General features: G+C 52.1%; 200 protein-coding genes, 2 tRNA genes, 1 other RNA gene, 2 pseudogenes and 1 riboswitch (2 of these 206 running past the window's edge). Of the genes and pseudogenes, 92 read left to right on the top strand and 113 right to left on the bottom strand.

All coding sequences use genetic code 11. The features are described from left to right. From G8S19_RS14420 to G8S19_RS14445, 6 genes are all read right to left on the bottom strand, one after another. Positions 1-1,270: the 5' portion of an FTR1 family protein gene (locus G8S19_RS14420; protein ID WP_253685430.1), read on the bottom strand. 680 nt of this gene lie to the left of the window's left edge; the window shows 1,270 of its 1,950 coding nt (coding positions 1-1,270); its start codon is at positions 1,268-1,270; its stop codon lies off the left edge, out of view. Positions 1,271-1,542: 272 nt separating this feature from the next. After that, positions 1,543-2,295, bottom strand: coding sequence for an NADH:ubiquinone reductase (Na(+)-transporting) subunit C (gene nqrC / locus G8S19_RS14425; protein ID WP_124021563.1), 753 nt, complete (start codon positions 2,293-2,295; stop codon positions 1,543-1,545). A gap of 195 nt (positions 2,296-2,490) precedes the next feature. After that, a complete protein-coding gene (locus tag G8S19_RS14430) occupies positions 2,491-2,997 on the bottom strand; it encodes a protein disulfide oxidoreductase (protein ID WP_101741511.1) in 507 nt (168 codons plus the stop codon). Further along, the gene (locus G8S19_RS14435) at positions 2,987-3,610 is read right to left on the bottom strand and encodes a DsbA family protein (RefSeq protein ID WP_253685432.1); all 624 of its coding nucleotides are present in this window, start codon (positions 3,608-3,610) and stop codon (positions 2,987-2,989) included. The genes G8S19_RS14430 and G8S19_RS14435 overlap by 11 nt, the downstream gene beginning before the upstream one ends. Continuing rightward, complete coding sequence (locus G8S19_RS14440) at positions 3,607-5,487, bottom strand: protein-disulfide reductase DsbD (protein ID WP_124021562.1); 1,881 nt, start codon at positions 5,485-5,487, stop codon at positions 3,607-3,609. The genes G8S19_RS14435 and G8S19_RS14440 overlap by 4 nt, the downstream gene beginning before the upstream one ends. 48 nt (positions 5,488-5,535) lie before the next feature. Beyond that, on the bottom strand, positions 5,536-5,898 hold the full coding sequence (locus G8S19_RS14445) for a hypothetical protein (protein WP_048212096.1): 363 nt from the start codon (positions 5,896-5,898) through the stop codon (positions 5,536-5,538). Positions 5,899-6,311: 413 nt separating this feature from the next. On the opposite strand from G8S19_RS14445, the gene dsbA reads away from it, so the two are divergent. After that, on the top strand, positions 6,312-6,935 hold the full coding sequence (gene dsbA, locus G8S19_RS14450) for a thiol:disulfide interchange protein DsbA (RefSeq protein ID WP_048212097.1): 624 nt from the start codon (positions 6,312-6,314) through the stop codon (positions 6,933-6,935). A gap of 112 nt (positions 6,936-7,047) precedes the next feature. Here the strand turns inward: dsbA and G8S19_RS14455 are convergent, their stop codons facing one another. Beyond that, positions 7,048-7,350 carry an antibiotic biosynthesis monooxygenase gene (locus G8S19_RS14455; protein WP_124021561.1) on the bottom strand — a complete coding sequence of 101 codons (303 nt, stop codon included), beginning with the start codon at positions 7,348-7,350 and terminating at the stop codon, positions 7,048-7,050. Between the two features lie 274 nt (positions 7,351-7,624). Here G8S19_RS14455 and cbpA point away from each other — a divergent pair, with 274 nt between their 5' ends. Together cbpA and cbpM are read left to right on the top strand one after the other, a co-directional pair. Continuing rightward, on the top strand, positions 7,625-8,545 hold the full coding sequence (cbpA, locus tag G8S19_RS14460; protein WP_048212099.1) for a curved DNA-binding protein: 921 nt from the start codon (positions 7,625-7,627) through the stop codon (positions 8,543-8,545). Next, a complete protein-coding gene (gene cbpM, locus G8S19_RS14465; RefSeq protein WP_048212100.1) occupies positions 8,545-8,838 on the top strand; it encodes a chaperone modulator CbpM in 294 nt (97 codons plus the stop codon). Before cbpA ends, cbpM begins: the two co-directional genes overlap by 1 nt. Before the next feature lie 532 nt (positions 8,839-9,370). Here cbpM and G8S19_RS14470 read toward each other — a convergent pair. Then, positions 9,371-9,458 (bottom strand) — tRNA-Ser (locus G8S19_RS14470). A 143-nt stretch (positions 9,459-9,601) separates the two neighbouring features. Then, entirely contained in the window at positions 9,602-11,230 is a 1,629-nt protein-coding gene (locus G8S19_RS14475; RefSeq protein ID WP_124021544.1) for an ABC transporter substrate-binding protein, read from the bottom strand. Between the two features lie 270 nt (positions 11,231-11,500). On the opposite strand from G8S19_RS14475, the gene yccA reads away from it, so the two are divergent. Next, positions 11,501-12,160, top strand: a complete 660-nt coding sequence (gene yccA, locus G8S19_RS14480; protein ID WP_003035917.1) for an FtsH protease modulator YccA — start codon at positions 11,501-11,503, stop codon at positions 12,158-12,160. A gap of 88 nt (positions 12,161-12,248) precedes the next feature. Then, positions 12,249-12,578 (top strand): sulfurtransferase TusE, encoded by a 330-nt coding sequence (tusE, locus tag G8S19_RS14485; RefSeq protein ID WP_048212102.1) that lies wholly within the window; start codon positions 12,249-12,251, stop codon positions 12,576-12,578. Here the strand turns inward: tusE and yccX are convergent. After that, positions 12,575-12,856 (bottom strand): acylphosphatase, encoded by a 282-nt coding sequence (gene yccX / locus G8S19_RS14490; protein ID WP_101742817.1) that lies wholly within the window; start codon positions 12,854-12,856, stop codon positions 12,575-12,577. The genes tusE and yccX overlap by 4 nt on opposite strands. Before the next feature lie 94 nt (positions 12,857-12,950). Between yccX and rlmI the strand changes: the two genes are divergently transcribed. Continuing rightward, on the top strand, positions 12,951-14,141 hold the full coding sequence (gene rlmI / locus G8S19_RS14495) for a 23S rRNA (cytosine(1962)-C(5))-methyltransferase RlmI (protein ID WP_115602288.1): 1,191 nt from the start codon (positions 12,951-12,953) through the stop codon (positions 14,139-14,141). A gap of 57 nt (positions 14,142-14,198) precedes the next feature. After that, on the top strand, positions 14,199-14,516 hold the full coding sequence (hspQ, locus tag G8S19_RS14500; protein ID WP_005123508.1) for a heat shock protein HspQ: 318 nt from the start codon (positions 14,199-14,201) through the stop codon (positions 14,514-14,516). A gap of 75 nt (positions 14,517-14,591) precedes the next feature. Here the strand turns inward: hspQ and G8S19_RS14505 are convergent, their stop codons facing one another. Further along, positions 14,592-15,005 carry a CoA-binding protein gene (locus G8S19_RS14505; protein ID WP_006685217.1) on the bottom strand — a complete coding sequence of 138 codons (414 nt, stop codon included), beginning with the start codon at positions 15,003-15,005 and terminating at the stop codon, positions 14,592-14,594. Positions 15,006-15,177: 172 nt separating this feature from the next. On the opposite strand from G8S19_RS14505, the gene G8S19_RS14510 reads away from it, so the two are divergent. Next, the gene (locus G8S19_RS14510) at positions 15,178-15,840 is read left to right on the top strand and encodes a DUF2057 family protein (RefSeq protein WP_048212105.1); all 663 of its coding nucleotides are present in this window, start codon (positions 15,178-15,180) and stop codon (positions 15,838-15,840) included. Positions 15,841-15,933: 93 nt separating this feature from the next. Beyond that, positions 15,934-16,392, top strand: coding sequence for a methylglyoxal synthase (mgsA, locus tag G8S19_RS14515; RefSeq protein ID WP_048212106.1), 459 nt, complete (start codon positions 15,934-15,936; stop codon positions 16,390-16,392). Between the two features lie 35 nt (positions 16,393-16,427). Here mgsA and helD read toward each other — a convergent pair whose 3' ends face one another. Further along, a complete protein-coding gene (helD, locus tag G8S19_RS14520; RefSeq protein WP_253685434.1) occupies positions 16,428-18,482 on the bottom strand; it encodes a DNA helicase IV in 2,055 nt (684 codons plus the stop codon). Between the two features lie 125 nt (positions 18,483-18,607). Between helD and G8S19_RS14525 the strand changes: the two genes are divergently transcribed. Beyond that, entirely contained in the window at positions 18,608-19,054 is a 447-nt protein-coding gene (locus G8S19_RS14525; protein WP_005123514.1) for a YccF domain-containing protein, read from the top strand. A gap of 18 nt (positions 19,055-19,072) precedes the next feature. Then, entirely contained in the window at positions 19,073-21,226 is a 2,154-nt protein-coding gene (yccS, locus tag G8S19_RS14530) for a YccS family putative transporter (protein WP_253685436.1), read from the top strand. Here the strand turns inward: yccS and G8S19_RS14535 are convergent. Continuing rightward, positions 21,204-21,818, bottom strand: coding sequence for a TfoX/Sxy family DNA transformation protein (locus G8S19_RS14535; protein WP_048212109.1), 615 nt, complete (start codon positions 21,816-21,818; stop codon positions 21,204-21,206). The two genes, yccS and G8S19_RS14535, sit on opposite strands and share 23 nt — an antisense overlap. Before the next feature lie 216 nt (positions 21,819-22,034). Here G8S19_RS14535 and sulA point away from each other — a divergent pair, with 216 nt between their 5' ends. Together sulA and ompA are read left to right on the top strand one after the other, a co-directional pair. After that, a complete protein-coding gene (gene sulA / locus G8S19_RS14540; RefSeq protein ID WP_040231828.1) occupies positions 22,035-22,544 on the top strand; it encodes an SOS-induced cell division inhibitor SulA in 510 nt (169 codons plus the stop codon). A 355-nt stretch (positions 22,545-22,899) separates the two neighbouring features. Then, positions 22,900-23,949 carry a porin OmpA gene (gene ompA, locus G8S19_RS14545; RefSeq protein ID WP_048212110.1) on the top strand — a complete coding sequence of 350 codons (1,050 nt, stop codon included), beginning with the start codon at positions 22,900-22,902 and terminating at the stop codon, positions 23,947-23,949. A gap of 98 nt (positions 23,950-24,047) precedes the next feature. Here the strand turns inward: ompA and matP are convergent, their stop codons facing one another. Next, complete coding sequence (matP, locus tag G8S19_RS14550; RefSeq protein WP_005123520.1) at positions 24,048-24,500, bottom strand: macrodomain Ter protein MatP; 453 nt, start codon at positions 24,498-24,500, stop codon at positions 24,048-24,050. A 185-nt stretch (positions 24,501-24,685) separates the two neighbouring features. On the opposite strand from matP, the gene G8S19_RS14555 reads away from it, so the two are divergent. Both G8S19_RS14555 and fabA read left to right on the top strand, forming a co-directional pair. Next, positions 24,686-26,446 (top strand): Lon protease family protein, encoded by a 1,761-nt coding sequence (locus G8S19_RS14555; protein WP_048212112.1) that lies wholly within the window; start codon positions 24,686-24,688, stop codon positions 26,444-26,446. 68 nt (positions 26,447-26,514) lie between these two features. Further along, the gene (gene fabA, locus G8S19_RS14560) at positions 26,515-27,033 is read left to right on the top strand and encodes a bifunctional 3-hydroxydecanoyl-ACP dehydratase/trans-2-decenoyl-ACP isomerase (RefSeq protein WP_101742843.1); all 519 of its coding nucleotides are present in this window, start codon (positions 26,515-26,517) and stop codon (positions 27,031-27,033) included. 121 nt (positions 27,034-27,154) lie between these two features. On the opposite strand, the gene rmf is transcribed toward fabA, so the two are convergent. The 6 genes from rmf to rlmKL form a co-directional block, all read right to left on the bottom strand. Beyond that, complete coding sequence (rmf, locus tag G8S19_RS14565; protein ID WP_003035871.1) at positions 27,155-27,322, bottom strand: ribosome modulation factor; 168 nt, start codon at positions 27,320-27,322, stop codon at positions 27,155-27,157. Between the two features lie 256 nt (positions 27,323-27,578). Continuing rightward, entirely contained in the window at positions 27,579-28,142 is a 564-nt protein-coding gene (gene pqiC, locus G8S19_RS14570; protein ID WP_253685438.1) for a membrane integrity-associated transporter subunit PqiC, read from the bottom strand. Further along, positions 28,139-29,779 carry an intermembrane transport protein PqiB gene (gene pqiB, locus G8S19_RS14575; RefSeq protein ID WP_124021541.1) on the bottom strand — a complete coding sequence of 547 codons (1,641 nt, stop codon included), beginning with the start codon at positions 29,777-29,779 and terminating at the stop codon, positions 28,139-28,141. The genes pqiC and pqiB overlap by 4 nt, the downstream gene beginning before the upstream one ends. Before the next feature lie 4 nt (positions 29,780-29,783). Further along, positions 29,784-31,037, bottom strand: a complete 1,254-nt coding sequence (gene pqiA, locus G8S19_RS14580) for a membrane integrity-associated transporter subunit PqiA (RefSeq protein ID WP_101742825.1) — start codon at positions 31,035-31,037, stop codon at positions 29,784-29,786. Positions 31,038-31,051: 14 nt separating this feature from the next. After that, positions 31,052-32,959 (bottom strand): ABC transporter ATP-binding protein, encoded by a 1,908-nt coding sequence (locus G8S19_RS14585; protein ID WP_101742826.1) that lies wholly within the window; start codon positions 32,957-32,959, stop codon positions 31,052-31,054. 12 nt (positions 32,960-32,971) lie between these two features. Beyond that, a complete protein-coding gene (gene rlmKL, locus G8S19_RS14590; protein WP_253685440.1) occupies positions 32,972-35,080 on the bottom strand; it encodes a bifunctional 23S rRNA (guanine(2069)-N(7))-methyltransferase RlmK/23S rRNA (guanine(2445)-N(2))-methyltransferase RlmL in 2,109 nt (702 codons plus the stop codon). Positions 35,081-35,178: 98 nt separating this feature from the next. Here rlmKL and G8S19_RS14595 point away from each other — a divergent pair, with 98 nt between their 5' ends. After that, positions 35,179-36,285 carry a YcbX family protein gene (locus tag G8S19_RS14595; RefSeq protein WP_253685442.1) on the top strand — a complete coding sequence of 369 codons (1,107 nt, stop codon included), beginning with the start codon at positions 35,179-35,181 and terminating at the stop codon, positions 36,283-36,285. Here the strand turns inward: G8S19_RS14595 and zapC are convergent. After that, on the bottom strand, positions 36,282-36,824 hold the full coding sequence (zapC, locus tag G8S19_RS14600; protein ID WP_061067635.1) for a cell division protein ZapC: 543 nt from the start codon (positions 36,822-36,824) through the stop codon (positions 36,282-36,284). The two genes, G8S19_RS14595 and zapC, sit on opposite strands and share 4 nt — an antisense overlap. Before the next feature lie 166 nt (positions 36,825-36,990). Next, on the bottom strand, positions 36,991-38,001 hold the full coding sequence (gene pyrD, locus G8S19_RS14605) for a quinone-dependent dihydroorotate dehydrogenase (RefSeq protein WP_061067634.1): 1,011 nt from the start codon (positions 37,999-38,001) through the stop codon (positions 36,991-36,993). Positions 38,002-38,244: 243 nt separating this feature from the next. Between pyrD and ssuE the strand changes: the two genes are divergently transcribed. The 5 genes from ssuE to ssuB are packed head-to-tail and all read left to right on the top strand — an operon-like array spanning position 38,245 to position 42,495. Further along, on the top strand, positions 38,245-38,820 hold the full coding sequence (gene ssuE / locus G8S19_RS14610) for an NADPH-dependent FMN reductase (protein ID WP_253685444.1): 576 nt from the start codon (positions 38,245-38,247) through the stop codon (positions 38,818-38,820). Next, positions 38,813-39,787 (top strand): sulfonate ABC transporter substrate-binding protein, encoded by a 975-nt coding sequence (locus G8S19_RS14615; RefSeq protein ID WP_253686642.1) that lies wholly within the window; start codon positions 38,813-38,815, stop codon positions 39,785-39,787. The genes ssuE and G8S19_RS14615 overlap by 8 nt, the downstream gene beginning before the upstream one ends. Further along, positions 39,784-40,929 carry an FMNH2-dependent alkanesulfonate monooxygenase gene (gene ssuD, locus G8S19_RS14620; protein WP_253685446.1) on the top strand — a complete coding sequence of 382 codons (1,146 nt, stop codon included), beginning with the start codon at positions 39,784-39,786 and terminating at the stop codon, positions 40,927-40,929. The genes G8S19_RS14615 and ssuD overlap by 4 nt, the downstream gene beginning before the upstream one ends. Positions 40,930-40,939: 10 nt before the next feature. After that, complete coding sequence (gene ssuC, locus G8S19_RS14625) at positions 40,940-41,731, top strand: aliphatic sulfonate ABC transporter permease SsuC (protein ID WP_137346276.1); 792 nt, start codon at positions 40,940-40,942, stop codon at positions 41,729-41,731. After that, positions 41,728-42,495: an aliphatic sulfonates ABC transporter ATP-binding protein gene (ssuB, locus tag G8S19_RS14630; protein ID WP_253685448.1), complete on the top strand. Its 768-nt coding sequence runs from the start codon at positions 41,728-41,730 to the stop codon at positions 42,493-42,495. Before ssuC ends, ssuB begins: the two co-directional genes overlap by 4 nt. 71 nt (positions 42,496-42,566) lie before the next feature. On the opposite strand, the gene pepN is transcribed toward ssuB, so the two are convergent. Then, the gene (pepN, locus tag G8S19_RS14635; protein ID WP_253685450.1) at positions 42,567-45,179 is read right to left on the bottom strand and encodes an aminopeptidase N; all 2,613 of its coding nucleotides are present in this window, start codon (positions 45,177-45,179) and stop codon (positions 42,567-42,569) included. Positions 45,180-45,445: 266 nt separating this feature from the next. Here pepN and pncB point away from each other — a divergent pair, with 266 nt between their 5' ends. The 4 genes from pncB (at position 45,446) to aspC (ending at position 51,280) form a co-directional block, all read left to right on the top strand. After that, complete coding sequence (pncB, locus tag G8S19_RS14640; protein WP_003836860.1) at positions 45,446-46,648, top strand: nicotinate phosphoribosyltransferase; 1,203 nt, start codon at positions 45,446-45,448, stop codon at positions 46,646-46,648. Between the two features lie 167 nt (positions 46,649-46,815). Continuing rightward, positions 46,816-48,216 carry an asparagine--tRNA ligase gene (gene asnS, locus G8S19_RS14645; protein WP_048212128.1) on the top strand — a complete coding sequence of 467 codons (1,401 nt, stop codon included), beginning with the start codon at positions 46,816-46,818 and terminating at the stop codon, positions 48,214-48,216. Between the two features lie 613 nt (positions 48,217-48,829). Next, entirely contained in the window at positions 48,830-49,906 is a 1,077-nt protein-coding gene (ompF, locus tag G8S19_RS14650; protein ID WP_048212129.1) for a porin OmpF, read from the top strand. 183 nt (positions 49,907-50,089) lie between these two features. Continuing rightward, complete coding sequence (aspC, locus tag G8S19_RS14655) at positions 50,090-51,280, top strand: aspartate transaminase (protein ID WP_061067624.1); 1,191 nt, start codon at positions 50,090-50,092, stop codon at positions 51,278-51,280. 53 nt (positions 51,281-51,333) lie between these two features. Here aspC and G8S19_RS14660 read toward each other — a convergent pair whose 3' ends face one another. The 7 genes from G8S19_RS14660 to cmoM form a co-directional block, all read right to left on the bottom strand. After that, positions 51,334-51,981 (bottom strand): MBL fold metallo-hydrolase, encoded by a 648-nt coding sequence (locus tag G8S19_RS14660; protein WP_253685452.1) that lies wholly within the window; start codon positions 51,979-51,981, stop codon positions 51,334-51,336. Between the two features lie 28 nt (positions 51,982-52,009). After that, positions 52,010-52,558 (bottom strand): YcbK family protein, encoded by a 549-nt coding sequence (locus G8S19_RS14665; RefSeq protein WP_003831948.1) that lies wholly within the window; start codon positions 52,556-52,558, stop codon positions 52,010-52,012. A gap of 176 nt (positions 52,559-52,734) precedes the next feature. After that, a complete protein-coding gene (gene ldtD, locus G8S19_RS14670) occupies positions 52,735-54,486 on the bottom strand; it encodes a L,D-transpeptidase (RefSeq protein ID WP_101742839.1) in 1,752 nt (583 codons plus the stop codon). 261 nt (positions 54,487-54,747) lie between these two features. Continuing rightward, complete coding sequence (mukB, locus tag G8S19_RS14675) at positions 54,748-59,208, bottom strand: chromosome partition protein MukB (RefSeq protein ID WP_124021533.1); 4,461 nt, start codon at positions 59,206-59,208, stop codon at positions 54,748-54,750. After that, positions 59,208-59,912 (bottom strand): chromosome partition protein MukE, encoded by a 705-nt coding sequence (gene mukE, locus G8S19_RS14680; RefSeq protein WP_016152457.1) that lies wholly within the window; start codon positions 59,910-59,912, stop codon positions 59,208-59,210. Before mukE ends, mukB begins: the two co-directional genes overlap by 1 nt. Further along, the gene (mukF, locus tag G8S19_RS14685) at positions 59,893-61,215 is read right to left on the bottom strand and encodes a chromosome partition protein MukF (protein ID WP_048212134.1); all 1,323 of its coding nucleotides are present in this window, start codon (positions 61,213-61,215) and stop codon (positions 59,893-59,895) included. Before mukF ends, mukE begins: the two co-directional genes overlap by 20 nt. A gap of 3 nt (positions 61,216-61,218) precedes the next feature. After that, a complete protein-coding gene (cmoM, locus tag G8S19_RS14690) occupies positions 61,219-61,998 on the bottom strand; it encodes a tRNA uridine 5-oxyacetic acid(34) methyltransferase CmoM (protein ID WP_040231810.1) in 780 nt (259 codons plus the stop codon). 135 nt (positions 61,999-62,133) lie between these two features. Between cmoM and elyC the strand changes: the two genes are divergently transcribed. Next, on the top strand, positions 62,134-62,910 hold the full coding sequence (gene elyC / locus G8S19_RS14695) for an envelope biogenesis factor ElyC (RefSeq protein ID WP_124021532.1): 777 nt from the start codon (positions 62,134-62,136) through the stop codon (positions 62,908-62,910). Here the strand turns inward: elyC and G8S19_RS14700 are convergent. From G8S19_RS14700 to serC, 13 genes are all read right to left on the bottom strand, one after another. Continuing rightward, positions 62,887-63,780: a YcbJ family phosphotransferase gene (locus G8S19_RS14700; protein ID WP_005123553.1), complete on the bottom strand. Its 894-nt coding sequence runs from the start codon at positions 63,778-63,780 to the stop codon at positions 62,887-62,889. The two genes, elyC and G8S19_RS14700, sit on opposite strands and share 24 nt — an antisense overlap. A gap of 163 nt (positions 63,781-63,943) precedes the next feature. After that, positions 63,944-64,690: a 3-deoxy-manno-octulosonate cytidylyltransferase gene (gene kdsB, locus G8S19_RS14705; RefSeq protein WP_048212136.1), complete on the bottom strand. Its 747-nt coding sequence runs from the start codon at positions 64,688-64,690 to the stop codon at positions 63,944-63,946. Continuing rightward, on the bottom strand, positions 64,687-64,869 hold the full coding sequence (gene ycaR / locus G8S19_RS14710) for a protein YcaR (protein WP_003035793.1): 183 nt from the start codon (positions 64,867-64,869) through the stop codon (positions 64,687-64,689). The genes kdsB and ycaR overlap by 4 nt, the downstream gene beginning before the upstream one ends. Positions 64,870-64,920: 51 nt before the next feature. Next, positions 64,921-66,153 (bottom strand): winged helix-turn-helix domain-containing protein, encoded by a 1,233-nt coding sequence (locus G8S19_RS14715; protein WP_137378646.1) that lies wholly within the window; start codon positions 66,151-66,153, stop codon positions 64,921-64,923. Positions 66,154-66,194: 41 nt separating this feature from the next. Continuing rightward, the gene (gene lpxK / locus G8S19_RS14720; RefSeq protein WP_199969285.1) at positions 66,195-67,172 is read right to left on the bottom strand and encodes a tetraacyldisaccharide 4'-kinase; all 978 of its coding nucleotides are present in this window, start codon (positions 67,170-67,172) and stop codon (positions 66,195-66,197) included. Continuing rightward, the gene (gene msbA, locus G8S19_RS14725; protein ID WP_124021528.1) at positions 67,169-68,917 is read right to left on the bottom strand and encodes a lipid A ABC transporter ATP-binding protein/permease MsbA; all 1,749 of its coding nucleotides are present in this window, start codon (positions 68,915-68,917) and stop codon (positions 67,169-67,171) included. Before msbA ends, lpxK begins: the two co-directional genes overlap by 4 nt. Positions 68,918-68,953: 36 nt before the next feature. Continuing rightward, positions 68,954-71,218, bottom strand: a complete 2,265-nt coding sequence (locus G8S19_RS14730) for a ComEC family protein (protein WP_115602305.1) — start codon at positions 71,216-71,218, stop codon at positions 68,954-68,956. A 206-nt stretch (positions 71,219-71,424) separates the two neighbouring features. Beyond that, the gene (ihfB, locus tag G8S19_RS14735; RefSeq protein WP_003035780.1) at positions 71,425-71,709 is read right to left on the bottom strand and encodes an integration host factor subunit beta; all 285 of its coding nucleotides are present in this window, start codon (positions 71,707-71,709) and stop codon (positions 71,425-71,427) included. A 194-nt stretch (positions 71,710-71,903) separates the two neighbouring features. Then, positions 71,904-73,577 carry a 30S ribosomal protein S1 gene (rpsA, locus tag G8S19_RS14740; RefSeq protein ID WP_003035776.1) on the bottom strand — a complete coding sequence of 558 codons (1,674 nt, stop codon included), beginning with the start codon at positions 73,575-73,577 and terminating at the stop codon, positions 71,904-71,906. Between the two features lie 113 nt (positions 73,578-73,690). After that, complete coding sequence (gene cmk / locus G8S19_RS14745) at positions 73,691-74,374, bottom strand: (d)CMP kinase (protein WP_005123561.1); 684 nt, start codon at positions 74,372-74,374, stop codon at positions 73,691-73,693. A gap of 171 nt (positions 74,375-74,545) precedes the next feature. Then, positions 74,546-75,307 carry a M48 family metallopeptidase gene (locus G8S19_RS14750; RefSeq protein ID WP_048212141.1) on the bottom strand — a complete coding sequence of 254 codons (762 nt, stop codon included), beginning with the start codon at positions 75,305-75,307 and terminating at the stop codon, positions 74,546-74,548. Positions 75,308-75,445: 138 nt separating this feature from the next. Beyond that, positions 75,446-76,729: a 3-phosphoshikimate 1-carboxyvinyltransferase gene (gene aroA, locus G8S19_RS14755; protein WP_124021527.1), complete on the bottom strand. Its 1,284-nt coding sequence runs from the start codon at positions 76,727-76,729 to the stop codon at positions 75,446-75,448. Positions 76,730-76,798: 69 nt separating this feature from the next. Continuing rightward, positions 76,799-77,887 carry a 3-phosphoserine/phosphohydroxythreonine transaminase gene (gene serC, locus G8S19_RS14760; protein ID WP_115602308.1) on the bottom strand — a complete coding sequence of 363 codons (1,089 nt, stop codon included), beginning with the start codon at positions 77,885-77,887 and terminating at the stop codon, positions 76,799-76,801. Between the two features lie 445 nt (positions 77,888-78,332). Between serC and ycaO the strand changes: the two genes are divergently transcribed. The 4 genes from ycaO (at position 78,333) to pflA (ending at position 84,623) form a co-directional block, all read left to right on the top strand. Then, positions 78,333-80,093: a 30S ribosomal protein S12 methylthiotransferase accessory factor YcaO gene (gene ycaO, locus G8S19_RS14765; RefSeq protein WP_124021525.1), complete on the top strand. Its 1,761-nt coding sequence runs from the start codon at positions 78,333-78,335 to the stop codon at positions 80,091-80,093. 404 nt (positions 80,094-80,497) lie between these two features. Then, the gene (gene focA, locus G8S19_RS14770; RefSeq protein WP_003831909.1) at positions 80,498-81,355 is read left to right on the top strand and encodes a formate transporter FocA; all 858 of its coding nucleotides are present in this window, start codon (positions 80,498-80,500) and stop codon (positions 81,353-81,355) included. Between the two features lie 59 nt (positions 81,356-81,414). Continuing rightward, positions 81,415-83,697 carry a formate C-acetyltransferase gene (pflB, locus tag G8S19_RS14775; RefSeq protein ID WP_048212143.1) on the top strand — a complete coding sequence of 761 codons (2,283 nt, stop codon included), beginning with the start codon at positions 81,415-81,417 and terminating at the stop codon, positions 83,695-83,697. 185 nt (positions 83,698-83,882) lie between these two features. Then, on the top strand, positions 83,883-84,623 hold the full coding sequence (gene pflA / locus G8S19_RS14780; RefSeq protein WP_003035751.1) for a pyruvate formate lyase 1-activating protein: 741 nt from the start codon (positions 83,883-83,885) through the stop codon (positions 84,621-84,623). A 43-nt stretch (positions 84,624-84,666) separates the two neighbouring features. Here the strand turns inward: pflA and G8S19_RS14785 are convergent, their stop codons facing one another. The 10 genes from G8S19_RS14785 to lrp form a co-directional block, all read right to left on the bottom strand. After that, positions 84,667-86,088, bottom strand: a complete 1,422-nt coding sequence (locus G8S19_RS14785; protein ID WP_124021524.1) for an amino acid permease — start codon at positions 86,086-86,088, stop codon at positions 84,667-84,669. Positions 86,089-86,304: 216 nt separating this feature from the next. Beyond that, entirely contained in the window at positions 86,305-87,453 is a 1,149-nt protein-coding gene (locus G8S19_RS14790; RefSeq protein ID WP_005123568.1) for an MFS transporter, read from the bottom strand. Positions 87,454-87,784: 331 nt separating this feature from the next. After that, positions 87,785-88,648 (bottom strand): dimethyl sulfoxide reductase anchor subunit family protein, encoded by an 864-nt coding sequence (locus tag G8S19_RS14795; RefSeq protein ID WP_048212144.1) that lies wholly within the window; start codon positions 88,646-88,648, stop codon positions 87,785-87,787. A gap of 1 nt (position 88,649) precedes the next feature. After that, positions 88,650-89,267, bottom strand: a complete 618-nt coding sequence (locus G8S19_RS14800) for a DMSO/selenate family reductase complex B subunit (RefSeq protein ID WP_005123570.1) — start codon at positions 89,265-89,267, stop codon at positions 88,650-88,652. A 10-nt stretch (positions 89,268-89,277) separates the two neighbouring features. Continuing rightward, positions 89,278-91,722: a dimethylsulfoxide reductase subunit A gene (gene dmsA / locus G8S19_RS14805; RefSeq protein ID WP_121584417.1), complete on the bottom strand. Its 2,445-nt coding sequence runs from the start codon at positions 91,720-91,722 to the stop codon at positions 89,278-89,280. 236 nt (positions 91,723-91,958) lie between these two features. After that, complete coding sequence (gene serS, locus G8S19_RS14810; protein WP_003836908.1) at positions 91,959-93,251, bottom strand: serine--tRNA ligase; 1,293 nt, start codon at positions 93,249-93,251, stop codon at positions 91,959-91,961. Positions 93,252-93,343: 92 nt separating this feature from the next. Continuing rightward, positions 93,344-94,687, bottom strand: a complete 1,344-nt coding sequence (rarA, locus tag G8S19_RS14815) for a replication-associated recombination protein RarA (RefSeq protein WP_048212145.1) — start codon at positions 94,685-94,687, stop codon at positions 93,344-93,346. Between the two features lie 10 nt (positions 94,688-94,697). Further along, positions 94,698-95,309, bottom strand: a complete 612-nt coding sequence (gene lolA / locus G8S19_RS14820; RefSeq protein WP_003831898.1) for an outer membrane lipoprotein chaperone LolA — start codon at positions 95,307-95,309, stop codon at positions 94,698-94,700. A 111-nt stretch (positions 95,310-95,420) separates the two neighbouring features. Further along, positions 95,421-99,461 carry a DNA translocase FtsK gene (ftsK, locus tag G8S19_RS14825; RefSeq protein ID WP_253685454.1) on the bottom strand — a complete coding sequence of 1,347 codons (4,041 nt, stop codon included), beginning with the start codon at positions 99,459-99,461 and terminating at the stop codon, positions 95,421-95,423. A 134-nt stretch (positions 99,462-99,595) separates the two neighbouring features. Beyond that, positions 99,596-100,090, bottom strand: coding sequence for a leucine-responsive transcriptional regulator Lrp (gene lrp / locus G8S19_RS14830; protein WP_002439523.1), 495 nt, complete (start codon positions 100,088-100,090; stop codon positions 99,596-99,598). Between the two features lie 618 nt (positions 100,091-100,708). Between lrp and trxB the strand changes: the two genes are divergently transcribed. The 7 genes and pseudogenes from trxB to infA all read left to right on the top strand — a co-directional run bounded on the left by trxB (position 100,709) and on the right by infA (position 106,534). Continuing rightward, complete coding sequence (gene trxB / locus G8S19_RS14835; RefSeq protein ID WP_005123580.1) at positions 100,709-101,677, top strand: thioredoxin-disulfide reductase; 969 nt, start codon at positions 100,709-100,711, stop codon at positions 101,675-101,677. A gap of 114 nt (positions 101,678-101,791) precedes the next feature. Next, positions 101,792-103,558: a cysteine/glutathione ABC transporter permease/ATP-binding protein CydD gene (cydD, locus tag G8S19_RS14840; RefSeq protein ID WP_101741828.1), complete on the top strand. Its 1,767-nt coding sequence runs from the start codon at positions 101,792-101,794 to the stop codon at positions 103,556-103,558. Then, entirely contained in the window at positions 103,559-105,280 is a 1,722-nt protein-coding gene (gene cydC, locus G8S19_RS14845; RefSeq protein ID WP_061067610.1) for a cysteine/glutathione ABC transporter ATP-binding protein/permease CydC, read from the top strand. Between the two features lie 44 nt (positions 105,281-105,324). Next, positions 105,325-106,029, top strand: coding sequence for a leucyl/phenylalanyl-tRNA--protein transferase (aat, locus tag G8S19_RS14850; RefSeq protein ID WP_048212150.1), 705 nt, complete (start codon positions 105,325-105,327; stop codon positions 106,027-106,029). Beyond that, positions 106,030-106,171 (top strand): annotated as a pseudogene (locus tag G8S19_RS22515) (hypothetical protein); the annotation flags it as partial. A gap of 40 nt (positions 106,172-106,211) precedes the next feature. Next, positions 106,212-106,388: pseudogene (locus tag G8S19_RS14860) on the top strand (hypothetical protein); the annotation flags it as partial. Beyond that, entirely contained in the window at positions 106,316-106,534 is a 219-nt protein-coding gene (gene infA / locus G8S19_RS14865; protein ID WP_002211347.1) for a translation initiation factor IF-1, read from the top strand. The pseudogene G8S19_RS14860 and the gene infA, both read left to right, overlap by 73 nt. Positions 106,535-106,612: 78 nt before the next feature. On the opposite strand, the gene G8S19_RS14870 is transcribed toward infA, so the two are convergent. Further along, on the bottom strand, positions 106,613-107,524 hold the full coding sequence (locus tag G8S19_RS14870; RefSeq protein ID WP_048212151.1) for a LysR family transcriptional regulator: 912 nt from the start codon (positions 107,522-107,524) through the stop codon (positions 106,613-106,615). Between the two features lie 108 nt (positions 107,525-107,632). Between G8S19_RS14870 and G8S19_RS14875 the strand changes: the two genes are divergently transcribed. The 4 genes from G8S19_RS14875 (at position 107,633) to G8S19_RS14890 (ending at position 109,604) form a co-directional block, all read left to right on the top strand. Further along, on the top strand, positions 107,633-108,493 hold the full coding sequence (locus G8S19_RS14875) for a pirin family protein (RefSeq protein ID WP_061067609.1): 861 nt from the start codon (positions 107,633-107,635) through the stop codon (positions 108,491-108,493). 16 nt (positions 108,494-108,509) lie between these two features. Continuing rightward, the gene (locus tag G8S19_RS14880) at positions 108,510-109,187 is read left to right on the top strand and encodes an isochorismatase family protein (protein ID WP_061067608.1); all 678 of its coding nucleotides are present in this window, start codon (positions 108,510-108,512) and stop codon (positions 109,185-109,187) included. Positions 109,188-109,335: 148 nt separating this feature from the next. Beyond that, positions 109,336-109,423 (top strand) — tRNA-Ser (locus tag G8S19_RS14885). 44 nt (positions 109,424-109,467) lie between these two features. Beyond that, a non-coding RNA gene (locus G8S19_RS14890) (RtT sRNA) lies at positions 109,468-109,604 on the top strand. A 142-nt stretch (positions 109,605-109,746) separates the two neighbouring features. Here G8S19_RS14890 and rlmC read toward each other — a convergent pair. The 10 genes from rlmC to G8S19_RS14940 all read right to left on the bottom strand — a co-directional run bounded on the left by rlmC (position 109,747) and on the right by G8S19_RS14940 (position 118,609). Continuing rightward, on the bottom strand, positions 109,747-110,874 hold the full coding sequence (rlmC, locus tag G8S19_RS14895; RefSeq protein WP_061067607.1) for a 23S rRNA (uracil(747)-C(5))-methyltransferase RlmC: 1,128 nt from the start codon (positions 110,872-110,874) through the stop codon (positions 109,747-109,749). A 41-nt stretch (positions 110,875-110,915) separates the two neighbouring features. After that, positions 110,916-111,404: a YbjO family protein gene (locus G8S19_RS14900; protein ID WP_048212154.1), complete on the bottom strand. Its 489-nt coding sequence runs from the start codon at positions 111,402-111,404 to the stop codon at positions 110,916-110,918. A 59-nt stretch (positions 111,405-111,463) separates the two neighbouring features. Beyond that, a complete protein-coding gene (gene potI / locus G8S19_RS14905) occupies positions 111,464-112,309 on the bottom strand; it encodes a putrescine ABC transporter permease PotI (protein WP_048212155.1) in 846 nt (281 codons plus the stop codon). Beyond that, complete coding sequence (gene potH / locus G8S19_RS14910) at positions 112,306-113,259, bottom strand: putrescine ABC transporter permease PotH (RefSeq protein WP_124022174.1); 954 nt, start codon at positions 113,257-113,259, stop codon at positions 112,306-112,308. Before potH ends, potI begins: the two co-directional genes overlap by 4 nt. Positions 113,260-113,268: 9 nt before the next feature. Next, a complete protein-coding gene (potG, locus tag G8S19_RS14915) occupies positions 113,269-114,402 on the bottom strand; it encodes a putrescine ABC transporter ATP-binding subunit PotG (RefSeq protein WP_061067606.1) in 1,134 nt (377 codons plus the stop codon). Positions 114,403-114,540: 138 nt separating this feature from the next. Next, complete coding sequence (gene potF, locus G8S19_RS14920; protein ID WP_048212156.1) at positions 114,541-115,653, bottom strand: spermidine/putrescine ABC transporter substrate-binding protein PotF; 1,113 nt, start codon at positions 115,651-115,653, stop codon at positions 114,541-114,543. A gap of 430 nt (positions 115,654-116,083) precedes the next feature. Then, complete coding sequence (locus tag G8S19_RS14925) at positions 116,084-116,560, bottom strand: YbjN domain-containing protein (protein ID WP_005123602.1); 477 nt, start codon at positions 116,558-116,560, stop codon at positions 116,084-116,086. A 90-nt stretch (positions 116,561-116,650) separates the two neighbouring features. Further along, complete coding sequence (gene rimK, locus G8S19_RS14930; RefSeq protein ID WP_048212157.1) at positions 116,651-117,553, bottom strand: 30S ribosomal protein S6--L-glutamate ligase; 903 nt, start codon at positions 117,551-117,553, stop codon at positions 116,651-116,653. Positions 117,554-117,612: 59 nt separating this feature from the next. Next, positions 117,613-118,335 (bottom strand): nitroreductase NfsA, encoded by a 723-nt coding sequence (nfsA, locus tag G8S19_RS14935; protein ID WP_124022172.1) that lies wholly within the window; start codon positions 118,333-118,335, stop codon positions 117,613-117,615. After that, on the bottom strand, positions 118,319-118,609 hold the full coding sequence (locus tag G8S19_RS14940; RefSeq protein WP_253685456.1) for a YbjC family protein: 291 nt from the start codon (positions 118,607-118,609) through the stop codon (positions 118,319-118,321). Before G8S19_RS14940 ends, nfsA begins: the two co-directional genes overlap by 17 nt. Before the next feature lie 192 nt (positions 118,610-118,801). Here G8S19_RS14940 and G8S19_RS14945 point away from each other — a divergent pair, with 192 nt between their 5' ends. Continuing rightward, entirely contained in the window at positions 118,802-119,065 is a 264-nt protein-coding gene (locus G8S19_RS14945; RefSeq protein WP_005123606.1) for a GrxA family glutaredoxin, read from the top strand. 34 nt (positions 119,066-119,099) lie between these two features. On the opposite strand, the gene G8S19_RS14950 is transcribed toward G8S19_RS14945, so the two are convergent. Further along, positions 119,100-119,480 (bottom strand): inner membrane protein YbjM, encoded by a 381-nt coding sequence (locus G8S19_RS14950; RefSeq protein WP_040233923.1) that lies wholly within the window; start codon positions 119,478-119,480, stop codon positions 119,100-119,102. Positions 119,481-119,749: 269 nt separating this feature from the next. On the opposite strand from G8S19_RS14950, the gene G8S19_RS14955 reads away from it, so the two are divergent. Continuing rightward, positions 119,750-121,435, top strand: coding sequence for an aspartate:alanine antiporter (locus G8S19_RS14955; RefSeq protein ID WP_040233921.1), 1,686 nt, complete (start codon positions 119,750-119,752; stop codon positions 121,433-121,435). A gap of 266 nt (positions 121,436-121,701) precedes the next feature. Next, positions 121,702-122,499: an SDR family NAD(P)-dependent oxidoreductase gene (locus G8S19_RS14960; protein WP_116361027.1), complete on the top strand. Its 798-nt coding sequence runs from the start codon at positions 121,702-121,704 to the stop codon at positions 122,497-122,499. 13 nt (positions 122,500-122,512) lie between these two features. Here G8S19_RS14960 and G8S19_RS14965 read toward each other — a convergent pair whose 3' ends face one another. Next, entirely contained in the window at positions 122,513-123,427 is a 915-nt protein-coding gene (locus G8S19_RS14965; protein WP_061067602.1) for a DMT family transporter, read from the bottom strand. Between the two features lie 102 nt (positions 123,428-123,529). Here G8S19_RS14965 and G8S19_RS14970 point away from each other — a divergent pair, with 102 nt between their 5' ends. Beyond that, entirely contained in the window at positions 123,530-124,444 is a 915-nt protein-coding gene (locus tag G8S19_RS14970) for a LysR family transcriptional regulator (RefSeq protein ID WP_061067601.1), read from the top strand. Between the two features lie 5 nt (positions 124,445-124,449). Here G8S19_RS14970 and G8S19_RS14975 read toward each other — a convergent pair whose 3' ends face one another. Continuing rightward, entirely contained in the window at positions 124,450-124,998 is a 549-nt protein-coding gene (locus G8S19_RS14975) for a TetR/AcrR family transcriptional regulator (protein ID WP_061067600.1), read from the bottom strand. Between the two features lie 85 nt (positions 124,999-125,083). On the opposite strand from G8S19_RS14975, the gene G8S19_RS14980 reads away from it, so the two are divergent. From G8S19_RS14980 to G8S19_RS14990, 3 genes are all read left to right on the top strand, one after another. Beyond that, positions 125,084-126,292, top strand: coding sequence for an MFS transporter (locus tag G8S19_RS14980; protein WP_048212164.1), 1,209 nt, complete (start codon positions 125,084-125,086; stop codon positions 126,290-126,292). Continuing rightward, positions 126,292-127,107: a Cof-type HAD-IIB family hydrolase gene (locus tag G8S19_RS14985; protein ID WP_253685458.1), complete on the top strand. Its 816-nt coding sequence runs from the start codon at positions 126,292-126,294 to the stop codon at positions 127,105-127,107. Before G8S19_RS14980 ends, G8S19_RS14985 begins: the two co-directional genes overlap by 1 nt. 107 nt (positions 127,108-127,214) lie before the next feature. After that, positions 127,215-127,496: a hypothetical protein gene (locus G8S19_RS14990; protein WP_048212166.1), complete on the top strand. Its 282-nt coding sequence runs from the start codon at positions 127,215-127,217 to the stop codon at positions 127,494-127,496. Between the two features lie 26 nt (positions 127,497-127,522). Here the strand turns inward: G8S19_RS14990 and G8S19_RS14995 are convergent, their stop codons facing one another. Continuing rightward, positions 127,523-128,755: an MFS transporter gene (locus G8S19_RS14995; protein WP_121584408.1), complete on the bottom strand. Its 1,233-nt coding sequence runs from the start codon at positions 128,753-128,755 to the stop codon at positions 127,523-127,525. A 296-nt stretch (positions 128,756-129,051) separates the two neighbouring features. Here G8S19_RS14995 and ybjG point away from each other — a divergent pair, with 296 nt between their 5' ends. Continuing rightward, positions 129,052-129,660, top strand: a complete 609-nt coding sequence (gene ybjG / locus G8S19_RS15000) for an undecaprenyl-diphosphate phosphatase (protein ID WP_048212168.1) — start codon at positions 129,052-129,054, stop codon at positions 129,658-129,660. A 64-nt stretch (positions 129,661-129,724) separates the two neighbouring features. Further along, positions 129,725-130,483, top strand: a complete 759-nt coding sequence (deoR, locus tag G8S19_RS15005) for a DNA-binding transcriptional repressor DeoR (RefSeq protein WP_048212169.1) — start codon at positions 129,725-129,727, stop codon at positions 130,481-130,483. A 48-nt stretch (positions 130,484-130,531) separates the two neighbouring features. On the opposite strand, the gene dacC is transcribed toward deoR, so the two are convergent. Then, the gene (dacC, locus tag G8S19_RS15010) at positions 130,532-131,734 is read right to left on the bottom strand and encodes a serine-type D-Ala-D-Ala carboxypeptidase (protein ID WP_048212608.1); all 1,203 of its coding nucleotides are present in this window, start codon (positions 131,732-131,734) and stop codon (positions 130,532-130,534) included. Between the two features lie 327 nt (positions 131,735-132,061). Between dacC and G8S19_RS15015 the strand changes: the two genes are divergently transcribed. After that, entirely contained in the window at positions 132,062-132,688 is a 627-nt protein-coding gene (locus G8S19_RS15015; RefSeq protein ID WP_048212170.1) for a glutathione S-transferase family protein, read from the top strand. A gap of 5 nt (positions 132,689-132,693) precedes the next feature. Here G8S19_RS15015 and G8S19_RS15020 read toward each other — a convergent pair whose 3' ends face one another. Next, positions 132,694-133,791 carry a PQQ-dependent sugar dehydrogenase gene (locus G8S19_RS15020; RefSeq protein ID WP_253685460.1) on the bottom strand — a complete coding sequence of 366 codons (1,098 nt, stop codon included), beginning with the start codon at positions 133,789-133,791 and terminating at the stop codon, positions 132,694-132,696. A gap of 102 nt (positions 133,792-133,893) precedes the next feature. Beyond that, a complete protein-coding gene (bssR, locus tag G8S19_RS15025; protein WP_048212172.1) occupies positions 133,894-134,277 on the bottom strand; it encodes a biofilm formation regulator BssR in 384 nt (127 codons plus the stop codon). Between the two features lie 229 nt (positions 134,278-134,506). On the opposite strand from bssR, the gene rimO reads away from it, so the two are divergent. After that, the gene (gene rimO, locus G8S19_RS15030; RefSeq protein WP_253685462.1) at positions 134,507-135,832 is read left to right on the top strand and encodes a 30S ribosomal protein S12 methylthiotransferase RimO; all 1,326 of its coding nucleotides are present in this window, start codon (positions 134,507-134,509) and stop codon (positions 135,830-135,832) included. A 91-nt stretch (positions 135,833-135,923) separates the two neighbouring features. Here rimO and gsiD read toward each other — a convergent pair whose 3' ends face one another. The 6 genes from gsiD to G8S19_RS15060 form a co-directional block, all read right to left on the bottom strand. After that, a complete protein-coding gene (gene gsiD / locus G8S19_RS15035; RefSeq protein ID WP_253685464.1) occupies positions 135,924-136,835 on the bottom strand; it encodes a glutathione ABC transporter permease GsiD in 912 nt (303 codons plus the stop codon). A gap of 2 nt (positions 136,836-136,837) precedes the next feature. After that, positions 136,838-137,758: a glutathione ABC transporter permease GsiC gene (gsiC, locus tag G8S19_RS15040; RefSeq protein WP_048212175.1), complete on the bottom strand. Its 921-nt coding sequence runs from the start codon at positions 137,756-137,758 to the stop codon at positions 136,838-136,840. A gap of 46 nt (positions 137,759-137,804) precedes the next feature. Continuing rightward, a complete protein-coding gene (gsiB, locus tag G8S19_RS15045) occupies positions 137,805-139,343 on the bottom strand; it encodes a glutathione ABC transporter substrate-binding protein GsiB (protein ID WP_115643659.1) in 1,539 nt (512 codons plus the stop codon). 28 nt (positions 139,344-139,371) lie between these two features. Further along, positions 139,372-141,243 (bottom strand): glutathione ABC transporter ATP-binding protein GsiA, encoded by a 1,872-nt coding sequence (gene gsiA / locus G8S19_RS15050; protein WP_199969296.1) that lies wholly within the window; start codon positions 141,241-141,243, stop codon positions 139,372-139,374. Further along, entirely contained in the window at positions 141,230-142,195 is a 966-nt protein-coding gene (iaaA, locus tag G8S19_RS15055) for a beta-aspartyl-peptidase (protein WP_061067598.1), read from the bottom strand. The genes gsiA and iaaA overlap by 14 nt, the downstream gene beginning before the upstream one ends. Before the next feature lie 192 nt (positions 142,196-142,387). Beyond that, positions 142,388-143,176: an aminoglycoside adenylyltransferase family protein gene (locus G8S19_RS15060; RefSeq protein ID WP_253685466.1), complete on the bottom strand. Its 789-nt coding sequence runs from the start codon at positions 143,174-143,176 to the stop codon at positions 142,388-142,390. A 175-nt stretch (positions 143,177-143,351) separates the two neighbouring features. Between G8S19_RS15060 and moeA the strand changes: the two genes are divergently transcribed. Then, positions 143,352-144,587, top strand: a complete 1,236-nt coding sequence (moeA, locus tag G8S19_RS15065; RefSeq protein WP_253685468.1) for a molybdopterin molybdotransferase MoeA — start codon at positions 143,352-143,354, stop codon at positions 144,585-144,587. Beyond that, entirely contained in the window at positions 144,587-145,336 is a 750-nt protein-coding gene (gene moeB, locus G8S19_RS15070) for a molybdopterin-synthase adenylyltransferase MoeB (RefSeq protein ID WP_061067595.1), read from the top strand. The genes moeA and moeB overlap by 1 nt, the downstream gene beginning before the upstream one ends. 86 nt (positions 145,337-145,422) lie before the next feature. Here moeB and fsa read toward each other — a convergent pair whose 3' ends face one another. Continuing rightward, positions 145,423-146,085, bottom strand: a complete 663-nt coding sequence (fsa, locus tag G8S19_RS15075; RefSeq protein WP_199969300.1) for a fructose-6-phosphate aldolase — start codon at positions 146,083-146,085, stop codon at positions 145,423-145,425. 132 nt (positions 146,086-146,217) lie between these two features. On the opposite strand from fsa, the gene G8S19_RS15080 reads away from it, so the two are divergent. From G8S19_RS15080 to G8S19_RS15095, 4 genes are all read left to right on the top strand, one after another. After that, complete coding sequence (locus G8S19_RS15080; RefSeq protein ID WP_253685470.1) at positions 146,218-147,117, top strand: glycyl-radical enzyme activating protein; 900 nt, start codon at positions 146,218-146,220, stop codon at positions 147,115-147,117. 5 nt (positions 147,118-147,122) lie between these two features. Beyond that, positions 147,123-149,555 (top strand): glycyl radical protein, encoded by a 2,433-nt coding sequence (locus G8S19_RS15085; RefSeq protein WP_115602329.1) that lies wholly within the window; start codon positions 147,123-147,125, stop codon positions 149,553-149,555. Between the two features lie 169 nt (positions 149,556-149,724). Continuing rightward, positions 149,725-150,540, top strand: a complete 816-nt coding sequence (locus G8S19_RS15090; RefSeq protein WP_253685472.1) for a Cof-type HAD-IIB family hydrolase — start codon at positions 149,725-149,727, stop codon at positions 150,538-150,540. Positions 150,541-150,688: 148 nt separating this feature from the next. Beyond that, the gene (locus G8S19_RS15095) at positions 150,689-151,951 is read left to right on the top strand and encodes a DUF1479 domain-containing protein (RefSeq protein ID WP_121584402.1); all 1,263 of its coding nucleotides are present in this window, start codon (positions 150,689-150,691) and stop codon (positions 151,949-151,951) included. A gap of 68 nt (positions 151,952-152,019) precedes the next feature. Here the strand turns inward: G8S19_RS15095 and G8S19_RS15100 are convergent, their stop codons facing one another. Beyond that, entirely contained in the window at positions 152,020-152,874 is an 855-nt protein-coding gene (locus G8S19_RS15100; protein WP_061067591.1) for a hypothetical protein, read from the bottom strand. Between the two features lie 101 nt (positions 152,875-152,975). Further along, positions 152,976-154,568 (bottom strand): ABC-F family ATPase, encoded by a 1,593-nt coding sequence (locus tag G8S19_RS15105; protein WP_253685474.1) that lies wholly within the window; start codon positions 154,566-154,568, stop codon positions 152,976-152,978. Between the two features lie 233 nt (positions 154,569-154,801). Here G8S19_RS15105 and ldtB point away from each other — a divergent pair, with 233 nt between their 5' ends. Continuing rightward, positions 154,802-155,722 (top strand): L,D-transpeptidase, encoded by a 921-nt coding sequence (ldtB, locus tag G8S19_RS15110; RefSeq protein ID WP_003035268.1) that lies wholly within the window; start codon positions 154,802-154,804, stop codon positions 155,720-155,722. 94 nt (positions 155,723-155,816) lie between these two features. On the opposite strand, the gene G8S19_RS15115 is transcribed toward ldtB, so the two are convergent. Both G8S19_RS15115 and mntR read right to left on the bottom strand, forming a co-directional pair. Next, the gene (locus G8S19_RS15115; RefSeq protein ID WP_253685476.1) at positions 155,817-156,926 is read right to left on the bottom strand and encodes an anion transporter; all 1,110 of its coding nucleotides are present in this window, start codon (positions 156,924-156,926) and stop codon (positions 155,817-155,819) included. Then, positions 156,923-157,396, bottom strand: a complete 474-nt coding sequence (gene mntR / locus G8S19_RS15120) for a manganese-binding transcriptional regulator MntR (protein WP_003831586.1) — start codon at positions 157,394-157,396, stop codon at positions 156,923-156,925. The genes G8S19_RS15115 and mntR overlap by 4 nt, the downstream gene beginning before the upstream one ends. A gap of 186 nt (positions 157,397-157,582) precedes the next feature. On the opposite strand from mntR, the gene mntS reads away from it, so the two are divergent. Further along, positions 157,583-157,711: a manganase accumulation protein MntS gene (mntS, locus tag G8S19_RS15125; protein WP_061067589.1), complete on the top strand. Its 129-nt coding sequence runs from the start codon at positions 157,583-157,585 to the stop codon at positions 157,709-157,711. A gap of 275 nt (positions 157,712-157,986) precedes the next feature. After that, on the top strand, positions 157,987-159,573 hold the full coding sequence (locus G8S19_RS15130) for a phosphoethanolamine transferase (RefSeq protein WP_061067588.1): 1,587 nt from the start codon (positions 157,987-157,989) through the stop codon (positions 159,571-159,573). 65 nt (positions 159,574-159,638) lie between these two features. Here G8S19_RS15130 and ompX read toward each other — a convergent pair whose 3' ends face one another. Further along, positions 159,639-160,154, bottom strand: coding sequence for an outer membrane protein OmpX (gene ompX, locus G8S19_RS15135; protein WP_048212190.1), 516 nt, complete (start codon positions 160,152-160,154; stop codon positions 159,639-159,641). 411 nt (positions 160,155-160,565) lie between these two features. Between ompX and rhtA the strand changes: the two genes are divergently transcribed. The 6 genes from rhtA to ybiO all read left to right on the top strand — a co-directional run bounded on the left by rhtA (position 160,566) and on the right by ybiO (position 167,239). Beyond that, a complete protein-coding gene (rhtA, locus tag G8S19_RS15140) occupies positions 160,566-161,453 on the top strand; it encodes a threonine/homoserine exporter RhtA (protein ID WP_048212191.1) in 888 nt (295 codons plus the stop codon). A 303-nt stretch (positions 161,454-161,756) separates the two neighbouring features. Beyond that, positions 161,757-162,260: a DNA starvation/stationary phase protection protein Dps gene (dps, locus tag G8S19_RS15145; protein WP_005123679.1), complete on the top strand. Its 504-nt coding sequence runs from the start codon at positions 161,757-161,759 to the stop codon at positions 162,258-162,260. A gap of 364 nt (positions 162,261-162,624) precedes the next feature. Beyond that, the gene (gene glnH / locus G8S19_RS15150; RefSeq protein ID WP_048212192.1) at positions 162,625-163,371 is read left to right on the top strand and encodes a glutamine ABC transporter substrate-binding protein GlnH; all 747 of its coding nucleotides are present in this window, start codon (positions 162,625-162,627) and stop codon (positions 163,369-163,371) included. Between the two features lie 133 nt (positions 163,372-163,504). Then, positions 163,505-164,164, top strand: coding sequence for a glutamine ABC transporter permease GlnP (gene glnP, locus G8S19_RS15155; protein ID WP_005123684.1), 660 nt, complete (start codon positions 163,505-163,507; stop codon positions 164,162-164,164). After that, positions 164,161-164,883, top strand: a complete 723-nt coding sequence (gene glnQ / locus G8S19_RS15160) for a glutamine ABC transporter ATP-binding protein GlnQ (protein ID WP_042309588.1) — start codon at positions 164,161-164,163, stop codon at positions 164,881-164,883. The genes glnP and glnQ overlap by 4 nt, the downstream gene beginning before the upstream one ends. A gap of 118 nt (positions 164,884-165,001) precedes the next feature. Then, positions 165,002-167,239: a mechanosensitive channel protein gene (gene ybiO / locus G8S19_RS15165; RefSeq protein WP_121584401.1), complete on the top strand. Its 2,238-nt coding sequence runs from the start codon at positions 165,002-165,004 to the stop codon at positions 167,237-167,239. Here ybiO and rlmF read toward each other — a convergent pair. Then, positions 167,236-168,162, bottom strand: coding sequence for a 23S rRNA (adenine(1618)-N(6))-methyltransferase RlmF (rlmF, locus tag G8S19_RS15170; RefSeq protein ID WP_253685478.1), 927 nt, complete (start codon positions 168,160-168,162; stop codon positions 167,236-167,238). The genes ybiO and rlmF overlap by 4 nt on opposite strands. Before the next feature lie 200 nt (positions 168,163-168,362). Here rlmF and mcbA point away from each other — a divergent pair, with 200 nt between their 5' ends. The 5 genes from mcbA (at position 168,363) to ybiJ (ending at position 172,825) form a co-directional block, all read left to right on the top strand. After that, positions 168,363-168,623: a DUF1471 family periplasmic protein McbA gene (gene mcbA / locus G8S19_RS15175; protein ID WP_048212195.1), complete on the top strand. Its 261-nt coding sequence runs from the start codon at positions 168,363-168,365 to the stop codon at positions 168,621-168,623. 291 nt (positions 168,624-168,914) lie between these two features. Next, complete coding sequence (locus G8S19_RS15180; protein WP_040230432.1) at positions 168,915-171,200, top strand: catecholate siderophore receptor Fiu; 2,286 nt, start codon at positions 168,915-168,917, stop codon at positions 171,198-171,200. 43 nt (positions 171,201-171,243) lie between these two features. Further along, positions 171,244-171,921 (top strand): PKHD-type hydroxylase YbiX, encoded by a 678-nt coding sequence (gene ybiX, locus G8S19_RS15185; protein WP_253685480.1) that lies wholly within the window; start codon positions 171,244-171,246, stop codon positions 171,919-171,921. 75 nt (positions 171,922-171,996) lie between these two features. After that, entirely contained in the window at positions 171,997-172,263 is a 267-nt protein-coding gene (locus G8S19_RS15190; protein ID WP_253685482.1) for a DksA/TraR family C4-type zinc finger protein, read from the top strand. 301 nt (positions 172,264-172,564) lie between these two features. After that, positions 172,565-172,825, top strand: coding sequence for a DUF1471 family protein YbiJ (gene ybiJ / locus G8S19_RS15195; RefSeq protein ID WP_048212199.1), 261 nt, complete (start codon positions 172,565-172,567; stop codon positions 172,823-172,825). A gap of 97 nt (positions 172,826-172,922) precedes the next feature. Here ybiJ and G8S19_RS15200 read toward each other — a convergent pair whose 3' ends face one another. From G8S19_RS15200 to rhlE, 4 genes are all read right to left on the bottom strand, one after another. After that, positions 172,923-174,008: a malate/lactate/ureidoglycolate dehydrogenase gene (locus tag G8S19_RS15200; protein ID WP_101741854.1), complete on the bottom strand. Its 1,086-nt coding sequence runs from the start codon at positions 174,006-174,008 to the stop codon at positions 172,923-172,925. 171 nt (positions 174,009-174,179) lie between these two features. Continuing rightward, positions 174,180-175,148, bottom strand: a complete 969-nt coding sequence (ybiB, locus tag G8S19_RS15205; protein WP_199969306.1) for a DNA-binding protein YbiB — start codon at positions 175,146-175,148, stop codon at positions 174,180-174,182. A gap of 29 nt (positions 175,149-175,177) precedes the next feature. Beyond that, positions 175,178-177,328 carry an ATP-dependent DNA helicase DinG gene (gene dinG / locus G8S19_RS15210; protein ID WP_253685484.1) on the bottom strand — a complete coding sequence of 717 codons (2,151 nt, stop codon included), beginning with the start codon at positions 177,326-177,328 and terminating at the stop codon, positions 175,178-175,180. Positions 177,329-177,424: 96 nt separating this feature from the next. Further along, on the bottom strand, positions 177,425-178,771 hold the full coding sequence (gene rhlE / locus G8S19_RS15215) for an ATP-dependent RNA helicase RhlE (RefSeq protein ID WP_061067578.1): 1,347 nt from the start codon (positions 178,769-178,771) through the stop codon (positions 177,425-177,427). A gap of 219 nt (positions 178,772-178,990) precedes the next feature. On the opposite strand from rhlE, the gene cecR reads away from it, so the two are divergent. The 5 genes from cecR to G8S19_RS15240 are packed head-to-tail and all read left to right on the top strand — an operon-like array spanning position 178,991 to position 184,632. Further along, positions 178,991-179,668, top strand: a complete 678-nt coding sequence (gene cecR / locus G8S19_RS15220) for a transcriptional regulator CecR (RefSeq protein ID WP_003035216.1) — start codon at positions 178,991-178,993, stop codon at positions 179,666-179,668. Beyond that, positions 179,665-180,660, top strand: a complete 996-nt coding sequence (gene hlyD / locus G8S19_RS15225; protein ID WP_124021258.1) for a secretion protein HlyD — start codon at positions 179,665-179,667, stop codon at positions 180,658-180,660. Before cecR ends, hlyD begins: the two co-directional genes overlap by 4 nt. Continuing rightward, positions 180,653-182,389, top strand: a complete 1,737-nt coding sequence (locus G8S19_RS15230; protein WP_253685486.1) for an ATP-binding cassette domain-containing protein — start codon at positions 180,653-180,655, stop codon at positions 182,387-182,389. The genes hlyD and G8S19_RS15230 overlap by 8 nt, the downstream gene beginning before the upstream one ends. Next, positions 182,382-183,515 (top strand): ABC transporter permease, encoded by a 1,134-nt coding sequence (locus G8S19_RS15235; protein WP_061067576.1) that lies wholly within the window; start codon positions 182,382-182,384, stop codon positions 183,513-183,515. The genes G8S19_RS15230 and G8S19_RS15235 overlap by 8 nt, the downstream gene beginning before the upstream one ends. A gap of 10 nt (positions 183,516-183,525) precedes the next feature. Beyond that, complete coding sequence (locus tag G8S19_RS15240) at positions 183,526-184,632, top strand: ABC transporter permease (protein WP_061067575.1); 1,107 nt, start codon at positions 183,526-183,528, stop codon at positions 184,630-184,632. Here the strand turns inward: G8S19_RS15240 and G8S19_RS15245 are convergent. Further along, positions 184,594-185,004 carry a YbhQ family protein gene (locus G8S19_RS15245; RefSeq protein ID WP_048212208.1) on the bottom strand — a complete coding sequence of 137 codons (411 nt, stop codon included), beginning with the start codon at positions 185,002-185,004 and terminating at the stop codon, positions 184,594-184,596. The two genes, G8S19_RS15240 and G8S19_RS15245, sit on opposite strands and share 39 nt — an antisense overlap. Positions 185,005-185,193: 189 nt before the next feature. Here G8S19_RS15245 and G8S19_RS15250 point away from each other — a divergent pair, with 189 nt between their 5' ends. Continuing rightward, positions 185,194-185,955, top strand: a complete 762-nt coding sequence (locus tag G8S19_RS15250) for an endonuclease/exonuclease/phosphatase family protein (protein WP_253685488.1) — start codon at positions 185,194-185,196, stop codon at positions 185,953-185,955. After that, the gene (clsB, locus tag G8S19_RS15255; RefSeq protein WP_137363673.1) at positions 185,952-187,193 is read left to right on the top strand and encodes a cardiolipin synthase ClsB; all 1,242 of its coding nucleotides are present in this window, start codon (positions 185,952-185,954) and stop codon (positions 187,191-187,193) included. Before G8S19_RS15250 ends, clsB begins: the two co-directional genes overlap by 4 nt. A gap of 107 nt (positions 187,194-187,300) precedes the next feature. On the opposite strand, the gene G8S19_RS15260 is transcribed toward clsB, so the two are convergent. The 6 genes from G8S19_RS15260 to moaA all read right to left on the bottom strand — a co-directional run bounded on the left by G8S19_RS15260 (position 187,301) and on the right by moaA (position 190,748). After that, the gene (locus tag G8S19_RS15260; RefSeq protein WP_040230421.1) at positions 187,301-188,005 is read right to left on the bottom strand and encodes a Bax inhibitor-1/YccA family protein; all 705 of its coding nucleotides are present in this window, start codon (positions 188,003-188,005) and stop codon (positions 187,301-187,303) included. Between the two features lie 41 nt (positions 188,006-188,046). Further along, positions 188,047-188,499 (bottom strand): molybdopterin synthase catalytic subunit MoaE, encoded by a 453-nt coding sequence (moaE, locus tag G8S19_RS15265; RefSeq protein ID WP_101741863.1) that lies wholly within the window; start codon positions 188,497-188,499, stop codon positions 188,047-188,049. Position 188,500: 1 nt separating this feature from the next. Next, the gene (gene moaD, locus G8S19_RS15270) at positions 188,501-188,746 is read right to left on the bottom strand and encodes a molybdopterin synthase sulfur carrier subunit (RefSeq protein ID WP_101741864.1); all 246 of its coding nucleotides are present in this window, start codon (positions 188,744-188,746) and stop codon (positions 188,501-188,503) included. Continuing rightward, complete coding sequence (moaC, locus tag G8S19_RS15275) at positions 188,739-189,224, bottom strand: cyclic pyranopterin monophosphate synthase MoaC (RefSeq protein ID WP_003035188.1); 486 nt, start codon at positions 189,222-189,224, stop codon at positions 188,739-188,741. Before moaC ends, moaD begins: the two co-directional genes overlap by 8 nt. 2 nt (positions 189,225-189,226) lie before the next feature. After that, positions 189,227-189,739: a molybdenum cofactor biosynthesis protein B gene (moaB, locus tag G8S19_RS15280; RefSeq protein WP_253685490.1), complete on the bottom strand. Its 513-nt coding sequence runs from the start codon at positions 189,737-189,739 to the stop codon at positions 189,227-189,229. Between the two features lie 19 nt (positions 189,740-189,758). Further along, positions 189,759-190,748 carry a GTP 3',8-cyclase MoaA gene (moaA, locus tag G8S19_RS15285; protein ID WP_253685492.1) on the bottom strand — a complete coding sequence of 330 codons (990 nt, stop codon included), beginning with the start codon at positions 190,746-190,748 and terminating at the stop codon, positions 189,759-189,761. Next, a riboswitch (molybdenum cofactor riboswitch) is annotated at positions 190,736-190,881 on the bottom strand. (Overlaps the previous gene by 13 nt.) A 288-nt stretch (positions 190,882-191,169) precedes the next feature. Between moaA and yvcK the strand changes: the two genes are divergently transcribed. Further along, positions 191,170-192,078, top strand: coding sequence for a uridine diphosphate-N-acetylglucosamine-binding protein YvcK (gene yvcK, locus G8S19_RS15290; protein ID WP_005123744.1), 909 nt, complete (start codon positions 191,170-191,172; stop codon positions 192,076-192,078). 88 nt (positions 192,079-192,166) lie between these two features. Here the strand turns inward: yvcK and uvrB are convergent, their stop codons facing one another. Then, a complete protein-coding gene (uvrB, locus tag G8S19_RS15295; protein WP_101741868.1) occupies positions 192,167-194,188 on the bottom strand; it encodes an excinuclease ABC subunit UvrB in 2,022 nt (673 codons plus the stop codon). Positions 194,189-194,956: 768 nt separating this feature from the next. Here uvrB and G8S19_RS15300 point away from each other — a divergent pair. Next, complete coding sequence (locus tag G8S19_RS15300; protein ID WP_101741869.1) at positions 194,957-195,679, top strand: ABC transporter ATP-binding protein; 723 nt, start codon at positions 194,957-194,959, stop codon at positions 195,677-195,679. On the opposite strand, the gene bioD is transcribed toward G8S19_RS15300, so the two are convergent. From bioD to bioB, 4 genes are read right to left on the bottom strand one after another with little or no spacing between them, the layout of a single operon-like run. Further along, a complete protein-coding gene (gene bioD / locus G8S19_RS15305) occupies positions 195,645-196,343 on the bottom strand; it encodes a dethiobiotin synthase (protein ID WP_101741870.1) in 699 nt (232 codons plus the stop codon). The genes G8S19_RS15300 and bioD overlap by 35 nt on opposite strands. Beyond that, positions 196,306-197,091: a malonyl-ACP O-methyltransferase BioC gene (gene bioC / locus G8S19_RS15310; protein WP_116361006.1), complete on the bottom strand. Its 786-nt coding sequence runs from the start codon at positions 197,089-197,091 to the stop codon at positions 196,306-196,308. The genes bioD and bioC overlap by 38 nt, the downstream gene beginning before the upstream one ends. Then, positions 197,075-198,232: an 8-amino-7-oxononanoate synthase gene (bioF, locus tag G8S19_RS15315; RefSeq protein ID WP_061067564.1), complete on the bottom strand. Its 1,158-nt coding sequence runs from the start codon at positions 198,230-198,232 to the stop codon at positions 197,075-197,077. The genes bioC and bioF overlap by 17 nt, the downstream gene beginning before the upstream one ends. Further along, entirely contained in the window at positions 198,229-199,269 is a 1,041-nt protein-coding gene (bioB, locus tag G8S19_RS15320) for a biotin synthase BioB (protein ID WP_061067563.1), read from the bottom strand. The genes bioF and bioB overlap by 4 nt, the downstream gene beginning before the upstream one ends. 76 nt (positions 199,270-199,345) lie before the next feature. Here bioB and bioA point away from each other — a divergent pair, with 76 nt between their 5' ends. Continuing rightward, positions 199,346-200,635 carry an adenosylmethionine--8-amino-7-oxononanoate transaminase gene (gene bioA, locus G8S19_RS15325; RefSeq protein WP_253685494.1) on the top strand — a complete coding sequence of 430 codons (1,290 nt, stop codon included), beginning with the start codon at positions 199,346-199,348 and terminating at the stop codon, positions 200,633-200,635. A 57-nt stretch (positions 200,636-200,692) separates the two neighbouring features. Next, the gene (locus G8S19_RS15330; RefSeq protein ID WP_253685496.1) at positions 200,693-201,169 is read left to right on the top strand and encodes a kinase inhibitor; all 477 of its coding nucleotides are present in this window, start codon (positions 200,693-200,695) and stop codon (positions 201,167-201,169) included. A 95-nt stretch (positions 201,170-201,264) separates the two neighbouring features. On the opposite strand, the gene hutH is transcribed toward G8S19_RS15330, so the two are convergent. The 5 genes from hutH to hutI all read right to left on the bottom strand — a co-directional run bounded on the left by hutH (position 201,265) and on the right by hutI (position 207,577). Next, a complete protein-coding gene (gene hutH / locus G8S19_RS15335) occupies positions 201,265-202,785 on the bottom strand; it encodes a histidine ammonia-lyase (protein ID WP_253685498.1) in 1,521 nt (506 codons plus the stop codon). Between the two features lies 1 nt (position 202,786). Beyond that, positions 202,787-204,472: a urocanate hydratase gene (gene hutU, locus G8S19_RS15340; protein WP_101741874.1), complete on the bottom strand. Its 1,686-nt coding sequence runs from the start codon at positions 204,470-204,472 to the stop codon at positions 202,787-202,789. A 136-nt stretch (positions 204,473-204,608) separates the two neighbouring features. After that, positions 204,609-205,328, bottom strand: coding sequence for a histidine utilization repressor (locus tag G8S19_RS15345; protein ID WP_253685500.1), 720 nt, complete (start codon positions 205,326-205,328; stop codon positions 204,609-204,611). An 87-nt stretch (positions 205,329-205,415) separates the two neighbouring features. After that, a complete protein-coding gene (gene hutG, locus G8S19_RS15350; protein ID WP_253685502.1) occupies positions 205,416-206,357 on the bottom strand; it encodes a formimidoylglutamase in 942 nt (313 codons plus the stop codon). Then, positions 206,354-207,577, bottom strand: coding sequence for an imidazolonepropionase (gene hutI, locus G8S19_RS15355; RefSeq protein WP_253685504.1), 1,224 nt, complete (start codon positions 207,575-207,577; stop codon positions 206,354-206,356). The genes hutG and hutI overlap by 4 nt, the downstream gene beginning before the upstream one ends. A gap of 224 nt (positions 207,578-207,801) precedes the next feature. Here hutI and G8S19_RS15360 point away from each other — a divergent pair, with 224 nt between their 5' ends. Further along, positions 207,802-209,085 carry a putative acyl-CoA thioester hydrolase gene (locus G8S19_RS15360; protein ID WP_124021274.1) on the top strand — a complete coding sequence of 428 codons (1,284 nt, stop codon included), beginning with the start codon at positions 207,802-207,804 and terminating at the stop codon, positions 209,083-209,085. Positions 209,086-209,132: 47 nt separating this feature from the next. Here G8S19_RS15360 and G8S19_RS15365 read toward each other — a convergent pair whose 3' ends face one another. Beyond that, the gene (locus tag G8S19_RS15365; RefSeq protein ID WP_253685506.1) at positions 209,133-214,190 is read right to left on the bottom strand and encodes a cell envelope integrity protein TolA; all 5,058 of its coding nucleotides are present in this window, start codon (positions 214,188-214,190) and stop codon (positions 209,133-209,135) included. A gap of 359 nt (positions 214,191-214,549) precedes the next feature. Further along, on the bottom strand, positions 214,550-215,545 hold the full coding sequence (pgl, locus tag G8S19_RS15370) for a 6-phosphogluconolactonase (RefSeq protein ID WP_253685508.1): 996 nt from the start codon (positions 215,543-215,545) through the stop codon (positions 214,550-214,552). A 164-nt stretch (positions 215,546-215,709) separates the two neighbouring features. Between pgl and G8S19_RS15375 the strand changes: the two genes are divergently transcribed. Beyond that, positions 215,710-216,528, top strand: coding sequence for a pyridoxal phosphatase (locus G8S19_RS15375; protein ID WP_253685510.1), 819 nt, complete (start codon positions 215,710-215,712; stop codon positions 216,526-216,528). Here G8S19_RS15375 and modC read toward each other — a convergent pair whose 3' ends face one another. From modC to G8S19_RS15395, 4 genes are all read right to left on the bottom strand, one after another. Then, the gene (modC, locus tag G8S19_RS15380; protein WP_040232493.1) at positions 216,529-217,587 is read right to left on the bottom strand and encodes a molybdenum ABC transporter ATP-binding protein ModC; all 1,059 of its coding nucleotides are present in this window, start codon (positions 217,585-217,587) and stop codon (positions 216,529-216,531) included. Positions 217,588-217,589: 2 nt separating this feature from the next. Continuing rightward, positions 217,590-218,279, bottom strand: coding sequence for a molybdate ABC transporter permease subunit (gene modB / locus G8S19_RS15385; protein ID WP_253685512.1), 690 nt, complete (start codon positions 218,277-218,279; stop codon positions 217,590-217,592). Continuing rightward, a complete protein-coding gene (gene modA, locus G8S19_RS15390; RefSeq protein ID WP_048212228.1) occupies positions 218,279-219,052 on the bottom strand; it encodes a molybdate ABC transporter substrate-binding protein in 774 nt (257 codons plus the stop codon). The genes modB and modA overlap by 1 nt, the downstream gene beginning before the upstream one ends. 189 nt (positions 219,053-219,241) lie before the next feature. Further along, positions 219,242-219,391 (bottom strand): AcrZ family multidrug efflux pump-associated protein, encoded by a 150-nt coding sequence (locus tag G8S19_RS15395; RefSeq protein WP_003023026.1) that lies wholly within the window; start codon positions 219,389-219,391, stop codon positions 219,242-219,244. Positions 219,392-219,521: 130 nt separating this feature from the next. Here G8S19_RS15395 and modE point away from each other — a divergent pair, with 130 nt between their 5' ends. The 7 genes from modE (at position 219,522) to gpmA (ending at position 227,299) form a co-directional block, all read left to right on the top strand. Continuing rightward, positions 219,522-220,310, top strand: a complete 789-nt coding sequence (gene modE / locus G8S19_RS15400; RefSeq protein ID WP_086523629.1) for a molybdenum-dependent transcriptional regulator — start codon at positions 219,522-219,524, stop codon at positions 220,308-220,310. Positions 220,311-220,376: 66 nt separating this feature from the next. Then, positions 220,377-221,849 (top strand): molybdate ABC transporter ATP-binding protein ModF, encoded by a 1,473-nt coding sequence (gene modF / locus G8S19_RS15405; RefSeq protein WP_142879501.1) that lies wholly within the window; start codon positions 220,377-220,379, stop codon positions 221,847-221,849. Between the two features lie 218 nt (positions 221,850-222,067). Then, positions 222,068-223,084 (top strand): UDP-glucose 4-epimerase GalE, encoded by a 1,017-nt coding sequence (gene galE / locus G8S19_RS15410; RefSeq protein WP_040232497.1) that lies wholly within the window; start codon positions 222,068-222,070, stop codon positions 223,082-223,084. A 9-nt stretch (positions 223,085-223,093) separates the two neighbouring features. After that, complete coding sequence (galT, locus tag G8S19_RS15415) at positions 223,094-224,140, top strand: galactose-1-phosphate uridylyltransferase (RefSeq protein ID WP_253685514.1); 1,047 nt, start codon at positions 223,094-223,096, stop codon at positions 224,138-224,140. A 3-nt stretch (positions 224,141-224,143) separates the two neighbouring features. Continuing rightward, the gene (gene galK, locus G8S19_RS15420) at positions 224,144-225,292 is read left to right on the top strand and encodes a galactokinase (protein WP_199969319.1); all 1,149 of its coding nucleotides are present in this window, start codon (positions 224,144-224,146) and stop codon (positions 225,290-225,292) included. Next, complete coding sequence (gene galM, locus G8S19_RS15425; RefSeq protein ID WP_199969320.1) at positions 225,286-226,326, top strand: galactose-1-epimerase; 1,041 nt, start codon at positions 225,286-225,288, stop codon at positions 226,324-226,326. The genes galK and galM overlap by 7 nt, the downstream gene beginning before the upstream one ends. A gap of 220 nt (positions 226,327-226,546) precedes the next feature. Beyond that, positions 226,547-227,299, top strand: a complete 753-nt coding sequence (gene gpmA, locus G8S19_RS15430) for a 2,3-diphosphoglycerate-dependent phosphoglycerate mutase (protein WP_003022999.1) — start codon at positions 226,547-226,549, stop codon at positions 227,297-227,299. Positions 227,300-227,356: 57 nt separating this feature from the next. Here gpmA and G8S19_RS15435 read toward each other — a convergent pair whose 3' ends face one another. After that, the gene (locus G8S19_RS15435) at positions 227,357-229,786 is read right to left on the bottom strand and encodes an autotransporter outer membrane beta-barrel domain-containing protein (protein ID WP_305883497.1); all 2,430 of its coding nucleotides are present in this window, start codon (positions 229,784-229,786) and stop codon (positions 227,357-227,359) included. 199 nt (positions 229,787-229,985) lie between these two features. Further along, positions 229,986-230,686 carry the 3' portion of a 3-deoxy-7-phosphoheptulonate synthase AroG gene (gene aroG, locus G8S19_RS15440; RefSeq protein WP_003831449.1) on the bottom strand. Its footprint extends 352 nt past the window's final position, so the window shows 701 of its 1,053 coding nt (coding positions 353-1,053); its start codon lies beyond the right edge, outside the window — the gene reads right to left on this strand; the stop codon is at positions 229,986-229,988.

The raw sequence follows: 230,686 nt of genomic DNA on the forward strand, positions 1-230,686 counted from the left end.
CCGACTGGCGAATTAACGGAAGCTTATCCTGGTGATTGTTTTTCACCATATAAGCCACGATGGCCGCCACAATAAGCAGGGCCTCCAGTCCTTCGCGCACGATAATCATCAGGCTGTAGAGCAGCAGGCTCCACTGGGTTTCTTCTCCTTCCCCCAACATCACCACTGCTTTTTGTAAATCCTGCTCCAGTGCGCTGGCTTCAGCGTTGAGTCTTTCCACTGGCTGACCCGCTTTCATCAGACTAACCAGACGCGTGAAGTAAGCCTCCAGCGAGGTTTTAAATGCCGAATCGCGAGAACCGATTTTATTTTCCATACCGCTAGCTTCAAAGCGGTCAAAATAACTGTCTTGCACATCCAGAATGGCATTCTTCGCATCGCCCTCCTGGTAACGGGCAATCGCTTTCTGAATACTTTGATGGATACCCAACGAGACGGCAGCCCAGTCTGCGCGGGCTATATCATCCTGTGCCGTGGGCGTATTCCCCGTGTTTTGCACCGCCGTGACCTGCTGTTCGTCACGGGTAGTAGGCAGACCAGGCAGAAGATCCTCAATATCCTGTAACAACGTCGTGACCTGATAAGAGACATCATTAAGGCGATCCGGCTCTGCGGTGAGCGCAATCAACGCAGAAAATTGCTGGTTAATCGCAGCAGCGTCTTTTGCCGATCGATTCTGTCTGACCGACATTTCCATCTCTGAGTTTTTAAAACCCTGATAGTGCGCTTGTTGAACGTTCTGGCTGGCTACGCTTAAATTCCCGACCTGATAGTTATTTACTGCCTGAGCCAACAAATCGTCGATAACGCGAAAACTTTCTTGCCAGTGTACGGCGATATCTGTCCTGGAAAACGCATTGTGCTGCTCTTCGGCAACCAGGCGATGTCCGCCATCTAACACAGGTTCAACTTCGCGCAGCGAGGCTTTGAGCCAGTCGATTTTAGACTGCACGTCAGAGAGCGATTTTTTTTCGCCAATCATGCGACGAATCTCACCAAAAGCGCTTTCCATCTCATAGCTTTTGCTGGCGGAAATGTTGATTCGAATAGGACCTTCAAGGTTTTCAAATACCTCAAAGTAAGCCATTTGCACCGTTCGCCGCGCTTCATCAGTTTGTTGCTGAGAGTAAAGTTCTGCTGTTTTATCAAGACGTTGTTCAATATCCTCAATTAACGGAGCATAGTTTGTTGCGGCCCATACATGAAGGCTTACAAGCAAGCTACACAAAGTGGTCAGCAGGAAAACACAGAACTTACGCACGGTACGCATCCCGTAAAATACAAATGATAATTATTATCATTATCGATTTTGGCTTGCGTTGTACATGACCTGGATCATAAAAATGTCAATAGGTAACAAGTTATGTAAATTTATCTCATGAAAATGTGATGAATACGAAATTGAGACATTCGGGATTTATTAATGATGCCGTCAATACAGGAGAATTTATCGGTGATATGGAATTGAGTTGCCCCATACTCACTGACGCAAATGAGGCCGGCAATGAGTATGAAGATAAACGTTATTTAAAACAAAAGCGATCAGGGAACTATTATATCAGGACCACGAGTAATCCGTTGTAAAAAACGGCCGTAACCCTGTTCGCCTGTCCAGTAGTTGATGCTTCTCTCAACCCCATTCGATGTCAGGGTCGCACCAGAAATACCATCTACTGTATATTCATCGATATTCTGTGGTTTCTCCTGAGTTATTCTTAGTGCTGGCATCCTGTTATTATCAACTACTTTTTTACCCGGCCATTGCTTGCGCCAACTCTCATCTTCCACTCTGGCTCCCAAAAAAGGAGTTTCCCGCTGCTGATAGTAATACAGGTTTTTAACCGTACGTCCGTCTGGGTCAAGAGCCAGAAAGGCATACATCATTGACTTCGCGCCCTTACCGAAAACAGGGAGTATAATTTGTTGAATTTTATTGCTTTTATCTTTTACCAGATATACATCTGCAATCGTACAGCGCTGATGGATCTTCGCGGGATCATGTTCCGGAGCAAGTTTTTTACATCCCTGCGTCTGGACGTCATCAGCGACCCATTCACCGGAATCCAGATTAACCTTACGCGCTAAAATATAACGTTGATACAAATTGTTAATTGTTTTTTTATCCTGCGCATCTGATTTCAACAGGCCTGAAGCATGCAGAATGGCGGCATGTTTCTCTTCACCGGTAGGTTCAGCGAGTTCCCCCTGATACATCATAAACCAGACAATAGCAGCAATAAAAATAAGGATACAAAAAAACATCATTGATATAACAATAACTTTACCCTTGCGCATTATTCTTTAATCCCTGCGAGAAATAAGATATTTAAAACACCATCAGATATGCCATTACCTTTGTGGATTTGCAACTACAGAAAAAATCAAAAATATATAACTATTAGTATATAATTTCAGGATCCAATATCAGAACAACATGTTTTTCTTACCTTTTTATCGTAAAAAAAATGCCGGGTTTCCCCGGCATCAGAATCAGACGTTTTTTGCCCACCAGAGGCGTAGCTTCATTCCCCAGTAACTGGTCCAGCCGCTGGTTGTCGACACCACGCGACCGTGCGACATCACGACCAGCGTTGGCGTGACGCTGATGTCCCAGCTGCGGGAGATGGTCCCGTCGGCATCGTTGATGACGGGAAAGTCTACGCCTTTACGCGCCAGCCAGCGCGTCACCTCCGCCTCATTACCAGAACGCAGCGCAATGGTTATCACGTTCTCGCCTTCTGAGTACAGTCTGGCGACTTCCGGTGTTGTGAACCGACACACGCCGCACCAGCTCGCCCAGAAATAGATCAGCACTGGCTCCTCTTTGCTGAGCGAGGCCAGCGTAACGTTTTCACCATCCAGCGTCTGCAAAGGCGTACTGTCAAACGCTACGGGAAGCTGGGGCGCTCGCCAGGCATCCATCAACAACATCGCCCCGGCGAATAACACCAGTAAGATCAGTCCTTCGCGCAGCCAGCGGCGCAGTTTACTGACCATTTGCGGCCGCCAGCTTTTCTTTGACCACCTCTTCCAGTGTTTCCCACGGTACTGCACCCGGGATCAGCTCATCGCCAATAATCGTTGCAGGCGTGCCTCGCACACCGACCAGACGTGCCAGTTGCAGGTTGGTGCTCAGCGTCTCCTCACTTTGTGCATCCAGCGTCACAGGGCTGGCAGCGGCTTTCTCCTGTGCCTGTTTAATACTCACTGCCGTGTGGTAGCCCTTCTTCTGCATCAGTTTCTCATGTAACGCCAGAAACTGCTGCGGATGCTCACGCCAGGTCGTCAGCGCAGTTCGCGCCGACAGAACCGAACTTTCCCCTTTAAACGGCAGCGGTTTAATCACCACCGCCACATCAGGATATTTCTGTACAATTTTTTCCAGCATCGGATCCAATTGCTTGCAGTATGGGCAGTTGTAATCGGTGAAGTTTATCAGGGTCAGTTTTGCCTGCTCTGCGCCAATCCGCGGGCTGTTGGGATCGTTAAACAGGGCTTCCTGAATTAATGCTTCAATTTGCTTTTCCTGTTCCGGGGTAAACGGTGCAGGTTCTTTCGCCACGCTGACGGCAGAAAACAGGGTTAGCAGCAGGACAATCATCATTTTCATGGGTTCACTCCTTTGGCATCGGCCAGTGTATTCAGCAGCGCATCGCGGGTTAACAACGTCGGCAATGCCTGACCTTGCGGCAAACCGGGACCATAAATTTGGTTGAACGGCACAGCAACCTGGCCGCGTTTTTTCAGGAATTCGGTGATCGCTTCAGAGGGCAGCGTCCAGTCACCCCGCAGAGCCACCACATCGGGTTGTTGCAGTGCAGTCTGGACATCTTCTTTTTGTAGAACATTGAATTTATTGACTTTACAGGTAATGCACCAGTCAGCCGTCACATCTACAACTACGCGCTTATGCTGAGCCAGTGCATCTTCAATGGCCTGCTCGCTCAGCGGTTGCCAGTTCACACTCTCTTTGGCTGTACTTTGGCTTGCGAACCCTAGGTGCGGGAGCAGCAATGTTGCCAGCCAAATAGCCGAGCCAAGCATCATCACGCCAAGAAGACGCCGCAAGATATTCATCCAACGCCCCGGACGCGGCAGACGCAGCGCCAGACCCGGACGCAGTGCCACCAGCAACCATGGCAAACTCATCCCCAGCCCGAGCGCGAGGAACAGCCCCCATAGCGTCGGCAGCGAGGCGGTCAACGCCACCGCCACTGCCGTCCCCAGGAACGGCGCACTGCACGGCGTGGCAAGCAACGTCGCAAACGCGCCCTGCCAGAAATGCCCTGACAAGCCGTTACCGCCGCGAGTTGCCAGTATGGTGGTCATTGCTGAAGGAAGGCGAAATTCAAACAGCCCAAACAGGCTGGCGCTGAACGTCAGCATCACCAGCATCATAAAGCCGATAAACCACGGACTCTGGAACTGGATCCCCCAACCAAGCGCCTGATTGGTCAGGCGCAGCACCGTCATCAGCAGCGCGAGAGCCATAAAAGAGACCAGGATCCCAGCCACCGATGCCAGAAACTGGCGGCGAACCTGAAGACGGCTTTTCTCCTCAACCAGTAAAATCGAGCCCAGCTTCATGCCCAGAACCGGTAAAACGCAGGGCATCAGGTTGAGAATCAAACCGCCCAATAACGCCATAAGCGTCACTTGCCACAGCGGGAGTGAAGCGTTTTCAATAACCGGGGCTTCGCCAATCGTAAGACGACTTTCCTGTGCAACGCCGTTATCAGCCAGAACCAGTGTAAGTTGTTTACCACGAAGATTCGGCGCCCCTTCCCCCCAGCTGTCATGAACCGGAACCGTTGCCCGTAGTATTTCGCCCTCTACGCGGATTTGCGGCATACCAAAATCCGCATCATCAACGGTGTCCAGGTACAGGCCTGGCGCAGACCAGCCCCCCGCACGACGAGCCTCAACCACCAGCTCTCCGGCTCGCGCCCCGGCACTAAGCGCATCGGTCAGCCCGCTAGCCAGCGGTATCTGCCCCATCGCTTGCGCATAGTCATGAGCAAAAGACGGGTCCTGGACGCTCGGCGTCACGGAAAAGGGAAAATCCGTTAACAGGCAGACATTGCTGCAGGTTGATAGGGTCAATACACCGTTAAGAGCGGCTGGCGTGGTGCCACGTACTACCATCGGGAAGGTGACATTATCGAGATATCCCTGGGTGGTGATATTGGCGACCTCAAAACGCGCGGGAGTCGGCCAGTACCAATCAACAGCAGGCATTTTATCTTTCCAGGCGATAGCAGGCGCAACGCCTCCCTCACCCGGCGATCGCCAGTAGGTTTTCCAGCCATCCTCCAGTTTAACATCGAGCAGCAGACGGGTTTCACCGTCAGCTGCTGTATCGGCACGTAACCGCACACTGGCGTGATTGTTATCGGGTGAACGCAGCCAGCCGGGTTCAGCTGCCCAGGATACGGGCAGCCATAGCAATAACAGACAGAGCAGTGCCTGCCTGAAAACAGTCATCATAGTTTTTCTCCGTGAATAATTATCTAACAGTCAGCAACGGCTGTTCTGTCATTCACGGAAGACGCAAAATCGGAGATGCACCCGGAGAGTGGGCGGCGAGATAGCGCGCGGAGGGAAAAAAGGTAGGCGAAATGCCCGCACGGGTGCCAACAGCGACAGCAGCAAACATAGCACCAGAATCGCGCCTTCAAACAATACTGGCGGTGCAGCCAGCAATGATTTTGCGCTCAGCTCACAAGGCGTAACGGGCGAAGCTTCATCGGTATCGGCCTGGGCGCTCGCGACAACAGCAGTGGTCGTGGTGTTCATCTGCAACGCGTGCAGACCCGCCATGCGCTGCGCGGTGCATACCATCACCACAACACATGCCAGGCAGAGGAACCACCATCCCATCCGTTGACGTTTCGCCATTATACCCTCACTGATTGACGCGAGTTATCTTAGTCACTGGCGAGGTTTTGGCAACCTTTACCCTGTAAAGTTATGTCGGCAGAGGCCGGTCAATTCTCATTCCGCCCCAGCGCGCTGCCCAGAAATGATAATTAATATTGTTAATTAATTTCATTATTGCAAAATAATGGCGCTAATAAAACAAAGCTAAAAATATCACGGGGTTTATTATTTACTATTCACAAAGCGTCCCTACAAGTATTTCACCACTGACCATGAAATTGAATGACAAGTATGCCAGTAGATATGCCTGCGTAAATGAAAGTAAGGGCCAGCACATTTTCGGATAAATATTGTATTATAACTTACCGCCATGAACATTATGTTCATCATCAAAACAATTGTTTGTTAAATGTTATTTAGAGTATATGGAAATGAAAAAAATCTTACTTCCTCTTCTAGGCCTGATTTTTACTGTGAGCGTTCAGGCAGCAACATTTACCGATGGCAAGGAATATATTTCACTTGAAAAGCCAGTTGCGTCAGCGCCCGCTGCGCTTAAGTTCTTTTCATTTTATTGCCCTTCATGCTACCAATACGATGAAGTTCTGGAAGTCACTGATAATGTGAAAAAAGCATTACCTACTGATGTCAAACTTACTGACTATCACGTTGATTTCTTAGGTCCGTTGGGGCCGGAGATGACGCACGCGTGGTCTGTCGCTATGCTGTTAAACGTGGAAGATAAAGTAAAACCTTTACTGTTTGATGCCGTGCAGAAAAAACAAACTGTTAAAACAGCAGATGATATTCGCAATGTATTTATCCGCGCTGGTGTCAGTGCAAATGACTATGATGCTGCATGGAATAGCTTTGCCGTAAAATCATTAACGGCGAAGCAACAGGAGTTGGCTAAAGCGGTAGACCTGAAAGGTGTACCGGCTATCTTTATCAAGGGTAAATATATGATTAACCCGAAAGGATTAAAATCAGATAACGTTAACGCTTTTGTCCAGAACTACGCTGATACCGTTCGTTTTCTTTTTTCCAGACCTTGATAAGCCGTTAATATTACTGACGCACCACCAACAGGAGCCAGAGCCTGTTCTGGCTCCTGTTGCTACAGGCAGACATTGTTGACTGTCAGCTGTCATATACGCTGGCAGAACCTTATTCAGAGGCGTAATCCTTCAAAACAGTGGCAACACGTATTCTGTAGTATGAAAAAATCAACTGTTTACCCTCCTGTTGTGCGGCCTGATGCCTGACGTTGCATTTCCACCTGCGCACTGCATCCTCATTCTCCCACCATGAAAGTGACAGCATTTTCCCGGGCGTATTAATGCTCTGAAATCGTTCGATAGAAATAAACCCAGGGATCTCTGCCAACAACAGCTTCAGCTCTGAGGCCAGTTGAAGATATCGCTCTCCAGCCTGAGGATGCACATCTGCTTCAAAAATAACGGCGATCATTCAGTATCTCTCCCTTGTTAATTTCAGCCACTCTATTACTGGATAAAATGCGATGCTTCGCTCAACAACGAACAGTCTGGTGAAAAGGGAAAATGTGAGTATGACAGGTAAATAAACAAGCAGGCTCACCGCATTAGCCGGTGACCCTTTTATGACCTGCGCCCCCCTTTTTCATGGTTGGCATTCGCGCCTATCGGGATTACCCTAAACTTAACGGTGATACCTTTTGAGAGGGATTGCCTTCTTCATGTGTTGATTTACACGAGAGAACGCTATGGAATTAAAGGATTATTACGCCATTATGGGCGTGAAGCCGACAGACGATCTCAAGACAATCAAGACCGCCTACCGTCGTCTCGCGCGAAAATACCATCCCGATGTCAGCAAAGAACCCGACGCTGAAGCTCGTTTTAAAGAAGTTGCCGAAGCCTGGGAAGTACTGAGCGATGAACAGCGCCGCGCCGAATACGACCAGCTGTGGCAGCATCGCAACGACCCGCAGTTTAATCGTCAGTTCCAGCAAGGAGAAGGTCAAAGCTACAGCGCTGAAGATTTCGACGATATCTTCTCTTCAATTTTTGGCCAGCACGCACATCAGTCACGGCAGCGCCACGCCAGTCGCGGGCATGATATTGAAATCGAGGTCGCCGTTTTCCTCGAAGAAACCCTTGCTGAGCATAGCCGCACCATCAGTTACAACCTGCCGGTATACAATGCGTTTGGCATGATCGAGCGGGAAATCCCCAAAACCCTCAACGTTAAGATCCCGGCCGGTGTCGGCAATGGGCAGCGCATTCGCCTGAAAGGTCAGGGAACCCCTGGTGAAAACGGTGGCCCGAACGGTGATTTGTGGCTGGTGATTCATATCGCGCCGCATCCGCTGTTTGATATTGTTAATCAGGATCTGGAAGTTGTCGTTCCGCTTGCCCCATGGGAAGCCGCATTGGGCGCAAAAGTGACTGTACCAACACTCAAAGAGAGTATTTTGCTGACCATCCCCGCAGGAAGCCAGGCTGGACAGCGATTACGTATCAAAGGCAAAGGTCTGGTCGGAAAAAAACAGACTGGCGACCTGTACGCGGTCATCAAAATCGTGATGCCGCCGAAACCTGACGACAACAGCGCCGCCTTGTGGCAACAGCTGGCGGATGCGCAGAAGTCCTTTGATCCGCGCAAAGAGTGGGGGAAAGCATAATGGCTAACGTGACCGTTACCTTTACCATTACCGAGTTTTGTCTGCATACCGGTGTTTCTGCAGAAGAACTGAATGAAATTGTCGGTTTAGGGGTAATCGAACCCCGTGAAGATGAGACCTTTGATGACCATGCACTGACCGTGGTGCAACGCGCACTGCGTCTGCGCCATGAACTGGCGCTTGACTGGCCAGGAATTGCCGTCGCACTGACGTTGCTCGAGGAGAACGCGCAACTGCGGCAGGAAAACCGCTTTTTGCGCCAACGCCTGTCCCGATTTATTAGCCATCCGTGAATATGTTAAGAGTGCGGCGATGAGCCGCACCTACAGGTAAGCAGGGCGTATTTTTTATAAAGAACCAAACTCATCAGATTCGATTTCTCGGCTACGGATTGTTGAGCTCGGTACCTGCCCGGCAGATATTCAGAAAAACTGTGGATGAATGACTCTATCCGCGTCAGCTTTTTAGCCAGAAATAACGTTTATGGGTAACCGTCTCACTAGTACCGACAATGTCCTTCTGCGCAACGCATCAATTTGCTGATGATCTGAACTTGCCCCCCAGGCAAACACTACTGGACTGGCCTGGGTTCAGTTAAGGCTTTTACAGGTCATGAATACATCATGGCCATGCCTTCAGCCACGCCAATATGGAAAGACTTTCAATGTGCAGTTAAATTGCAGCGTATAGCACTAAAAAGAAAAGCCTGGGATTGGGGTAGGCAAGTGTTTGAATGTTACATAAGGGGATTGGTCAAGATTGCAAGTCTATTCTAATGCTTCAAAAGCAAAAAGGGGTTACCTTTCGGTAACCCCTTTTCATGTTTGGCGGAAGCGTAGAGATTCGAACTCTAGAACCCTTTCGGGTCGCCGGTTTTCAAGACCGGTGCCTTCAACCGCTCGGCCACGCTTCCAATGAGGCGCACTATAAACATCCCGAACGAACCTGTAAAGCACCAATGTGTTCGTTTGCCTGAAAAACAGCCAAAATGTTGTTAATCGACTTAAATAACAACAAATTGACCGTTTATTCAACACAAATCCGGGCTGCTGCTGTTTACTGTTTTTTGATGTACATATCTTTGGTGTAGTAGTTTCCCCGGTTATCCGGTGCAAATCCCCCCACCCATGGCTTCACCAGATGGGTACGAACATAGTGGTAAACCGGAATCGCTGGCACATCTTCCCCTAAAAGGTCTTCAGCCTGCTGGTAATATTTGCCTCGCTCCTGGAGCGAAGTTGCTTTCGCCGCATTGTGCATCGCTTCGTCAAAGGCTGGATTACTGTATCGGGTGGTGTTTTCACTATCACCTGTGCGGAAAATATTGAGGAAACTCGACGCATCGTCGTAATCCGCTATCCATGCATAGCGTACGACGTCAAAATTGCCGGTATGCATGGTATCCAGCATCGTTTTCCATTCCTGGTTCTGCAGTTTTGCCTCAACGCCAAGATTTTTCTTCCACATTGACGAGGCGGCAATCGCGATTCGCTGATGCGTTTCGAAAGTGTTGTAGAGCAGATTTAAGTTAAGCGGATGCTCAGGACCGTAGCCCGCTTCCGCCAGCAGTTTTTTTGCCTCGGCAATGCGTTTGTCGAGTGGCCATGATGCGTAGTCCGGCGCGTGTAATTTTACCCCGCCAATTTCAGGCTGGCTGATAACCCACGCCGCACGCTGTCCCTGTCCCATCACCTTTTGTGCGATGATGTCCTTATCCAGCGCCATATTCAACGCCCGACGCACGCGTGGGTCGTTAAACGGCGCACGCGTGGTATTAAACTGATAATAATAAGTTGAAAGCTGAGGTGAGACATGGAGTTCATCACCCATCGTCTTTTTCAATTGAGCGAACTGATTGACCGGAACACTAAAAACAATATCGATTTCCCCGGCTTTGTAACGGTTAACGTCTGCAGCCTCTGAACTGATGGGCAAATACGTCACTTTATTAATGACCGTGTGCTGATTGTCCCAGTAATGCGGGTTGCGCACGGCAACAATCCGCTCGTTGACGACCCACTGCGACAACTTATACGCACCACTGCTGACAAAGTGCTCCGGACGAGTCCACTTATCGCCAAAGCGGCCAATCAGCACTTTATCCAGCGGCACCAGCGATGGATGCGCCAGCATCGCTAAAAATGCCGCAGTCGGCTGCGTCAGGGTAATTTCCAGCGTGGTGTCATTCAGCGCCTTGACTCCAAGCGTCGCGGGATCTTTTTTCCCCTGAGCAATATCAACCGCATTTGCGACATGCATATTGCCCAGATAAGAGGCATAGGGTGAGGTAGTTTGCGGTGAAACCAGGCGCTGCCAGCTCCAGACGACATCCTGTGCAGTAATAGCCGATCCATCTGACCAGGTTATGCCTGGGCGTAAATGGAAGGTCCAGACAGTGTTATCTTTATTCTCCCAGGAGGCAGCAAGACGGGGCGCAATAGTGCCATCCAGGTTTACGGCCACCAGCCCATCGAACATATCGCTGATTAAATTAAACTCAACGTTGCTTTCGACTTTATGCGGATCCAGTGAGGCTGGCTCACTGCCGTTGTTTCTGACCAGCTCCTGTTTTTCTGCAAGTAGTGTACCTGCAGGCACATTTGCCGCCCTTGCCGCGCCGTTAATAGACATCAAACAGACAGCCAACAGCGTAAACGTCAATATCTTCGATTTATGTTGAGTCATTCCCTTTACCTTATTGCTCTGTTTTATGTAAACACCGCTGTCACTGTCAGAGAGATTCGGGAATAACGCAATATTTTTCAGTTACCTGGGAGAGGTGGATCTGACATTTTTGCACTTATAGTGCTAACATCTGATTCGGGAGCTTTTGTTGAAATAATATGCTTAAGCCTGGCGGGTTAAAATGCGTAAAGATGGGTAAAACCGCTGTGTCATTCCCCTTGATTTCATTATCCTCCATCATTAATTACATCTGTCATAAGAGAGTGACTCATGGATCGTATTATTAGTTCTTCGCGCGATCGTACATCGCTACTCAGCACACATAAGGTGCTGCGTAATACCTATTTCCTGCTCAGCCTGACGCTGGCGTTTTCAGCGATCACCGCAACTGCCAGTACAGTACTGATGCTGCCATCTCCGGGTCTGATTCTGACGCTGGTTGGTATGTATGGTCTGATGTTCCTGACCTACAAAACGGCAGATAAACCAGTAGGTATTCTGTCTGCTTTCGCTTTCACCGGTTTCCTGGGTTACATCCTGGGACCGATTCTGAACACTTACCTGTCGGCAGGTATGGGTGACGTGATCGGTATGGCACTGGGTGGTACGGCGCTGGTCTTCTTCAGCTGCTCTGCGTATGTTCTGACCACGCGTAAAGACATGTCCTTCCTCGGCGGTATGCTGATGGCAGGTATCGTGGTGGTGCTGATTGGTATGGTTGCGAATATCTTCCTGCAACTGCCAGCGCTGCATCTGGCGATTAGCGCGGTGTTTATCCTGATTTCTTCAGGTGCCATCCTGTTTGAAACCAGCAACATCATCCGTGGTGGTGAAACCAACTACATCCGTGCAACCGTCAGCCTATATGTATCGCTGTACAACATCTTCGTCAGCCTGCTTAGCATTCTGGGCTTCGCCAGCCGCGATTAAAATGACCACGTACATTATCCAGCCCCGCTTATGCGGGGCTTTCTTTTTTGGTAAACTGCCGCCAGTTTGACTAACGCAGTGAAGAATTATGTTGATCTTTGAAGGTAAAGAAATCAGTACTGATAGCGAAGGCTATTTAAAAGACACAACCGAATGGAGCGAACCGCTGGCAGTTGCCATTGCTGAAAACGAAGGAATTACGCTGTCAGTTGAACACTGGGAAGTAGTGCGCTTTGTGCGCGAGTTTTATCTGGAGTTTAATACCTCCCCCGCTATTCGTATGCTGGTCAAAGCGATGGCCAATAAGTTTGGCGAAGAGAAAGGCAACAGCCGTTATCTCTACCGCCTGTTCCCGAAAGGTCCGGCCAAGCAGGCAACCAAAATTGCCGGTCTGCCAAAACCGGTCAAATGTATTTAATAGCGGATACTAAATCCCGTTAACTCTTCGCCAGGCCGATGCGGTTCGCTGAGGACTCTGTCTACCCTGGCGCTACGCGGGCCCCCGGCTTTTAACCACTTCATCAGTTGTTCCACCCGGTCGCTTTCACCGCAGGCGACAACCTCTACGCTGCCGTCATCCATATTCTTCGAGTAGCCAGTCAATCCCAGCCGTTGCGCTTCATGCTGAGTGGTATAGCGAAATCCCACCCCCTGTACCCGGCCATAGACCCAGGCAATTATGCAGACTTTCGACATTATGGTTCTCCTTATCATCGCGGTGCGCGTTGCAAATACACGTAAAACTCAGGACAATGGCGCCCATTTCTTTGAATTGACAGAATAGTAAATTATGAGTGTACGTTTAGTGTTAGCCAAAGGGCGCGAAAAATCATTACTTCGTCGCCATCCGTGGGTATTTTCCGGTGCCGTCGCACGTATGGAAGGTAAAGCCAACCTCGGTGAAACCATCGATATTGTTGACCATCAGGGTAAATGGTTAGCACGCGGCGCGTACTCACCCGCGTCGCAGATCCGTGCACGCGTCTGGACATTCGACAAGTCTGAATCCATCGATATTGATTTCTTTACCCGCCGTCTGCAACAGGCACAGAAATGGCGAGACTGGCTGGCGAACAAAGATGGTTTGGATAGCTACCGTCTGATCGCCGGCGAATCCGATGGTCTGCCGGGCGTCACCATTGACCGCTTCGGCAACTTCCTGGTATTGCAGTTGCTCAGCGCCGGTGCTGAATATCAACGCGCCGCATTGATTAGCGCCCTGCAGGTTGTCTTCCCGGAGTGCGCAATTTATGACCGTAGCGATGTTGCCGTGCGTAAAAAAGAAGGCATGGAACTGACTCAGGGCCCCGTCACGGGTGAACTGCCGCCAGCCCTACTGCCGATTGAAGAGCACGGGATGAAACTGCTGGTTGATATTCAGCACGGACATAAAACCGGTTATTACCTCGATCAGCGTGACAGCCGCCTGGCCACGCGTCGTTACGTGGAAAACAAACGTGTCCTGAACTGTTTCTCTTATACCGGCGGCTTTGCGGTTTCAGCATTAATGGGCGGATGCCGTCAGGTGGTCAGCGTCGACACCTCCCAGGAAGCGCTCGATATTGCCCGCCAGAACGTAGAGCTGAACAAGCTGGATCTGAGCAAAGCTGAGTTTGTGCGTGATGACGTGTTCAAGTTGCTGCGCGCATATCGCGATCGTGGTGAGAAATTTGATGTTATCGTGATGGACCCGCCGAAGTTTGTCGAAAACAAGAGCCAGTTGATGGGCGCCTGCCGTGGCTATAAAGACATCAATATGCTGGCAATTCAGTTGCTGAATCCGGGTGGCGTACTGCTGACATTCTCCTGCTCCGGATTGATGACCACCGATTTATTTCAGAAAATCATCGCCGATGCCGCAATAGATGCCGGGCGTGATGTACAATTTATAGAGCAGTTCCGTCAGGCCGCCGATCATCCTGTGATCGCTACCTACCCGGAAGGGCTGTATCTGAAAGGGTTTGCCTGTCGCATCATGTAACTTGAAAAGTGGAATATTACCCTTACATAGAGGGTATCTATTTCCCGGGAGGTGACTATGATTGCCAGCAAATTCGGTATCGGCCAGCAGGTCCGCCATTCCCTGTTAGGTTACCTCGGAGTGGTCGTGGATATCGACCCGGAATATTCGCTTGATGACCCGTCACCTGATGAGTTGGCGGTTAACGACGAACTTCGCGCCGCTCCCTGGTATCACGTGGTGATGGAAGACGATAATGGCCTGCCAGTACATACGTATCTGGCTGAAGCACAGTTGAGTAGCGAGCTACAGGAAGAACATCCAGAGCAACCATCGATGGATGAACTGGCACGGACAATCCGTAAACAGCTCCAGGCTCCACGCCTGCGCAACTGACAACATTTTATCCGGCCTACGACAAACACAGTTGTAGGCCGGATATACAATGCGCCATCCGGCAACAGTACAACCTTACTTCGCCAGTCCCAGTCTGGGGATTTCAATCGCCGGGCAACGATCCATCACTACCGCCAGGCCCGCATCGCGCGCCAGCACGGCAGCCTGCTCATTAATCACGCCAAGCTGCATCCACAAAGTCTTCGCACCAATAGCAATAGCCTCCTGTGCGACTCCCCATGCTGCTTCTGAGTTTCTAAAGACATCCACCATATCCACTTTCTCTGGTACGTCTGCCAGTGTCGCATAGCCCTGCTGCCCCAGCAGCGTTTTCCCGGCAACTTTAGGAGACACGGGGATAACGTGATAACCCTGATCGAGTAAATACTTCATCACCCGATAGCTCGGGCGATCGGGTTTATCGCTTGCTCCTACCAGCGCAATCGTACGGGTAGATGTCAAAATGCCAGCAATATCGGTCTCTTTCATCGTCTTCCTCCAGGCTGTTTTGCAAAGTGTACGACAAAGCTGACGTCGCAACCATTCATCCCATACTGGCGCATGAGAGCTAAACTAGAAAATATGTCTATATGTTAGTAAACATGATTGTCGAAAAATTTAGATACATCTTATACAGAAATCTTCTGGACAGGAGAACCTTATGAAAACCGGCATTGTGACAGCCCTGATTGCTCTGTTTTTGCCGGTAACCGTTTGTGCGACCTCTTTGCGCCTGTCTAATGATATTGACCTGCTGGTGCTGGACGGAAAAAAGGTGTCCAGCTCTTTACTGCGCGGTGCCGACAGTATTGAGCTGGAGAATGGTCGGCATCAGCTTGTCTTTCGCGTTGAGAAAACGATTCGTCTCTCCAGCCATGAAGAACGTCTGTATATTTCTCCTCCGCTGGTCATCAGTTTTGATACTCAGTTGGTTAGTCAGGTCAATTTTCATCTCCCCCGTCTGAACAACGAACGTGACGCAACGCATTTCGATGAAGCTCCCCGAGTGGAACTATTAGATGGCGATTCCATGCCCATTCCAGTCAAGCTGGATATTTTGTCGATTACCTCATCGGCAAAAATCGTGGATTATGAACTCGAGACTGAACGCTATAACAAATCGTCTAAGCATGCTTCACTCCCACAATTTGCCACTATGATGGCAGATGACAGCGCATTGCTCTCAGGGGTCTCTGAACTGGATCGGGTGCCGCCGCAGTCACAAACACTCACCGAACAGCGTTTGAAATATTGGTTTGGCCAGGCCGATGCGCAAACACGAAGTAATTTTCTGCAATGGGCAGAGAAACAGCCACCCTCATGACGTTTATGTTCACCTACGCATTTTTTTTGTCTTTCTCTTGCAGCGTCAAACGCTTCCAGTACTCTGTAATAAGGTTAACTTGGGAGCTGTACTATGGAACTGACGACTCGCACTTTACCGGCGCGTAAGCATATTGCGCTGGTTGCACATGATCACTGTAAACAGATGCTGATGAGCTGGGTGGAACGCCACCAGCCATTGTTAGAAAAGCATGTCCTCTATGCGACAGGCACGACAGGAAATCTCATTCAACGCGCGACCGGCATGGATGTCAACGCCATGCTTAGCGGTCCAATGGGCGGCGATCAGCAGGTCGGCGCACTGATCTCTGAAGGGAAAATTGATGTGCTGATCTTCTTCTGGGATCCACTCAACGCCGTGCCTCATGATCCGGATGTTAAAGCCCTTCTGCGCCTGGCCACAGTTTGGAATATTCCGGTTGCCACCAACGTATCTACCGCCGATTTTATTATCCAGTCGCCAAACTTCAACGATGCAACGGACATCCTGATCCCGGATTACGCCCGTTATCTGGCAGAGCGCCTCAAATAATCGCCAGACAGGCGGCCGCCGTCGCCGCCTGTTCTTCAGGGTTTTCTCGCTACCGGGACATCCAGTTGTTTTAGTTCATCAACAAAACAGGATGGCGCGTCTTTATTAAACAGCAACCACACCCGATGCCGGGCACGGGTAAGTGCCACGTAGAGCAACCTTCTCTCTTCTGCATCCGGAAAATCCTCGACCATTGGCAGTAATGCTTCTTCCATAATCGACTCACGGGCCGGGGCCGGAAAACCATCGTTGCCATCATGAAGCCCAACGACAATGACATAATCCGCCTGCTGTCCTTTACTGGCATGAATAGTCATAAAGTCCAGTTGTAGTTTGGGCCAGCGGGTCGCTGCTTTCTCAAGACTGGCAGGTTTGAGGTGGTGATATCGCGCCAGCACCAGTATGCGTTCTTCTGCTTTCGCAAAGCCGGATAGCTTATCCAACAGCGCATCCAGCTGACTTTCATCGAGCAGAGTGACGGCTTTCCTGTCGCCTGCTGTCAGGCTATTGAGCGGTTTTTTAAGCTGATGCGGGTTTTGCTGGATAAACCGATTGGCTATTTCGCCAATACGACTATTAAAACGGTATGTCGTATCCAGATCGCAGCGATCGCCCTCACCAAAGTGTTGCCGGAAGGCGGTAGTTAACGAAAGTTGTGCACCACTGAAACGGTAAATGGCCTGCCAGTCATCCCCTACGGCAAATAGCATGGTCTGTGAGTTTTGCTTGCGCAATGCGGCTAACAGGGCGGCGCGCTGTGGGGAGATATCCTGAAATTCATCAACCAGGATATGCTTCCAGGGGCTGATAAAGCGTCCCTTCTCCAGAATGACAATCGCCTGATGGATCAATCCAGAAAAATCGACGGCATTCTCTTCTTTCAGAGCACTCTTCCAGGCCTTGAGTAACGGCGCCATCAGCTTTATACGTTTGCTGAACAGGTCGCGGACCGCCTCCGGCGCATTGGCGATCATCTCCGCCTGTGCTCCACCATGCATACGCATCAGGCTAACCCAGCGATCCAGACGTGAGGCCAGACGACGTTGTAATTTTTCATCGTCCCAAAAATTGCCTTCTGGCACGGACCACTGCATCTCTTCTTCCAGCCACTGTCGCCAGCCTTTAGCCTGGGCTTTTTTCTCGCTGCACTGCTGACGCCATGTGGCGATAAACAGCTTATTTCTGGCGGCAGTATCATTTTCGAGTTTGCTGACTGTCGGAACTTTTTTGCTACCCTGTTGAATAATATGCAACGCCAGTGAATGAAACGTCCGCGCGGTGACGTCTTGCGTATTCAGTCGTTCGCGAATGCGCTCATCCATTTCCTGAGCGGCTTTGCGACCAAACGCCAGCAGCAAGATTTGTTCAGCGGCCGCTTCTCCCCGCGCCAGCAACCAGCCCGCACGCGCAACCAGAACCGATGTTTTGCCACTTCCTGCCCCCGCAAGCACCAATAGCGACTGCTCGCCATTCACCACCGCACGAGCCTGGGCTGGATTCAGCGGTGAAGACTCAATCTTCTGGAAAAACTCGGTATGCTCCGCCAGCATCGCATCGGTGTATGCCTGATTGTGCTGTAAGCGACAGGCTTCAATGTCCTTCAACCATGCCTGGCATTGGTGCAACGCCTCACGGCAATTATCAAATTCTTCCAGTCGGTTGATCGGGAGCGGGAGCGCGGCAAAGGCACGGCGGATCTGCTGCTGCAGCCCTGACGTTTGTTCGCGCGTCAGCCATTTGTTATCACTGGTACGCGCCGCAATCGCATCCAGCTGTTGCTGTAAAACTCCCGCAGCGACGTCGCTCATCTCCTGGCTCCACTGCTGCCAGAGGATGTTCAGATGATGGTGGAAACGTTGGGTTTCCGCCCATTCAGTGCCGTGAAGGCGTACAACTTTATCATCAGAAAGCACAAATTCCAGCTCACCCCATACCAGGCCCCTTTTACAATGGATAGCCAGTAACTGATTGAATGGAATAAGATACTCATGACGGTCGCCAGAGACTTTAATGCCGGCATTGAGAATAACGGCCCGATCGTAAGGGTGTTGCGCCAGACGTTTTCCCAGAGAAGTTGCTTTCAGTTCCATAAGACTTACGCGGATCCACACGAAGAGGTTTGCTTATCAGTGTAACCGCCAGAGAAAACGTGCTCCAGCCCAAAAAAACGTTACAATTGCCAAACTCACAGAAAACCAGAGTTAACCGAGGGTTTATGCGTACTGTTCTGAATATTTTAAATTTTGTGCTTGGGGGATTCGCCACCACCTTAGCCTGGTTACTGGCGACGTTAGTCAGTATCGTGCTTATCTTCACACTACCCTTGACCCGCTCCTGCTGGGAAATCACACGCTTGTCGCTGTTCCCCTACGGTAATGAGGCGATTCACGTTGATGAACTCAACCCGGCGGGTAAAAACGTGCTTCTGAATACCGGCGGTACGCTGCTCAACATTTTCTGGCTGATTTTCTTCGGCTGGTGGCTGTGCCTGATGCATATTGTTTCCGGTATTGCCCAGTGCATTACGATTATTGGTATTCCGGTTGGTATTGCGAACTTTAAAATCGCCGCAATTGCACTCTGGCCCGTTGGTCGTCGCGTGGTTTCAGTCGAAGTTGCCCGTGCCGCACGCGAAGCCAACGCGCGTCGTCGCTTTGAATAATCGGAACTGATGGCCTTTATGTTAAGTCCACTGCTTAAACGCTATACCTGGAACAGCACCTGGCTGTACTACGTGCGGATTTTTATCGCGCTCTGCGGCACTACGGCGCTGCCGTGGTGGCTGGGTGACGTCAAACTGACCATCCCGCTCACGCTGGGCATGGTTGCTGCCGCGCTGACCGATCTGGACGATCGGCTCGCGGGTCGTCTGCGTAATTTGATCATTACGCTGATCTGCTTTTTCATTGCCTCGGCTTCCGTCGAATTGCTCTTCCCTTGGCCGTGGCTTTTCGCAATTGGATTAACGCTTTCCACCAGCGGCTTTATTTTGCTGGGGGGCTTAGGTCAGCGTTATGCGACCATCGCCTTTGGTGCATTACTGATCGCCATTTACACCATGCTGGGAACATCACTGTACGACCAGTGGTATCAGCAACCGATCCTGCTGCTTGCAGGCGCCATCTGGTATAACCTTCTGACGCTCATCGGTCACCTTCTGTTCCCGATTCGTCCACTGCAGGACAATCTGGCACGCAGCTACGAACAGTTGGCACACTACCTGGAGCTGAAATCCCGCCTTTTTGATCCCGACATTGAAGATGAAAGTCAGGCCCCCTTGTATGAGTTAGCGCTGGCCAATGGGCAACTGATGGCGACGCTGAACCAAACAAAAGTATCATTACTGACCCGTCTGCGCGGTGACCGCGGACAGCGAGGAACCCGCCGCACACTGCATTACTATTTTGTCGCGCAGGATATTCACGAACGCGCAAGTTCCTCACATATTCAGTACCAGACGCTACGCGACCATTTCCGTCACAGCGATGTGATGTTTCGTTTCCAACGACTAATGTCGATGCAGGGACAAGCCTGTACGCAACTGTCTCGCTGCATTTTGCTACGCACCCCTTACCAGCACGATCCACACTTTGAGCGAGTCTTTACACATATAGATGCTGCCCTTGAGCGCATGCGTGCAAGCGGTGCCCCTGCAGATCTGCTCAATACGCTGGGATTCTTACTATCGAACCTGCGGGCTATTGATGCGCAACTGGCCACCATTGAGTCTGAACAGGCTCAGGTACTCTCGCGCAATGAGTCAGAAAATCAGCTTGCCGATGACAGTCCGCACGGATTCAGTGATATCTGGCTGCGTCTGAGTCGCAATTTTACGCCAGAGTCGGCGCTGTTTCGCCACGCGGTTCGCATGTCTCTGGTGCTCTGCGTCGGGTACGCCATTATCCAGATAACGGGCATGAACCATGGCTACTGGATCCTGCTGACCAGCCTGTTTGTCTGCCAGCCCAACTACAACGCCACACGACATCGTCTGGCGTTAAGGATTATCGGCACATTAGTCGGGATAGCGATTGGACTGCCCATCCTGTGGTTCGTCCCATCGCTGGAAGGGCAATTAATACTGCTGGTGATCACCGGCGTGCTCTTTTTTGCTTTCCGCAATGTTCAGTACGCACATGCCACAATGTTTATCACGCTGCTGGTATTGCTGTGCTTTAACCTGCTTGGTGAAGGGTTTGAAGTCGCACTGCCGCGCGTCATCGATACGGTGATTGGTTGTGCCATCGCATGGGCAGCCGTCAGTTTCATCTGGCCAGACTGGCGCTTTCGCAACCTGCCACGGGTGATTGAACGGGCGACCGATGCAAACTGTCGTTACCTTGATGCCATTCTCGAACAGTATCATCAGGGGCGAGACAATCGTCTGGCATACCGTATTGCGCGCCGCGATGCGCATAATCGTGATGCGGAGCTGGCATCCGTGGTGTCGAATATGTCGAGTGAACCGGATGTCACTGCCCAAACGCGCGAAACGGCATTCCGCTTGCTGTGCCTCAACCATACCTTTACCAGTTATATCTCGGCACTGGGCGCACACCGTGAACAGTTAACCAACCCGGACGTTCTGGCATTACTGGACGATGCCGTTTGCTATGTTGATGATGCACTTCATCATCAACCCGCTGACGAGCAGCGCGTATACCAGGCGCTTGAAGGACTGAAGCAACGGATTCAGCATCTTGAACCACGCCCGGACAGTAAAGAACCACTGGTCGTACAGCAAGTTGGCCTATTGATAGCGCTACTACCAGAAATCAGACGATTACAGCAGCAAATTGCCGCATTGCCGTCTAGTACACCGGTTCAGGCGTAAGAGAACTCACCCACTCCACAAGCTCCTGGCGACGAATCGCCGGGAGCGCCGCCTCATGAATTCCCCCAATTGCGCCTTCAAGGGCATAGAGTATTTTCACCGTCAGGGCGGGATTAACCTGTCGCAGTTTCAACCAGCACATTTTTGCCCCCAACATGCGTAATGTGCTTTCATCTTTTATACCTGCTTCATTCAGCAGGGTTTCCAGATGGAATGTCATGTTCGGCAGTCCACGCAGGCGATGCTGTGCAAAACGACTTTGCTTTTCTTTTAACGCCGCATCCAGTGAATACCGTGATAGCGACACCAGTTGTTGCTGGTTTTGCCACAGCGTATCGTTCACCTGATAATAATTGAGCACCACCGGACGTCCACGTTTTATAAATGTCAGCCAGACAGGGGAATGTTTTACACAGTACTGCGCACTCTGTTCACAGGCCCGAAGATATAACTCGCCACTGGCGACCATGGCGAATACCGTGTCCTCAACCGTCAGGCTATAACCCCCAAACAGCGATCGGTAACGAATAGTCCCCAATGACGCCAGATATTCTTGTGATTTATAGATCCTTGCATAAGAAAGTTTTTTCATAAAAATCCTTTTAAATCATAACGTAATAAAATGATTTGCAGTAGCGGATCCGTTAATGACGAAAATAGGCAACTTATTCGCAAGGGGCAAGATGAATTTTGTTTTTCCCGTAACAACAACCAAAAACTGCGAACCTGTTTCAGAAAATAAGGTTGATCTTTGGTGATAGCAGGGTTACTGTATATCCATACAGTAACTCACAGGGCTGGATTGATTATGTACACTTCAGGCTATGCAAATCGTTCTTCGTCGTTCTCTTCCACAGCAAGCAAAATTGCGCGCGTGTCGTCAGAGCACACTACCGCTGGGCTTATCAGTGAAGTGGTCTATCGCGAGGACCAGCCCATGATGACGCAGCTCCTGCTGCTTCCCCTGCTTCAGCAATTAGGTCAGCAGTCGCGCTGGCAGCTGTGGCTGACGCCTCAGCAAAAATTAAGCCGGGAGTGGGTGCAGTCGGCCGGGCTTCCATTGACGAAAGTCATGCAAATTAGCCAACTCTCTCCCTGTAATACGCTGGAATCTATGGTTCGTGCGCTACGCACGGGTAACTACAGCGTCGTAATTGGCTGGCTGACGGAAGAATTAACCGAAGATGAACATGCCGAGCTGGTAAAAGCAGCAGATGAAGGCAATGCGATGGGATTTATCATGCGTCCTGTACGCGCTCAGACACTTGCGGGGAGACAGCATTCCGGGCTAAAAATTCACTCGAATTTGTATCATTAAGTAAAATTAGGATTTATCCTGGAATTTTTTTTCACCCTCAAATTCGGCTTTGAGCTTTAACACCTTTTTTGTGAGAACGCCTGTGTGAAGCGGTTTCCGCGATAGTAGCTGTACAATTAATCATCTACAAATGTTAAATATTGTGTATACAAGCCTTTTTTTTTCATATGCCTGACGGACTTCACACTTGTAAGTTTTCAACTACGTTGTAGACTTTACATCGCCAGGGGTGCTCGGCGTAAGCCGCAGATATCGGTAGAGTAACTATTGAACTGGTCCCCGGGTGAAGGATTTAACCGTGTTATCTCTCTGGAGATATTCATGGCGAATTTTGGATGATAACGAGGCGCATAAAATGAAAAAGACAGCTATCGCAATTGCAGTGGCACTGGCTGGTTTCGCTACCGTGGCGCAGGCCGCTCCGAAAGATAACACCTGGTATACTGGTGCTAAACTGGGTTGGTCCCAGTTCCATGACATCGGCAACAATCAGATCAACAACAACGGACCGACCCACGAAAGCCAACTGGGTGCTGGTGCGTTCGGTGGTTACCAGGTTAACCCGTACGTTGGTTTTGAAATGGGTTACGACTGGTTAGGTCGTATGCCGTACAAAGGCAACACTGAAAATGGCGCATTCAAAGCTCAGGGCGTTCAGCTGACCGCTAAACTGGGTTACCCAATCACTGACGATCTGGACGTTTATACCCGTCTGGGTGGTATGGTTTGGCGTGCAGATGCTAAAAACAACGACGGCTTCAAAGACCACGACACTGGTGTATCCCCAGTATTCGCTGGCGGCGTAGAGTATGCAATTACTCCTGAAATCGCTACCCGTCTGGAATACCAGTGGACCAACAACATCGGTGACGCGAACACCGTTGGTGGTCGTCCAGACAACGGTCTGTTGAGCGTTGGTGTTTCTTACCGTTTCGGCCAGCAGGAAGAAGCAGCTCCGGTAGTTGCTCCGGCTCCGGCTCCGGCTCCAGAAGTACAGACCAAACACTTCACTCTGAAGTCTGACGTTCTGTTCAACTTCAACAAAGCGACTCTGAAACCAGAAGGCCAGCAGGCTCTGGATCAGATGTACAGCCAGCTGAGCAACCTGGATCCGAAAGACGGTTCCGTCGTTGTTCTGGGCTTCACTGACCGCATCGGTTCTGACGCTTACAACCAGGGTCTGTCTGAGAAACGTGCTCAGTCTGTTGTTGATTACCTGATCTCTAAAGGTATTCCTTCTGACAAAATCTCCGCACGTGGTATGGGCGAATCCAACCCGGTTACCGGCAACACCTGTGACAACGTGAAAGCTCGCGCTGCGCTGATCGACTGCCTGGCTCCGGATCGTCGTGTTGAGATCGAAGTTAAAGGCATCAAAGACGTTGTAACTCAGCCTCAGGCTTAAGTTATCGTCTTATAAAAAAACCCCGCCTGGCGGGGTTTTTTTTCACCTACATATCATGCAAAAGCACAGACACGCTCCATATTGACGTTACCCGTACCCTACTCTTTACCCAGTAACGCCTGTAGATCCTGTTTCAATGTCGACATCTTGTTCGCATACTTTTCTTTATGTTCCGCATCTTCAATCAACTGCACAATCGTTTCTGAGAGAGTTTTACCACGTCGCTGCGCAAGCCCGGCTAAACGCTGCCAGACCATAAACTCCAGATCGATCGATTTCTTACGCGTATGCTGATGTTCTGCATTAAAGTGCCGCTTACGCCTCGCCCGGATCGTTTGCTTCATACGATTGAGCAGTGCTGGGTTCATGTATTCTTCAATCCAGGCGTTGACCCGAACCGGTTCATTTTCGAGGGTTAGCAACAAATCAACGGCTTCTTTGGCAGCGCTGGCTTCCACATAGCGGGTAATCAACTCCCCCTCGCGATGCTTCTTCACCAGGTACTTCCATTTCCATCCGCTTTCAAGATTTTCAAGTTGTTGATATTTCATTGCGATCTCAATGTTACCGTGTAACTCTTATCAGAATATCAGCTTTTTCGGCATCTGAAGAAAAGAATATCCAGCCTGTGAACTGTCGCTCGTCATCACATTCGTTTAGCGGCGCTTTCCACGTGTGCAGTGCTGATGGTTACGGTATAATCTCGTTTTTTACAACAGACTAAAAAACATCAACTTTGACCATTACGAAACTTGCATGGCGTGATCTGGTTCCTGATACCGATAGCTATCAGGAAATATTTGCACAGCCGCACGTCACTGACGACACCGACACCTTACTCAGTGATACTCAGCCACGTTTACAATTCGCGCTAGAGCAACTTCTTCAGCACTGGGCTACGTCCTCGTTTATGCTGGTGAAAGCGCCCGAAGAGCTGGAGTATCTCAATCTTATTGCAACGGCTGCACGTACCTTGCATGCGGATGCCGATAAGTTAACCGGGGGGCATTACGATGTATCCGGCCACACTATTCGTTACCGCGCAGCAGAGAAAGCAGACGACAACTTTGCGACGTTAACTCAGGTGGTTAATGCTGACTGGGTTGAGGCCGAACAACTGTTTGGCTGTCTGCGCCAGTTCAATGGCGAAATTACGCTGCAACCGGGACTGGTCCATCAGGCCAACGGCGGTGTGCTGGTTATCTCATTGCGCACACTTCTGGCTCAGCCGTTGTTGTGGATGCGCCTGAAAGCCATTGTCAGCCACGAACGTTTTGACTGGGTGGCCTTTGATGAGTCTCGCCCCCTGCCAGTCTCCGTCCCTTCTATGCCGCTTAAACTGAAAGTGGTGTTGGTCGGCGAACGTGAATCGCTGGCAGACTTCCAGGAAATGGAACCAGAACTGGCAGAACAGGCTATCTACAGCGAATTTGAAGATAACTTGCAGATAGTGGATGCCGAAACCATGACACAGTGGTGTCAGTGGGTAACGCATACTGCCCGCCGCAACAATCTGCCCTATCCCGCTGCCGATGCCTGGCAGGTTCTCATCCGCGAAGCCGTTCGCTATACCGGCGAACAGGATACGCTGCCGCTTAATCCGCTATGGATCACCCGCCAGCTCAAAGAAGTGGCCCCTCTTTGCGACAGTGATACCTGCACTGCGGAGCAATTGAGCCTGATGCTTGCTCAGCGTGAATGGCGAGAAGGATTCCTCTCTGAACGGATGCAGGATGAGATCCTGCAAGAGCAGATCCTCATTGAAACGGAAGGCGAGCGTATTGGACAAATAAACGCCCTGTCGGTGATCGAATTTCCAGGTCATCCCCGCGCATTTGGTGAACCTTCACGTATCAGTTGCGTCGTGCATATTGGCGATGGCGAATTTACCGATATTGAACGTAAAGCCGAGCTGGGCGGAAATATTCATGCCAAGGGTATGATGATTATGCAGGCGTTCCTGATGTCGGAACTCCAGCTTGAACAGCAAATACCGTTCTCTGCCTCTCTGACATTTGAGCAATCATACAGTGAAGTAGACGGTGACAGCGCCTCTATGGCAGAACTGTGTGCGCTAATAAGCGCCCTCGCTGACGTTCCCGTCAATCAAAGCATCGCGATAACCGGTTCTGTCGATCAGTTTGGTCGTGCTCAACCTGTCGGCGGTCTGAATGAGAAAATTGAAGGCTTCTTTGCCATCTGCCAGCAGCGTGAATTAACGGGGACTCAGGGTGTGATTATCCCCGCAGCCAACGTCAGACATCTGAGCCTGCCACCCGCACTGTTGCAGGCTGTTGAAGAAGAAAAATTCACTATCTGGGCAGTAGACGACGTGACCGATGCGCTGCCACTGCTATTAAATTTGGTGTGGGATGGAGAAGGTCAGACGACGCTGATGCAAACTATCCAGGAGCGTATTGCTGCGGCAACGCAACAGGAAGGCCGTCACCGTTTTCCATGGCCGCTACGTTGGCTGAATTGGATTATTCCGAACTGATCGGACTTGTTCAGCGTACACGTGTTAGCTATTCTGCGTGCTTCAATAAAATAAGGCTTACAGAGAACATGGTAGATAAACGCGAATCCTATACAAAAGAAGACCTTCTTGCCTCTGGTCGCGGTGAGCTGTTTGGTGCTAAAGGCCCACAACTGCCTGCACCAAGCATGCTGATGATGGATCGTGTCATCAAGATGACCGAAACCGGCGGCAACTTTGACAAAGGTTATGTGGAAGCTGAACTGGACATCAGCCCGGACCTGTGGTTCTTCGGATGCCATTTTATCGGCGATCCGGTAATGCCAGGTTGCCTGGGTCTGGATGCCATGTGGCAGTTGGTTGGATTCTATCTCGGCTGGTTGGGCGGCGAAGGTAAAGGCCGTGCACTGGGCGTGGGCGAAGTGAAATTCACAGGTCAGGTTCTGCCGACCGCGAAGAAAGTCACTTACCGCATTCACTTCAAACGCATCGTTAACCGCCGCCTGATCATGGGTCTGGCTGATGGTGAAGTGCTGGTTGATGGTCGCCTGATCTACACCGCAAATGATCTGAAAGTGGGTCTGTTCCAGGACACCTCGGCGTTCTAATCGCAGACATCTGTAGGTCTGGCAGTGCGACATGGCCGAATGGCAGCGCACGTTATTTTGCCGGTCTACAAAAGGCGAAACCTCCGCTTAGCGGAGGTTTCTTTTATCTAAAGAGACAGAATCAGGCCATTAAAACCCTATCCCCCATGGCTTCTCGCCAGCCTCCCAGCCAGTATGACCTCTGATTCAGCGTCTGATAGGGACACATTTCTTTTGAGCGTCCGGCAATGCCGGCCTGATATCCACGTTGATGTGCCCGTTCCAGGCGATCTCGTTTTTGTCTCTTCATGCCTCGTTTCCCTCATTTTTAGGTCTGGTGGAAAAGAAAACAGTGATTACTAAGTGTGCAATCACACTAAACGAATACCCCTAAACATCAGACTCGTCAATGCGCAAAATTCACGCCAGTGTCATATTTGTGAGCTAGCTGGTAAATCATTTGTACAAAAATTCTCTGTCAGAACAGCTACCTCAACTGCTAAAAAAATAAAAAAAACCGCCTCTGGCGATGAGCCTGAGGCGGCATAATTTACAATTATTTAAGCTTATGGAATGCTTTTCAGCTCCTGGGCGATTGCCGTCGCTTCCTGACTCCAGGCGCTGGCCAGAACTTTCACCATTTCATCGTAGCCATCCTGCGTCTGTACAACTTCGATATGGAACGGACGCTTGATTAATTGCCCCTGGTGATTCAGCAACCATTCACCGCTGACAATCACTTTGCCGTCGTAACGTCCGTGAAAGCCTGTCACCGTCACGTTAAGCGTATCCTGAGTGCTTCCCAACGGCTGAGAAGCGACCACCCAACCAGGAAGTTGCATACTGAGATTTGCGACAAGGGTATTACGCAGCTGCTGATCCAGTGGGCTGGCCCAGAGATTGTTATTTGCTATCACATACTTCACGTCGCTGGTCTGGTACACCACACCATTCCCCGCCAGGTAATCAGGTACTGCAACCTGTTCAACCCACAACAGGCGATTGCCCTGATTAGCTGAACTTTGTCCCCCCCCTTGCGCAATGGGGAGCTGATAATAGCTTTTACTCTCTCCGCCGGAGCTACATGACGTCAGCCAGACCGCCATCATCACCACTAGCCACTTTTTCATTGTTTCGCCCTCTTCGGCTCTGGATCTTTTTTGTCCTTCGCTTCAAACACCAGCGCGTTGCTCTTGTCGTTCAGCGTTTTCAGAACCGGCTGCAGTTCACGCAGTACCTGATCAAGACGCTGCATATCTGCCACCATCTTGTTGTAGGCCGCAGAACCCGGCTGGAAGCCCTGCATGCTGCGATTCAGTTCACGCAACGTATTCTGCATATCCGCAGGAAGCTGCTGCATCGACTGGCTGGACGTGATCTTATTCATGTTATCCAGCGTAGTTTGCAGATGCTTCATCGTGCGCTGGCTTTCCGACAGCGTATTGGTTGCCTGCTCAATCATCGGGTTCAGCGGCAGGCCATTAATCTTATCCAACGCTTCCATCAGACGTTGCTGAATCTGCGCCAGACCGCCACTCACTGTTGGGATAATTTGATAACCATTAAACTCGCGTACCCCTGTAATTGGCGGCTCTTTCGGGTAAAAGTCGAGATCGACATACAGCGCGCCGGTCACCAGGTTCCCCGTCTTCAATGAGCCTCTCAGCCCACGTTTGAGCAACTCAGCAAGATGAGCCCCCACATCGGTGTCTTCACCCAACTGCGCTTTCAGCCGTTCAGGTTCAATACGCACCAGAACAGGAATGCGGTAATCATTGTTAAATACCTGGCGCATATTTGGCGCGAAGAAAGGCACTTTACTTACTGTACCCAGGCGTATACCACGGAATTCCAACGGCGCACCCGGCTGCAGACCACGAATTGAATCCTTGAAGAACATCAGGTAATCAATGTGATCGGTATACAAGGAATCCTGAATACTTTTTTGATCGTCATACAGATTAAAAGAGGAATGCTGTTCAACCGGTTGGCCTTGCTCCAGCCCTTCCGGTACGTCAAAGCTTACCCCACCGCCAAACAGCGTCGTGAGCGAGCCCATTTCTACTCGCATACCTGCCGAAGTGAGATCGACGGCAATACCGCTGTCTTTCCAGAAACGGACATTACTGGTTACCAGTCGATCGTTTGGCGCATTGATGAAAAGCTGGTAGCTGATCGTGCGTTTTTGAGCATCAAACGTGCTGGTCTCAACCGAGCCCACGCGATATCCACGGAACAGCACCGGGTCACCCGGACTCAATTGACCGGCTTTTTTACTGTCCAGGATCACGCGGATCCCTTTCGCATCAGGCGGCGCCAGCGGTGGAGAATCGAGCAATTGGTAATTTTCCAGCTTGCTGCCTTTATTACCGGGTTGCAGCTCAATATATGCCCCGGACAACAGCGTTCCCAGGCCACTGATACCTTCACGCCCCACCTGCGGCTTCACAACCCAAAAAACAGAATCTTTATGCAGCAGCTTTTCCATACCGGAATTAAGACGCGTTTTAATCTCCACATGGGTCAGATCATCCGTCAGGGTTGCGCTCTCAACGATGCCGACGTCCACACTGCGGCTCTTAATCGTCGTTTTGCCCCCTTCAATACCTTCGGCATTGGTCGTAATCAACGTGACTTCCGGCCCCTGATGGCTGTAGTGGTAAAACAGAACCCATGCGCCAATGAGTGCAGTGACGATCGGGAATATCCACACGGGCGACCAGTTTTTTACCTTCTGCACTTTGGCTTCCCCACTTTTAGATTCCATGCTGTCAGGACTCCTCATGGCCTGGTTCTGGTTCACGGTCCCACGACAGACGCGGATCAAATGTCATCGCAGAAAACATTGTCATAATGACGACTAAAGCAAACATCAAAGCACCCATTGCAGGATAAATGTTCATTAACCCTCCCATGCGCACCAGCGCAGAGAGTACCGCAATAACAAAAACGTCGATCATTGACCAGCGACCGACAAATTCCACCACCTCATAAATCAGGTGCATACGTTCGCTGTCACGTTTGCCATGCCCTTTGGCATCCCAACATAGCCAGGCAATGGCGATCATTTTTAAGGTCGGCACCATAATACTGGCGATAAAGATAACTGCAGCCACGGGATAAGAACCTTCGCTCCAGATTAAAACCACGCCCTCAAGAATGGTTGATGGCAGTTTTGACCCCAGCAGATCGGTGATCATAATCGGCAGAATATTGGCAGGAAGATAAAGCATGATCGACGTGAACAGTAGTGCCAGTGTCCATTGCAAACTGTTTTTACGCCGCACATAGCCTTTCGTTTGACAACGCGGACACACCAGCTCATCAGCCGGAAGTATTGCAGTGCAGCAAGAGCAGGAACGCAGTCCCTGTCGAATACCAGGCACGCCAGGTTTTAAGGCCTGCTTTATGACAGGCATTGGCGCAATATCATCCCACAGCCAGCGACGATCGACACACTGGAATGCTCGTAACTGGAGAAGACAAAAGAAGCACCACGGGATGAAACTACTGCCCACACCGATATCGCCATAGGCCATTAGTTTAACAAAGCTCACCAGCACGCCCGCGAGGAAGATTTCGGCCATTCCCCAGCTTTTTAGCTGAAACAAGACGCGCGCTAACCGCACTTTGAACCGCCCCGGCATCTCAACCCGATTTACCAGCAGCAAAATAGTCAGCAGGCAAAAAGCTGGAACCAGTTGCACGAAGAGCAAAAAGAAAGTGCCGAGACTGGCATAGTCCTCCGAAAAGAGAACGCTCGGGATCTCCAGCAACGTGACTTCGCTGCTCACCCCTGCGACGTTCATATTCACAAAGGGAAACAGGTTTGATAAAAGCAGCATGAACAATGCTGCTAACACATAGGCGGTAGGACGCTGCCGGGGCGCGTCCCACTCAACCGTTAACGTAGTGCCACATCGTGGACATGCCGCTTTCTGACCATGCTCAAGGCGAGGAAGCGCCACCAGCATGTCACACTGCGAGCACAAAATATGCTTCGCGGCATGGTGATGTTCGCACATATGTGCTCCTTTAATTATGCGCCATTCTTCAAAGACTCAAGATACTCCCAGCGCTCAAAGGCTTGCTCAAGTTCTTGTTCTGCTTCGTTCAGATTAGCTAACACCTGTTGCGTTTGCTCGTGCGGCTGACTAAAAAACGCGGCGTCAGCAACCTGAGTCTGTAAGGCTTCCAGCTTAGCTTCCAGTTCTTCAAGCAGCGCAGGAAGCTGCTCCAGTTCGCGCTGTAGTTTATAGCTTAGTTTGCTGGTGCCGCGTTTTACAATTTCTGCTTTAGGCGCAACAGTTTCCTCCGTTTTTTTCTCAACGGGTTGTTTAAACGCCACATACTGTGTTTGTTGGCCACGCGCGTCATGATAGCCGCCCACATAACGACCAATTTTGCCGCCACCTTCAAAAATCCAGCACTCGGTAACAGTATTGTCAACAAACTGACGGTCGTGGCTTACCAGCAATACGGTCCCCTGATAACCGTCAATCAACTCTTCGAGCAGTTCCAGCGTTTCGACGTCGAGATCGTTGGTGGGTTCATCGAGAATTAACAGATTGCTGGGTTTCAGGAACAAACGCGCCAACAGCAGGCGATTGCGTTCCCCGCCAGAGAGAGCACGTACTGGCGTCATCGCACGTTTCGGATGGAACAGGAAGTCCTGAAGATAGCCCAGCACATGGCGCGGCTTACCGTTCACCATCACCTCTTGCTTACCTTCAGCAAGGTTATCCATCACGGTTTTATCCGGATCCAGTTCAGCACGGTGCTGGTCGAAATAGGCAACTTCCAGTTTCGTCCCGACGTGGATGCGACCACTGTCGGCCTGTAATTGTCCCAGCATCAGCTTCAGCAGCGTTGTTTTGCCGCAGCCGTTAGGCCCAATTAAGGCAATTTTGTCGCTGCGCTGCACCTGCGCGGAGAAATCTTTCACCAGTTGCTTCCCGTCAACCTGGTAATCAACATTCTCCATTTCGAAAACAATCTTGCCTGAGCGGCTCGCTTCTTCGACCTGCATCTTCGCTGTGCCCATCACTTCACGCCGCTCGCCACGCTCGCGACGCATGGCTTTCAGCGCACGCACGCGACCTTCATTGCGGGTTCGACGCGCCTTAATACCTTGACGGATCCAGACTTCTTCCTGCGCCAGTTTGCGGTCAAATTCCGCGTTTTGTAACTCTTCTACGCGCAACGCTTCTTCTTTATCCAGCAGATACTGATCGTAGTTCCCCGGATAGGTCACCAGCTTGCCGCGGTCGAGATCGACAATGCGCGTCGCCATATTGCGAATAAATGAACGGTCGTGGGAGATGAAAATGATTGTCCCATTGAAGGTTTTCAGGAACCCTTCCAGCCAGTCGATGGTTTCAATATCCAGGTGGTTCGTCGGTTCATCCAGCAGCAGCACGCGCGGGTTGCTCACTAACGCGCGGCCCAGCGCCGCCTTACGTAGCCAGCCGCCGGAAAGCGATGCCAGCTCCATGTCTGCTTCCAGGCCAAGCTGTTCCAGTACTTCATTAATACGGTTTTCCAGCTGCCACAGATTATGGTGATCCAGCTGTTCCTGAACCTTCGCCAGTTCCTGGAGGTTTTTATCACTCGGATCGGTGATCACCAGATGCGAGATATCATGATAACGCTTGAGGTAAACCGCCTGTTCTGCAATCCCTTCGGCGACGAAATCGTAGACGCTACCCTGCACGTTGCGCGGCGGATCCTGCTGCAGACGCGCCACAACCAGATCCTGCTCATAAATAATACGCCCATCGTCAAGACCCTGCTCACGGTTCAGGATCTTCATCAGCGTCGATTTGCCCGCGCCGTTACGGCCTACCAGACAGACGCGTTCGTTATCCTCGATATGCAATTCTGCATTATCAAGAAGTGGCGAATCGCTGAACGACAGCCATGCGCCATGCATACTGATCAATGACATTTATTTTTCCTTTCAGGCTGCGGTAATCAGCCAGCAGTTGTGGATCTGGCGGTTACGGGCAAAGTCCTGGGAAAGCGTTTTTTGGGTAATTTCTTGTGCTTTCAATCCCAGTTCAGCCAGACCGTCGAGGTCCATACGGAATCCACGTTTGTTGTTGGAGAACATAATCGTGCCGTCTTTACGCAGCAGGCGTTTCAGATCTTTCATCAGCGCCAGATGATCGCGCTGCACATCGAACGAGTCTTCCATACGCTTAGAGTTAGAGAACGTCGGCGGATCAATGAAGATCAGATCAAACTGTTCATTGGCATCACGCAGCCAGCCCAGGCAGTCGGCCTGAATCAAGCGGTGCGCACGTCCGCTTAACCCGTTCAGTCGCAGGTTACGCTCTGCCCATTCCAGATAGGTACGCGACATATCTACCGTTGTGGTGCTGCGCGCACCGCCCAATCCCGCATGTACGCTGGCGCTGCCGGTATAGGAGAACAGGTTAAGGAAGTCTTTCCCTTTGCTCATCTGCCCCAACATGCGGCGTGCAATTCGGTGATCGAGGAACAGGCCGGTATCCAGATAATCGGTCAGGTTTACCCACAGGCGCGCGTTATACTCGCTCACCTCAATGAACTCGCCCTTCTCGTTCATTTTCTGGTATTGGTTCTTCCCTTTCTGGCGCTCACGGGTTTTCAGCACCAGTTTGTTTGGTGCGATTTCCAGTACCGACAGCGTTGCGGCGATAATGTCGAACAGGCGTTGACGTGCTTTCTGCGCATCAACCGTCTTCGGCGGCGCATATTCCTGAACCACGACCCAGTCACCATAGCGATCCACTGCAACGTTGTATTCCGGCAGGTCAGCGTCATACAGGCGATAGCATTCAATCCCTTCCTGACGTGCCCATTTTTCCAATTTCTTAATATTCTTGCGCAGGCGGTTGGCATAATCTTCCGCCACCGTTGCAGGTTTGCTGTCAGCGGTCGTTTCTGCAACGTGATAGTTCTTCTGTACGCAATCCAGCGGACCATTTTTCGCTTTAAACTGTTTATCCGCACGCAATTGCAGGCTGCTGAGCAGATCCGGCGAGGCGCTGAACAGCGACAAATTCCAGCCGCCAAACTGGTTTTTCATCGTGCGTCCCAGCAGGCTGTGCAGAGCTATCAACGCCGGTTCGCTATCCAGACGTTCGCCGTATGGCGGGTTGCTGATAACCGTACCATACGGTCCTTTCGGCAGCGGGTTGCTCAGTTTAGCGACATCTTTAACTTCAAACGTCATCAGATCGGCAATACCGGCGCGGCGGGCATTACTGCGCGCTTTTTCAATTACCCGCGCATCGCTGTCAGATCCATAGAAGTGCGAGGTATAGTCCGCCAACCCTTTGCGTGCACGAACCTGTGCTTCGGCTTTGACTTCTTGCCAGACGACTTCATCGTGCTGCGCCCAACCGTTGAAGCCCCAGTAGCCACGGTGCAGGCCCGGCGCGCGATCGGTTGCCCACATTGCGGCTTCAATCAGCAACGTACCGGAACCACACATCGGATCGAGCAGCGGCGTACCCGGCTGCCAGCCTGAACGCATCACAATGGCGGCCGCCAGCGTCTCTTTGATCGGCGCCTGACCAGCGCGATCGCGATAACCACGCTGATGCAGGCCGTCACAGCTCAGATCGAGGGCGATGCTGGCGGTATCTTTGTTCAACCAGACGTTAATGCGCAGATCGGGTGATTCACGATCTACGTTCGGACGCGGCAGGTTTTTACGGGTAAAGGCATCGACAATCGCATCCTTTACTTTCAGTGCACCGTACTGACTATTACGAATCGTCTCGTTCAGGCCGCTAAAATGAACGGCAAACGTAGCACCAGGGTTAAATATCTCTGTCCAGTCGATTGCCTGAACGCCGAGGTACAGATCAAGATCGCTGTAGACCTTGCACTCTCCCATCGGCAGGATAATGCGCGAGGCCAGGCGACTCCACATCAGGCTCTGGTAAACAAGCCGCGTGTCGCCCTTAAAATGGACCCCACCCTGAACGACCTGACACTCCAGCGCGCCGAGGTTTTCCAGTTCAGTTTTTAACAGCTCTTCCAGCCCGCGGGCCGTACTGGCAAACAGAGAATTCATAATGTCACTTTTACTCCGAGAAAATTGCTGCGCATTATAGCTAATATGGGCTGTATGTCATAAAGTTGAAGGCTTATTTTCATTCGAGGGGCTGTACAGTGGTCACGTTAACCCGACTTTTTATTCATCCGGTTAAATCAATGCGCGGCATTGGGCTTACGCATGCCCTGGCAGATATTAGCGGTCTCGCCTTTGATCGCATATTTATGATCACTGAACCTGACGGAACGTTCATAACCGCCCGCCAGTTCCCACAAATGGTCCATTTTACGCCTTCCCCATTCCACGATGGGCTGCATCTTACGGCTCCAGACGGCAGCAGTGCGCTCGTACGATTTGCCGACTTCGCCGCCCAGGATGCGCCAACTGAAGTATGGGGAAATCATTTTACCGCGCGAGTAGCACCAGCGGATATCAATCGCTGGATCAGCGGTTTCTTTTCCCGTGATGTGCAGTTGCGTTGGGTTGGCCCGCAACTGACGCGCCGGGTAAAGCGCCACGATGACGTTCCCTTATCCTTCGCCGACGGTTATCCCTATCTGCTGACCAATGAAGCATCGCTACGCGATCTGCAACAGCGCTGTCCGGCAAGCGTCAAAATGGAACAGTTTCGCCCTAATCTGGTGATTTCAGGCGCTGGCGCCTGGGAAGAAGATACCTGGAAAGTGATTCGCATCGGCGACGTCATTTTTGATGTGGCAAAACCCTGTAGCCGCTGTATTTTCACTACCGTCAGCCCAGAAAAAGGCCAGAAACATCCGTCTGGCGAGCCACTAGCAACGCTGCAAACCTTCCGCACGGCGGCGGACAACGGTGATGTCGATTTCGGCCAGAATCTCATCGCCCGTAATAGCGGCGTAATTCGTGTAGGTGATGAAGTCGAAATACTGGCGACCCGACCCGCCCGGCTGTACAGCGCGGCGGAATCTGATGATACGGCTTTGCAACAACAACCCGATGCAACAGTGATGATTGACTGGCAGGGTCAAACGTTTCGCGGAAATAATCAGCAGGTATTGTTGGAACAGCTGGAAAACCAGGGGATCCGTGTTCCCTACTCGTGTCGTGCGGGAATTTGCGGATGCTGCCGGATTCGGCTGGTAGAAGGCGAAGTCAACCCACTGAAAAAATCAGCGATTGGCGATGACGGAACGATTCTTTGCTGCAGTTGTGTACCCAAGACAGCAATCAGGCTGGAAAGTTAGACCGCCTGCTCAAGGTTGAAACTGTCGACAATTGCCTGTGGTTTCAGTCTGTCATTCATGATTTTAATCGCATCGCCAAGTTGCATGGTGCGACCAGCGATGACCACTCCGGGCTGCGCAAGCAAACACAGTGCGGCATTTTCACCCGGCTCTACCACTAACAGATTTACCTGTTCTTCGGTATCGCTTAAATCCACACAGGCGGCGTCACCCACGGTTGGCGACCAGTTAATACCGTGCGCAACAAAGTGCCAGCTTTTTGGCATTTGCGGTTTAAGATACCGAATAGCCACCAGCGCATTTAGCACCAGTTCCGCTTTTTGTTCTTTAGCTAAATCCAGATAACGGCATTTTTCTTCGAAGGAGAAATAAAGCGCGGCGTCATCAACACAAAAACCAGATGGAGAAAAAGCATCAGGCGTGAGCATTTTACGCGCAAAACGCGAGCGGAATAACATGCCATTGGCTAAATCGAGCATCATACGATCGTGCTCTTCATCATAATACCAGCGCCAGTTATCGTCGGGTTTAATTCGCATCAGTTTCTCTCCTTTCCTTAATCATCGCCATTACGACAGTATCCTTTTGCCGCTTCGTTTATTGCCTTAATAATAAAAGCTCAGAATGTTTAAATAAGCAACAGTAAAGGAATATAAAACAACCAGGGCCAGAAATAAAGCCCTGGTTGTCGGATTAAGGCATAGATCAGATATTGCTGACGATTTCTTTAATCAACGGCGGACCTTTAAAAATAAAGCCCGAATAAATCTGTACGAGGCTTGCGCCGGCAGCCATTTTTTCCCGCGCGGCAATCACCGAGTCGATCCCGCCAACACCAATAATTGGCAACTGCCCTTTTAATTCCTGAGACAACTGGCGAATAATTTCTGTACTTTTTAATTGCAATGGTCGCCCGCTCAGACCACCCATTTGATCGCAATTTTTCATTCCCTGAACGAGCGAACGATCGAGCGTGGTGTTAGTCGCAATTACGCCATCAATATTATGCCGAACTAAACTGTCAGCAACCTGGATCAGTTCTTCCACAGAAAGATCCGGCGCGATCTTTACCGCCACCGGCACATATTTATGGTGGATCGCTTGCAGATCGTTTTGCTTATTTTTAATAGCCGTCAGCAGATCGTCCAGAGCCTCGCCGTATTGCAGCGTACGTAATCCCGGCGTATTCGGTGAAGAGATATTAATCGCAATATAACCCGCATAAGCATAGACTTTTTCCATACAAATCAGATAGTCATCTTTGCCATTCTCTACTGGGGTATCTTTATTCTTGCCAATATTAATCCCCAGAATACCGTCAAAATGCGATTTTTTAACGTTCTCAACCAGGTTATCAACTCCGTGGTTATTAAACCCCATACGGTTGATCAAACCTTCTGCATCGACCAGACGGAACAGACGCGGTTTATCGTTACCCGGCTGAGGACGCGGCGTCACGGTACCTATTTCAATTGAGCCGAATCCCATCGCGCCAAGTGCATCAATGCACTCCCCGTCTTTATCCAGTCCGGCAGCAAGACCGAGCGGGTTTTTAAACGTCAGCCCCATACAGGTAACCGGTTTTGCAGGTACCTTCTGGCGGACAAGCGCTTCAAGCGGCGTGCCGGTAATGCGACGTAACTGCTGGAATGTCAATTCATGAGCGCGCTCTGGATCGAGCTGAAAAAGGGCTTTACGAACGAAGGGGTAGTACATGAACTCTCCTGGATTCCCGGTGTGCAAACCGGGGGCGTATTATGTGCGATCGCGAGCAAAAAGGGAATTGACCTGCGGCAATAAATAGCAATCGTTTTCCTGGCCCCTGCCTTTTTATTCAATTTCCAACTTTTCTATCCCGTATAAATCATTTCGATAAACAAAATCTCTCTGCCAGACTGCATAAATTGTTATCAATGTTAACTAAAAGCAAACAATTGGTTATAAGCGGAGAATGAAATTATGCGCGTCATCACTCTGGCGGGGAGCCCTCGCTTTCCTTCTCGCTCCAGTGCGTTACTGGAATATGCCCGAGAAAAACTGCACGGTCAGGATATCGAAATCTTTCACTGGAACCTGCACAATTTTGCCCCGGAAGACCTGATCTATGCTCGTTTCGACAGTCCGGCGCTGAACACATTTATCGAACAATTGCAGGATGCAGACGGGCTGATTGTCGCAACACCAGTCTATAAAGCCGCTTACTCTGGGGCCCTGAAAACCCTGCTCGATCTGCTCCCCGAGCGAGCGCTGGAAGGAAAAGTGGTGTTGCCGCTGGCGACCGGCGGCAGCGTGGCGCATTTACTGGCCGTCGATTACGCGCTGAAACCGGTACTGAGTGCGTTAAAAGCCCAGGAGATCCTGCACGGCGTATTTGCCGATGATTCGCAGGTCATCGATTATCAGCATAAACCGCAGTTTACGCCCAACCTGCAGCAGCGCATGGATAGTGCGCTCGACACCTTCTGGCTGGCATTGCATCGTCGCGATATCCAACTCCCTCAACTGAATGCCCTGCGAGGTGCCGCCCATACTTAATCTGCTCAAACGTCACACGTCGTGGTTCGCACTGGCTGGGCTGCTGTCACTGTCAACGCTGGCGCACGCCGCAGAACCTGCGCCCGATGCTCTACGCATTGGTTATCAGAAAGGGAGCGTCAGCATGGTGTTGGCAAAAAGCCATCAATTGTTGGAGAAACGCTACCCGCAAACCAAAATCTCGTGGGTTGAGTTCCCTGCCGGGCCACAAATGCTGGAAGCGCTCAATATCGGCAGTATCGATCTCGGCAGTACGGGTGACATTCCACCCATTTTCGCCCAGGCCGCGGGGGCAGATCTGGTTTACGTGGGCGTTGAGCCCCCCAAACCGAAAGCTGAAGTGATTCTGGTGCCGAAAAATAGCCCGATCCAGAACGTCGCGCAGCTTAAAGGACATAAAGTCGCTTTCCAGAAAGGTTCCAGCGCCCACAATTTACTGCTCCGTGCACTGCAACAGGCTGGGCTGAAATTTACCGATATTCAACCTACTTATCTGACGCCAGCCGATGCGCGAGCGGCCTTCCAGCAAGGAAACGTTGATGCATGGGCTATCTGGGATCCCTACTATTCCGCCGCGTTATTGCAAGGTGATGTACGCGTGCTGAAAGACGGCTCAGACCTCAAGCAAACCGGTTCGTTTTATCTCGCCGCACGTCCTTATGCCGAAAAAAATGGCGCTTTTATTCTTGGCGTACTGAATACCTTTAGCCAGGCCGATGCGTTAACCCTCAGCCAGCGGCAGCAAAGCATTGCCCTGCTGGCTAAAACCATGAGCCTGCCTGAGCCGGTAATTGCCTCTTATCTGGATCACCGCCCGCCAACCACCATTACGCCCGTCAGCGACTCTGTTGCTGCGCTACAGCAACAAACCGCGGATCTGTTTTATGACAACCGTCTGGTGCCGAAAAAAATCGATATTCGCCAGCGTATCTGGCAACCCACTCAGCAGGCAGGAGAAAAATTATGAGTCTGAACATGTTCTGGTTTTTACCCACCCACGGTGACGGTCATTATCTTGGAACGGAAGAAGGTTCGCGCCCGGTCGATCACGGATATCTGCAACAAATCGCGCAAACGGCCGATCGTCTTGGATTTACCGGCGTCCTGATCCCAACCGGTCGCTCCTGCGAAGATGCCTGGCTGGTCGCCGCCTCGATGATCCCGGTCACCCAGCGATTAAAGTTTCTGGTCGCGCTGCGTCCGAGCGTCACCTCGCCAACGGTTGCCGCACGTCAGGCTGCAACGCTCGACAGACTTTCTAACGGTCGGGCGTTATTTAACCTGGTGACCGGCAGCGATCCACAGGAGCTGGCAGGCGACGGCGTGTTCCTCGATCACACCGGGCGCTATGAAGCCTCTGCTGAATTTACTCAGGTCTGGCGGCGCTTGCTGCAAGGTGAAACGGTGGATTTCAACGGCAAATATATTCATGTTCGCGGGGCAAAACTGTTCTTCCCGCCGATCCAGCAGCCACATCCTCCACTCTATTTCGGCGGCTCATCTGATGTCGCACAAGATCTTGCTGCAGAACAGGTTGATCTCTACCTGACCTGGGGCGAACCGCCCGAACAGGTGAAACAGAAGATTGAACAGGTGCGGGCTAAAGCGGCGGCGCGCGGGCGTAAGATCCGCTTCGGTATTCGTCTGCATGTGATCGTACGGGAGACAACGCGCGAGGCATGGCAGGCAGCGGATCGTCTGATAGCCCATCTGGATGACGACACCATCGCCAAAGCCCAGGCCGCCTTCTCAAAAACGGATTCGGTTGGTCAGCAGCGAATGGCGGCACTGCACAACGGTAAACGCGACAAACTGGAAATTAGCCCGAACCTGTGGGCGGGGGTCGGACTGGTACGCGGTGGCGCAGGGACCGCACTGGTCGGAGATGGTCCTACGGTCGCAGCGCGTATTAACGAGTATGCCGCGCTGGGAATCGACAGCTTTGTGCTGTCCGGGTATCCGCATCTGGAAGAGGCATACAGAGTTGGTGAGCTGCTGTTCCCGCATCTGGATGTCGCGATACCCGAAATTCCGCAACCACAGCGCCTGCAACAGCAAGGCGAAGCGGTGGCGAACGAATTCATCCCGCGTAAAGTCGCACAAAGCTAAGGAGCGGCTAATGGCAACGACGAAAAACAGATGGTTATTGCGCCTCGCGCCCTGGTTTTTACCGGTCGGTCTGGTGGCGTTCTGGCAGCTCGCATCATCAATGGGCTGGCTGTCCAACCGCATACTGCCCTCTCCGGAGGGTGTTATCGAAGCCTTCTGGACGCTTTCCGCCAGCGGCGAACTTTGGCAGCATCTGGCGATCAGCGCCTGGCGCGCGCTGATCGGATTCTCTATCGGTGGATCGATTGGCCTGACACTAGGGCTGATTAGCGGCCTTTCGCGTTGGGGAGAACGCCTGCTGGATACCTCGGTGCAGATGCTGCGTAACGTACCGCATCTGGCGCTGATCCCGCTGGTGATTTTGTGGTTCGGTATTGATGAATCCGCCAGGATCTTTCTCGTCGCCCTGGGCACGCTGTTCCCGATTTACATCAACACCTGGCACGGGATACGCAATATCGACCGCGGGCTGGTTGAAATGGCGCGCAGCTATGGGTTGTCTGGTTTTTCACTGTTTATTCATGTGATCCTCCCCGGCGCCCTGCCCTCAATTATGGTTGGGGTGCGTTTTGCTCTCGGACTGATGTGGCTGACGCTCATTGTGGCGGAAACCATTTCAGCCAATGCCGGTATTGGCTACCTGGCCATGAATGCTCGCGAATTTCTGCAAACCGATGTGGTCGTGGTGGCCATTATTCTCTACGCCCTGCTCGGCAAGCTAGCCGATGTCAGTGCCCAACTGCTGGAGCGAATCTGGCTGCGCTGGAACCCGGCTTACCATGTGAAGGAGGCTACCGTATGAACACCGCTCGCCTGAACCAGGGCACGCCGCTTTTGCTAAGCGCCGTAACGAAACAATACGCCGCCAATACGGTGCTCAATCAGTTAGATTTGCATATTCCGGCCGGACAGTTCGTTGCCGTGGTAGGCCGCAGTGGCGGAGGTAAAAGTACGTTGCTGCGCCTGCTGGCTGGGCTGGAGTCGCCCACCTCTGGCGCATTACTCGCCGGAACCACCCCGCTGGCAGAGATTCAGGATGATACGCGAATGATGTTTCAGGATGCGCGTCTGCTGCCATGGAAGACGGTTATCGATAACGTCGGTCTGGGTCTGAAAGGTCAGTGGCGCAATGCGGCCCGAGATGCGCTGGCCGCCGTTGGACTGGAGAATCGTGCTCAGGAGTGGCCCGCAGCACTTTCTGGCGGACAAAAACAGCGCGTGGCTCTGGCGCGGGCATTAATTCATCGCCCCGGTCTGCTTCTGCTGGATGAACCCCTCGGCGCACTGGATGCCTTAACCCGCCTTGAAATGCAGGAGCTGATCGTCTCTTTATGGCAAGAGCACGGCTTTACCGTGCTGTTGGTCACCCATGACGTCAGTGAAGCGGTGGCAATGGCCGATCGCGTTTTGCTGATTGAGGATGGAAAAATCGGACTGGATTTAACGGTGGATATTGCGCGACCACGCCGGATTGGCTCTCTTCGTCTGGCAGAACTGGAAGCCGAGGTGTTGAATCGGGTGATGAAACGCGGCGAAAATGAAGTTCAGCTACGCAAGCAAGGTTAAAAATGCCGGATGGCGCTACCGCTTATCCGGCCTACGCGTGAATGGTAGGCCGGACCCATCCGGCAATATTATCAGGCCAACGCTTTAGTAATTTTCTCGAACAGATCGCCTGACAGATTCTCCAGTCCTTTCAGCTGTTCCAGCGCCGCACGCATCTTCGCCTGACGTTTTGCATCATAGCGTTTTAAACGAATCAGCGGCTCAATCAATCGAGATGCCACCTGCGGGTTACGGCTGTTGAGCTCAGTCAGCATGTCCACCAGGAACTGATAACCGCTACCATCTTCCGCATGGAATGCCGCCGGGTTGCTGCCCGCGAAGGCACCAATCAGCGAACGGATGCGGTTCGGGTTACTCATACTAAAGGAACGATGCTTCAGCAGGCCGCGTACCGTTTCCAGCACATTTCTCGCCGGGCTGGTGGACTGCAGGATAAACCATTTATCCATCACCAGACCGTCATGGTGCCATTTGTCGTCGTATTCCTGCATCAGCGCGTCACGACACGGCAACTGTGCTGCGACCGCCGCAGACAGCGCCGCCAGCGCATCGGTCATATTGTTCGCTTCACGGTACTGCTTGCTTACCAGCGTGTCAGCCAGATGGGTTTCGCCAAAGGCCAGGAAGCGCAGGCAGGCGTTGCGCAGCGTACGTTTGCCAATATCGCCATGCTCAACGCGGTACTCATCAAGATGATTAGCGTTATAGATGGCGAGGAATTCATCCGCCAGCTCGGCCGCCAGCGTGCGGGTTAACGCTTCGCGTACTTCGGTTATCGCCACCGGATCAATGATGTCGAACAGTTCGGCAATTTCATTTACTGAAGGCAGCGTCAGGATCTCTGCCGCCAGTGCCGGATCGATTTTCTCATCGAGCAGAATCGCGCGGAATGCATCGGCCACGTGGACCGGCAGCGACAGCGGTTGTCCCTGCTGATGACGGGCAACATTGAGCTTAATATAGGTCGCCAGCAGACTTTGCGCCGCATCCCAACGAGAGAAATCGTTACGCGCATGGCGCATCAGGAAGGTCAGTTGCTGATCGCTCCATTTATATTCCAGTTTCACCGGCGCGGAGAATTCGCACAGCAGCGCCGGAACCGGCTGGAAGTAGACGTTATCAAAGACAAACGTCTGCTCTGCCTGGGTCACGTTGAGTACGGAATTCACCGGGTGCCCGCCTTTTTGTAGCGGGATCACTTTCCCTTCGTTGTCATACAACTCAAGGGCAAAAGGAATATGCAAGGGCTGCTTTTCAGCCTGATCCGGCGTGGCTGGCGTACGCTGGCTGATAGTCAGTGTGTACTGTTCCGTTGCTGGATTGTAGTCATCTCGCACGGTCAGAATCGGCGTACCGGACTGGCTGTACCAGCGGCGGAAATGGGAGAGATCGACGTTCGACGCATCTTCCATCGCCTGCACGAAATCATCACAGGTCGCGGCGCTACCATCGTGACGCTCAAAGTACAGCTGCATCCCTTTCTGGAAGTTAGCCTCACCCAGCAGGGTGTGGATCATACGAATCACTTCCGCACCCTTCTCATATACGGTCAGGGTATAGAAGTTGTTCATTTCAATGACCATATCCGGACGGATAGGATGCGCCATCGGGCTGGCGTCCTCAGCAAACTGCAGGCCGCGCATGGTACGCACATTGCTGATACGGTTTACCGCACGTGAGCCAAGATCGGAACTGAATTCCTGATCGCGGAACACGGTTAACCCCTCTTTCAGGCTCAACTGGAACCAGTCGCGACAGGTTACGCGGTTGCCGGTCCAGTTATGGAAATATTCGTGACCGATGACGCGCTCAATATCGAGGTAATCTTTGTCGGTGGCGGTATCGGTACGCGCCAGCACGTATTTGGAGTTAAAGATGTTCAGACCTTTATTCTCCATCGCGCCCATGTTGAAGAAATCCACAGCGACAATCATATAGATGTCGAGGTCATACTCTAGACCAAAGCGCTCTTCATCCCATTTCATGGAGTTTTTCAGCGAGGTCATCGCCCATGGCGCACGGTCAAGGTTACCGCGATCGACGTACAGTTCCAGTGCCACTTCACGCCCGGAGCGGGTGGTAAAGGTGTCGCGCAGCACGTCGAAATCACCCGCTACCAGCGCAAACAAATAGCACGGTTTCGGGAATGGATCCTGCCACTGTACCCAGTGGCGACCGTTTTCCAGTTCGCCCTGCGCCACGCGGTTACCGTTGGAGAGCAGGAACGGATATTGCGCTTTATCGGCGATAATTTTGGTAGTAAAGCGCGCCAGGACATCAGGCCTGTCGAGATACCAGGTAATATGGCGGAAACCTTCCGCTTCGCACTGGGTACACAGCGCTTCGCCAGACTTGTAAAGCCCTTCCAGCGCGGTATTCGCCGCTGGGCTAATTTCATTCACGATACGCAGCGTAAAACGTTCCGGCAGTTGATTGATGACCAGAGCGCCCTCTTCTTCTTTATACTCTGTCCACAGCTCGTCGTTCACGTGGATCGACACCAGGGTCAGATCTTCGCCATTCAGGCGCAGGGGCGCATCGGGCGCGCCATGACGGACAGCCTGGCTCACTGCGGTGACCACGGTTTTTTCAGCATCCAGGTCAAAGGTCAAGTCAATATCAGTAATCTGGTAATCCGGCGCACGATAGTCGTGACGGTATTTGGCTTGTGGCTGTTGTGTCATAAAAAAACCTTTAGCATCTTTAATAGAGTCTCGGCTTCAGTCTATTCCTGTTGCGTAAATCGCGCTACGCAGAATGTTCATCTTTTCAGGCACAAACACCCTTTTTGCTACATTTTTATAACACGTGGCACGAATTGCCCTCGACCAGAAAGAGAGCTTATGGTGTGATCGGGGTTCAATAAATCGCTAAACAGGGTATACTCCAGCGGTTTTCTTAGTTGTTTATTGTACTAAACGCTCCCGTGAGAGGATGCTACTGCGCACCTATGACACAATTCGCTTCTCCTGTTCTGCACTCGCTGCTGGATACAGACGCTTATAAGTTGCATATGCAGCAAGCCGTTTTTCACCACTACTATGATGTACAAGTAGCGGCTGAATTTCGTTGCCGTGGCGATGACCTGCTCGGTATTTATGCCGATTCTATTCGTGAGCAGGTGAATGCTATGCAGCACCTGCGACTGCAGGAGGATGAGTACCAGTGGCTCTCCGGTCTGCCTTTCTTTAAAGCTGATTACCTCACCTGGTTACGTGATTTCCGCTATAACCCGGAACAGGTTTGCGTCACCAATGATAACGGTAAGCTAAACATCCGCTTAACCGGTCCGTGGCGTGAAGTGATCATGTGGGAAGTCCCGCTGTTAGCGGTGATTAGCGAACTGGTACACCGTTACCGCTCACCTGAATCAGGCGTCCCGCAGGCACTCGATGAGCTGGAAAGCAAACTAGTCGAATTCTCTGCTTTAACGAAAGATGTCGATATGTCTCGCTTCCATTTGATGGATTTCGGTACGCGTCGTCGTTTTTCGCGCGAAGTACAGCAGGCTATCGTTAAACGCCTGCAGCAAGAGCCCTGGTTTGTCGGTACCAGTAACTACGATCTGGCCCGCCGCCTGTCATTAACCCCAATGGGTACGCAGGCGCATGAGTGGTTCCAGGCTCATCAGCAAATCAGTCCTGAACTTGCCACCAGCCAACGTGTAGCCCTGGCCGCCTGGTTAAATGAGTATCCTGATCAACTCGGCATTGCATTGACCGATTGCATCACCATGGACGCATTTTTACGCGACTTTGGCGTTGAGTTTGCGACCCGCTACCAGGGATTACGCCATGACTCAGGCGATCCGGTGGAATGGGGTGAAAAAGCCATCGCCCATTATGAAAAACTGGGTATTGATCCGCTGAGCAAAACGCTGGTCTTTTCAGATAACCTCGATCTGAAAAAAGCGATTGAGCTCTACCGCCACTTCTCTTCCCGCGTACAGTTGAGTTTTGGTATTGGGACACGGCTAACATGCGACATTCCACAGGTTAAGCCGCTCAATATCGTAATTAAGCTGGTGGAATGTAACGGCAAACCGGTGGCGAAGTTATCTGACAGCCCGGGTAAAACCATCTGCCACGATAAAGCATTTGTTCGTGCACTGCGCAAAGCCTTCGATCTCCCGCATATTAAAAAAGCCAGTTAATCCTTCAAGGGAGCCATTTTGGCTCCCTTATTCACGTTTATTTCCGAAATCTTTCACTCCAGCTACGAATTCTGCTTGTCTGATTGCAGATGCCAGGTAACATAGGTATCCCCCCCATTATGGGTGGACATGTGTTTATATATCCGACTATTAACAGAGAGAATATTATGAGCGTTGTGCCTGTAGCCGACGTACTCCAGGGCCGCGTAGCCGTTGACAGCGAAGTCACCGTGCGCGGATGGGTGCGTACCCGCCGAGATTCAAAAGCTGGCATCTCCTTCCTCGCCGTTTATGACGGTTCCTGCTTTGATCCTGTACAGGCCGTCATCAATAATTCTCTGCCCAATTACAATCAGGACGTACTGCGCCTGACGACGGGTTGTTCAGTTATCGTAACGGGTAAAGTCGTTGCATCACCAGGACAAGGACAGAGCTTTGAAATTCAGGCCACTGAAGTTGAAGTCGCGGGCTGGGTTGAAGATCCTGATACCTACCCAATGGCGGCTAAGCGTCACAGCATTGAGTATCTGCGTGAAGTGGCGCATATGCGTCCGCGCACCAATATGATTGGTGCGGTAGCGCGCGTACGTCATACGCTGGCGCAAGCGCTGCATCGCTTCTTCCACGAGCAGGGTTTCTTTTGGGTATCTACTCCGCTGATCACCGCTTCCGATACGGAAGGTGCGGGTGAAATGTTCCGTGTTTCTACGCTGGATCTGGAAAACCTGCCGCGTAACGATCAGGGTAAAGTCGATTTCGATAAAGACTTCTTTGGTAAGGAAGCGTTCCTGACCGTTTCCGGTCAGTTGAACGGTGAAACTTACGCCTGCGCCCTGTCCAAAATTTATACCTTTGGACCGACTTTCCGTGCGGAAAACTCCAACACCAGCCGTCACCTCGCAGAGTTTTGGATGCTTGAGCCGGAAGTCGCTTTTGCCGATCTGAACGATGTTGCAGGTCTGGCTGAAGCAATGCTGAAATACGCGTTCAAAGCCGTACTGGAAGAACGTGCGGATGATATGAAGTTCTTCGCCGAACGTGTCGACAAAGACGCGGTATCACGCTTGGAACGTTTTATTGATGCTGACTTCGCGCAGGTGGATTACACCGATGCGGTAAGCATCCTGGAAAAATGCGGCAAACAGTTCGAAAACCCGGTTTACTGGGGTGTTGATCTGTCTTCTGAGCATGAACGCTATCTTGCCGAAGAACACTTTAAAGCGCCGGTGGTTGTTAAAAACTATCCGAAAGATATTAAGGCGTTTTATATGCGCCTTAACGACGACGGTAAAACCGTGGCGGCAATGGACGTGCTGGCACCGGGAATCGGTGAAATCATCGGTGGTTCTCAGCGTGAAGAGCGTCTGGACGTGCTGGATGCCCGTATGCTGGAGATGGGTCTGAACAAAGAAGATTACTGGTGGTATCGCGATCTGCGTCGCTACGGTACCGTTCCGCATTCCGGTTTTGGTTTGGGCTTTGAGCGTCTGATCGCTTATGTCACCGGCGTACAGAACGTCCGCGATGTTATTCCGTTCCCGCGTACACCGCGTAACGCCAGCTTCTAACGTTGTCGCTTTAATCATAAAGGCCAGCATTGCTGGCCTTTTTTCGCTCAGCGCATTGCTGTATTTGTCGCCTTAGATGGACTCTCATCCCGCACTAAACTCAACCCGTAAATTCCCCCTTCCTGTTACGCAATGTTTCACTGCAACATTTGAGAACAAAAAATAATCACTATTTTTATTGTGGATTAGCACTTCATGATCAAATAGAGCATTTATTACCCATTCGCACGGCATTCTGGACGGCCAAAATATGCATTTGTAAAAATGGTTCTTTTTTGCGGGGCTAGATAAAAATGTCGTTAGCAAAATTAAGTATAAGAAAATCATATAAATAGATAAAACTGAGCAAAATTCAATCGCAGGGACACCTGAAATTTGAAGTCGTTCACAAAGTTGCATAAAAATAACATTTTGTTACACATTTTTTCTTTTTGAAACCAAATCTTTATATTTGTAGCACTTTGAGAGTAGCGAAACGGTAGTTTGAATGGAAAGATGCCTGCAGACACATAAAGACACCAAACTCTCATCAATAGTTCCGTAAATTTTTATTGACGGAATTTATTGGCGGCAGTGGCAGGTGTCATATAAAAACCGATGAGGGTAATAAATAATGATGAAGCGCAATATTCTTGCAGTGGTTATCCCTGCTCTGCTGGTAGCCGGGGCAGCTAACGCTGCAGAAGTTTATAACAAAGATGGCAATAAAGTAGACATCTACGGTAAAGCGGTAGGTCTGCACTATTTTTCCAAGCACAACGGTGACAACGCCTACGCACCTAATGGCGATCAAACTTACGCCCGTCTTGGTTTCAAAGGGGAAACTCAGATTAACGACCAACTGACCGGTTACGGCCAGTGGGAATACCAGTTCAGCGGCAATAACTCCGAAGGCGGTGACGACTCTCAGAATGGGAACAAAACCCGTCTGGCGTTTGCTGGTCTGAAATTCGGTGACGCAGGTTCCTTCGATTACGGTCGTAACTACGGCGTCGTATACGATGCACTGGGTTACACCGATATGCTGCCAGAATTCGGTGGCGATACTGCGGCTTCCGACCAGTTCTTCTCTCAGCGTAACGGTGGCCTCGCGACTTACCGTAACTCCAACTTCTTCGGTCTGGTTGAAGGCCTGAACTTCGCTGTTCAGTACCTGGGTAAAAACGAGCGTGATGACGTTCGTCGCTCTAATGGTGACGGCGTTGGCGGTTCTGTAAGCTACGAATTTGAAGGCTTCGGTATCGTCGGTGCATACGGCGCGGCTGACCGTACCGATGCCCAGCAAAACCCGCTTCTGCGCGGCCATGGCGACAAAGCTGAGCAGTGGGCTACCGGCGTGAAATACGATGCTAACAACATCTACCTGGCAGCGAACTACAGCGAAACCCGCAACGCAACCCGCATTTCTAACGGTTATGCGAACAAAACTGAAGACGTACTGTTAGTTGCTCAGTACCAGTTCGACTTCGGCCTGCGTCCGTCCCTCGCCTATACCAAATCTAAAGGTAAGGATATCGAAGGTATCGGTGACGTAGATCTGGTGAACTACTTCGAAGTGGGCGCGACTTACTACTTCAACAAAAACATGTCCACCTATGTTGATTACATCATCAACCAGATCGATTCTGACAACAAACTGGGCGTAGGCTCTGACGACACCGTTGCAGTGGGTATCGTTTACCAGTTCTAATAGCAGACCTCTTTGCTAAATGCCTAAAAAACAGGACTTCGGTCCTGTTTTTTTATATCCGCCAGCGGATTCTTGCGTCTTCAAAAAACACCCCTGCTTTTCGTCACTAACGGTTGGCATTTTGTAAATCTACCGTTAACCTGATAGCGGACTTCCCTTCTGTAACCACAATGGAACCTCGTCATGTTTGAGAACATTACCGCCGCTCCTGCCGACCCCATTTTGGGCCTGGCTGATTTGTTTCGTGCCGATGACCGCCCGGGGAAAATCAACCTCGGAATCGGTGTATATAAAGATGAGACAGGCAAAACGCCGGTACTGACCAGCGTTAAAAAAGCCGAGCAATATATCCTGGAAAATGAAACCACCAAAAACTATCTTGGCATTGACGGTATTCCAGAGTTTGGTCGCTGCACTCAGGAATTACTGTTTGGTAAAGAAAGTGCTCTGATTAATGAAAAACGCGCGCGTACCGCACAGACCCCTGGTGGTACGGGTGCCCTGCGTGTGGCCGCTGATTTCCTGGCAAAAAACACCAGCGCAAAACGCGTGTGGGTCAGCAACCCAAGCTGGCCGAACCATAAGAGCGTATTTAATTCTGCTGGTCTGGAAGTGCGTGAATATAACTATTACGATGCTGCAAACCATTCACTGGACTTTGATGCATTGCTGGCAAGCCTGGCTGAAGCACAAGCTGGCGACGTCGTATTATTCCACGGATGCTGCCACAATCCGACCGGTATCGATCCGACGCTGGAGCAGTGGCAAACGCTGGCTCAGCTGTCAGTCGAAAAAGGTTGGTTACCACTGTTCGACTTCGCCTACCAGGGCTTCGCGCGTGGTCTGGAAGAAGATGCAGAGGGTCTGCGTGCATTCGCCGCGCTGCATAAAGAGCTGATTGTCGCCAGCTCCTATTCCAAAAACTTTGGTCTGTACAATGAGCGCGTAGGTGCCTGTACACTGGTTGCAGCTGATGCTGAAACCGTTGACCGTGCCTTTAGCCAGATGAAATCGGTAATTCGTGCGAACTACTCCAACCCGCCAGCCCACGGTGCATCCGTAGTCGCCACAATTCTGAGCAACGATGCGCTGCGTGCCATCTGGGAACAGGAACTGACTGACATGCGCCAACGCATTCAGCGCATGCGTTTACTGTTCGTCAATACGCTGCAGGAGAAAGGTGCGAACCGCGACTTCAGCTTTATCATCAAACAGAACGGCATGTTCTCTTTCAGCGGCCTGACAAAAGAGCAGGTTCTGCGTCTGCGTGAAGAGTTTGGTGTCTATGCCGTCGCTTCCGGACGTGTAAACGTCGCAGGAATGACGCCAGATAACATGGCACCGCTGTGCGAAGCGATTGTTGCAGTGCTGTAATCTATCGCGTACAAAAAAGGCCGCAATAGCGGCCTTTTTATTTATCTGAGCTATTACCAGACAGGCATTTCATCCTGCAGGAACGGGTTATGTAGCCGTTCGTTACCCAGCGTAGAAAGTGGGCCGTGACCCGGAATAAACGTCACGTCATCACCCAATGGCAAGAGTTTACGTTTGATCGAATCAATCAATTGGTTATGATCTCCCCGAGGGAAATCACTGCGCCCTACGCCACCTTTGAAAATCACGTCGCCTGAAATCAGTAACTTTGATTGTTCATCAAAGAAGACAACATGCCCTGGCGTGTGACCCGGGCAATGCAGCACCTGTAAGGTTACGTTGCCGACGCTAATCCGATCGCCTTCGTTTAGCCAGCGATCGGGCGTCAGCGGCTCACAATCGCCCAGGCCAAACATGCGGCTCTGAGCAGGGAGCCCCTGTAACCAGAACTCATCTTCTTTTTCCGGACCAATAACCGGAACACTATAATGCTGTGCCAGTTCAGCCGCTGCCCCTACATGGTCAAGATGACCGTGGGTAAGCAGGATCTGCATGAGCGTCAGACCGCTGGCATCGACTTCCTGTTTGATTTTCTCGGCATCACCGCCGGGATCGACCAGTGCGGCCAGACGCGTCTGCTCACACCAGATTAGCGAGCAGTTCTGGGCGAATGCAGTGACCGGAATAATACGATAGTTCATACAGCTCCTGTTTCATTAAGCTTACGGATCACCAGTGCCGTGCAGGCCCGGTGTCGATATGCACAAAGTTACTGCTGGGGTAGTATCCTACACCACCTGCGCGCATAGATAACGCAGCTTTGCGAATATTGCTTAATGCGATACCTTCAATGTGGAAATCCATGGCCTGGCCTTTCGTGTGGTAGCTTTTCTTTGCCACACCACGACTACGTGCACGGAGTTCGTTATTGGTATCGATGGAACGATAGCCGGAGATCAGTTGTACGGGTTTACGCGTACCCAGCAATCCCTGCAGACGGAAGAGTTGATCAAACAATCCCGGGTCGATGGATTTCACTTTATTCGCCCGAAAGTCACGGAAAAAGTGATTAAGTTTTGCTAATTCGTCCTGAATATAGCCCCTGCCATCAAAAAACTCTGCTTTTATTGACTCACCGGTATGCAGGTTATTCAGAGTCAATATACGCGGACGTGGGGTGGAGAGTGTAGCAAACGCAGGCGTAGGCAGGATGGCAGCGCCGAGGGCAATGCCACCAAGCGCCAGCAGTTTGCGGCGATTAGCGTCAAATTTGTCCATGGTATTAAGGTCTACAGGTCAATGTTATCGTATGTATGCTCTAGCGCACGCGGGAAACCTTATCTGGCTAAGTAGTCCACGTCAAGGCTCCCAAACCCAGGAAATACGGGGCTTGCAGCCATCCTGCCCCGTTTTCGTCATAACTTACGACAATCATTTTCCTCGAACTGCTTCATTTATCTGATTAATTGCTCAGCTTTCGACATGATTTGTGCGCTGGATCGCGCTGTCTGATCGTAATTGTAAATATCTGTTCGATACTGCGTACGTCCATCGCTTCCCACAAAGGCAGTCAGATAGTACAGGTTGACCGGAATATTCTGGCGGATATTTACATACCGCGTATCCCCTTGCTTCAGGGCATCCGAGATGCGCGTATCATTCCAGCCAGCATCCTGCAGCAGCATATTCGCCAGTTCCGAGGCCTTATTCACGCGCACACAGCCAGAACTTAGCGCCCGAGTATCCTTCTGGAACAAATTATGGTTTGGCGTATCGTGCAGATAAATGGCGTCCGAACTCGGCATATTGAATTTATAGCGACCCAGCGAATTACGCGCGCCCGGTGCCTGCTGGAAGCGGAACGGCAGATTTGAGGCGGTGATTGTAGCCCAGTCAACCTGCCACGGATCTATCGTCTCTTTGCTGTTCCAGCCGCGCATTACAGTATACCCGTGACGCTCAAGGTACCCCGGATCGTTCCACAATTTAGGCAGAATATCTTTTCGGGCCAGCGTCGGCGGCACGTTCCACGGTGGATTTACAACCACATTATTCAACGCGCTGCTCATCATCGGCGTTTTACGATCGGGACGTCCGACAATAACACGGGAAGCCAGCACCTGATTTCCGTTCTGATAATAAACCAGCGAGTAGGCTGGGATGTTTACCATGATGCCGGTAGACAGATCGCTCGGCAGCAGGCGCAAACGCTGAATATTTAACGCCAGTACGCCCGCGCGTTGAGCAGGCGTCACGTTCAGCCAGTCACGCGTCGCAGGGCCAATCGTGCCATCGGCCCCCAGCCCCTGCCATGTCTGAAAACGTTTCACCGCGTCAACAAGTTCGCGATCGTAGGCGCTACGCCCTTCTTTGGCAGAAGTGCTGACACCGGCGTTCAGCATTCCGGTACGACGCAGAATTTCGCGCAGCGCCGGGATATCATTACTCCATTCACCGGGACGCAACGTCGTGGTGCTGGTTAACCGTGGCCAGGGTCGCGAATCCCCCACCAGCTTCAGCAACGACTCATGCATCGCAGCATACTGTGGATGCTGAGGTGTAAGGCTGGTGATAAATGAAGTTAGCTGACCGTTGTCCAGCGCTACCTGCCATTGGTTAATAACGGAGAGCGGTGGCGTTGCCAGTGCATAAGGCTTATCGCTGTAGAGCCAGCGGCTACCTTTGACGGGGATATTGGCAATAAAGTGCAGATAGCCCATCATCGCATCAGAAAGCACAGTATCACGTGCCAGGCCTGTGACTGCCGGGTCAGTCAGTAACGCAACCCAGGCGTTAAACTGCGGCTGAAACCCGGCAATCGCCACCTCGGCTAACTGTTGTTGAAAGGCTTTTACCGCATCACGATTTTCCCACATCGGTTTCATTTCGCGTGCGGCATACAGTAATTCCAGCTGGCTCATATAAACCGGCGTATAGCCTGCTGGTAGCTGAGATTGCAATTCAGCGCGGGCTTTGTCCACAGATGTGCCATTGGGCAGAGACTGAATTCCCGCCATCACACCTGTCGCGTAAGATTGTACCTGCGGTTGCGATAACGCTGTAGGCTGTTCGCTGACGGCCGCAGAGCTGTCGCCAGGAATCATTTCAGGCTCATCAGCCTGCGCGTTGAACAGTGGAGCGAATGTTACGGCCAGGCACAAACTGATTGCCGACAGCCGACGACCACACATTTTATTAAGCAACATCCCTTGCCCCCTGTTTTCTTTATCATACTTTGAGTAGCCAGACCGCCTGTATTCCCCATTACTCTCAAGGGAGCGGGCCTGTAAAACGCCAATACATTCTGAAGTATGACGAGCAAGCCCGGTGACGCGTTAGGCTTACCTTCAGTATATAAACATCAAATCATTTTTGCCTAACCTAATGTAAAGAAGTCTAAAGAAATTACACCAGGTATCATGTGCATATCGGAAAAGAAAAAGGCGGCTTTAGCGCCGCCTTTTTACTTAGCTTGCCTGCGAAGAGGCATCTTCTATCCCAGGTAAGGGTTCAGGTAACTGAGGGGCAAAACCACGCAGACCCACCACATGAACGTGTTCGGTGTTCTGGAAGACTTTACGCACCAGTTTGTAGGTTGTGCCTTTCTCCGGGCTGATATTTTCCGGCGCAGCAATAATCAGCTGCATCTGCAAACGCTCGCACAGTTCAAACAGGGTTGCGATGGAGCGGGCATCAAGTCGTGCGGCTTCATCAAGGAACAACAGGCGGCATGGCGAGATATCTTTCCCACGCAGTCTACGCCCTTCATCTTCCCAGCTTTGAACAACCATCACGAGGATTGACATCCCGGTACCGATCGCTTCCCCTGTGGACAGGGCGCCCGATTCGGCACGCAGCCAACCGTCAGAACCACGGTTAACCTCAACTTCCATTTCCAGGTAGTTGCGGTAGTCGAGCAGTTCTTCACCAATGGTTTGCGGCGTACGCTGTCCCATGTCAATCTGCGGATTCAGACGCTGATACAGCTTCGCCAGCGCTTCAGAGAAGGTCAGACGATTGCTGTTAAACAGATCCTGGTGCTGCTCATGCTGCTCGGAGAGTACGTCCAGCAAGGTGGCATGCGTCTCGCGTACGTTGACGTTCAGACGAACGCTGTTTACCTGGCCAAACGACACGCTTTGCAGACCCTGGTTCAGCATGCGAATACGGTTCTGTTCGCGCTGAATCGTCTTACGGATAATATTCGCCACGCTGCGAGAGCTGATCGCCAGCTTCTGTTCGCGGGAGGTTAATTCTTCCGTCAGACGGCTCAATTCAATCTCCATCTGCTCGATGGCTTCAACCGGATCGTCGGTACGGATAATATCCTGGCGAATACGTTCACGCAGATGCTGGTAAACCGCGACAAAGAACTGAATTTTACGTTCTGGACGTTTTGGATCTTCAGACATGCGCAACACATCGCGCAGATGTTCGTTATCCGCAACCGCCAGACGTAGCGCACCGAGCGCCTTATCCGACATCGAACGCAGTTCGTCACCGGAAAGATAGGCCAACTCGCGACGGTGCAGACGACGTTCCACACCGTTATCTTTCACCATCCGCATCACCGCACACCAGCCGGCTTTCGCGGTCACCACCTGCTCACGCATTTCATGGTAATCGCGCTCAAGCTTGCGCAGCTTGCGGGTCAGGTTTTCCATCTCCGCTTCGCAGAAGGTTAGCGCTTTTTCCAGTTGGTTGCGACGAGCGCGGTTATTACTGAGCTGCGCATGCAGTTCATCACGACGAATACGCGCACGCTCTTCAGCGCCGCTGTCTGCGCGAACGCCGATATCCTGCAGTTCGCGTTGTAAATCGTTCAGTAGCTCTTTCTTGGTGTCATAAGAGCTTTTCAGCGAGGCCATAACCTGATTGTACTGGCTCAACTGCGCGGCATGGCTGCGCAACGCTTCACGGGCGCGGGTACGTTCAGCTTCCGCCTGTTCCAGACGCTCACGCAGTTTCTCATTCAGATCGCTGTTACCGCTGAGCATTTCGGCGGAGTCGGAATAGCTAAAGTGCGCCCGGCGCTGTACCACTTCGGTCAGGGCAAAAGCTTGCTGACGCGCATCACGCTGCATCTGCTGAGAATACGCGTAGTCTTCTTTCAGCTGTTCAAACTGCTCCGGATCATTTTGCAGAACCGAAACCATCGGTTCCAGTTTGGCTAACTGGTTGCCGTGCTGCTGCACAAAACGCGCCGCTTCCTGGGCTTCATCCAGACGCTCACGAATTTCGTCCACACGATCGGCCAGCGTGTCATCTGCCAGCAGATTCAAACGCGGCAGCAGGCGGTTAAGAGCAGAAACCCCCTCTTTCGCCTGTTCAAACTGCATACGGCTTTGCTGATTATCATTTTCATGATTGGTCAGCGCACGTTCGAGTTCAACGCGACGGCTGTTCAGTTGGCGAATTTCCGCTTCCGGATCGGCTTCAAATGCCACCGACAGATGGCTGCCAATAAAGCGGCTAAACGCCTGGTGCAGACGCTGGGTTTTCTGGACGTCAAAGGAGAGCGTTGCAAAACGTTCAGACAGCCCTTCACGCTCGGCATGCAGGGTTTCGATACGGCTTTCGCGCGCAGCACGACCAAAAATCGGCACCGTCGGGAAGCGGGAATAACGCCACTGACGCTCGGCGGTTTTCACCACTACCGCTTTTTCAAGTTCATCGACGCTGAAGACGCTGTCATCAAACGACTGCGGATCCCCTTCGATGAAGTAGAGGTCTTCCGGGCAATCCGTCAGCCCATCAAGTTGCTCAGTAATCAGTGACAGATCCGGCACCACGATGGCATGGCGCGAAGGACCGTACAGCGCAGAGAAGTACGGCGCATCTTCAAGGCTAACATCGTCATAGATTTCAGACAACAGCACGCCGCCGAAGCGTTCCGCCAGCGCATTGAGGCGCTGATCTTCCGCCCCGCCCGGCTGACTTAAACGTTCAATCTCTTCATCAACCGCATTTTTGCGCGCGCCGACTTCATCCCGCTCAACAATGGCTTCACGCTCGCGCTCCAGCAATTGTTGCAGATACTCGGTCACATCCTGGCTGGAGGTAAACTCTTCGCCACACTGCTCGCTAAGCTGGTTCAGGCTATTTTGCGCGGCCAGCCAGACAGGCGCGCGTTTCATCAGATGCTGGATACGCGATTGCAGCTGCTCCTGCTCCTGACGCAGCGTCATACGCTGTTCGCTGGCAGACGAGACGCTGTCCGACAAGGCGGCGATACGCGCTTCCAGTTCCTGGTGCAGCGCTTCCAGCTCATCGATATCGAACTGTTTACCCTGACGCTTGCAGAATTCAGCCAGCAGACGCTCGGCTTCCTGCTGTTCGCGCAGACGCTGTTCCAGCTCGCTCAAACGCATGCGCAATGGCTGAACCTGTTCCGCCAGGTGGCGCTGTTCAACGCCTTCGCGCAGCAGCTCACGCGCCACGCTCCAGGCTTCACCACGCGCCAGCGGGCCGTTGATAGCCGCCACCAGTTGGTAAGCCTGTTCGAACTGGCTGTGCGCAGTTTGCGCCACGCTCATTTTTTGTTCCAGCGTCAGCAACTTCTCGGTCGCTTCCTGCTCTTTGGCCTGGAAGGTTTCCAGCCATTCAGCGGCGCTATCGGCGGTCAGATCCGGTAAGTGGCAAAGCTCTTTGGCTCGGCTCAGTGCCTGAATCGCCTGAGTGTACTGGATGGCGCGCGTTTGCTGGACGTCCAGCGCCTGCTGGTAATCGGCAAGCTGGCTTTTCAGCTCATCCACTTCCAGCTCGGCGGCTTCCGCACGGGCTTCATTCTCATCCTGACGATCGACAGCTTCTGCCACGACTTCATTTTGTTCTTCGAGACGGATCTGCAACTCTTCGAGATCCGCTTCGTAGCGTTCAATTTTTTCCTGCTGACGCAGTGCGGTTTGCACCAGATTCAGGTGATCGCTCGCGGCCTGATAATCGGCTTCCAGATCGCCTTCCGCGCCGTTATGCTCGCCCAGTTCACGCGCCATATCCACATGCTTATACTGCTCTGCGGCCAGCTGCTGGCGCGAGGTATACAGTTCACGCCGATATTCCAGCGCTTTGTCGAGGTGAATACGACGTTCATTAGCGTGGCGCATATAATCTGCCGCCACATAGTTAGTCGCTTCGCTGATCAAATGCTTAAACAGGTCGCGATCTGACTGGGTGACGCGAATCGCTTCCAGCGTCATGCGGTTTTCACGCAGCGCGGCTTCCATATCCTGGAACGCTTTACGCACGCCGCCGTTTTCCGGCAGCAGGTAGTCACGCAGTGAACGGGTAATGGCGCTGGAGATCCCGCCGTACAGCGAGGCTTCAATCAGACGGTAGAATTTACTACGATCAGACGCGGAGCGCAGACGCCGGGCAATGATGCCCAGATCGAACATCAGCGAATGATAATCGGTTATTGAGTTGAACTGCTTAAACTGCACACCTTCCATCTCATCAAGCTTCTCTTTCAGCTCAGGTAGAGACAGTACGCGCGCCTGGCGTTCGTTCAGCGTTTCCGTCACCAGTTGGGTTGGCTGTACCGACATCGGCAGCCCCTGAATGGCAAACGGTTTGATATCCACTTTGCGATCACGACCCGCAACCTGTTGCAGACGCACACCCACGACCACGCGCTGATGACGCGAGTTGAGGACGTCGAGCATCGAGTAACAGACACCTGCTTTCAGCTTTCCGTGCAGACCTTTATCGCGTGAGCCGCTGGTTGCACCGGCTTCGGTGGTATTACGAAAATGCAGCAAGGTTAAGTCCGGGATAAGCGCTGTAACGAATGCCGCCATGGTGGTGGATTTACCCGCCCCGTTCCCGCCCGACAGCGTGGTAACCAGCTCATCAAGGTCAAACGTACGGGCAAAAAAACCATTCCAGTTAATCAGCGTAAGTGAGCGAAATTTACCGCGTTCAATCATTATTCTTCTTCTCCACTGTCCGGCTGATTCTCTTCGGGCTCATCGTTGAGCTGCAGGCGGTTCTCGACCGGCATCGCTTCGCCATCACGAATTAAGCGACGCTGCGCTTCGCGCGGATCGTCACCGCTGCGCACGTCCGCGCCAAAGCGGAAGACTGATTCCGTAATGCGGAATTTGCTACTGTCGTGACCCATAAACCACACCATGCCTAAACGACGCAGGCGGTTAAGTGAAGAACGCACTTTTTCCTGGAGTTTCTGGCGATCAACGTCCGAACCGGTCGAACGGTTGTTCACCAGCTTCAGCAGTTTGGCTTCATCCGCCAGCGTTAGCAGCTCGTCGTACAGCTCTTGCTGAGTAAAAATCCCTTCGTTTGCCAGACGTTCCGGGCTGAGATAGAGATAACAAAGAATTTTACCGACCATCATGTCCAGTTCAGACAGGACCGAACGGGGAATGAGCGTCGTTGAACGCGGACGAAGGTAGAAGAACCCTTCCGGCGCACGGATCAATTCCACGTTATAGCGGCTGTAAAACTCTTCAAAATATTCCTGAAAATCCATCAGGAAGGCATGATTATCCAGTTCATCCAGGCCGATATGACGACCCGAACGTAACGCGCTATCCAGCGCCGGAAATAACGGATTCGCCAGCGCCTGCGCCAGCTTGACCGGCATCACTTGTTCAATATTTGTCAATGACATGCGCCTGTACCTTGGCTCCGTAATCATTAATCGGCTGCCATTTGGCTGGCAGTCCGGTGAAGTCTGCTTGCGCTACGCCAAGACGTACCGCCTGATCGATAACAATACGCGCAACGTCGAAGTGACGCGCACGTGGATATTGCGCCAGATACTCGCGCACGACCAATCCGAGATCCAGTGGCGTTTGTCTGGATTTATAGATAGCCAACTGCTCTTCGATAATTGCCGCCAGCTGTTCGCGGATCTCGTTAAATTCTTCATATTCCAGATCGGCCGGGAGCTCACCGGTGACCTCTTCATCACGCAGCACCATCTCTTCGTCACGCATATCCAGCAGACGATCGGCATTGGCATAGGTCAACGCCCACGGATCGTCAAAATAGCTCTGGACAGACTGACGTAAACGCTGGGCAAAGACGCGATTTTTGTCCATATCAATAGCGGTACGGATAAACTTGTGCACGTGACGATCGTAGCCGATCCACAAATCGATGGATTGCTGACCCCAGCTGATAATACGGTCGAGCTTGCTTTGCAGGTCGAACACCAGCCGGTCGACGAAATGCAAATCGTCATGAGCCATCGTCGCGTCCTGAATGCGTAACAAGTTCGCCTGCAGCTTATCGCCTGCGGCTTCCAGCGTATCCTGCAGTTCACGCAGCGTACCAGACGTTTCAGACAGCAGCATTTCACAGCTGGAAATTGCCGCCCGCCAGTCTTTGTTTAGCAACTGTGCGATGTCGTCTTTTACCTGCTGCTGCTGTTCATCCATGATGCGCTGGGTCAGATCGATACTGTCGAAAATTTCCGCTACCGAATACTTCAATGGTGCATAGACGTTGCGGTGCCAGTGGAATTCATCACCACCTTCTGCGGCGGCATCTGCCGCGCGCTTCAGCTCACCAGCAACAATCGACAACTGCATCGACAAACGCAATGTAGAGAATTCGCGCTGACGAATATAGTAATCCGTGATGCCAATCCCCAGCGGCGTTAAACGATAAATAGCGTTACCTTCCGCCTGCTCGCTGGTAAAGCGGTTCAGCAGACGTTGACGTACCATGTCGTTAATCGCGTTATTGGCGCGAACACCGATGGTTTCGCTGGTTTGCTCAAACGCATCACTCACATGGCGGAACGCATCCACCAGCTCGCCTTCGCTCATCTCACCGTCAAGTCGCTCACCGTTCAACGTGGCTACCGCCAGCAGGAACGAAAGTCTGTCTACCGGCAGAGAGATGGAGAAGTCATTTTTTCTGGCCCAGGCAACCAGTTCGGGGACTGTCTGGGAAAATTCACTCATAGGTTATCCTTGCATCTGCGGTTTGCGCGCGGTGACATGAATATAGCGGCCAAGGCTGATATACGGTTCCTGGCGGCAATAGCGCGTTTCTAACTCAAGTAACATTTCATAACCGTCACGCTGTTGATGCTTATCTCGCAGATAATCATGAAACACGCGCACGCCTGTCTTACCGGTTATCTGCCAACCGATCTCTTCCAGCCACTGGTAAACCTGTCCTGGTTCACGCGGATAGTCTGGTGAAAGCGTACGTTTTTTACGTTTTGGCATCCCAACCTGCACATAGTCGAAATTCCCTGCGACCATGTTGTGCATCAGCAGACCGTTAGCATTGTAGAACATTAACGATAACGCGCCGCCGGGACGTAATACCGACCACAGGGTTTGCAGCACGCAAACCGGTTCGGCCACCCATTCCAGCACAGCATGAAACAATATCAGATCAACCGGGCTTTCCAAATGCGCAGCAACATCCTGAGCGGCGCATTGTATGAAATGCATGTTTCCGCTCACACCTTTTGCCTCTGCTGCCTGTTGCGCACGGGCGATCATCTCACCGGACAGGTCACATAATGTCACGAAGTGACCGCGCTCCGCCATTTTGATGGCCGTTTGCCCTTCGCCCCCACCCGCATCCAGAATATGTAATTTCTGTTCACCGAGCGTGGGCAGTAAGCGATCCAAATCCTGCCAGAGAATAGCCTGTCTTAATTGACCTTTGGTGGTGCCGTAAATGTTACGGGAAAACTTCTCTGCAATGTCATCAAAATTGCGATCCCGCATCGGGCTCTCCACAGGCTGGCTTTAGGGCGACTAAGTAAAACCGCTATTTTGTCACACCCACGCCGAGAATGAACCTTCCTGGTGTAATATCGCTGCAGATCCCCTGCTATATGGTTAAAAAAGGAACCAAAAAGGATGCTTTTTACGCTGAAGAAAGTGATTGGCGGTATGATGCTGCCGCTTCCGTTGATGCTGCTTGTGATGGGCATCGGCCTGGGGTTAATCTGGTTTAGCCGCTTTCAGAAAACGGGGAAAGTGTGTATCAGCCTGAGTTGGCTCGCACTTTTACTGCTTAGCCTGCAACCTGTCGCCGATCGTCTGCTGAAACCGCTTGAGGATAGTTATCCAACCTGGCAGGGTACGCAAAAAGTGGAGTACATTGTGGTGTTGGGTGGCGGATATACGTGGAATCCGCAGTGGGCGCCAAGTTCAAACCTGATCAACAACAGCCTTCCACGTCTGAATGAAGGTATTCGCCTATGGCGCGCAAACCCGGGCTCGAAGCTTATCTTTACCGGCGCTGCCGCAAAGACCAATAATGTCAGCACGGCTGAAGCTGGCGCTCGCGTGGCGCAGTCGCTGGGCGTGCCCCGCAGCGAGATCATTACGCTGGACAAACCTAAAGATACCGAAGAAGAAGCGATAGAAGTAAAACAGGCCATTGGCGATACGCCGTTCCTGCTGGTGACATCCGCATCGCACTTACCGCGTGCGATGATTTTCTTCCAGCAGGCCGGACTGCATCCGTTGCCTGCACCCGCTAATCAACTGGCCATCGATTCACCACTCAATCCGTGGGAGCGAGCAATTCCTTCGCCTGTCTGGCTGATGCATAGCGATCGTGTTGGTTACGAAACGTTGGGGCGCATCTGGCAGTGGCTAAAAGGTTCAGGCGAGCCACGGCAGCAGTGATTTCGTTGCCAGGTCAAAGTTGGAACGATTAAAACGTCCGGTATTGACCAGTTGCGCAACCTCATCCCATAACACATACAACCAGCGCCGCCAGATGAACGACTCCGCCACTGGCGCGCGCTGCAGGTATTGCCATAGCAGGCTTTCCGCCAGCGCATTATCCATTAAGCGGAACAGTTCATATTCCCTGGGCGCCCACAGCATCAACCCCGGCCCCACCATTGCCAGAAGCTGATCGCTACGGGCGTCTTTAAGCATGCTGCGTAAGCTGAAATTACCGTGGATCAGCACGCAGTTATCATTGAATCCTTCAAATAAAGCGGGCAAACACTCACGGGTACGAAACAGGATCCGTTTGTCCTGCATCGTCAGCCCGGTATTGTTGAACTGACTTAACGTAGTCCACAACACCTCAACTCGCTGACGATACCAGGATGGCCAGATATTCTCTTGCGTGTTATCCACCATTCCCACACAGCCGCGGCTATCCTGTCGATGCCATGAAAGCAGACCTTCTACAATCTGATCCTTTAGATGTTCCCAGCGTTCGGGCGTTCTGGCTGGCGCTTCTACCGGCACACCGCGTAAACGCTCAAGCAACAGGACATCAGGGCCGGGATGTTCTTCGTGCGTTAAGACCCCATAAATGACTGGCATACGCACAGTCCCGCTGCGTGCCAGCATGGTGGTTTTCCATGCTAACTGCTGCGCCATCCCCGGTGTGGTGAAACTTCTCGCCATCAGTGGCATCGGATTTCCCTGGCTGTCATACAGTGACCACAGGGCCGTATCCACTTTTTCATTTACGCATTCAATACGACTGAGTTTTTCACCCAGCAGATGGCTGAGTTCGGCACGCAACTGTTCCATTTCAGATTGCCCTCATTAATGCTACTGCTTTCATAATGAGCGTCGTGCAGACAGATGTCACCCGGATGAGATCAATTGATGAAAAGAAAAGTGGAGGGAAAGCGTAACGATACGACACTCCTCCCAAAAATCGCATCACCGGGGGGGAGTGTCATGAGAAAAACTAACGCATTTCAGCGCGAACGCGCTCAAGGTCTTCGGCAGTGTCTACGCCGGTTCCTGGGACTTCTTTTGCGACGGCAACGTGAATTTTCTCGCCGTACCACAGCACACGCAGTTGCTCCAGCATTTCAATATGCTCAAGTGGACTCGGCTGCCAGTTTACATAACGGCGAATAAATCCGGCGCGATAACCGTAAATGCCCAGGTGACGCAGGAAGGTATCGCCCACCGTTTCGAGGCTTTTGGAAAAACGGTCGCGATCCCATGGGATCGTCGCACGGGAAAAATAGAGAGCATAACCTTCGGCATCCAGCACAACTTTTACCGCATTCGGATTAAACGCCTCTTCCGCGCTGTGAATCGGGGCTGCAAGGGTCGCCATACCAACCTGGCGCTGCGCCAGATTCTCAGCGACCTGACGAATAATGACCGCCGGGATCATCGGCTCATCACCCTGGACGTTCACAATAACGGTATCATCGCTAAAGCCACATTTCTCGACAACTTCCGCCAGTCGCTCCGTGCCAGACTGGTGATCGGCACGGGTCATGCACACTTCGCCACCCACCGCTTCTACCGCACGAGCGACATCTTCATGATCGGTGGCAACAATAATACGCTCGGCGCCAGATTCACGCGCACGTTCCAGGACATGCACAATCATGGGCTTGCCGTTGATATCCAGCAGCGGCTTACCCGGCAAACGTGTGGACGCATAACGCGCAGGAATAATGACCACAAAACTCATGATTTACTCTCATCAGCAGTCAGAACACGGGCTTCGGTTTCCAGCAAAACTGGAATGCCGTCGCGCAGTGGGAAAGCAAGGTTATCCAGTTTACAAATCAGTTCCTGTTTTTCCTGGTTAAACCAGAGTTTGCCATTGCATACCGGGCAGGCAATGATTTCAAGCAGACGATGATCCATAGTTCCTCCAGATGGACCGGATTGTGAATCCGTAAATATTAACATAATCAATTAAGAGGCTGGGTCTATTTCCCAACCGTGCCGAGATTCAGCAAATAAACCGTCCGGGCAATTCCCCAATGTCACTCGCGTCGCCTGCTGCCAGCGGGCAAAATCATCAATCGCCTGAAACAATCCTTTTTGCAGAGTAACCCCTGGTTTGATGCCATCCTGCAACCACAGCGAAATAACCTCCAGCACGCCGGTTTTACGGTGCATTTTGGCGTCCATGCGCCCAACTAACTGCCCGCGATGCAGCAACGGCAAGACGAAATAACCATACTGACGTTTCGGCGCTGGCGTATAGCATTCCAGTCGGTAGCTAAAATCAAACAGCTGTTCTGCCCGTTTACGATCCCAGACCACCGGATCAAACGGGGATAAAACAGCGTTGTGGGTGGCAGTCAACTTTCCCGCCAGAGCAAGTTCCAGTTGCGGCTGAAGGTGGCTGTGCAACCACAAGGTGCCCAGCCCTTCTACATCAACAGGAATTATATGTCGCTGTTCCCTTCGCATATCGCACCAGTTTTTTAACGCCGGACGCTTCAGGCGATAGTAGTCCGCCAACCACTGCTCACGGAAAATACCCAAACTACGGGCGCTATTATCCAGCATCACAATTTCGGCTTCATCCTGCGACAGCCGGTCACGCTCGTCATCCCAATGAGGCATGACGCGATGCGTTAAATCATACACTCGCTGAAAATTACGCCGCTCCACCACCATCACTTTCCCGGATGTAAAAAGCCCTTCCAGATGCCGCTTTTGTGGTTTCCATTCCCACCAACCGCTGGCGCCCTTACGCGGATGCTCGAAATCGGCTGAACGTACCGGCCCGTTATGCTGGATATGCTGTAACAGTTGCTCAATTTCATGAGCATGCTCTTTCATCCACGCCGCTTTGTATTTCCAGCCCATTTTTTCCGGAGCCAACATACGATGGCGTATCAGCGTAAAGTCGCTGCGCGGTAAAAAACAGGCTTCATGCGCCCAATACTCCATCAATTCCCCCTGCAGTAAGGACTCATCCAGCCATTGGGGGGAATAGTCACCCAAACGACTAAACAGCACCAGATAGGGACTGCGCGCCACAATATTGATGGTATCGATTTGCAGTAACGACATACGCGAAATGGTGGGAAGAATATCTGCAGGCGTTGCCCGGCGGCGTGTTTTTTTCAGTAGCCCCTGGGCAGCAAGATGAAGATGACGGGCATCCGTCAGAGTAAGACGCGGCAACGACATTTATGACCTCATAAATGATTCGCTGCCGCAGCGTGAATCAGTCAGCGAGTCAGCGAGATTAAGCTATCCAGCAACGCATCAGGCCGTTCGCCTGACAGATGTGCGTCAACGGGTAAATACCACCAGTTATCATCGGCAAATGCACGACATTTCACGGCATCTTTTTCCGTCATCACCAGCGTTTGTCCTTCTGCTAACAACGCACTGACGTCACTGTAGGTCAGAGACTGATGGTCTGCCAGTGCGACACATTTTTGTAACCTGGCGCCACATGCCTCAAGCGTGGCAAAAAAACGGGGTGGATGACCGATACCCGCCATGGCGACAATATCAGGCAGTTGCGCCACATCGCGACGTTCACCGGTACGTAAATTAACGGCCGGCCCCGGCTCAAGATGCATGGGAATTTCACCCGGTCGCGCAACGCCGCCATTAACGATCGTGGCATCTACCGATTTAAGGCGACCTGCGCGTTCACGCATTGGCCCAGCAGGGAGCCACCAGCCGTTACCAAACCGACGCACACCGTCAATAACCACGATTTCAACATCTCGCGCCAGACGATAGTGCTGTAGCCCATCGTCGGTCACAATAATCTGCACGTCATGTTGGGCCAAAATGGCTTTTACCGCATCCGATCTTACCGGGGATACCGCTACCGGCACGCCGGTACGTTGGGCGATCAGCACAGGTTCATCACCCGCTTCTGCGGTAGTGGTCTCTGCGGTCAATAACAACGGGTAAGCAGCCGCTTTCCCGCCGTAACCACGCGACACCACGCCCACGCGAATCCCGCGTTGCTGCAGTTGTTCAACCAGCCAAATTACCACCGGTGTTTTGCCATTGCCGCCGGCTGTAAGATTGCCGACCACCACAACCGGTACTGGCGCGCGCCAAGCGCGTTTCAGCCCAAGCTTGTAGCATAGACGGATCCCGCCACTCACCAGGCCATAAAGCCAGGAGAGTGGAAGTAACAATCGCCACAGCGGCGATTCACCAGACCAGATACGTGCGATCATTGACCGAATTGCATTTTGTGTAATTGCGCATAGACCCCGCGCTGCTCAATCAGGTCGCTATGGGTTCCGCGTTCGACAATCAGACCATCCTCCACCACGATGATTTCGTCGGCTTGTTCAATGGTTGAAAGACGGTGAGCAATGACCAGAGAAGTACGGTTTTTCTGTAGCTCATCAAGTGCAGACTGAATCGCGCGTTCGGATTCGGTATCCAGCGCCGACGTAGCTTCATCGAGGATCAGGATCGGACTGTCGCGCAGCAAGGCGCGAGCGATGGCGATACGCTGGCGCTGACCACCTGAAAGCAGCACGCCGTTTTCGCCAATCACCGTATCCAGACCATCATCCATCTTGTTGATGAAATCCATGGCGTAGGCCATCTGTGCCGCTTTTTCGATCTGCTCGCGGCTGTACATATCGGTACGCGCGTAGGCGATGTTGTTGGCAACCGTATCATTGAACAGGTGAACGTTCTGCGATACCAGCGCCACCTGAGCGCGCAGCGATGACAGGGTGTATTCACGAAGGTCGTGCCCATCCATCAGAATCTGCCCTTCATCAATATCGTAGAAGCGCGTGATCAGGCTGGCGATAGTGGATTTACCAGAACCCGAACGACCAACCAGGGCAACGGTTTTGCCCGCCGGAATATTCAGGTTGATGTTACGTAGTGCAGGAATGTCACGGCCCGGGTAGGTAAAGGTCACGTTACGGAACTCCAGATCGCCAGAAGCGCGCTCAATGACGCGTTTACCTTCATCTTTCTCTTGTTCGCTATCCAGTATCGTAAATAAGGTCTGGCATGCCGCCATACCGCGCTGGAACTGCGCATTGACGTTAGTCAGTGACTTCAGTGGACGCATCAGGGCGATCATTGAAGAGAAGACAACGGTGATTGTCCCTGCCGTCAGGTTTTCCATCACGCTTGGGAAACTGGCCGCATATAACACGAAGGCCAGAGCCAGAGAAGCGATCAACTGGATGATAGGATCGGAGATAGAAGAGGCAGAAACCATCTTCATACCCTGCAGACGCATCTTGTTGCTGACTTTGTCAAAACGCTTGGTTTCAACTTCCTGGCCACCAAAAATCAAAACTTCTTTGTGGCCTTTCAGCATCTGCTCCGCACTTGTCGTAACCTGCCCCATGGTGTTTTGCATGTTTTTACTGATGCTACGAAAGCGCTTGGAAACCACTCGGATTGCCACTGACACAATTGGTGCCAGCACAATCAGGATCAATGACAGCTGCCAACTGTAATAGAACATCATGATAAACAGGCCAATAATCGAGGCACCTTCACGTACTACGGTGATTAGCGCACCAGAAGATGATGACGCGACCTGCTCTGAATCATAGGTAATACGAGACAGCAGCGTACCGGTAGACTGTTTATCAAAAAAGGCGACAGGCATACCCATCATATGACCAAACAGGCGGCGGCGCATGGTCATGACCACTTTGCCTGACACCCATGAAATACAGTAGCTGGAGACGTAGCTCGTAATACCGCGAACTATCATTAGCCCAATGACCACCAGAGGCATCCACAGCAGCACAGAGCGATCAGTTTTACCAAAACCATCATCCAGTAATGGCTTGAGGAGCGATAACATGAAGGTATCGCTGGCCGCGTTAAGGACTAACGCTATACCCGCCACGATCAGACCCGATTTAAAAGGCGCTATGGTTGGCCATAGTCGGCGAAACGTCTGCCACGTAGAGAGATCTTTATCGTTATGCATTCAAAAAACCAGCATTTGTTAGAATAGCCGCATATTCTACCCGTTATCCTCCAACACGCCAAACCACTGATGATACCAACGGGGTAAAATCTGATCCCGTAAGCTGCGTATGCGCCAACTTTTTTGATAAATATCTAGCGTGATTTGCCCCTGGTGGGGTGTGTCCAGCCACTGATAATTTTGTTTCCGGTAACGCTGTCGGACTTTCCATGACGGTAGACGCCAGGCATTGTAGCGGGATGCTGAGGCTATTGCGGCCTGTCCGCCAACGCGTTGAATCAGCGCCAATGAGGATGACGTGTTACTCCCGTGGTGTGGAACCTGCACAAACGTAGCCTGCAGATGCTGCCAGTAGTGACTTAGCATTTTTTGTTCAGCAGGGGATTCAATATCACCAGTCAGGAGAATACTCTGATGTCCGTCATCCACCTTTACCACACAGGAATGGTTATTCCCCTGCTCTTTATTTCCACTGACTGGCCAATGTGCACTAAATGTTAATCCCTGCCATTGCCAATGCTCCCCGCGAAAACAAGGGAGATGCCCTTTCCAGCCCAACGGACTTCTGATCCACAGTGACGGCCAGGCTTGCTGTAGCGATTGCAACCCTCCCCGGTGATCCAAATGCTCGTGACTTAGAATTACCCCTTGCGGTTCCAGGTTGTGCCAACGTAGCCAGGGAATAATCAGCTGTTGCGCGCTATCACCTTCAGGCCATGCCAGACCAGTATCATAAAGCAGTGCTTTACCATTACGCGCAATCACCATCGCCAGCCCCTGCCCGACGTCCAGCATATGTACCTGCCACAAATCAGCGCGGGGTGTCCTCCAGAACGGTCCACTCAATAACAAAAGCCCGGTAAAACAGGCAACCGGTAGCGTTTCCCAGGCATTTAATCGCCATGCAATAAGCATCAGCCATGGGGACAGTGCAAGCCATTGCCAACGCGCATCAATGTTGAGCCATCCTTCCGGTAAGCTATTGAGACCCCAAAATAACAGCTCCAGAGAACGGTCAGCGAGATACCACAGCCCTGCCTCGATCATCACCTGACCGGTTAAATGCACGACCATACCCGCCAATATCAGAGGAACTGAAACAAATGTGACCAGCGGTACCGCAAATAAATTGGCCAGCAATGAGCTCAGGCTAACACCGTGAAATAATGCGATTTGGACAGGCAGAAGCAGTACCGTAATTCCCAGTTGAAGATGAGCAAGCGCCAGCACTGCACGTCCGATACGCGAGAGCGGCCAGCACGGCATCGGCATCCACTGAAACCAGAATAGCAGCGCCGCTACGGCGAAAGCAGACAACCACAGACTTTGTGAAATCACCGCGACCGGATCTACTACCACAATTGCTGCCAGACAGGTAATCCAGACCGCCCAGCCACTCCACTGCCTGCCGCTTAGTTTTAGTGCCCCCCATACCATTAGCGCGATGACCGTGCGTAATGCCGGTGGTTGCAGCCCCGTCAGCCAGGCATAAAATGCAGCGCAGAGCACACCCCCGACTAGCGGAGCCTGCCAGCAGATCCAGCGTGCTGGCATAAAAAATTGTCCGCCTCGTATCAATCCGCCAGCGAGGAGTGCGGCAAAAGCAATATGCAGCCCGGAAATGGCCATCAAATGTGCTGTTCCGGTATCACGCATTATATTTTTTACCGCCTGCGATACAGACAAACGTTCCCCCATCCCCAGCCCCAGTATGACTTGCTGCCAGGGATAGGCGGCAAGCGTGGTTTTTAGCGAGGAGAGATAACGTGCACGCAGACTGCATTGCGGTGTAATCACTGAGGCCTGCAGAAATCGCCCCGTTAGCGGCTGATGCTGTGCCAATGCATAGCGCTGGCTATCAAATCCACCTTCATTCAGTTGCCCATGCACAGCGCGAACTTTCAGCATCATCGCCCATGTCTGACCTGCGCAAACATCGCCAGGTAAGTACTGTCCATACAGTACGACGCCAACGGCAGGAAAGATTCGTTTCCCCTGAAGGTGAGTGATTTGGCCGTAGTGCGTTGTCATATTATCAGTTCCGGTTATCCTCACAATGGCTTGCTGGGTTTTCGCAGGCAGCGTATTACCGGCCCAGATAACCTCTTTCGCAGCCAGTATTCCCCACAGGAAAAACAGCAGGACTAATCCAGCGTAATGCATATATCGATGAGGAATGAGACAAAGCAGACACGCCAGACCAAATACCAAGCTGACACACAGCATGTCAGGTAATACGGGTAATACCGTCAGCGGGAGAATGCCGCATAACGCACACGTACTGATTGTTGTTAGTTTCATATGACACCTCCCTGTGACAGGGAGTGTGCAGGACAATTCAGCAGATGTCTGGCAACTATTTACCGGTAAACGAGGTGCGTTCCGATGTTATTTAACTGCAGATGTAACATACAAATATGTTGGGAGAGAGATTCCAGCACAGGGAGGTGAAAATGAAAAAAGCACCCATACAGGTGCTTTTCTCGGGGCTAAGTCTTGCTGAGGACTTAACCGTAAATATTGGCGCGATCGCGCAGTTCTTTACCCGGCTTAAAGTGCGGAACATATTTTCCTTCCAGATCCACTTTATCGCCAGTCTTCGGATTACGTCCGGTGCGTGGTGCGCGGTAATGCAAAGAAAAACTGCCGAAACCGCGGATTTCAATACGCTCGCCCTGCGCAAGAGTCGAGGCCATATGTTCCAGCATCTCTTTTACTGCATCTTCAACCGCTTTCGCGGGAATATGAGGTTGCTGGGTTGCAAGTCTTTCAATCAATTCTGACTTGGTCATGATTCCTCCGGTTCCTTAAAGGCAAAATTAGCTGCTGCATTGATTAAGGGCGGCCGTAGCCGCCCTTTGTCATTGATTACAGGACGAATCCTGTAATCTGTCAAGCTACTCGTCACCCTTTGTGCTGTTAACAGCACAAAGGATTTATACCCGTCATACTTCAAGTTGCATGTGCGGGTATAGAGTACTCGATATTACTCGCCTTTAGCTGCTTTGAAAGCTTCAGCCATTGCGTTGTTAGAGAAGTTTGCATCTTCCTGTTTGTTAACAGTTGCGATTGCATCTTTCTCATCAGCTTCGTCTTTAGCACGAACAGACAGGCTGATTGCACGGTTCTTACGATCAACGCCGGTGAATTTAGCTTCAACGTCGTCGCCTACGCTCAGAACCAGAGTTGCATCTTCAACGCGGTCGCGGGAAGCTTCAGAAGCGCGCAGGTAACCTTCAACGCCGTCAGCCAGTTCTACGGTTGCGCCTTTAGCGTCAACTGCAGTGACTTTACCGTTTACGATTGCGCCTTTCTTGTTCAGTGCAACCCAGTTGTTGAACGGATCTTCTGCGAGCTGTTTAACGCCCAGAGAGATACGCTCACGCTCTGCGTCAACCTGCAGAACAACTGCTGCGATTTCGTCGCCTTTTTTGTATTCACGAACTGCTTCTTCGCCTGCAACGTTCCAGGAGATGTCAGACAGGTGAACCAGGCCGTCGATGCCGCCGTCCAGGCCGATGAAGATACCGAAGTCAGTAATAGACTTGATTTTACCTTCAACACGGTCGCCCTTGTTGTGGGTTTCCGCGAACTGCTGCCATGGGTTGTTTTTGCACTGCTTCAGACCCAGGGAGATACGACGACGTTCTTCGTCGATATCCAGAACCATAACTTCCACTACGTCGCCAACGTTAACAACTTTGGACGGGTGGATGTTTTTGTTGGTCCAATCCATTTCGGAAACGTGAACCAGGCCTTCAACGCCTTCTTCGATTTCAACGAAGCAGCCGTAGTCGGTCAGGTTGGTCACGCGACCAGTCAGTTTGGTACCTTCCGGATAACGCTTAGCGATAGCTACCCATGGATCTTCGCCCAGCTGTTTCAGGCCCAGAGATACACGAGTACGCTCGCGGTCGAACTTCAACACTTTAACAGTGATTTCGTCGCCAACGTTTACGATTTCGCTCGGATGCTTAACGCGTTTCCATGCCATGTCGGTGATGTGCAGCAGGCCGTCAACGCCACCCAGATCAACGAATGCACCGTAGTCAGTGAGGTTCTTAACGATACCTTTAACTTCCATGCCTTCCTGCAGGTTTTCCAGCAGCTGATCGCGTTCTGCGCTGTTTTCGGATTCGATAACGGCACGACGGGAAACAACAACGTTGTTACGCTTCTGATCCAGCTTGATTACTTTGAATTCAAGCTCTTTGCCTTCCAGGTGCAGCGTGTCGCGGACCGGACGAACGTCTACCAGGGAACCCGGCAGGAACGCGCGAATACCATTCAGCTCAACAGTGAAGCCACCCTTGACTTTGCCATTGATAACACCAGTAACGGTTGCAGCTTCTTCGTAAGCTTTTTCCAGCGTGATCCAAGCTTCGTGACGTTTAGCTTTTTCACGGGACAGCAGGGTTTCACCGAAGCCGTCTTCTACTGCATCCAGAGCAACGTCAACTTCGTCACCAACCTGGATTTCCAGCTCGCCCTGGGCGTTTTTGAACTGCTCTGCCGGAATGGCGGACTCAGATTTCAGACCGGCGTCAACCAGTACTACGTCTTTGTCGATAGCAACAACAACACCACGAACGATGGAACCCGGGCGGGTTTCGATTTCTTTTAAGGATTCTTCAAACAGTTGAGCAAAAGATTCAGTCATGTTTAATCTTCAGGTTTCATATTTAACGTCCACCTGGCTCCATGCCGGATGGGGTTGTTTAACATACCCGCTGTCAATCCATTGCAACGGGGGTACTGCAAATTCGGTCGCACTTATGCGAGAGCCAGTTTTTGGCGCGCGTATTGTAACGCTTTTTCAATCACTTGCTCAATGCTTAATCGGGTTGAATCTAAAACTAAAGCATCAGCAGCGGGAACCAGCGGCGCTACAGCACGGTTACGATCGCGGTAATCACGTTCTTCGATCTCGGCCAAAAGGCGTTCAAAGTTAACACTAAAGCCTTTCTCCTGCAACTGTAGCATACGTCGATGCGCACGTTCTTGCGAGGAGGCGTCCAGAAAAATTTTTACTGGCGCATCAGGGAACACCACCGTGCCCATATCACGTCCGTCGGCAATCAGGCCGGGCGCTTCACGAAACGCGCGTTGGCGACGTAACAGCGCTTCGCGTACGCGAGGAAACGCAGCGACCTGAGAGGCGGCATTCGCCACTTCCTGGGTGCGGATTTCGCCGCTGACATCTTCGCCTTCCAGAATGACTTCCAGGTTGCCGTCCGTTGAGATAAAACGCACATCCAGGTGTGAGGCAAGCGGTACCAGAGCATCTTCAGAAGTGACATCAACATGGTGATGTAACGCTGCGAGCGCCAGTACGCGGTAGATCGCGCCTGAATCTAACAGATGCCACTGCAATGCTTCCGCCATTGCCTTGCACAAGGTGCCTTTTCCTGCACCACTTGGGCCATCAATGGTAATAACCGGGGCAATTGCCGTCATCTTTTTCTCCTTAAACGGGCATACGTTAACGTGAACGCCGCGCATTATACGCGCCAACGCTAATAATCGTTAACACAGAGTGTAAAAACCCGATTAGTCTGTAACGATATGAGGAAGAATTGCGCAATTATAGCGGGCTGGCGAGAAACCAGCCCGGAAGATGACACTGTTTTACTTTTTATCTGCAGCGATACGTTCACGCATATGCTGAGCACGATCGTCAGATGCCGGATGAGAATCCATCAGTGATTTTGCATGGCCTGCGTCCATCGTGGCAAACTTATCAAACGCAGTCACTAACCCCTGACGGTCAATACCGCGTTTTTTCAGCAAATCATAGGAAAAGTCATCCGCATCCGATTCCTGGCTACGGGAGAACGCTGAGTTAATCACACCTTCCGCCAGATCGCCCAACTGAGACTGGGAAAGCTGAGAAGCGACGCCGCTGGTCGCAGAAATAGCATCGCGCGCAGCGAGTGTGGCATACGCAGTCTGCATTGCTTTACGTGAGTGTCCTAAAGAAACATGGCCCAACTCATGACCCAGCACACCTTCAATCTCATTGTCGGTCATCTGGTCCATCAAACCCGAATAAACACGTACGCATCCATTCGCCATTGCCCAGGCATTGATATCACTGGTCATATAAACCTTATAGTTGACCGGCGTTCCATCAATGTTATTACCCAACGCTTTCGCAATTTTATTCAGACGCTTAGTGTATTTGCTTTTTGCGCCCGCTAGCTGGTTTTCGCTATCCATCTGCTTACATGAACTGTTAGAGAGAGATTTGACATCAGCGTCGGAAAGCGTCGCAGCTTTATAAGCCGCCATACCGGAACTGGCAACAAGGTCGCCATTTACGCCATTTTTACAACCTGCCAACAACGTAGCGGAAACCGCCAACGCCAAAAAGAGTGATTTATTTTTCATGCTAATCTTCCGATGATATTTATAATAAAAACAAATAAATAAGTTAAATCATCAACAAATTAGCATTAGTTGTAAGCGTAAAAACAGTGCGGTTACGGACACCAAAACGCCAGTCCAGGGACCGGCGTTTCGTGAGGATCAGGCAGGAGTACTAATACGGGCCAACTGTTCGAAATAATCCGGGAAGGTTTTGGCGGTGCATTTAGGGTCCAGAATGGTTACCGGCGTGTCAGACAACGCCACCAGCGAGAAACACATCGCCATACGGTGATCGTTATAGGTCGCAATATCCGCAAACTGCAGCTTAACCGGTGGAGTGATACGGATAAAATCATGCCCCTCTTCAACTTCCGCGCCCACTTTCCGCAACTCCGTTGCCATCGCAAACAGACGGTCGGTCTCTTTGACGCGCCAGTTGTAAATGTTCCGTAAAGTCGTTGTGCCCTTTGCAAACAACGCGGCGGTCGCAATGGTCATTGCCGCATCAGGAATATGGTTCATGTCCATATCGACAGCGTTCAACTCACCGCGAGTACAGGCAATAAAATCATCGCCCCATGTCACGGTCGCGCCCATTTTTTCCAGCACATCAGCAAAGCGAATATCACCCTGCATGCTATGACGCCCAATCCCGGTAACCTTCACCGTACCGCCTTTGATCGCGCCAGCCGCAAGAAAATACGAGGCCGATGAAGCGTCGCCTTCTACCAGATAGGCGCCCGGAGACTGGTACTGTTGGTTGCCCTGCACGACAAAGCGCTGGTAGTTCTGATTCTCAATTTCAACACCAAACGTTTTCATCAGGTTCAGTGTGATATCAATGTAAGGTTTGGATACCAGCTCACCTTTAATGGCGATCGTCGTGTCCTGCGGCGCCAGCGGCGCAGTCATCAGCAATGCAGTGAGGAACTGGCTGGATACGCTGCCGTCTACCTCAACTTGCCCTCCGGTGAAACCACCGCGCAGACGTAGAGGCGGATAATTTTCCTGCTCCAGGTATTCAATGTTGGCTCCGCCCTGGCGTAACGCATCAACCAGATGACCAATCGGGCGCTCTTTCATGCGCGGTTCGCCCGTCAGCACGATGTCATTGCTGCCCAGGCACAGCGCTGCGGCCAGCGGGCGCATTGCGGTTCCGGCATTGCCAAGGAACAGCTCTACAGCGCCTTCTGCATGCAGCGTGCCGCCGTTACCGATTATCTCGCAACGCGTGCGATCGGCAGAAAGGGTATAGCTAATCCCTAACGCATTCAGAGCATTAAGCATATGGCGGACATCATCGCTGTCCAGCAGGTTGGTCAGGACAGTGGTGCCATTTGCTAATGCAGCCAGCAGCAAAGCGCGGTTAGAAACACTTTTGGATCCAGGCAGATTGATGGTGCCATCCACCCGCGCAATGGGTTGTAACGTCAGGGATTCCATGAAACTCAACTCTCAAAAACAGACAGAAAAACCCCACAGGCTGGCTGTGGGGATGAAAAGTACAGCAGATTAGCCGCGGCGGCGCTCGAAATCGACCATGAAATCGGTCAGTGCTTTTACGCCTTCCAGCGGCATAGCGTTATAGATTGAAGCCCGCATTCCGCCAACTACACGATGTCCCTTCAGTGCATGCAGACCGGCAGCAAACGACTCTTCCAGGAAAAGTTTATCCAGCGCGCTGTCAGCCAACTGGAACGGGACGTTCATGCGTGAACGGTTCGATTTCGCCACATCGTTGCGGTAGAAATCGCTGTTATCAATCACGCCGTACAACAGTTCCGCTTTTTGCTGGTTAATTTTATCCATCGCGTTAACACCGCCCTGCTCTTTCAGCCATTTAAAAACCAGGCCAGACAGATACCAGGCAAAGGTCGGTGGCGTATTGAACATGGAGTCGTTGTCATTCAGCACGGTATAGTCGAGGATTGACGGGCAGGACATATGGGCCTTACCCAGCAAATCTTCACGTACGATGACAATGGTCAGCCCGGCCGGGCCGATGTTTTTCTGCGCCCCGGCGTAAATTACGCCATAACGACTAACGTCAAGCGGTGCGGAAAGAATGGTCGAGGACAGATCCGCCGTAACCACCACGTTGCTGGCAAAATTCGGCGTTTCATCAATCGCGATACCGTCGATGGTTTCGTTCGGACAATAGTGCAGATACGCCGCATTGTCAGAAAGCTGCCATTCACTCATCGGTTTAACAGCACGCAGTCCGTCAACGGTGACTTTGGCGTCGATAACATTTGGCGTGCAGTACTTTTTCGCTTCTTTAATTGCACTGGCGGCCCAGTAACCGGCATCGACGTAATCCGCCGTGGTTTTGTCACCCAGAATATTTAATGGGATACCCGCAAACTGCCCACGGCCACCGCCATGACAGAACAACACTTTATAGTTGGAGGGGATACTGAGAAGATCGCGAAAATCCTGCTCCGCTTCCTCTGCGACCTGGATGAACTCTTTGCCACGGTGGCTAATTTCCATCACCGACGTGCCAAGACCGTTCCAGTCGCGAAGATCCTGTTGAGCCAGTTTAAGTACTTCTGCCGGTAGCATTGCCGGACCTGAACTAAAATTAAAGACCTGAGCCATTTCCCCTCACCACGTTGTGTTGTTATCCGATCAACATCCTGTCGTTTACGATAATTCCTGTGACAGACATTGGGTATAAGTTATTCCTGTGGATATCGGTTTTATCATTCAGTGACACGCGCCGCAATGGGTAAAACTGGCCAGGGCAAAAATGAGCGGTGCATCACACAAAAGAATCTATCGGATTGACGGATAAAAACCGAGATTTTCGCTATCAGGAGGCGCATTTGGCCCAGCCAACCTTCGACCATTCTGGTTTTGCATAGCGCAGAGATATATAAAGAAAGAAGCCCCCTTCCCTTCAGCAGATAGTCCGCAGACATTCGACTGAACACGCTACGGTGTGAATCAAATGCTTTATTTACGCCGAGGCTCGGGCGGCGATAGCGCCATTCATTGAAAACCCGTATCATTGCGCGCTTTCCGTACGACAAAAGTGATTTTCATGACGCAAACATTTATCCCCGGCAAAGATGCCGCACTGGAAGATTCCATCGCTCGCTTCCAGCAAAAATTACTCGACCTCGGTTTTCAAATTGAAGAAGCCTCGTGGTTGAATCCCGTTCCTAACGTCTGGTCTGTGCATATTCGCGACAAAGAATGCGCGCTGTGCTTTACCAACGGTAAAGGTGCGACGAAAAAAGCGGCGCTGGCCTCCGCACTGGGCGAATATTTTGAGCGTCTGTCCACGAATTACTTCTTTGCGGATTTCTGGCTGGGCGACACCATCGCTAACGGCCCGTTCGTACATTACCCGAACGAAAAATGGTTCCCACTGACAGAAGATGATGACGTACCTGAAGGTTTGCTGGATGCGCGTCTGCGTGCATTCTACGATCCAGACAATGAACTGACCGGTAGCATGCTTATCGATCTACAATCCGGCAATGAAGAACGCGGCGTTTGCGGCCTGCCGTTTACCCGTCAGTCAGATAATCAGACCGTTTACATTCCGATGAACATTATCGGTAATCTGTACGTATCTAACGGTATGTCTGCGGGTAACACACCGAATGAAGCCCGCGTTCAGGGGCTGTCTGAAGTTTTTGAGCGCTATGTGAAAAACCGCATTATCGCGGAAAGCATCAGCCTGCCGGAAATTCCGGCCGAAGTGATGGCGCGTTACCCGGCAGTCGTTGAATCCATTGCAAAGCTGGAAGCCGAAGGATTCCCAATCTTCGCATACGACGGCTCGCTGGGCGGCAAATACCCGGTTATCTGCGTTGTACTGTTCAACCCTGCTAACGGTACCTGTTTTGCCTCTTTCGGCGCGCACCCGGATTTCGGTGTTGCACTGGAGCGTACCGTCACTGAACTGTTGCAGGGCCGTGGCCTGAAAGATCTTGATGTCTTCACTCCCCCAACCTTCGACGATGAAGAAGTGGCTGAGCACACTAACCTCGAAACGCACTTCATCGATTCCAGCGGTCTGATCTCCTGGGATCTGTTCAAGCAAGATGCCGATTACCCGTTCGTTGACTGGAATTTCTCCGGCACAACGGAAGAAGAGTTCGCAACCCTGATGGCCATCTTCAAAGCGGAAGATAAGGAAGTCTACATAGCCGACTACGAGCATCTGAGCGTTTACGCTTGCCGCATTATCGTCCCGGGCATGTCTGACATCTACCCTGCAGAAGATTTGTGGTTAGCCAACAACAGCATGGGAGCGCACCTGCGTGAGACCATTCTCTCTCTGCCAGGCAGCGAATGGGAAAAAGATGACTACCTCAACCTGCTCGCACAGCTGGATGAAGAAGGATTTGACGACTTCACTCGCGTACGTGAGCTGCTGGGTTTGGCGACCGGTGCAGATAATGGCTGGTATACCCTGCGCATTGGCGAGCTCAAAGTAATGCTGGCTCTGGCGGGCGGTGACCTTGAGCAGGCACTGATCTGGACGGAATGGACAATGGAATTTAATGCATCCGTCTTTAGTGCTGAACGCGCAAACTATTACCGTTGCCTGCAAACTCTGCTGCTGCTCTCTCAGGAAGAAGATCGTCAGCCGCTGCAGTATCTTAACGCATTTGTTCGTATGTACGGTGCAGAGGCAGTTGAAGCAGCAAGTGCAGCAATGAGCGGAGAAGCGCCATTCTACGGATTACAAACGGTTGATAGCGATCTGCGGGCTTTCCCGGCACATCAGTCTCTGCTGAAAGCCTATGAGAAGCTGCAACGCGCGAAAGCAGCACACTGGTCAAAATAGTGGCAAACAGCCCGCGTTGAGTAGGCTAAACGTATTGTCTGGGCTATATTACGGGGCGCTCTAAGCGCCCTGTTTTTTTATTTTTGTGTACTCAAAAATAAATGTAAAAACAAGGTTAAATATTAGTAGTTGATATTAAAATTTTTGGTTTATTAATATCGCTATTTATCTCAATTACTCCATTTTAATTAACCGTCCGACTGGAGGTATAAAGAAAAATTTCAACTCACTTTATAATTTTTAAAATTTATTTTTACATGGATAATCAACAAGTTACACCGTAATTGCATAAAAACCATGCGTCTTACGGGCCTATAAGCCAGGCGAGATATGATCTATATCAAATTCTCATCTATAATGCTTTGTTAGTATCTCGTCGCCGACTTAATAAAGAGAGAGTTAGTGTGAAAGCTGACAACCCTTTTGATCTTATACTTCCTGCTGCTATGGCCAAAGTTGCCGAAGAAGCAGGCGTCTATAAAGCAACGAAACATCCGCTTAAGACGTTCTATCTGGCAATTACTGCCGGTGTGTTCATTTCAATTGCCTTTGTTTTCTATATCACTGCCACAACCGGTACCGGCACAATGCCTTTCGGCATGGCAAAGCTGGTGGGTGGTATCTGCTTTTCCCTGGGGCTGATCCTTTGCGTTGTCTGCGGCGCTGACCTCTTCACTTCAACCGTACTGATTGTCGTCGCTAAAGCCAGTGGTCGTATTACCTGGGGTCAGTTAGCGAAGAACTGGCTTAACGTTTATGTCGGTAACCTGATTGGTGCGCTGATTTTTGTGTTACTCATGTGGCTTTCTGGCGAGTATATGACCGCCAACGGCGCGTGGGGACTCAACGTCCTGCAAACTGCCGACCACAAAGTGCACCATACTTTTGTTGAAGCTGTAAGCCTTGGTATTCTGGCTAACCTAATGGTGTGCCTGGCGGTATGGATGAGCTACTCTGGCCGCAGCCTGATGGACAAAGCGTTTATCATGGTATTACCGGTCGCAATGTTTGTTGCCAGCGGTTTTGAGCACAGTATCGCAAACATGTTTATGATCCCTATGGGTATCGTAATACGCGATTTCGCCACCCCGGAATTCTGGACCGCTGTCGGTTCTTCTCCGGAGAATTTTTCTCACCTGACCGTGATGAATTTCATCACCGATAACCTGATTCCGGTTACGATCGGTAACATTATCGGCGGCGGTTTGTTGGTCGGGTTGACATACTGGGTCATTTACCTGCGTGGTAACGATCATCATTAATCTGTTGATGCTCATTACACGCAGTAAATAAAAAATCCACTTAAGAAGGTAGGTGTTACATGTCCGAGCTTAATGAAAAGTTAGCCACAGCCTGGGAAGGTTTTACCAAAGGTGATTGGCAGAATGAAGTAAACGTCCGTGACTTCATTCAGAAAAACTACACTCCGTATGAGGGTGACGAGTCCTTCCTGGCTGGCGCAACTGAAGCGACCACTGCACTGTGGGACAGCGTAATGGAAGGCGTTAAACAGGAAAACCGCACTCACGCGCCTGTTGACTTTGACACCTCCGTTGCTTCTACCATCACTTCTCACGACGCTGGCTACATCAACAAAGCACTTGAGAAAATTGTTGGTCTGCAAACTGAAGCTCCGCTGAAACGTGCGATTATCCCGTTTGGCGGTATCAAAATGGTTGAAGGTTCCTGCAAAGCGTACAATCGCGAACTGGACCCGATGCTGAAAAAAATCTTCACCGAATACCGTAAAACCCACAACCAGGGTGTATTCGATGTTTATACCAAAGACATTCTGAACTGCCGTAAATCCGGTGTTCTGACTGGTCTGCCAGATGCCTATGGCCGTGGCCGTATCATCGGTGACTACCGTCGCGTTGCGCTGTACGGTATCGACTACCTGATGAAAGACAAATACGCTCAGTTCGTCTCTCTGCAGTCCGATCTGGAAAATGGCGTAAACCTGGAAGCAACTATCCGTCTGCGTGAAGAAATTGCTGAACAGCACCGCGCTCTGGGTCAGATCAAAGAAATGGCTGCTAAATATGGCTGCGATATCTCTGGTCCGGCTACCAACGCTCAGGAAGCTATCCAGTGGACTTACTTCGGCTACCTGGCCGCGGTTAAATCTCAGAACGGCGCAGCAATGTCCTTCGGTCGCGTATCCACCTTCCTGGATGCTTACATCGAACGTGATATCAAAGCAGGCAAAATCACCGAGCAAGACGCACAGGAAATGATCGACCACCTGGTCATGAAACTGCGTATGGTTCGCTTCCTGCGTACTCCTGAATATGATGAACTGTTCTCCGGTGACCCGATTTGGGCAACTGAATCAATCGGTGGTATGGGCGTTGATGGCCGTACTCTGGTTACCAAAAACAGCTTCCGCTTCCTGAACACCCTGTACACCATGGGTCCTTCTCCGGAGCCGAACATCACTGTTCTGTGGTCTGAAAAACTGCCTCTGAACTTCAAGAAATTCGCCGCTAAAGTGTCCATCGACACCTCTTCTCTGCAGTACGAGAACGATGACCTGATGCGTCCGGACTTCAACAACGATGACTACGCTATCGCTTGCTGCGTAAGCCCGATGGTTGTTGGTAAACAAATGCAGTTCTTCGGTGCGCGTGCAAACCTGGCGAAAACCATGCTGTACGCAATCAACGGTGGCGTTGATGAAAAACTGAAAATGCAGGTTGGTCCTAAATCTGAACCGATCAAAGGCGACGTTCTGAACTTCGACGAAGTTATGGACCGCATGGATCACTTCATGGACTGGCTGGCTAAACAGTACGTCACTGCACTGAACGTTATTCACTACATGCACGACAAGTACAGCTACGAAGCCTCTCTGATGGCGCTGCACGACCGTGACGTTATCCGCACCATGGCGTGTGGTATCGCTGGTCTGTCCGTTGCTGCTGACTCCCTGTCTGCAATCAAATATGCGAAAGTTAAACCGATTCGTGACGAAGACGGTCTGGCTATCGACTTCGAAATCGAAGGCGAATACCCGCAGTTTGGTAACAACGACTCTCGCGTTGATGACATGGCGGTTGACCTGGTAGAACGTTTCATGAAGAAAATTCAGAAACTGACTACTTATCGTAACGCTATCCCGACTCAGTCTGTTCTGACCATCACCTCTAACGTGGTTTATGGTAAGAAAACTGGTAACACCCCAGATGGTCGCCGTGCTGGCGCACCGTTCGGCCCAGGTGCTAACCCAATGCACGGTCGTGACCAGAAAGGTGCCGTTGCCTCTCTGACTTCTGTTGCTAAACTGCCGTTTGCTTACGCTAAAGATGGTATCTCTTACACCTTCTCTATCGTTCCGAACGCACTGGGTAAAGACGACGAAGTTCGTAAGACCAACCTGGCTGGTCTGATGGATGGTTACTTCCACCATGAAGCGTCCATCGAAGGTGGTCAGCACCTGAACGTGAACGTCATGAACCGTGAAATGCTGCTGGACGCGATGGAACATCCGGAAAAATATCCGCAGCTGACCATCCGTGTTTCTGGCTACGCAGTACGTTTTAACTCCCTGACTAAAGAACAGCAGCAGGACGTTATTACTCGTACCTTCACTCAGACCATGTAATTGGTTTTGACTGAAATCGTACTTTAAAAAGCGTACAATAAAGGCTCCACGTAAGTGGGGCCTTTTTAATAGCCTGCTTTGTCAGCTATCTATACTTATGGATATCAGCCAAAACAGACTCGACACAGTTAATAACTGTGCACTAACACTGGCCCCGGATGGGCCACACCTGGAGAAACACCGCAATGTCAGTTATTGGTCGCATTCACTCCTTTGAATCCTGTGGCACTGTAGATGGCCCGGGCATCCGTTTTATTACCTTCTTCCAGGGCTGCCTGATGCGCTGCCTGTACTGCCACAACCGTGACACATGGGATACGCACGGCGGTAAAGAAGTCACCGTCGATGAATTAATGAAAGAAGTCGTGACCTATCGTCACTTTATGAACGCATCCGGTGGTGGCGTAACGGCATCCGGCGGAGAGGCCATTCTCCAGGCTGAATTCGTCCGTGACTGGTTCCGTGCCTGTAAAAAAGAAGGGATTCATACCTGTCTTGATACTAACGGTTTTGTTCGCCGTTACGATCCAGTGATTGATGAACTGCTGGAAGTCACCGACCTGGTGATGCTCGATCTGAAACAGATGAACGACGAGATCCACCAGAACCTGGTCGGCGTATCTAACCATCGTACGCTGGAGTTCGCTCGTTACCTGTCTAACAAAGACATCAAAGTGTGGATCCGCTACGTTGTCGTGCCTGGCTGGTCCGATGATGATGATTCAGCACACCGTTTGGGCGAGTTTACCCGTGATATGGGCAATGTCGAAAAAATTGAACTGCTGCCATACCACGAACTTGGCAAACACAAATGGGTGGCAATGGGTGAAGAGTACAAACTCGACGGCGTGAAGCCGCCGAAAAAAGAGACCATGGAGCGCGTGAAAGGTATCCTTGAGCAGTATGGTCACAAAGTGATGTACTAAGCTTTGTGGTGGGTAACGAGCCTGTTACCCACCACATTTCCCCTTAACGCCCTCTTCTTGCCAGCAGCGGGAAAATCAATCCCAGCCCAACCAGCACAAACGGCGTCACAATGTTCAACGTGAGCTGGAATGTCCACTCTGGAGTAAAGGCTTCCATTTTCGGAAAGATCCCCGTGATGCAAGCAAACGCAGTAAACGCAAAACACCAAATTCCCACCGTCATCGCCAGAGAGCGGTTACGAATGAAGACATATTCCGGTTTATATTTCTGCGCCAAACGAATAACGGCAATAAATGCCACAAACACCCACAGATAGCGCAGAGGCATCACCACTGAATTCAAATTCAGTAGCCATTTATACAAATTGTTCATGTCTCCGATACCCAGCGTTGGCAACATAATCAAAATGGCCACCAGCACCAGTGTCAGAATATAGCCATTCACCGGTGTACCAGAGGCATTGGTTTTACACAGGCTTTCAGGGATATATTTGCGATCAGCATCGCCCAGTAAAACTTTAAGCGGAGCATCAATAGAAAACACCAAAGCCGCAATTTGACCTAACGTGTTGGCAACTGCATAAATAACCATCAATGTGTTACCCATGCCGTAATACTCCCCGAGTTTCTGGAAAGCGTAATACTGGCCATTAGTCATTAAGTCATCAGGAATATGCTGAGAGTCAAACATCATCCCCATTGCCAGAGAACCCAGGATCGCGCACACCGCCACCATAACCGCCAGAACTAACATCCCTTTCGGGAACTCTTTGCCAGGGTTACGCGTCTGGTTAACGTATGGAGAGATTTTCTCCGCGCCACCGACCGCAAAGACCAGCATCGAGATCGTTGTGATATAGGTAAAATCGATGTGCGGGATAAAAGATTCCCAGGTGATATTGGTTGTGGCGATTTGCACATCAGTAATCGCCGGGGCGGTGACGGCCATTACGACATACAGAATGGACATCACAAACATCGCGATCCCCGCAACCGATCCAACGATTTTAAGCGATTTCATGCCACGGGATGCAACCCACATGAAAAAGACAAACAGCGCTAACGTCAGCCCCTGCAACGCCACCACGGTATACTCTTTAATCAGCGAACCATCGCCTTTCAGAGCCCATCCCAGCGCAATCAGAATAGCCTGTGGCTTTTGCGCCAGATAAGGGATATGCACCACCCAATAGGTCCACGCTGCGAGATAAGCCAGTCCCGGTCCCATTGTGTGTTTAATCCATGTACTAACCCCACCCTTACCGTCTTTAAACGTGGAGCCAAGTTGTCCGACAATCAGTGCATAAGGGATAAAATAGAGGGCGAAAATAAATATCCATGAAGAAACAACCACCAATCCCTGATTAGCATAGTTGTTTACAACGTTGCCGAATCCCCATACGGTAATAAAAGACATCAATGCGATGTTGTACCACCGCAATTGTTTTTCCTGCACACTTGCCATTGGCGATCCTTCGTAGACGCTATTTTTGATAATCAATAAATGAAGCGAGGGATTATGCGCGGTAAAATGGCCAAGCGGAAACGGCAGAATGTAAAACTATAATCTTCTGCACATTTTATTTTCAGGAAAGAATAGCGATGATTAAATAAAACAGGCTCCCATAAAGTATACATAAACAACATGTATGGGAACCTGTTTTTATCCTGTTAAATCAAATCAGATATGCGCCACAGAATTCGGTGTATGCCCTGTCTTACGCAGCAGCATCAGTAAATAAATAAACGATACGCTGGCAATCATGATAAACAGTAAACTGTCAGAATAATTTTGCATCAGCATGGCGGTAAATGACGGCCCAAGCAGGCTACCCACGGTATAGCTTAATAACAATGCCTGGTTCATAGCGACCAACTGATGATGTTCTACTTTCTCGCAGGCCCAGGCCATCGCAACCGGATAAAGGGTGAAACCTGCCGCGCCCAGCATAAACAATGCAGGTGCCATTGCCGCCTGATTCAGCATAGCGATACTCCCGACGATCACCACAAAGACCTGAACGCGCAAAACCAGCAAGCGACCTAACTTATCGGCCAGACGACCAATTGGCCATTGTCCCAGAATACCTGCACTGACCAGTACCGCCATCCAGAAACCAATGCTGGCATTGCTGACACCCTGATGGTTGAGGTACAGCGGCATCAGGCCATACAGCGACCCCAGCACAATCCCGGAAATAATGCAGCCATTCACGCCCAGACGCGCCTGGCGAAGCTTCAGCATAGAGACAATGGGGGTTGACTGTTGTTCATCACCCTGCTGATTCACAATGCGGGTAAAGAGCAACGGTAATACTCCGGCAAGGATAGTGCCGGTCACCCACGGCAGAACATTCATTAATTCTGTCGAGACTTTACTGACCAATAATTGTCCTAAAAACGTCCCTACGTAATAGACCATCATATAGGCGGCAAGTAAGCGTCCACGGTTACGCGACGTCCCGCTGCACATCAACGCACTTTCCACCACCACCCAGATCATGGCACAACCGATACCCGCAATAAAACGCCAGGTCATCCAGCTCCAAAAACCTACCATGACGCCCAGTCCGACACAGCCCGCAGCAAAAATAAGCGAGGCTATGTAATAGCTGCGGTTAAAACCGAGGTGTTTAATTAAGTACCCGGTCAGTAACGTCCCAACCAGATTTCCGGTGAAATAGGACGAACTGACCACTCCTACCTGCCAGGTTGGCAGATTTTCATGGGCGAGCCAAAGCGGGACGAGCGTGTTTAACACGGCGATCGCCAGGGTCAACAGAAGCAGCCCGCACAGCAATAGCATAACGGGACGGGTATAGGTGGACATGAATAAAAACCGTGAGGAAGTTCAAATTTCATGCGCATCATGCCACTGCAAAAAACATTGTCAATCGGCGCAATCAGGGGCCTGAGGCGCTTTCAGGGGGATCGATTCGTATTACTGATTCTTAATGCGGATTGATAAAAAATGGGAAAATACATCTATTTGTTTTAATTGATCTAAAACAAAATTGCCCCGCTACGTTCAGTCGAAAAAATTCATGGATAATAGGCATCTTTTATTTGTGGGATGACCATATTAACGCCTTATCCGACCTACACGTTCAGTACTGTAATGTGTAGGCCGGACAAGCGCGATGCCATTCGGCATTTTCAGGTTAGCTGGCGACCGCCATGCCGACCGTCATATGCAGACCATAGAACACGCCGCGGCCAATCAGCTCACCGACTAACAGCAGAATAAACGCGACGGAAAGCAGCGGTATTGCCGGCTGGTAACCTTTCACCTGCGGAACAATCCAGCAGCACAACGCTAAAGCCAGTGCCACAATCCGCCATGCCATCAGCGAACCGTAATCGGGCACCAGCGCAGATGCCTGCTGAATTGAGCTGTGGATTGTCGCCAGCTCGGCGCCCTGCATCACGGACATGATGCCGCTCACAACCAGAGCAAGCACTGAAATAGCAGGCAGCAGTCGCATCGCCCAGCCGTCAATTCCGGCAACGCGTAATAGCAGATATCCCAGCAGCGGACCTCCCATGAACAACGTCAGGAAGAACCCAACCGGCGTCCAGACACTATACCAGGTAGGCACCGTATCAATAGTGTTATATACGCGCACCATCATCCAGACAAAAACTACGCCCAGCACCATGGTGAGAACTAACCACAGATTGCGTAATGCTGGTGACATTTTTTTCAACACCGCCAGTAACCAGCCAATACCACCAACGGCAAAGAAGATCGAGCCGCTGGCGATTTCGTTACTTAGCGCGGAAGAACCGACACGGTTGAGGGAGTTAAACGCCCGCATCGGTGAGCCCAGATGAAGCATGGAAGCAATAAAACCGATGCCCATCAATACCCACAGGCCAAACATGCAGGCAATCACACGCTGTTGTGAATCAGGGCGTAAGTCCCCTTTCATCAGCGCCAGCGCCAGAACGATAAAGCCACCCACAACACACTGCCCGAAAACAGTGAAGATCATCAGCGGCCATTCATGCCATCCACTTCCCATCTTACACCTCCTTCGGATTAGCCAGATAACCCGTGGTATCCCCGGTCGGGCGGCTATTGGCATTTGGTTTGATGACGATACTCGGTTTGGTAAAGTGCGCGCCAGGGAGCGGCGCAACCGCGGCCAGGGTGCCGTGTTTTTTACGCAGTTCCTCTATCGGGCCGAAGTCCAGCGCACGCAACGGGCAGGATTCGACACAGATGGGTTTCTTACCCTCAGCAACGCGTTCATGACAGCCATCGCACTTGGTCATGTGTCCTTTGGCGGCATTGTATTGCGGCGCGCCATACGGGCAGGCCATGTGGCAATAGCGACAGCCAATGCACACGTCTTCATCCACGACCACAAAACCATCTTCACGTTTGTGCATCGCGCCGCTTGGACACACCTTGGTACAGGCCGGGTCTTCACAGTGGTTGCACGCAATGGAGAGGTAGTAGGCGAAAACGTTCTGGTGCCAGACACCGTTATCTTCCTGCCAGTCACCGCCAGCGTATTCGTAAATACGGCGGAAACTGACGTCAGGCGTTAAATTTTTGAAGTCTTTGCAGGCCAGTTCGCAAGTTTTGCAACCGGTGCAACGGCTGGAATCAATAAAAAATCCATACTGGGTTGTCATCGGTTACTCCTTACACCTTTTCAACCTGAACAAGGTTCGTATGTGATGGGTTCCCCTTAGCGAGAGGAGAAGGTCGCTGGGTCGTCAGCACGTTAATACAACCGCCCTGATCCACACGTTTCACATCCGGGTCATACCAGGCGCCCTCACCCAGCGCTACAACGCCAGGCATCATACGTGGGGTAACTTTAGCCTCAATATGCACTTCGCCACGGTCGTTAAAGATACGTACCTTGTCACCGTTGTTAATACCACGTCGTTGTGCATCCATCGGGTTAATCCACATTTCCTGGCGACAGGACGCTTTCAGAACGTCAACGTTGCCATAGGTCGAGTGGACGCGAGATTTATAATGGAAGCCCGTTAATTGCAGAGGGAATTTTTCCACCAGTGGATCGTTTAAGCTTTCAAAGCCCGGTGTATAAATCGGTAATGGATCGATCACATCGCCTTCCGGCAGTTCCCAGGTTGCAGCGATTTCTGCCAGCGCTTGAGAATAAATTTCAATCTTACCTGACGGCGTGGTAAGCGGATTGGCTTTGGGGTCCTCACGAAATGCTTTATACGCCACGTGATGTCCTTCAGGATCACGCTGCTTAAAGATGCCCTGCTTACGGAACTCTTCAAATGTCGGCAGTTCCGGTATAGCCTTGCGCGACTGTTCATACAGATGACGCATCCACTCTTCCTGAGTACGGCCTTCCGTGAACTGTTGCTCGACGCCAAGGCGTTTCGCCAGCTCGCTGGTCATTTGGTAGATAGTCTTGCATTCAAAGCGTGGTTTGATCGCCTGATCGGTGAAAATCACGTAGGACATATTCCCGCAAGATGCATCCAGCGCGAAGTCCATCTGCTCAGAGGCCGTGCAGTCCGGCAGCAGAATATCGGCATATTTCGCCGAGGAGGTCATATGGCAATCGATAACGACGATCATTTCACACTTCTTATCATCCTGCAGGATTTCATGCGTGCGGTTGATATCAGAGTGCTGGTTAATCAGGCAGTTACCGGCATAGTTCCAGATCATCTTAATCGGAACATCGAGCTTATCCTTACCACGAACACCGTCGCGCAGCGCCGTCATTTCCGGACCACGCTCAATCGCATCCGTCCACATAAACATTGAGATACTGGTTTCGACGGGGTTTTCCAGCGTTGGCATACGCTCAAACGGTAAATCGTATGATCCCTCACGTGCACCGCTGTTGCCGCCGTTAATACCAACGTTGCCGGTCAGAATGGCCAACATCGAAATGGCACGGGTCGCAATCTCACCGTTGGCGTGACGCTGCGGCCCCCAACCCTGGCTAATGTAGGCGGGTTTCGCGCTACCAATTTCACGCGCCAACTTAACAATTCGTTCAGCAGGAATACCGGTTATCTGCGCAGCCCATTCCGGGGTCTTCGCGATACCGTCTTTACCCTGACCGAGAATATACGCCTTATAATGACCATTCTTCGGCGCGCCCGCCGGGAGGGTTTTTTCGTCATAGCCCACGCAGTACTTATCGAGGAACGGTTGATCAACCATATTCTCGCTGATCAATACATAGGCAATACCGTTAACCAGCGCTGCATCTGTACCCGGTCGAATGGGAATCCATTCATCTTCGCGTCCCGCACCGGTATCCGTGTAGCGGGGATCGATTATGATCATGCGGGCATTAGATTTCTGCCGCGCCTGTTCAAGGTAGTAGGTCACCCCACCACCGCTCATACGAGTTTCGCCTGGGTTATTACCAAACAGGACAACGAGCTTACTGTTTTCAATGTCAGACGGGCTGTTACCGTCAGCCCATCCGCCATAGGTATAGTTCAGTCCTGCCGCGATTTGCGCAGAAGAATAATCCCCATAGTGGTTCAGGTAACCGCCGCAACAGTTCATTAAACGTGCCACCAGCGTTTTACCCGGCGGCCATGAGCGCGTCATCGTGCCGCCCAGCGTGCCGGTACCGTAGTTCAGATAGATAGACTCGTTACCGTAGTCTTTAATCAGACGCTGCATATTGCTGGCGATGATATCGTAGGCTTCATCCCAACTGATGCGCTCAAATTTACCTTCGCCGCGTTTGCCGACACGCTTCATTGGGTATTTCAGACGATCGGGATTATAGACGCGACGGCGCATAGAGCGCCCACGCAGACAGGCGCGTACCTGGTGCAGACCGTCATAGTTGTCATCACCGGTGTTGTCGGTTTCGACATACTTTATTTCACCGTCTACCACATGCATACGCAGCGGACAGCGGCTACCACAGTTCACCGTACACGCGCTCCAGATCACTTTCTCATTAATCTGTGTTGGATTGAGGGCTTCTGCGGCATTTGCGATACGGGTAAATGGCAGGGTAAACGCGCTACTGGCCACCGCCAGTCCGCCTATCGCCGTCGTTTTCACCAGACCGCGGCGACTAACCTCAGCTGCCAGTACGGCATCGGGGATCTTAGTTTTCATAGTGGCTCACTCTGCTGCTCACAATAAACAAAAAGGGAATGTTCGTTGTATAGTCGTTTATATATCGATACTATCGTTATACAGACCGTTATATATCGAATTTATGCAAAGACAGAGATAAATACTGACTTTCATTCGAAGGCAGTATTACCACTAATGGAGTAAGGGTTATTGTCCGGCATCAAACGGGCGTAAAAAAAGCGCCCTGAGGCGCTTTTTTAGCAAGGAAAAATGACTTAACCGATGAATTCCAGGCCATTCATGTACGGACGTAATACTTCCGGTACCTGAATACGGCCATCAGCTTGCTGGTAGTTTTCCATAACGGCAACCAGCGTACGTCCCACTGCCAGACCAGAGCCGTTCAGTGTATGCACTAAACGTGTTTTCTTGTCAGATTTGCTACGACAACGCGCCTGCATGCGACGAGCCTGGAAATCCCACACATTGGAGCAGGAGGAAATTTCACGATAGGTATTCTGTGCAGGGATCCACACTTCCAGATCGTAGGTTTTGCATGCGCCGAAGCCCATGTCGCCTGTGCACAGGATGATCTTGCGATACGGCAGCCCCAGCAGTTGCAGGACCTTCTCAGCATGGCCGGTCATCTCTTCCAGCGCGTCCATCGAATCTTCCGGACGAACAATCTGCACCATCTCGACTTTATCGAACTGGTGCATACGGATCAGACCACGAGTGTCACGACCGTAAGAACCCGCTTCGGAACGGAAGCACGGCGTATGCGCAGTCATTTTGATCGGCAGCGCATCTTCGTCGATGATTTCGTCGCGTACCAGGTTGGTCAGCGGCACTTCCGCCGTTGGGATCAGCGCATAGTTGCTGCTGTCAGCTTCTTCATCCAGCGGACGCGTATGGAACAAGTCACCAGCAAATTTCGGCAGTTGGCCAGTGCCGTACAGCGTGTCATGGTTAACCAGATACGGGACGTAGTTTTCGCTGTAACCATGCTGCTCAGTGTGCAGATCCAGCATAAACTGAGACAGCGCACGGTGCATACGCGCGATCTGCCCTTTCATGACAACAAAACGAGAGCCGGTCAGTTTAACCGCAGCGGCGAAATCAAGACCCGTGTGCATTTCACCCAAGGTAACGTGATCGCGCACTTCGAAATCGAACTCGCGCGGTGTACCCCAGCGGCTGACTTCAACGTTGTCATTTTCATCTTTACCCACCGGAACTTCGTCCGCTGGCAGGTTAGGAATGGTCAGCGCAATATCGCGGATCTCGGCCTGTAAGGTATCAAGTTCAGCTTTCGCGGCATCCAGCTCTTCGCCCAGTTTGTTCACTTCCAGACGTAAAGACTCGATATCTTCCCCGCGCGCTTTTGCCTGGCCGATGGATTTCGATCGAGAGTTACGCTCTGCCTGCAGGTTTTCAGTTTGTACCTGCAGAACTTTACGACGCTCTTCAAGAGCGCGCAGCTTATCTACATCCAGCTTAAAGCCCCGGCTTGCCAGTTTTTCTGCGACTGCGTCTGGCTCATTACGCAGCAGATTGGGATCGAGCATGCTTATCCTGTGCTTATCGAATTAAAATAGGAGAAAGTGACCACAGCCTGCGGTCACAGGGATACATCGACAACATTACCGCAACGATAACACTAACGGTAGCGTTTTATAGGGCTATTTTGATCCTGTCCGGCGAGCCAGGCGAGCTTTTCGCCAATCTTGCCTTCAAGACCTCTGTTTGTCGGGTGATAATAGCGCGTTTGTGCCATTTCCTGCGGGAAGTACTCTTCTCCGGCAGCATAGGCATTTGGCTCATCATGAGCGTAACGATATTCCTGACCGTAGCCCATCTCTTTCATCAGCTTCGTCGGCGCATTACGCAGGTGGACAGGCACGTCGTAATCCGGACGTTCCCGGGCATCAGCCAGCGCGGCTTTAAAGGCGGTGTAAACCGCATTACTCTTCGGCGCACAGGCCAGATAAACAATCGCCTGAGCAATCGCGCGTTCACCTTCCGCTGGCCCCACGCGGGTAAAGCAATCCCATGCGGAAATCGCCACCTGCATGGCGCGAGGATCGGCATTGCCTACATCTTCAGAGGCAATCGCCAGACAACGACGGGCAACGTACAGCGGATCGCCGCCAGCGGTGATGATACGCGCATACCAATAAAGCGCCGCATCCGGAGCGCTTCCGCGAACTGACTTGTGTAATGCGGAGATGAGATCGTAAAAACGATCGCCTTTATTATCGAAACGCGCGCTGCGTTCACCAGCAATTTCAGTGAGCAACTCTGCTTTCAATACGCGCTTGCCGGAATCATCAACTTCGGCCATATCGGCCATCATTTCCAGCGTATTCAGCGCCCGACGCGCATCACCATTAACCAGTTCGGCAATCGCCCGACGCGTCTCCGGCGGCAGTACGATATCCTGGCCGCCGTAACCCCGCGCTTTGTCTGACATCGCCTGGTCCAGCACCTGTTCAATATCGTCGGTGGTTAATGATTTCAGTAAGTAAACGCGTGCGCGTGACAGCAGCGCCGAGTTCAGCTCAAACGAGGGGTTTTCAGTGGTCGCGCCAATAAACGTGATGGTACCGTCTTCAATATGCGGTAAAAACGCATCCTGTTGGCTTTTATTAAAACGGTGAACTTCGTCCACAAACAGGATCGTACGCCGGCCAGCGTTACGGTTCTGACGCGCACGCTCAATCGCTTCACGAATTTCTTTTACACCAGACGTAACCGCCGAAATACGTTCAACATCGGCGTTGGCGTAACGGGCAATCACTTCGGCAAGCGTGGTTTTGCCCGTCCCCGGCGGCCCCCATAAAATCATGGAGTGCAGGTGCCCGGCCTCAATAGCACGTGGCAAAGGTTTGCCCGCAGCCAGCAGATGCTGCTGGCCGATATACTGCGCTAAATTTTCTGGCCGCATACGCGCGGCCAGTGGCTGAAAAGTATTATCAGAAAAGTCGAGCGACAGATTGCTCACTCACACGCCTCTACTTACGTTGATCGTCAACCGTTACACCTTGCGGCGGGGTAAAGGTGAATTTGGAAGGTTCGATCGCACCATTCTGCTGAGATTTCAGCTGATAGCTGCTGCGCTGATCGTCTTGTTCAACGGCGCTAAACTGGTGGATCGTCCCGTCACGCCCAACATTGATCGTAAACTGCTTCAGGTTACCGCTGCTGGTTTTAGGTGTCAGCACGAAATCATCGCCGTTTTGCTTAATGTTGTACTGCTGCCAGTCGCTGGCCTGGTTACGCGCGATCAGCATGAACGGCGTATTGCCCGTGGCGTCTTTCAGCCAGGTCGCCGTCGCCTGTTCAACAAACGGGTTAAAGAACCACAGCGTTTTCCCATCGGAAACCAGGATGCTTTCGTCAGGCTGTGTCATATGCCAGTTAAACAGATTCGGACGTTTAACCCATAAATCACCCTGGCCTTCCTGCACCGCTGCGCCGCTACCATCCGTTACCTTCTGGGTAAAACTGGCGTGGAAGCTGCTGACTTTATCCAGACGGCTTTTCAGGTCGCTAGCGGCGTCAGCCCAAACGCTGCTCACCACAAAGCTCGACAGTAATGCACAGGTGATTGCGATTCTTTTCATCGTTATTCCTCAAAATACGTCACTCCCAACGGGGAGCTCCTTCTGCTATCCATTTCAGGCCAAAAATCAGCATGAGGAAAGTAGAAAATACTGAATTACTTAACTTTGCAATCAATCAAAGGGCGGTGGAGCCAGCACTTCACGATTGCCATTATGTCCCTGCTCACTGACAATTCCCTGCGCTTCCATCTGTTCAATGATGCGCGCCGCACGGTTATAGCCAATGCGGAACTGGCGCTGGACGCCTGAGATGGAGGCTTTGCGCTTCTGGGTAACAAAATTCACCGCCTGATCGAACAGCGGATCCAGCTCTTCCCCACCGTCAAAACCACCACCACCACCTTCACTCTCGGTGTCTGAGGTGATGCCTTCCACGTACTGTGGACGACCACGCGCTTTCCAGTCCTGCACGACCGCGTGAACTTCCTCATCGCGCACAAAAGCACCATGTACACGCACTGGAATCGTTGAGTTTGGCGCAGAATAGAGCATATCACCCATGCCTAGCAGGGATTCAGCCCCCCCCTGATCAAGAATGGTACGAGAGTCAATCTTACTCGACACAGTAAACGCTATACGCGTCGGGATATTTGCTTTGATAAGCCCAGTGATAACGTCAACCGACGGACGCTGGGTTGCCAGCACCAGGTGGATACCTGCCGCACGCGCTTTTTGCGCCAGACGGGCAATCAGTTCTTCCACTTTTTTACCGACAGTCATCATCAGGTCAGCAAATTCATCGACCAGAACCACAATATACGGCTCTTTTTTCAGCACCGGATGGGTGACATCCATGCTATCGCCTGGTTTCCAGTACGGATCCGGGATTGGACGTCCCATACGATCTGCTTCCGCAATCTTCTCGTTGTAGCCCGCAAGGTTACGCACTCCCAGCGCTGACATCAGCTTATAGCGGCGTTCCATTTCATTAACGCTCCAGCGCAAGGCATTGGCTGCGTCTTTCATATCCGTAACGACTTCAGTCAGCAGATGCGGGATACCTTCATAAACCGACAGCTCGAGCATTTTCGGGTCGATCATGATAAAGCGAACATCTTCCGGCTGCGCCTTGTAGAGCATGCTGAGGATCATGGCGTTGACCCCAACAGATTTACCCGACCCCGTGGTACCTGCCACCAACAGATGCGGCATCTTGGCCAAATCGGCAGTCACAGGTTCACCAGCAATGTCCTTGCCGAGAACGACAGTAAGCGGTGACGGATTATCACGGAATTTCGCGTTATCCAGTACTTCACGCAGATAGACGGTCTGGCGTTTTTTGTTCGGTAACTCCAGTCCGACATACGGTTTACCTGGAATAACCTCCACTACACGAACTGCTGCGGTTGATAGCGAGCGCGCCAGATCTCGGGAAAGGTTAGAAATACGCGCAGCTTTAACACCCGGTGCCAGATTTAGCTCAAAACGGGTAATCACCGGTCCGGGCGAGTAGTTCACCACATCGGCTTTAATACGGAAATCAGCCAGACGCGCTTCCACCAGACGCGCCATTTGCTCCAGCGCGAATGTATCTATTGGCTCAACTTCCGCCGGTGGTGGGGTGAGCAGATCCAGCGATGGCAGCAGTGTCGTCGGACGCTGTACAGGGCGGCTGTCGCCATTACGCATCAATAACGGATGGATCAGGCTTTCCTGCGGCGGCGGTGTGACAGGCTGTGGCGGCTGCTGATAGTGCTGCTGCGGTGCAACAGGCTGCGGCGGCTGCTGATAATGCTGCTGCGGTGCGACAGGCTGCGGCGGCTGCTGATAATGCTGCTGCGGTGCAACAGGCTGCGGCGGCTGCTGATAATGCTGCTGCGGTGCAACAGGCTGCGGCGGCTGCTGATAATGCTGCTGCGGTGCAACAGGCTGCGGTGGCTGCTGATAATGCTGCTGCGGTGCGACAGGCTGTTGATACTGTGGTGCAGGTTCCGGCATCACGCTGGGGGTAAACAGCGGCTCATGCGGCCCCTCATCCACTAACGCTTTCATCGGTGAGAATTCAAAATCATCAAGCGAGAATGGATTCGCCCCGGCAGGCTGTGCGCCGGAATAACGTTGCTGTTGGGAAGAAGCGAACTGACGCGCCAGTTCCGCTTCTGCGGCTGAATCTTCGTCATCAGTGTGATTGGTATCATCCTGATACTCTTCGCCATAGCGGTGCTGCTGCGACTGGGCAAACTGACGCGCCAGCTCATCCTGCTGCATTGCATCAATTTCATCGTCACTGTATTGCGCGTCCGAATCAAGCTGCTCTTCGCGCGCTTTCTCTTCCGCCATACGTTGTGACGGCAACTTAATGCCATATGAAGCCAACTCACGGCGTGTCGGGACACGCACACGATTAGGGCGCGGCAGTTGAGGGCCAATTCCCTCTTTCACCTGCGGACGCGGCGCACCGCCACCCGCAAGGCTAAAGACAGGCGCTGCGGCAGCGGCTCCCGCTCCCAAAGCGGCACTTTTTACACCTGCGGCCAGCGGCGCAACGGCAGCAACAGACTCAACGGGAGGTGTGGATGCTGTTGGCATAGACGGTGCAGCGGGTTTCACCCGCTCAGGCTCTTGCACGGATTCTGGAATCGGCTGATACCAGGCAGCTAGCTGCTCACGCTCACGCGCGCGTTTTTCTTCCACTTCTTCAAAATAGTAGAGCGGTGGACGTGCTGGCTTCACCTCTTCAACGACAGGCTCAGGCTCGGCGACCGACGGCTGTTCCACCACGGGCTGCTGATGAACCACGGGTTGTTGCTGCACGGTGTCTTGCTGATAGACAGGCTGCGGTTCAAGCGGCGTACTCTGCTGGTAAACCGGTTCTGGTTGCCAGGCGGGCTCCACCACTGGCTCAGGTGCTTGCCACGGCATTGCCGGTTGCGGCATCGTCGGCTGTTCATAGCCAGCTTCGGCAACTGGCGGTACAGAATATGGCATCTGCGGTTCAACCGGGGCAGGTTGCTGCCAGGGTTCATAAGGCTGAACCGGCGGCTGCGCGTACTGAACGGGCTGTGGGTAACCTTCCGGCGCTGGCGCGATAACCGCTTCACCGGTTTGCGGAGCCGGTGCGGATTGCCATGCCACAGCAGGAGTGGGTTGCTCTAAAACGGTTCCCGGTACTGACGCAGGTTGCAACAGCGGGTCGACTGGCGCACTCCAGGCCTGAGTTGTCGCAGTGGCAGTGGCGGCCGCCGCCGCGGTGACCGGCTCAGTCACTGAATGGCCGTTTAATAGCGGGTCGAATTCATCGTATTCAGGCAATGTGGCACGATTGCCTGAGAACAACACATCGTCAGGATCGGCTACAACGCCACGCGCGCTGTATTCAATTTCGTCTTCATCATCCATGCGCTTGCCGGAGAACAGCGCGGCATCAGTGTGACGCCCAAGTGGATTGGTGAACTTCTCTGCCAGCCGTTTACGGCGCGCTAACGCTCCGCGCAGAATACGTGCCCGTCGAGATTCATGTGGGGTGCCATCAACGGTGTCGACCGACTCTTCATCATCTTCATATTCTTCGTCATCGACCCAGGTATCATCGCGACGAGTACGATTGCTGGCAAATGTCAGAATATTCAGTAACCAGCCACCCAGTTTTTCGGCAATGCTCACCCATGACCAGCCAGTAAACAGCGTTAAACCCGCGGCCCAGATACATAACAGCGCAAGCGTACCGCCACTGCTGTGCAGCAGGGGTTGCAGCGTAGTACTGAGCAGGCTGCCAATAACGCCGCCAGAGGCAAAATACCAGATGTCATCGGCATTGATTGCGGCAAGCCCGCAAGAGGTGAGGATCAGCGCCAGAACGCCAATAATACGCAGCGATACGGCGAAGTAATCGACGTATTCGTCGCTGGCCTGATGTCGCCAGGCAAACCAGCAGCCACCGACGATTATCACGGGGATAGTGTAAGCCATGACACCAAAAATGAAGAACAGCGTATCCGCCAGCCATGCTCCGGGTATTCCGCCCAGATTATGGATAGGCTCGTGCCATGCGGTTTGCGACCAACTGGGGTCCGAAGGGTTAAAGCTGAGTAATGCTGCCATCAACCAGACGGCAAAAAGGGCAATAAGAATCAGCAACGCTTCCAGAAGTCGGCGCCCGCTGCTTAACTTCGTCAATGTGACGTCTTTGTCTTCAGTGTATTCCTGGCTCAAAAACGGCTCTCCAGGTTTCAGGCTTTTCCTGCCCGATGCTAAAACGGACAACAGCACCGGGTTACCCCGGCACTGTTGCTGTATGGATTAACAGGAGTGTAATCAAACTGCGTCGATTTTGCACCTGTTCCGTGTTAGCGCGTCTTAATTACCAGACGATTGCTCTGTTTGACTTCTTCCATTACCACGTAAGTACGTGTGTCATTCACGCCAGGCAGACGCAGCAGGGTTTCCCCCAGCAGCTTACGGTATGCCGACATATCCGGTACGCGTGTTTTCAGCAGATAGTCGAAATCACCGGAAACCAAATGACACTCTTGAATTTCTTCAAGTTTTTGTACTGCAGAGTTAAATTGCTCAAACACATCCGGGGCGCCACGATTCAGAGTAATCTCAACAAAAACCAGAAGTGATGCATCCAGATAATGCGGGTTCAACAGCGCTGTATAGCCCTGAATAAAACCCTGTCTTTCCAACCGACGCACACGCTCAAGGCAGGGCGTTGGAGAAAGTCCCACTCGTTTTGAAAGCTCGACGTTAGAAATACGCCCATCCTTTTGCAGCTCATTAAGAATGTTACGATCGATACGGTCGAGATCTTTGCCAGGGCGCTTCTTACTATCTACCATTATTATTGTCTCTCTGTATTCCTTCCCTACTCCTGCCTGACTCTATTAACATCACTGTTCAGAGTCGCTACCCATCACAATAAACCGCAACCCAGAGGGATTTACGGTGCGCAATGCCTGGGTTTATGGTGAGAAGACCGTTGCCTGTCGGCGGCTATCGACATCACGAATGGCATCTGTCCACACCATGCGTAGATTTCACTAACCCGGTAAACATGGTATCTACATGCATGATTATGCAGCATATACATGACACAGTTTTTTTCTTCCTTGAATGTTTTCGCAAAACAGCAGGTGATTGTCAAAGCAAAACATCGATTTTTAGTACAACATGCCAGTTATTCATTGGGAGTGATGGAAAATCGTCATTTTATCACCTTATAACTGACCGATTTTAAGTAGAAATCATTATATCTCCGTCATAGTTCACGTCGCCTGTGCGTTGGCTTCACGCGGGCCCCCAACTCGAATAAATTAGAGAGGCGCATTACCCTCAATTTTGCCCATCATCGGTTTCCGCTATTACACATATTGTTAACAAAATCGCCATACCCTTTTTTTACGACTGCAAATTCCCTACAATCCTGCCCATTGCCTACCAACAACTATGGGGATCTCATGGGCACGACCAAACACAGTAAACTTCTTATTCTGGGTTCAGGCCCTGCGGGCTATACCGCCGCCGTCTACGCTGCGCGTGCAAACCTGCAGCCGGTGCTGATTACCGGTATGGAAAAAGGTGGTCAGTTGACCACGACAACAGAAGTGGAGAACTGGCCTGGCGATCCAAACGATCTCACTGGCCCGCTGCTGATGGAGCGCATGCACGAGCACGCAACGAAATTTGAAACGGAGATCATCTTCGATCACATCAGCAAGGTAGATCTGCAAAACCGCCCTTTCCGTCTCACCGGAGACAGTGGCGAGTACACCTGTGACGCACTGATCATCGCCACTGGTGCTTCAGCACGCTATCTGGGCTTACCTTCAGAAGAAGCCTTTAAAGGCCGCGGCGTCTCCGCCTGCGCAACCTGCGACGGTTTCTTCTATCGTAACCAAAAAGTTGCGGTGATCGGCGGCGGCAACACCGCTGTGGAAGAAGCGTTATACCTGGCGAATATCGCCTCCGAAGTTCACTTGATTCACCGCCGCGACAGTTTCCGTGCTGAGAAAATCCTCATCAAACGTTTGATGGATAAAGTTGAAAACGGCAACATCGTGCTGCACACGCATCGCACACTGGAAGAAGTGACTGGCGATCAAATGGGTGTAACCGGATTGCGTCTGCGCGATACGCAAAATACTGACAACGTTGAATCTCTCGACGTCGCCGGATTGTTTGTCGCCATCGGCCACAGCCCGAACACGGCTATTTTCGATGGTCAACTTGAACTGGAAAACGGCTATATCAAAGTTCAGTCCGGTATTCACGGCAATGCGACACAAACCAGCATTCCTGGTGTGTTCGCTGCCGGTGACGTGATGGACCATATTTATCGTCAGGCGATTACCTCAGCTGGCACAGGTTGTATGGCCGCCCTTGACGCTGAACGTTATCTCGACGGTCTGGCGGACGCCTGCAAATAGTTTTTACAAATCAGTAACAAAAGTAAAAAAGGCGACTATAAGTCGCCTTTATTTTTGCCCCGTTGTAACATTGTCCTGCCCAAAAATTCCAATAACTCACCTGCTAAGCGTGCAATGAATAAAACCCGTCAAAAAGAGCTTACCCGCTGGTTAAAACAGCAAAGTGTCATTTCTCAACGCTGGCTGAATATTTCACGCCTGTTGGGGTTCGTGAGTGGCCTGTTAATTGTCGCTCAGGCCTGGCTCATGGCTCGGATTCTGCAGCACATGATCATGGAAAATATTCCCCGTGAAGCGCTGCTGTTCCCTTTCGTCGTGCTGGTCTTGATTTTTATCCTGCGGGCGTGGGTTGTCTGGTTACGTGAGCGAATAGGGTTTCACGCGGGTCAACATATTCGTTTTGAGATTCGTCGCCAGGTTCTGGACCGTCTGCAACAGGCGGGGCCAGCATGGATACAGGGGAAGCCTGCCGGAAGCTGGGCCACGCTGATTCTGGAACAGATTGACGATATGCATGACTACTATGCGCGTTATTTGCCGCAAATGGCGCTTGCGGTATGCGTCCCGCTATTGATTGTGGCTGCCGTTTTCCCGTCAAACTGGGTTGCAGCCCTTATCCTGCTGGGAACCGCACCACTGATCCCTCTGTTTATGGCAATGGTCGGTATGGGCGCTGCCGATGCCAACCGGCGTAACTTTCAGGCACTTGCCCGACTCAGCGGTCATTTCCTCGATCGCTTGCGCGGCATGGAAACACTGAGAATTTTTGGTCGCGGCGAAGCGGAGACGGAAAGCATCCGGGCTGCATCGCAGGATTTCCGTCAGCGCACGATGGAAGTGCTTCGCCTTGCATTCCTGTCTTCGGGCGTGCTGGAGTTTTTCACTTCGCTCTCTATTGCACTGGTAGCCGTGTACTTCGGTTTTTCTTATCTCGGCGAGCTTGATTTCGGCCACTACGGAACCGGCGTCACGCTGGCGGCAGGTTTCCTGGCGCTGATTCTGGCACCGGAATTTTTCCAGCCGCTGCGCGATCTGGGAACGTTTTACCATGCCAAGGCGCAAGCGGTAGGCGCTGCCGACAGCCTGAAAACATTCATGGAAACCCCGCTCGCGCATCCTGAGCGTGGCGATATTGAGCTGGCAACCAAAGACGCGGTTTCAATTGAAGCCGAAGATCTGATCATCACCTCACCCGAAGGCAAAGTCCTGGCTGGTCCGCTTAACTTCTCCCTACCCGCAGGCCAGCGCGCGGTGCTGGTTGGGCGTAGTGGTTCCGGTAAGAGCTCGTTGCTGAATGTCCTGTCCGGTTTTCTCTCGTATCAGGGCTCATTGCGTATTAATGGCTTTGAACTTCGTGACTTGTCGCCTGATGCCTGGCGTAAACAACTCTCATGGGTCGGGCAAAACCCGCAGCTTCCGGCTGCTACATTGCGCGAAAATGTGCTGCTGGCATGCCCTGACGCCAGCGAAGAACAGCTACAGGCCGCGCTTGATAGCGCCTGGGTCAGTGAGTTTTTACCGCTGCTTCCTAAGGGTGTGGATACCCCTGTGGGCGACCAGGCAGGCCGACTTTCTGTCGGGCAAGCGCAGCGTGTTGCCGTTGCCCGTGCCTTACTCAACCCGTGTCAGTTACTGCTGCTCGACGAACCCGCAGCCAGTCTTGATGCTCACAGCGAACAACGTGTGATGCAGGCGTTGAATGCGGCATCGCGCCGCCAGACCACGCTGATGGTTACGCACCAGTTGGAAGATCTTGCCGACTGGGACGCTATCTGGGTCATGCAAGACGGTCAGATTGTCGAACAAGGTACCTACGCGCAACTTAGCGCAGCCAGCGGGGCTTTTGCGACATTACTGGCTCACCGTCAGGAGGACATCTAAATGCGCGCTTTGCTACCCTATCTGACGCTGTATAAACGTCATAAATGGATGTTAACACTGGGGATCGTTCTGGCGATCGTTACATTATTGGCAAGCATTGGTTTACTGACGCTTTCAGGCTGGTTCCTGTCTGCTTCGGCCGTTGTCGGTGTCACCGGGATTTACAGTTTTAACTACATGCTTCCGGCGGCTGGCGTTCGCGGGGCGGCAATTACCCGAACCGCAGGTCGTTATTTCGAACGACTGGTCAGTCACGACGCGACGTTTCGTGTATTGCAGCATCTGCGTATTTACACCTTCAGCAAATTGCTGCCGCTCTCCCCTGCCGGGCTCGCCCGATACGGCCAGGGCGAACTGCTCAACCGCGTTGTGGCGGATGTCGACACGCTCGATCATCTCTATTTACGCGTGCTCTCCCCGCTGGTTGGCGCGTTTGTCGTTATTGTAGTAGTCACGCTAGGGTTGAGCGTTCTCGATCTCACGCTCGCCATCACCCTTGGCGGTATTATGCTGCTGACTCTGTTTATCTTGCCTCCGTTGTTTTACCAGGCGGGTAAAAGCACCGGGCAGAACCTGACGCATCTGCGCGGGCAATATCGCCAGCAGTTGACCTCCTGGTTACAGGGTCAGGCTGAGCTGACCATTTTTGGCGCCAGTGAACGCTACCGCGCTCAAATGGAAGCCACCGAGCTGCAATGGCATGAAGCCCAGCGTCGTCAGTCCGAATTAACGGCCTTATCTCAGGCTGTCATGCTGCTGATTGGCGCTCTGGCTGTGGTGATGATGCTATGGATGGCTTCAGGTGGCGTAGGCGGAAACACTCAACCAGGCGCACTGATAGCGTTGTTTGTGTTCTGCGCGCTGGCTGCTTTCGAAGCGCTGGCCCCTGTTACCGGCGCATTTCAGCATCTCGGCCAGGTGATTGCTTCAGCACTACGTATTACCGAACTGACAGAACAACAACCAGAAGTCACCTTCCCGGATACGGAAGCTACCGTTTCGCAACAGATTACTCTGACATTGCGTGAGGTGTCTTTCAGCTATCCAGGGCAAACACAAAAAGCTCTGGACACCCTTTCTTTGCTCGCTAAACCTGGTGAACACATTGCGATTCTGGGTCGGACAGGCTGTGGGAAATCAACGTTACTGCAATTATTGACCCGTGCATGGGATCCACAACACGGCGAAATCCTGATTAACGATCGTCCGATTTCAACGCTGAACGAAGCCGCATTGCGCCAATGCATCAGCGTCGTACCACAGCGAGTGCATCTGTTCAGTGCGACATTGCGCGATAACCTGCTGCTGGCTGCGCCACACGCCAGCGATGAAGCGTTATCCGGGATGCTGTGTCGTGTCGGTCTGGAAAAACTGCTTGAAGGTGATGGTCTCAATGCCTGGCTGGGTGAAGGCGGTCGTCAGCTTTCAGGCGGAGAGCTACGCCGTTTGGCTATCGCGCGAGCTTTGCTGCACGATGCGCCGCTGATGCTTCTGGATGAACCTACTGAAGGTCTGGATGCGACAACGGAAAGCCAAATGCTTGAATTGATTAACGATGTGATGCGCAATAAAACCGTACTCATGGTCACACATCGCCTGCGCGGACTGTCGCGATTTAATCAAATAATAGTGATGGACAACGGACGCATAATTGAGCAAGGTAATCACGCAGATCTGTTAGCTAGGCAGGGGCGTTATTACCAGTTTAAGCAACGTCTGTAAGCTATTATTGAACGATCCAACTCGCGTAGTGGAGTTTTGCTGTCATGCGCCTGGTGCAACTGTCCCGCCATTCTATCGCCTTCCCCTCACCGGAAGGCGCTTTACGCGAGCCTAACGGTTTGTTGGCGCTGGGGGGCGATCTCAGCCCTGCCCGCCTGCTAATGGCCTACCAGCGCGGTATTTTCCCGTGGTTTTCTCCTGGCGACCCTATCCTCTGGTGGTCGCCCGACCCACGCGCCATTCTCTGGCCTGATAAATTTCACATAAGTCGCAGCATGAAGCGCTTTCATAAAAATTCGCCTTATCGCGTGACGCTCAATTACGCGTTTGGTCAGGTCATTGAAGGATGTGCAAACGACCGGGAAGAAGGCACCTGGATAACGCATGATGTCGTGGATGCCTATCATCGGCTGCATGAACTTGGACATGCGCACTCTATTGAAGTATGGCGGCAAAATGAATTAGTCGGCGGGATGTACGGCGTTGCGCAAGGTACTCTTTTCTGCGGTGAATCGATGTTCAGTCGCCAGGAAAATGCCTCCAAAACCGCACTGCTTGTTTTTTGCGCTGAATTTATCCGTCAGGGCGGAAAATTAATTGATTGTCAGGTGTTAAATACCCATACCGCGTCGCTGGGAGCCATTGAGACTCCGCGCAGGGACTACCTTGAACATTTAAGCAGGCTACGCCAGCAGCGCCTACCGAGCCACTTCTGGGTGCCCAGGACGTTATTTTCGCCTCAGGAGTGAATGTTTTCGGCACATTTTTTGTCGGGGTGTTATAATTGGTGCCGCAGAGTCGGTTTAGCCCATTACCCCGCCGCCGTTAAGGAACAGTTCGCGTCAGGCAACGCCTATCGTTTATCTCATCGTTCCCTTACACGTTGCGCTTTTAGTGCGGCTTTGTTGTGTGCGGTTAGAGTAATGCGCCAAACCCGATTTGCTGCGTTTTAAACGCACAAATCTTTACTTATTAAAAGAACTTCGGCATTATCTTGCCGGTTCAAATTACGGTAGTGATACCCCAGAGGATTAGATGGCCAAAGAAGACAATATTGAAATGCAGGGTACCGTTCTCGATACGTTACCTAATACCATGTTCCGCGTAGAGTTAGAAAACGGTCACGTGGTTACTGCACACATCTCCGGTAAAATGCGTAAAAACTATATCCGCATCCTGACGGGCGACAAAGTGACTGTTGAACTAACCCCGTACGACCTGAGCAAAGGCCGCATTGTCTTCCGTAGTCGCTGATTGTTTTAACGCCCGAATGGCGTCCAGATAATAAAAGGTCGGTTTAACCGGCCTTTTTTGTGGACTGATATTACGTATTTAATCCTCGATCATTCGTGCATATTCTTCCGTGAGGAAATCCACCAATGCACGAACCGACGGCAATAACCCCCTGCGCGATGGAAAAACCGCGTGAATGATCTCTCGCTTTGGTTCCCAACCGTCGAGTAATGCCACCAGCTCGCCTGCGGCTAATTGATCTTTGACCATCAACTGCGGAAGTTGAACGACCCCCACACCGGCAACGGCAGCTTCACGTAGCGCCAGCATATCGGTGGTGATCATTCGTGGCGTGAAATGTACCTCCGCACGAGCTTCCTGCGGGCCAAATAACTCCCAACGATGCACATGTTTACCCGAGGCCAGGCTCAACCCCGGCCAGCGAGTCAATTCAGCCGGAGAATGTAGCGCGCCCATTTTCTCGATTAGCTGCGGACTGGCATACAAACGATGCCCCCTGTCCGCCAGCACCCGCATCACCAGGTCGCTATCTTCAAATGGTCGAGGCCTGACACGAATCGCCACGTCCAGACCTTCTCCAACGACGTCAACACGGCGGTTCGTGGCCTCGAGTTGCACAGATACATCAGGGTAACGCGCCATAAAACGGGCAAGCATGGGTCCGATATGCACGTGCAGCAACGTAACCGGGCACGTCAGCTTCACAATTCCACGCGGTTCAACCTGTAGCGCAGCAATGGCATCCTGCGCTGCCTGCGCTTCCACCAGCATTGCCTTACAGTGTTCGTAGAACGTTTGCCCAACTTCAGTAACATTAAACTGCCGGGTGGTTCGCTGAATCAATCGCACCCCCAGCCTCTCCTCCAGTTGTGCAATTCGGCGGCTCAGCTTTGATTTCGGTTCATCGAGCGCCCGACCGGCCGCAGCGAATCCTCCTTCTTCAACTACGTGAACAAACCACGCGAAATCATTGAGATCCGGCTTAGTCATCTTATTGTCCTATTTATGAGACTGTGAGAGCTATTTTAGCTACTACTCAGTTCTCTGTCATAAATATAAGCTTATTCACATCAAGATAACGCCACTGAGGAGACACATATGAAACAAGTAACAGGCGTCTACACCGCACCTCGCCCACACTGGGTTGGCGATGGATTCCCGGTTCGCTCGATGTTCTCTTACCAGTCTCATGCTGAACAATTAAGTCCGTTCCTGCTGCTGGATTACGCCGGGCCACATACCTTCACCCCAGGTAATGAAAAACGTGGCGTGGGCGAACACCCTCACCGTGGTTTCGAAACGGTGACCATCGTTTACAGCGGTGAAGTTGAACATCGTGACTCAACCGGTCGCGGTGGGATTATCGGCCCAGGCGACGTGCAATGGATGACTGCAGGTGCAGGCATTTTACACGAAGAATTCCATTCTCCGGAATTTACCCGGAAGGGTGGCGAGCTGGAAATGGTGCAACTTTGGGTCAACCTACCAGCGAAAGACAAAATGGCCGTACCCGGATATCAGGGCATTAGTAGTGATGTTATCCCTACTGTCGCGCTGCCAGATGACGCCGGCACTCTCCGTGTCATTGCGGGCAGCTATCAGGAAACAAAAGGTCCGGCACATACCTTTTCGCCGCTGAATGTCTGGGATATGCGTCTGCAGCGTAATCATCAGTTCACGCTGTCTCAGCCGGAAGGATGGAGCACCGCGCTGGTCGTACTGAAAGGCAACATTACCGTAAACGGCACCACGCCCGTCAGCGAGGCACAGCTGGTGGTGTTAAGCCAGCAGGGTAAAACATTGCATATTGAAGCCAGTAGCGATGCCAGCGTATTGCTGTTGTCAGGCGAACCGTTGAATGAGCCGATTGTGGGTTACGGTCCGTTTGTCATGAACACGAAACAAGAGATCGCAGAAGCCGTACGCGATTTTAACTCCGGCCGCTTTGGCCAAATCTGAATCAAAGGAGAATACTATGTCCAGCCCTGCAAACTTTAATGGTTCACGCCCGGTCATTGATGTAAATGATTCCGTTATGCTGCTTATCGATCACCAGAGCGGACTTTTCCAAACCGTAGGCGATATGCCAATGCCAGAACTGCGAGCACGTGCTGCCGCGCTGGCTAAAATGGCCTCCCTGGCGAAGATGCCGGTGATTACCACCGCATCAGTACCGCAGGGACCGAACGGCCCGTTGATCCCTGAGATCCACGCCAATGCACCTCATGCTCAATACGTGGCGCGTAAAGGCGAAATCAACGCCTGGGATAACGAAGACTTCGTGAAAGCGGTCAAAGCAACAGGTCGTAAGACGCTGATTATCGCCGGTACCATCACCAGTGTTTGCATGGCTTTCCCAGCCATCAGCGCGGTTGCGGAAGGCTACAAAGTTTTCGCAGTGATCGACGCTTCCGGTACTTACAGCAAAATGGCGCAGGAAATTACCCTGGCACGTGTCGTTCAGGCTGGCGTAGTCCCGATGGATACCGCCGCCGTTGCTTCTGAACTGCAGGGAACATGGAACCGTGAAGATGCAGCAGAGTGGGCAGAAGTGTACACGAAAGTATTCCCGGCATATCAGTTGCTGATTGAGAGCTACAGCAAAGCCCAGGAAGTCGTCACCAACGGTGAAAAACTGGACTCTCAGCGCTAATCCTCTCCCCCACGCCTGTCCGGGTGGGGAATATGTACATTGCGTGACCAAACGAATATGAACATGTAAATTCTGCTTGACCGTTTTAGCGCAACTCCCTATAGTAGCGCCCCGTTGCCCCCCATGTGGTCAGGCAGCAATACAATATGGTGAGGTGTCCGAGTGGCTGAAGGAGCACGCCTGGAAAGTGTGTATACGGCAACGTATCCGGGGTTCGAATCCCCGCCTCACCGCCATATTTAAAGAAGAGCTCGTACGAAAGTACGGGCTTTTTTTTCGCATATTGCACAGTCTGGCGGGGATGAGAAGCCCGGACCGGGGTTCGACTACTGGCGTAGCCAGTTGGACAGACTGAGAGCACAGCGAACAGGCTGCCCGCAGGGCGAGCGAAGCGAGTCAATCCCCGCCTCACCGCCATATTCGAGAAAGAGCTCGTACGCAAGTACGGGCTTTTTTTTCGCATATTGCATTTGCCGGATGCGGTGCAAGCACCTTATCCGGCCTACGAATGACGAACAACCTGTAGGCCTGATAAGCAAAGCGCCATCAGGCATGCCATTTATCGCCGAGTAAGCAGCGTCAACACTTCGTAGTGTGCTGTGTGCGGAAACATATCGAAAAGCTGGACGCGTTCAATGCGATACCCTGGCAACTCACGAATATCCTTCGCCATGGTTTGCGCATTACAGCTGGAATAAATGATAAAACGCGGTGCCATGTGGGAAAGAAAATCACACAGCGGTTTGCCAATTCCCCGACGCGGTGGATTCACCAGCACCAGGTCCGGTACTTCGCCCTGAGCGGTAGCAAACTGAGTTGAGTCCAGCGCCTGAAAATGCAGGTTCTGTAACCCAAGCTCCTGCGCAGACTGCTTCGCGCAGGTAATCGCCTCTGGCGCGATTTCAATCCCCGTCAGTTTCATTTGCGGTGTAGCACAGTGCAGACCAAAACCCCCAACGCCGCAAAACAGATCCCACATGTGATTAACCGGAAGCTGGCGTACCCAGTCGCGCGCCGTGGCATATAGCTGCCCCGCCACTACCGGGTTGGTCTGGAAGAAACTCTGCGGGCGTATCCACAACGGTACGTCGTTAAAACGTTCGGCCAGTGCCTGCTGTTCGGTCAGGAAGATTTCTGTCTCCCCTTCCATAATCGCCATATGCACAGGCTGGATATTAACGCTAATGACTTTTAACTGCGGTAACTGTGCCTGCAGCCACGGTAGCGCCGCGCGCAGTTGTGCCAGTTTCGCGTCGGAACGCAGGACAAAACGCAGCATTATACTGCCATCAAACTGGCTTTCCGTTAACAGCAGATACTTCAGCTCCCCGCGTTTACGCGCCACGTTATAGGGCGTCAGCCCCGCGCGGGCGATAAACGGTTTGAGTGTGGCAAACACGGGCGCAAAAGACTCAGGATAAAGCGGGCAGTCGCACAAATCCTCCGGCGTACCGTCACGATGCAGCATGCCCAACAGCGGTTTCTCCACGCTGCCGCTAACCACCATTTTAGCTTTATTACGAAAAGCGCTTTCCGGGCCGCTGACCGGCGCGCACCATTCACCGACCGGATAATCGGCCAGCAGATTTTGCAAATCGGCTGTTTTGGCGAAGAGTTGATCGGCGACAGGCTGTGCTATCCACTGACAGGAGCGACAGCGTTCGGCGTCATAAAGTGCGCACTGCATACAAAAACCTACAAATTAACCGGGGGCCAAAATTATACACGTTATTGCAAGCGGAAGAACCGCCTGCTGGACGCAGGAACAAAAAGCAGTAGCAACACCAGCATATCCGGCAATTTTTGCATCACCAGCGTATGCAGGATTTCGCGTCTGGACTCCCCCGCAATACTGAACAGTTCCGGATATCCGTAGCCCAGCGAAGCTGCCCACAAATAGACGCTGGCGATAATCTGGGTCAGCAGATAGATCCAGCGGGCCCAGCTCCGTCCTTTGACCAGCGAAAATGCGCAGAAAATTTCGATAAACAGCAGCACCAGACTGCCCAGAAATACCAGCGTCAAATTCCAGGTCTGCACACTGCGATGAATAAACTCACTGGTTCCACGAAACCCAAGCGTATTAAAAATCATCAACAGATCGAGACAGCGGATCATAATGATAGCCAGCGCCGCCACCTGCACCAAAGCAGGGACGTTTAAGCGGGCATGTGATGTGGATGATTTCTTAAAAAATCCCAACGCGTCGTCTTCCATGAAAACGGCGCAACCACCACAGCTGCGCCGTATAGACAGATTGGCAGATTTTAGTTTTTTCAGCCGCGTCTTGCACGTTGGATATCGCGTATCCGTTGTTTTTCTGTTCGCGCCATCAGATACCACGCGATAAATCCGATAATTCCTACCACGCCAAGGATCAGCGTCGCCAGTGCGTTGATCTCCGGGTTAACCCCCATACGTACGCTGGAGAACACCAACATCGGTAACGTTGTGGCCCCAGGACCAGAGACAAAGCTGGCGATAACCAAATCATCCAGCGATAGCGTAAAGGCCAGTAACCAACCGGAAATGACCGCCGGCATAATCATCGGCAGCGTAATGACGAAAAAGACCTTCAGCGGCGTCGCGCCAAGATCCATCGCCGCTTCCTCAATGGAGTGATCCAGTTCGCGCAAACGCGAGGAAATCACCACCGCTACATACGCCGTACAGAAGGTGACGTGCGCCAGCCAGATGGTCAACATACCGCGATCCGCTGGCCAGCCAATGGCGTGCGCCAGCGCCACAAACAGGAGCAGCAGCGACAAACCGGTAATGACATCCGGCATAACCAGCGGCGCGGTGATCATAAAGGCAAAACCATTCGAACCACGAAAACGGCCAAAACGCACCATCACCACGGCAGCTATGGTGCCGAGGATCGCCGCCATCGTCGCAGCACAGGCAGCAATCGTTAAACTCATGCCGACGGCACTCATCATTGCAGTATCGTGGAAAAGTTCACCGTACCAGCGTGTTGACCACCCCGCCCACACCGTCACCAGCTTCGAGCTGTTAAAAGAATAGATAACTAACATCAGCATGGGGGCGTACAGAAACGTAAACCCCACGACCAGGATAAAGATCCGCCACGGCGAGCGGACAACCGGTAAGTTATTCATCCGTGTTCCCCCACGCTTTTCTGCTGATACTTATGGAACCACATGATTGGCACAATCAGTAACAGCAACATGATGATGGCAACCGCAGACGCCACCGGCCAGTCACGGTTATTGAAAAACTCCTGCCATAACACGCGGCCGATCATAATGCTGTCCGGCCCCCCAAGCAGTTCCGGAATAACAAATTCCCCTACCGCCGGGATAAACACCAGCATTGAGCCAGCGATAATCCCGCCTTTGGTCAACGGCACGATCACGCTATAGAAGGTTTTTAATGGTCGGGCACCTAAATCCAGCGCAGCTTCCACCAGCGAATAGTCAATGCGCGTCAGTGCGGTATAAATCGGCAGCACCATAAAGGGCAAATAGGCATAAACAATGCCAATATAAACCGCCAGGTTGGTATGCAGGATCGTCAATGGCTGATCGATAACGCCCAGCCACATCAGAAAGTTGTTCAGCACCCCGTTATTTTTCAGGATCCCCATCCAGGCGTACACGCGAATCAAGAAAGAGGTCCAGGAAGGCAGAATCACCAGCAACAGCAAAATATTGCGCGTCGAGGGTTTGCTGTGCGCCACCGCCCACGCTAGTGGATACCCCAACAACAGACAGCAGATCGTCGAAATCCCCGCTACCTGCAAAGACTGCAGGTAAGCATCGAAATAGAGCGGGTCGTCCGTCAACTGCAGGAAGTTACCTAAATTGAGCGTAATAGATAGCTGACCATCGGCCCATGCCATAAGGTCAGTGTACGGCGGTATCGCCCGTGCCATTTCTGACAGGCTAATCTTAAAGACAATCAGAAACGGCAATAAAAACAGGAGAACCAGCCACACATACGGCAACGCGATCACCAGCTTGCGACCATGTTTCATTTGCAACTGCGACATATACAGCGTGAAACGGCTCGCTTTTTCGGCACGTGCCGGAGGTTCAAGTGTACTCATCTTTACTCCTTAAACCGTCAACACCACACAGCTGTCCGCATCCCAACACAAACGTACCTCGTCACCCCAGGTCGGTAGCCCCTTGCGATAGCGATGTTCGTTTTGCAGCTGGGCACTCAACATCTGGCCGCTTTTTAAACGCACGTGATACACAGACAAATCACCCAGGTAGGCAATGTGCACCACCTCACCCACCGCAAAGTTATAGCCATCCGGCGGAGGGGCATCACAGAGCATGATTTTTTCCGGACGAAGCGCGACATACACCGGTACGTTATCGACGATGGAAGTATCAGCATCCACTTTTAGCGGATGCACCAGCCCCGGAGAATCAATCACCAAACCGTCCTCCTGACGCTCCTTTAGCAGTCCCTCAAAAACGTTTACCGAACCGATAAATTCAGCGCTGTAGCGGGTGGTCGGGTGCTCGTAGATCTCTTCCGGCTCGCCAATCTGCACAAATTTCCCGCGGTTCATGATGGCTATACGACCCGCCATGGTCATGGCTTCTTCCTGGTCGTGCGTCACCATCACGCAGGTCACCCCTACACGCTCAAGAATATCAACCACTTCCAGCTGCATGCGGTCGCGCAGTTTTTTATCCAAAGCGCCCATCGGTTCATCCAGTAACAGCAGCTTAGGGCGTTTGGCCAGGCTCCGGGCCAGTGCCACGCGTTGACGTTGACCGCCTGAAAGCTGATGCGGCTTACGTTTGGCGAACTCCTGCATGTGCACCAGTCCCAGCATCTCATTCACCCGGCTGGCGATTTCCGCTTTCGGCAGCTTGTCCTGCTTGAGACCAAAGGCAATGTTCTGCTCGACAGTCATATGCGGAAACAAGGCGTAGGACTGAAACATCATATTAATTGGGCGCAGATAAGGTGGAACGTGCGCCAGATCGACACCGTCCAGCATGATTTGCCCGGTAGTCGGCAGTTCAAATCCCGCCAGCATCCGCAACAGGGTTGATTTACCACAACCGGACGCACCCAGCAGGGCAAATATTTCGCCTTTGTAGATAGTGAGATTGACGTCATCGACGGCGTGCTGACCGTCAAATGACTTCGTCAGGTTGCGAATTTCAAGCAGCGGGGTCAGCGCCTTGCGGATTTTCGCTTGTGGGCGTGGGGTTGCATCATTCACTCAAGTGCTCTCCGGCATAAATAAAGAAACAGTGCAAATAACGCACCTTATTGGTGCGTATTGCCGGGTTTTGTGTGTTCGGGATCGCGACATCCCCGGCAGGCACAAGCACCGCCGGGTCATGTCCCGAACATCGGGTTATTTCCCGCTTTTCACCTTCGTCCAGGCACGGGTGCGTACACGATCGATCTTCGGATCCTGTACTTTCAGTGTGAACAGTTTGGCGCGCACGTCCGCTGGCGGATAGATACCCGGGTTATCACGAACTTCCGGGCTAACCAGAGCCGTCGCTTCTTTGTTCGCATTGGCGTAGAACACGTGGTCGGAAATATGCGCAATCACATCAGGGCGCAGCAGGTAATTAAGGAACTGGTAGGCTTCGTCTTTGTTTTTCGCATCTGCAGGCATCGCGAACACATCAAAGAACGCCATCGCCCCCTCTTTGGGAATCGAGAAGGAAATATTGACGCCATTTTTCGCTTCTTTCGCACGGTTTGCCGCCTGCCATACATCCCCTGCCCAGCCAATCGCTACACAGGTATCTCCATTTGCCAGATCGTTAATGTATTGCGAGGAGTGGAAATAACGGATATTCGGACGCAGTTTCAACAACAAATCGGTTGCCGGCCCGGTGTAATCATCCGCTTTGGTACTGTTTGGATCTTTACCCAAATAGTTCAGCACAGTAGCAAACACTTCTTCAGGCGCATCGAGGAAAGAGACACCGCAGCTTTTGAGTTTTTCCAGATTCTCCGGTTTGAGGATCAAATCCCAGCTGTTAACCGGCGCATCCGCACCGAGCACCGCTTTAACTTTATCTACGTTGTAGCCAATACCGGTGGTTGCCCACATATACGGCATAGCAAACTTATTGTCTGGATCGTGTTTACCCACCAGTTTCAGCAGTTCAGGATCGAGGTTTTTCCAGCCTGGCAGTTTGCTCTTGTCCAGGGGCTGGAAAACGCCCGCGGTCAGTTGCCGTTCGAGGAAACTGGCTGACGGGACAACGAGGTCAAAACCGGTGCTGCCAGCCATGAGCTTACCTTCCAGCACCTCATTGGAGTCAAATACATCATAAATGACTTTAATGCCGGTCTCTTTCTCAAAATTAGCCACCGTGTCCGGAGCAATATAGTCAGACCAGTTATAAATATGCAGTGTTTTTTGTTCAGCAGCGAGCGTGCCGGCAGAGATGGCCATCAGAGCACCTGCAACCAGGCCTGATAACCATTTTTTATTTAAGGCGGTCATAATCTCTTTCCTTCTGAAAGTTCGTTAACAAACGAACAAAAAAGTCACACTCTAATGATATGCAAGAAACGTGCATATTATTTCATGCGGCATCAATGAAAGAGAGGTCTCTCTCCCCGCCGCTATTGCTCGCTGATATCCGCTGACTTATTCAACATGCATACAGCTACAGATAGCTCATAATAGGCAAATTGAACGGTGGCGTTTACAAGCCTTGCAAGAATAACTTTAGCCAGGATTCGAGGATATAGCCCAGATAAAAAAACGTCTTTTATCAATTTTTTATGCAGGTTTTGTCTATGACGTAAAGCGGAAGGGGCGGAACCGAAGTGAATAATTCTTTAAGAAAAGGTTAAATGCAGAATAAAAACGTGAAATACGCAACCGCTCTGGCAGCGGCTGCGCTATAAATACCCAAAATCAGGAACGATTAATGGAGGAAATGAACCTCTGCATTGCCGTTTTGCCCGTCTTCTTCGGCATTAAACAACAATTGATGTGCCCCCGCTTCAAGGATCACCATCGATATCTGTTCTTCGCTCTGACGCACAAAACATTCAAACTGTTCAAACGTCACACCCGGCATCACGGATAAAGACTGGCAAACCACCAGTTTTGGCAGATTATCATCCTGCATATCCAGAAAGGCTTTTACCGTCAGTGAGCTGGCATTGATAGCGGATAGATCGGCGGCCAGCGGCAGCAGCGCTGAAGGTCTGACTTCCGCCATCGCGGAAAATAGAATGACGTTATCCACCAGATCAATTTTTGCATCAAAAATGCCATCGAAGTTCTGCATGTGCGGTAGATGCAGCGCCTGACAGGTATCACATTCAAAAAAACTCATGCCCAGGTCGTCGAGCCATTGACGCAACGTATCCAGAGTGGGAACGACCAGTGATGTCATAATAATGTGCGACCTCTATTGATGAAAAAATTACCGGCACAGCTTACGCAAAAAGACCGTGTCATACCACGATCGCTATCGATATTGCGTTTAGCCGCCGATTTTAAGACAAAATTCAGGAGTAGCATGGCGCTCGATCCACTGGATCATCCGCGCAGCAATATCTATCCCTGTGGTTTTCTCCACGCCTTCCAGCCCTGGAGAGGCGTTGACCTCCATAACCAGCGGTCCGCGTTCTGCACGCAGGATATCGACGCCAGCAACATCAAGCCCCATCGTGCGGGCAGCTTTAAGCGCAATGTCCCTTTCCTGCAGCGTGATATTGGCAATCGTGGCAACTCCGCCGCGATGCAAATTAGAACGAAAATCGCCCTCTTTGGCCCGCCGCTCAATAGCCGCGACCACCTCATCACCCACAACGAAACAGCGAATATCTCGCCCCTTCGCCTCTTCGATATATTCCTGGACCAGAATATGGGCATTCAGACCACGAAATGCATCCACTACGCTCTCTGCGGCCTGGCGCGTTTCGGCCAATACCACACCGATCCCTTGAGTCCCCTCCACCAGCTTCACCACCAGCGGCGCACCGCCGACCATATCAATCATATCGCTGGTATCATCCGGCGAGTGGGCTATTCCGGTAATGGGCAGGTCAATTCCCTGCCGCGCCAACAGTTGTAACGAGCGCAGCTTATCGCGTGCGCGGGTAATCGCTACTGACTCATTCAGCGGATAGCTACCCAGCATCTCAAACTGACGTAATGCCGCCGTACCGTAGAAGGTAATGGCTGAGCCAATTCTTGGAATGACCGCGTCAAAATGGGGAAGCTGGCGGCCTTTATAATGGATAGAAGACGCTGCCGGGCTAATGTTCATATAGCAAGAAAGGGGATCGATAATTTCTACCAGGTGACCGCGTTGCATCGCTGCTTCACGCAGGCGTTTGCAAGAATAGAGCGTTCCATCCCGGGACAAAATGGCAATTTTCACCCTGCACCTCTCTAAAAGACCTGGTAAAAGCTGGCGTATCATACACCGGGTTAAACGCTTTAGCGCGTCGCCCACCCCTGTTTATGCAAATATTCCAGGATAAAGGGACGGCTTTCTTTAATGATGGTGCGGCGAATGTGATCGCTCCAGGTATCGCGACGCGTGTTGCTGCCACGGGTCAGATAGTATTGCGCAAGCTGTTCATCATATTGCGACAAAATATCCTGATCGAGCGGCTGGTAATGGTTTTCATGCACCACCAGTGTTGCTGGCAGCCGGGGCTTGATGTCCGGGTTATCCGCAGGCCAGCCGAGACACAGACCAAACAGTGGCAAAACATGCTTCGGCAGCGTCAGTAATTCCGTTACCGGCTCAATATTGTTGCGCAGACCGCCAATGAACACACCGCCAAGTCCCAGCGATTCAGCCGCTGTCAGCGCATTTTGCGCCATCATCGCCGTATCAACCACGCCAAGCAACAGTTGCTCAGCCAGCCCCAGTTGCGCATCGGGGCAAATCTGCAAATGGCGATTAAAATCGGCGCAAAAAACCCAGAACTCGGCGGCCTGTGCGACATGCTTTTGTCCGCCGGATAAGGTCACCAGGGACTCCCGCAGACTTTGATCGGTAATACGAATTATCGTCGTGCACTGCAAAAAACTTGAACTTGATGTCCCTTGAGCGGCAGCAATGATCGCCTCACGCTGTGCGTCCGAAATACTTTCATCGGTGAAATGGCGAATGGAACGGTGGCTGCAAAGTAAATCAATGGTTGGCGTCATCTTTTTTTTCTCTGGCTGAATGGGAAGAAGCGTCGGGAGCACGCGACATCAGCTGCGGTGCCAACAGTTGCGCAATGCGCAACATCAACACCACCGCGGCGGGAAGCATTAACAGTACACCCAGAAATATCATTACCACACAGGCCAATGGCCCGTTCAGCGGTGCGGGTAAGGTGAGATAATCGTTAAGCGACAGCAGCGCCAGCGTTAACAAAACCATCCCGATGATTTCCAGAATCAATACGCTTTTGGGTAACACGCCCACTGTGCGCATAGGTGCCTCCCGATAAATGGCGCTTAGTGTAAAACGTTCCGACAGCCCATGTTTAACAAAAATGCGGATTGAAAAACGAAGGCATAGACTAAGGATATCAAAGCAACAGGCTGAACCTGCTTTCCATCCGTCACAAATCGCGGCATCATAACAACATTCGCCATCCGGCCTGATAAGTTCGAGGAGATAGAGATGTTTGCCGTTATTTTTGGTCGCCCAGGGTGCCCGTATTGCGTGCGCGCAAAAGAATTAGCAGAAAAATTAAGCAATGAGCATGACGATTTTAACTTCCGCTACATTGATATCCATGCCGAAGGTATTACTAAAGCAGATCTGGAAAAAACGGTAGGAAAGCCAGTTGAGACCGTTCCGCAGATTTTCGTTGATCAACAACACATCGGCGGCTGCACGGATTTTGAAGCGTGGGCAAAAGAGAATATGAATCTGTTCGCCTGATAGCTGTTTCTACGCCCTCCGCTGGAGGGCGTAATCAGTTTTTTTTCCGCCGCTGACGCTGGTTGAATAAGCTACTGATAAATAAAAAACACAATGCCCCAAGCGCACACCAAAACACTGCACTGAACAGCCATGCCAGCTCTTGCCACAGCGAACGCGTCGGCATAAAAACGAACCGCATCAGTAACAAGCAGCACGGCGCTGCCAGTATTGCACCAAGAAGGGGTTTGAGCACCTCGCGACGGTGGGAGAAAAAGCTTGCCACAGCGCCAGGCAGTATAAAAAACAATAACCCGACCTCAGGATGCCCAGCCGCTCTAAATGCGCCTTTCATATTCAGCGTTAATGAAAGACACACTACAATAAAGAGCACAAAGCAGCAGATCGCACCCGCCCAACTTTGCTTATGTTTCAATCGTTCCTCCTGACATCTTCTCTATCGAACACTCTTTTCGCCCGCAGGCGTCCAGTCAGATAAAGTTACTCGGCATTCCATGCCAAAAACACACCCACACGATTCTTATAGCCGTTGATACGTAATGAGATTAAACTAGCCGCATATATTGTCATGCTGCATTATTTGGGGCTGTGTACGATGCTGTCGCCCCTTAATTTCTGGCAAAAACATTAGCGTAAATTGCCATTTCTTTCAATAGCTTACTAGTAAACAAGAAGTTAGCCTCCGTGAATATAAACGTCGCAGATTTGTTAAATGGGAATTACATCCTGTTATTATTTGTGGTCCTGGCTCTGGGCCTGTGTCTGGGTAAATTACGCCTGGGTTCAGTCCAACTCGGTAATTCCATTGGCGTTTTAGTGGTCTCCCTATTATTAGGTCAGCAGCACTTTAGTATTAACACTGACGCATTAAATCTTGGCTTTATGCTGTTTATTTTTTGTGTCGGGGTGGAAGCCGGTCCCAACTTTTTTTCGATTTTTTTTCGGGATGGGAAAAATTACCTGATGCTTGCACTGGTGATGGTCGGTAGCGCGCTGCTGATCGCCCTGGGACTGGGTAAGCTATTTGGCTGGGATATCGGCCTGACGGCAGGCATGTTGGCTGGTTCAATGACGTCTACGCCCGTTCTGGTCGGCGCGGGCGATACGTTGCGCCATTCAGGGATGGAAGGTACACAGCTATCCACCGCCCTTGATAACCTGAGTCTGGGTTACGCCCTCACCTATTTAATTGGGTTGGTCAGTCTGATTGTGGGTGCGCGCTATCTGCCAAAACTGCAGCATCAGGATCTGCAAACCAGCGCCCAACAAATTGCGCGTGAGCGCGGGCTGGACACTGACGCCAACCGTAAGGTTTATCTACCGGTGATCCGCGCCTACCGTGTCGGTCCAGAGCTGGTTGCATGGGCTGACGGGAAAAATCTGCGCGAGCTGGGCATCTACCGCCAGACTGGTTGTTATATTGAACGTATCCGCCGCAACGGTATTCTGGCCAACCCGGACGGTGACGCAGTGCTGCAAATGGGCGATGAAATTGCCTTAGTGGGCTATCCGGATGCACATGCTCGCCTCGACCCCAGCTTCCGTAACGGTAAAGAGGTGTTCGATCGCGATCTGCTCGATATGCGTATCGTCACCGAAGAGATTGTGGTGAAAAACCACAATGCCGTAGGTCGTCGTCTGGCCCAGTTGAAGCTGACTGACCATGGCTGCTTCCTGAACCGGGTGATCCGCAGCCAGATCGAAATGCCCATTGACGACAACGTCGTACTTAATAAAGGCGATGTATTACAGGTCAGTGGCGATGCGCGCCGTGTGAAAACCATTGCCGATCGTATCGGCTTTATTTCCATTCACAGCCAGGTCACCGATCTGCTTGCTTTCTGCGCATTCTTTATCATCGGCCTGATGATCGGGATGATAACTTTCCAGTTCAGTAATTTCAGCTTTGGCATTGGAAATGCGGCTGGACTGTTGTTCGCCGGGATCATGCTGGGCTTCCTGCGTGCTAACCATCCAACGTTTGGCTACATTCCTCAAGGTGCGCTGAACATGGTCAAAGAGTTTGGCCTGATGGTCTTTATGGCTGGTGTCGGTTTAAGCGCAGGTAGCGGCATTGGTAATGGCCTCGGCGCAGTGGGTGGCCAGATGCTGATTTCGGGTCTGATTGTCAGCCTGGTTCCAGTGATCATCTGTTTCTTGTTTGGAGCTTATGTATTGCGCATGAACCGGGCCCTGCTGTTCGGGGCGATGATGGGGGCGCGTACCTGTGCGCCAGCAATGGAAATCATCAGCGATACTGCGCGCAGCAACATTCCTGCTTTAGGCTATGCGGGCACATACGCGATTGCTAACGTTCTGTTGACGCTGGCGGGGACACTCATCGTCATCATCTGGCCCGGCATCGGTTAGAGCTGTTTTTTGCTTTTAATGAAAATTTTTTGCAGGTAAGCAGAACTTTTCTTAAAGGCGTCAGTCATAACTATTGCCACTGCTTTTCTTTGATGTCCCCAATTTGTGGAGCCCATCAACCCCGCCGTTTTGGTTCAAGGTTGATGGGTTTTTTGTTGCCTGGATTTTAACTCCCTCCCTCCTCCCCCGAAATTCCTCCCCAAATTTGCAGCATGCCGGTTATGGCACATACTTTTACTCGGTGCTAAATGGTGATGGGGGTTGCTATGTTACTCGCAGGCAAAGTCGCGGTGATCTTCGGCGGCAGCGGGGCTATTGGTAGTGCGGTTGCGCAGACCATGGCGCGCGAAGGTGCCCATGTGTACCTGGGCGCACGCCGTCAGGAAAAGCTTGATTGGGCAGCCAGTCGCCTGCGAATGGCGGGTGGCACTGTCGATACGTTTATCACCGATGTGCTCGACGAGCACGACACCTCAACACAAGTTACCCGCCTGGTACAGCGAATCGGTGGAATTGATGTGGTGGTTAACGCGACCGGCTTTATGCATGAACAGGGCAAGCGCATCGAGGCATTAGCCCTCTCTGAGTTTATGAGCGGTATCACTCCTTTCCTCTCGGCACAGTTCAATATCGCAAAATCCGTAACGCCGCACATGGGCGGCAATCGAGCGGGCGTCATTCTCACCGTTGTCGCGCCCGCGGCCCCGATGGCAATGCCTGGGCATTTGGGGCACATCGTCGGCTGTGCGGGAACAGAGGCTTTTATTAAAGCGCTCGCCAGCGAACTGGGACCGGCAAATGTTCGAGTCGTCGGCGTGCGCTCACATGCGATTGTGGACGCGGTAGCGGCCGGTTCCTATACCGGGGAGATTTTCACCGCTAAAGCGCAATCAATGGGTTTAACCGTCGATCAATGGTTAGCGGGCGCGGCGCAAGGCACCATGCTCGGACGCCTGCCTACGCTTGCTCAAATCGCTGAGGTTACAGCCTTTCTGGCTTCAGACCATGCCGGAGCAATGACCGCTACGGTGGTAAATATTACCGGGGGCGCAACCGTAAGCTAATTTACCCGCTCTTTCACGCCGTGCGCTGCTGCGAGCCTTTTTTTGCACTCGTGCGGGAACACAATGCTATGCCGCACATAATAACCAACGCGCTCACCAGATGATATGAATGCAGAGTGACGTGCATAAACATCACGCTAAATAATCCGCCACTCAGTGGAATCAAGTGTGAATAGATCTCTCCGCGCGTTGCGCCAATGGCGCTAATCCCTTTGTTCCATAACAGATATGACAGCCAGGAAGGAAAAATAACAAGGTATGCCAGCCCAGTAATAACGCCTGTATTTGCATAGCTATTCCAGCCCGGCATACCATTGCGTATCAACACCAGAGCCAGTACCGGAATAAGTACAATCGCACCTAACAACGCGCTCACGGCAACAAATGCGTTTCCCTTCACCTCACACGGTTTAACGCGTAGAAAGGCACAATAAACAGCCCAACTCAGCGCTGACCCCATGGTCCAGACATCGCCCCGATTGAGATGTTCCAATACCTGTGCGTGCATCAACCCGCCTTGCGACACCAGCCAGATAACACCAACGGTACTCAGGAGCACACCTGCTATATTTCGCGCAGAGATCCGCTCTTTAAAAAAGAACTTATTGATTAACAGAACGAGTGCCGGTGTGGTGGACATATAAATCGCGGCATTGAGCGAGGTTGTATATTGCAGGCCGATATATAACGTTAAGGGGAAAAGAACCTGACCACAAAGCGCGAGGAAGACGATAGTACCAAAGGATTTTCTCATCGCTGGCCACTGCATGGCGATCTGTCGGAAATAAAGCGCCATCAATAGCAATGCGGTAAATACCCAGCGTGCTGCTGATAAAACGATGGGATTAACTTCGGCAACCAATATATGGCCGACCACATAGTTGCCGCCCCAAAAACAGGCAGCCAGACTGAGTAAAAGATAGGGCATATTTGCGCCTTATTGTCAGTTGTACGGTATGACCACAAGGCTACGGCGGCGTGAGAATGAATGCTAATATAACGTTTTCATCCATGTGCATAGATTAAAACTATGAAATTCACGCTAAGGCAACTTGAGTTTTACATCGCACTTGCAGAAACATTACAAATTTCCAAAGCTGCTGCGCGCTGCCATATTTCTCAGTCATCAATGACCATTGCCATGCGGAATCTGGAAGAATCATTAGACGTGCAGCTATTTGTACGTTACCCCAAAGGCGTGAAGCTCACCGCCGAGGGCGAGCGCTTTCTGGCACATGCCTGCAACATCATCAACAGTAGCCACTCGGCTGTTGACGCCCTGCATGACAGGAGTGAAATTCTCACCGGCACGGTGCGCATAGGCATTGCCGAAACGCTCTCAGCCTATCTCATCCCGGATATACTCAACGATCTTGAACGACGTTTCCCTTTGCTGGAGATCGTATTTTATGAAGCTACTGCACCGGAACTGGTACAGGCGCTACGGGAACAAAAGGTCGATTTTTGCCTGCTTCTGACCTCAAATATCAGCCATGATAACGACCTTGAGATCGAAACATTCATTCGTTCACAGCGCCGCCTGTGGACGTCTATTGGGCATCCGCTACAGAGCCGGGCATCGATCCGTTTAATAGACGTCGAAAAGCTACCATTTTTACTGCTGGAAACCGATAAGTACCCTGACGTAATCATCGATTACTGGCAGCAGCGTGGCTATACGCCCAATATCAGTTTTCGTAGCAACTCTTTTGAAGCAATAAGAAGCCTGGTTGCAAAAGGCAGAGGAATAACCATTTTATCCGACCTGGTGTATCGCCCGTGGTCACTGGATGGTCTGCGCGTCATGCACAGAACGATTGATGATTTTATTACTTATATGGATGTCGGGACGGTAAAAAAAGCCGCCCGGCCGTTGACGCCAGAGGCGATGAAAGTCATTGATTTTTTACGTCAGGCCGTTACCCGCCTCGACAAACCATTTTGATGATTTCATCTCTGAGGTAATCCGGCAATACGCTCCACCATCACCAGAATATCTTCCCGCGAGAGCGGTTTTTTATCTGTGACAAAATGCAGCGTCATCCCTTCAATAAATGCATCCAGCGCTCGTGCGGTTACCGGCTCGAACCACTGCTCCAGCGTTTGTTGGCTGCGTAGCATCCAGTTTTGCATCACTGTTTTTAGCGCCGGTTTACGGCTGGCGAAGGCATATAACTGATACATAAGCTCCATGTTGTCAGGCGTTGTGACCTGAGAGCTATAGATCATATCGGTAATCGCATGGCAGGCCTGTGGCGCATTTTCAACACCGGCAAAAAATGCCTGATATTGCACAGACATGGTGTCAGTAAAACGCTCGAATGCCTCCATTAAAAGCTCATCTATTCCCGAAAAGTAATAGGTCATTGAGCCCAGCGGCACCTCGGCAATCATGGCGATTTTCCGGTGTGTAACCCCATGAATACCATGGATTATAACCGCATCCAGCGTGGCCTGGACTATTTTATCCCGTCGTTGTGGGTCGTTCGCGCGTCGCACTGCTTTACCTCTTCTTGCATTTGTGTACAAATGTACACAACCTTGCTAATGTTGTCTTCTTCCCTCTTTTCTTTGGCTCGAATTCATGACTGGCATCTCATCACGCAAAGCCTTAAGACGTCGCACCTGGGCGCTGTTCACGTTCTTCTTTTTACCAGGATTATTAATGGCCTCCTGGGCAACGCGTACCCCTGCCATCAGAGATATTCTCTCCATCTCTACCGCCGAAATGGGTGCGGTGCTGTTTGGACTCTCAATTGGTTCGATGAGTGGCATTCTTTGTTCGGCCTGGCTGGTGAAACGATTTGGCACACGCAACGTCATCCGCGCCACCATGTCATGCGCGGTTCTGGGAATGACAATTCTCAGCCTCGCATTATGGTTGCATTCCGCCTGGCTGTTTGCGTTTGGTCTGTGCGTGTTTGGCGCAAGTTTTGGCGCGGCAGAAGTGGCTATCAACGTCGAAGGTGCAGCGGTTGAGCGTGAAATGAACAAAACTGTTCTGCCGATGATGCATGGTTTCTACAGCCTTGGAACGCTGGCTGGCGCAGGTGTTGGCATGGTACTTACCGCCGTCAGCGTCCCCGCGACAGCACATATTCTGCTGGCGGCGATGGTGGCTATTACCCCTATTTTTATCGCTATTAAGGCTATCCCCGACGGCACAGGTAAGAATGCTACTGACGGTTCGCACGCCGTTGAAAAAGGGTTGCCATTCTATCGCGATATGCAGTTGCTGCTGATTGGCGTCGTGGTGCTCGCAATGGCATTTGCCGAAGGTTCCGCCAACGACTGGCTTCCATTACTGATGGTTGATGGACATGGATTTAGCCCGACATCCGGATCGCTGATTTATGCCGGCTTTACGCTCGGTATGACCGTCGGGCGCTTCACCGGTGGCTGGTTCATCGACCGCTACAGCCGTGTGGCAGTAGTACGCGCCAGTGCACTGATGGGCGCGCTCGGTATCAGCCTGATCATTTTTGTCGACAGCTCATGGGTGGCAGGTGTTTCGGTGATCCTTTGGGGGCTAGGGGCTTCTCTCGGCTTCCCGCTGACCATTTCAGCCGCCAGCGATACCGGCCCTGATGCGCCAACCCGCGTGAGCGTTGTTGCGACTACTGGCTATCTGGCATTCCTGGTAGGTCCGCCGCTGCTGGGCTATTTGGGTGAACACTATGGCCTGCGCAGCGCTATGTTGGTTGTGCTGGCGCTGGTGCTTGTCGCAGCCATCGTAGCGAAGGCTGTGGCTAAACCGGATGTCAAAAATACCACTGTGATGGAGAACGGCTAATGGGTATCAAGTTAATTGCAGTAGACATGGACGGTACGTTTTTAAGTGACCAAAAGACCTATAACCGCGAGCGGTTTATGGCGCAGTACCGTCAAATGAAAGCACAAGGGATCCGCTTTGTAGTCGCCAGCGGCAATCAGTATTACCAGTTGATCTCTTTTTTTCCCGAACTGGCCAATGAAATCTCATTTGTGGCGGAAAACGGTGGCTGGGTGGTCAGCGAAGGGGAAGATATTTTTAACGGTGAACTGGCAAAAGACGATTTCCAGACCATCGTAGAATATCTGCTGACCCGCGCAGACGTTGATATTATCGCCTGTGGTAAAAACAGTGCCTACACCCTGAAGCAGTACGGCGATGAGCATAAATCCATCTCTGCCATGTATTATCACCGTCTTGAGTTTGTCGATAACTTCGACAACATCAACGATGTATTCTTCAAATTTGGCCTGAATATCTCCGACGATCGCATTCCCCAGGTGCAGGCAGATCTTCATGAGGCGATTGGCGACATTATGGTACCGGTGCATACCGGATACGGCAGTATCGATTTAATTATTCCGGGTGTTCATAAAGCCAACGGCCTACGCCTGCTGCAACAACGCTGGAATATTACCAACGATGAGGTTGTCGTGTTTGGCGATGGCGGAAATGATATCGAGATGCTGCGCCAGGCAGGATTTAGTTTTGCAATGGCCAACGCCCATGAGCCGGTTATCCAGGCGGCGAAATATCGCGCGGGTTCGAATAACGAAGAGGGCGTGCTGGATATTATCGACCGCGTGTTAAACAATGAAGCACCGTTTACACATTAACGCCTCAGCACAGACGGCAACAAAATGATGGCATGATCTATTCATAATCCGCCTCAAATTAACCCACTGGATTATTACTTCCAGTGAATATTTCAGGTGAGCAGATTATGAAGAAAAGTGTACTGATGGCAACAGTGTTGCTGGGATTTGCAGGAACAGCATTTGCACAGAATGTTACCGTTGATGTACCAAGCGGATACAAAGTAGTGGTTGTTCCTTCTTCCGTCAATGTTCCGCAGGCGGTCAGTGTCGCTACTGCCCCGCAAACGGTTTATGTTGCTCCGGCAGCCACTCCAGCCCCTGTTTACCGCGCACATCCGTATGCGCGTCATGTTGCCAGCGTAGGTGAAGGGATGGTCATTGAGCATCAGATTGATGACCATCACTAATGATTGCAAAGCCCGGAAACCGGGCTTTAACCTTCCCGGGAATTCCCTACCCGCTTATCTTTCAGAAAGATAACCATCAGAATCAGCCACAGCACACCGCTGGCCAGATTAAACAGACTGAACAAACCGTTTCCACCCAGCAGATAAGCATGTTTACTCAGCTCAATACCAACGGTAAATATCAGCATTTGCAGCATACCCATTGCTGCTGAAACTGTCCCTTTGCTCATTTCACTGGCAAACAGCGTCAGGCGCACCAAGCCGGCATTCGCCACACCAATGCCAAATGCATAAAAACTTAAACCTGCCGTCATCCACAGATACGCATGAGAAGAAACAACCGTGGCCGCGGCGGCAATGATCAATCCCACGGAGATTGGCCAGCCCCCCATGATGATCAGCGAGCGCACCGTGCGGCGGGATGTCAGACGCGCCAGCACCAGGTTACCTGCAATCAGTGCACCAAAAATCGGCACCTGCAGCAGGCCATATTCGTAGCTGCTGAGATGTTCGCCACTGATAATAATGATCGGGGACTGCGCAATCCACGCCAGCAATGGCAGACTGACAAAGCCCAATGCCAGTGCGCCTGCGACAAAACGCACATTCTTTAGCACCAGCTTATAATCTTTGCCCAACTCTTTGATAGAAAGCTTCTCGCCCAGACGGGTAGCCGTTTCCGGCATCGCGCGCTGCAGGCCAAAAAAGGCAATTGCAGCCAGCGCGGCAAACAGGACAAACATGCCTTCCCACGGAAGGACATGTACCCAGGCGGCCCCAACCAACGGCCCCAAAAGCGGTGCAATCAATGCTACGTTTGCCATTAGCGCAGTGATTTTAATGCACACCGCTTCTTCAAAGGACTCCTGAATTGCGGCGTAACCTACCGCGCCAATAAAGCACAGGCTAATCCCCTGTAAAAAACGCAGGAAAGTAAATTGCTCAATATTTTGTGCAAACAGCGTTGCGAGGCAGGTCACAATGAACCAAACCACCCCGGTTAACATCACCGGACGACGACCAACACGGTCCGACAGCGGCCCTAACAACCACTGTAAAAACATGCCGCCTGCCAGATAAGCGGTCATGGACGTTGGAACCCAATCTAAACCGGCCTGATATTGCTCCACCACCGCCAACATTCCGGGTTGGATCATATCGTTACCGATATATGTAGAGAATTCGTAAAGCACCAGACAGAGAGGGAAAAGTAATGCCTGACGCCCCAAGCGGGCGCCTGAAGATAAACGGTTCTGCATGCAATCTCTTAACAAATGAAAAAACGCGCAAAGTGTAATAAATGCGCCTTACTGGTGATAGTGAATTATGTGATTTGAAAGCAAAATGCGCACATTTTTACACTCAATTGCACGATAGCTTTTTGTTTTAAGGTTAATTTAAGTTGAGACCGCTATCATGCTCAATAAGCCTCATTAATTGTCTTAAAAAGAGTCAGTTAACAGACAAATAGGACAAGACCGCTTTTTATCGCCTGAAAGCAATTTTATGATCCCCAATATGGGCCTTTTTAACGATTACATTGAGTCTGGATGTTATGCTGGAAAATCTGAACAACTCGCTTTTTTACCTGATCAACGCCACGCCGGACTCTGCGCAATGGACGATCTCGCTCGCCATTTTTATTGCCAAAGATCTGATTAGCATCGTACCGCTACTGGCGATCATTCTCTGGCTTTGGGGGCCGCAAAACCGCGTGACCATCCAGCGCCAGTTGGTCATAAAAATGGCGATTGCGCTGGCAGTCGGCTTGACCATTTCATGGATCATGGGACATTTATTCCCTCACGACCGGCCATTCGTCAATCATATCGGCTACAACTTCCTGCACCATGCTGCAGATGACTCCTTCCCGAGCGACCACGGTACGGTTATCTTTACCTTCGCGTTGGCCTTCCTGTTCTGGCACCGCCTGTGGTCCGGAGCACTGTTGATGGTCGTCGCCGTGGCGATTGCCTGGTCGCGTGTTTACCTCGGCGTACACTGGCCGCTGGATATGCTGGGGGGGTTACTGGCAGGTCTGATCGGCTGCCTGAGCGCCCAGATGATCTGGCAACGATTCGGCACAACCCTGTACCACGGTTTGCAGACCTGCTATCGCACCTGTTTTGCCCTGCCTATTCGTAAAGGCTGGGTACGTGACTAACCCACGGTAAAGAGAGTAGTATTAAGCGCGAAACTGAGCACGTATTCTACTCTCCAGGGGAACTATGGAAACTCGACGCGACGAGCGTATTGGTCAATTACTGCAGGCGCTAAAACGCAGCGATAAATTACACCTAAAAGAAGCCGCGACACTGCTGGGTGTATCAGAAATGACCATTCGTCGCGATCTGAATAATAACACGGCCCCGGTCGTACTGCTTGGGGGCTATATTGTTCTGGAACCCCGTAGCGCCAGCCACTATTTAATCAGCGATCAAAAATCCCGCCTGGTTGATGAAAAACGCCGGGCTGCGCAACAGGCAGCCAGCCTCGTCCAGGCGCATCAGACCGTTTTCTTCGACTGCGGAACAACAACGCCGTGGATCATTGAAGCGATCGATAATGAATTACCGTTCACCGCAATCTGCTATTCACTGAATACGTTTCTGGTGTTACAGGAGAAACCACAGTGCCGCGTCATTTTATGTGGCGGCGAATTCCATGCCAGTAATGCTATTTTCAAGCCACTCGATTTCCAGGAAACCCTGAATAACGTCTGCCCGGATATCGCTTTTTATTCCGCAGCCGGCGTGCATATCGATAAAGGCGCAACCTGTTTTAACCTTGAGGAATTACCGGTTAAACACTGGGCGATGTCGATGGCGCAGTACCATGTTCTGGTGGTTGATCACAGCAAGTTTGGGAAAGTGCGTCCCGCGAGGATGGGCGAATTAAAACGCTTTGATACCATCATCAGCGATAACCGCCCGGATGATGCGTTTGTCGAGTATGCCAAAGCGCAGCATATCAAATTGATGTACTAAATTTGTGCCGGATGACGGTGCTTTCATATCGTCATCCGGCATCAGCGATTAAGAGAACCAGCCACCAAACCACTGGTGGAATTTCATCATAACGAAGTCCCACATCCGGCTAAAGAATCCCCCCTCGTCCACCGCTTCCATCACCATCAACGGACGCTGTTCAATAGATTTTCCGTTCAACTGGAAGTCGATTGTCCCCACAACCTGGCCCTTCTTCAGTGGCGCGGTCAGTTGTGGCTCTGTCAGGGTAAAGCTCGCCTTCAGGTTTTTCAGCTGACCGCGCGGAATGGTCACAGACCCACCTTCCCCAGCGCCCAGATTGACTTCACTCTTATCTCCAAACCAGACTCGTTGGGTAACAAAGGTGGCGTCCGGTTTAATCGGCGTAACGGTTTCAAAGAAGCGGAAACCCCATGTCAGCAACTTTTCGGATTCATTAAAGCGAATACGATCGGTTTTTGCCCCCAGCACCACGGAGATCAAACGCATATCGCCCTGTGTCGCGGATGCAACCAGGTTATAACCGGCTCCCGCCGTGGTGCCCGTTTTCATACCATCCACATTCAGGTTGGTACTCCACAGCAGGCGGTTACGGTTAGGCTGGCGAATTTTATTAAAGGTAAACTCTTTCTCTTTATGGATGGCGTACTCTTCCGGCACATCGTGGATTAACGCTTTACCCAACAATGCCATATCACGCGCGGTACTGAACTGCCCTGCTGCATCCAGACCATGTACTGTCTGGAAAGTCGTGTTGGTCAATCCCAGTTTTTGCGCATAGCCGTTCATCAAACCGATAAACGATTCCTGGCTGCCGGCAACATAATCAGCGAGCGCAATACAGGCGTCATTACCAGACTGAATGATCACGCCTTTGTTCAGATCGGACACCGCAACCTGATCGCCAGGCTTGAGGAACATCACCGAAGAGCCGCGCAGGGCCGGATTCCCGGTCGCCCAGGCATCTTTCCCGACGGTAACCATGTCATTCAGATTAATTTTCCCGGCTTTTAGCGCCTGACCGACCACATAGCTGGTCATAATCTTGGTCAGACTGGCGGGATCCAGTTTCTCATCGGCATTACCTTCCGCCAGCACTTTGCCGCTGGCGTAATCCATTAAGATCCACGCACGTGCGTCAACGCTCGGCGGGGCCGTTGGTTGTTCCGCCGCCTGTACGGTCGGCGCCAAAAGGATTAAGAGTGCTGAACCTGCAGCAAGGCTGCGTAGGGAAGAGAAGTATTGCGTCATAAATGCCACCCGAGTATCCATTCCAAAAAACCACGTCATACCACACCGTGTTTACACAAAACCGGCCAAGTTGCCTCAGCCAACCATACAGAAAAGTTCTGATGGATGACGTGTAAAATAAGTGCGGTGAGTAATAACGCACTAACGAGCTTAAAGAAACCGTAAGTTGGTAAAGTTTTTAAAGTTTATGCAATAACGCCGCGCTGCGCTGCTCTCATCACGATTTTTTTGCGCCTTGTTGCGTAAATATTAGGTTTACCCCACCATGTGAGCGAGTCAGATAGAGAATGCAGCCATAAAGCTGCTCAATTAATTTGCGGGGTTACTATGATTACACTGTGGGGTCGCAATAATTCGACCAACGTAAAAAAAGTATTGTGGACACTCGAAGAACTGGAACTGCCGTATAGCCAAATTCTGGCTGGCGGACAGCATGGCGTAAATCATGACGCAGACTATCTGGCGATGAACCCTAACGGACTGGTTCCACTGCTACGCGATGACGAAACAGACGTATTGCTGTGGGAATCCAATACCATTGTCCGCTACCTGGCGGCCCAGTACGGGCAAAAACGACTGTGGGTTGACGCTCCGGCGAAACGCGCCGAGGGTGAAAAATGGATGGACTGGGCTAACCAGACGCTGAGCCCTGCACATCGGGTTATCTTATTTGGTCTGGTCAGAACCCCTGCCGATCAACGCGATCAGGCAGCCATCGAGGCCGGTGCGAAGGTCTGCGATAACCTGTTTGCCATTCTCGACAACGCGCTGGCCGACCGGGCGTGGTTTTCTGGCGCTGAATTTGGCACTGCGGACATCGCCGTCGCACCGTTCATCTATAACCTGTTTAATGTCGGCCTGAGCTGGACGCCGCGCCCTCACCTGGAACGTTGGTATCAACAGCTCACCGAGCGCCCGGCATTCCAGAAAGTCGTGATGATCCCGGTCAGCTAATCCTGTCAGGGACTCACTTTCAGCAATTCCCCGTCGGACTCGTCGGTTAATACATACAAATAACCGTCTGGTCCGACGCGCACATCGCGGATTCGCTGCCCTCTGTCATGCAAAATACGCCCGTCTTCCGTCACTGTATTACCTTTCACGCTTAACACAATCACCCCCTGTTCTTTCAGCGCACCAATAAACAGTTTGTGTCTCCACTGTGGGAACGTATCGTGATTATAAAAGGCCATCCCACTGACAGCAGGTGATTTTTCCCAGTAAAAGATAGGCTGCTCGGTGCCCGCCACAATTGAGCCTTTTGCTTCGGGAATTTTCAAACCACTGTAGTTAACACCCCAGGTCGCGATAGGCCAACCGTAGTTTTTCCCTTTCTCGGGGATATTAATTTCATCGCCTCCGCGTGGGCCATGCTCATTGAGCCACAACGCATCGCTCCAGGGATTCATCGCCATCCCCTGCGGATTGCGGATGCCATACGACCATATTTCAGCCCGCGCGCCAGTCTGGTTCACAAACGGGTTATCCGGTGGAATTTTGCCCTCGTCTGTTAGTCGAACCACTTTGCCCTGTAATTTATCCAGTTCCTGAGCGGTTATGCGCTGGTTATTCTCGCCAAGGCCTATAAACAAATAACCGTTGCCATCAAATACCATACGCCCGCCAAAATGATTCCCGGTTGATAACTTAGGCATTTGGCAGAACACCGTCCGGAAGTCCTGCAGGTGTTTACGATCGTCACTTAACAGCCCGTAGCCTACTGCTGTTCCGGCTTTCCCTTCACTGTCAGCTTCCGCGAAGCTTAGCCACACCCGCCGGGATTGAGCAAAATCCGGTGCCAACGCCACATCAAGCAGTCCCCCCTGACCATTCGCCCAGACTTTGGGTACGCCGGTCAGCGGGTCGGAAAGCCCCTTATCGGGTTGCCAGAGCCTAAGTTGCCCTCCTCTGAGCGTAATCAGCATACTGCGATTATCGGGTAAAAAGGCCAGCGACCACGGGTGGTCGAGTTTGGTTTGCAGGATCTCCACCCTGACGGCAGCGGCATAGGGGGAAAGCAACGCCAGTGAGGCAACACAGAGAAAGAGTCGACGCATAGCACCTCCTTAATGGCTCTGCTTAAAGCGTAGCCAGCAAGGGGAATTATCCCGCCACTTTTACATAATCTTAACGAAAAGGGGGAGCGCCCTCCCCCTGGTTCAGATGTGTTCCAGCGTTGAATAAGCTTGCAAACTCTGGATACTCAGCGTCAGCGTTGTCAGGCAGTTTTCCAGTTTCTCTGCATTAACGGCAATAAAGTTCGGACAATCATGATGTCCACTCATCAGACAAACAGCGGTGGCGGCTAACGCCCCTTCAGCACGACGAAGGGCATTCCACTCTTCCTGATCAAGATGCATACCGTGGAGCTGTGATTGATCGTGCAATTCGCGATTCAGTTCAAAAAAGTTATCACGCAGACGATCGCTCTCGCTGACTGACATATAGCCTTTCGCTTTTCTCAACTGCAGATAAGCGGCAAGTTCGATACGGGCGTTTATCAATTTGTTGAGAAGATCGGTTCTCAGTCTGTCAACAACCATACCTTGTTCCTCCTCTTTCCAACTATGGTGCAACTTAATAGTATGGTTATTTTTTGAACAAAGTCGTGTCCAGGATCAATCCATCACTTAAAATTAACATAATTTACAAATAATCTTTAATTCCGCGCCCGGCAGGCCGCTGATGATTTGAGATTGCGATACAATTTTTGTTCAGAACTCTGTAGAATCCCTGCCCTGAATATTCCAATAACTGAACACTTTTTACGCTATGAGCAATGTAACCCACCAGCCGAAAATCGGCTTTGTCTCCCTCGGCTGCCCGAAAAACCTTGTCGATTCTGAGCGCATCCTGACCGAACTTCGTACCGAAGGCTATGATGTCGTACCAAGCTACGACGACGCGGATATGGTCATCGTTAACACCTGCGGCTTTATCGACAGCGCAGTTCAGGAGTCACTGGAAGCCATTGGTGAAGCGCTGAACGAAAACGGCAAGGTGATCGTCACTGGCTGTCTGGGCGCGAAAGTCGATCAGATCCGTGAGGTCCACCCGAAGGTACTGGAAATTACCGGACCGCACAGCTACGAACAGGTTCTGGAGCACGTTCACCACTATGTTCCCAAACCAAAGCATAATCCTTTCCTGAGCCTGGTTCCTGAACAGGGCGTCAAGCTAACGCCGCGCCATTATGCCTATCTGAAGATTTCTGAAGGCTGTAACCACCGCTGTACGTTCTGCATTATTCCGTCGATGCGTGGCGATCTGGTGAGCCGTCCGATTGGCGATGTTCTCAGCGAAGCCAAACGTCTGGTCGATGCGGGCGTGAAAGAGATTCTGGTGATCTCCCAGGATACTTCTGCTTACGGTGTGGATGTAAAGCATCGTACCGGTTTTCATAACGGCGAGCCCGTTAAAACCAGCATGGTTGACCTGTGCGAACAGTTGTCAAAACTGGGGATTTGGACCCGTCTGCATTACGTCTACCCGTACCCGCACGTTGATGATGTGATCCCGCTGATGGCGGAAGGGAAAATCCTGCCGTATCTGGACATCCCACTGCAGCATGCAAGCCCGCGAATTCTTAAACTGATGAAACGCCCAGGCTCTGTGGACCGACAGCTGGCACGTATTAAACAGTGGCGTGAAATCTGCCCTGAACTGACCCTGCGTTCAACGTTTATTGTTGGCTTCCCGGGCGAAACCGAAGAAGACTTCCAGATGCTGCTCGACTTCCTGAAGGAAGCGCGTCTGGATCGCGTGGGCTGCTTTAAATACAGCCCGGTAGAAGGCGCTGGCGCTAATGACCTGCCGGATCAAATCCCGGAAGAGGTGAAAGAAGAACGCTGGAACCGCTTTATGCAATTGCAACAGCAGATCTCTGCTGAACGTTTGCAAGAGAAAGTGGGCCGCGAGATTCTGGTTATCGTTGATGAAGTTGACGAAGAAGGCGCAATTGGTCGTAGCATGGCTGATGCTCCGGAAATCGACGGCGCGGTATACCTGAATGGTGAAACCAAGGTGAAACCTGGCGATATCCTCCGCGTGAAAGTCGAAAACGCAGATGAATACGATCTGTGGGGCACTCGCGTTTAATAAGCGTAACTCAACCGTAGGCCGGATAAGGCGTTACGCCGCATCCGGCAACGCCTGATGACGACGCCAGCGCGTCTTATCAGGCCTTGTATTATCCTTTGATCTTCGGATCCAGCGCGTCGCGCAACCCATCCCCCAGCAGGTTAAACGCCAGCACGGTCAGGAATATCGCCACCGCCGGGAAAATCGCCACGTGCGGCGCGATCACCATATCAGCCCGCGCTTCATTGAGCATGGCCCCCCATTCTGGCGTCGGCGGCTGTGCCCCTAAACCGAGGAAGGACAGGCTCGCGGCAGAGATAATCGACGTGCCGATTCGCATAGTAAAAAAGACCACGATCGATGAAACCGTCCCCGGCAGGATATGGTTAAAAATGATGGTCGCGTCACTGGCACCAATGCTGCGTGCTGACTCAATAAATGTTTGTTGCTTGAGAACCAACGTATTGCCACGAACCAGTCGCGCAAAAGCCGGAATGGAAAACACCGCAACCGCAATAATCACGTTCGCAATGCCGCTGCCCAGCACGGCGACCACTGCTATTGCCAGCAAAATCCCTGGAAAGGCAAACAGCACATCACAGACACGCATAATCAGCCGATCCCACCAGCCTTCGTAATATCCAGCCAGCAGACCCAGTACCGTGCCAATCGCCGCGCCAATAAATACGGCAAAGACCCCGGCCGCCAGAGAAATTTGTGCGCCAACCAGTACGCGGCTAAAAATATCCCGCCCAAGCGAGTCAACGCCAAACCAGTGCAGCATCGAGGGACCATCATTCAGTCGGTCATAATCGAAGTAGTTCTCGGCATCAAATGGCGTCAACCAGCGAGCCAAAATCGCCACCGCGATCAGGACCAGGACAAATACACCCGCAATCATCGCCATGCGCTGGCGGCGAAAACGACGCCAGAACTCATGCCACGGCGTGCGTATCTGCTCTGGCTTAACAAGGGGCATTGCATTCAAAATCGCCTGTCGGCGCCAGTTAAAAAATCGCATCCTTACTTGTACCTGATAGCTGGGTTAATGGCGGCGTAAAGCACATCCACCACTAAGTTGATAAGAATAAACTCCAGAGAAAACAACAGCACCTCGGCCTGGATCACCGGGTAGTCGCGCATTTCAACTGAGTCGACCAACAATCGCCCAAGACCAGGCCAGTTGAACACCTTCTCAACCACAATAGAACCGCCCAACAAAAAGCCAAACTGCAGCCCCATCATGGTGACCACCGGGATCATCGCATTACGCAAGCCATGTTTTAATACCACCCAGGTTTCACTCACCCCTTTGGCCCGCGCGGTACGCATATAGTCTTCACTGAGCACATCGACGAACGATGCGCGAGTAAACCGGGCTAACACCGCGGCCACCGCCGCACCCAGCGTAATTGACGGAAGGATATAGTGCAGCCAGGTGTCAGCGCCAACGGTGGGCAACCAGCCAAGCTCAACGGAGAATATCTGCATGAGCAGCATGCCAAGCGCAAAGGCCGGGAAAGAGATCCCGGTTACTGCCAGCGTCATACTCAACCTGTCAGGCCAGCGGTTGCGCCAAACGGCGGCAATGATCCCCGCCGTCATACCAAACAAAACCGCCCACGCCATACTGGCGATCGTCAGCCATAGCGACGGCATAAAACGACTGGCTATCTCTTCTGAAACCGGACGACGAGAAACCATCGAGGTCCCGAAGTCACCTTGCAACACGTTGGTCATGTAGTGCCAGAACTGAATATGCAGCGGCTGGTCCAGACCCAACTGCGTACGCACCAGTTCAATCACCTCGGCGTCGGCTTCCGGTCCGGCAATCAGCCGCGCCGGATCGCCGGGTAGCAGGTGAACAAATAAAAATACCAGCACCGCCACAATTAACAGCGTCGGAATCAACCCCAGCAGGCGCTTGAAAACATAGTTGAGCATCAGACTCCCTTCGCCGGCCCCGTCCATGCAGGGCCGAATGAATAGCTTATTTCAAATCCGCGTCATCAAAACTAAACCCGGTGTCGGGCATGATCCAGAATCCGGTCAAATTCGTACTGTGCGCCGAGATCAGTTTCTCCACCACCAGCGGGATCCACGGCGACTCTTTCCAGATGATATCCTGCGCGTCCTTGTACAGCTTCGCTTTCTGCGCCGGATCGTTGGTTTGCAAGGCCGCCGCTAAATCACTGTCCACCTGCTTATTGCTGTAGAACGCGGTATTAAACAAGGTTGGCGGCCAGTTCTGTGACGCAAACAGCGGCGACAACGCCCAGTCCGCTTCGCCTGTAGACGCCGACCAGCCGGTGTAGAACATCCGTACCCCGCTTTCTTTCTGCGCCTTACCCTCGACTTCCGCCGCCCGCTGCCCGGCATCCATCGCCGTCACCTGAGCCTTCACGCCCACCTGCGCCAGTTGCTGCTGGGTAAATTGCAGCACTTTCTGCGCGGTGCTGTGGTTATGGGATGACCACAGCGTGGTGGTAAAGCCGTTGGGATAACCCGCTTCTTTCAGCAATTGGCGTGCTTTTGCCGGATCGTAAGGCCACGGCGTGTAGCTTTGCGCATAGGCTATTGATGGCGGAAGAACGCCCGTTGCCGGCGTGGCGTAACCGGCAAAAGCCACTTTCACCAGCGCCTGACGGTTGATGGCATAATTCAACGCCTCGCGCACCTTCGGATTATCGAACGGTTTTTGCGTGACGTTCATGCTGATATAACGCTGCATAATAGACGGGCTGGCGACCAGTTCCAGGTTTTTATTCTTCGCCAGTAACGCCGCCTGCTCGTACGGAATAGGGAAAGCAAACTGCGCTTCCCCGGTTTGCAGCATTGCCGCACGCGTGTTGTTGTCCGTTACCGGACGCCAGGTAATCGTATCCAGCTTTGGCAACCCCTGCTGCCAGTAGCCCGCGAACTTCTTAACTTTGACAAAGTCGGTCTGATTCCAGGTTTCAAGCTGGTACGGCCCCGTCCCTACCGGATGAAAGCCTATCTCTTTCCCGTATTTCTCCAGCGCAGCCGGAGATATCATCGCCGTAGCCGGATGCGCCAGAATATTGATAAAGGCAGAGAATGGCTGCTTCAGCGTAATCTTCACTGTAGCAGGATCAACCACCTCGGTTTTATCGATATTCTTATACAGGTTATAGCGTTTAAGGTGGTTTTCCGGATTACTGGCGCGATCAAGGTTGGCTTTTACCGCAGCCGCATTGAAGTCAGTCCCATCCTGAAACTTCACGCCCTGTCGCAGTTTAACGGTGTACGTCAGGCCATCATCAGAAACGGTATAGCTTTCCGCCAACACATTTTTCAGCTTCATCTCTTTATCAAGGCCGAACAGCCCCTGATAAAACGACTTCGCTACCGCCTGCGACAACGTGTCGTTCGCGTCATAGGGGTCGAGCGTGGTGAAATTAGACCCTACAGCAACCACCACATCTTTGGCGGCCCAGCCAGGCGATGCGGCCAGCGCAGAGGCCACTCCCACAGCAACCAGCCATTTCCGAGCAACAATTTTTGTCATGTTATTCTCCTTAAACCCTGCCTGCCTGTCATAAACGCGAAAGCGCACTTTCCGCTGGCACGCGCGCAACGTAATGCCCCGGTTCCACTAACTGTAGTGAAACCGGGGGGATCTCTTCACCGCGTTTGCGGATATTACTGGGGATATCATCCGACAACAGCACGCGCTGTGGTCTTTGATGCGATGGATCGGCAACCGGGACTGCCGCCATAAGTTTTCGCGTGTAGGGATGCTGTGGATTTTCAAACACCGCCCGTCGGGTGCCGATCTCAACAATCTGCCCCAGGTACATCACCGCCACGCGGTGACTAATACGCTCCACCACCGCCATATCGTGGGAAATAAACAGGTACGCAATACCCATTTCCCGCTGTAGGTCGAGCAACAGATTAATAATTTGCCCGCGAATCGAGACATCCAGTGCCGAGACGGACTCATCGGCAATAATCACTTTAGGATTGAGCGCCAACGCCCGGGCTATACAGATACGCTGACGCTGACCACCGGAAAATTCGTGCGGATAGCGCCAGGCGTGCTCAGGTAGCAACCCGACACGCTCGAGCAACCATGCGACCCGTTTTGTCGCCGCATCGCCTTGCAACAAACCGTGCACCCGCAGTGGCTCTAAGATGGAATATCCCACCGTCTGTCGGGGGTCGAGCGACGCATAAGGGTCCTGGAAGATAAACTGGATATCCCGACGCAGCGGCTGCAACTTGCTGGCGGCCAGGGTATCAATGCGTTGTCCCTTGAAGAAAATCTCCCCGCGCAGGGACTCCACCAGACGCAACAATGCCCGCCCGGTCGTTGATTTACCACACCCCGACTCGCCTACCAGTGAAAGCGTTTCGCCGGGCCAGAGATCAAAACTGACGTTTTCCACCGCATGCACCTCACGGGTCACGCGATTAAGGATGCCGCTACGCAGGGGAAAACGTGTCACCAGGTTGCGAACCCGCAGAATCGGCTCTCCCTCAACTACCGTGTCCTGCTCGGTTTGAGGTTCAACATGATGAGGATCGTGCAGAGAAATAAGCGGGAAGCGTCGCGGAAGGTCATGCCCGCGCATCTCCCCAAGTTGCGGCACTGCTGCCAACAGCGCTTGAGTGTAAGGATGCTGCGGAGCATGAAAAATCTGCTCAACGCTGCCCGTTTCGACCGCTTCACCCTGGTACATCACCAGCACCCGGTCAGCGATATCTGCCACCACGCCCATATCGTGGGTGATAAAAATAACGCCCATCGACATCTCTTGCTGCAGCACTTTTATCAGTTGCAGGATCTGTGCCTGAATCGTGACGTCCAGCGCGGTGGTCGGCTCATCAGCAATCAACACCGCAGGGCGACACGACAGCGCCATGGCAATCATCACACGCTGGCGCATGCCGCCGGAAAGCTGGTGCGGATAACGCGATAAAATCGCCTTCGCCTCGGGGATACGCACCTGATCGAGCATTCGCTTCGCTTCTACCATCGCCTCTTCGTGACTGGTACCCTGGTGCAAGCGGATAGACTCGGCAATTTGCTCGCCGACGGTAAACACCGGGTTAAGCGATGTCATCGGCTCCTGGAAAATCATCGCGATATCCGCGCCACGCACATGGCGCATCTGGGCTGCGCTCTGCTCGCCGAGTTCAATCACCTGCCGATTACGCCGCCGTAGCAGCATCGCATCACAGCTTACCTCGCCGCCCGCCTGTTCAATCAGACGCATCAGCGACAAGGCCGTTACCGATTTTCCGGAACCGGATTCGCCAACAATCGCCAGCGTTTCGCCACGCTTCAGGAGAAATGACAGATTGCGCACAGCGCTAACGCGTTGCTGCTCCTGTTCAAAGGCAATATTCAGGTTGCTGACGGACAGCACATCACGGGCATCAAGCTCATCACTGTGTGGCAACGGTATCTCCTTTTTCCCGATAAATACCAGTGGTGGGCGTGTCGCCTGCGTATCCCCAGGCGCGGTACATGCCTTCGCTGTTAAACGGCAAAGCCACATTCCCTTCATGATCGATAGCAATTAATCCACCGCTGCCGCCCAGCGCCGGTAATTTTTCCATCACCACGCGTTCACACGCCTCTGATAAACTCAGGCCGCCATAATCCATCAATGCCGCAATGTCATAGGCCGCCAGCGCGCGAATAAAAACTTCACCTGTTCCGGTGCAGGAGACGGCCACACTTGCGTTATTGGCATAACAGCCTGCGCCGACCAGCGGACTATCCCCCACCCGACCCGGTAATTTGTTGGTCATCCCGCCAGTCGATGTTGCTGCCGCCAGATTGCCAAACATATCCAGCGCAACCGCACCCACGGTACCCATTTTATTGTTTTCATCCAGCGGGGTCGCACTGTGATCCAGCACCGTTTCACCCGCAGCTTGCGCCGCCAGCAGCTGTGCATAGCGTTCTGGCGTCGAGAAAATATCCGCCGAAACGCGCTCCATACCCTGGGCAATGGCAAAATTTTCTGCCCCTTCACCAATCATCATGACGTGGGGGCTGTGTTCCATCACCAGGCGCGCCGCGAGGATCGGGTTGCGCAGATGACTGACTCCGGCGACAGCACCCGCTTGCAGGGTATTACCATCCATGACGCAGGCATCCAGTTCATGGGTTTCATCACGGGTATACACAGCACCAATTCCGGCGTTAAACAGAGGGCACTCTTCCAGTAGGCGCACAGCCTCAGTGACAACATCCAGTGCGCTTCGGCCCGCTTCTAGCATACGTTGACCGGTTTCAACGATATCTGACAGCGCCTGTATATAACGCAACTCCTGCTCCTGGCTTAGCTCTGCGCGGGTTATTGCCCCAGCGCCGCCGTGAATTGCAATGACTGCTTTGCCCATTTTTTTCATCCATTAAGGTGGCAGGTAACGGGGTTATAAATATCAGAATTTCTGTGAGTTATTGATTCGATTTTTGAATATAGAAAGATGCAGACGTCATGTAAAGGTAAAGGCCCGCCCCTCACACTTCTTCGCATCAGGTCATGCAGCAGTGTTCAACAAACAGGAGATTCCCCGACGTTATTGAATAAATTAATTCAACCGATCGGTAATCTGTTTTTTTGCATAAAACACAAAGCGTTCAACAGACGGCATACATGCGGCCCAGTTCTCTTTGGTTAACCCCAGATATTCCGCACGCGCAGCCTGCAACGTGGCGGCATGTTCAGTGGGCAATTGCGGTATCAGCCAGTACGCAGCCTCATCTTTAGCGACAATATTGCCCGTAATCGCGCTATACCAGATGCGTGCCAGAGCAAGGATAATATTCCGCTCGTCCCCTTCTAAATCGGCCGGTTTCTGCCACATATCAAGGATATGTCGAAATGTTTGTACGATATCGCTAAAAGGGATGACATTGAATAATCTCTCAGCGGGTTCACCGAACAACGGTACGCTGGCACGCCGGGCCTGGGTCAGCAGAATGGAAAGGTCGGGATCCACCTGCGCCGGTTCATACACACCAGCGCAGATATCTTCACGCAACCATTCACCAAACTGCATCTCTCTCGCCGGTGGAAATCGCCACGGTACAATCTGCGAGAACAGTACAACGGTCACTTCCAGCGCACGATACCGCACGCAGACGCCGGGAGGCGCAGAAATAGCCAGCAAATCCTGCATCAATTTTTTTCTTTGCTGCATATCCAGCGGTTGCCTGATGGTAACCAGTAAATCGATGTCGCTTTGGGGTTTTAATCCCCCTTCAACAGCAGATCCATACAAATGAATGGCAACGAGATTCCCCTCAAAAATCTGGCGGATGAGCGCACTGGCGGCATCCACCTGGCGTCGAATGGCGTCCGGGATATTATGAGTCATTTAGCCCCCAGGGAAAAAAGCAGAAACATTGAGTTTATACGGCATTTTTCCTGTCGCGCTATCCTCTGGCAGAAAACCGTTATCAGATCCGATCCTAAGCCTGAGGTGGCATACTGTCCGCGTCCATTTTCTGACATAATAACCGGATTCGATTTTGCCCCGCAGGAGTCTTCACATGGAATTTACCGCCGGACTGATGCCGCTTGAAACGGCTCTCTCTCAGATGCTTTCGCGTATTACCCCACTCACCGCCGTCGAAACGCTGCCCCTGGTTCAATGCTTTGGTCGTATTCTGGCGACCGACATCGTCTCCCCGATTGATGTCCCTGGATTCGATAACTCTGCAATGGATGGTTATGCGGTGCGTTTGGCCGATCTGCAATCCGGCCAGCCGCTCTCCGTTGCAGGTAAAGCCTTTGCCGGTCAGCCTTTCCATGGCGAGTGGCCTGCGGGAACCTGCATCCGTATTATGACCGGTGCCCCGGTTCCTGTCGGTTGCGAAGCGGTAGTGATGCAGGAGCAAACGGAACAAACTGACGACGGTGTGCGTTTTACCGCCGACGTCCGCAGCGGACAAAATATTCGTCTGCGCGGTGAAGATATTGCCAACGGCGCGGTGGTATTTCCCGCCGGGACTCGCCTGACCACCGCCGAGCTTCCCGTGCTGGCTTCGCTCGGTATTGCCGATGTCCCCGTCGTGCGCAAAGTCCGCGTGGCGTTGTTCTCCACCGGTGATGAACTGCAACTGCCGGGTCAGCCGCTGGGCGACGGACAGATTTATGATACTAACCGTCTGACCGTACATCTGATGCTGCAGCAGTTGGGCTGCGAGGTGATCAACTTAGGGATTATTCGTGACGATCCCAACGCGCTGCGCGCCGCGTTTATCGAAGCCGACAGCCAGGCCGACGTCGTTATCAGTTCCGGTGGTGTTTCTGTTGGCGAAGCGGATTACACCAAAACCATTCTGGAAGAACTGGGAGAAATTGCCTTCTGGAAATTGGCCATCAAACCCGGTAAACCGTTCGCCTTTGGCAAACTGAGCAACAGCTGGTTTTGCGGCCTGCCGGGTAACCCGGTGTCAGCGGCCCTCACCTTTTATCAACTGGTCCAACCGCTACTGGCGAAACTCAGCGGTAACACCGCCTGCGGACTGCCGCCACGCCAGCGCGTGCGCACCGCATCACGTCTGAAGAAAACGCCTGGCCGTCTGGATTTTCAGCGCGGTGTATTACAGCGTACCGCAGAAGGCGAACTGGAAGTCACCACTACCGGACATCAGGGCTCGCATATTTTTAGCTCCTTTAGCCTGGGCAACTGTTTTATCGTGCTGGAACGCGACCGTGGTAACGTCGAAGCCGGAGAATGGGTTGAGGTCGAGCCGTTTAACGCACTGTTTGGAGGCCTGTAATGGCAGAACTCAGCGACCAGGAGATGATGCGCTATAACCGGCAAATCATTCTGCGCGGCTTCGATTTCGAAGGTCAGGAAGCGCTCAAGGAGGCGCGGGTACTGGTCGTTGGTCTGGGAGGGCTAGGATGCGCGGCAACTCAGTATCTGGCGGGCGCGGGCATCGGACATTTAACCCTGCTCGACTTTGACACGGTCTCTGTGTCGAATCTCCAGCGTCAGACGCTGCACAGCGATGCGACCGTTGGACAGCCGAAAGTGCTCTCCGCCCGCGACGCCCTGGCGCGAATCAACCCCTATATCGCCATTACGCCAGTGAATGCGCTGCTGGACGAGAGCGAGATTCACTCGCTTATCGCCGAACACGATTTGGTGCTGGACTGTACGGATAACGTCAGCATCCGCAATCAGCTGAATGCAGGATGCTTTGCCGCCGGGGTTCCGCTGGTTTCCGGTGCGGCAATTCGCATGGAAGGGCAAATTACCGTCTTTACGTATCAGGAAGGCGAGCCCTGCTACCGTTGCCTGAGCCGTCTGTTCGGTGAAAACGCCCTGACCTGCGTCGAGGCAGGCGTGATGGCCCCGCTAATCGGCGTGATCGGATCGTTACAGGCGATGGAAGCCATTAAGCTGCTGGCAAGCTACGGTAAACCGGCGTCTGGAAAAATCGTCATGTACGACGCCATGACCTGCCAGTTTCGCGAAATGAAGCTGATGCGTAATCCGGGGTGCGAGGTTTGTAGTCGGTAAAAAAGTCGGGTGGCGGCTTCGCCTTACCCGACCTACAACGGCTCGAACGTAGGCCGGGTAAGCGTTAGCGCCACCCGGCAACAGCATCAGATCGACGTGCGACCAAATGCGCTCTGCCAGTCGTGCTCAAACTTCGCCACGGCAGCATCAACGGCTGGAGAGCTAATCATCTGCTGAGCGACATCCAGCGGCAGCGTGATGGACTCACAGCCGACCAGCAGGCAATCCAGCGCCTGACGCGGCGTTTTGAAACTGGCTGCCAGCACTTTGGCGTGCGGGGCATGCATTTTCAATAAGGCCTGCAGATCGGTCACCGTCTGAATGCCGTCGCCCCCCTGAGCGTCCACGCGGTTAACGTATGGCGCAACATATTCGGCGCCAGCCAGCGCAGCTAAAAGTCCCTGAGCAGCACTGTAAACCGCGGTCCCCAGCGTCGGGATGCCCTCTTCTTTCAGCAATTTAATTGCTGCCAGCCCCTCTGCCGTGACCGGCACTTTCACGACGATATCCGCGATGATTGCCCGCAGTTTACGCGCATCGCTGACCATCCCTTCGGCGGTGGTCGCCATTACCTGTGCAAACAGGCGGCCTTGCCCACCCATCGCGTCCTGCAATTGCGGCAGTAACACGTCCAGCGTCTGCTTACCTGCCGCCACAATGCTTGGGTTAGTGGTCACCCCTGCCAACGGAAAAACACGCGCCAGCGCTTTTACCGCGGCAACATCAGACGTATCTAAATAGAGTTCCATCACCTTTCCTCAAACGAATAATTAGCATGAATAAAAGGTAGCACAGCGAAACCTCGCGGTTAGTTGACACACGTCAATATAACTTTCATTCGAAAGTAATTTAATCTTTATACGAAAGAAAAGAGGCCGCTTATGATTTTCAATATCCAGCGCTATTCCACGCATGATGGTCCAGGTATCCGCACCGTGGTGTTCCTTAAGGGATGCTCACTGGGTTGTCGGTGGTGCCAGAATCCGGAAAGCCGCGCCCGTACGCAGGATCTGCTCTATGACGCACGCCTGTGCCTTGATGGTTGCGATCTTTGTGCTCAGGCAGCACCCGAAGTAATTGAGCGGGCACTAAGCGGTTTGCTGATTCATCGCGAAAAACTGACCGATGATGCTCTGACGGCGCTGACCCACTGCTGCCCTACCCTGGCGCTGACCGTCTGTGGAGAGGTAAAAAGCGTGGACGAAATCATGGCGACCGTATTGCGGGATAAACCGTTTTACGACCGCAGCGGAGGGGGACTCACGCTTTCCGGCGGCGAACCGTTTATGCAGCCAGAGCTGGCGGCTGAATTGTTCCATGCCAGCCACGAAGCAGGCATTCATACGGCAGTAGAAACCTGTTTGCATGTTCCCTGGAAGTATATTGAGCCGTCATTACCCTACGTTGATCTGTTCCTGGCCGATTTAAAGCATGTCGCCGACGCGCCGTTTAAACAGTGGACCGATGGCAGCGCCTCTCGCGTGCTGGAAAACCTGAAAAAACTGGCCGCCGCCGGTAAAAAAATAATTATCCGCGTCCCGCTGATTCAGGGATTCAACGCTGACGAAGCAGCTATTCAGGCCATTACCGATTTTGCCGCCGACGAACTCCACGTCGGAGAGATCCATTTTTTGCCCTACCACACGCTGGGCATCAACAAGTACAACTTACTCAATCAACCCTACAACGCCCCGGATAAACCGCTTGATGCGCCTGCGCTGCTCAAATTTGCCCAGCAGTACGCCAGCCTTAAAGGTTTAACCGCGACCCTACGAGGATAATCGCCATGACTACTCTGAAACTGGACACACTCAGCGATCGTATCAAAGCGCATAAAACGGCCCTGATCCACATCGTGAAACCGCCGGTTTGTACCGAGCGCGCCCAGCACTATACCGAGATGTACCAACAGCATCTGGATAAACCCATCCCGGTACGCCGTGCGCTGGCACTGGCTCATCACCTGGCGGAACGCACTATCTGGATCAAGCATGACGAGTTGATCATCGGTAACCAGGCAAGCGAAGTACGCGCCGCGCCAATCTTCCCGGAATACACCGTCTCCTGGATTGAAAAAGAGATCGATGATCTCGCCGACAGGCCCGGTGCAGGCTTCGCGGTTAGCGAAGAGAACAAGCGCGTATTGCATGAGGTGTGCCCATGGTGGCGCGGTCAGACCGTACAGGACCGCTGCTACGGCATGTTTACCGACGAACAAAAAGGGCTGCTGGAAACCGGCATTATCAAAGCTGAAGGTAATATGACCTCCGGCGACGCACACCTGGCGGTGAACTTCCCGCTGCTGCTGGAAAAAGGTCTCGACGGTCTGCGCCACAAAGTCGATGAACGTCGTTCCCGCATTAATCTGACTTGTCTGGAAGACCTCCATGGCGATCAGTTCCTGAAAGCGATTGATATCGTGCTGGAGGCCGTCAGCCTGCACATTGAGCGCTTTGCCGCGCTGGCGCGTAAAATGGCGTCCACAGAAACGCGCGCCAGCCGCCGTGATGAACTGCTGACCATGGCGGAAAACTGCGATGTCATCGCCCATGAGCCGCCAAAAACGTTCTGGCAGGCGCTGCAGTTGTGCTACTTCATCCAGTTGATCCTGCAAATTGAATCGAACGGTCACTCCGTATCGTTTGGCCGCATGGATCAGTACCTCTATCCGTTCTACCGTCGTGATGTAGAACTAAACCAGAGTCTCGATCGTGAGCACGCCATTGAGCTGTTGCACAGCTGCTGGCTGAAATTGCTGGAAGTAAACAAAATTCGCTCTGGCTCCCACTCGAAAGCCTCAGCAGGCAGCCCGCTGTATCAGAACGTGACCATCGGTGGCCAGAACCTGGTCAACGGTCAGGCGATAGATGCCGTCAACCCGCTCTCCTATGCCATTCTGGAATCCTGTGGCCGACTGCGCTCTACCCAGCCGAACCTCAGCGTGCGTTATCATGCGGGGATGAGTAATGACTTCCTTGACGCCTGCGTGCAGGTGATCCGCTGCGGCTTCGGGATGCCAGCCTTTAACAACGATGAAATCGTCATTCCGGAATTCATTAAGCTGGGCATTGAACCGCAGGACGCCTATGACTACGCAGCTATTGGTTGCATCGAAACCGCTGTTGGCGGGAAATGGGGCTACCGTTGCACCGGCATGAGCTTTATTAACTTTGCCCGCGTGATGCTGGCGGCGCTGGAAGGCGGACGCGATGCCACCAGCGGCAAAGTATTCCTGCCGCAGGAAAAAGCGCTTTCAGTCGGCAACTTTAATAATTTCGATGAAGTGATGGAGGCCTGGGATACGCAGATCCGCTACTACACGCGCAAATCCATCGAAATAGAGTATGTCGTCGACACCATGCTGGAAGAAAACGTACACGATATTCTGTGCTCTGCGCTGGTAGATGATTGTATTGAGCGCGCGAAGAGCATTAAGCAAGGCGGCGCGAAGTATGACTGGGTATCCGGTCTGCAGGTGGGTATCGCCAACCTCGGCAACAGCCTGGCAGCAGTGAAGAAACTGGTCTTTGAACAGGGCGCTATCGGTCAACAACAACTGGCCGCCGCGCTGGCTGATGATTTTGATGGTCTGACCCACGAGCAGTTGCGTCAACGCCTGATCAACGGCGCGCCAAAGTACGGCAACGATGACGATAGCGTTGATACGCTGCTGGCTCGCGCTTATCAGACCTACATTGACGAACTTAAGCAGTATCACAACCCGCGTTACGGCCGTGGTCCGGTTGGCGGCAACTACTATGCCGGGACCTCGTCTATCTCCGCAAACGTACCATTCGGCGCGGCAACGATGGCAACGCCGGATGGCCGTAAAGCGCATACTCCGCTGGCAGAAGGCGCCAGCCCGGCCTCCGGTACGGACCATCTCGGCCCAACGGCGGTAATTGGCTCTGTAGGTAAACTGCCTACCGGCTCAATCCTCGGCGGCGTACTGTTAAACCAGAAGCTGAACCCGGCCACGCTGGAAAATGAGTCTGATAAACAAAAGCTGATGATTCTGCTGCGTACCTTCTTTGAAGAGCACAAAGGCTGGCATATTCAGTACAACATCGTTTCTCGTGAAACGCTGCTGGAAGCCAAAAAACACCCGGATCAGTACCGTGACCTGGTGGTGCGTGTCGCGGGTTATTCCGCCTTCTTCACCGCGCTGTCTCCGGATGCGCAGGACGATATCATCGCGCGCACTGAACATATGCTGTAACCCCCTCCCGCCTGGTGGCACTGTGCTTACCGGGCCTACATACTCTCCCTTTAGCCGGGTAAGGCGAAGCTGCCACCCGGCCTTTTACTTTCATTCGAAATTAAATTTGTGCTACAGGTCACATTGTTATTAGAATGTTTCTGGTTGCAGTTATAAGCCAGGAGCATATATGACCATCAACGTTATCGTCACCGATATGGACGGAACGTTTCTCGACGACGCCAAGCAATACGATCGCGAACGCTTTATGGCGCAGTACCAGGAACTGAAAAAAAGAGACATTGAATTTGTCGTGGCCAGCGGCAATCAGTACTACCAGCTTATCTCCTTCTTCCCCGAGCTGAAAAATGAGATCTCCTTTGTTGCCGAAAATGGAGCATTGGTATTCGAACATGGTAAGCAACTGTTTCACGGCGAGCTGACCCGCCACGAATCCCGCATTGTCATTGGCGAACTGCTCAAAGATAAGCAGCTCAACTTTGTGGCCTGTGGACTGCAAAGCGCCTACGTGAGCGAAAATGCCCCAGAGTCCTTTGTCGCGTTGATGGCAAAACACTACCATCGCCTGAAACCCGTAAAGGATTACCAGGATATCGACGATGTGCTGTTCAAGTTCTCGCTGAATTTACCTGACCAACAGATCCCATTAGTTATCGATCACCTTCATTCTGCTCTCGACGGCATTATGAAGCCCGTCACCAGCGGCTTTGGGTTTATCGACCTGATCATTCCCGGCTTACATAAAGCCAACGGGATCAGCCGTCTGTTAAAACGCTGGAACCTGTCACCACAAAACGTGGTCGCCATTGGCGACAGCGGCAACGACGCGGAAATGTTGAAAATGGCGCACTACTCTTTCGCCATGGCTAATGCAGCCGAGAACATCAAATTTATTGCCCGCTATCAGACCAACGATAATAACCATCAAGGCGCGCTGAACGTGATTCAGGCGGTGCTGGATAACACTTCGCCTTTTAACGCCTGATCCTGCCAACCGGAGTACCTGCTCCGGTTCTCACCGTTTTTGCATTCCGTGCACACCATCAAGTTTTTAAACTTGCATTAACTTATCTTTAACTTATATTGCACTTGTAAGTTAGATAAGTTTCAAATGAAAGTTATGCGAGGTGGTTATGGCTTTTACTTTTACCAGCGACACATTGCCCGCCGATCACAAAGCGGCAATCCGTCAGATGAAACAGCAACTGCGGGTACAGCTTGGGGATGTTCAGTTGGTCTTCAATCAGCTGAGCGATGCCATTGCCACCCGCGTGGCGGAAATCAACGCCCTCAAAGCGCAAGGCTCCCCGGTATGGCCGGTGTTGTCCTATACGGATATCAAAGCGGGTCGCGTGAGTGCAGAGCAGCGTGAAGAAATTAAGCGTCGCGGATGCGCGGTCATTAAGGGGCATTTCCCCCGCGAACAGGCGCTGGCATGGGATCAGTCGATGCTTGATTACCTGGATCGCAACCATTTTGATGACGTCTACAAAGGGCCAGGCGATAACTTCTTCGGCACCCTGAGCGCATCGCGACCTGAAATCTACCCCATTTACTGGTCCCAGGCGCAGATGCAGGCCCGCCAGAGTGAAGAAATGGCCAATGCACAGTCGTTCCTCAATCGTCTTTGGACATTTTCAAGCGAAGGTAAACAATGGTTTAACCCGGATGTCAGCGTTATCTACCCTGACCGTATACGCCGCCGTCCGCCGGGAACCACCTCCAAAGGGCTGGGCGCGCACACGGATTCCGGCGCGCTGGAACGCTGGCTGCTGCCTGCGTATCAGCGGGTATTTGCTCATGTTTTCAATGGTAAACTGGACGATTACGATCCATGGCAGGCTGCGCATCGCACCGAAGTAGAAGAGTACACGGTGGATAACACCACCAAATGTTCAGTCTTCCGTACCTTCCAGGGTTGGACAGCGCTGTCCGATATGCTGCCAGGTCAGGGATTGTTGCACGTGGTCCCTATTCCAGAAGCGATGGCATATGTGCTGTTACGCCCATTGCTTAACGATGTGCCGGAAGATGAACTGTGCGGCGTCGCGCCCGGCAGAGTCCTGCCGATTTCCGCGCAATGGCATCCGCTGCTGATTGAAGCGCTAACCAGCATTCCACAGCTGGAAGCCGGAGACTCAGTGTGGTGGCATTGTGATGTCATTCACGCCGTCGCGCCGGTAGAAAATCAACAGGGTTGGGGCAACGTGATGTACATCCCTGCCGCACCGATGTGCGAAAAGAATCTGGCCTACGCTCACAAAGTGAAAGCCGCGCTGGAAAAAGGCGCGTCGCCGGGTGATTTCCCGCGCGAGGATTATGAGACGAACTGGGAAGGACGCTTCACGCTGGAGGATTTGAATATCCACGGTAAACGCGCGCTGGGGATGGAATAATCCTTCCCCTTTCATCGCTTTTAAAATAGTCCGGTTTTCTTCATTATATGATAAAAACCGGGTGTTTTTTATTCTACTGAAATTGCTGCCAGTTTCCATTTATCCTTTTCTTTGAGCATAGTAACGTTAATCTCGCCAGACTCTCCGTTTTTAAACTCTACGCTTCCAGACAAAGAACCAACATCATTTACTACATTGAAACTATCGAAACTGTATTCACTAATATCATCAAAATGAACAGACTCGGTTACAAGCTTAAAATCCTCGCTGTTCATTTTTCTTTGCAAAGAAGAAGAGCTTGCCTGATAAGCCTGAATATATTTTCCATCACGGAGCAAATCTATCTCTGTTCGCGCAGCATCCTTCAAATCACCCATCGTGGAAAAAAGGAAAGTGCCAAGGCCGATAAAAATAATCAGTGCGGCAATCACCGCTCCCGCAATAACAAATTTCCTTTTCTTCTTGTCTGCTAACAGACCACGAACCTGCCATCCCGCATCACGAACAATATCAAAAATAGGATCGGTAATTTCCGTTGATACAAATTTATAGCCATCAATTTTACCGAAGCTACCATCTTCTTTTTTACCCCAGGATCCCCCAGCAGAAAACTCAAGGCGTTTCCCGATCTGGACAGATTTGCTTAATCTGAACCCACCCAAATCTGCATCCCACTCCACATCGGTCGTTTTTTCACGATAAGTAATTTGCTTTTTGCTTTCATTGAAAAACAGTCTTAACTCATATTGTTTTTGCAATCCGTATTGACTGAAATAATCTATCCACTCAGCATCTTCGATATTCCAGGATGCAACAATATCATCACCATCTTCACGTAAAATGAAAGGATGCTCGTTGCTGTTGTTTAAATTTAGTAAGTTTAATTTAAGATTGGCTAAAGAGAGTGGTTCCATCTGACTCATTTTCTTTCCTTGCGTAGGTCGTTATGGAAAGTATCTTAGCCACAATTGTGGCTAAGATTAATCAGTAGAACTTTTTTTCAGAAAAGTGCGGGGAGAGAGACTTATTCGACGCCTTTACTACGCAGGTAATCTTCGTAGTTGCCGGTGAAGTCGATCACGCGTTCCGGCGTAATTTCAATCACGCGGGTTGCCAGCGAACTGACGAACTCACGGTCGTGAGAAACAAAGATCAGCGTGCCCTGGTACATTTCCAGCGCCATGTTCAGCGACTCGATAGATTCCATATCCAGGTGGTTGGTTGGTTCATCCATCACCAGAATATTCGGTTTCTGCATCATCAGCTTACCGAACAGCATGCGTCCTTTTTCACCACCGGAGAGCACTTTTGCAGGCTTCTTGATATCGTCCTGGCTGAACAGCAGACGACCGAGGAAGCTGCGCACAACCTGCTCATCGTCGCCTTCTTGTTTCCACTGGCTCATCCATTCGAAAACGGTCAGATCGTTTTCAAACTCGTATTCATGATCCTGCGCGTAGTAACCCACCTGGGCGTTTTCAGACCACTTCACGGTACCGTTGTCCGGCTGCACATCGCCAACCAGTGTTTTCAGCATGGTGGATTTACCCACGCCGTTGGCACCAATGATGGCAACCTTCTCCCCTACTTCCAGCAGCAGGTTGAAGTTTTTAAACAGCGGACCTTCATCAAAACCTTTCGCCAGCGCTTCCACTTCCAGCGCGTTACGGAACAGTTTCTTATCCTGTTCGAAGCGGATGAACGGGTTCTGACGGCTGGACGCTTTCACTTCGTCGAGCTTGATCTTATCAATCTGGCGCGCACGAGAGGTCGCCTGACGAGATTTAGACGCGTTGGCGCTAAAGCGGCTGACGAAGGATTGCAGATCGGCAATCTGCGCTTTCTTCTTGGCGTTATCGGCCAGCAGACGTTCACGCGCCTGAGTTGCCGCCGTCATGTATTCGTCGTAGTTACCTGGATAAACACGCAGTTCGCCGTAGTCCAGATCCGCCATGTGCGTACAGACCATGTTCAGGAAGTGACGGTCGTGCGAAATGATGATCATGGTGCTGTCACGCTCGTTGAGTGTCTGCTCCAGCCAGCGAATGGTGTCGATATCCAGGTTGTTGGTTGGTTCGTCGAGCAGCAGAATGTCCGGGTTAGAGAACAGCGCCTGTGCCAGAAGCACACGCAGTTTCCAGCCGGGCGCGACTTCGCTCATCGGGCCGTAATGCTGCTCTACCGGAATACCGACGCCCAGCAGCAGTTCACCCGCACGCGCTTCCGCAGAGTAGCCGTCCATTTCGCCGTACTGAACTTCAAGGTCAGCCACTTTATAGCCGTCTTCTTCGCTCATCTCGGCCAGAGCGTAGATACGGTCGCGCTCCTGCTTCACTTCCCACAGTTCAGCGTGCCCCATAATTACTGTGTCGAGAACAGTGAACTCTTCAAAGGCGAATTGATCCTGACGCAGCTTACCGATGCGCTCATTCGGATCGAGAGAAACGTTGCCCAGCGTCGGTTCGAGGTCGCCGCCGAGAATTTTCATAAAGGTGGATTTACCGCTACCGTTCGCGCCAATCAGGCCGTAACGATTGCCGCCGCCAAATTTGACGGAAATATTTTCAAACAGCGGCTTACTGCCGAACTGCATAGTGACGTTGCTGGAAACTAACACTGGCGTATCCTGAAAGAGAAAGAAATATGTGACAAACCGCTTATTATGCCATAACTCTGCAATAAGATCGCGCCGTTCATGCAGCACAGATAAAGTGAAAGCAAAAGGAAAAAAATGTGATTTAGTACACATCCGAATTCCTTGTTGCTCAGAATGCACATATAATGCCTGCCCAACACTACATAAATCTCAACCCACTAGCCTGCCTGGCACTGAATCTCGCATACATGAACATGAATATGAAATTAACAACGCTTTTCGCGGCGGCACTCGCAATAGTTGGTTTTTGTAACACCGCTTCTGCCGTCACGTACCCGCTGCCTACCGATGGCAGCCGTTTGATTGGCCAGAACCAGGTCATCACGATTCCTGAAGGCAACACCCAACCGCTGGAATATTTTGCGGCGGAGTATCAGATGGGTCTGTCTAACATGCTGGAAGCTAACCCGGGCGTGGATACCTTCCTGCCGAAAGGCGGCACCGTGCTGAACATTCCTCAGCAGCTGATCCTGCCGGATACCGTGCATGAAGGTATTGTGATTAACAGCGCCGAAATGCGTCTGTACTACTACCCGAAAGGTACTAACACCGTCATCGTTCTGCCTATCGGTATCGGCCAGTTAGGTAAAGACACCCCTATCAACTGGACCACCAAAGTTGAACGTAAGAAAGCGGGTCCAACCTGGACGCCAACCGCGAAAATGCATGCGGAATACCGCGCTGCGGGCGAACCGCTGCCAGCAGTTGTTCCGGCAGGTCCGGATAACCCGATGGGTCTGTACGCGCTGTATATCGGTCGCCTGTACGCCATCCACGGCACCAATGCTAACTTCGGCGTCGGCTTACGCGTCAGCCACGGCTGCGTGCGTCTGCGTAACGATGACATCAAGTTCCTGTTTGAAAATGTGCCGGTCGGTACTCGCGTCCAGTTTATCGATGAGCCGGTAAAAGCCACTACCGAACCAGACGGCAGCCGTTACATCGAGGTACATAACCCGCTGTCTACGACTGAAGCACAGTTTGAAGGCGGGGAAATCGTACCAATTACGCTGAATAAGAGCATTACCAGCATCACCGGTCAGTCTGACGTTGATCAGGCCGTCGTTGAGCAGGCGGTACAGAACCGTTCTGGTATGCCGGTTCGTCTGAACTAATCGGCTATACATGCCCGATGGCGCTACGCTTATCGGGCCTACCAGCACTGTAGGCCGGATTAGGCGCCAGCCGCCATCCGGCACACCACATCAATTACATCATCAACAGCAAGCCATATCCCACCAACGCCGCCCATATCAGCATCGGCACCGAATACAGATGAAAACGCCACCAGATGCGTCGGTCATTTGCCATGCGTAAAGCAATCAGATTCGCCAGCGACCCCGGCAACAGGCCAAACCCTCCGATATTAACTGCCCAGGCCAACAATAGCGTCGGCGGAACATAGTTGAGCAACAAAATCGTGCTGGGAACGTTACTGATAAACTGCGACAAGCCGATTGCCGTCAACCACAGCCCCGGTGCTGAAAGCGTGCCAATCTGACTGGTTATTCCGTGTAACACCGGCAACTGCGTCAGCAAATGCACATCAATAAACATCGCCATAAACACTAACAGCAACGTCCAGTCAACGCTGAGGATCACACGGCGAGCCAGCACCATGAACCCCGCGGCGACGATCGCCAGGCCCCACAACTCTTGTTTTAACTCCAGTGCCGCCAGGAAGATGATATACAACGCCAGACAGCTCCACACCAGACGCGGTTGCCAGTCAGGTGCGGACGTACCGGTGTGATAATGCAATGCTTTATTCGGGAAACTGAACCAGCACAGCACCACCAGCGTCAGCATCATGGTCCCGGCAAGCGGCGCCATTTGCGAGGTAAACGCGGCAAATGACAAGCCAGAACGCCCCCACATCAGAATGTTTTGCGGGTTACCTATTGGCGTGAGCAACGATCCGGCGTTAACCGCCAGCGCTTCAAAGATAATCAGGCGATTCACCGGAATAGCGCACAATTTTTTCAGGGTGATCGTCAGCGGAACAACAATAAACAGCGCCACATCATTGGTCAGAAACGTCGACAGCAGCGCCGCCGCCAGCACCATAAATATCGCCAGTTGGCGTTCTGTGTTGAAGCGGCGGGTCATCTTGCGCCCTAACACATCAAAATAGCCGCTGAGCTCCACGCCTTTGGTCAGTAACATCAGGCCGCTAAGCGTAATAATCGTGTGCCAGTCAATGGCCCCCGGCCATAAGCGGGGCGCAAATGGCGTGAACAGGCTCAGTGCAACCCCAACAATGATTAACAGCTGGAAAAAGCGATCGCGCTGCAAGGCTCGTAATAAAGGGAAACTCATTCAGAGCCCGTTCCTTGCTGTTGCGTAAACCGGCTAAAAGCCTCCAGTGTTTCCTTACTGACGTGATGCTCCATTCCTTCCGCATCGCGACGGGCAATTTCCGGGCTGATACCTAACATCAACAGGAAATTCTCCACAATCTGATGACGCTCCCGACTCTCCTGAGCTAATCGCTCACCTTCTGCGGTTAAAAACACGCCCCGCCAGGGGATCATTTCAATCAACCCAACGGAGGCAAGGCGCTTAAGCATTTTGGCAACCGTCGGCTGGGAAACCCCAAGCCGCGCGGCCATATCTACCTGGCGTGCTTCACCCACCTCGATAATGAGATCGGAAATCAGCTCTACGTAGTCATCAATCAGCTCACGGCGATGCGCCTCCCGGACCTGACGAAATCCTTCAACGTGTTCTTCGACATTCACCAATTGCGTCACTTTTTTTGTTGTTGGCATACCTGCGCGACGACTCATTCTGCTTCCTCGTTACTGTGACGCGTTAACGGCATCTGATTAGAGAACGCTCATTGTAAACCAGAGTTGCGTGGGCACAAAAAATTAACGTTTTAGCAATAGCTATATAATATAGCCTGTGCTATATCTGTATATAATAAAGACATCCCTCAAGGACTGATGGGATCGTGAAGTCAGGAGGTTTATATGAATGAATTTAAGAGGTGTATACGCGTGTTTAGCCACTCTCCCTTTAAAGTACGGTTGATGCTGATCTCTATGCTGTGTGACATGATTAACGGCAAACCAGAGCAGGATAAATCCTCAGCAAAATAATGCGGCGTCGCGGTACGCCGCTTCATTTCTTTGCCGTAACCTGATTACGGTGATAGGTTTCGTCCGAATAACCCTTCTTTTTGTCTGTTTTGCAGTTGCCCTCTCAAAACAATTTCTTTGTAGTAGTTGACCTTCTCTTGCACACACTCTATCTTTTCGCAGCCCTGCATATATTGCGGCTCGCGGATGCGGACCCATTCCCTCTTCTCGCTCTCTCAGGCAGGCATGACCCTTTGCGCCAGGGGTAGCACATGGCGTTTTTGTAACAGTGGCATATGAATTTAACCCTCAAAGATTCAATCATTGCTCGCAGCCGGGCGATTAGTCCGTGGACTGGCTTTTACTTTTTACAGTCTTTGCTGATCAACCTCGCGCTGGGCTACCCACTAAGCCTTCTTTATAGCGTTGCCTTTACCTGTGTATTGATGCTGTTGTGGCGTACTGCGCCGCGCGCGCAAAAAGCACTGATTGGCGTCTGTTCGTTGATTGCGGCAATGTATTTTCCGTTTGGCCAGGCTTACGGCTCGCCAAACTTTAATACGTTGTTAGCGCTGCACTCGACCAACATGGAAGAGTCGACCGAAATCCTGACCATCTTCCCCTGGTACAACTACCTGGTTGGCGTGTTTATTTTTGCGCTCGGCGTTATCGCCGTACGGCGTAAAAAAGACGAGCAGAAACGTCGCTGGAACAAGTACGACAGCCTGTGCTTGCTGTTCAGCATCGTTGCATTCTTTGTTACTCCGGTACAAAACCTGGCATGGGGCGGCGTTTTCAAGTTAAAAGATACCGGTTACCCGGTTTTCCGCTTTGCCAAGGACGTTATCGTCAATAACAACGAAGTGCTTGATGAGCAAGAGCGTATGGCGAAGCTGTCGAGCGTCAAAGACAGCTGGACAGTCACCGCCGTGAAGCCGAAGTATCACACCTATGTTGTGGTGATCGGTGAAAGCGCCCGTCGTGATGCGTTAGGCGCGTTTGGCGGTCACTGGGATAACACGCCGTTTTCCAGCACCGTTAATGGCTACATTTTTGCTGATTACATTGCCGCCAGTGGTTCTACGCAAAAATCGCTCGGCTTAACGCTAAATCGGGTCGTCGATAATAAGCCTCAGTTCCAGGATAACTTTGTCACGCTGGCCAACCGCGCTGGGTTCCAGACGTGGTGGTTTTCCAATCAGGGGCAGATCGGTGAATACGATACGGCAATCGCCAGCATTGCGAAGCGAGCAGATGAAGTTCAGTTCCTGAAAAACGGTGATTTCGAAGCGGACAAAAACACCCGTGACGAAGCGCTGTTGAAAATGACCGCCCAGGTGCTGGCCACCGAACGCACCCAGCCGCAACTGATTGTGCTGCATTTAATGGGTTCCCACCCGCAGGCCTGCGACCGTACACAAGGAAAATATGAGACTTTCGTCCAGTCCAAGGAGACCTCCTGTTACCTGTACACCATGACGCAGACGGATGACCTGCTGCGCCAGCTTTACGAGCAGTTGCGTAACAGCGGCAGTAGCTTCTCGATGGTCTATTTCTCCGATCATGGCCTCGCCTTTAAAGAGCGCGGAAAAGAGGTGCAGTACCTGGCGCATGACGACCAGTTCCAACAGAACTTCCAGGTGCCCTTTATGGTACTGTCCAGCGATGATAAAGCGCATCGGGTGATTAAGGCCCGTCGATCCGCCAATGATTTCCTGAGTTTTTTCTCACAGTGGACGGGGATCAGCGCGAAGGAAATTATCAACAGCTACCGCTTTATCTCTGAGAAAAAAGCCGGGCCAGTGTATATCACCAACTTTAAATTGCAGAAGGTGGACTACAACCATTTGGGCACTGATATCTTCGAGACCAAATCTCGTTAACAGCTCATAATTGCAGGCAAAAAAAATCCGCCCCTGGAGGCGGATTTTTTATATCACCGAAGTGATTAGAAGCGGTAACCAACACCCGCGATCCAGGTACCTACGTCAACGCTACGAATACGGCTCTGCTCGTAAGAGAAGTCCAGAGCAACGTTTTCGATCGGGTTGAACTGCACACCGGCACCGTAAGAGAAACCGTAGTCGCTGGTGTCGTGTTTGTCAGCAGGCGTTGCTGCATCCTGGAATTTACCGTAGCCAACACCTACAACACCATAGACGCTTGCCCAGTCATTCAGACGGTAAGCCGGACCTGCAGTGATGCCGTAGTATTGGGTTTTGTTGTAATCGCCAAACGAGTCGGTACGATCTTTTTCAGTGTAAGTGAAGGAACCGATCACGCCCAGCGGGCTGTTGTCCTGCTCGTAACGATACTTCAGGTTGAAACCGTTCATTTTGTTCGCTGCGCCCTGAGCATCGCTCTGAGCGTAACCACCAGTAACGGTAGAAGTAGCAGCTACAGCGGTACCTGCGGAGAAAGCCAGAACAGCGGCCAGTGCTGAAAGACATGCAATTTTTTTCATAACCACCTCAAATGTGCTTCAAGTAAATCTTAAGTTTTAAATATACCAAAAACTGATGGGAAACTCTTTGCGATTCGCGATGTCTAACGAAGCTTTTCATGTAACAGAACGTTTCATAAACCCGCTATCTCTTTCAATTAACATCACTTTTCTAATGATTTATGCCATTATTGCGCGCACAACACGGCACATTCATCCAGATGATTCCTAATCGCGCAGATTATTAATCCATCGTTTTCATGCCATTGTACGGATCTCAGTAATTTTTTTTTCAACGAATACTCAACCAGCCGAGCGTATTTCCATTACACTCGCTGTTTTACTTTTCTATACACATACTCACGCGCATCGCAGCAAATCTGCGGCGTCCCGCGGGGCAAGGTGTGTAACCATCATTTGACAGGAGAAAGGATGCCGGGGTCGTCACGTAAAGCGCCAGTCTGGTTGCCTATTTTGGTTTTGCTGATAGCTATGTCCTCGATTCAAAGCGGCGCATCGCTGGCGAAATCGCTGTTCCCTCTCGTCGGTGCGCCAGGCGTTACCGCCCTGCGCCTCGCACTGGGAACGCTCATCCTTATCGCATTCTTTAAACCCTGGCGTTTACGTTTTGCCAAAGAGCAACGTCTTCCCCTGCTGTTTTATGGTTTGTCTCTGGGTGGGATGAACTATCTCTTTTACCTGTCAATTCAGACTGTACCGCTGGGTATTGCCGTAGCGCTGGAATTTACCGGGCCGCTCGCGGTGGCGTTGTTTTCCTCCCGCCGCCCGGTGGATTTTATCTGGGTTGCGCTGGCCGTGCTCGGACTGTGGTTCCTGCTACCGTTAGGTCAGGATGTTTCTCACGTTGATTTAACCGGTGCCGCGCTGGCATTAGGTGCTGGCGCCTGTTGGGCTATCTATATTCTTACCGGGCAACGCGCAGGCGAAGAGCATGGCCCGGCAACGGTCGCAGTTGGCTCATTAATCGCAGCGCTGGTTTTCGTGCCGATTGGCGTCATTCAGGCAGGCGATGCGCTGTGGCACTGGTCTATTCTCCCGTTGGGCTTAGCGGTAGCAGTCCTCTCTACTGCGCTCCCCTATTCGCTGGAAATGATCGCATTAACGCGACTGCCTACACGTACCTTTGGGACACTGATGAGCATGGAGCCTGCACTGGCTGCAGTGTCTGGAATGATTTTCCTCGGGGAAACGCTGACGTTTATCCAGACGCTGGCTCTGGGAGCGATTATTGCTGCGTCCATGGGCTCTACGCTCACCATCCGTAAGGACCCGCAAATTAAGCAAATTGACGTGAATTAACCTGCCAATATTCTGCATGGTTTGCATAATCATGCAGAATATCTTGTTATCTATCCCCACTATTATTATCGCCCTCTACCTCCCTGTTGAAGCACGCTATTTATGCTGAGGCATAGCATTAACACAATAATAACAATACGCTGTGCTAAAATAATTTATTACATTGATTTATATAGATATTTTATATTTTCATTCGCCTCGCTATTAAAGCAATAGGCAACACCAGAAAAATAAAACTGAAATTAGCGCTATACTTATCCTCGTTGAAGATTTGGGACGTAAACATCAAGAGGATATGAGATTATGAGTACTGCAAAACTGGTAAAAACAAAAGCATCAGCCCTCCTTTATACCCGTAACGATGTAACCGACAGCGATAAAAAAGCGACCGTTGAACTGCTGAATCAGCAGGTGATCCAATTCATCGACCTGTCATTGATCACCAAACAGGCACACTGGAATATGCGCGGCGCAAACTTCATTGCCGTACATGAAATGCTGGATGGTTTCCGGACAGCACTGACCGATCACCTCGATACCATGGCTGAGCGTGCCGTACAGTTAGGCGGTGTGGCACTGGGGACAACGCAGGTTATTAACAGCAAAACGCCACTGAAAAGCTACCCGCTGGATATCCATAACGTACAGGACCACTTAAAAGAGCTGGCCGAACGTTATGCCGTGGTTGCTAACAGCGTACGTAAAGCGATAAGTGAAGCAAAAGATGAGGATACAGCAGATATCTTCACTGCGGCCTCCCGTGACCTCGACAAATTCTTGTGGTTTATCGAAGCGAACATCGAATAACAGACATATAAGAAATACCTATATTACCCTCGCATTTGCGGGGGTTTTGCACTTCTATGGTGCACAACATTGATCATTCGTCACTCCAAAGTAAATTATTTGTAATAATCACCTCACACAATCGTTAACGAAAGATTGTTTTATCAACAATTTTTACGCTAAATAGTCATACCGTTTGCACCGCGCCCGTCATGCACCAAATTAGTGCCCTGAAACGGTGCAAACAGCCCGCTTTGCCCTACTTATTGTGCAACAAAATGAGACGTCCTCTTGTTAAAACAATGAGTTGCAAAATTGGCACGATTCTTTCATTAAGCCATATGTTCTCGCAGGGGATCGCCCCGTGGATATAAAAGGAAATCCTATGAAGTCTGTATTAAAAGTTTCACTGGCTGCACTTACCCTGGCTTTTGCGGTGTCCTCCCATGCCGCAGATAAGAAACTGGTTGTCGCAACCGACACCGCCTTTGTTCCCTTTGAATTCAAACAGGGTGACAAATACGTTGGTTTTGATGTGGATCTGTGGGCTGCCGTTGCCAAAGAACTAAAGCTGGATTATGAACTGAAACCAATGGATTTCAGCGGCATCATCCCGGCTCTGCAAACCAAAAACGTCGATTTGGCGCTGGCAGGTATCACTATTACCGAAGAGCGTAAAAAAGCCATCGACTTCTCTGACGGCTACTACAAAAGCGGCCTGTTAGTGATGGTCAAAGCGAACAATAACGATGTGAAAAGCGTAAAAGATCTGGACGGTAAAGTCGTCGCAGTGAAGGGCGGCACCGGTTCCGTTGATTACGCAAAAGCGAACATCAAAACTAAAGACCTGCGTCAGTTCCCGAACATCGATAACGCGTATATGGAACTGGGTACCAACCGCGCAGACGCCGTACTGCACGATACACCAAACATTCTGTATTTCATCAAGACTGCGGGCAACGGTCAGTTCAAAGCTGTAGGTGATTCCCTGGAAGCCCAGCAGTACGGTATCGCCTTCCCGAAAGGCAGCGATGAACTGCGTGAGAAAGTGAACGGCGCGCTGAAAACGCTGAAAGAGAACGGTACTTACAACGAAATCTACAAAAAATGGTTCGGTACTGAACCTAAATAATAATCTACAGCACAGGCCCGGTAGCGTGATGCTTGCCGGGTCTACGCCAGCATTTTTGAGACCTGTAGGCCGGATAAGTACATCCGGTAAAACGGGCAATTGACTCTTTTCACCACGGTAACAGGAACGACATATGCAGTTTGACTGGAGTGCCATCTGGCCCGCCATCCCGCTTTTGATAGAAGGCGCCAAAATGACCCTGTGGATTTCAATCCTCGGTCTGGCTGGCGGTCTGATTATCGGGCTTGCAGCAGGTTTTGCGCGTACTTTCGGCGGTTGGATAGCCAACCACGTAGCGCTGGTGTTTATCGAAGTCATCCGCGGTACGCCAATCGTTGTACAGGTGATGTTTATCTACTTCGCCCTGCCAATGGCGTTTAACGATTTGCGTATTGACCCCTTCAGCGCCGCTGTTGTCACCATCATGATTAACTCCGGTGCCTATATCGCGGAAATCACGCGTGGCGCGGTACTCTCAATCCACAAAGGATTCAGCGAGGCTGGCCTGGCGCTTGGACTTTCACGCACGGAGACCATCCGCCACGTAATTTTACCTCTCGCGCTGCGTCGTATGCTGCCACCGCTGGGCAACCAGTGGATCATCAGCATCAAAGATACCTCGCTGTTTATCGTCATTGGCGTCGCTGAACTGACGCGTCAGGGTCAGGAAATCATTGCTGGTAACTTCCGCGCCCTGGAAATCTGGAGCGCCGTTGCAGTGTTCTATCTGATCATTACGCTGGTGCTGAGCTTCATTCTGCGTCGTCTGGAAAGAAGGATGAAAATCCTGTGATTGAATTTAAAAACGTTTCTAAGCACTTTGGTCCAACCCAGGTGCTACACAACATCGATCTGAATATTAAACAAGGTGAAGTCGTGGTGATTATCGGGCCATCTGGCTCCGGTAAATCTACCCTGCTGCGCTGCATTAACAAGCTGGAAGAAATTACCTCCGGTGACCTGATTGTTGACGGCCTGAAAGTGAACGATCCGAAGGTAGACGAGCGGTTAATCCGCCAGGAAGCCGGGATGGTGTTTCAGCAGTTCTACCTGTTCCCGCATCTGACGGCGCTGGAAAACGTCATGTTTGGGCCGCAGCGCGTACGCGGGGCAAATAAAGAACAGGCCGAGAAACTGGCGAAAGAACTGCTGGCGAAAGTGGGTCTGGCCGAGCGCGCCCATCACTACCCTTCTGAGCTGTCCGGCGGTCAACAACAGCGTGTGGCTATCGCCCGTGCGCTGGCGGTGAAGCCGAAAATGATGCTGTTTGATGAGCCAACCTCAGCGCTGGATCCAGAACTGCGCCACGAAGTTCTGAAAGTTATGCAGGATCTGGCGGAAGAAGGAATGACCATGGTGATTGTGACCCATGAAATCGGTTTTGCCGAAAAAGTGGCTTCACGCCTGATTTTCATCGATAAGGGACGTATTGCCGAGGACGGCAATCCGCAGGCCCTGATTGAAAATCCGCCCAGCCAACGCTTACAGGAATTCTTGCAGCACGTTTCCTGATAGCCCTGCCTCCCTTCGCCCGAAGGGAGGTTTTTCACCAGAATCCTCTCATTTCAATTCTCTCCCGCCCTGACATCTATACTTATCCTTTTGAATTTATTTTCTCATGGGAGGAGTGATGCGCGGGATCCTGTTCATCATTGTTTGTCTGTTGAGTCTTCCGACCCAGGCGGTGACGATCCCTGGCGTCACCACGCCAACGTCAACCAACGCGCAAACCACACCGGCGAAAGAGCCGGATATTGAACAGAAAAAGGCGGCTTACGGCGCCCTGGCCGATGTGCTGGAAAATGACGCCTCGCGTCAGGAGCTGATCGGCCAGTTACGCAAAGTGGCCACTGCCCCTCCTGCCGAGCCGGTGCCGACCATTGTCCCGCCCACGTTAACGGAAGAAAAAACGGTACTGGAAAACGTCACGGATGTCACCCGCCACTACGGTGAAGCCCTCTCCAGCCGCTTTGCCCAGCTTTATCGCAATATTACCGATGCCCCGCATAAGATCTTTAACCCGCAAACATTCACCAATGCCCTGACGCATTTTTTAATGCTGGCGGTGTCAGTGTTCGGTTTTTTCTGGCTGGTTCGCCTGTGCGCGCTGCCGCTGTATCGCAAAATGGGACAATGGGCACGACGCAAAAACCGTGAGCGCAGTAACTGGCTCCAGCTTCCGGCGATGATCGTTGGCGCATTCGTTATCGATTTGCTTCTACTGGCGCTCACCTTGTTTGTCGGGCAGATACTGAGCGACAAAATGAACGCCGGCAGTCGCACCATCGCCTTTCAGCAAAGCCTGTTTCTCAATGCCTTCGCCCTGATTGAATTCTTCAAGGCCATTTTGCGCCTGATATTTTGCCCGGCAGTGGCCGAGCTGCGCCCGTTTAACATTCAGGATGCTGGCGCACGCTACTGGAATCGCCGTTTGAGTTCATTGAGCAGCCTGATTGGCTACGGGCTTATCGTTGCCGTACCCATTATTTCGAATCAGGTTAATGTGCAGGTCGGCGCGATGGCAAACGTCATCATCATGCTGTGCATCACGCTGTGGGCGCTGTACCTGATTTTCAGAAACAAGAATGAGATTACCCAGCACTTACAGAATCTTGCCGCACGCTCTTTAGCTTTCTTTAGCCTGTTTATCCGTGCTTTTGCGCTGATATGGCATTGGCTGGCCAGCGCCTACTTCATTGTGCTGTTTTTCTTCTCGCTGTTTGATCCAGGCAACAGCCTGAAATTCATGATGGGCGCCACGCTGCGCAGCCTGGTGATCATCGGGATCGCCGCCTTTGTATCCGGCATGTTATCCCGCTGGATTGCCAAAACCATTACCCTGTCGCCGCACACGCAGCGCAGCTATCCGGAATTACAAAAGCGGCTAAATGGCTGGCTGTCAACGGCGTTAAGCGTGGCCAGGATCCTGACAGTGTGCGTTGCGGTCATGCTGCTACTCAACGCCTGGGGGCTGTTCGACTTCTGGAACTGGCTGCATTACGGCGCAGGCGAAAAAACGGTGGATATCCTGATCCGTATCGCGCTGATTTTATTCTTCTCCGCCATCGGCTGGACGATCCTCGCCAGCCTGATTGAAAATCGTTTGGCTTCCGATATTCATGGTCGCCCATTACCCAGCGCGCGTACTCGCACCCTGCTGACGCTGTTTCGTAACGCACTGGCGGTGATCATCAGCACGATCACTATCATGATTGTGCTGTCCGAAATTGGCGTCAATATCGCCCCTTTACTGGCTGGTGCCGGGGCGCTGGGGCTGGCTATCTCTTTCGGCTCGCAAACGCTGGTAAAAGATATTATTACCGGGATTTTTATTCAGTTCGAAAATGGCATGAACACCGGCGATCTGGTGACCATCGGTCCACTCACCGGTACGGTAGAACGGATGTCCATCCGCTCAGTGGGCGTGCGTCAGGACACCGGGGCGTACCATATCATTCCCTGGTCATCGATAACGACCTTCGCCAACTTTGTGCGGGGAATTGGATCGGTCGTCGCCAATTACGATGTAGACCGCCATGAGGATGCGGATAAAGCGAATCAGGCGTTGAAAGACGCGGTTGCTGCGGTGATGGAAAAAGAAGACATCCGTGGGCTTATCATTGGCGAGCCGTCGTTTGCCGGGATTGTGGGGTTAACCAATACGGCCTTTACGCTGCGGGTTTCGTTTACCACCCTGCCGCTGAAGCAGTGGACGGTACGTTTTGCGCTCGACAGCCAGGTGAAAAAATACTTCGATCTGGCCAACGTACGCGCGCCGGTACAGACGTATCAGGTCTTGCCTGCACCGGTGCATGGCCCAACCCCTGCGGCAAGCGAACCGCTGCCGCCAGCCGAGCCCACGCTTTAACGTTGACGCGCCATAAAACGGCGACGCTGATCGTTATCCATAAAGGTCCAGGCAATAAAGCGGCTCTGCTTTTGTCCCTGGGCCATCTCTTTTTTAACCACTTTCACCGCGCCAGCATCGGTTAACGCATGGTACAACGGAGGCAGATTCTCCCCCCGTGATACCAGCGTGGTGAACCACATCACCTGACGACCAAAGGCCTGGCTTTCGGCGATCATTTTCTTGATGAACGCCACTTCCCCCCCTTCACACCACAGCTCCTGCTGCTGTCCGCCAAAGTTCAGCGCATCATCTTTGTCCTGGCCCAGATTACGGCGTTTGCGTTCGCTTCCGGCGCGGGCTGAAGCCGCAGAATCATGGAAAGGCGGGTTACACAATGTGGCTTCATACTGCTCATTTTTGTGAATGATACCGTTGAAGATTGCCGTAGCATCTTTCTGGCGACGCAGACGAATAGCGCGGGTTAACCCCGGATTGGCATTGACGATCGCCTGAGCGCTGCTAAACGCTTCGCTACTGGTTTCGCTGCCGGTAAATCGCCAGCCGTATTCATGCACGCCGATCAGTGGATAAATGCAGTTCGCCCCTACCCCAACATCCAGCACGCTGGCATTTGCAGGGATGGTTCCGGTGGTTTCACCCAACAGGTCGGCCAGATGGTGAATGTAGTCCGCACGACCCGGAACCGGTGGGCAAAGAAAACCTTCCGGGATATCCCAGTTTGCCACCGCATAATAATGCGCCAGCAGTGCTTTATTGAGCGCCTTAACTGCCTGCGGGTTGGCGAAATCAACACTCTGCTCGCCGCCGGGCGTGAGGGTGAGAAATTGCGTCAGCTCGGGGGTAACCTGGCATAACGTCGCAAGATCATAGCGGCCATTGTGGCGGTTGCGTGGATGTAATCCCGGTTTCTGGGGGGGCATAGCATTCTCCTTTTAACAGCGGCGTAAGATACCCGCATAACGCCACGGGGTAAACATACACAGCAGGGAAATTTCATTTTTTATACGAATTGCATCGTTCAAAAAATAGCCTGTTGTTGGTCGATTTTTTGCGGCAAATGCCCTGCAATGACGACCTAAACTTATCAGGCACGATCTGTTGTTTCTCAGAGGATATCATCATGAAGAAATGCCTCACATTCCTTGCCGCTACCATACTTACCGGCATGACATTTGCGACTTTTGCTGCCCAGCCCAATGCCAGTCCTGCCAACGGTCCACTACAAGCCTCCGGTACGATTTCCGTGAGCGGAGCATCAAGTCTGGATGACCTCGAAGGTAAGCTGGCAGAAAAAGCCAAAGAGCAAGGCGCGAAAGGTTTTGTGGTTAATTCCGCTGGCGGTAAAAATCAGATGTACGGTACAGCAACTATTTATAAGTAACTCTCCCTCAGCTCAACTGCATTCGCCCTGAATGCAGTTTGCTGTCCTTTCTTTCTGAAATCCCCTGCATGAACTGTAACCGCCATGTTGGAATTTTGAATTCAATGTAAATAAATGTATTTATTTTTGAAGTAATGAATGCTAAAACGTCACACTTATTGATAATGCTTATCAAAATTATTATCAATTACGCATTTCATTCAGGCGAGGCCTGCAGGGTATAACGTCCACAGAGATGTCCCTTCGTTTGAGTGAAACCTTCTACTCAAAAATAATAAGTCATTCATTAACATGGATAAAAATCGCAACTTGCCGTCCAGTAGTTTTCATTCACTGACTTTTTTTGCCGGTCTGTGCATTGGCCTGTCTCCGGTAGCCCAGGCTGTCGCCGCAGGCGATCAGGATAAAAAACAAGAAGATACGTTGGTCGTTGAAGCGGCCAAACCTTCGTTGTACGCCCCAACACAGTCTGCCGACCCTAAATTCTCTCGCCCGGTGGCGGATACCACCCGCACCATGACGGTGATATCTGAGCAGGTGATTAAGGATCAAGGCGCAACAAATCTGACCGATGCGCTGAAAAACGTACCGGGCGTTGGCGCGTTTTTCGCCGGGGAAAACGGCAACTCCACCACCGGTGATGCGGTTTATATGCGTGGAGCGGATACCTCGAACAGTATTTATATCGACGGTGTTCGTGATATCGGCAGCGTCACGCGCGATACCTTTAATACCGAACAGGTCGAAGTGATCAAAGGACCTTCCGGCACAGATTATGGGCGTAGCGCACCGACGGGTTCCATCAATATGATCAGTAAACAGCCGCGCACCGACTCCGGGATCGATGCGTCGGCCAGCGTCGGCAGCGCCTGGTTCCGCCGCGGCACGCTGGACATTAATCAGGCTATCGGCGACACCGCCGCAGCACGTTTAAACCTGATGGGCGAAAAAACACATGATGCCGGTCGCGACAACGTGAAGAATGAACGTTACGGCGTGGCCCCCTCTCTCGCTTTTGGCTTAGGCACTGAGAACCGACTGTATCTGAACTATCTGCACGTTACTCAACACAACACACCGGATGGAGGCATTCCCACCATCGGCCTGCCGGGTTACTCCGCGCCTTCCGCGGGGACGTCTGCACTGAATCATTCAGGAAAAGTAGATACACATAACTTCTACGGTACCAACTCGGATTACGACGATTCGACGACCGATACCGCGACAATGCGTTTTGAACATGACCTGAACGACAGCACCACGATTCGCAACACCACCCGCTGGTCACGTATTAAACAGGATTATTTGATGACGGCGGTAATGGGCGGCGCGTCTAACATTACGCAACCCACCAGCAGCGTCGACACCTGGACATGGTCACGCCTGGCAAATACCAAAGATGTCAGTAACAAAATCCTGACCAACCAGACCAACCTGACCTCAAAATTTTACACCGGGTCCATCGGTCATGACATCAGCACTGGTGTGGAGCTGACGCGCGAAACACAAACCAACTATGGCGTAGCCCCGATCACCCCGCCGCCGGTTAATATTTATCACCCCAACAGCGACGTGAATATCGGCGGATTATCGCGTAACGGCGCCAACGCTAACGGGCAAACCGACACGTTTGGCGTATACGCTTTTGATACGTTACAAATTACCCGTGAGTTTGAGCTGAACGGTGGTATTCGCCTCGACAATTACCGCACTGAATATGACAGCGCCACCGCTTGCGGCGCTTCTGGCCGTGGTGCAGTTGCATGTCCGACAGGCGTCGCCAAAGGTTCTCCGGTTACGACCGTGGATACTGCCAAATCAGGCAATCTGGTGAACTGGAAAGCAGGCGCGCTGTATCACCTGACCGATAACGGCAATGTCTACATTAACTATGCCGTTTCTCAGCAACCGCCGGGCGGCAGTAACTTTGCCCTTGCGCAGGGCGGAACCGGTAACAGCGCAAACCGTACCGACTTCAAACCGCAAAAAGCGAAAACCAGCGAGATCGGCACCAAATGGGAGGTGCTGGATAAGCGCCTGCTGTTAACCGCCGCGATTTTCCGTACGGATATTGAAAATGAAGTAGAGCAGAACGACGACGGAACATATTCTCAGTACGGGGAGAAACGCGTTGAAGGCTACGAACTCTCTGTAGCAGGCAACATTACCCCCGCATGGCAGGTTATTGGGGGATACACCCAGCAACGCGCCACGATCCACAGCGGCAAAAACGTTGCTCAGGATGGTTCTTCTTCCCTGCCCTATACGCCGGAACATGCGTTCACGCTGTGGAGCCAGTATCAGGCTACCGATGATATTTCCGTTGGTGCGGGCGCACGCTACGTGGGCAGTATGCATCGCGGCTCGGACGGCGCCGTGGGTACGCCTTCTTATACTGAAGGCTACTGGGTTGCGGATGCCAAGTTAGGCTATCGCGTAAACCGCAATCTCGATTTCCAGCTGAACGTCTATAACCTGTTCGACACCGATTATGTATCCTCCATTAACAAGAGTGGATACCGTTACCATCCGGGCGAGCCAAGAACCTTCCTGCTCACCGCCAATATGCATTTCTGATCCATCTCGTGGGGCGTAAGCCCCACTTTCAGGAGAAACACTGATGATGTACCACATTCCCGGCGTTCTGTCGGCGCAGGATGTCGCCTGGTTTCGCGAACAACTGGACTCTGCCGACTGGGTTGATGGCCGCGCAACCACCGGCACTCAGGGCGCGCAGGTAAAAAACAACCAGCAGGTGGATACGCAAAGTGAGCGTTACGGCATTTTGCAACAGGCGGTACAAACCGCGGTGAATAACAGCCCGCTTTTCTTCGCCGCAGCATTACCGAAAACGCTCTCCACACCGCTGTTTAATCGCTACCAGAACAACGAAACCTACGGTTTTCACGTTGATGGCGCGGTGCGTAGTCACCCGGAAAACGGCTGGATGCGCACAGACCTTTCCGCCACCTTATTCCTCAGTAATCCCGACGATTATGCGGGAGGAGAGCTGCTGGTCAATGACACCTACGGCCAGCATGCGGTGAAACTTCCGGCAGGCGATCTGGTGCTTTACCCTTCCAGCAGCTTGCACTGCGTTACGCCGGTAACCCGTGGGGTTCGTGTGGCATCGTTTATGTGGATCCAGTCGATGATCCGTGATGACAAAAATCGCGCCATGCTGTTTGAACTGGATAAAAACATTCAGTCCCTGAAGGCACGTCATGGGGAAAGTAGCGAGATCCTGTCATTACTCAATCTCTACCATAACCTGCTGCGCGAATGGTCTGAAATCTGATACCGCTGATGCGTGGTCGTTTTTCGCCCATCACATTCGCTATACTTATTCTGTAGACATCAACAGGAGGTACATATGGCATCCGGATGGGCAAATGACGACGCTGTTAACGAACAGATCAACAATACGATTGAAGATGCTGTTGCCCGCGCCCGCGGTGAGTTATCGACGGGGGAAGGTCTGCATGAATGTGAAGAATGTGGCAATCCTATCCCGCAGGCGCGCCGTGAAGCGGTACCCGGCGTGCGTTTGTGCATCTCCTGCCAGCAGGATAAAGATTCACATAACTCTGCATTTTCAGGATATAATCGCAGAGGTTCGAAAGACAGCCAGCTACGTTGACTCATCTTTACCAAAAGTTTCAGCGCATACGATTTCCTTTACGAGCACGCTTTTTCACTCGCGGTGTAGCAAAATGTGCCGTTGTCACTTTCTCTGTAAAGCGCTATGACAAGAACTGTAAATCCCTCTTCTGAATTTATTAATATTCAATAAGTTATTTGTCATTCAATTTTTTTGATTGATGTCGTCAATTCTATTCGATTTTCTCTCACCGAAAAAAACGTGATACTTCTCACATCGACAGAACAACGTCTGCTGAACAGAACATCGACTAACCGAATAAACCTGCGAGAGAAAAATCATGAAAAACATTAAATTTGCTGTTGCTGCTATCGCCCTGTCTACCCTGTCATTTGGTGTTTTCGCTGCTGAGCCGGTTACCTCCACTCAGGCGCAAAGCATGAATAAAATGGGTGTGGTATCTGCTGATGGCGCCACCACGCTGGACGGCCTGGAAGCAAAACTGGCTGAAAAAGCAGCTGCTGCTGGTGCAAGTGGTTACAGCATCACCTCCGCTGTCGGCAACGACAAAATGAGCGGCACCGCGGTTATCTACAAATAACCAACAAAATTCCTGTACGACCCAATGCTCCAACCCTCATTGACCCTGTTTGTTACCCTTTGTTTGCCCGTCCGCCACTGGACGGGCTTTTTTTTATCTAACGTTCAAGCCGTTGGCGAAACGCCTGCAATACCGCATCCGGCATACCGATTTGCTGTGCCGCCTCACATATCGCTTGCCAACTTCCGGCATCAAGCGGGATACCCTGCGCCAGCCGCTCTTCACGGGTATTCACTTCCCACTCGCCCGGTAACAGGATAGGCGTATCCTCAGCATGCGGCGACGCTTTGACCCAGTCAGCAAATGCCGAAACCTGATTGTCACAGTCCGGGGCACCGAATAGTGTTGGGTTAATGATGATCGTGGTCATGCAGTTAATAATGGCGTCTGCGCTGTTCTGCAAACTGGCTTCGTGGGTCGTTTTACCGCCAGAAAGCGCACCGCCCATGATTTCACACATTGCCGCCAGCGCGTAGCCTTTATGCTGGGCAAAGGTGAGCAGCGAGCCCAATGGCGATTCCTGCATAACGGCAGGATCGGTAGTAGGAGCCCCCTGAGCATCAATCAGACAGCCCGGCGCAACCGGCTCACCTTTGTGCCACGCCACACGCGTTTTACCAAAAGCGATGGCGCTGGTCGCGTAGTCCAGCAGCAACGGGAAATCATTTTTACGTGGAAACACAACGCAGAAAGGGTTGGTGCCAAAACGGCTATCACGACCATGGAACGGGGCAACCATCGGGATCCCCACCACATTCACAAAGTGTATAGAGACAAAGCCCGCCGCCGCACACTGCTCCGCCCAGTAGCCAATGCGCCCAATGTGGTGAGAATTATGCAGTGCTACCGCAGCAATTCCATACTGCTGTGCTTTCTCAATCCCCAGCGCGATAGCTTCATGCGCGGCTACCTGACCAAATGCGCAATCCCCATCCAGCGTAACCACTGCGCCCGCATCTTTGACCACTTTGGCATGACGATTGATCTGCAGATGTCCCTGCGAGAATGAGCGAATGTAGCTTGGGATCATCCCGATACCGTGTGAATCATGCCCGGCGAGGTTTGAGGCTATCAGATGATCGGCCACCAACTGCGCCTCCTGCTCGTCACTCCCCATCTGTCGGAAAACGGCCTGAATAAACGCATGTAGCGTTGGCGCGTGAAAGCGATGTCCACTGTCCATTGTTATCTCCTGTTGTGTTGCGTGTTTGTTGTGTTTCTTATTTTTCAACAAACTATGCTGCGCTACGGTCGCCAGGAGGTCAATAATCGTGCAGAAATTTCACGTTGCAGAGGGTGCAGGACAGGAACGACTGACGGGCCAGATGACAGGCCCGTCGGGATGAAGAAAGGGTCAGAAGCTTTGATCGACGCGAGCAAGCCCGTCAGCCAGCGTGGCGGATTCTCCGGTGGCCACCAGACAGCAGGCCATCTGAATTTTCAATGAGGCCGGTATCGGCTCGCTTCCGGCCAGACAGCGTTCTATCCAGCGGGCAGTGGTTTCCGGATCTTTTGCTACCGGCAGTGGGACTGGCTCGTCAGGCATCTCACTCTGGCGGTCCTGTAGCACGCGTACTCCCGCCGGGTCTATCAGGCTTATCTGCGGACAGCGCTGCGGGTTGGCGTACACCTCGCCTTCGGTACCGTGCATCAGCAGACCACGGCCGCCGATGTCGCCAAAAAATTTCGCCACTCGCGAGACATATTCAGGATGAGAAACACTGGCAAGACGCAGCGCGGCATCTTCTGCAAACGGCGTGGCCAACTTCGCCAGCGTATGTGCACTGTTGCGCACCCCCATTCTCCAGCGCATCGCCAGTTGCTTATCCAGAGGCGGACACAGCGCGCGCACCGGAATAAATACCGGTTCATGACCATCCAGTTTTGCCTGTGCCTGGCCGGCATGCAGCGTGGGCATGATCCCCATCAGCTCAAAAATGGTTTCTGTCAGCACGCGGGTAGGATCCTCGCTGACGCCGTGCACCACCACCGGGAAGCCCAGCTTATGCAATAAGATAGCCAGCAGCGGCGTCAGATTGGCCTGCTTGCGCGCGCCATTGTAGCTGGGAATGACAATGGGCATGGGTTTGGCAACCGGCGGCGTCAGGCGAATGGTGTGGTTTTGCATCGCTTCGTAAAAGCCCAGCATTTCCGCTTCTCCCTCGCCTTTAATGCGCAACGCAATCAGCACGCCGCCCATTTCAAGATCCGGTACATCGCCATTCAGCATATGGGTATACAGTCCGCGAGCAGTATCCTGGTCCAGGTCACGCGCGTGATTTTTACCTCGCCCAATCTCTTTGATGATTTTGCGGTAATCCATCGATAACTCCTTTCCTGTTGCTCGCATCGTTAACGCCGACGGCGGCGCGTGGGTTTCGCTTTTTCTTTTGGTTTTACTATAACGTCTGGCACAGCAGGCTGCTCTATCGGAAAAATGGGTAACGCATTCAGTAAACGCTTGCCATAGTTTTTGGTCAACAACCGCTTATCGTAGATCACAACTTCACCCCAGCAGCCATGGCTACGAATGAGTCGCCCCACCTGCTGGATCAAATTGAACGACGCTGCTGGTAAGCTTTGCACCTCAAAAGGGTAGCGGTTCAGGCTTTTCAGCCACTCGCCCTCAGTGACCACTACCGGACTATCGATGGGCGGAAACGCGATTTTGTGAATATGTACCTGGGTCAGCAATTCGCCTTTCAAATCCAGACCTTCGGCAAAAGATTGCAGTCCAACCAGTACACTGCGTTCACCGTTTTCCACCCGCTTTCGGTGTAACTCCACCAGACGATAGCGCGGCTGGTCGCCCTGTACCAGCAGCAGCAAGCGCAGATCGGTAACGTGCTCAAGAAAACGCTGCATCGCCCGTCCGCTGGCAAAAAGCACCAACATGCCCTGATGCTTTTTACTTTCCAGTTGCTCGCGGAAATAGGCGGCCATTTCCGCGATATGCTGCTCTTCGTTATCAATTAACGGTTCGTAGCGCATCTGCGGAATGACGATTTTGCCCTGTTCAACGTGGTTAAACGGTGAGTCCAGTGCAACAAAGCGGTCTCCCGCTTTTTCTTTCAGACCGCTCATCTCCTGCAGACGCGAGAAGCTATTGAGAGAACGCAGCGTGGCAGAGGTGACAATAATATGCGGTACGCTACGCCACAGCAGTCTTTCGAGCTGATCGCTCACGCGGATCCCCACGCAGTGAAACCAGACGTGGATCTGTCCGTCACGCACCTCGCGCGTCGCCCATTTACTCACCGGCGCGCCTGACGACTGTGCCAGCGACGCCAGACGCCACAATTTGCTTTGCGCCTCGAACATGCCCAATGCCCGGTTCATCTGCAAAATAACCCGATGCAGACGCACAATATCGTGGGTACCGGTTTTTTCACTGAGATCGTTGAGGAACAGTTCTGCCAGGCCGCGCAGCATTTCCGTCAGTTTCGCCAGCCGCTGGCAGATCTCCATCACTTCACCAGGCAGTTCTCCCATTGCAAAGCGGTGTTCCGCTTCCTGGGTAGCGGGCATATAGAGATTGAGGATGTTATTAAGTGAAGCAATCAGCTCATACAGTTCTTCACAGTGACCGTTCAACCGCTCGGCATTCGCCAGCGGCGGCGTGGTTTTCGGGCGGAACTGCTCCATGCAGGTCGCCACTAATTTGCAGAACAGATCCAACTGAAGTCGATACCATGGGGCACTGATTTCTGCACTCATCTCCAGCGCATCGCGGGCGACGTCCGGCAAATGATGTCCTTCATCAAGGACTAACAGCAGGTTTTTCGGCTCCGGCAAAACGGCTTCGCTTTCCATTGCCGCCATCACCAGCGCATGATTAGCCACCACCACTTCGGCTTCCTGAATCTCGCGGCGGGCGACAAAAAAAGGGCATTCACGATAGTAGTGACAGTTGCGATTCAGACAGCTGGCTTTATCGGTGCTCAGACGCTGCCAGAGTCCGTCGTCAATGGCGATATCGGTGTGATCGCGCAGCCCGTCCCACTTATAGCTGTCGAGATCGCCTTTCAACCTGGCGCAGCGCTTTTGTTCTTCCTGATTATTTGGCGTCAGGTCATCGTCGAGAAAGGCCAGCAGATCCTGTTGATTGGGTTCGGTACTGGCCAGCGCGGCCAAATTGCGCGGGCAGACATAACGACCACGACCAAAAGCAGCGGTAAAACGCAGATCGGGGATGATTTTACGCAGCAACGGCAGGTCTTTGCTGTAGATCTGATCCTGCAACGCAACGTTAGCGGTACTGACCACCAGCGTTTTCTGTTCTTCACGCGCAATGGCAAGACCGGGAATCAGATACGACAGGGTTTTCCCCACTCCGGTCGGCGCTTCAATCGCCAGATGCCGTCCTTCTTCACCTGCCAGCGTTTTCGCGACGTCAGCAATCATCTGCCGCTGCGGCGCACGGGGGATAAAATCGGGGATCTGTTCCTGAAGCGCCTTATACCAGGCGGCGATTTGCGCTTTTAACGCGGCCGTTAGTGCCATGAGAAAACCTGAAATACTGTATAAACAGCCACTATTGTGGCACTTTCTGGGACGTGTCGCAAAAAGAAAAGCCCGACCTTTCGGCCGGGCTCGCAATTACTGCGCTGAGGACGGTTTGCGCGGACGGCGCGGCGGACGAGGCTTATCGCCTGCCGGTTTGCCTTCGCCATTACGCGGCTTCGCTTTTGGCGCACCGCCATCCTGACGACGCGGCTGCTGGCCACGCCCTGCTCCGCCCTGCCCGCGACCACCACCGCCGCCACGCTGCTGGCGACCGTTCTGGATCGGCTCAGCTTTAATGGAGGGATCCGGCTCATAGCCTGGCGTTGCAATACGCGGGATCTCTTTTTTCAGCAGCTTCTCGATGTCACGCAGCAACTTGTGTTCATCGACGCACACCAGAGACAACGCTTCGCCGGTAGCGGCGGCACGCCCGGTACGGCCAATACGGTGCACGTAATCTTCCGGGACGTTTGGCAGCTCGTAGTTCACCACGTGTGGCAACTCTTCGATATCGAGGCCACGCGCGGCAATATCGGTCGCCACCAGCACGCGAATATCCCCGGATTTAAAATCGGCCAGCGCACGGGTACGCGCTCCCTGAGATTTGTTACCGTGGATTGCCGCGCTGCGGATGCCGTCTTTATTCAACTGTTCAGCCAGATGGTTCGCACCGTGTTTGGTACGGGTAAACACCAGCACCTGCTGCCAGTTGCCCTGACCAATCATCTGTGACAGCAGCTCACGTTTACGTTTTTTATCCACGAAATGAACGTGCTGAGTCACCTGCTCTGAGGCGGTATTACGGCGCGCCACTTCGATTTCCAGCGGATTGTGCAGCAGCTTTTCGGCCAGCGACTTAATATCGTCAGAGAACGTTGCTGAGAACAGCAGGTTCTGGCGTTTTGCCGGCAGCTTCGCCAGAACGCGACGAATGTCGTGAATAAAGCCCATATCCAGCATGCGGTCAGCTTCATCGAGTACCAGGATCTCAACCTGATCCAGTTTCACCGCATTCTGGTGTTCCAGATCGAGCAAACGACCAGGCGTGGCAATCAGCACATCTACGCCGCCGCGCAGCTTCATCATCTGCGGGTTAATACTGACGCCGCCGAAGACCACCAGCGAGCGGATGTTCAGATACTTACTGTAATCACGTACGTTTTCGCCAATTTGAGCAGCCAGTTCGCGGGTTGGCGTGAGGATCAGCGCACGCACCGGGCGACGGCTTTTACCATGCGGCTGATGGGTAATCAGGTGCTGCAACAGCGGCAGGGTAAAACCTGCCGTTTTCCCCGTACCGGTCTGGGCGCTGGCCATCAGATCGCGGCCTTCCAGCACGGCAGGGATCGCCTGTTGCTGAATAGGGGTAGGTTCACGGTAACCCTGTTCGGCAACGGCACGTAAAATTTCAGGGTTTAAACCAAGGGAATCAAAAGACATAACAACTCCGAACCGCCCTGACCGTTACCGGTGTCGTTTTCAGGGAGATACATACAATAGAGATGACAAAAACCACAATGTCATGAAGGGGCGGAGTGTAGCAGTTTTTGTGATGTGCCGCATAAATTATCCCTGCGAGGAAAATAACGATCCGGACTGGACAAGGTTGCACATCAGTCATAATCTTAATCAATCGATTGATTAAGATCAGGTCATGCTATGAATACACCCACCATGACAACCAAAGGTGAACAGGCGAAGAACCAACTCATTGCCGCCGCATTGGCACAATTCGGCGAGTATGGTCTGCACGCCACCACGCGCGATATCGCCGCGCAGGCCGGGCAAAATATAGCGGCTATCACCTACTATTTTGGCTCAAAAGAGGATTTATATCTCGCCTGCGCCCAGTGGATTGCCGATTTTATCGGCTCACAGTTTCGTCCGCACGCTGAAGAGGCCGAGCGTTTATTCGCTCAGCCAGAACCGGATCGTGGCGCGATGCGCGAATTAATCCTGCGCGCCTGCAAAAATATGATCATGTTGCTCACCCAGGACGACACCGTAAACCTGAGCAAATTTATTTCGCGGGAACAGCTTTCCCCCACCGCGGCTTATCAACTGGTGCACGACCAGGTTATCAATCCGCTGCATACACACCTGACGCGCCTGATTGCCGCCTATACCGGCGGCGATGCCAACGATACCCAAATGATTCTGCATACCCACGCCATCCTCGGCGAGGTGCTGGCCTTTCGTCTGGGGAAAGAAACCATTCTGTTGCGTACGGGTTGGTCACAATTTGATGAGGATAAAACCGCGCTGATTGACCAAACGATCACCTGTCACATCGATCTTATCCTGCAAGGCTTAACGCAAAGGAGTCTGGAGTCATGAAAAAACCTGTCGTGCTCGGGCTGGTTATCGCGGCCCTCGTTGCCGTGATTGCCGGTGGAACGTGGTGGTATCAAAGTCGGCAAGATAATGGCCTGACGCTGTACGGCAATGTCGATATCCGTAGCGTCAACCTGAGTTTTCGCGTTGGCGGCAGGCTGGCCTCGCTGGCGGTTGATGAAGGCGATGCGATTACCGCCGGTCAGGTGCTGGGCGAACTGGACCGCGCACCGTATGAAAACGCATTGATGCAGGCCAAAGCCAATGTTGCCGCTGCCCAGGCGCAATACGATCTGATGCTGGCCGGGTATCGCGCTGAAGAGATCGCCCAGGCGGCAGCGGCCGTCAAACAGGCACAGGCTGCCTATGATTACGCACAGAACTTTTATAATCGACAGGTTGGATTGTGGAAAAGCCGCACCATCTCCGCTAACGACCTGGAAAACGCCCGTTCATCACGTGACCAGGCGCAAGCCTCGTTGAAATCCGCACAGGACAAACTCAGCCAATATCGCAGCGGTAATCGTGTGCAGGACATCGAACAGGCGAAAGCCACGCTCGAACAAGCTCAGGCTGAGCTGGCACAGGCTGAGCTTAATTTGCACGACACCACGCTGACCTCTCCATCTGACGGCACGCTTCTCACCCGCGCGGTTGAACCCGGCAGCATGCTGAACGAAGGGGGCACGGTGCTGACGCTGTCGCTCACGCGTCCGGTATGGGTCCGCGCCTACGTTGACGAACGCAATCTGAGCCAGGCGCAGCCAGGACGTGAGATCCTGCTCTATACCGACGGCCGCCCGAACAAACCGTATCACGGCAAAATCGGCTTTGTGTCACCAACCGCCGAATTTACGCCGAAAACGGTCGAGACTCCTGATCTGCGCACCGATCTGGTGTATCGCCTGCGAATTGTCGTAACCGACGCGGACGATGCGCTGCGTCAGGGAATGCCGGTAACGATAAAATTTGGCGATGAGGCACGGCATGAATGATGCCGTTATTACGCTCAAAGGGCTGACAAAAAACTTTGCCGGTATGGAAAAACCGGCCGTCGCCCCGCTCGACGGCACCGTACATGCAGGCTACGTGACCGGGCTTGTCGGGCCGGACGGCGCGGGCAAAACCACGCTGATGCGCATGCTGGCGGGATTATTAAAACCTGATGCCGGAAGTGCTGCGGTGATTGGTTTTGACCCCATCAAAGACGACAGCGCGCTGCACGCGGTGCTGGGCTATATGCCGCAGAAATTTGGTCTGTATGAAGATTTAACCGTCATGGAGAACCTCAATCTCTATGCCGATTTGCGCAGCGTCACCGGTGAGGCGCGAGAAAAAACCTTTGCCCGCCTGCTGGAATTTACCTCGCTGGGGCCATTTACCGGACGACTGGCGGGCAAACTTTCCGGTGGGATGAAACAGAAGCTCGGGCTGGCCTGTACGCTGGTCGGCGAACCCAAAGTATTGTTGCTGGATGAACCGGGTGTCGGTGTCGACCCAATTTCCCGTCGCGAACTGTGGCAAATGGTCCACGAACTAGCCGGGGACGGTATGCTAATCCTCTGGAGTACGTCGTATCTGGATGAAGCAGAGCAGTGCCGTGATGTGCTGCTGATGAACGAAGGCGAATTGTTATACCAGGGCGATCCTACTCAGCTTACGCAAACTATGGCTGGTCGCAGCTTCCTGATGAGCAGTCCGCAGGAAAATAACCGCCGACTGCTGCAACGCGCGTTAAAACTACCGCTGGTCAGCGATGGGATGATTCAGGGGAAATCCGTCCGTTTAATCCTGAAAAAAGAGGCGACAGCTCAGCAGATCCAAAACGCTGACGGCATGCCGGAGATTAACATCAGCGAAACGACTCCCCGCTTTGAGGATGCCTTTATCGATTTACTCGGCGGAGCCGGGACATCGGAATCGCCACTGGGCGCTATCCTGCATACCGTGGAAGGCACGCCTGGCGAAACGGTGATCGAAGCCAAAGCGCTGACCAAGAAGTTTGGCGATTTTGCCGCGACCGACCACGTAGACTTTTCCGTACAGCGTGGTGAGATTTTTGGCCTGCTAGGGCCCAACGGTGCCGGTAAATCCACCACCTTTAAAATGATGTGCGGCCTGCTGGTTCCCACCTCCGGCAAAGCGCTGGTGCTGGACATGGATCTGAAAGTCAGCTCCGGCAAAGCACGCCAGCATCTGGGCTATATGGCGCAAAAATTCTCCCTGTACGGCAACCTGACCGTTGAGCAGAACCTGCGCTTTTTCTCCGGCGTCTACGGTCTGCGTGGCCGTGCGCAGAAAGACAAAATTGATCGTATGAGCGAGGCATTCGGTTTGAAAAGCATCGCGTCTCACGCCACCGACGATCTGCCGCTGGGCTTTAAGCAGCGCCTGGCACTGGCCTGCTCGCTGATGCATGAACCCGATATCCTGTTCCTCGATGAACCCACTTCCGGAGTCGATCCCCTCACCCGTCGGGAGTTCTGGCTGCATATCAACAGCATGGTGGAAAAAGGCGTCACGGTGATGGTGACCACCCACTTTATGGATGAGGCGGAATACTGTGACCGTATCGGGCTGGTGTATCGCGGCAAACTGATTGCCAGCGGCACGCCTGATGACCTGAAAGCACAAGCAGCCGATAGCGACACGCCGGACCCAACGATGGAACAGGCGTTTATCACGCTAATCAATGACTGGGATAAGGAGCACGCGCATGAGTAATTCCGCCCTCTCCTGGCGTCGCGTACGCGCGCTGTGCGTGAAAGAAACCCGCCAGATCGTCCGCGATCCCAGCAGTTGGCTGATTGCCGTCGTGATCCCGCTGCTGCTGCTGTTTATCTTCGGCTACGGGATCAACCTCGACTCCAGCAAGCTGCGGGTAGGGATTTTGCTCGAACAGCAAAGCGAGGAGGCGCTGGATTTTACCCATACCATGACCGGCTCGCCGTATATTGACGCTACCATCAGCGATAACCGTCAGGAATTGATTGAGAAAATGCAGGCCGGGCGCATTCGCGGGCTGGTGGTGATCCCGGTGAATTTTGCCCAGCAGATGGCGCGACCCAACGACGTGGCGCCGATCCAGGTGATCACCGACGGCAGCGAACCGAATACCGCCAACTTTGTACAGGGTTATGTCGAAGGTATCTGGCAGATCTGGCAACAACAGCGGGCGGAAGACCGGGGAGAATCATTCAAGCCCTTGATCGACGTGCAGACCCGCTACTGGTTTAACCCGGCAGCCATCAGCCAGCACTTTATTATTCCCGGAGCGGTGACCATCATAATGACGGTCATTGGCGCAATCCTCACCTCATTAGTGGTAGCGCGCGAATGGGAACGCGGAACCATGGAGGCCCTGCTGTCTACCGAAGTCACCCGCGTCGAGCTGCTGCTGTGCAAACTGATCCCGTATTACTTTCTGGGCATGCTGGCGATGCTGCTGTGTATGCTGGTGTCGGTATTTATTCTTGGCGTGCCCTATCGCGGCTCGTTGCTGATCCTGTTTTTCATTACCAGCCTGTTTCTGCTGAGTACGCTCGGCATGGGCCTGTTGATTTCGACTATTACCCGCAACCAGTTTAACGCCGCGCAGGTCGCGCTGAACGCCGCTTTCCTGCCCTCGATTATGCTGTCAGGTTTTATCTTCCAGATAGACAGCATGCCCGCGATTATCCGGGCGGTAACCTACATTATTCCGGCGCGTTATTTCGTCAGCACCCTGCAAAGCCTGTTTCTGGCGGGAAATATTCCAGTGGTGCTAATTATCAACGTGCTGTTTTTAATCGCTTCGGCGGTAATGTTTATTGGCCTGACGTGGCTGAAAACCAAACGTCGGCTGGATTAAGGGGACGGGCATGTTTCATCGCTTATGGACGTTAATTCGTAAAGAGCTGCAATCGCTGCTACGCGAACCGCAAACGCGAGCCATTCTGATTTTACCGGTACTGATTCAGGTGATCCTGTTCCCGTTTGCGGCAACGCTGGAAGTGACCAACGCCACTATCGCTATCTATAACGAAGACAACGGTAAACATTCGGTGGAATTAACCCAACGCTTCGCCCGCGCCAGCGCCTTTACCCATATTCTGCTGCTAAAAAGTCCCCAGGAAATCCAACCCACTATCGACACGCAAAAAGCACTGCTACTGGTGCGCTTCCCGGCAGACTTCTCGCGTAATCTGGATACTTTCCAGCAGGCACCCATGCAGCTAATTCTCGATGGGCGCAACTCCAACAGCGCGCAGATTGCCGCAAATTATCTGCAGCAGATCGTTAAGACGTATCAGCAGGAGTTGATGGACGGCAAGCCGAAACCAAACAACAGCGAGCTGGTCGTGCGTAACTGGTACAACCCGAATCTGGATTACAAATGGTTCGTGGTTCCGTCGCTGATCGCCATGATCACCACTATCGGCGTAATGATCGTCACCTCGCTCTCGGTTGCTCGCGAGCGCGAGCAAGGCACGCTGGATCAACTGCTGGTTTCCCCGCTTACCACCTGGCAGATTTTCATCGGTAAAGCGGTGCCGGCACTGATTGTTGCCACCTTTCAGGCCACCATCGTACTGGCAATCGGCATCTGGGCCTATCACATCCCGTTTGCCGGTTCACTGGGGCTGTTCTACTTCACGATGGTGATTTACGGACTGTCGCTGGTGGGATTTGGCTTGCTGATTTCGTCACTGTGCGCGACACAGCAGCAGGCATTTATCGGCGTCTTTGTCTTTATGATGCCGGCGATTTTGCTGTCCGGATATGTCTCTCCGGTCGAAAATATGCCTGTGTGGTTGCAGAATCTGACATGGATAAACCCGATCCGTCACTTTACGGACATCACAAAACAGATTTACCTGAAGGATGCGAGTCTGCAGATTGTCTGGGGAAGTTTGTGGCCGCTATTGGTGATAGCGGCCACAACAGGCTCAGCGGCGTATGCGATGTTTAGACGCAAAGTGATGTAACTTTTTGTCTTTCGCCAACAGCGAGACCACTGCGGGTCCGGCAAGGATCGCCAGCCCCGCCAGCGCCAGTAACACGTTGTTTTGCAGCACACGCGACAGTAACCACAGTACGATCATTGCCGCACCGAAATACCACGTGGTCGTCAGCTCTTCCAGCACGTCAGCCACATCACGCCAGCGCTGTTCATGGTGACGTTGCAATGCCAGCATTAAGATAACCGTTACGCCATACACGACGCATAATCCCAGGCCGACGTGCACCAGCTTGCCGCTCATCCAGCCCATTACCAGCAACGCCACTACCAGTAAATGCAACACAATCTGCCAGCAACTTAGACCCGTTGCGACACGAACACGTTGTTGCCACCTCATGGCTTTTCTCCTGAAGGATTTTTAACTAATTATTCAGAGTACCGGACTTTACGGAAAATTCCGCAACACCGCATCTTTTTGTGACGGCGACTACACTATTTATTTCGCCACAGAATTCGCGATACGGTCAAACCCCCCATCCCGAAGGATGATGGAGAGAGTCAGGAAAGTGACGCCAACGGGAGAATCATGAGCGAATCAGCAGACCGATTTTCATTCAATGTGCTCACCATTAACACTCACAAGGGTTTCACCGCCTTTAACAGACGCTTTATTTTGCCCGAGCTGCGGGATGCCGTCAGGGCAGTTGGCGCAGATATTGTGTGCCTGCAGGAAGTGCTGGGCGCTCACGACGTACACTCACTGCAGATAGAAAACTGGCCGGATACCAGCCATTACGAGTTTCTGGCCGACACCATGTGGTGCGATTTCGCCTACGGGCGCAATGCCGTGTATTCACAGGGGCATCACGGCAACGCCGTGCTATCGCGCTACCCCATTGAGCATTATGAAAACCGTGATGTATCCGTTGGCACGAGTGAAAAACGCGGTGTGCTTTACTGTCGCATTATGCCGCCGATGCTTTCCCGCCCGATTCATGTGATGTGCGTCCACCTCGGTTTGCGTGAAGCCCATCGCCAGGCACAGCTCAGCATGCTGGCAAATTGGGTCAATGCCCTGCCCAACGCGGATCCCGTGGTGGTTGCTGGCGATTTTAACGACTGGCGACAACAGGCAAATTATCCGTTGAAGAGCCAGGCCGGCCTTGACGAGATTTTTACCCGCGCTCACGGTCGCCCGGCGCGAACATTTCCGGTGCAGTTTCCCCTGCTGCGTCTGGACAGGATCTATGTAAAAAACGCGAATGCCAGTACCCCAACGACGCTGGCGCTGCGTCACTGGCGACATTTGTCCGATCATGCCCCCCTGAGCGCGGAGATTCGTGTATGAAAACTGGCTGGCGTGAAGGCAATCAAATTCAGCTACTGGAAAATGGCGATCAGTACTATCCCGCCGTATTTCACGCGATTGAGCACGCGGAGCAAAAAATCATTCTGGAGACCTTTATCTGGTTTGAAGATGCGGTCGGGAAACAGCTACATGCCGCACTGCTCGCTGCCGCACACCGCGGGATCGCCGCAGAGGTGTTGCTGGACGGCTACGGCTCACCGGATCTAAGCGACAGCTTTGTCGAAGAGTTAACCGCGGCGGGTATTGTTTTCCGTTATTACGATCCGCGCCCACGCCTGTTCGGGATGCGCACCAATCTGTTTCGCCGGATGCATCGCAAAATTGTGGTCATTGACGATCGCATCGCCTTCGTCGGCGGTATTAATTACTCCGCCGAACACATGTCTGACTACGGGCCGGAAGCCAAGCAAGATTACGCTGTGCGTGTTGAAGGTCCGATTGTGGTTGATATTCTGACATTCGTGCTGGAAAACCTGCCGGGACAAAGCGCCGTACGCCGCTGGTGGCGACGGCATCACCGGGCAGTCGAAAATCATCGCCCCGGTGAAGCGCAGGCGCTGTTCGTCTGGCGTGATAACGAGGAACATCGCGATGATATTGAACGCCATTATTTGAAAATGCTCGCGCAGGCAAAGCGGGAAGTGATTATTGCCAATGCCTATTTCTTCCCCGGTTATCGTCTGTTGCATGCCCTGCGTAAAGCAGCACGACGCGGCGTACGGGTAAAACTCATCGTTCAGGGCGAGCCTGATATACCCATTGTGAAAGTGGGCGCCCGGCTGCTGTATAACTATCTGGTCAAAGGGGGCGTCCACGTCTACGAATATCACCGCAAGCCGCTGCATGGCAAAGTGGCGCTGATGGACGATCACTGGGCTACCGTCGGGTCCAGCAATCTTGACCCGCTCAGTCTGTCGCTGAATCTGGAAGCCAATCTCATTATTCATGACCGTGCTTTCAATCAGATCCTGCGCGACAATCTGACTCCCATTATTGCGCAGGACTGCCAGCGAGTTGATGAATCAATGTTACCCAGACGCACCTGGTGGAACCTGACCAAAAGCGTATTAGCATTTCACTTTTTACGCCACTTCCCGGCACTGGTCGGTTGGCTACCGGCACACACTCCGCGCCTGACTGAAGTGGAGCCGCCAGCACAACCCGCGATCGAAACACAAGATCGCATTCAAACCGAGGATGCAGGAGGAAAAACCTGATAGCGAAGTTGGACGAAAAAGCGCGGGTAAAAAACGAGGAAGCGATGGCTAAATCACCGTGACTGTAGTGCCGGATGGGGCGTAACGCCTTATCCGGCAACAGAGAATTAACGACGATTACCGAAAATACGCAGCAGCATCAGGAACAGGTTGATGAAGTCCAGATACAGCGTTAACGCCCCAAGAATGGCGTATTTACGCAAGTTGGAACTGTCGCGCAGGTCAATTTGCTCACCGATATTTTTCAGCTTTTGCGTGTCATAGGCGGTCAGGCCGACAAACACGATCACCCCAATGTAGGTCACCGCCCACATCAGCGCTTCGCTCTTCAGCCAGAAGTTAACCAACGAGGCCAGAACGATACCAATTAACGCCATAAACAGCATGTTGCCGAAGCCGCTGAGATCGCGTTTGGTGGTGTAGCCGTACAAACTCATGATACCGAACATCCCGCCGGTGACCACAAAGGTACTGGCGATAGACGAATAGGTATAGACAATGAAAATGCTTGATAGCGTCAGACCGGTTAACGCCGAGTAGAGCATAAACAGCGTCGTTGCCATTCCAGCGCTGAGCTTTTGCACCATGCCGGACAGGACAAATACCAGCGCCAGCTGTGCAATGATCAGCCCAAAGAAGGTAATTTTGCTGGAAAAGACAAACATCATCACCGCAGGCGTATTCGCCGCGTACCATGCAATAAACGCCGTCAGTAACAACCCACAGGTCATCCAGCCGTAGACCTGCGCCATGTAGGTTTGCAGGCCGGAACGGGCCTGCACAATAGAATCGGATCGTGGGAATCGGTCCATGACAATCTCCTGAGTCAGTATGTGCCTAAACCAATTGTACTCTACCAGCGTTTTGCTGCTTGCTTATCGCTGTCGCGGGCGTCGACCCAACGTTCACCTTCTGGCGTGGCTTCGCGTTTCCAGAACGGCGCACGCGTTTTCAGGTAATCCATAATGAATTGCCCGGCATCAAACGCGCTACTACGATGTGCACTGGTCACACCGACAAAAACAATTTCATCGCCCGGCCACAGTTCGCCAATACGATGGATCACCGTTACCCGGCCCAGCGGCCAGCGCGAACGCGCTTCGTCGACAATCTCCGCCAGCGCTTTTTCAGTCATCCCTGGATAGTGTTCCAGCATTAATGCCTGCACGCTGTCACCCAGATTATGATTGCGCACTTTACCGGTGAAGGTGACCACCGCGCCGTCTTCATCGCGCTCTGCCAGCCAGGGATACTCATCCCCGACGCGAAACGGCGCATGGCCAACAACAATTCGCGTTTCAGTCATTTTAGCCTCCGGTTACCGGCGGGAAGAAAGCGACTTCATCACCCGCGTTAAGAGGATGGTCAAAATCGACCAGCGTCTGGTTTACCGCCGCCAGCAGCTTGCCATCTTCCAGCGCCAACGCCCAGCGATCGCTTTTTGCCGCAAGATGCTTGCGCAGCGCTTCTACCGTTGGAAATTCAGCCGTCATTTCTAGCGCATCGGTGTTGACCAGTTCGCGTACCTGAGCAAAGAAGAGAACCTTAATCATGTGCATCCACCTTAAAATCCCCCGACTTGCCGCCGCTTTTTGCCAGCAAACGCACCGGACCAATCACCATATCCTTTTGCACCGCTTTGCACATATCGTAAATGGTCAACGCCGCTACGGAGGCAGCCGTTAACGCTTCCATTTCAACGCCGGTTTTACCGGTCAGGCGACACAGCGTTTCAATGCGTACGCGATTGTGCTCCGGCTCGGCGTGAAGATTGACTTCGACCTTGCTCAGCATCAGTGGGTGACACAGCGGGATAAGATCCCAGGTACGTTTGGCGGCCTGAATACCCGCAATACGCGCCGTGGCGAATACATCACCCTTATGGTGGCTGCCATCGATAATCATCGCCAGCGTTTCGCTACGCATGGTCACGAATGCTTCAGCACGTGCCTCGCGTACGGTTTCCGCTTTGGCGGAGACATCCACCATATGCGCTTCGCCAGCGGCGTTAATATGAGTCAGTTGCGACATACTTATTTCTTCAAATGTGGGTGGAAATTACACGGACGCGTACGGGCATCAAGCTGCGGCGCAATGATATTTTCCCAGGCGGTACAACACGCTTTGGTCGACCCCGGCATGGCGAAAATCAGCGTTTTATTGGCCACCCCGGCAACCGCTCGAGACTGCAGCGTCGCGGTACCAATCTCCTCAAAGGAGAGCATACGGAAGACTTCGCCAAACCCTTCAACTTCTCTGTCAAACAGCGGTAGCAGCGCTTCCGGTGCCTGGTCCCCTTCGGTTAACCCAGTGCCGCCGGTAATGAGCACCACTTGCACATCGTCACTGGCAATCCAGGCTGAAACCTGAGCGCGAATCACATAGCGGTTCTCTTTGACAATCGCCTTATCAACAATCTGATGACCCGCCTCCAGCGCCGAGTCGCGCAGATAATGGCCGGAGGTGTCATCTTCTTCGCCACGACGGTTGGAAACAGTAAGAATAGCAATGCGTGTCGGGATAAATTCAGCGCTTACCTGACTCATGAGAAACTCCTTTTAGCGATCAGCCGCCAATGTAAGATAAGTTTTGCGTAATACCGGTATTGTTCTGATGCAGGAAATGGGTCTGCTTTTTCTCCAGCAACGCGGCAGAGATACGTTCTTCAAGCGCAGCCTGCAGGGCGTCGTCGGTCAGCAAATCACGCAAGTTCACCCCGCCTTCACCAAATAAACACAGATGAAGTTTGCCGACGGATGAAACACGCAGGCGATTGCAGGTGGCGCAGAAGTCTTTCTCATAAGGCATGATCAGACCAATTTCACCGGCATAGTCAGGATGACAGAAAACCTGAGCCGGACCGTCGCTGCGCTGGCGTAACTGGTGGATCCAGCCGCGCTTAAGCAGTTCATCGCGCAGTACCTGCCCGGAGATATGGTGTTTGCGGAAGAGAGAGCTGCCCTCACCCGTTTCCATCAGTTCAATAAAACGCAGTTGGATTGGCCGAGGTTGGATCCACGCAAGGAAGGTGTCCAGTTGATGATGGTTTACGTCGCGCATCAGCACGGTGTTAACTTTCACTTTTTCAAAACCGGCATCGAAGGCGGCGTCAATCCCCGCCATCACCTGCTGAAACTTATCCTGCCCGGTAATGGCGTGAAACTGACGGGCATCCAGGCTGTCGACGCTGACGTTGAGTGCCGTCAGCCCGGCATCGCGCCAGGCAGCAGCATCGCGCGCCAGACGATAACCATTGGTGGTTACCGCAATCTGACGGATGGCGTCGTTTTCACGTACGGCAGCAATAATGTCGGTAAAATCGCGACGCAGTGACGGTTCGCCACCTGTCAGACGCACTTTTTCCGTTCCCAGGCTGGCGAACGCACGCGTGACGCGGCGAATTTCATCAACGGTCAGAAAGCCGTTATTAGTCACACCACCTGGCTTATAGCCATCTGGCAGACAGTAAGTGCAACGAAAGTTACACACATCGGTAATCGACAAACGCAAGTAGTAAAACTTACGCGCGAATGCATCGGTAAGTTGAGAGCCCATGTACACCTTTCCAAATACGGGAGGCGAAGTCATTTCTTCCTGCGCCCTGGTGACAATCGTATTCACGTATCGTCACGGCCAAAGCACCGTATCATTTGACCCAGGTGCAGAGGCTAGAGTGTTTATACTCGTCATGCTTCGAGTACATTGTGGTTATGCCGATACTAGCGTGTAAATGACACTTTTGCCATGTACACTTTCGCTGTATAAATATGTATATAGCGGCATGATCGTGCAATTTCGCTACAGAATAAGCAAAAACCATCGTTTTGCATTGATATACATCATCTTGCTATCAGGTGGATGTCGTCAGAAAGGGGTAGATCGCAGAAAAAAATTACGGCAGATGCCGACTGGATAATTGCTGAAAACACGCTATTTACGTTACTGTAGCGCCGATCAATTGATATCAGGAATAACTATGCGCACTCGTACGCTGGCAGATCTGGATCGCGTTGTCGCTCTCGGCGGAGGGCATGGATTAGGACGCGTTCTGTCGTCACTTTCTTCTTTAGGTTCACGCCTGACGGGCATCGTCACGACCACCGATAACGGCGGTTCCACGGGGCGAATTCGCCGTTCAGAAGGCGGTATTGCCTGGGGAGACATGCGGAACTGCCTCAACCAGTTAATTACCCAACCAAGCGTCGCATCGGCGATGTTTGAGTATCGTTTTGGCGGTAATGGCGAACTTTCCGGCCATAACCTCGGAAATCTGATGTTAAAGGCGCTCGATCACCTCAGCGTGCGGCCTCTGGAAGCCATCAATTTAATTCGTAGCCTGCTAAAAGTTGATGCACATTTAATTCCCATGTCAGAACTACCGGTGGACCTGATGGCGCTCGACGATCAGGGACATGAAGTGTATGGCGAAGTAAATATCGACCAGCTCACTACCCTGCCGCAAGAATTAATGCTCTCACCTAAAGTTCCCGCCACGCGAGAGGCGATTGAAACCATCGCCGAAGCGGATTTGATTCTGATAGGACCAGGCAGTTTTTACACCAGCCTGATGCCGATCCTGCTGCTCGACGAACTGGCACAGGCGTTACGTCGCACACCGGCACCAATGGTTTATATCGGCAATCTGGGACGCGAACTCAGCCTGCCTGCCGCCAGCCTGACGCTTGCCGATAAGCTGGCCATCATTGAGCAATATGTTGGTAAGAAGGTGATTGATGCGGTGATTGTCGGACCAAAAGTGGATGTTTCCGCCGTTACCGACCGCATTGTGATTCAGGATGAACTGGAGGCCAGCGATATTCCCTACCGTCATGACCGTCAACTGCTGCATAGCGCGCTGGAGAAAGCGGTGCAGGCGTTAGGTTGAACGTATTTGCCTGATGCGCTGCGCTTATCAGGCCTACAGGTGCGCTTGTAGGCCTGATAACGGGTCTCCCCCGCCATCCGGCATCGCGTTAAGACGCCGCGATAAACAGCTCGCGCAGTTGATGCAACTGGTCGCGGATCGTCGCGGCCTCTTCGAACTCAAGGTTCTGGGCATGCTGCATCATCTGACCTTCTAACTCGTGAATCTTCTGCTGCAGCGCTTTCGGCGTCATGTCCAGCTCAACAACCTCGGATTTCGCCCCGGCACGTGACTTCCCTTTGCCTTTCGCTTTGGTCTTCGCAATATTCTGACCCAACGCCAGAATATCAACGACTTTCTTGTTCAGCCCCTGTGGCGTAATACCGTGTTCTTCGTTATACAGTTGCTGCTTCTCGCGACGACGTTCAGTTTCACCAATGGCCTTCTCCATTGAGGCGGTAATTTTATCGCCGTAGAGAATCGCTTTACCGTTGATGTTACGCGCCGCTCGACCTATGGTCTGGATAAGCGATCGTTCCGAACGCAGGAACCCTTCTTTGTCCGCATCCAGAATCGCCACCAGAGAGACCTCAGGCATGTCCAGGCCTTCTCGCAACAGGTTGATACCAACCAGCACGTCAAACTCGCCCAGGCGCAAATCACGAATGATTTCCATACGTTCCACGGTATCGATGTCGGAGTGCAGATAGCGCACCCGCTCGCCATGTTCTTCGAGGTATTCGGTGAGATCCTCCGCCATGCGTTTGGTGAGCGTTGTGACCAACACACGTTCGTTAATCGCCGCACGGGTGCGGATCTCGGACAGCAGGTCATCAACCTGTGTCGCCACCGGACGCACTTCAATGACCGGATCCAGCAGGCCGGTCGGTCGTACCACCTGATCGACAACTTCATCACCGGATTTCTCCAGCTCATAGTTGCCCGGTGTCGCTGAAACATAAATGGTCTGCGGTGCCAGCGCCTCGAACTCTTCAAACTTCAGCGGACGGTTATCCAGCGCCGACGGCAGACGGAATCCATACTCAACCAGCGTCTCTTTTCGTGCCCGGTCGCCACGGTACATGCCACCAATTTGCGGAATCGTAACGTGAGATTCATCCACCACCAACAGGCCATCGGCAGGCAGGTAATCAAACAGCGTCGGCGGCGGCTCGCCAGGACCGCGTCCGGACAGATAGCGTGAATAGTTTTCAATCCCCGAGCAGTAACCCAGCTCGTTCATCATTTCCAGATCGAACTGCGTACGCTGGCTTAAACGCTGTTCTTCTACCAGTTTGTTGTTCGCCAGCAGGATTTTGCGGCGCTCCGCCAGCTCGACTTTAATTTCTTCCATTGCCTGCACGATACGTTCGCGCGGCGTCACATAGTGGGTTTTCGGGTAAATGGTGAAGCGCGAAATAGTGGATTCAACCTGCCCGGTTAGCGGGTCGAACAGCGACAAGCGCTCAACTTCTTCATCAAACAGTTCAACACGCAGCGCGATATCGTCAGATTCGGCCGGAAAGATGTCGATCACCTCACCACGCACGCGGAACGTCCCGCGCTGGAATGCCTGATCGTTACGCGTGTATTGCAGTTCAGCAAGCCGGCGCAGGATCGCGCGCTGGTCGATAATCATCCCCACCGTCAGATGCAACATCATCTTCAGATACAGATCCGGATCGCCCAGACCATAGATCGCGGAAACAGAGGCCACCACCACCACATCCCGCCGTTCAAGCAGGGCTTTGGTCGCCGACAAACGCATCTGTTCAATGTGTTCGTTTACCGACGCATCTTTCTCGATAAAAGTATCAGAGCTCGGGACATAAGCCTCCGGCTGATAATAGTCGTAGTAGGAGACGAAATATTCCACTGCGTTATCCGGGAAGAACTCTTTCATCTCGCCGTACAACTGGGCTGCGAGGGTTTTGTTAGGGGCCAGCACCATCGTCGGACGCTGTAAATCCGCAATCACGTTGGCAATAGTGAATGTCTTCCCCGACCCCGTCACCCCGAGCAGCGTCTGATGCGCCAGACCATCCTCCAGCCCTTCTTCCAGGCGACGAATCGCCTCAGGCTGATCGCCAGAGGGTTTAAAAGCGGAATTCAGTTTGAACGGTTTACTCATGAGCAGCTACCTGAAGCAATGGGCGGGCAGGTGTGTAATTTTACTCGCAGCAGTATATTTTGCCAGTAAAATATACTGGATGAAAAAACAGTAACGCACCAGAATATTTCTGTTACGCCATCAGAATGCCCGTCAGAGCAGGCTAAAATTTTGGCGCTGGCGAGATAAAACACCAGTAAAAATGTGTTATCCCCAAACCAATGACTTTTTTAACATTTGTCAAGACGGCAGATGAAAGTTTTATGGCAACGCATGACACTTCCGCGACAGCCATTGCTTTTATCTAACATTCTGTATTTCAATAACTATTCTCTCGAGCCGTCTTTCGCATCAATTTAGTCGCAGGCCGCGTCTTCTCTCGCTTACATTGTGTTTTCTAACTCTAATACACAAGGTTATCCACAGGAATAGTGGATAACTGCCTCCAGCCCGTGCTGACTGCCGCCTGGCAAAAACACCGACTTGCTCTTTTCGGGTGGGATAAAAAAAAATTATCGCCATTTTTTTATATTTATCAGCCAACGGAGCCCTGGAGGCTGTCGAGATCTTGCTCGCATTTTCACCATTTACCTGCCTGCACCATCCCGACGCGACCAGGCACTGGCAATGTGCGCAAAATTAACCCGGATCGTTAAAAACCAGACATCGCTGCCGATGGATCACGCTATCCCGCTGTTTTTCGCGCATTTCCCATTTGTGGCAAGAGATTTGCAATTTTCTTCTGCTCCCCGGCCTGTCGGGCGGATAACTTCATGATGGAGAAAACCTATGTTGAGTCTTCGCGCAGTGAATCACTATTACGGTAACCAGCACACGCTATGGGATGTGGATCTCGACCTGCAGCCCGGCAAATGTACCGGTGTGCTGGGACTTCCGGGGATGGGGAAAACGACGCTGGCCAATTGCATCATCGGCAATTTGCCTATCGAAAGCGGTACGATGGTCTGGCATCAGGCAGGCGCGCCACCGCGCGATCTGAGTCCGATCCCAGCGGCAAATCGCATTGCGCTGGGTATTAACTCCGTTTCACAACAGAGACGGATTTTTTCGCAACTGACGGTCGAGGAAAATCTGCATATTGCGCGCCAGGCGGTTGAGGAAAGCGAAACGATGAACAACAGCGATATATACCGCCTCTTCCCACAGTTGTACAGTCTGCGTCAGACCAAAGGGGTTGCCTTATCAGAGGAAAATCAGCACCAGCTTGCACTCGCCAGCGCGCTGGTTACACGCCCACGCCTGCTAATCCTCGATGAGCCTACGCGAGGAACGGGCCAGGCGTATATCCACAAGCTGGGGAACCTGATTGTGAGGCTAAGCCAGGAGTTGGGCATCGCCATAATGCTCGCAGAGCAAAGCCTGCCGTTTATTCGTCGGGTCGCTGATTGCTATTGCCTGTTACATCGCGGACGCAATGTGGCCCAGGGACAACTGGCGCAGCTCAGCGACCCGTTTCTTAACGACTGGATGGCGCCAGAGGCAAAACGCTAAGGTCGAGATAGTGCCCTGTCGTTGCGCGTTCTGGCTCGTCCTCCAGCCATGGGATTTCCCCCAGCAGCGGAGCCGGAATCGCGCGTTTCAGCGTTGCCATATATTCAGCATGGCGTTTCCCTGGCGGAGTCACATCATTGGCGACCCACCCCGCCAGCGTCAACCCTGCCTGCTGTACCGCTTGCGCAGTCAGAATGGCATGGTTGATGCAGCCAAGCTTGACGCCAACCACCAGAATCACCGGCAGTTGTTCTGTTTGTACCCAGTCAGAAAAACTCAACGTGGGTGAAAGCGGCGTAAACCAACCGCCAGCGCCTTCCACCAGCACCCAGTCAGCCTGCTCTTCCAGCTTACGTAGCCCCGCAGACATCACTGAGGCCTGAATAGGGCGACCTTCGTCAGCGCTGATGATATGCGGTGACGTGGGTTCGGCAAAGGTATAGGGATTGATTGCCGTATAGTGCACTGCCACAGCGCTGTTGCGCTGTAATGCCAGAGCATCGCTATTACGCAGACCCTCAGCCGTTATTTCACTACCGGACGCCACGGGCTTATAGCCGACCGTTCGATAACCCAATTGTCCCGCGGCCTGCAGGAGCGCACAGCTGGCAATTGTTTTACCAACCTCAGTGTCCGTCCCGGTGACAAAATACGTTCTGGTCACGTTGAATTACTCCTAAAAAAAGTTGATACGTCAGCGGGTATTTTCCCTGTACAGAGGGCCAGGCTAACTGTAACTGCTGCAGCTGTGAACGGGTCAGTACGCGCTGCTCGCGTCCATCATGGAGATGCGTCGCACCGATCCCTTTGAGCGAGCGCATGGCGCTCAACGCATCGTCAAACCACAGTGTCACCGGATGAAGCTGATACTCGACGTCCCAGCCATGCAGAGCCTTTTCAAGTTGCTCCACGGGCAAGAAACGGTTGGTGTGCTCCCGGTCATCTACCGCTTGCCACGCCCGGCGTAATTCCGGCATCGAGCCGTGTGCCAGGGTACTAAACGCCACCGTGCCTCCGGGGCGCACAACCCGGCAAAGCTCACTTAACGCGCCGTGTAAATCGCTGCACCACTGCACCGCCAGATTGCTCCAGGCCAGGTCAAAAGTGGCAGCGTTTTGAGGGATGGCTTCAATATCCGCCAGCAGATAGTGGTGGGCGGCATTTTGCCGCTGTGCCTCTGCCAGCATTTGTTCAGAAAGATCCAGTGCGCTGACTTCGCTTCCCTGCTCACGCCAGTAGCGACTCATGCGCCCTGGGCCGCACCCCGCATCCAGTACCCGTGCATAATCCCGTTCACCAAGCAGCGCCAGCAAGGCGTCGGCGCTTTGGCACTGTAGCCCGGCATGTTGTTCATAGTGGGAAGCGGCGCGTCCAAATGCAGCAGCAATGGCCTGCTTATTGACCTGCGCCATGCAGCACCTCCAGCAAGCGGTCGATATCCTGGCATTCATGCGCCTGCGTCAGCGTCAGCCGTAATCTGGCGGTGCCGACCGGTACCGTAGGAGGTCGGATGGCGGTCACCCAACAACCTTGGGCGCGTAAAACCTCCGCCAGTTGCAGTGCTTTATGGTTATCGCCCACGATCAATGGCTGGATGGCACTGTCTGAGTTTGCCAGCGTGAAATCCGCAATATCCAGGCCAGCACGAAAACGTTGGATCAACATGGCCAGTTTTTCCCGGCGTTCATCGCCCTCACGACTGCGGATCACCGCCAGCGCGGCGCGCAATGCCTGCGCCTGAGCAGGCGGCATGCTGGTGCTGTAAATCAGATGACGGGCAAACTGCAGCAGATAATCGGCCACGCTGTCTGAACACAGGATTGCCGCGCCGCTGACGCCAAATCCTTTCCCGAAGGTCACCACTAACAGCTCAGGTTTCACCTGCTGTCGGAAGCATGAGCCACGCCCTTCCTCACCGCTAACGCCTATACCGTGGGCATCATCCACCAGCAACCACGCATTCTGGTGCTGCGCCTCAGCGTGAATTTCCGCCAGTGGTGCGCTGTCGCCATCCATGCTGAACACGCCTTCGGTCACCACCAACTGCTGCCCCGGACAGGGGGCAGACAGTAGACGAGCCAAATGTTGCGGGTCGTTATGGGTAAAACGGCGTAACACGGCGGGACTCAGACTGGCCGCTTCCAGCAACGACGCATGGCTGAGGCGGTCGGCGACAATCCGGTCATCTTTTCCCATCAACGCTGTGATCACCGCCTGGTTGGCGGCGAAACCGGAAATGAACAGCAATGCTCGTGAATAACCCAGCCATTGCGCCAGTTCGTCTTCCAGCGCCTGATGCGCGATGGAATAGCCGCTAACATGGCCTGAACCCCCGCTGCCGACGCCAAAACGTTCAGCCCCCTGCTGCCAGGCACAGACTATCTGTGGATGGTGACTCAACCCCAGATAATCGTTACTGGAAAAATTCAGATACTGACGCCCCTCGGCCAACAACCAGCGCCCTGCCCCCTGTGTCACCGCATAGCGGCGACGCAGAGCATCAGCAGAACGACGCAAAGTGAGCGCATCATCAATTTTTTGCTGCCAGGTCATACGGTTGCCGCGTTGTAGTAGTCGTCTGTATCCGGGGTGCGCAACGCCTGCTCCAGACGTTGCTGCTGTTCGTTATCGCCCGCCAGTACCGCCGTTTGCTGCGGATTCAGACCGAGTTTGCGGAATAAAAGCAGATCTTTGTCTTCGTTCGGGTTGGGTGTAGTGAGCAGTTTGCAGCCGTAGAAAATCGAGTTGGCCCCGGCCATAAAACACATTGCCTGGGTCTGTTCGTTCATCTGCTCGCGCCCGGCAGAAAGACGCACGTACGAGGTCGGCATCATGATGCGCGCGACAGCGATAGTACGAATAAAATCAAACGCATCCACATCGTCGTTATCGGCCAGCGGCGTGCCCTTTACTTTCACCAGCATGTTAATGGGGACGCTTTCCGGCGGTGTGGGTAGGTTCGCCAGTTGCAGCAATAAACCGGCACGATCGGTAACCGTTTCCCCTAACCCCACGATACCGCCAGAGCAGACTTTAATCCCCGCCTCACGCACTTTATCCAGCGTATCAAGTCGCTCCTGGTACGAACGGGTGGTGATGATATTACCGTAGAACTCCGGCGAGGTATCGAGGTTATGGTTGTAGTAGTCCAGGCCCGCGCTGGCCAGGCGCTGAGCCTGGGTTTCGTCCAACGTGCCCAGCGTCATACAGGCTTCCAGCCCCAGCGCTTTTACACCCTGGACCATCTGTTCCAGATAAGGCATGTCGCGCTCATGCGGATTCTTCCACGCCGCCCCCATGCAAAACCGTGTTGAACCTGCCTGCTTCGCCTTACGCGCGGAATCCAGAACCTGCTCAACTTCCATCAGACGCTCGGTTTCCAGACCGGTTTTATAGCGGGAACTTTGCGGGCAGTATTTGCAGTCCTCCGGACAGGCACCGGTTTTAATCGACAGCAGCGTACTCACCTGTACCTGCCGCGGATCAAAATGCTGACGGTGCACTTGTTGCGCTTCAAACAGCAGATCCAGCAGGGGTTTTTCAAATAATTCGGTGACTTGCGACATTGTCCAGCGAGAAGAATGAGCCATATTGATATACGTTTCGTTGTCAGTTTGGTGTAGACTCGTAAACCTAAATCTTTTTAATTTGGTTTACAAGTCGATTATGACAACGGACGATCTTGCGTTTGACCAACGCCATATCTGGCACCCTTACACCTCCATGACCTCCCCGCTACCGGTTTATCCGGTGGCCAGTGCCGAAGGTTGTGAACTGCTATTAGCCAACGGTGAGCGGCTGATTGACGGTATGTCGTCCTGGTGGGCGGCGATCCACGGTTACAATCACCCGCAGCTGAACGCCGCGATGAAAACGCAGATTGATGCCATGTCGCACGTGATGTTTGGCGGCATTACCCATGCCCCGGCTATTGCGCTGTGTCGCCAGTTGGTGGCGATGACGCCCGAGGCGCTGGAGTGCGTTTTTCTCGCGGATTCTGGTTCGGTCGCCGTGGAAGTCGCGATGAAAATGGCGCTGCAATACTGGCAGGCAAAAGGCGAAGCGCGTCAGCGTTTCCTGACGTTTCGTAACGGTTATCACGGTGACACCTTCGGCGCAATGTCGGTCTGCGATCCCGACAACTCGATGCACAGTCTGTGGAAGGGTTATCTGCCGGAGAACCTGTTTGCGCCCGCCCCGCAAAGCCGCATGGGCGGCGAGTGGGACGAACTGGATATGGTACCGTTCGCCCGCCTGATGGCCGCGCATCGCCACGAAATTGCGGCGGTGATCCTTGAGCCGATTGTGCAGGGCGCTGGCGGCATGCGCATGTATCACCCCGAATGGTTAAAACGCATCCGTAAAATGTGTGACCGTGAAGGTATCCTGTTGATTGCCGATGAAATCGCCACCGGATTTGGTCGTACAGGCAAGCTGTTTGCCTGTGAACACGCCGATATCACCCCGGATATTTTGTGCCTTGGCAAAGCGTTAACCGGCGGGACAATGACCCTTTCCGCAACTCTGACCACCCGCCAGGTCGCGGAAACCATCAGCAACGGTGAAGCCGGATGTTTTATGCACGGCCCGACTTTCATGGGCAATCCACTGGCCTGCGCCGTCGCCTCCGCCAGCCTGTCGCTGCTCGAAACCGGCGAATGGCGCTCGCAGGTCGCGGCCATTGAAGCGCAGTTGCGTGAAGAACTCGCCCCGGCGGCAGATTCCCGTTGGGTCGCCGACGTGCGCGTGCTTGGTGCCATCGGCGTGATAGAAACCACTCATCCGGTGAATATGGCCGCTTTACAGAAGTTCTTTGTCGAACAGGGCGTGTGGGTAAGACCGTTTGGTAAGCTCATTTATCTGATGCCGCCGTACATCATCAAGCCCGAACAACTGTGTCGTCTGACCCAGGCCGTCAACGAGGCTGTGCGCAATGCAACATTTTTTAGCGATTAACCAGCGGTAAGCTCTACGGTTTCTGGCTACACTTTTTGGCTAACGAGAGGAGTCAGCATGAAACTAATCAGTAACGATCTGCGCGATGGCGAAAAGCTTCCTCATCGCCACGTCTTTAACGGCATGGGATATGACGGGGATAATATTTCCCCGCATCTGGCATGGGATGATGTGCCCGCCGGGACTAAAAGCTTTGTCGTGACCTGTTACGATCCTGATGCGCCAACCGGCTCCGGCTGGTGGCACTGGGTGGTGGTAAATCTGCCTGCAGATACCCGGGTTTTACCACAAGGTTACGGCTCGGGGCTGGTTGCGTTGCCGGAAGGCGTGCTGCAAACACGCACGGATTTTGGTAAAGCCGGTTATGGTGGCGCTGCGCCGCCGAAAGGGGAAACCCATCGCTATATCTTTACGGTTCATGCGCTGGATGTGGAGCGTCTTGATGTCGATGAAGGCGCCAGCGGCGCGATGGTCGGATTTAATGTCCATTTCCACTCGCTCGCCAGCGCTTCTGTTACCGCATTATTTAGCTAAGTTCTGTTGTGCCGGATGTCAGCTTAGCCTCATCCGGCCTACAAAGCAGACCGTAGGCCTGATAAGACGCGTCAGCGTCGCCATCAGGAAATTTTCTACAGAAATTCGGGCAGCAATTTCAGCAACGTTCCTTGTGCTAACAGTTCGGTCGCGCACTCGATATCCGGGGCGAAAAAACGGTCCTGTGTATAGTGGGCAACCTGCTCACGTAGCGTCTGGCGCGCCTGCTCCAGCAGCGGGCTTGAGGTTAACCCTTCACGCAGGTCAATCCCCTGACACGCCGCCAGCCACTCTACGGCAATCACGCCGCGCGTATTCGCCGCCATCTCCCACAGTCTGCGCCCCGCCGCTGGCGCCATTGAGACATGATCTTCCTGGTTGGCGGAGGTTGGCAGGCTGTCCACGCTATGCGGATGCGCCAGCGCTTTGTTCTCGCTCGCCAGCGCGGCAGCCGTGACTTGAGCAATCATAAAGCCGGAGTTCACCCCACCGTTTTTCACCAAAAACGGCGGCAGTTGCGACATGTGTTTATCCATCATCAGCGCAATACGTCGCTCCGATAACGAGCCGATTTCGGCAATCGCCAGCGCCAGATTATCTGCCGCCATCGCCACCGGTTCAGCATGGAAGTTGCCGCCGGAAATGACATCCCCCTCTTCGGCAAATACCAGCGGGTTGTCGGAAACCGCGTTGGCTTCAACCAGCAGAACATCCATTGCCTGGCGCATTTGCGTCAGACACGCCCCCATCACCTGCGGCTGGCAGCGCAGAGAATACGGATCCTGCACTTTCTCACAGTTATGATGCGACTGCGAAAGCGCGCTGGTGTCAGTTAATACGTGACGATACAGCGTCGCGGCATCAATCTGCCCACGCTGTCCTCGTGCGGCATGAATACGGGCATCAAACGGACGACGAGAGCCCAGCACGGCTTCGGTGGTCAGCGCCCCGCACACCGTTGCAGACGCGAACAGTTCCTGAGCTTCAATTAATCCGCGCAGCGCGAAGGCGGTGGACGCCTGAGTTCCGTTGAGCAGCGCCAGCCCTTCTTTCGCCTCCAGCGTAATCGGCTCCAGCCCGGCCTTTTTCAGCGCTTCGGTCGCCGGGAGCCATTCCCCCTGCCAGCGCGCCTTCCCTTCTCCGAGCAGCGTCAAAGACATATGCGCCAGCGGCGCCAGGTCACCCGATGCCCCCACTGAGCCTTTCGCCGGGATCAGCGGATACACCTCGGCATTCACCAGCGCAATCAGCGCTTCAATCACGCTCAGGCGAATACCGGAAAAACCGCGCGCCAGGCTGTTGATTTTCAGCACCATAATCAGACGCACCATCGCGTCGTCCAGCGCCTCGCCGACACCTGCCGCATGGGAAAGCACCAGCGAACGCTGCAAATTCTGCAAATCTTCCGTGGCGATACGGGTCTGGGCCAGCAGGCCAAAGCCGGTATTAATGCCATACGCCGTACGGCCTTCAGCGACAATATTATTGACGCAGGCGACGCTGGCGTTAATAGCATCGATTGCCCCGGCATCCAGACTCAGTTTGACCGGCTGCTGCCAGATTTCACGTAGCTGGGTAAAACTCAGATGGCCCGGCGTGAGTGTCATGGTGTTCATATCAGCGTTTCTCCTGCGTCGCGGCAACCATCGGCAAATTCAGCCCTTCTTCGACGGCGCATTCCACCGCAATGTCATATCCGGCGTCGGCGTGGCGCATCACCCCTGTCGCCGGATCGTTATGTAAGACCCGGGCGATACGCGCCGCGGCTTCATCGGTGCCATCGCAAACAATCACCATCCCGGCATGCTGAGAGAAGCCCATTCCTACCCCGCCACCGTGGTGCAGCGACACCCAGGTCGCGCCGCTGGCGGTATTAAGCAGCGCGTTCAGCAGCGGCCAGTCGGATACGGCGTCTGAACCGTCGCGCATCGCTTCGGTTTCGCGGTTCGGGCTGGCAACGGAGCCAGAGTCCAGATGGTCACGGCCAATAACAATCGGCGCGGATACTTCACCGCTGCGCACCATTTCATTAAACGCCAGCCCTAGTTTTTGCCGCCATTCCAGACCGACCCAGCAGATACGCGCCGGTAAACCCTGGAAATTAATCCGCTCACGCGCCATATCCAGCCAGTGGTGCAGATGCTTATCATCAGCCACGATCTCTTTCACTTTGGCATCGGTTTTATAAATATCCTGCGGATCGCCGGAAAGCGCCACCCAACGGAACGGGCCAATGCCGCGACAGAACAACGGTCGAATGTAAGCAGGTACGAAGCCGGGGAAATCAAAAGCGTTTTCCACGCCCATCTCTTTGGCCATCTGGCGAATGTTATTGCCGTAATCAAACGTCGGCACGCCCATTTTGCTAAACGCCAGCATCGCCTCAACGTGCGTTGCCATGGAGCGTTTCGCCGCCTGCACCGTGCCCTGCGGATCGGACACCGCTTTTGCCTGATACTCATCCCAGCTCCAGCCGGACGGCAGATAACCGTGCAGTGGATCGTGGGCGCTGGTCTGGTCGGTGACCATGTCCGGGCGCACACCGCGCTTCACCAGTTCCGGCACAACGTCGGCGGCGTTCGCACACAGCGCAATGGAGACCGCTTTACCCTCGCGAGTGTATTTGTCGATACGCGCCAGCGCATCGTCCAGTGAGGTGGCCTGCTCGTCCACGTAACGGGTACGCAGACGGAAATCGATCCGGCTCTGCTGGCATTCAATATTCAGCGAACACGCCCCCGCAAGCGTAGCGGCTAACGGTTGCGCCCCGCCCATACCGCCCAGCCCGGCGGTCAGAACCCAGCGCCCGCTCAGGTTACCCTGATAATGCTGACGCCCGGCCTCAACGAAGGTTTCATAAGTGCCCTGTACGATGCCCTGACTGCCGATGTAGATCCAGCTCCCGGCGGTCATCTGGCCATACATCGCCAGCCCTTTGGCATCCAGTTCATTAAAGTGTTCCCAGGTAGCCCAGTGCGGCACCAGGTTGGAGTTGGCAATCAGCACGCGCGGTGCGTTGTCGTGAGTTTTAAATACGCCTACCGGTTTTCCGGACTGGACCAGCAGCGTCTCATCGGTCTCCAGTTTGGTCAGCGCGTTGACGATGGCGTCATAGCATTCCCAGTCCCGTGCGGCGCGGCCAATCCCGCCGTAAACCACCAGCTCATGCGGATTTTCCGCCACATCGGGATCCAGATTATTCATTAACATGCGCAGCGGCGCTTCGGTCAGCCAGCTTTTGGCCGTTAAGGTGGTGCCGCGTGGGGCACGAATATCCTGCTGACGATATTTGCTATGGGACATGACAGAAAACTCCTCGCGAACGTCGGATAGATAAGTAACATATACTTGTCTATACAAGTCACCGCAAGGATGATTTTAACAATTAAGATACATTTTTATTATATTGCGTCAGCAATCACGGTTTTCATGTCCTGTATCAGGACATAAACCGCCCTTGCAGGCGATAGCGGGAACCCGGGAACAGCAAACGGGCATGAGAGACAATAGAAGACGCAGACCAGGTCTTGCGGCGGATCAGCAGGCAGGGATCGTGTTCTTTGATATTCAGCAGCGCGCACTCTTCAGCGCTGGCACGTACCGCTTCAACAATATGCTCACCTTCCGTTAAAGGGGCTATCAGCGACAGGTAAGCATGCGGCGTAGTCTGGCTGTAATCCTGCGCCAGATACTCCGGCACAATTTCGGCATTCACGCAGCGATCTTCAATCTGTACCGGCAGATCGTTCTCGTAGTGCACCATGACAGAGTGAAAAATAGCAGTGCCTTCTTTGACGTTTAATACCAAAGCCTGCTGCGCGTTTGCCTGGGTTCTTTCCAGCGTCAGCACTTCGCACCGGTGCTGATGCTGACGGGCGTTGATTTCATCCGCGATGCTGCGAATTTCAAACAGCGCGGACTGACCTTTTGGCTCGGCGACAAACGTCCCCACGCCCTGCAAACGCACCAGTAAACCTTCATCCGTTAACTCACGCAGCGCCCGGTTGATGGTCATGCGGCTGAAACCATACTGCGCCACCAGCTCTGCCTCAGACGGAATGCGATCGTGAGGCTGCCAGATACCGCTGGCAATTTTTTCGCTGATCTCCTGTTTGACCTTTTCGTAAAAAGGAGCCGGAGCAGAACGGGATGGGAGCATGCGTGAGCCTTCCTTAAGCTGAAAATGTAAGTGGGTACAGTTTACAGGCATTACCCGAACCTGATAAGCGCAACGCCATCAGGTATGTCATTGCCACCAGTGGGCGATTTGCCAGCCTAATCGCGCCGCAACCCGCGCCGCCCTGCCATCATCGTCAAAGCGTGGATTAAATTCAACCATATCCACCGCCTGTAGTTTACCGCTACGACACAGAGGTTCAATCAGCCCCAACAACGTCGCCAGCGGGACACCCAACGCGGCAGGCGCGGATACGGCGGGCATTTCCCACACCGGCAGCACGTCGAGGTCGATTGTCAGATAGATGACATCCATGTTTGCAACAAATTGCGCCAGCTGCGCCTGCGCCGTATGACAGTGCAGATCTTCGACCACGGTAACCCCCAGCCGTTGCGCTTCATCCCAAAGCGCCTGGGTGTTTGCCGCCCGGCTGACGCCAACGCAGGCGTAATGAAATTCACGCTGCTGTTGCTCACAGAGGTGCGCCAGTTGACGAAACGGCGTACCGGAAGTGGGTTGTTCGGCGTAGCGTAGGTCCAGGTGCGCATCGAGGTTAACAATCCCCACTTTTGCCTGCGGGAAGGCATCCAACACCCCTGCACCATGCGCAAATGCCGTTTCATGTCCCCCGCCCAACACGAAGGTGCGCATCTCCGCCTGCAGGCAGCGCTGTACCGCATTGCGTAGCGCCTGCTGCGCGCCCTCAAGATCGGAGGCCTGGGCCACAATGTTTCCCAAATCGACCAACCGTTGATGACCCGCGTGACTGGCTAAATTGGCCAGTGCTTTACGCAGCGCGTCCGGCGCTCCGGCAGCTCCCGTGCGCCCCTGATTACGTTTAACACCTTCGTCGCAGGCAAACCCGAGCAACGCTATCTGCTCGCGATACATTTCTGGGCTAAACGTCGGGCTCTGGGTGATAGTCTGAAACAGGCGCAGCGCATTCGGCGATTCGGCCCGGTCATCACGTCCCTGCCAGAGCGCAGGAGAAGCGGGTTGCCAGTTGGTCATGATGGTTGCCCTTTAAATACACGTTGATAGATTGGGTTGCGACCAGGTTCATAGAGAATTTCGACCGGGAGTTCGGCATCCCACACCACAAAGTCGGCCACAAACCCGGCTTTCAGTTGACCGTGAGTGGCATGACGCCCCAGCGCGCGGGCAGCATGACGGGTTACCCCCGCCCATGCCTCTTCCGGCGTTAAGCCAAACTGTACACAGGCCATATTCATCGCCCAGTGCAGGCTAATAAACGGGCTGGTGCCGGGGTTGTAGTCGGTCGCCACCGCCATCGGAACCTGATACTGACGTAATAACTCGACTGGTGGACGCTGTTTCTCTTTGAGGAAATAAAAAGCGCCGGGTAATAGCACACCGACCGTACCGCTTTGGCTCATCGCCGCCACGCCCGCTTCATCCAGATATTCAATGTGATCGGCGGATAAGCCGTGATAGCGGCTTACCAACTGCGCCCCGCCCAGTAATGACAGTTGTTCGACATGACCTTTAACCGGGATACCCAACGCCTGCGCGGCCTGAAAGACGCGTTCGCTCTGCGCCAGCGTAAAGCCCACGGTTTCACAGAACAGGTCAACAGTTTCAAATAAACCCTGTTCCCACAATTGCGGCAAAATTGTCTCGCAAACCAGCGTAATATAGCTATCGGGATCATCGCGATACTGCGCCGGTGTGGCATGTGCAGCTAACAGCGTCGGGCTTATTTCGACGGTATTTTCTGCCGCCAGCGCAGCCACGACGCGTAAAATTTTCTCTTCTGTCGGCAAATCCAGGCCGTAGCCCGATTTGATTTCCAGCAACGTAACGCCTTCTTTGATCAACCGTTCCATTCGCCCCTGCGCCAGCTGTAAGAGCTGCTCATCCGTGGCGCTGCGCGTCGCCGACACGGTGGCATTGATCCCGCCCCCCTGGGCGCTGATCTGTTGGTATGAAACGCCGTTTAGCCGCTGTTCCCATTCACCTGCACGATTGCCGCCAAACACCAGGTGCGTATGGCAGTCAATCAGACCCGGCGTAATCAGCCGGCCCTGCATATCAAAAGTATTGTCATGTGTGAGATATAACGATGATTCCGGGACGATATCGCGAATCTTGCCCTGGCGGACGATCAGCGCGTGACCATCCACCAGCCCATATGGGGTACCACGTTCAGGATCCATGGTCGCCAGGCGGACATTACGCCAGATAGCATCATCAGGGAAAAATTGCTGCATTCGACTCACCACTTGTCATAGGTTGTATAGACATTTATTTTGCATCCTGTGGATGTTGTCAACCTGAGGGACCAAAATTGTTATCTAATTGTGATATAAGGACTCTCTACACCCGAGATTGCTGCGATAAAAAACAACTTTTTACCTTTTCACCTTCCCGTTTCGCTCAACTTAGTATAAAAAAGCAGGCTTCAATGGATAACTTTCAAAGCCCGGAGCAACCTGTGAACATTTCATCAGTTTCCCGTCTGGCGCTGGCTATGGCTTTTGGCGTGACGCTGACCGCCTGTAGCTCTACACCGCCCGATCAAATTCCTTCCGATCAGACCGCGCCAGGAACGTCTATGCGCCCGATTCTGTCGGCCAATGAAGCGAAAAATTTCGTCGCTGCGCACTATTTTTCCGCACTGACGCCAAACACTGCGCCGTGGAGCCCCTCTTCTATTACTTTGCCCGCACAGCCTGACTTTGTCGTTGGCCCGGCAGGCACCCAGGGCGTGACGCATACCAGCATTCAGGCCGCGGTTGATGCGGCAATCATTAAACGTACCAACAAACGTCAGTACATCGCGATTATGCCAGGTGAGTATCAGGGCACGGTCTACATCCCGGCAGCAACGGGAAGCCTGACGCTGTACGGTATGGGCGAAAAACCGCTGGATGTGAAAATTGGCCAGGCTATTGATGGCGAAATGAGCACCGCGGACTGGCGTCGTACGGTGAACCCAGGCGGTAAATATATGCCGGGTAAACCTGCGTGGTATATGTATGATAATTGCCAGAACAAGCGCGGCACCAACATCGGCGTGATGTGTTCTGCTGTCGTCTGGTCGCAGAATAACGGCCTGCAATTGCAGAACCTGACCATCGAAAATAACCTCGGTGACAGCGTTGATGCAGGTAATCACCCGGCCGTTGCGCTGCGTACCGATGGCGATAAAGTGCAGATCGACAAGGTTAACATTCTGGGACGTCAGAACACCTTCTTCGTGACCAACAGCGGCGTACAAAACCGTCTGGAAAACGATCGTCAACCGCGTACTCTGGTAACCAACAGCTACATTGAAGGTGATGTGGATATCGTTTCTGGTCGTGGCGCAGTGGTGTTCGAGAACACCGATTTCCGTGTTGTGAATTCCCGTACGCAGCAGGAAGGTTACGTGTTCGCACCGGCTACTCTGTCAAACATCTACTACGGTTTCCTGGCGATTAATAGCCGCTTCACGGCAAGTGGCGATGGCGTGGCACAGTTAGGCCGATCACTGGATGTCGATTCCAACACTAACGGCCAGGTCGTTATCCGTGACAGCGTGATTAACGAAGGCTTTAACATGGCAAAACCATGGGCTGACAGCGTTATCGCAAAACGCCCGTTTGCCGGTAATACCGGTGCGGAAGATGACAAAGGTGAAATCCAGCGCAACCTGAACGACACCAACTTCAACCGCATGTGGGAATACAACAACCGCGGTATCGGTAGCAAAGTGGTTGCCGAGCCGAAGCAATAACAGCGAAAAGGGATGGCTTACCGCCATCCCTGAACATACCTATCTACTTATTGCACCAACACTGCCCGGTTGCTGTAAAGGCGGTTGAGTTCTTTTCTGCTGAGTCCGCGTTCTGAAGTCTTGCTTTGAGGTAAATCATCTGCGAGCTGTACAGCGACAGTTTCTTTTGTTTTTGTTATGGATTTTTTATATTCTTTCACAAGACTGAACAGTTTTTGGGAATGGGTTTTAAGGTCTCCATCCTGCATCCGACTAATTTCAACTTCATCATAAGCATGAAAAAATGCCGTAACAAACCTATCGAAATTGTCTTCCAGATGTACTTTTGTCATGGCATTGAGATAGTCACCCTTCATTGCAGCATCATTATTCATTGCAATTCGATTTAACATCGCCGCCGCAGAATGAAAAAGACAGTTACCATCACCGTGTACCTGAACAGATTTCATTGATGATGGGCTAAAGCCATCATAATGTCCGTTTTTTAAAATAATGTGAATATCCTTGTTAGTTTCCAACTTCGTCCCTATATCTAATCCTCTATTTACCACTCCCTCGTTAAAGTCAACACGATTAATCAATCCATTACCAAGTCCATCTGCGCGCCAAACATGAAGACGACTGCCTTTACTTGCCAAATATGAGTAAAGAGCTAAAACAGCTATTTCGCCATCAATTTGTGAATGGAACTTCTTGAAATCAATCGCATCGAGAATTTTCGTCTTTAAATCTGATATTTCACTTGTAATATCTACAACATCTTTAACTTGCTGAGGTTGGTTAACAGTATCTGCTGAGGTCAAAGTTCTATTTTGAGATTCAATATTTACAGTATCTCGATCACTTACTACTACACGTTCATTTTTTTGAGTCGCCGCCTCCTGAGCCACATCAGTGATACTACTTGCATTAACACCCCTATCAGAAGACGTTAACGCGATGTCAGGTTTAGTATTTCTTGATATTTTATAAGCAGCTTGCAATTTATTAGCAGAACTTTCTGTTGATGGCAATGTTGCAGACAACTCACCTAATATAGCATCCAGATCGTGTGCCACTTGCTTTTTCGGTACATTTGGATTGGGGATATCATCCAAATCCAACATTAGATTGAGTAAATCTGCATCTTGCGCTACACCAGTGGATATAGAATCTGAAGTCATAACCTGAGGAATATACTCCGCATTTTCAATGCGTCCTTCACTATGGCTGTAAACTTGCGAAAGAATAGCATTACCGCCATTAATACCAGCCGTTTGCAAAAAACCATCCTTAGTCATGCGAAAGGCGGTCCCTTCGGGTAAGCGCAAAATAAATTTATTAAAATGCCCTATGTTTATTATTTTTTCTTTTAAGGCACCCAGACTTTGCTTCTTGTTTAAGTACTCCTTATATTCAGAGCTATTTTCATCATTTGGCCTTCTGACATCTACTTGATTTACAATAATCTGTAGATCTGGAGAAAAAAGCATACCCTCTGCTTTATTTTTGATGAATTCTGAAGAAACAGAATCCTGTGCTATATCTCGTTTTTTACCGACCTTCACATCCAACTCATGACTAACAACATTAAAAATATCAGTTTCTTTTCTATGTATTTCATTTACTCCATTTTTTATAGTGACCAGTTGAGCCGAACCATCACTATGCCTGATGATGTTGATAGCTTTGGGATTAACATTAAAGTTTTTAGCGTCAACGATATTAATATCCTGGCCAAAAGCACCTTTCACATATAATTTAAGAGCCTGCATAGTCACTTCATCTTTTATATCTGGAGTGATGATAGCTCTCGTAGCATGATCAATCATTTTTTCAACAAACAAGTTGTGATTGGATTTATATTGATCATCCTTATTTTTTTCTGAAGGTACAACTCGCCAGGTAGACATATCAATCGCAGGCTGAACATCTCCATTACGGGCATACTGAATAATAACATCCTTACCTTCCTTTTTATAAGCAAGGCTTAGTCCCGTATCGTTGACTGCAATATCATACAACCCTTCATTTGCGCCCGCATCAATATAAATTTTTTTAATTTTCTCCCAATGTTTTTCATACGCCTTGCTGTCATTTCTGATTTTATAAGATGCCCTAAGTAACGTCACATCTTTGGTATCCAACCGGGCGTAAGAAGGGCCGCTTTCATCATGATTAGCGATTGCACTGGTACGCAAAAAAGCGCCATCTGGGGCCGTATTTGCACGCATTAATTGCTCTTTCAATTCATTAAATTGCGTTACTAATGTCTGAGCATAATTCAATAATTGTGATTTATTTCCACTTTTGTTAATTTGTGCTAACAGTTCCTGGGCTTGTACAATCACCCGCTCTGGTTCTGCCCCAACATCCTGTGGACGTTGCTCACCCGTTTCGAGATTATTTACCACCGTATTTAATTGTTCAGCCAAAGACTGGGCCATCAATAAAGCATTCGGCATATTGTCTTCTTTAAGCCAATTCACCATTATTTTTACCTGGATTGCCAGTTCCTGTGCAATTTTAAGCACACTCTGTTGCCTACGCGAGTGTTTATCATGACCATTTAATGCTACAAATTTTTCTTTAATTTCTTCTGGTCTTTTTGGTATTATCATGTGTAACGCATTCTGCGTTACAGGACGTAAATTATTTTCCAGTTTATTTATCCCTACTTTTTCCAAATGCGAAAGATAATAACTGAACCGACTGGTCATTTTTTTAGCTTCATGGGAATAAAGTTTAGCGAGGAATTTATCATTATCTGAAGCGGTTCCAGATTTGATCCGGTCCTGATAATCCTTGGACAGAGAACTGAATTTTTGAATATAAAATTCAAAGTAATACATTTTATCTTGTGCGCTGCTACCGGATATCATCTTAGTGATATTAGCGCGATAATCTTTTACCAAAGCATCTCTTATTTTTTTACCTTTATCCACTGATAAAGTTGATAAAGTATTGAAGTATTCGTGAATAGAATTAATGCTTAAAACGTTTTCATTTTCACCAATAAATTGGATAGTAGATTCACTTCCTGTATTGCAATAACTAACGGCAATCTCTAATTTTTCTTTTAGCGTGGATAACTCTTTTAATTTATGCCGAATATCCTTTATCTCTTGACGCATTGATAACTTACCGACAGCCTCAAGATTTGTTTTACCAAGCAACAAGCCATTAATTTCATGTTTTACTTGCTCGAGGTCTTTTGCGTATGAATGCGTTTTTTCCACTTCTAAAATCAATGGGTTGTGGCGTAATAAATTAGCATAGTTATTAATAATTTCATTTTTACGTCCTAAATCAACCTTAAAAAGGTGATCAGTTATCATATTTTCGCATTTGGCTATATCTGCTTTATTCTCTCTAATAATGCGCAGCAATGAATATAATTCCTCACTTGCCTTGTGTCTAAGGGAGTCATTAGAGGTGATTATTTTCCCATACTGATGATCCATTGAAAGTATATTTTTGCGATCTTTTGCTATTTCTTCAATAATGGGGAGATATTTACGTAACATCATTGGCGAGAAACGCCTGAGGCTCACACCATCCTTTACGCACTGAATAATAACCATCATTTCAACCCGCTCAGATGCGGATAGCGCTTGCAAATCATGTCGTCCATACAAATATTCAAGGATACCGCGTTCTTCTTTGACAAGATCATTTAGACTGCGAGGAACTATGTTGCCTAAAGATCCTCGTATTTTATCCGCAGAACGAATTTGTGCAAACATCAAATCAGGGTGCAAAAAAGGTATGTGATGCTCTTTGGCAACATATTCGATGAAACGCCCCTCATTCTCTGTCCATACAGAGGCTGCTTGTAAAAGAATCATCCTGCTTGCATCATTCATATTCCCTTCGCGATCAATATGGAGTGTCTTGAGATCTCTATCAACCAGAACACGAATGATATAATCTTGTAGCATTCTTACGGCTGCCGTACCGTATTGCCTTTCCATTTCAAAATAAATAGTAATCATGCCCTCCCGTACACTGCGTAAAGCGGCTTGAGCGGCATCATTTTTACTCTGGGCTTTGTCTGCGTCTTTTCTTGCCTTTATTGCATAGGCCTTTTCTTTGTCAGTAGCATCACTCTTTTTAGCCGCGTCTTCAGCCTTGACAGCCATTTTTTCGGCCTTCTGAAGGTTACGGGCAGCATGATCAGCACTTTCCTTTCTTTTGTTTAACCTATTATCGATGTCATTTAAAGAAGGTGAAACCGTATCGCTAGCGCTAAATTTATTATATTTCCCTTTTTCATCATCTATATATATAGGAAAATCACTATCGGTATTCAGCGTTCGCCGCCCAATAATATTATTGAGTGGTATTATCGTTTCCTGTTTTACCTCCGCTAGATTTTTCCCTCCCCCTTGACTCTCATCGATAAATAAAATAAGTTCACCACCCTTAGCCATTGTTCCCTGATACTTATTGGCATTAGTGGTTTTTTCAGGGGCAGTAGCCAGAATATGATTCCATGGAATAAATTTCTTCTCACCTTTTGGAGAAGGGGGGAGTGTAATTCCGTTAATATCTACTGTATATAAAGTGTTATTATATTTATGCTTTGCTTCTGAAAGCATAGTGATAATATCTTTTTTCGTCAATGTTCTGGCTATAACGTCTTCCTTGCCGCGTTTAGCAATGCAAAACTCAACCTGGCCAACTGAATCAAAAGAGGGCTTAACTATTACATTTTTGCCATTAACAGACATTTGTACCTCGCATCCAGCATATAACGGAAGAATGCGATTACCACGAGTGTTTATAACTCCATTATTATTTTTAATTTCATTAATAAATTCTTTGTTAGTTTTATTTCCTAATTTTGCATGTTCAATTTTTCCTTTGTTACTTTGATGACGTTGAACCTGAATCGATTTATGATGATGTTTGTGATGGACATTCGCTTTATCTAATTCATGGGAATTATTAATTTTGCGAATCCCATCAGATACATTTATCTTTTTATCTGACCGTTTTACTGACTGGAGATTATCAGCAAGATGCCCCCTACTCTCCACTGGCGGTCTTTTTTTTACAATGTTTTTATCTGCTAATGAATCACAAAAAGATCTACTTGCAACACTGAAACTTAAATCAGACATATATACCCCATATAGGAAAGAAAATATTTTTCACATTGAGAGAATTAATAATTAATACCATAACATTATAAAAACAGATAATAATTACATTCGCAAAATTAATGTAAAAATAACTCTGCGGGATTATTAATACTATAAAAGCACATTAAAAGATTATAAAAAATGCTCCAATTTTTGGTAGAAAAGCATTTTTTTCAAAAACAGGCGCTGGTATTCAGCGCTAAAGAAAAAGAGGTACAGGCCGTCAACAAAAACGCGAGTACAACTGACTATAGAAGGGGATCAAACAGACAGAAACAGCAAAAGCATTCGCAATCAATCTTACAGATAGCGACGCCCGCTAACGGGCGTCGCTATTGTTAGTACGCGTTAATCACCACCCACATCGGACCTTGCCCTACCGCGTAGCGACCTTTCTCCGTCAACAGGCCTTGTTCGCCTGCAATCTCATACACCGCGATATGGTGCGATTTTTGCCCGGCGGCGATCAGGTATTTCCCACTGTGGTCGATATTAAAACCGCGCGGCTGGGTTTCGGTCGGCTGGAAACCCTCTTTAGTCAGTACGCTACCATCTTCAGACACGCTAAAGACCGTAATCAGGCTGGCGGTACGGTCACAGGCATACAGATGACGACCATCTGGCGTAATATGGATATCTGCCGCCCAGCGGGTATCAGAGAAATCAGCAGGCATCATATCCAGCGTCTGTACGCACTCAATCTTGCCGTACGGATCTTTCAGCTCCCAGACATCGACAGAACTGTTCAACTCATTCACGCAGTAGGCATATTGCTGATTCGGATGGAATGCCATATGGCGCGGGCCTGCGCCTTCAACGGTAGTCACTTCCGCCGGCTCCTGCGCGACCAGATGACCATCATCGCTGACGGTGAACAGGCAGATACGATCCTGTTTCAACGCCGGAACCCATAGGGTACGGTTATCCGGTGAGATGTTGGCCGAGTGGCAGCCGTCCAGACCTTCAACCACGTCAACCAGCCCTACCGGCAGGCCATCTTCCAGACGGGTGACGCTCACGCTGCCCGCGTTATAAGAGCCAACAAACACAAAACGCCCCTGATGATCGGTAGAAATATGGGTCGGGCTCCCCGGCAGCGCAGACTCTGCCGCGAAGGTCAGCGCACCGTCATCAGGCGCAATACGGTAAGCCAGCACGCGAAACTCCGGGCGCACGCCAACATAGAGATAGCGCTTATCCGGGCTGACGACCATCGGCTGTACCTGACCCGGCACATCAACCACCTGTGTCAGCGTCAGAGCCCCCTCGTGATTCAGGCTCCAGACGTGAATTTGCTGACTCTCAGGGCTGGCGGTATAAACGGTTTGCTTCATGAAAACTCCTTTGCTTTTGGCAGGTGGCTGCAATTGCCTGACACACGCCTAAGGTAGACGCTTTTAACGGTGAATGCTTAATTAAGGCTCAGAATTTTGTCCGGCTCCCGTCTCGGTGTACCATTCCAGCAGACAAAATTCTCAACCTTAATCTGGAAAAACCTATGACCGCACGCGTGATTGCCCTGGATTTAGACGGTACCCTGTTGACCCCGAAGAAAACCTTGCTGCCCTCCTCTCTCGAAGCGCTCTCGCGCGCCAGAGAAGCAGGCTACCAACTTATCATTGTCACGGGTCGCCATCACGTTGCTATTCATCCTTTTTATCAGGCACTGGCGCTGGATACACCTGCAATTTGCTGCAACGGTACCTACTTGTATGATTATCAGGCGAAAAAGGTGCTGGAATCCGATCCCCTTCCGGTAGACCAGGCATTACAGCTGATCGAAATGCTGGATGAACATCAGATCCACGGGCTGATGTATGTGGATGAGGCCATGCTGTATGAGCGCCCGACCGGGCATGTGGTACGTACCGCTAACTGGGCGCAAACCCTGCCGCCGGAACAGCGCCCGACCTTCACCCAGGTACCTTCGCTGGCGCAGGCGGCGCATGACGTTAACGCCGTGTGGAAATTTGCCCTGACTGACGAAGATATTCCAAAGCTGCAGCAGTTTGGTAAACATGTTGAACAGCAACTGGGGCTGGAGTGTGAGTGGTCCTGGCATAATCAGGTTGACGTGGCCCGTAAAGGCAACAGCAAAGGACGACGCCTTGCCCAGTGGATTGAAGCCCAGGGCGGATCAATGGAAAACGTGATCGCTTTTGGCGATAACTTCAACGATATCAGTATGCTGGAAGCCGCAGGTACCGGCGTGGCGATGGGCAATGCCGATGATGCAGTCAAAGCCCGCGCCAACATCGTGATTGGTGACAACACCACCGACAGCATCGCGAAATTTATCTATTCCCACCTGTTGTAATCAGGCAGTAATCGACACGCTCTTAATTTGCGCATACAGCCACAGGCCAGGCTTGATACCCAGTTCATCCCTGGCCCATGGGCTAATTCTCGCCCACAGCGTTTTCCCGCCGACCTCAAGCTGTACTTCCACCTGACCGTTATCGTCATAGCACTGCGCGACTTTCGCCCGCAGCACGTTACGAATACTGGTCTGCTGCGGCGGTTGGAGCACCAGTGAAACATCTGATGCCTGAATACGAATACGCAGCGCGGTTTGCAGTGGTTGATCCAGCTTATTGACCCACAGATGCTGATCGCCGAGCGCCAGCGCGGTCATCGCATAGTGTGGATGATGTTCCAGTACGCTGACTTTCAGAATGCTGCTTTGCTGTTCCTTCGGCAGCCAGGGGTGCATCACGCTGCTGCCCCAGACGTCCTCCAGCGAACCAAACGCTTTCACCTGCCCGTTTTCCAGCACCATCACTTTGTCCGCCAGGTGCAAAATTTCATCGAGCGAGTGACTGACATACAGCATCGGAATATTAATTTCACGCGCCAGGCGTTGCAGGTAAGGCAGCAGTTCGCGCTTACGCGGAATGTCCAGCGAGGCGAGCGGCTCATCAAGCAACAGCAACTCCGGTGCAGTAAGCAGCGCCCGACCGATGGCGACACGTTGTTTTTCACCGCCAGAAAGACCGCCTGGCAGACGGTCAAGCAGGGGTTCAATGCCCAACAACGCCACCAGCTTATCAAACTGTCCGGCCATGCTTTTCGCCATACCGTAACGCAGATTGCCGCGTACTTTATAATGCGGGAACAGGCGCGCATCCTGGAAAACATAGCCCACCCGGCGTTTTTCCGGCGTTAAACAGATACCGTTCTCGACGTCGTTTAAGACCCGACCGTTGAGCACGATGCGCCCGGACTGTGGTTGGGTCAGACCACTGATGGCGTTAATCAGTGAGGTTTTGCCCGCGCCAGAGACACCAAAAATAGCGGTAATACCGCTGGCTGGCAGCGTTTCGTTGAGCGTCAGGCAGTGGGTTCCCAGCGTCTGGGAGAAATTAAGTTCCAGCATGATTATCGCCCCGTCCGTTCACGGCTAATTCGCGCCAGCCACTCAGAAATGAGCAGCGAAATCAGCGCCAGCACGATAGAAATAATGCATAACCTTGCCGCCGCGCTTTCGCCACCAGGCGTCTGGATGAGGGTGTACATCGCCGAAGGAATGGTGCGCGTTTCGCCTGGGATATTAGAAACAAAAGTAATGGTTGCGCCAAATTCCCCGAGTGAACGCGCGAACGCCAGCACCGTACCGACAATAATACCGGGCAGCATCAGCGGTAAGGTAATGGTCACGAATACGCGCCAACGCCCGGCTCCCAGAGTGCGGGCCGCCTGCTCCAGCTTGACGTCAACACCTTCCAGCGCCAGACGAATAGCCCGCACCATAAGAGGAAAAGACATCACTGCCGCGGCCAGTACCGCACCGCGCCAGCTAAAGGCAAAGGTGATGCCAAACCAGTCATACAGCCATTCGCCAATGAATCCGCGCCGCCCCATAGCCACCAGCAACAGGTACCCCACCACAACCGGTGGCAGTACCAGCGGCAAGTGCAGTACGCTGTCGAGCAACGATTTGCCCGGGAACTTACAGCGTACCAGTAGCCAGGCAAAGAAGATCCCAAACGGCAGGCTAAACAACACGGCCAGGGAAGAAACTTTCAGGCTCAGTAAGACGGCCTGCCATTCAGGATCGGTCAGTATCATTACTTGGTCGTAAATCCATAACGTTTGAAGATTTCAGAAGCCTGCGGTCCTTTCAGGTAATCATAGAACGCGCTGACCGTTGCGTTGGAGTGGCCATCAACAACCGCGATAGGGTATTCCACTTTTTTATGTGAGTCTTCCGGGAAGGTCGCCACAACTTTTACGCCTTTGCTGGCGACGGCATCAGAACCATAGACAATGCCCAGCGGGGCTTCGTTGCGTTCAACCAGCGCCAATGCGCCACGAACATCTTCAGCCGGAGCCAGTTTCGGTGCCAGGGTATCCCATGCTCCCAGTTTTTGCAGCGCCTCTTTGGCATAAATGCCCGCCGGAACATGCTCCGGATCGCCAACGGCCAGACGTCCACCGTTCAACAAACTGGTCCAGTTGGTTTTGCTGTCGATAGTGAAGTCTTTCTGTGCACTGGCTTTCGGCGCGACAACGACCAGGCTGTTACCGAGCAGCGTTTTGCGCGTTGCGGTATCGATAGACTTTTTGTCTACCGCGTAATCCATCCACTTTTGATCGGCAGAAATAAACAGATCGGCCGGTGCGCCTGCTTCAATCTGGCGCGCCAGCGTGGAAGAAGAAGCAAAAGAAGAAACGACATCAACGTTCTTCTCTTTTTTATATTCTGCGGCAATATCCTGCATCGCGTTCGTTAACGACGCCGCTGCAAACACTGTGATTTTACCTTCATCCGCCAGTGCATGTCCGGCAACAGAAAGAGAAAGTGTTGCCCCTGCAAACAAGCGTAACCATGTACGTGCCATCTGTAACTCCTTTGAGTTTCGTTATGTAGGCGCAAATATAACGAGTAAATCAGGATTTTCCCAGCGGTTATTACTACCAATTAGAGGTTACACAAAGAAAATATCGGCAGGGAAAGCAGGATCTTGAGGAACTAACGCAGTTGGATAATGAGCAATAAAAAACGCCCGGCTAAGCGGGCGTTCGGGGAATCAATGGTTCTGTCTGGATTGGTCTTTCTGACCGATACCGGAAAAAATGTTGAACACTTCACCCAGTCCGTAAATCAGTCCCAGAATGATGGCCATTACCACAGGTACCATGATTACGGCGAATACCAGACTTTTCAATAACTCTAACATGGTCAACTCCAGATATAGTCCTTAGTTGTATTCTAACCACATAACACAGAAAAGCACTCCCCTTTTGTGCGGTCGGCTTTGCTCAGGCGCGGTTTTCCGTCACAATACCCTTTTTTGCCAGGAGCTTGTTATGCAGGCCGAAATCCTACTTACACTGAAACTTCAGCAAAAACTGTTTGCCGATCCCCGCCGCATTTCTCTGCTTAAGCACATTGCGCTTTCCGGCTCCATCAGTCAGGGCGCGAAGGATGCAGGTATCAGTTATAAAAGCGCCTGGGACGCGATTAACGAAATGAACCAGCTTAGTGAGCAGACGCTGGTAGAGCGCGCCACCGGAGGCAAAGGCGGCGGCGGTGCAGTGTTAACCCGCTACGGCCAGCGCCTGATTCAGTTGTACGACCTGCTGGCGCAAATTCAGCAAAAAGCCTTCGATGTCCTCAGCGATGACGATGCGGTTCCACTTAATAGTCTGCTGGCGGCCATCTCTCGTTTTTCACTGCAAACCAGCGCTCGTAACCAGTGGTTTGGCACAATAACCGCGCGCGACCACGACCAGGTTCAGCAGCATGTTGACGTCCTGCTGGCTGATGGCGCAACCCGGCTGAAAGTCGCGATTACCGCGCAGAGCGGTGAACGTCTGGGGCTTGATGAAGGCAAAGAAGTCTTGATCCTGTTGAAAGCGCCGTGGGTCGGAATTACCCAGGATGACGCTATCGCTCAGGCCGCCGATAACCAATTGCAAGGCACCATCAGCCATATCGAACGCGGCGCGGAACAGTGCGAGGTATTGATGACGCTACCAGACGGTCAGACGCTGTGTGCGACCATTCCGACAGAAAATACCGCGACGCTGCACGAAGGCGCGAATGTCACGGCCTATTTCAACGCAGACAGGGTGATTATCGCAACGCTGTGCTGAGTGATTGACATCGGCCTGAAGAACACGTATCCCTGTTATTAATCGCTGCAAAAAATGGGATACAAAATGTCATCGTTGCAAATTTCGCAAGGCATGTTTCGTCTGAGTGATACCAAAACGCTTCAGTTGAATTCGTTGACGTTAAACGCGGGTGATAGCTGGGCGTTTGTGGGGTCTAACGGCAGCGGAAAATCCGCACTGGCGCGTGCGCTCGCCGGAGAATTACCGTTACTAAAAGGCGAACGCCACAGCCAGTTCACGCGTATAACCCGTCTCTCCTTTGAGCAGTTACAAAAGCTGGTCAGCGACGAATGGCAGCGTAACAACACCGATCTTCTGAGCCCAGGCGAAGACGATACCGGGCGTACTACTGCGGAAATTATTCAGGATGAGGTCAGCGATCCTGCTCGCTGTGCCGCCCTGGCACAGCAGTTTGGTATTACCTCACTGCTCAGCAGACGTTTCAAATACCTTTCCACCGGCGAAACGCGGAAAACTCTGCTCTGTCAGGCACTGATGTCTGAACCCGATTTGCTGATCCTTGATGAACCGTTTGACGGACTGGATGTGGCTTCACGTTGCCAGTTGGCAGAGCTGCTCGCAGCGTTACATCAGGCCGGTTTTACGTTAGTGCTGGTGTTAAACCGCTTTGATGAGATCCCCAATTTTGTGCAATTTGCTGGCGTACTCGCCGATTGCACATTGACAGAAACTGGTGAAAAAACGGGTCTTCTGCAACAAGCGTTAATCGCCCAACTAGCCCATAGCGAACGACTTGATGGTATTACCCTGCCCGAACCGGATGAGCCTTCCGTACGTCGCATATTGTCTGAGAACGAACCGCGGATTATGCTCAACGACGGGGTCGTTTCCTATAATGATCGCCCGATTCTTCATCATCTGAGCTGGCGGGTAAACCCAGGGGAACACTGGCAGATTGTCGGTCCAAACGGTGCGGGAAAATCAACGCTGCTCAGTTTAATCACCGGCGATCATCCGCAGGGCTACAGTAATGATTTGACGCTGTTTGGCCGTCGTCGGGGTAGCGGTGAAACTATCTGGGATATCAAAAAACACATCGGTTACGTCAGCAGCAGCCTGCATCTGGATTACCGGGTAAGCACTACGGTGCGTAACGTCATTCTCTCAGGCTACTTCGATTCCATCGGTATTTATCAGGCCGTATCAGACAGACAACACAAGCTGGTACAACAGTGGCTGGATATTCTGGGAATGGATAAACGCACTGCAGACGCCCCTTTCCACAGCCTTTCCTGGGGACAACAGCGGCTGGCGCTGATTGTGCGCGCGCTGGTTAAACACCCTACGCTATTGATCCTTGATGAACCCTTGCAGGGGCTGGATCCGCTAAACCGCCAGTTGATCCGCCGCTTCGTTGATGTTCTGATCGGTGAAGGTGAAACCCAACTGCTGTTTGTTTCTCACCATGCTGAAGATGCACCCGCCTGCATTACCCACCGACTGGAGTTTGTGCCCGAAGGCGATATCTACGCCTATCAACAAACATCACTGCGTTAATTTTCATGCCTGGGCGTTTGAACACGCCCTTTTTTCTGCTTTTTTTTCAGACAAACGCTGAGATAACAACCTAACGTAATGATTTAAAATAAAATAACCACTACCAATATGTGAAAATATTAGTGTGTAAACGATTCCACTAATTTATTCCATGTCACACTTTTCACAACTTTGTTATGCTATCTTCATTACATGATATAGGCATAACGGAGCGAATTATGAGAGTATTGGTTACAGGTGGTAGCGGTTACATTGGAAGCCACACTTGTGTGCAGTTGCTTAAGAATGGCCACGACGTCGTGATCCTTGATAACCTTTGCAATAGTAAGCGCAGCGTACTGCCCGTTATTGAGCGTTTAGGTGGAAAACATCCGACCTTCGTCGAAGGTGATATCCGTAACGAAGCGCTGATCACCGAAATCCTGCACGATCATGCCATCGATACGGTCATCCACTTTGCCGGTCTGAAGGCCGTCGGCGAATCCGTTGCTAAACCGCTGGAGTACTATGACAACAACGTCAACGGCACTCTGCGTCTGGTCAATGCGATGCGCGCCGCCAACGTGAAAAACTTCATATTCAGCTCCTCCGCCACAGTCTATGGCGATCAGCCGCAAATTCCTTACGTTGAAAGCTTCCCGACCGGTACACCACAAAGTCCGTACGGCAAAAGTAAGCTGATGGTGGAACAGATCCTGACCGATCTGCAAAAAGCACAACCTGAGTGGAGCATCGCGTTGTTACGCTATTTCAATCCAGTTGGCGCACATCCGTCAGGAGACATGGGCGAAGACCCGCAGGGCATCCCTAACAATCTGATGCCTTACATCGCGCAGGTTGCCGTGGGCCGCCGTGAGTCTCTGGCCATATTTGGTAATGACTACCCGACCGAAGACGGTACCGGCGTTCGAGATTACATCCACGTGATGGATCTTGCCGACGGTCACGTTGTCGCTATGGAAAAACTGGCGGGCAAGCAAGGGGTACATATTTACAACCTTGGCGCTGGCGTTGGTAGTAGTGTACTGGATGTGGTCAACGCCTTCAGCAAAGCCTGCGGTAAGCCAGTGAACTACCATTTTGCTCCGCGACGCGACGGCGATCTGCCTGCCTACTGGGCCGATGCCAGCAAAGCAGACCGCGAACTTAACTGGCGCGTGACGCGTACACTGGATGAAATGGCACAAGATACCTGGCACTGGCAATCACGCCATCCACAGGGATATTCGGATTAAGGACCAATCATGACGCAATTCAATCCTGTCGATCATCCACATCGCCGTTTTAACCCGCTCACCGGGCAGTGGATCCTCGTTTCACCGCATCGCGCCAAACGCCCCTGGCAGGGGGCGCAGGAAACTCCGTCTAAGCAGGTACTGCCCGCGCATGATCCGGACTGCTTCCTGTGCGCGGGCAATACGCGCGTTACCGGTGACAAAAACCCGGATTACACCGGGACCTATGTCTTCACTAATGACTTTGCGGCTCTCATGTCTGATACCCCGGACGCGCTCGACAGCCACGACCCACTAATGCGTTGCCAGAGCGCACGCGGTACCAGCCGCGTGATCTGCTTCTCGCCCGATCACAGTAAAACGCTGCCAGAGCTCAGCGTCCCTGCGCTGACAGAAATTGTACAGACGTGGCAGGAACAAACCGCAGAGTTAGGCAAAACCTATCCCTGGGTGCAGGTATTTGAAAATAAAGGCGCGGCGATGGGCTGCTCGAACCCGCACCCCCACGGACAAATTTGGGCCAACAGTTTCCTGCCCAACGAAGTCGAACGTGAAGATCGCCTACAGAAAGCGTACTTCACTGAACAGGGCACGCCAATGCTCGTTGATTACGTCCAGCGCGAACTGGCGGACGGCAGCCGTACGGTCGTAGAAACCGAGCACTGGCTGGCGGTTGTCCCTTACTGGGCTGCATGGCCGTTCGAAACGCTGCTGCTGCCGAAAGCGCATGTTCTGCGTATTACTGATTTGACCGACGAACAGCGTGCTGACCTGGCGCTGGCGTTGAAAAAACTGACCAGTCGTTATGACAACCTGTTCCAGTGCTCTTTCCCCTACTCTATGGGCTGGCACGGCGCGCCGTTTAACGGCGAAGATAATGGTCACTGGCAGTTGCACGCACACTTTTACCCGCCGCTGCTGCGTTCCGCGACCGTACGTAAGTTTATGGTTGGTTACGAAATGCTGGCAGAAACCCAGCGCGACCTGACGGCAGAACAAGCGGCTGAACGACTGCGTGCGGTCAGCGACATCCATTTTCGCGAATCCGGAGTTTAAATAATGAGTCTGAAAGAAAAAACACAATCTCTGTTTGCAGAAACGTTTGGCTACCCTGCCCCCCATACCATTCAGGCTCCGGGTCGCGTAAACCTGATAGGCGAACACACCGATTATAACGACGGCTTCGTTCTGCCCTGCGCCATCGACTATCAAACCGTTATCAGTTGTGCGCCGCGCGACGATCGAAAAGTCCGCGTGATCGCCGCTGATTACGACAATCAGATTGATGAGTTCTCGCTTGATGCGCCGATTATCGCCCACGACAGCCAGCAGTGGTCAAACTACGTGCGTGGCGTAGTGAAACATCTGCAAAAGCGCAATAACGCCTTTGGCGGTGCTGATCTGGTGATCAGCGGTAACGTCCCGCAGGGCGCAGGCTTAAGTTCTTCTGCCTCGCTGGAAGTCGCTGTGGGTACGGTATTCCAGCAGCTCTATCATTTGCCGCTCGACGGCGCGCAGATTGCCCTGAACGGTCAGGAAGCTGAAAACCAGTTTGTCGGCTGTAACTGCGGCATTATGGACCAGCTCATCTCCGCGCTGGGCAAGAAAGATCATGCGCTGCTGATCGACTGCCGTACGCTGGGCACCAAAGCCGTTTCCATGCCGGAAGGTGTGGCGGTGGTGATCATCAACAGTAACTTTAAACGTACGCTGGTTGGCAGTGAGTACAACACCCGTCGCGAACAGTGTGAAACCGGCGCACGTTTCTTCCAGCAGCCAGCGCTGCGTGATGTCAGCCTTGAAGCGTTTAACGCCGTCGCCCATGAGCTGGATCCGATTGTCGCCAAACGCGTCCGCCACGTCATCACAGAAAATGCGCGTACCGTTGAAGCAGCACAGGCGCTGGAAAAAGGCGATCTGCTACGCATGGGTCAATTGATGGCGGAATCTCACGCTTCAATGCGCGATGACTTTGAAATTACCGTGCCGCAAATTGATACGCTGGTAGAGATTGTCAAAGCGACCATCGGCGATAAAGGCGGTGTACGCATGACCGGTGGCGGCTTCGGCGGCTGCATCGTGGCGCTGATCCCACAAGATTTGGTGCCTGCCGTGAAGCAGGCTGTCGCCGGGCAGTACGAAGCAAAAACCGGTATCAAAGAAACATTCTACGTCTGCAAACCCTCACAAGGAGCCGGACAATGTTAAACGAAATCCCCGTGCAGGCTCCGGACGGTCAGCCGTTTCGCCTGCTCACCCTGCGCAATGACGCAGGGATGGTGGTCACGCTGATGGACTGGGGCGCAACCCTGCTGTCTGCCCGTATTCCGCTCAGCGATGGTAGCGTGCGCGAAGCATTACTCGGTTGCGCCAGCCCGGAACAATACCCACAACAGGCCGCATTTTTGGGGGCCTCGATTGGCCGCTACGCTAACCGTATCGCCAACAGCCGCTATACTTTTGCCGGCGAAACCGTTGAATTAATACCAAGCCAGGGCGACAACCAGCTGCACGGCGGGCCGGACGGTTTCGACAAGCGTCGCTGGCAGATAGTCAATCAGAATGACCGTCAGGTGCTGTTCGCCTTAACGTCTGACGATGGCGATCAGGGCTTTCCGGGTCACCTCTGCGCCACCGCGCAATATCGCCTGACCGATGATAACCGTATTTCGATTACCTACCGTGCGACAGTGGATAAGCCCTGTCCGGTGAATCTGACGAATCACGTTTATTTCAACCTCGACGGCGACAAAACGGATGTCCGCCAGCACAAGCTGCAGATTCTGGCCGATACGTACCTGCCGGTTGATGAAATGGGTATCCCGCATGACGGACTGAAACCCGTGGCGGGCACCTCGTTCGATTTCCGTGCACCTAAACGCATCGACAGCGAATTTTTGGCCGATGACGATCAGCGCAAGGTGAAAGGTTACGATCACGCTTTCTTGTTACAGACGCAAGGCGATGCCCGCAAACCGGTCGCCATGGTCTGGTCCCAGGATGAAAAACTGCAAATGGAGGTCTACACCTCTGCCCCGGCGTTGCAGTTCTATTCCGGTAACTTCCTCGGCGGCACACCATCCCGTGGGCCTGACGCCTACGAAGACTGGCAGGGACTGGCGCTGGAAAGTGAGTTTCTGCCTGACAGCCCAAGTCATCCGGAATGGCCGCAGCCAGACTGCTTCCTGCGACCGGGCGAAGAATACGCCAGCGTGACGGAATACCGGTTTATTCCTGCCTGATAGTTAACCGTGACGAGCCGATACCCGGCTCGTCATTTATCCCCACGCGAGATCCGCTCAAAACCACCCCACTCAAAGACAAAATCGCAACCTTGAGTTCACAAGAACCTTACACTGTGCCGCTATTTTCGCTATGGTTATGCGTAAGCATTGCCGCTGACACTTTACGGCAATATAATGAGAATTATTATCATTCAATATGATTTATAGGAGTGAGTGTATGGCTGTAACTAAGCTGGTTCTGGTACGTCATGGTGAAAGTCAGTGGAACAACGAAAACCGCTTTACCGGTTGGTATGATGTTGACCTGTCTGAAAAAGGCGTGGGCGAAGCAAAAGCGGCAGGTAAACTGCTGAAAGAGGAAGGCTACAGCTTCGATTTTGCTTATACCTCTGTGCTGAAACGTGCCATCCACACCCTGTGGAATGTCCTGGACGAACTGGATCAGGCCTGGCTACCGGTTGAGAAATCCTGGAAACTAAACGAACGTCATTACGGCGCACTGCAGGGGCTGAACAAAGCCGAAACTGCTGAAAAATACGGTGACGAGCAGGTTAAGCAATGGCGTCGTGGCTTTGCGGTCACCCCACCGGAACTGACTAAAGATGACGAGCGCTATCCGGGTCACGATCCGCGTTATGCCAAACTGACCGACAAAGAACTTCCGGTTACCGAAAGCCTGGCACTGACTATCGATCGCGTTATCCCTTACTGGAATGAAACCATTCTGCCGCGCATGAAAAGCGGTGAGCGCGTCATTATTGCCGCTCACGGTAACTCCCTGCGTGCGCTGGTGAAATACCTGGATAACATGGGCGAAGATGAGATCCTCGAACTGAACATCCCGACCGGTGTACCGCTGGTGTATGAGTTCGACGAAAACTTCAAGCCGATCAAACATTACTATCTGGGTAACGCTGACGAGATCGCAGCAAAAGCTGCAGCGGTAGCCAACCAGGGTAAAGCGAAGTAATTTCATCAGGCCTACAAGCTTGCTTGTAGGCCTGATTACTCTGTTTTTTATGTCACTTTACCAGCTGTAACGGACGTCCAGGCTACCGTTGAGATCGCCATAATCATTACGTCCCTTTTGCCCAGCAACCTGACCCGTGATGCTCCACTGGCTATTCAGATTCGCCTGAATACCTACTTTCACCTCGGCGCGATCTGCCGGAAGATCCTGCTTCACCTGCGCGCCATCAAACGAAACGGCAACATCATCGCTGGTGTGTAACCAGTTCACCTCCGCAAACGGCTGGATAACCGACGTGGTATTCTTGTGCAGCTTGCCATCTACCCGCAGTCCGAGGCGCGTGTTCCAGCTGTCACCGTTTTGTCCGTCAATACGCGTTCCATTCTGCACAACCGCGTCCGCTTTATATTGCTGCCATGTCACCTGAGCCTGTGGCGTCAGGCTGACAGTGTTCAGGTTTTCAAGTCCGATGTCGTACCGATAACCCGTTTCCAGAGAAACAGCGCTGGCTGTCGAATCATAATCCTTTGAACCCACGTCGCCGTTATTTACGCTGTTATTGTAGAGGCCGTACTGGTACCAGCTATCCACATACAGCCCGCTATGGTCCTTGGCATCCGCAAACCAGGTGGCATAAGCCCCAAGATTGTAACCGGCTACGTTACCACTGGCAGAAAACTGGCTCCCATCCGCCCCTCGGTTACCGGTGCTGTCCGTATCGGCGTTGATATAGCTCACCATCAGCCCTGCTTTCAGGCTCTGCACGCTATCATCCCAGCTCAGTATATCGCCGCCAATCTGGAGCTGAGAATAGTTGTTGTCAATATCCACATGACCGTTTGCAGCCTGTGATGATGCATCACCTGCTTTAAAGCGCATCCACATACTGCCGTCATCGGTACGTAACTGGCTGCCTTCGCGGTCATAAAGGGTCTGCATTTGCAGATTACGCGCCATCCACTGGTTGCCGAGATAGGCGCCGATATCAGCGCGATACTGAGGATCCACAGGGACGGCATTGCCACCGTCATCCGGATTAACCGGAGTGACATCGCCACCATCGTCAGGATTAACCGGGGTAACGGTCTGCGAGCGCAAATACCAGTCACCACCGTCCTGATACAAGCGGTATTCATACAATCCGACCTGAACCTGGTTGCCCTGGGTGAAGACGCCGTCAGACTGACCGCCGACATCTATCACCTCGATCCCCTGCGTGGTGAGGGCTCCGTCCCCGCCAGTATTAGTAACAAAGACAGTGGTCGTGCCTGCGGTATCGCCGGAAATGAGGAGCTTATCCGTCGGGGAGGCATCATCCCCCAGCTGTGTATTAAGGGAGAGCGTGCCATTATTACCGGTGTAATTGCCGTTAATGGTGAGGGTGTGACCGGTCTCATTGCTCTGACTGATGGCGATGTTGCCAGCATTCGAGACATCATCATTGATAACGCCGGTACCGCCGAGGGTTGCCCCAGCAGCGACGCTGACAGAGCCGGAAGGTAGGTAGCCCATTAACTGCGAAGATGAGCCAGATACTGTGGGGACGCCGATAACGGCAGAATCAGCGAGCCAGAGGGTGCCTTCGTCGACAAGCGTGTCACCAGCGTAAGTGTTGTTACCGGTAAGCAGCAACGTACCCTGCCCGGTTTTTTGCAGGGACCCAATGCCCTGAATGCTGTTGCTCTCGGTACGGGAGGCTCCCGCGTCGAGGTCATAATCCAGGATCCCACTGTTGGTGATAACACCGGTCACGGCATTAACGGTGGCGCCGGTTTTAATCAGGGTAGTACCTTCAAGGATGGCATAATCTGATTCCAGCCAGAGTGAGCCGCCGCTGTTGACGGTAGTGTTGCTGGCGAAACTGGCTGTTTCTCTGCCGTCGTCGTGTGTTCTAAGTACCAGCGCCCCCCCCTGATTTACAGTCGTGTTTTTAACGATACCATAGACTTCCTGCACACCCTTGTTATTGATGGTCGCGCCGCTGGATAACCCAAAAACGTGTTCCGTTCCGCCAGCATTGATGACGGAATCCACTGCGGTTCCGTACACATAGTTTCTTGCTCCCGAATTGATGGTAGTGTGTTCTGCTCTACCATCGACATCCTGTTGGCCTTTTCCGCTCAGCACGGCATTCACGGAGGTGCCATTCTCCTGAATCTGGAGAGTGCCTCCCGTTACCTGCGCATCCTGAGACAGTCCGCCGTCCATGACATACTGCCATCCGCCTTCTATCGTCGTATTGAAGGCGCTGCCGTAGACCTCCTGATAGTCATCTGTGGTATTCAGGGTCTCTCCACTAACGGACTCACCGGCCGCAACAGTCGGGGTATAATCCGCCATCGCCGGACCAGAGAGTAACCCCAGCAGCGTGGCGATGCCTGCCGCCCTGGCCTGGTTTTTTATCTGACTGTCACCCTGTGCAAATTCAGAAGCCACGACATACATATTACGCGCGGTATTCCAGACGATGTTAAAGTTTTTATTCATATTCATCCCTTTATATTTATATAAATCCTGGGGATATGATAACCCCGGATTTAATATATTTATTACAGGAATGATAAAATTAGGAATATATTTATATTCAACTTAGAAATATATTGAGTATATAAATAAAATGAGCTTATTAATATTAATTAAAAAAACCGGCCTGATTCGCCGGTTTTAATAAGGGAGGAAGATAACTTTAACCGCGACGCGCCTTGACCGCATCCGCCAGCTGGCGCAGCACTGCATCGGTGTCTTCCCAACCAATGCAGGCATCAGTAATGCTTTTGCCGTAGGTCAGCGGCTCACCGCTATCCGGGTTCTGATTACCCTCGACCAGATGGCTTTCGATCATCACGCCAATAATCGCTTTTTCGCCGCCAGCGACTTGTCCACAAACGTCTTTCGCAACATCCATCTGCTTTTTGAACTGCTTGCTGGAATTGGCATGGCTAAAGTCGATCATCACTTGCGCAGAGAGTCCTGCTTTAATCAGACCTTCTTTTACGTCTGCGACGTGCTGGGCGCTGTAATTTGGCTCTTTGCCGCCGCGCAGAATAATATGGCAATCGCCATTACCGCTGGTATTCACGATCGCCGAATGACCCCATTTGGTCACGGACAGGAAGCAGTGTGGCGCTCCTGCGGCGTTGATTGCATCAATCGCGACTTTGATCGTGCCATCGGTACCGTTTTTAAAACCAACCGGGCAAGACAGACCCGATGCCAGCTCGCGGTGTACCTGGGACTCAGTGGTACGCGCTCCGATCGCGCCCCAACTCATCAGGTCGGCGAGGTATTGCGGCGTGATCATGTCGAGGAATTCACCCGCAGCCGGCAATCCGCTGTCGTTGATATCCAGTAGCAATTTACGTGCAATGCGCAGCCCATCGTTGATCT

This window comes from Citrobacter sp. SX206, assembly GCF_024181025.1.
Classification (GTDB): Bacteria; Pseudomonadota; Gammaproteobacteria; order Enterobacterales; family Enterobacteriaceae; genus Citrobacter; species Citrobacter youngae.

Excerpts from the sequence above, each read along its gene's own strand:
- ssuD (WP_253685446.1), top strand. The coding sequence starts at position 39,784 with ATGAGTCTGAACATGTTCTGGTTTTTACCCACCCACGGTGACGGTCAT.
- rlmKL (WP_253685440.1), bottom strand. The coding sequence starts at position 35,080 with ATGAATTCTCTGTTTGCCAGTACGGCCCGCGGGCTGGAAGAGCTGTTA.
- G8S19_RS15235 (WP_061067576.1), top strand. The coding sequence starts at position 182,382 with ATGAGTAATTCCGCCCTCTCCTGGCGTCGCGTACGCGCGCTGTGCGTG.
- rhtA (WP_048212191.1), top strand. The coding sequence starts at position 160,566 with ATGCCGGGGTCGTCACGTAAAGCGCCAGTCTGGTTGCCTATTTTGGTT.
- fabA (WP_101742843.1), top strand. The coding sequence starts at position 26,515 with ATGGTAGATAAACGCGAATCCTATACAAAAGAAGACCTTCTTGCCTCT.
- yccA (WP_003035917.1), top strand. The coding sequence starts at position 11,501 with ATGGATCGTATTATTAGTTCTTCGCGCGATCGTACATCGCTACTCAGC.
- G8S19_RS15230 (WP_253685486.1), top strand. The coding sequence starts at position 180,653 with ATGAATGATGCCGTTATTACGCTCAAAGGGCTGACAAAAAACTTTGCC.
- G8S19_RS15330 (WP_253685496.1), top strand. The coding sequence starts at position 200,693 with ATGAAACTAATCAGTAACGATCTGCGCGATGGCGAAAAGCTTCCTCAT.
- G8S19_RS15130 (WP_061067588.1), top strand. The coding sequence starts at position 157,987 with ATGAATTTAACCCTCAAAGATTCAATCATTGCTCGCAGCCGGGCGATT.
- infA (WP_002211347.1), top strand. The coding sequence starts at position 106,316 with ATGGCCAAAGAAGACAATATTGAAATGCAGGGTACCGTTCTCGATACG.
- G8S19_RS14870 (WP_048212151.1), bottom strand. The coding sequence starts at position 107,524 with ATGACTAAGCCGGATCTCAATGATTTCGCGTGGTTTGTTCACGTAGTT.
- G8S19_RS14730 (WP_115602305.1), bottom strand. The coding sequence starts at position 71,218 with ATGAAACTAACAACAATCAGTACGTGTGCGTTATGCGGCATTCTCCCG.
- hutG (WP_253685502.1), bottom strand. The coding sequence starts at position 206,357 with ATGACCAACTGGCAACCCGCTTCTCCTGCGCTCTGGCAGGGACGTGAT.
- G8S19_RS14430 (WP_101741511.1), bottom strand. The coding sequence starts at position 2,997 with ATGGTCAGTAAACTGCGCCGCTGGCTGCGCGAAGGACTGATCTTACTG.
- G8S19_RS15250 (WP_253685488.1), top strand. The coding sequence starts at position 185,194 with ATGAGCGAATCAGCAGACCGATTTTCATTCAATGTGCTCACCATTAAC.
- serS (WP_003836908.1), bottom strand. The coding sequence starts at position 93,251 with ATGCTCGATCCCAATCTGCTGCGTAATGAGCCAGACGCAGTCGCAGAA.
- gsiC (WP_048212175.1), bottom strand. The coding sequence starts at position 137,758 with ATGCTCAACTATGTTTTCAAGCGCCTGCTGGGGTTGATTCCGACGCTG.
- aspC (WP_061067624.1), top strand. The coding sequence starts at position 50,090 with ATGTTTGAGAACATTACCGCCGCTCCTGCCGACCCCATTTTGGGCCTG.
- hutH (WP_253685498.1), bottom strand. The coding sequence starts at position 202,785 with ATGAACACCATGACACTCACGCCGGGCCATCTGAGTTTTACCCAGCTA.
- G8S19_RS14800 (WP_005123570.1), bottom strand. The coding sequence starts at position 89,267 with ATGACAACCCAGTATGGATTTTTTATTGATTCCAGCCGTTGCACCGGT.
- ldtB (WP_003035268.1), top strand. The coding sequence starts at position 154,802 with ATGAATATGAAATTAACAACGCTTTTCGCGGCGGCACTCGCAATAGTT.
- G8S19_RS14585 (WP_101742826.1), bottom strand. The coding sequence starts at position 32,959 with ATGTCATTGATCAGTATGCATGGCGCATGGCTGTCGTTCAGCGATTCG.
- G8S19_RS15100 (WP_061067591.1), bottom strand. The coding sequence starts at position 152,874 with ATGAGTCAGATGGAACCACTCTCTTTAGCCAATCTTAAATTAAACTTA.
- G8S19_RS15115 (WP_253685476.1), bottom strand. The coding sequence starts at position 156,926 with ATGAGTTTCCCTTTATTACGAGCCTTGCAGCGCGATCGCTTTTTCCAG.
- G8S19_RS15190 (WP_253685482.1), top strand. The coding sequence starts at position 171,997 with ATGGCATCCGGATGGGCAAATGACGACGCTGTTAACGAACAGATCAAC.
- yvcK (WP_005123744.1), top strand. The coding sequence starts at position 191,170 with ATGCGCACTCGTACGCTGGCAGATCTGGATCGCGTTGTCGCTCTCGGC.
- galM (WP_199969320.1), top strand. The coding sequence starts at position 225,286 with ATGTTAAACGAAATCCCCGTGCAGGCTCCGGACGGTCAGCCGTTTCGC.
- G8S19_RS15375 (WP_253685510.1), top strand. The coding sequence starts at position 215,710 with ATGACCGCACGCGTGATTGCCCTGGATTTAGACGGTACCCTGTTGACC.
- G8S19_RS15060 (WP_253685466.1), bottom strand. The coding sequence starts at position 143,176 with ATGACTCATAATATCCCGGACGCCATTCGACGCCAGGTGGATGCCGCC.
- ycaR (WP_003035793.1), bottom strand. The coding sequence starts at position 64,869 with ATGGATCATCGTCTGCTTGAAATCATTGCCTGCCCGGTATGCAATGGC.
- moaA (WP_253685492.1), bottom strand. The coding sequence starts at position 190,748 with ATGGGCTCTCAACTTACCGATGCATTCGCGCGTAAGTTTTACTACTTG.
- G8S19_RS15345 (WP_253685500.1), bottom strand. The coding sequence starts at position 205,328 with ATGCTCCCATCCCGTTCTGCTCCGGCTCCTTTTTACGAAAAGGTCAAA.
- G8S19_RS14795 (WP_048212144.1), bottom strand. The coding sequence starts at position 88,648 with ATGGGAAGTGGATGGCATGAATGGCCGCTGATGATCTTCACTGTTTTC.
- yccX (WP_101742817.1), bottom strand. The coding sequence starts at position 12,856 with ATGTCGAAAGTCTGCATAATTGCCTGGGTCTATGGCCGGGTACAGGGG.
- hutI (WP_253685504.1), bottom strand. The coding sequence starts at position 207,577 with ATGCAGCAATTTTTCCCTGATGATGCTATCTGGCGTAATGTCCGCCTG.
- mgsA (WP_048212106.1), top strand. The coding sequence starts at position 15,934 with ATGGAACTGACGACTCGCACTTTACCGGCGCGTAAGCATATTGCGCTG.
- pqiB (WP_124021541.1), bottom strand. The coding sequence starts at position 29,779 with ATGGAATCTAAAAGTGGGGAAGCCAAAGTGCAGAAGGTAAAAAACTGG.
- modA (WP_048212228.1), bottom strand. The coding sequence starts at position 219,052 with ATGGCACGTACATGGTTACGCTTGTTTGCAGGGGCAACACTTTCTCTT.
- zapC (WP_061067635.1), bottom strand. The coding sequence starts at position 36,824 with ATGCGAATTAAACCCGACGATAACTGGCGCTGGTATTATGATGAAGAG.
- G8S19_RS14785 (WP_124021524.1), bottom strand. The coding sequence starts at position 86,088 with ATGGCAAGTGTGCAGGAAAAACAATTGCGGTGGTACAACATCGCATTG.
- rpsA (WP_003035776.1), bottom strand. The coding sequence starts at position 73,577 with ATGACTGAATCTTTTGCTCAACTGTTTGAAGAATCCTTAAAAGAAATC.
- G8S19_RS15090 (WP_253685472.1), top strand. The coding sequence starts at position 149,725 with ATGACCATCAACGTTATCGTCACCGATATGGACGGAACGTTTCTCGAC.
- ldtD (WP_101742839.1), bottom strand. The coding sequence starts at position 54,486 with ATGTTGCTTAATAAAATGTGTGGTCGTCGGCTGTCGGCAATCAGTTTG.
- G8S19_RS14660 (WP_253685452.1), bottom strand. The coding sequence starts at position 51,981 with ATGAACTATCGTATTATTCCGGTCACTGCATTCGCCCAGAACTGCTCG.
- ybjG (WP_048212168.1), top strand. The coding sequence starts at position 129,052 with ATGCTGGAAAATCTGAACAACTCGCTTTTTTACCTGATCAACGCCACG.
- nfsA (WP_124022172.1), bottom strand. The coding sequence starts at position 118,335 with ATGACGCCAACCATTGATTTACTTTGCAGCCACCGTTCCATTCGCCAT.
- ssuE (WP_253685444.1), top strand. The coding sequence starts at position 38,245 with ATGCGCGTCATCACTCTGGCGGGGAGCCCTCGCTTTCCTTCTCGCTCC.
- mcbA (WP_048212195.1), top strand. The coding sequence starts at position 168,363 with ATGAAGAAATGCCTCACATTCCTTGCCGCTACCATACTTACCGGCATG.
- ompA (WP_048212110.1), top strand. The coding sequence starts at position 22,900 with ATGAAAAAGACAGCTATCGCAATTGCAGTGGCACTGGCTGGTTTCGCT.
- cbpM (WP_048212100.1), top strand. The coding sequence starts at position 8,545 with ATGGCTAACGTGACCGTTACCTTTACCATTACCGAGTTTTGTCTGCAT.
- ompF (WP_048212129.1), top strand. The coding sequence starts at position 48,830 with ATGATGAAGCGCAATATTCTTGCAGTGGTTATCCCTGCTCTGCTGGTA.
- G8S19_RS15245 (WP_048212208.1), bottom strand. The coding sequence starts at position 185,004 with ATGAGGTGGCAACAACGTGTTCGTGTCGCAACGGGTCTAAGTTGCTGG.
- G8S19_RS14750 (WP_048212141.1), bottom strand. The coding sequence starts at position 75,307 with ATGAAAAATAAATCACTCTTTTTGGCGTTGGCGGTTTCCGCTACGTTG.
- dinG (WP_253685484.1), bottom strand. The coding sequence starts at position 177,328 with ATGGCACTAACGGCCGCGTTAAAAGCGCAAATCGCCGCCTGGTATAAG.
- ybiB (WP_199969306.1), bottom strand. The coding sequence starts at position 175,148 with ATGGATTACCGCAAAATCATCAAAGAGATTGGGCGAGGTAAAAATCAC.
- G8S19_RS15095 (WP_121584402.1), top strand. The coding sequence starts at position 150,689 with ATGGCTTTTACTTTTACCAGCGACACATTGCCCGCCGATCACAAAGCG.
- G8S19_RS15180 (WP_040230432.1), top strand. The coding sequence starts at position 168,915 with ATGGATAAAAATCGCAACTTGCCGTCCAGTAGTTTTCATTCACTGACT.
- bioF (WP_061067564.1), bottom strand. The coding sequence starts at position 198,232 with ATGACCTGGCAGCAAAAAATTGATGATGCGCTCACTTTGCGTCGTTCT.
- glnP (WP_005123684.1), top strand. The coding sequence starts at position 163,505 with ATGCAGTTTGACTGGAGTGCCATCTGGCCCGCCATCCCGCTTTTGATA.
- G8S19_RS14990 (WP_048212166.1), top strand. The coding sequence starts at position 127,215 with ATGAAGAAAAGTGTACTGATGGCAACAGTGTTGCTGGGATTTGCAGGA.
- G8S19_RS14790 (WP_005123568.1), bottom strand. The coding sequence starts at position 87,453 with ATGTCCACCTATACCCGTCCCGTTATGCTATTGCTGTGCGGGCTGCTT.
- G8S19_RS15365 (WP_253685506.1), bottom strand. The coding sequence starts at position 214,190 with ATGTCTGATTTAAGTTTCAGTGTTGCAAGTAGATCTTTTTGTGATTCA.
- asnS (WP_048212128.1), top strand. The coding sequence starts at position 46,816 with ATGAGCGTTGTGCCTGTAGCCGACGTACTCCAGGGCCGCGTAGCCGTT.
- G8S19_RS15260 (WP_040230421.1), bottom strand. The coding sequence starts at position 188,005 with ATGGACCGATTCCCACGATCCGATTCTATTGTGCAGGCCCGTTCCGGC.
- kdsB (WP_048212136.1), bottom strand. The coding sequence starts at position 64,690 with ATGAGTTTTGTGGTCATTATTCCTGCGCGTTATGCGTCCACACGTTTG.
- galE (WP_040232497.1), top strand. The coding sequence starts at position 222,068 with ATGAGAGTATTGGTTACAGGTGGTAGCGGTTACATTGGAAGCCACACT.
- helD (WP_253685434.1), bottom strand. The coding sequence starts at position 18,482 with ATGGAACTGAAAGCAACTTCTCTGGGAAAACGTCTGGCGCAACACCCT.
- moaB (WP_253685490.1), bottom strand. The coding sequence starts at position 189,739 with ATGAGTCAGGTAAGCGCTGAATTTATCCCGACACGCATTGCTATTCTT.
- gpmA (WP_003022999.1), top strand. The coding sequence starts at position 226,547 with ATGGCTGTAACTAAGCTGGTTCTGGTACGTCATGGTGAAAGTCAGTGG.
- rlmF (WP_253685478.1), bottom strand. The coding sequence starts at position 168,162 with ATGCCCCCCCAGAAACCGGGATTACATCCACGCAACCGCCACAATGGC.
- hutU (WP_101741874.1), bottom strand. The coding sequence starts at position 204,472 with ATGTCCCATAGCAAATATCGTCAGCAGGATATTCGTGCCCCACGCGGC.
- serC (WP_115602308.1), bottom strand. The coding sequence starts at position 77,887 with ATGGCTCAGGTCTTTAATTTTAGTTCAGGTCCGGCAATGCTACCGGCA.
- rmf (WP_003035871.1), bottom strand. The coding sequence starts at position 27,322 with ATGAAGAGACAAAAACGAGATCGCCTGGAACGGGCACATCAACGTGGA.
- pflA (WP_003035751.1), top strand. The coding sequence starts at position 83,883 with ATGTCAGTTATTGGTCGCATTCACTCCTTTGAATCCTGTGGCACTGTA.
- pqiC (WP_253685438.1), bottom strand. The coding sequence starts at position 28,142 with ATGAAAAAGTGGCTAGTGGTGATGATGGCGGTCTGGCTGACGTCATGT.
- cecR (WP_003035216.1), top strand. The coding sequence starts at position 178,991 with ATGAATACACCCACCATGACAACCAAAGGTGAACAGGCGAAGAACCAA.
- G8S19_RS14960 (WP_116361027.1), top strand. The coding sequence starts at position 121,702 with ATGTTACTCGCAGGCAAAGTCGCGGTGATCTTCGGCGGCAGCGGGGCT.
- pyrD (WP_061067634.1), bottom strand. The coding sequence starts at position 38,001 with ATGTACTACCCCTTCGTTCGTAAAGCCCTTTTTCAGCTCGATCCAGAG.
- G8S19_RS15080 (WP_253685470.1), top strand. The coding sequence starts at position 146,218 with ATGATTTTCAATATCCAGCGCTATTCCACGCATGATGGTCCAGGTATC.
- yccS (WP_253685436.1), top strand. The coding sequence starts at position 19,073 with ATGTTAAGTCCACTGCTTAAACGCTATACCTGGAACAGCACCTGGCTG.
- modC (WP_040232493.1), bottom strand. The coding sequence starts at position 217,587 with ATGCTGGAACTTAATTTCTCCCAGACGCTGGGAACCCACTGCCTGACG.
- potH (WP_124022174.1), bottom strand. The coding sequence starts at position 113,259 with ATGAGTACACTTGAACCTCCGGCACGTGCCGAAAAAGCGAGCCGTTTC.
- galK (WP_199969319.1), top strand. The coding sequence starts at position 224,144 with ATGAGTCTGAAAGAAAAAACACAATCTCTGTTTGCAGAAACGTTTGGC.
- mukE (WP_016152457.1), bottom strand. The coding sequence starts at position 59,912 with ATGTCATTGACAAATATTGAACAAGTGATGCCGGTCAAGCTGGCGCAG.
- ycaO (WP_124021525.1), top strand. The coding sequence starts at position 78,333 with ATGACGCAAACATTTATCCCCGGCAAAGATGCCGCACTGGAAGATTCC.
- pgl (WP_253685508.1), bottom strand. The coding sequence starts at position 215,545 with ATGAAGCAAACCGTTTATACCGCCAGCCCTGAGAGTCAGCAAATTCAC.
- dmsA (WP_121584417.1), bottom strand. The coding sequence starts at position 91,722 with ATGAAAACTAAGATCCCCGATGCCGTACTGGCAGCTGAGGTTAGTCGC.
- aat (WP_048212150.1), top strand. The coding sequence starts at position 105,325 with ATGCGCCTGGTGCAACTGTCCCGCCATTCTATCGCCTTCCCCTCACCG.
- G8S19_RS14435 (WP_253685432.1), bottom strand. The coding sequence starts at position 3,610 with ATGAAAATGATGATTGTCCTGCTGCTAACCCTGTTTTCTGCCGTCAGC.
- modF (WP_142879501.1), top strand. The coding sequence starts at position 220,377 with ATGTCATCGTTGCAAATTTCGCAAGGCATGTTTCGTCTGAGTGATACC.
- G8S19_RS14475 (WP_124021544.1), bottom strand. The coding sequence starts at position 11,230 with ATGACTCAACATAAATCGAAGATATTGACGTTTACGCTGTTGGCTGTC.
- hlyD (WP_124021258.1), top strand. The coding sequence starts at position 179,665 with ATGAAAAAACCTGTCGTGCTCGGGCTGGTTATCGCGGCCCTCGTTGCC.
- lrp (WP_002439523.1), bottom strand. The coding sequence starts at position 100,090 with ATGGTAGATAGTAAGAAGCGCCCTGGCAAAGATCTCGACCGTATCGAT.
- fsa (WP_199969300.1), bottom strand. The coding sequence starts at position 146,085 with ATGGAACTCTATTTAGATACGTCTGATGTTGCCGCGGTAAAAGCGCTG.
- bioB (WP_061067563.1), bottom strand. The coding sequence starts at position 199,269 with ATGGCTCATTCTTCTCGCTGGACAATGTCGCAAGTCACCGAATTATTT.
- potF (WP_048212156.1), bottom strand. The coding sequence starts at position 115,653 with ATGACCGCCTTAAATAAAAAATGGTTATCAGGCCTGGTTGCAGGTGCT.
- pncB (WP_003836860.1), top strand. The coding sequence starts at position 45,446 with ATGACACAATTCGCTTCTCCTGTTCTGCACTCGCTGCTGGATACAGAC.
- G8S19_RS14510 (WP_048212105.1), top strand. The coding sequence starts at position 15,178 with ATGAAAACCGGCATTGTGACAGCCCTGATTGCTCTGTTTTTGCCGGTA.
- cydC (WP_061067610.1), top strand. The coding sequence starts at position 103,559 with ATGCGCGCTTTGCTACCCTATCTGACGCTGTATAAACGTCATAAATGG.
- ybiX (WP_253685480.1), top strand. The coding sequence starts at position 171,244 with ATGATGTACCACATTCCCGGCGTTCTGTCGGCGCAGGATGTCGCCTGG.
- G8S19_RS15200 (WP_101741854.1), bottom strand. The coding sequence starts at position 174,008 with ATGGACAGTGGACATCGCTTTCACGCGCCAACGCTACATGCGTTTATT.
- cbpA (WP_048212099.1), top strand. The coding sequence starts at position 7,625 with ATGGAATTAAAGGATTATTACGCCATTATGGGCGTGAAGCCGACAGAC.
- sulA (WP_040231828.1), top strand. The coding sequence starts at position 22,035 with ATGTACACTTCAGGCTATGCAAATCGTTCTTCGTCGTTCTCTTCCACA.
- gsiD (WP_253685464.1), bottom strand. The coding sequence starts at position 136,835 with ATGCGATTTTTTAACTGGCGCCGACAGGCGATTTTGAATGCAATGCCC.
- G8S19_RS14715 (WP_137378646.1), bottom strand. The coding sequence starts at position 66,153 with ATGTCGTTGCCGCGTCTTACTCTGACGGATGCCCGTCATCTTCATCTT.
- dacC (WP_048212608.1), bottom strand. The coding sequence starts at position 131,734 with ATGACGCAATACTTCTCTTCCCTACGCAGCCTTGCTGCAGGTTCAGCA.
- aroA (WP_124021527.1), bottom strand. The coding sequence starts at position 76,729 with ATGGAATCCCTGACGTTACAACCCATTGCGCGGGTGGATGGCACCATC.
- lpxK (WP_199969285.1), bottom strand. The coding sequence starts at position 67,172 with ATGATCGCACGTATCTGGTCTGGTGAATCGCCGCTGTGGCGATTGTTA.
- G8S19_RS15240 (WP_061067575.1), top strand. The coding sequence starts at position 183,526 with ATGTTTCATCGCTTATGGACGTTAATTCGTAAAGAGCTGCAATCGCTG.
- bioC (WP_116361006.1), bottom strand. The coding sequence starts at position 197,091 with ATGGCGCAGGTCAATAAGCAGGCCATTGCTGCTGCATTTGGACGCGCC.
- moaD (WP_101741864.1), bottom strand. The coding sequence starts at position 188,746 with ATGATTAAGGTTCTCTTCTTTGCTCAGGTACGCGAACTGGTCAACACC.
- G8S19_RS14525 (WP_005123514.1), top strand. The coding sequence starts at position 18,608 with ATGCGTACTGTTCTGAATATTTTAAATTTTGTGCTTGGGGGATTCGCC.
- G8S19_RS14965 (WP_061067602.1), bottom strand. The coding sequence starts at position 123,427 with ATGCCCTATCTTTTACTCAGTCTGGCTGCCTGTTTTTGGGGCGGCAAC.
- G8S19_RS14985 (WP_253685458.1), top strand. The coding sequence starts at position 126,292 with ATGGGTATCAAGTTAATTGCAGTAGACATGGACGGTACGTTTTTAAGT.
- modE (WP_086523629.1), top strand. The coding sequence starts at position 219,522 with ATGCAGGCCGAAATCCTACTTACACTGAAACTTCAGCAAAAACTGTTT.
- deoR (WP_048212169.1), top strand. The coding sequence starts at position 129,725 with ATGGAAACTCGACGCGACGAGCGTATTGGTCAATTACTGCAGGCGCTA.
- mntS (WP_061067589.1), top strand. The coding sequence starts at position 157,583 with ATGAATGAATTTAAGAGGTGTATACGCGTGTTTAGCCACTCTCCCTTT.
- dps (WP_005123679.1), top strand. The coding sequence starts at position 161,757 with ATGAGTACTGCAAAACTGGTAAAAACAAAAGCATCAGCCCTCCTTTAT.
- G8S19_RS14900 (WP_048212154.1), bottom strand. The coding sequence starts at position 111,404 with ATGGAAGACGACGCGTTGGGATTTTTTAAGAAATCATCCACATCACAT.
- cmk (WP_005123561.1), bottom strand. The coding sequence starts at position 74,374 with ATGACGGCAATTGCCCCGGTTATTACCATTGATGGCCCAAGTGGTGCA.
- lolA (WP_003831898.1), bottom strand. The coding sequence starts at position 95,309 with ATGAAAAGAATCGCAATCACCTGTGCATTACTGTCGAGCTTTGTGGTG.
- G8S19_RS14505 (WP_006685217.1), bottom strand. The coding sequence starts at position 15,005 with ATGAAAGAGACCGATATTGCTGGCATTTTGACATCTACCCGTACGATT.
- rlmC (WP_061067607.1), bottom strand. The coding sequence starts at position 110,874 with ATGCAGTGCGCACTTTATGACGCCGAACGCTGTCGCTCCTGTCAGTGG.
- gsiB (WP_115643659.1), bottom strand. The coding sequence starts at position 139,343 with ATGACAAAAATTGTTGCTCGGAAATGGCTGGTTGCTGTGGGAGTGGCC.
- moaE (WP_101741863.1), bottom strand. The coding sequence starts at position 188,499 with ATGACTGAAACGCGAATTGTTGTTGGCCATGCGCCGTTTCGCGTCGGG.
- G8S19_RS15395 (WP_003023026.1), bottom strand. The coding sequence starts at position 219,391 with ATGTTAGAGTTATTGAAAAGTCTGGTATTCGCCGTAATCATGGTACCT.
- G8S19_RS14445 (WP_048212096.1), bottom strand. The coding sequence starts at position 5,898 with ATGGCGAAACGTCAACGGATGGGATGGTGGTTCCTCTGCCTGGCATGT.
- rhlE (WP_061067578.1), bottom strand. The coding sequence starts at position 178,771 with ATGTCTTTTGATTCCCTTGGTTTAAACCCTGAAATTTTACGTGCCGTT.
- nqrC (WP_124021563.1), bottom strand. The coding sequence starts at position 2,295 with ATGCGCAAGGGTAAAGTTATTGTTATATCAATGATGTTTTTTTGTATC.
- ihfB (WP_003035780.1), bottom strand. The coding sequence starts at position 71,709 with ATGACCAAGTCAGAATTGATTGAAAGACTTGCAACCCAGCAACCTCAT.
- glnH (WP_048212192.1), top strand. The coding sequence starts at position 162,625 with ATGAAGTCTGTATTAAAAGTTTCACTGGCTGCACTTACCCTGGCTTTT.
- moaC (WP_003035188.1), bottom strand. The coding sequence starts at position 189,224 with ATGTCGCAACTGACTCATATTAACGCCGCTGGCGAAGCGCATATGGTG.
- pepN (WP_253685450.1), bottom strand. The coding sequence starts at position 45,179 with ATGACACAACAGCCACAAGCCAAATACCGTCACGACTATCGTGCGCCG.
- moeA (WP_253685468.1), top strand. The coding sequence starts at position 143,352 with ATGGAATTTACCGCCGGACTGATGCCGCTTGAAACGGCTCTCTCTCAG.
- modB (WP_253685512.1), bottom strand. The coding sequence starts at position 218,279 with ATGATACTGACCGATCCTGAATGGCAGGCCGTCTTACTGAGCCTGAAA.
- cmoM (WP_040231810.1), bottom strand. The coding sequence starts at position 61,998 with ATGCGGGATCGCAATTTTGATGACATTGCAGAGAAGTTTTCCCGTAAC.
- G8S19_RS14700 (WP_005123553.1), bottom strand. The coding sequence starts at position 63,780 with ATGGAACAGTTGCGTGCCGAACTCAGCCATCTGCTGGGTGAAAAACTC.
- G8S19_RS15085 (WP_115602329.1), top strand. The coding sequence starts at position 147,123 with ATGACTACTCTGAAACTGGACACACTCAGCGATCGTATCAAAGCGCAT.
- mukF (WP_048212134.1), bottom strand. The coding sequence starts at position 61,215 with ATGAGTGAATTTTCCCAGACAGTCCCCGAACTGGTTGCCTGGGCCAGA.
- G8S19_RS14945 (WP_005123606.1), top strand. The coding sequence starts at position 118,802 with ATGTTTGCCGTTATTTTTGGTCGCCCAGGGTGCCCGTATTGCGTGCGC.
- hspQ (WP_005123508.1), top strand. The coding sequence starts at position 14,199 with ATGATTGCCAGCAAATTCGGTATCGGCCAGCAGGTCCGCCATTCCCTG.
- G8S19_RS14925 (WP_005123602.1), bottom strand. The coding sequence starts at position 116,560 with ATGACATCACTGGTCGTTCCCACTCTGGATACGTTGCGTCAATGGCTC.
- tusE (WP_048212102.1), top strand. The coding sequence starts at position 12,249 with ATGTTGATCTTTGAAGGTAAAGAAATCAGTACTGATAGCGAAGGCTAT.
- dsbA (WP_048212097.1), top strand. The coding sequence starts at position 6,312 with ATGAAAAAAATCTTACTTCCTCTTCTAGGCCTGATTTTTACTGTGAGC.
- G8S19_RS14440 (WP_124021562.1), bottom strand. The coding sequence starts at position 5,487 with ATGATGACTGTTTTCAGGCAGGCACTGCTCTGTCTGTTATTGCTATGG.
- G8S19_RS14940 (WP_253685456.1), bottom strand. The coding sequence starts at position 118,609 with ATGCGCACAGTGGGCGTGTTACCCAAAAGCGTATTGATTCTGGAAATC.
- clsB (WP_137363673.1), top strand. The coding sequence starts at position 185,952 with ATGAAAACTGGCTGGCGTGAAGGCAATCAAATTCAGCTACTGGAAAAT.
- elyC (WP_124021532.1), top strand. The coding sequence starts at position 62,134 with ATGCTTTTTACGCTGAAGAAAGTGATTGGCGGTATGATGCTGCCGCTT.
- G8S19_RS15015 (WP_048212170.1), top strand. The coding sequence starts at position 132,062 with ATGATTACACTGTGGGGTCGCAATAATTCGACCAACGTAAAAAAAGTA.
- G8S19_RS14995 (WP_121584408.1), bottom strand. The coding sequence starts at position 128,755 with ATGCAGAACCGTTTATCTTCAGGCGCCCGCTTGGGGCGTCAGGCATTA.
- matP (WP_005123520.1), bottom strand. The coding sequence starts at position 24,500 with ATGAAATATCAACAACTTGAAAATCTTGAAAGCGGATGGAAATGGAAG.
- G8S19_RS14875 (WP_061067609.1), top strand. The coding sequence starts at position 107,633 with ATGAAACAAGTAACAGGCGTCTACACCGCACCTCGCCCACACTGGGTT.
- cydD (WP_101741828.1), top strand. The coding sequence starts at position 101,792 with ATGAATAAAACCCGTCAAAAAGAGCTTACCCGCTGGTTAAAACAGCAA.
- ybiO (WP_121584401.1), top strand. The coding sequence starts at position 165,002 with ATGCGCGGGATCCTGTTCATCATTGTTTGTCTGTTGAGTCTTCCGACC.
- ybiJ (WP_048212199.1), top strand. The coding sequence starts at position 172,565 with ATGAAAAACATTAAATTTGCTGTTGCTGCTATCGCCCTGTCTACCCTG.
- trxB (WP_005123580.1), top strand. The coding sequence starts at position 100,709 with ATGGGCACGACCAAACACAGTAAACTTCTTATTCTGGGTTCAGGCCCT.
- G8S19_RS14970 (WP_061067601.1), top strand. The coding sequence starts at position 123,530 with ATGAAATTCACGCTAAGGCAACTTGAGTTTTACATCGCACTTGCAGAA.
- iaaA (WP_061067598.1), bottom strand. The coding sequence starts at position 142,195 with ATGGGCAAAGCAGTCATTGCAATTCACGGCGGCGCTGGGGCAATAACC.
- bioA (WP_253685494.1), top strand. The coding sequence starts at position 199,346 with ATGACAACGGACGATCTTGCGTTTGACCAACGCCATATCTGGCACCCT.
- moeB (WP_061067595.1), top strand. The coding sequence starts at position 144,587 with ATGGCAGAACTCAGCGACCAGGAGATGATGCGCTATAACCGGCAAATC.
- G8S19_RS14980 (WP_048212164.1), top strand. The coding sequence starts at position 125,084 with ATGACTGGCATCTCATCACGCAAAGCCTTAAGACGTCGCACCTGGGCG.
- mntR (WP_003831586.1), bottom strand. The coding sequence starts at position 157,396 with ATGAGTCGTCGCGCAGGTATGCCAACAACAAAAAAAGTGACGCAATTG.
- bssR (WP_048212172.1), bottom strand. The coding sequence starts at position 134,277 with ATGGTTGTTGACAGACTGAGAACCGATCTTCTCAACAAATTGATAAAC.
- potI (WP_048212155.1), bottom strand. The coding sequence starts at position 112,309 with ATGAATAACTTACCGGTTGTCCGCTCGCCGTGGCGGATCTTTATCCTG.
- rimO (WP_253685462.1), top strand. The coding sequence starts at position 134,507 with ATGAGCAATGTAACCCACCAGCCGAAAATCGGCTTTGTCTCCCTCGGC.
- galT (WP_253685514.1), top strand. The coding sequence starts at position 223,094 with ATGACGCAATTCAATCCTGTCGATCATCCACATCGCCGTTTTAACCCG.
- rlmI (WP_115602288.1), top strand. The coding sequence starts at position 12,951 with ATGAGTGTACGTTTAGTGTTAGCCAAAGGGCGCGAAAAATCATTACTT.
- G8S19_RS14535 (WP_048212109.1), bottom strand. The coding sequence starts at position 21,818 with ATGAAAAAACTTTCTTATGCAAGGATCTATAAATCACAAGAATATCTG.
- pflB (WP_048212143.1), top strand. The coding sequence starts at position 81,415 with ATGTCCGAGCTTAATGAAAAGTTAGCCACAGCCTGGGAAGGTTTTACC.
- G8S19_RS15300 (WP_101741869.1), top strand. The coding sequence starts at position 194,957 with ATGTTGAGTCTTCGCGCAGTGAATCACTATTACGGTAACCAGCACACG.
- ssuC (WP_137346276.1), top strand. The coding sequence starts at position 40,940 with ATGGCAACGACGAAAAACAGATGGTTATTGCGCCTCGCGCCCTGGTTT.
- ssuB (WP_253685448.1), top strand. The coding sequence starts at position 41,728 with ATGAACACCGCTCGCCTGAACCAGGGCACGCCGCTTTTGCTAAGCGCC.
- mukB (WP_124021533.1), bottom strand. The coding sequence starts at position 59,208 with ATGATTGAACGCGGTAAATTTCGCTCACTTACGCTGATTAACTGGAAT.
- G8S19_RS14880 (WP_061067608.1), top strand. The coding sequence starts at position 108,510 with ATGTCCAGCCCTGCAAACTTTAATGGTTCACGCCCGGTCATTGATGTA.
- pqiA (WP_101742825.1), bottom strand. The coding sequence starts at position 31,037 with ATGTGCGAACATCACCATGCCGCGAAGCATATTTTGTGCTCGCAGTGT.
- msbA (WP_124021528.1), bottom strand. The coding sequence starts at position 68,917 with ATGCATAACGATAAAGATCTCTCTACGTGGCAGACGTTTCGCCGACTA.
- ompX (WP_048212190.1), bottom strand. The coding sequence starts at position 160,154 with ATGAAAAAAATTGCATGTCTTTCAGCACTGGCCGCTGTTCTGGCTTTC.
- G8S19_RS14455 (WP_124021561.1), bottom strand. The coding sequence starts at position 7,350 with ATGATCGCCGTTATTTTTGAAGCAGATGTGCATCCTCAGGCTGGAGAG.
- G8S19_RS15020 (WP_253685460.1), bottom strand. The coding sequence starts at position 133,791 with ATGCGTCGACTCTTTCTCTGTGTTGCCTCACTGGCGTTGCTTTCCCCC.
- G8S19_RS15435 (WP_305883497.1), bottom strand. The coding sequence starts at position 229,786 with ATGAATAAAAACTTTAACATCGTCTGGAATACCGCGCGTAATATGTAT.
- uvrB (WP_101741868.1), bottom strand. The coding sequence starts at position 194,188 with ATGAGTAAACCGTTCAAACTGAATTCCGCTTTTAAACCCTCTGGCGAT.
- G8S19_RS14665 (WP_003831948.1), bottom strand. The coding sequence starts at position 52,558 with ATGGACAAATTTGACGCTAATCGCCGCAAACTGCTGGCGCTTGGTGGC.